The 179,857-nt window shown below is 57.4% G+C and carries 161 protein-coding genes, 6 tRNA genes, 6 rRNA genes, 1 pseudogene and 1 riboswitch; of the genes and pseudogenes, 129 read left to right on the top strand and 45 right to left on the bottom strand.

Features of this window, described 5'->3' with window-relative positions:
• From B9Z41_RS11720 to B9Z41_RS11650, 15 genes and pseudogenes are all read left to right on the top strand, one after another.
• Positions 1-143: pseudogene (locus tag B9Z41_RS11720) on the top strand (elongation factor Tu); the annotation flags it as partial.
• Positions 144-154: 11 nt separating this feature from the next.
• Positions 155-228: transfer RNA gene (locus B9Z41_RS11715), tRNA-Trp, on the top strand.
• A gap of 98 nt (positions 229-326) precedes the next feature.
• Positions 327-710, top strand: a complete 384-nt coding sequence (gene secE, locus B9Z41_RS11710; protein ID WP_100147241.1) for a preprotein translocase subunit SecE — start codon at positions 327-329, stop codon at positions 708-710.
• Positions 710-1,297 carry a transcription termination/antitermination protein NusG gene (nusG, locus tag B9Z41_RS11705; protein ID WP_100147240.1) on the top strand — a complete coding sequence of 196 codons (588 nt, stop codon included), beginning with the start codon at positions 710-712 and terminating at the stop codon, positions 1,295-1,297. The genes secE and nusG overlap by 1 nt, the downstream gene beginning before the upstream one ends.
• Before the next feature lie 125 nt (positions 1,298-1,422).
• Positions 1,423-1,854, top strand: coding sequence for a 50S ribosomal protein L11 (gene rplK / locus B9Z41_RS11700; RefSeq protein ID WP_100147239.1), 432 nt, complete (start codon positions 1,423-1,425; stop codon positions 1,852-1,854).
• Positions 1,855-2,550: a 50S ribosomal protein L1 gene (gene rplA / locus B9Z41_RS11695; RefSeq protein ID WP_100147238.1), complete on the top strand. Its 696-nt coding sequence runs from the start codon at positions 1,855-1,857 to the stop codon at positions 2,548-2,550.
• 236 nt (positions 2,551-2,786) lie between these two features.
• A complete protein-coding gene (gene rplJ, locus B9Z41_RS11690) occupies positions 2,787-3,293 on the top strand; it encodes a 50S ribosomal protein L10 (protein ID WP_100147237.1) in 507 nt (168 codons plus the stop codon).
• Positions 3,294-3,333: 40 nt separating this feature from the next.
• Positions 3,334-3,708 carry a 50S ribosomal protein L7/L12 gene (gene rplL, locus B9Z41_RS11685; protein ID WP_100147236.1) on the top strand — a complete coding sequence of 125 codons (375 nt, stop codon included), beginning with the start codon at positions 3,334-3,336 and terminating at the stop codon, positions 3,706-3,708.
• 263 nt (positions 3,709-3,971) lie between these two features.
• Positions 3,972-8,084: a DNA-directed RNA polymerase subunit beta gene (gene rpoB, locus B9Z41_RS11680; RefSeq protein WP_100147235.1), complete on the top strand. Its 4,113-nt coding sequence runs from the start codon at positions 3,972-3,974 to the stop codon at positions 8,082-8,084.
• Between the two features lie 27 nt (positions 8,085-8,111).
• Positions 8,112-12,332 (top strand): DNA-directed RNA polymerase subunit beta', encoded by a 4,221-nt coding sequence (rpoC, locus tag B9Z41_RS11675; RefSeq protein WP_100147234.1) that lies wholly within the window; start codon positions 8,112-8,114, stop codon positions 12,330-12,332.
• 80 nt (positions 12,333-12,412) lie between these two features.
• A complete protein-coding gene (locus tag B9Z41_RS11670) occupies positions 12,413-12,970 on the top strand; it encodes a LemA family protein (protein ID WP_158236171.1) in 558 nt (185 codons plus the stop codon).
• On the top strand, positions 12,967-14,310 hold the full coding sequence (rsmB, locus tag B9Z41_RS11665) for a 16S rRNA (cytosine(967)-C(5))-methyltransferase RsmB (RefSeq protein WP_100147232.1): 1,344 nt from the start codon (positions 12,967-12,969) through the stop codon (positions 14,308-14,310). Before B9Z41_RS11670 ends, rsmB begins: the two co-directional genes overlap by 4 nt.
• Before the next feature lie 28 nt (positions 14,311-14,338).
• Positions 14,339-14,923, top strand: coding sequence for a DUF4390 domain-containing protein (locus B9Z41_RS11660; RefSeq protein WP_233202651.1), 585 nt, complete (start codon positions 14,339-14,341; stop codon positions 14,921-14,923).
• Positions 14,920-17,196: an ATP-binding protein gene (locus tag B9Z41_RS11655; RefSeq protein ID WP_100147231.1), complete on the top strand. Its 2,277-nt coding sequence runs from the start codon at positions 14,920-14,922 to the stop codon at positions 17,194-17,196. Before B9Z41_RS11660 ends, B9Z41_RS11655 begins: the two co-directional genes overlap by 4 nt.
• 21 nt (positions 17,197-17,217) lie before the next feature.
• Positions 17,218-17,880, top strand: coding sequence for a response regulator (locus tag B9Z41_RS11650; RefSeq protein ID WP_100147230.1), 663 nt, complete (start codon positions 17,218-17,220; stop codon positions 17,878-17,880).
• A gap of 18 nt (positions 17,881-17,898) precedes the next feature.
• Here the strand turns inward: B9Z41_RS11650 and B9Z41_RS11645 are convergent, their stop codons facing one another.
• Positions 17,899-18,504, bottom strand: a complete 606-nt coding sequence (locus tag B9Z41_RS11645) for a hypothetical protein (RefSeq protein ID WP_100147229.1) — start codon at positions 18,502-18,504, stop codon at positions 17,899-17,901.
• A gap of 66 nt (positions 18,505-18,570) precedes the next feature.
• Between B9Z41_RS11645 and B9Z41_RS11640 the strand changes: the two genes are divergently transcribed.
• From B9Z41_RS11640 to B9Z41_RS11610, 7 genes are all read left to right on the top strand, one after another.
• Positions 18,571-19,245, top strand: a complete 675-nt coding sequence (locus B9Z41_RS11640; protein ID WP_369823325.1) for a TetR/AcrR family transcriptional regulator — start codon at positions 18,571-18,573, stop codon at positions 19,243-19,245.
• Positions 19,246-19,332: 87 nt separating this feature from the next.
• Complete coding sequence (locus tag B9Z41_RS11635; protein ID WP_100147228.1) at positions 19,333-19,872, top strand: TRAP transporter small permease; 540 nt, start codon at positions 19,333-19,335, stop codon at positions 19,870-19,872.
• Between the two features lie 17 nt (positions 19,873-19,889).
• Positions 19,890-21,167 carry a TRAP transporter large permease subunit gene (locus tag B9Z41_RS11630; RefSeq protein ID WP_100147227.1) on the top strand — a complete coding sequence of 426 codons (1,278 nt, stop codon included), beginning with the start codon at positions 19,890-19,892 and terminating at the stop codon, positions 21,165-21,167.
• 89 nt (positions 21,168-21,256) lie between these two features.
• Positions 21,257-22,261 carry a DctP family TRAP transporter solute-binding subunit gene (locus B9Z41_RS11625; protein ID WP_100147226.1) on the top strand — a complete coding sequence of 335 codons (1,005 nt, stop codon included), beginning with the start codon at positions 21,257-21,259 and terminating at the stop codon, positions 22,259-22,261.
• A 69-nt stretch (positions 22,262-22,330) separates the two neighbouring features.
• Positions 22,331-22,780 carry a type II 3-dehydroquinate dehydratase gene (gene aroQ / locus B9Z41_RS11620; protein ID WP_100147225.1) on the top strand — a complete coding sequence of 150 codons (450 nt, stop codon included), beginning with the start codon at positions 22,331-22,333 and terminating at the stop codon, positions 22,778-22,780.
• 5 nt (positions 22,781-22,785) lie between these two features.
• Complete coding sequence (locus B9Z41_RS11615; protein ID WP_100147224.1) at positions 22,786-23,613, top strand: shikimate dehydrogenase; 828 nt, start codon at positions 22,786-22,788, stop codon at positions 23,611-23,613.
• Between the two features lie 43 nt (positions 23,614-23,656).
• Positions 23,657-23,732: transfer RNA gene (locus tag B9Z41_RS11610), tRNA-Phe, on the top strand.
• Between the two features lie 49 nt (positions 23,733-23,781).
• Here the strand turns inward: B9Z41_RS11610 and B9Z41_RS11605 are convergent.
• The 6 genes from B9Z41_RS11605 to B9Z41_RS11580 all read right to left on the bottom strand — a co-directional run bounded on the left by B9Z41_RS11605 (position 23,782) and on the right by B9Z41_RS11580 (position 29,587).
• Complete coding sequence (locus B9Z41_RS11605) at positions 23,782-24,798, bottom strand: TRAP transporter substrate-binding protein (protein WP_158236170.1); 1,017 nt, start codon at positions 24,796-24,798, stop codon at positions 23,782-23,784.
• 32 nt (positions 24,799-24,830) lie between these two features.
• Entirely contained in the window at positions 24,831-26,105 is a 1,275-nt protein-coding gene (locus tag B9Z41_RS11600; RefSeq protein WP_100147222.1) for a TRAP transporter large permease, read from the bottom strand.
• Positions 26,102-26,656: a TRAP transporter small permease gene (locus tag B9Z41_RS11595; protein WP_100147221.1), complete on the bottom strand. Its 555-nt coding sequence runs from the start codon at positions 26,654-26,656 to the stop codon at positions 26,102-26,104. Before B9Z41_RS11595 ends, B9Z41_RS11600 begins: the two co-directional genes overlap by 4 nt.
• A gap of 93 nt (positions 26,657-26,749) precedes the next feature.
• Positions 26,750-27,718 carry a LysR family transcriptional regulator gene (locus B9Z41_RS11590; RefSeq protein WP_100147259.1) on the bottom strand — a complete coding sequence of 323 codons (969 nt, stop codon included), beginning with the start codon at positions 27,716-27,718 and terminating at the stop codon, positions 26,750-26,752.
• Between the two features lie 28 nt (positions 27,719-27,746).
• A complete protein-coding gene (locus B9Z41_RS11585) occupies positions 27,747-28,295 on the bottom strand; it encodes a flavin reductase family protein (protein ID WP_100147220.1) in 549 nt (182 codons plus the stop codon).
• 20 nt (positions 28,296-28,315) lie between these two features.
• Complete coding sequence (locus B9Z41_RS11580; RefSeq protein ID WP_100147219.1) at positions 28,316-29,587, bottom strand: acyl-CoA dehydrogenase family protein; 1,272 nt, start codon at positions 29,585-29,587, stop codon at positions 28,316-28,318.
• 161 nt (positions 29,588-29,748) lie between these two features.
• Between B9Z41_RS11580 and B9Z41_RS11575 the strand changes: the two genes are divergently transcribed.
• Positions 29,749-30,192 carry a MarR family winged helix-turn-helix transcriptional regulator gene (locus tag B9Z41_RS11575; RefSeq protein ID WP_100147218.1) on the top strand — a complete coding sequence of 148 codons (444 nt, stop codon included), beginning with the start codon at positions 29,749-29,751 and terminating at the stop codon, positions 30,190-30,192.
• 75 nt (positions 30,193-30,267) lie between these two features.
• On the opposite strand, the gene B9Z41_RS11570 is transcribed toward B9Z41_RS11575, so the two are convergent.
• Complete coding sequence (locus tag B9Z41_RS11570; protein WP_100147217.1) at positions 30,268-31,248, bottom strand: amidohydrolase family protein; 981 nt, start codon at positions 31,246-31,248, stop codon at positions 30,268-30,270.
• Between the two features lie 116 nt (positions 31,249-31,364).
• Positions 31,365-33,464: an ATP-dependent helicase gene (locus B9Z41_RS11565; RefSeq protein WP_100147216.1), complete on the bottom strand. Its 2,100-nt coding sequence runs from the start codon at positions 33,462-33,464 to the stop codon at positions 31,365-31,367.
• A gap of 63 nt (positions 33,465-33,527) precedes the next feature.
• Between B9Z41_RS11565 and B9Z41_RS11560 the strand changes: the two genes are divergently transcribed.
• A complete protein-coding gene (locus B9Z41_RS11560) occupies positions 33,528-34,496 on the top strand; it encodes an AEC family transporter (protein ID WP_100147215.1) in 969 nt (322 codons plus the stop codon).
• 43 nt (positions 34,497-34,539) lie between these two features.
• Here B9Z41_RS11560 and priA read toward each other — a convergent pair whose 3' ends face one another.
• The 4 genes from priA to B9Z41_RS11540 all read right to left on the bottom strand — a co-directional run bounded on the left by priA (position 34,540) and on the right by B9Z41_RS11540 (position 40,830).
• Positions 34,540-36,633 carry a primosomal protein N' gene (gene priA, locus B9Z41_RS11555; protein WP_100147214.1) on the bottom strand — a complete coding sequence of 698 codons (2,094 nt, stop codon included), beginning with the start codon at positions 36,631-36,633 and terminating at the stop codon, positions 34,540-34,542.
• Between the two features lie 349 nt (positions 36,634-36,982).
• Positions 36,983-38,089, bottom strand: coding sequence for a uroporphyrinogen decarboxylase (hemE, locus tag B9Z41_RS11550; protein WP_100147213.1), 1,107 nt, complete (start codon positions 38,087-38,089; stop codon positions 36,983-36,985).
• Between the two features lie 75 nt (positions 38,090-38,164).
• Positions 38,165-38,587 carry a CoA-binding protein gene (locus B9Z41_RS11545; protein ID WP_100147212.1) on the bottom strand — a complete coding sequence of 141 codons (423 nt, stop codon included), beginning with the start codon at positions 38,585-38,587 and terminating at the stop codon, positions 38,165-38,167.
• Positions 38,584-40,830, bottom strand: a complete 2,247-nt coding sequence (locus B9Z41_RS11540) for a protein-disulfide reductase DsbD (RefSeq protein ID WP_100147211.1) — start codon at positions 40,828-40,830, stop codon at positions 38,584-38,586. The genes B9Z41_RS11545 and B9Z41_RS11540 overlap by 4 nt, the downstream gene beginning before the upstream one ends.
• A 37-nt stretch (positions 40,831-40,867) precedes the next feature.
• Between B9Z41_RS11540 and B9Z41_RS11535 the strand changes: the two genes are divergently transcribed.
• Positions 40,868-41,704, top strand: a complete 837-nt coding sequence (locus tag B9Z41_RS11535) for a creatininase family protein (protein ID WP_233202650.1) — start codon at positions 40,868-40,870, stop codon at positions 41,702-41,704.
• A 2-nt stretch (positions 41,705-41,706) separates the two neighbouring features.
• On the opposite strand, the gene B9Z41_RS11530 is transcribed toward B9Z41_RS11535, so the two are convergent.
• Both B9Z41_RS11530 and B9Z41_RS11525 read right to left on the bottom strand, forming a co-directional pair.
• Positions 41,707-42,375 (bottom strand): histidine phosphatase family protein, encoded by a 669-nt coding sequence (locus B9Z41_RS11530; protein WP_100147209.1) that lies wholly within the window; start codon positions 42,373-42,375, stop codon positions 41,707-41,709.
• Positions 42,376-42,387: 12 nt separating this feature from the next.
• Entirely contained in the window at positions 42,388-44,283 is a 1,896-nt protein-coding gene (locus B9Z41_RS11525) for an ATP-binding cassette domain-containing protein (RefSeq protein WP_100147208.1), read from the bottom strand.
• A gap of 459 nt (positions 44,284-44,742) precedes the next feature.
• On the opposite strand from B9Z41_RS11525, the gene B9Z41_RS11520 reads away from it, so the two are divergent.
• The 10 genes from B9Z41_RS11520 (at position 44,743) to rrf (B9Z41_RS11475) (ending at position 55,664) form a co-directional block, all read left to right on the top strand.
• A 16S ribosomal RNA gene (locus tag B9Z41_RS11520) occupies positions 44,743-46,277 on the top strand.
• Between the two features lie 99 nt (positions 46,278-46,376).
• Positions 46,377-46,453: transfer RNA gene (locus tag B9Z41_RS11515), tRNA-Ile, on the top strand.
• A gap of 20 nt (positions 46,454-46,473) precedes the next feature.
• Positions 46,474-46,549 (top strand) — tRNA-Ala (locus B9Z41_RS11510).
• A gap of 351 nt (positions 46,550-46,900) precedes the next feature.
• Positions 46,901-49,779, top strand: a 23S ribosomal RNA gene (locus B9Z41_RS11505).
• A gap of 132 nt (positions 49,780-49,911) precedes the next feature.
• Positions 49,912-50,024 (top strand): 5S ribosomal RNA (gene rrf / locus B9Z41_RS11500).
• Between the two features lie 358 nt (positions 50,025-50,382).
• Positions 50,383-51,917 (top strand): 16S ribosomal RNA (locus tag B9Z41_RS11495).
• Positions 51,918-52,016: 99 nt separating this feature from the next.
• Positions 52,017-52,093, top strand: a tRNA-Ile gene (locus tag B9Z41_RS11490).
• Positions 52,094-52,113: 20 nt separating this feature from the next.
• A tRNA-Ala gene (locus B9Z41_RS11485) sits at positions 52,114-52,189 on the top strand.
• A 351-nt stretch (positions 52,190-52,540) separates the two neighbouring features.
• Positions 52,541-55,419, top strand: a 23S ribosomal RNA gene (locus B9Z41_RS11480).
• Positions 55,420-55,551: 132 nt separating this feature from the next.
• A 5S ribosomal RNA gene (gene rrf, locus B9Z41_RS11475) occupies positions 55,552-55,664 on the top strand.
• Together the 16S, 23S and 5S rRNA genes with 4 tRNA genes alongside form the textbook arrangement of a ribosomal RNA operon.
• Positions 55,665-55,713: 49 nt before the next feature.
• Here the strand turns inward: rrf (B9Z41_RS11475) and B9Z41_RS11470 are convergent.
• On the bottom strand, positions 55,714-56,655 hold the full coding sequence (locus tag B9Z41_RS11470) for an MBL fold metallo-hydrolase (RefSeq protein WP_233202649.1): 942 nt from the start codon (positions 56,653-56,655) through the stop codon (positions 55,714-55,716).
• Complete coding sequence (locus B9Z41_RS11465) at positions 56,633-58,330, bottom strand: AMP-binding protein (protein ID WP_100147206.1); 1,698 nt, start codon at positions 58,328-58,330, stop codon at positions 56,633-56,635. Before B9Z41_RS11465 ends, B9Z41_RS11470 begins: the two co-directional genes overlap by 23 nt.
• A 121-nt stretch (positions 58,331-58,451) precedes the next feature.
• Between B9Z41_RS11465 and B9Z41_RS11460 the strand changes: the two genes are divergently transcribed.
• The 22 genes from B9Z41_RS11460 to B9Z41_RS11355 all read left to right on the top strand — a co-directional run bounded on the left by B9Z41_RS11460 (position 58,452) and on the right by B9Z41_RS11355 (position 76,664).
• Positions 58,452-59,177 (top strand): GNAT family N-acetyltransferase, encoded by a 726-nt coding sequence (locus B9Z41_RS11460; protein ID WP_199172981.1) that lies wholly within the window; start codon positions 58,452-58,454, stop codon positions 59,175-59,177.
• Between the two features lie 63 nt (positions 59,178-59,240).
• Complete coding sequence (locus B9Z41_RS11455) at positions 59,241-60,125, top strand: HlyC/CorC family transporter (RefSeq protein WP_100147205.1); 885 nt, start codon at positions 59,241-59,243, stop codon at positions 60,123-60,125.
• Positions 60,126-60,130: 5 nt separating this feature from the next.
• The gene (gene lnt, locus B9Z41_RS11450; RefSeq protein WP_100147204.1) at positions 60,131-61,741 is read left to right on the top strand and encodes an apolipoprotein N-acyltransferase; all 1,611 of its coding nucleotides are present in this window, start codon (positions 60,131-60,133) and stop codon (positions 61,739-61,741) included.
• A 117-nt stretch (positions 61,742-61,858) separates the two neighbouring features.
• A complete protein-coding gene (gene glyQ, locus B9Z41_RS11445; protein ID WP_100147203.1) occupies positions 61,859-62,764 on the top strand; it encodes a glycine--tRNA ligase subunit alpha in 906 nt (301 codons plus the stop codon).
• Between the two features lie 2 nt (positions 62,765-62,766).
• Positions 62,767-64,908, top strand: a complete 2,142-nt coding sequence (glyS, locus tag B9Z41_RS11440) for a glycine--tRNA ligase subunit beta (RefSeq protein WP_100147202.1) — start codon at positions 62,767-62,769, stop codon at positions 64,906-64,908.
• Positions 64,909-64,941: 33 nt separating this feature from the next.
• On the top strand, positions 64,942-65,550 hold the full coding sequence (gene gmhB, locus B9Z41_RS11435; protein ID WP_100147201.1) for a D-glycero-beta-D-manno-heptose 1,7-bisphosphate 7-phosphatase: 609 nt from the start codon (positions 64,942-64,944) through the stop codon (positions 65,548-65,550).
• Entirely contained in the window at positions 65,550-66,296 is a 747-nt protein-coding gene (locus B9Z41_RS11430; RefSeq protein ID WP_100147257.1) for a 1-acyl-sn-glycerol-3-phosphate acyltransferase, read from the top strand. The genes gmhB and B9Z41_RS11430 overlap by 1 nt, the downstream gene beginning before the upstream one ends.
• Positions 66,297-66,306: 10 nt before the next feature.
• The gene (locus B9Z41_RS11425) at positions 66,307-67,230 is read left to right on the top strand and encodes a M48 family metallopeptidase (protein ID WP_100147200.1); all 924 of its coding nucleotides are present in this window, start codon (positions 66,307-66,309) and stop codon (positions 67,228-67,230) included.
• A 67-nt stretch (positions 67,231-67,297) separates the two neighbouring features.
• Entirely contained in the window at positions 67,298-67,747 is a 450-nt protein-coding gene (locus B9Z41_RS11420) for a MerR family DNA-binding transcriptional regulator (RefSeq protein ID WP_100147199.1), read from the top strand.
• Positions 67,744-68,193, top strand: coding sequence for a PaaI family thioesterase (locus tag B9Z41_RS11415; RefSeq protein WP_233202647.1), 450 nt, complete (start codon positions 67,744-67,746; stop codon positions 68,191-68,193). The genes B9Z41_RS11420 and B9Z41_RS11415 overlap by 4 nt, the downstream gene beginning before the upstream one ends.
• 21 nt (positions 68,194-68,214) lie before the next feature.
• Positions 68,215-69,396, top strand: coding sequence for an isovaleryl-CoA dehydrogenase (locus B9Z41_RS11410; RefSeq protein ID WP_100147198.1), 1,182 nt, complete (start codon positions 68,215-68,217; stop codon positions 69,394-69,396).
• A 108-nt stretch (positions 69,397-69,504) separates the two neighbouring features.
• The gene (locus tag B9Z41_RS11405; protein WP_100147197.1) at positions 69,505-69,702 is read left to right on the top strand and encodes a type II toxin-antitoxin system VapB family antitoxin; all 198 of its coding nucleotides are present in this window, start codon (positions 69,505-69,507) and stop codon (positions 69,700-69,702) included.
• Positions 69,702-70,073, top strand: a complete 372-nt coding sequence (locus tag B9Z41_RS11400; protein ID WP_100147255.1) for a type II toxin-antitoxin system VapC family toxin — start codon at positions 69,702-69,704, stop codon at positions 70,071-70,073. Before B9Z41_RS11405 ends, B9Z41_RS11400 begins: the two co-directional genes overlap by 1 nt.
• Positions 70,074-70,102: 29 nt before the next feature.
• On the top strand, positions 70,103-70,765 hold the full coding sequence (can, locus tag B9Z41_RS11395) for a carbonate dehydratase (protein WP_100147196.1): 663 nt from the start codon (positions 70,103-70,105) through the stop codon (positions 70,763-70,765).
• 68 nt (positions 70,766-70,833) lie between these two features.
• Positions 70,834-72,015, top strand: coding sequence for an acetyl-CoA C-acyltransferase (locus B9Z41_RS11390; protein ID WP_100147195.1), 1,182 nt, complete (start codon positions 70,834-70,836; stop codon positions 72,013-72,015).
• Positions 72,016-72,027: 12 nt separating this feature from the next.
• Positions 72,028-72,696, top strand: coding sequence for an SDR family oxidoreductase (locus tag B9Z41_RS11385; protein ID WP_100147194.1), 669 nt, complete (start codon positions 72,028-72,030; stop codon positions 72,694-72,696).
• A 102-nt stretch (positions 72,697-72,798) separates the two neighbouring features.
• Positions 72,799-73,617, top strand: a complete 819-nt coding sequence (locus B9Z41_RS11380; RefSeq protein WP_100147193.1) for an FkbM family methyltransferase — start codon at positions 72,799-72,801, stop codon at positions 73,615-73,617.
• A gap of 28 nt (positions 73,618-73,645) precedes the next feature.
• Positions 73,646-74,776 carry an acyl-CoA dehydrogenase family protein gene (locus tag B9Z41_RS11375; RefSeq protein WP_100147192.1) on the top strand — a complete coding sequence of 377 codons (1,131 nt, stop codon included), beginning with the start codon at positions 73,646-73,648 and terminating at the stop codon, positions 74,774-74,776.
• A complete protein-coding gene (locus B9Z41_RS11370) occupies positions 74,776-75,195 on the top strand; it encodes a YchJ family protein (RefSeq protein WP_158236169.1) in 420 nt (139 codons plus the stop codon). Before B9Z41_RS11375 ends, B9Z41_RS11370 begins: the two co-directional genes overlap by 1 nt.
• Positions 75,196-75,222: 27 nt before the next feature.
• Positions 75,223-75,870: an HAD family phosphatase gene (locus B9Z41_RS11365; RefSeq protein WP_100147191.1), complete on the top strand. Its 648-nt coding sequence runs from the start codon at positions 75,223-75,225 to the stop codon at positions 75,868-75,870.
• A gap of 9 nt (positions 75,871-75,879) precedes the next feature.
• On the top strand, positions 75,880-76,179 hold the full coding sequence (locus B9Z41_RS11360; protein WP_100147190.1) for a nucleotidyltransferase domain-containing protein: 300 nt from the start codon (positions 75,880-75,882) through the stop codon (positions 76,177-76,179).
• A complete protein-coding gene (locus B9Z41_RS11355; protein WP_100147189.1) occupies positions 76,176-76,664 on the top strand; it encodes a hypothetical protein in 489 nt (162 codons plus the stop codon). The genes B9Z41_RS11360 and B9Z41_RS11355 overlap by 4 nt, the downstream gene beginning before the upstream one ends.
• Here the strand turns inward: B9Z41_RS11355 and B9Z41_RS11350 are convergent.
• Positions 76,634-77,677, bottom strand: a complete 1,044-nt coding sequence (locus tag B9Z41_RS11350) for an AraC family transcriptional regulator (RefSeq protein ID WP_100147253.1) — start codon at positions 77,675-77,677, stop codon at positions 76,634-76,636. The genes B9Z41_RS11355 and B9Z41_RS11350 overlap by 31 nt on opposite strands.
• A gap of 99 nt (positions 77,678-77,776) precedes the next feature.
• Between B9Z41_RS11350 and B9Z41_RS11345 the strand changes: the two genes are divergently transcribed.
• From B9Z41_RS11345 to B9Z41_RS11310, 8 genes are read left to right on the top strand one after another with little or no spacing between them, the layout of a single operon-like run.
• Positions 77,777-79,384, top strand: coding sequence for a carboxyl transferase domain-containing protein (locus B9Z41_RS11345; protein ID WP_100147188.1), 1,608 nt, complete (start codon positions 77,777-77,779; stop codon positions 79,382-79,384).
• Positions 79,385-79,400: 16 nt separating this feature from the next.
• Positions 79,401-80,180 (top strand): enoyl-CoA hydratase/isomerase family protein, encoded by a 780-nt coding sequence (locus B9Z41_RS11340; RefSeq protein ID WP_100147187.1) that lies wholly within the window; start codon positions 79,401-79,403, stop codon positions 80,178-80,180.
• A gap of 30 nt (positions 80,181-80,210) precedes the next feature.
• Positions 80,211-82,286 carry an acetyl/propionyl/methylcrotonyl-CoA carboxylase subunit alpha gene (locus tag B9Z41_RS11335; RefSeq protein WP_100147186.1) on the top strand — a complete coding sequence of 692 codons (2,076 nt, stop codon included), beginning with the start codon at positions 80,211-80,213 and terminating at the stop codon, positions 82,284-82,286.
• Positions 82,287-82,311: 25 nt separating this feature from the next.
• A complete protein-coding gene (locus tag B9Z41_RS11330) occupies positions 82,312-83,220 on the top strand; it encodes a hydroxymethylglutaryl-CoA lyase (RefSeq protein ID WP_100147185.1) in 909 nt (302 codons plus the stop codon).
• Between the two features lie 28 nt (positions 83,221-83,248).
• Positions 83,249-83,533 (top strand): DUF1289 domain-containing protein, encoded by a 285-nt coding sequence (locus tag B9Z41_RS11325; protein WP_100147252.1) that lies wholly within the window; start codon positions 83,249-83,251, stop codon positions 83,531-83,533.
• Between the two features lie 11 nt (positions 83,534-83,544).
• A complete protein-coding gene (locus tag B9Z41_RS11320) occupies positions 83,545-84,180 on the top strand; it encodes a 2-hydroxychromene-2-carboxylate isomerase (protein WP_100147184.1) in 636 nt (211 codons plus the stop codon).
• A 27-nt stretch (positions 84,181-84,207) separates the two neighbouring features.
• Entirely contained in the window at positions 84,208-86,028 is a 1,821-nt protein-coding gene (locus B9Z41_RS11315; protein WP_100147183.1) for a DUF294 nucleotidyltransferase-like domain-containing protein, read from the top strand.
• Positions 86,028-86,690, top strand: coding sequence for a 3'-5' exonuclease (locus tag B9Z41_RS11310; protein ID WP_100147182.1), 663 nt, complete (start codon positions 86,028-86,030; stop codon positions 86,688-86,690). Before B9Z41_RS11315 ends, B9Z41_RS11310 begins: the two co-directional genes overlap by 1 nt.
• A gap of 70 nt (positions 86,691-86,760) precedes the next feature.
• On the opposite strand, the gene B9Z41_RS11305 is transcribed toward B9Z41_RS11310, so the two are convergent.
• A complete protein-coding gene (locus tag B9Z41_RS11305) occupies positions 86,761-88,575 on the bottom strand; it encodes a cation acetate symporter (protein ID WP_100147181.1) in 1,815 nt (604 codons plus the stop codon).
• Positions 88,572-88,880 carry a DUF485 domain-containing protein gene (locus tag B9Z41_RS11300; protein ID WP_100147180.1) on the bottom strand — a complete coding sequence of 103 codons (309 nt, stop codon included), beginning with the start codon at positions 88,878-88,880 and terminating at the stop codon, positions 88,572-88,574. Before B9Z41_RS11300 ends, B9Z41_RS11305 begins: the two co-directional genes overlap by 4 nt.
• 395 nt (positions 88,881-89,275) lie before the next feature.
• Here B9Z41_RS11300 and B9Z41_RS11295 point away from each other — a divergent pair, with 395 nt between their 5' ends.
• From B9Z41_RS11295 to B9Z41_RS11285, 3 genes are all read left to right on the top strand, one after another.
• A complete protein-coding gene (locus tag B9Z41_RS11295; RefSeq protein ID WP_100147179.1) occupies positions 89,276-90,934 on the top strand; it encodes an MFS transporter in 1,659 nt (552 codons plus the stop codon).
• 90 nt (positions 90,935-91,024) lie between these two features.
• Entirely contained in the window at positions 91,025-91,207 is a 183-nt protein-coding gene (locus B9Z41_RS11290; protein WP_100147178.1) for a hypothetical protein, read from the top strand.
• A 136-nt stretch (positions 91,208-91,343) separates the two neighbouring features.
• Positions 91,344-97,217, top strand: a complete 5,874-nt coding sequence (locus B9Z41_RS11285; protein WP_100147251.1) for an excinuclease ABC subunit UvrA — start codon at positions 91,344-91,346, stop codon at positions 97,215-97,217.
• Positions 97,218-97,220: 3 nt separating this feature from the next.
• Here B9Z41_RS11285 and B9Z41_RS11280 read toward each other — a convergent pair whose 3' ends face one another.
• The 4 genes from B9Z41_RS11280 to B9Z41_RS11265 all read right to left on the bottom strand — a co-directional run bounded on the left by B9Z41_RS11280 (position 97,221) and on the right by B9Z41_RS11265 (position 103,708).
• Positions 97,221-98,450, bottom strand: a complete 1,230-nt coding sequence (locus B9Z41_RS11280; protein ID WP_100147177.1) for a Fic family protein — start codon at positions 98,448-98,450, stop codon at positions 97,221-97,223.
• Positions 98,451-98,560: 110 nt separating this feature from the next.
• Positions 98,561-100,192: a peptide chain release factor 3 gene (locus B9Z41_RS11275; RefSeq protein WP_100147176.1), complete on the bottom strand. Its 1,632-nt coding sequence runs from the start codon at positions 100,190-100,192 to the stop codon at positions 98,561-98,563.
• Positions 100,193-100,268: 76 nt separating this feature from the next.
• Entirely contained in the window at positions 100,269-102,062 is a 1,794-nt protein-coding gene (locus B9Z41_RS11270; RefSeq protein ID WP_100147175.1) for an ATP-binding protein, read from the bottom strand.
• On the bottom strand, positions 102,059-103,708 hold the full coding sequence (locus B9Z41_RS11265; protein WP_158236168.1) for an ATP-binding protein: 1,650 nt from the start codon (positions 103,706-103,708) through the stop codon (positions 102,059-102,061). The genes B9Z41_RS11270 and B9Z41_RS11265 overlap by 4 nt, the downstream gene beginning before the upstream one ends.
• Positions 103,709-103,933: 225 nt before the next feature.
• Positions 103,934-104,010, top strand: a riboswitch (S-adenosyl-L-homocysteine riboswitch).
• Positions 104,011-104,094: 84 nt separating this feature from the next.
• On the opposite strand from B9Z41_RS11265, the gene ahcY reads away from it, so the two are divergent.
• The 5 genes from ahcY (at position 104,095) to B9Z41_RS11240 (ending at position 108,607) form a co-directional block, all read left to right on the top strand.
• Positions 104,095-105,528, top strand: coding sequence for an adenosylhomocysteinase (gene ahcY, locus B9Z41_RS11260; RefSeq protein ID WP_100147173.1), 1,434 nt, complete (start codon positions 104,095-104,097; stop codon positions 105,526-105,528).
• Between the two features lie 6 nt (positions 105,529-105,534).
• Positions 105,535-106,308 (top strand): TlyA family RNA methyltransferase, encoded by a 774-nt coding sequence (locus B9Z41_RS11255; protein ID WP_100147172.1) that lies wholly within the window; start codon positions 105,535-105,537, stop codon positions 106,306-106,308.
• Positions 106,283-107,119 carry a methylenetetrahydrofolate reductase [NAD(P)H] gene (gene metF, locus B9Z41_RS11250; RefSeq protein WP_100147171.1) on the top strand — a complete coding sequence of 279 codons (837 nt, stop codon included), beginning with the start codon at positions 106,283-106,285 and terminating at the stop codon, positions 107,117-107,119. Before B9Z41_RS11255 ends, metF begins: the two co-directional genes overlap by 26 nt.
• A 115-nt stretch (positions 107,120-107,234) precedes the next feature.
• Positions 107,235-107,825, top strand: a complete 591-nt coding sequence (locus B9Z41_RS11245; RefSeq protein ID WP_100147170.1) for an OmpW family protein — start codon at positions 107,235-107,237, stop codon at positions 107,823-107,825.
• 182 nt (positions 107,826-108,007) lie between these two features.
• Positions 108,008-108,607: an OmpW family protein gene (locus B9Z41_RS11240; RefSeq protein WP_100147169.1), complete on the top strand. Its 600-nt coding sequence runs from the start codon at positions 108,008-108,010 to the stop codon at positions 108,605-108,607.
• Positions 108,608-108,673: 66 nt separating this feature from the next.
• Here the strand turns inward: B9Z41_RS11240 and paaE are convergent, their stop codons facing one another.
• From paaE to B9Z41_RS11210, 6 genes are all read right to left on the bottom strand, one after another.
• Positions 108,674-109,762, bottom strand: coding sequence for a 1,2-phenylacetyl-CoA epoxidase subunit PaaE (paaE, locus tag B9Z41_RS11235; RefSeq protein WP_100147168.1), 1,089 nt, complete (start codon positions 109,760-109,762; stop codon positions 108,674-108,676).
• Between the two features lie 17 nt (positions 109,763-109,779).
• Positions 109,780-110,301 carry a 1,2-phenylacetyl-CoA epoxidase subunit PaaD gene (paaD, locus tag B9Z41_RS11230; RefSeq protein ID WP_100147167.1) on the bottom strand — a complete coding sequence of 174 codons (522 nt, stop codon included), beginning with the start codon at positions 110,299-110,301 and terminating at the stop codon, positions 109,780-109,782.
• Positions 110,298-111,086: a 1,2-phenylacetyl-CoA epoxidase subunit PaaC gene (gene paaC / locus B9Z41_RS11225; RefSeq protein WP_100147166.1), complete on the bottom strand. Its 789-nt coding sequence runs from the start codon at positions 111,084-111,086 to the stop codon at positions 110,298-110,300. Before paaC ends, paaD begins: the two co-directional genes overlap by 4 nt.
• Positions 111,086-111,394: a 1,2-phenylacetyl-CoA epoxidase subunit PaaB gene (gene paaB, locus B9Z41_RS11220; protein WP_100147165.1), complete on the bottom strand. Its 309-nt coding sequence runs from the start codon at positions 111,392-111,394 to the stop codon at positions 111,086-111,088. Before paaB ends, paaC begins: the two co-directional genes overlap by 1 nt.
• Entirely contained in the window at positions 111,391-112,422 is a 1,032-nt protein-coding gene (gene paaA / locus B9Z41_RS11215) for a 1,2-phenylacetyl-CoA epoxidase subunit PaaA (RefSeq protein ID WP_100147164.1), read from the bottom strand. The genes paaB and paaA overlap by 4 nt, the downstream gene beginning before the upstream one ends.
• Before the next feature lie 108 nt (positions 112,423-112,530).
• The gene (locus B9Z41_RS11210; RefSeq protein ID WP_100147163.1) at positions 112,531-113,418 is read right to left on the bottom strand and encodes a 23S rRNA (adenine(2030)-N(6))-methyltransferase RlmJ; all 888 of its coding nucleotides are present in this window, start codon (positions 113,416-113,418) and stop codon (positions 112,531-112,533) included.
• A 212-nt stretch (positions 113,419-113,630) separates the two neighbouring features.
• Here B9Z41_RS11210 and rplM point away from each other — a divergent pair, with 212 nt between their 5' ends.
• The 3 genes from rplM to erpA all read left to right on the top strand — a co-directional run bounded on the left by rplM (position 113,631) and on the right by erpA (position 114,994).
• Entirely contained in the window at positions 113,631-114,059 is a 429-nt protein-coding gene (gene rplM, locus B9Z41_RS11205; RefSeq protein ID WP_100147162.1) for a 50S ribosomal protein L13, read from the top strand.
• Between the two features lie 9 nt (positions 114,060-114,068).
• Complete coding sequence (gene rpsI / locus B9Z41_RS11200; RefSeq protein WP_100147161.1) at positions 114,069-114,461, top strand: 30S ribosomal protein S9; 393 nt, start codon at positions 114,069-114,071, stop codon at positions 114,459-114,461.
• Between the two features lie 167 nt (positions 114,462-114,628).
• Entirely contained in the window at positions 114,629-114,994 is a 366-nt protein-coding gene (erpA, locus tag B9Z41_RS11195) for an iron-sulfur cluster insertion protein ErpA (RefSeq protein WP_100147160.1), read from the top strand.
• Between the two features lie 36 nt (positions 114,995-115,030).
• On the opposite strand, the gene B9Z41_RS11190 is transcribed toward erpA, so the two are convergent.
• A complete protein-coding gene (locus B9Z41_RS11190) occupies positions 115,031-116,140 on the bottom strand; it encodes an anhydro-N-acetylmuramic acid kinase (protein WP_100147159.1) in 1,110 nt (369 codons plus the stop codon).
• Positions 116,141-117,475 carry a M23 family metallopeptidase gene (locus B9Z41_RS11185; protein ID WP_233202645.1) on the bottom strand — a complete coding sequence of 445 codons (1,335 nt, stop codon included), beginning with the start codon at positions 117,473-117,475 and terminating at the stop codon, positions 116,141-116,143. It lies immediately after the preceding gene.
• Positions 117,476-117,598: 123 nt separating this feature from the next.
• On the opposite strand from B9Z41_RS11185, the gene tyrS reads away from it, so the two are divergent.
• The 4 genes from tyrS to dbpA are packed head-to-tail and all read left to right on the top strand — an operon-like array spanning position 117,599 to position 121,630.
• Positions 117,599-118,831 (top strand): tyrosine--tRNA ligase, encoded by a 1,233-nt coding sequence (gene tyrS / locus B9Z41_RS11180; protein WP_100147158.1) that lies wholly within the window; start codon positions 117,599-117,601, stop codon positions 118,829-118,831.
• A 23-nt stretch (positions 118,832-118,854) separates the two neighbouring features.
• Positions 118,855-119,787: a cation diffusion facilitator family transporter gene (locus B9Z41_RS11175; protein WP_100147249.1), complete on the top strand. Its 933-nt coding sequence runs from the start codon at positions 118,855-118,857 to the stop codon at positions 119,785-119,787.
• Positions 119,784-120,230, top strand: coding sequence for a D-aminoacyl-tRNA deacylase (dtd, locus tag B9Z41_RS11170; RefSeq protein WP_100147157.1), 447 nt, complete (start codon positions 119,784-119,786; stop codon positions 120,228-120,230). Before B9Z41_RS11175 ends, dtd begins: the two co-directional genes overlap by 4 nt.
• Positions 120,227-121,630, top strand: a complete 1,404-nt coding sequence (dbpA, locus tag B9Z41_RS11165; protein WP_100147156.1) for an ATP-dependent RNA helicase DbpA — start codon at positions 120,227-120,229, stop codon at positions 121,628-121,630. Before dtd ends, dbpA begins: the two co-directional genes overlap by 4 nt.
• Positions 121,631-121,667: 37 nt before the next feature.
• Here dbpA and ybeY read toward each other — a convergent pair whose 3' ends face one another.
• Entirely contained in the window at positions 121,668-122,120 is a 453-nt protein-coding gene (gene ybeY / locus B9Z41_RS11160) for an rRNA maturation RNase YbeY (RefSeq protein ID WP_100147155.1), read from the bottom strand.
• Positions 122,121-122,138: 18 nt separating this feature from the next.
• Positions 122,139-123,104: a PhoH family protein gene (locus tag B9Z41_RS11155; RefSeq protein WP_100147154.1), complete on the bottom strand. Its 966-nt coding sequence runs from the start codon at positions 123,102-123,104 to the stop codon at positions 122,139-122,141.
• Positions 123,105-123,145: 41 nt separating this feature from the next.
• Here B9Z41_RS11155 and ruvA point away from each other — a divergent pair, with 41 nt between their 5' ends.
• Together ruvA and ruvB are read left to right on the top strand one after the other, a co-directional pair.
• Positions 123,146-123,718 (top strand): Holliday junction branch migration protein RuvA, encoded by a 573-nt coding sequence (ruvA, locus tag B9Z41_RS11150; protein WP_100147153.1) that lies wholly within the window; start codon positions 123,146-123,148, stop codon positions 123,716-123,718.
• Between the two features lie 12 nt (positions 123,719-123,730).
• Positions 123,731-124,798 (top strand): Holliday junction branch migration DNA helicase RuvB, encoded by a 1,068-nt coding sequence (gene ruvB / locus B9Z41_RS11145; RefSeq protein WP_100147152.1) that lies wholly within the window; start codon positions 123,731-123,733, stop codon positions 124,796-124,798.
• Here ruvB and B9Z41_RS11140 read toward each other — a convergent pair.
• On the bottom strand, positions 124,787-125,437 hold the full coding sequence (locus tag B9Z41_RS11140; RefSeq protein WP_100147151.1) for a histidine phosphatase family protein: 651 nt from the start codon (positions 125,435-125,437) through the stop codon (positions 124,787-124,789). The genes ruvB and B9Z41_RS11140 overlap by 12 nt on opposite strands.
• A 77-nt stretch (positions 125,438-125,514) precedes the next feature.
• Here B9Z41_RS11140 and B9Z41_RS11135 point away from each other — a divergent pair, with 77 nt between their 5' ends.
• Genes B9Z41_RS11135 through B9Z41_RS11115 form a run of 5 tightly spaced genes read left to right on the top strand, consistent with a single transcriptional unit; the run spans position 125,515 to position 129,770 of the window.
• Complete coding sequence (locus tag B9Z41_RS11135) at positions 125,515-126,198, top strand: TetR/AcrR family transcriptional regulator (RefSeq protein ID WP_100147150.1); 684 nt, start codon at positions 125,515-125,517, stop codon at positions 126,196-126,198.
• Between the two features lie 10 nt (positions 126,199-126,208).
• A complete protein-coding gene (locus tag B9Z41_RS11130) occupies positions 126,209-128,005 on the top strand; it encodes an acyl-CoA dehydrogenase C-terminal domain-containing protein (RefSeq protein ID WP_100147149.1) in 1,797 nt (598 codons plus the stop codon).
• Positions 128,006-128,047: 42 nt separating this feature from the next.
• Positions 128,048-128,494 (top strand): DUF2147 domain-containing protein, encoded by a 447-nt coding sequence (locus B9Z41_RS11125; protein WP_100147148.1) that lies wholly within the window; start codon positions 128,048-128,050, stop codon positions 128,492-128,494.
• Between the two features lie 18 nt (positions 128,495-128,512).
• On the top strand, positions 128,513-129,277 hold the full coding sequence (locus B9Z41_RS11120; RefSeq protein WP_100147147.1) for an enoyl-CoA hydratase: 765 nt from the start codon (positions 128,513-128,515) through the stop codon (positions 129,275-129,277).
• Positions 129,278-129,290: 13 nt separating this feature from the next.
• A complete protein-coding gene (locus B9Z41_RS11115) occupies positions 129,291-129,770 on the top strand; it encodes a thioesterase family protein (RefSeq protein WP_100147146.1) in 480 nt (159 codons plus the stop codon).
• Positions 129,771-129,772: 2 nt separating this feature from the next.
• Here B9Z41_RS11115 and B9Z41_RS11110 read toward each other — a convergent pair whose 3' ends face one another.
• Entirely contained in the window at positions 129,773-130,183 is a 411-nt protein-coding gene (locus tag B9Z41_RS11110; RefSeq protein ID WP_100147145.1) for an acyl-CoA thioesterase, read from the bottom strand.
• Positions 130,184-130,221: 38 nt separating this feature from the next.
• Here B9Z41_RS11110 and B9Z41_RS11105 point away from each other — a divergent pair, with 38 nt between their 5' ends.
• Complete coding sequence (locus tag B9Z41_RS11105) at positions 130,222-132,033, top strand: ABC transporter ATP-binding protein/permease (protein WP_100147144.1); 1,812 nt, start codon at positions 130,222-130,224, stop codon at positions 132,031-132,033.
• A 505-nt stretch (positions 132,034-132,538) separates the two neighbouring features.
• Here the strand turns inward: B9Z41_RS11105 and metK are convergent.
• Positions 132,539-133,723 (bottom strand): methionine adenosyltransferase, encoded by a 1,185-nt coding sequence (gene metK / locus B9Z41_RS11100; protein WP_100147143.1) that lies wholly within the window; start codon positions 133,721-133,723, stop codon positions 132,539-132,541.
• Positions 133,724-133,912: 189 nt separating this feature from the next.
• Between metK and B9Z41_RS11095 the strand changes: the two genes are divergently transcribed.
• Positions 133,913-134,779: a lysophospholipid acyltransferase family protein gene (locus tag B9Z41_RS11095; protein ID WP_100147142.1), complete on the top strand. Its 867-nt coding sequence runs from the start codon at positions 133,913-133,915 to the stop codon at positions 134,777-134,779.
• A gap of 3 nt (positions 134,780-134,782) precedes the next feature.
• A complete protein-coding gene (locus tag B9Z41_RS11090; RefSeq protein WP_100147141.1) occupies positions 134,783-135,649 on the top strand; it encodes a lysophospholipid acyltransferase family protein in 867 nt (288 codons plus the stop codon).
• Here the strand turns inward: B9Z41_RS11090 and B9Z41_RS11085 are convergent.
• Both B9Z41_RS11085 and yihA read right to left on the bottom strand, forming a co-directional pair.
• Positions 135,643-136,620, bottom strand: coding sequence for an alpha/beta fold hydrolase (locus B9Z41_RS11085; RefSeq protein ID WP_100147140.1), 978 nt, complete (start codon positions 136,618-136,620; stop codon positions 135,643-135,645). The two genes, B9Z41_RS11090 and B9Z41_RS11085, sit on opposite strands and share 7 nt — an antisense overlap.
• Positions 136,617-137,219 (bottom strand): ribosome biogenesis GTP-binding protein YihA/YsxC, encoded by a 603-nt coding sequence (gene yihA, locus B9Z41_RS11080; RefSeq protein ID WP_100147248.1) that lies wholly within the window; start codon positions 137,217-137,219, stop codon positions 136,617-136,619. The genes B9Z41_RS11085 and yihA overlap by 4 nt, the downstream gene beginning before the upstream one ends.
• A 192-nt stretch (positions 137,220-137,411) precedes the next feature.
• On the opposite strand from yihA, the gene B9Z41_RS11075 reads away from it, so the two are divergent.
• From B9Z41_RS11075 to B9Z41_RS11055, 5 genes are all read left to right on the top strand, one after another.
• Complete coding sequence (locus B9Z41_RS11075) at positions 137,412-138,038, top strand: c-type cytochrome (RefSeq protein WP_100147139.1); 627 nt, start codon at positions 137,412-137,414, stop codon at positions 138,036-138,038.
• 158 nt (positions 138,039-138,196) lie between these two features.
• A complete protein-coding gene (msrP, locus tag B9Z41_RS11070) occupies positions 138,197-139,210 on the top strand; it encodes a protein-methionine-sulfoxide reductase catalytic subunit MsrP (protein WP_233202643.1) in 1,014 nt (337 codons plus the stop codon).
• A gap of 20 nt (positions 139,211-139,230) precedes the next feature.
• Positions 139,231-139,833, top strand: a complete 603-nt coding sequence (locus B9Z41_RS11065) for a sulfite oxidase heme-binding subunit YedZ (RefSeq protein ID WP_100147247.1) — start codon at positions 139,231-139,233, stop codon at positions 139,831-139,833.
• A gap of 114 nt (positions 139,834-139,947) precedes the next feature.
• Positions 139,948-140,169: an addiction module protein gene (locus B9Z41_RS11060; RefSeq protein ID WP_100147137.1), complete on the top strand. Its 222-nt coding sequence runs from the start codon at positions 139,948-139,950 to the stop codon at positions 140,167-140,169.
• Positions 140,166-140,462 (top strand): type II toxin-antitoxin system RelE/ParE family toxin, encoded by a 297-nt coding sequence (locus B9Z41_RS11055; RefSeq protein ID WP_100147136.1) that lies wholly within the window; start codon positions 140,166-140,168, stop codon positions 140,460-140,462. Before B9Z41_RS11060 ends, B9Z41_RS11055 begins: the two co-directional genes overlap by 4 nt.
• Before the next feature lie 44 nt (positions 140,463-140,506).
• Here the strand turns inward: B9Z41_RS11055 and lysA are convergent, their stop codons facing one another.
• Positions 140,507-141,805 carry a diaminopimelate decarboxylase gene (gene lysA, locus B9Z41_RS11050; protein WP_100147135.1) on the bottom strand — a complete coding sequence of 433 codons (1,299 nt, stop codon included), beginning with the start codon at positions 141,803-141,805 and terminating at the stop codon, positions 140,507-140,509.
• Between the two features lie 29 nt (positions 141,806-141,834).
• Entirely contained in the window at positions 141,835-142,095 is a 261-nt protein-coding gene (locus B9Z41_RS11045) for a lipoprotein (RefSeq protein WP_100147134.1), read from the bottom strand.
• A 13-nt stretch (positions 142,096-142,108) separates the two neighbouring features.
• Between B9Z41_RS11045 and cyaY the strand changes: the two genes are divergently transcribed.
• Complete coding sequence (gene cyaY / locus B9Z41_RS11040; protein ID WP_100147246.1) at positions 142,109-142,438, top strand: iron donor protein CyaY; 330 nt, start codon at positions 142,109-142,111, stop codon at positions 142,436-142,438.
• A 51-nt stretch (positions 142,439-142,489) separates the two neighbouring features.
• Here the strand turns inward: cyaY and B9Z41_RS11035 are convergent, their stop codons facing one another.
• Positions 142,490-144,859 carry a penicillin-binding protein 1A gene (locus B9Z41_RS11035; RefSeq protein ID WP_100147133.1) on the bottom strand — a complete coding sequence of 790 codons (2,370 nt, stop codon included), beginning with the start codon at positions 144,857-144,859 and terminating at the stop codon, positions 142,490-142,492.
• Positions 144,860-144,976: 117 nt separating this feature from the next.
• Between B9Z41_RS11035 and B9Z41_RS11030 the strand changes: the two genes are divergently transcribed.
• From B9Z41_RS11030 to B9Z41_RS10995, 8 genes are all read left to right on the top strand, one after another.
• Entirely contained in the window at positions 144,977-146,179 is a 1,203-nt protein-coding gene (locus B9Z41_RS11030; protein WP_100147132.1) for a hypothetical protein, read from the top strand.
• Positions 146,179-147,093: a pilus assembly protein PilP gene (locus B9Z41_RS11025; protein WP_100147131.1), complete on the top strand. Its 915-nt coding sequence runs from the start codon at positions 146,179-146,181 to the stop codon at positions 147,091-147,093. The genes B9Z41_RS11030 and B9Z41_RS11025 overlap by 1 nt, the downstream gene beginning before the upstream one ends.
• Positions 147,094-147,161: 68 nt before the next feature.
• Positions 147,162-148,607 (top strand): type IV pilus secretin PilQ, encoded by a 1,446-nt coding sequence (locus B9Z41_RS11020; RefSeq protein WP_369823324.1) that lies wholly within the window; start codon positions 147,162-147,164, stop codon positions 148,605-148,607.
• A gap of 11 nt (positions 148,608-148,618) precedes the next feature.
• Entirely contained in the window at positions 148,619-149,170 is a 552-nt protein-coding gene (locus B9Z41_RS11015) for a shikimate kinase (protein ID WP_100147130.1), read from the top strand.
• Between the two features lie 19 nt (positions 149,171-149,189).
• The gene (gene aroB, locus B9Z41_RS11010; RefSeq protein ID WP_100147129.1) at positions 149,190-150,293 is read left to right on the top strand and encodes a 3-dehydroquinate synthase; all 1,104 of its coding nucleotides are present in this window, start codon (positions 149,190-149,192) and stop codon (positions 150,291-150,293) included.
• Positions 150,290-151,429, top strand: coding sequence for a deoxyguanosinetriphosphate triphosphohydrolase (locus tag B9Z41_RS11005; protein ID WP_100147128.1), 1,140 nt, complete (start codon positions 150,290-150,292; stop codon positions 151,427-151,429). The genes aroB and B9Z41_RS11005 overlap by 4 nt, the downstream gene beginning before the upstream one ends.
• On the top strand, positions 151,426-152,646 hold the full coding sequence (locus B9Z41_RS11000) for a CynX/NimT family MFS transporter (RefSeq protein ID WP_100147127.1): 1,221 nt from the start codon (positions 151,426-151,428) through the stop codon (positions 152,644-152,646). The genes B9Z41_RS11005 and B9Z41_RS11000 overlap by 4 nt, the downstream gene beginning before the upstream one ends.
• Before the next feature lie 12 nt (positions 152,647-152,658).
• Positions 152,659-153,219 (top strand): DUF1415 domain-containing protein, encoded by a 561-nt coding sequence (locus tag B9Z41_RS10995; RefSeq protein WP_100147126.1) that lies wholly within the window; start codon positions 152,659-152,661, stop codon positions 153,217-153,219.
• A gap of 304 nt (positions 153,220-153,523) precedes the next feature.
• On the opposite strand, the gene B9Z41_RS10990 is transcribed toward B9Z41_RS10995, so the two are convergent.
• Both B9Z41_RS10990 and B9Z41_RS10985 read right to left on the bottom strand, forming a co-directional pair.
• Positions 153,524-153,919 (bottom strand): type II toxin-antitoxin system VapC family toxin, encoded by a 396-nt coding sequence (locus B9Z41_RS10990; RefSeq protein WP_100147125.1) that lies wholly within the window; start codon positions 153,917-153,919, stop codon positions 153,524-153,526.
• A complete protein-coding gene (locus B9Z41_RS10985; protein ID WP_100147244.1) occupies positions 153,916-154,161 on the bottom strand; it encodes an Arc family DNA-binding protein in 246 nt (81 codons plus the stop codon). Before B9Z41_RS10985 ends, B9Z41_RS10990 begins: the two co-directional genes overlap by 4 nt.
• A gap of 170 nt (positions 154,162-154,331) precedes the next feature.
• Between B9Z41_RS10985 and B9Z41_RS10980 the strand changes: the two genes are divergently transcribed.
• The 24 genes from B9Z41_RS10980 (at position 154,332) to hisF (ending at position 178,485) form a co-directional block, all read left to right on the top strand.
• Positions 154,332-155,486 (top strand): ATP-binding protein, encoded by a 1,155-nt coding sequence (locus B9Z41_RS10980; RefSeq protein ID WP_233202641.1) that lies wholly within the window; start codon positions 154,332-154,334, stop codon positions 155,484-155,486.
• 7 nt (positions 155,487-155,493) lie between these two features.
• Positions 155,494-156,348 (top strand): SAM-dependent methyltransferase, encoded by an 855-nt coding sequence (locus B9Z41_RS10975; RefSeq protein WP_100147123.1) that lies wholly within the window; start codon positions 155,494-155,496, stop codon positions 156,346-156,348.
• 30 nt (positions 156,349-156,378) lie between these two features.
• Positions 156,379-157,086: a transposase gene (locus B9Z41_RS10970; protein ID WP_100147122.1), complete on the top strand. Its 708-nt coding sequence runs from the start codon at positions 156,379-156,381 to the stop codon at positions 157,084-157,086.
• A gap of 116 nt (positions 157,087-157,202) precedes the next feature.
• On the top strand, positions 157,203-161,966 hold the full coding sequence (locus B9Z41_RS10965; protein ID WP_100147121.1) for a glutamate synthase-related protein: 4,764 nt from the start codon (positions 157,203-157,205) through the stop codon (positions 161,964-161,966).
• Positions 161,967-161,974: 8 nt separating this feature from the next.
• Positions 161,975-162,835 carry a hypothetical protein gene (locus B9Z41_RS10960; RefSeq protein WP_100147120.1) on the top strand — a complete coding sequence of 287 codons (861 nt, stop codon included), beginning with the start codon at positions 161,975-161,977 and terminating at the stop codon, positions 162,833-162,835.
• A 14-nt stretch (positions 162,836-162,849) separates the two neighbouring features.
• Positions 162,850-164,331, top strand: a complete 1,482-nt coding sequence (locus B9Z41_RS10955) for a glutamate synthase subunit beta (RefSeq protein WP_100147119.1) — start codon at positions 162,850-162,852, stop codon at positions 164,329-164,331.
• Positions 164,332-164,409: 78 nt separating this feature from the next.
• Positions 164,410-165,243 (top strand): ABC transporter ATP-binding protein, encoded by an 834-nt coding sequence (locus B9Z41_RS10950; protein ID WP_100147118.1) that lies wholly within the window; start codon positions 164,410-164,412, stop codon positions 165,241-165,243.
• Positions 165,240-166,016, top strand: coding sequence for a lipid asymmetry maintenance ABC transporter permease subunit MlaE (gene mlaE / locus B9Z41_RS10945; protein ID WP_100147117.1), 777 nt, complete (start codon positions 165,240-165,242; stop codon positions 166,014-166,016). Before B9Z41_RS10950 ends, mlaE begins: the two co-directional genes overlap by 4 nt.
• A 15-nt stretch (positions 166,017-166,031) precedes the next feature.
• A complete protein-coding gene (gene mlaD / locus B9Z41_RS10940; protein ID WP_100147116.1) occupies positions 166,032-166,514 on the top strand; it encodes an outer membrane lipid asymmetry maintenance protein MlaD in 483 nt (160 codons plus the stop codon).
• Entirely contained in the window at positions 166,511-167,263 is a 753-nt protein-coding gene (locus B9Z41_RS10935) for a VacJ family lipoprotein (protein WP_100147115.1), read from the top strand. Before mlaD ends, B9Z41_RS10935 begins: the two co-directional genes overlap by 4 nt.
• Positions 167,264-167,308: 45 nt before the next feature.
• A complete protein-coding gene (locus B9Z41_RS10930) occupies positions 167,309-167,974 on the top strand; it encodes a phospholipid-binding protein MlaC (protein WP_100147114.1) in 666 nt (221 codons plus the stop codon).
• A gap of 3 nt (positions 167,975-167,977) precedes the next feature.
• Positions 167,978-168,268 (top strand): lipid asymmetry maintenance protein MlaB, encoded by a 291-nt coding sequence (locus B9Z41_RS10925; RefSeq protein ID WP_100147113.1) that lies wholly within the window; start codon positions 167,978-167,980, stop codon positions 168,266-168,268.
• A gap of 50 nt (positions 168,269-168,318) precedes the next feature.
• Positions 168,319-169,239, top strand: coding sequence for an ABC transporter ATP-binding protein (locus B9Z41_RS10920; RefSeq protein ID WP_100147112.1), 921 nt, complete (start codon positions 168,319-168,321; stop codon positions 169,237-169,239).
• Positions 169,236-170,015, top strand: a complete 780-nt coding sequence (locus tag B9Z41_RS10915) for an ABC transporter permease (protein ID WP_100147111.1) — start codon at positions 169,236-169,238, stop codon at positions 170,013-170,015. The genes B9Z41_RS10920 and B9Z41_RS10915 overlap by 4 nt, the downstream gene beginning before the upstream one ends.
• A 7-nt stretch (positions 170,016-170,022) precedes the next feature.
• Entirely contained in the window at positions 170,023-170,277 is a 255-nt protein-coding gene (locus B9Z41_RS10910; protein ID WP_100147110.1) for a BolA family protein, read from the top strand.
• 12 nt (positions 170,278-170,289) lie between these two features.
• Positions 170,290-171,567: a UDP-N-acetylglucosamine 1-carboxyvinyltransferase gene (gene murA, locus B9Z41_RS10905; protein ID WP_100147109.1), complete on the top strand. Its 1,278-nt coding sequence runs from the start codon at positions 170,290-170,292 to the stop codon at positions 171,565-171,567.
• A gap of 28 nt (positions 171,568-171,595) precedes the next feature.
• Positions 171,596-172,264, top strand: coding sequence for an ATP phosphoribosyltransferase (gene hisG / locus B9Z41_RS10900; RefSeq protein WP_100147243.1), 669 nt, complete (start codon positions 171,596-171,598; stop codon positions 172,262-172,264).
• A 26-nt stretch (positions 172,265-172,290) separates the two neighbouring features.
• Positions 172,291-173,634 (top strand): histidinol dehydrogenase, encoded by a 1,344-nt coding sequence (hisD, locus tag B9Z41_RS10895; RefSeq protein ID WP_100147108.1) that lies wholly within the window; start codon positions 172,291-172,293, stop codon positions 173,632-173,634.
• 2 nt (positions 173,635-173,636) lie between these two features.
• Positions 173,637-174,749, top strand: a complete 1,113-nt coding sequence (hisC, locus tag B9Z41_RS17160) for a histidinol-phosphate transaminase (RefSeq protein ID WP_199172980.1) — start codon at positions 173,637-173,639, stop codon at positions 174,747-174,749.
• A 9-nt stretch (positions 174,750-174,758) separates the two neighbouring features.
• Positions 174,759-175,352, top strand: a complete 594-nt coding sequence (gene hisB, locus B9Z41_RS17155) for an imidazoleglycerol-phosphate dehydratase HisB (protein WP_199172979.1) — start codon at positions 174,759-174,761, stop codon at positions 175,350-175,352.
• Complete coding sequence (gene hisH, locus B9Z41_RS10885; protein ID WP_369823327.1) at positions 175,343-175,999, top strand: imidazole glycerol phosphate synthase subunit HisH; 657 nt, start codon at positions 175,343-175,345, stop codon at positions 175,997-175,999. The genes hisB and hisH overlap by 10 nt, the downstream gene beginning before the upstream one ends.
• Before the next feature lie 40 nt (positions 176,000-176,039).
• A complete protein-coding gene (hisA, locus tag B9Z41_RS10880) occupies positions 176,040-176,780 on the top strand; it encodes a 1-(5-phosphoribosyl)-5-[(5-phosphoribosylamino)methylideneamino]imidazole-4-carboxamide isomerase (protein WP_100147242.1) in 741 nt (246 codons plus the stop codon).
• A 43-nt stretch (positions 176,781-176,823) separates the two neighbouring features.
• Positions 176,824-177,663, top strand: coding sequence for a D-hexose-6-phosphate mutarotase (locus tag B9Z41_RS10875; protein ID WP_100147106.1), 840 nt, complete (start codon positions 176,824-176,826; stop codon positions 177,661-177,663).
• Positions 177,664-177,684: 21 nt separating this feature from the next.
• Positions 177,685-178,485 carry an imidazole glycerol phosphate synthase subunit HisF gene (hisF, locus tag B9Z41_RS10870; RefSeq protein WP_100147105.1) on the top strand — a complete coding sequence of 267 codons (801 nt, stop codon included), beginning with the start codon at positions 177,685-177,687 and terminating at the stop codon, positions 178,483-178,485.
• A 15-nt stretch (positions 178,486-178,500) separates the two neighbouring features.
• Here the strand turns inward: hisF and B9Z41_RS17340 are convergent, their stop codons facing one another.
• Positions 178,501-178,674 (bottom strand): hypothetical protein, encoded by a 174-nt coding sequence (locus B9Z41_RS17340; RefSeq protein WP_369823326.1) that lies wholly within the window; start codon positions 178,672-178,674, stop codon positions 178,501-178,503.
• 230 nt (positions 178,675-178,904) lie between these two features.
• Between B9Z41_RS17340 and B9Z41_RS10860 the strand changes: the two genes are divergently transcribed.
• A complete protein-coding gene (locus B9Z41_RS10860) occupies positions 178,905-179,303 on the top strand; it encodes a GIY-YIG nuclease family protein (RefSeq protein ID WP_100147103.1) in 399 nt (132 codons plus the stop codon).
• Positions 179,304-179,857: the final 554 nt, after the last annotated feature.

Raw genomic sequence — 179,857 nt, 5'->3', positions numbered from 1 at the left:
AAGAGATGGTGATGCCAGGTGACAACGTGTCGATCACGGTGAAGTTGATCCACCCGATTGCGATGGAAGAGGGCTTGCGCTTTGCTATCCGTGAAGGTGGCAAGACGGTTGGTGCCGGTGTGGTTGCCAAGATCATTGCTTAATTCGTCAATATAGGGGCGTAGCTTAGTGGTAAAGTAGCGGTTTCCAAAACCGTCGATGGGGGTTCGATTCCCTCCGCCCCTGCCACGCAGCGTTGAAAAGCAGGTGGCTGCCAAGCCCGCCACTCCGGCGGGCTTCTCTGTCTTCTGAGTAATGCGTGTCAATCGCTAAGAAATCCTTGATCCATGTCTGCTGCAAATATTGAAACTGTATCGACCACTGCTGACAAGGCCAAATTGGCCTTGGTGGCGGTGTTGGTCGTGGCTGCGGTTGCTGGGTTTTATGCCTTGGCACCTCAGGGTGTGATCATTCAGTGGTTGGCGTTGCTGGCTGGTTTGATTGCGGCTGTGGTGATGTTTGTGTTGTCTTTGCCTGGGCGCCAGTTGGTGGCTTTTGGCGGAGATGCTTGGCGTGAAGTCAAGAAGGTGGTGTGGCCGACGCGCAAAGAGTCGACGCAGATGACTTTGTATGTGTTTGCCTTCGTGGTGATCATGGCTTTGTTTCTGTGGCTCACCGACAAGACCCTCGAATGGGTGTTTTACGACCTGATTCTGGGCTGGAAAAAATAATGACCGACCTTATCGATACCTCAGCAGTGCCAGCGCCTGCTGCACCTGCCAATCCTGATTTGCGTTGGTATGTGGTGCATGCCTATTCGGGCATGGAAAAGGCTGTGGAACGCAACATCCGCGAAAGCATTGCGCGTGCGGGCATGGACAACAAGTTTGGCCGCATCTTGGTCCCCACGGAAGAGGTGGTGGAGATGAAGAACGGTCAGCGTCGTACCGCTGAGCGTAAATTCTTCCCTGGCTATGTGTTCGTTGAGATGGTGATGGATGACGAGTCGTGGCATTTGGTCAAGCACACCAACAAGGTGACGGGTTTTGTGGGTGGTGCAAAAAACCGCCCTGCACCTATTTCTGAGGCGGAAGTCCAGAAAATCGTGAGCCAAATGCAAGATGGTGTGGACAAGCCGCGTCACAAAGTTGAATTCATGGTGGGTGAGTTGGTGCGCGTCAAGGACGGCCCTTTCACCGACTTCAATGGCTCGGTTGAAGAAGTCAATTACGAGAAAAACAAAGTGCGTGTGTCGGTGACCATTTTTGGTCGCGCCACACCTGTGGAATTGGAATTCGGCCAGGTTGAGAAAACCTGATTGGATTTTTGAGGTTTGGCTTGGTGCTTCCCGACTCGGCGCCAAGTTTTTGAAGTGAGTCGTTAACCCCCGGGGAGCTGAGCGTCCGTAAGGCCTCAAGCGCATGTACCCGCAAGGAGAAAAGCATGGCGAAAAAAATCGTCGGCTTCATCAAGCTGCAAGTGCCAGCTGGTAAAGCCAATCCATCGCCGCCTATTGGTCCCGCATTGGGCCAACGCGGTTTGAACATCATGGAATTCTGCAAGGCGTTCAACGCCCAGACCCAGGGCGTTGAGCCAGGCCTGCCATTGCCAGTGGTGATCACTGCGTTTGCAGACAAGTCCTTCACCTTCATCATCAAGACGCCTCCAGCGACCACCTTGATCAAGAAGGCCATCAAGCTCGACAAGGGTTCTGCGAAGCCACACGTCGACAAAGTGGGCAAGATCACCCGTGCACAGCTTGAAGAAATTGCCAAAGCCAAGATGAGCGACTTGACCGCCGCCGACTTGGACGCCGCCGTGCGCATCATCGCCGGTTCTGCCCGCTCGATGGGCGTGACTGTGGAGGGCGTGTAAATGTCTAAATTGACCAAAAAACAAAAAGCCTTCGAAGGCAAGGTTGACAGCAACAAGCTGTACCCCCTGAGCGCAGCTATTGGCATCGTCAAAGAGTGCGCAACTGCAAAGTTCGATGAATCCATTGACGTGGCCGTCCAGCTTGGCATTGATGCCAAGAAGTCTGACCAGGTGGTGCGTGGCGCTGTCGTGTTGCCCAATGGCACTGGCAAAACTGCTCGCGTCGCTGTGTTTGCACAAGGTGCCAAGGCTGAAGAAGCCAAAGCTGCTGGTGCTGACATTGTGGGTATGGATGACTTGGCTGCCATGGTCAAGGCTGGCGATATGCCGTTTGACGTGGTGATCGCTGCGCCTGACGCCATGCGCGTGGTGGGTACCTTGGGTCAAATTCTGGGCCCACGTGGCTTGATGCCTAACCCCAAGGTCGGCACCGTGACGCCTGACGTTGCAACGGCTGTGAAAAACGCCAAAGCAGGTCAAGTGCAGTTCCGCGTGGACAAGGCCGGTATCGTGCATGCCACCATCGGTCGTCGTTCATTCGACACCGACAAGCTCCAAGGCAACTTGACTGCTTTGGTGGAGGCCTTGAACAAGTCCAAGCCCGCTTCGAGCAAGGGTATTTATCTGCGCAAGCTCGCTGTGTCGTCCACCATGGGCGTTGGTGTTCGCGTAGATACGCAATCTTTGAACGCCTAAGCAGCGTTCAAAAATCTGAGCCATGTGCAAGCAGGGCTCAGGGTGGTGGGCTGATGCGGTACTTCGGTGTTGCGTCAGGTCATCCAAGACCGTTGGTGTGCAACGTGATTGCACTTAATTGAACCGCCAACGCAGATGGCGATCCCGCTGAAATGGATTTTTCCTGACAGTTAGGTCGCTGCAAAAGTGGCGTGTCAAAGAGCAAAAGCTCAATGACACATTTAAAGGAGTAGACCTTGAGTCTGAATCGCAGTGAGAAAGAAGCGGTCGTTTCTGAAGTGACCACGCTCGCCGCTCAAGCTCAAACGCTGGTGATGGCGGAATACCGCGGCATCTCGGTGGCAGACATGACCCAACTGCGCAGCAAAGCGCGCAGCACAGGTGTGACCTTGAGCGTGTTGAAAAACACGCTGGCACGCCGTGCTGTGGCTGGTAGCCAGTTTGAAATTGTCGCCGACCAGATGACCGGTCCGCTGATCTATGGCTTCTCTGTGGATGCTGTGGCTGCCGCTAAGGTGGTGGCTGACTTCGCGAAGACCAACGACAAGTTGGTGATTCGCGCTGGTGCATTTGCAGGTAAGGCCCTGGACGTCGATGGCGTGAAGCAACTCGCAAGCATTCCTTCGAAAGAAGTGTTGCTGGCCCAGTTGTGTGGCTTGTTGATGTCGCCTATGTCTCGCACCGCAGTGGTGTTGGGCGCTTTGGCGGCCAAAAAAGGCGAAGGCGAAGCTGTTGCCGCATAAGGCCAGCTTTTCTGTATTAACCAATTGTTAGGAATTAAAAATGGCATTCGATAAAGACGCATTTTTGACCGCGCTCGACAGCATGACGGTCATGGAACTCAACGACTTGGTGAAAGCCATCGAAGAGAAATTTGGTGTGAGCGCTGCCGCTATGGCCGCTCCTGCTGCTGCTGGCGGTGGCGGTGCTGCTGCGGCTGAAGAGAAGACTGACTTCAACGTCATCTTGCTCGAAGCCGGCGCGAACAAAGTGTCCGTGATTAAAGCGGTGCGTGAACTGACCGGTCTGGGCTTGAAAGAAGCCAAAGACCTGGTTGACGGCGCTCCCAAGGCGGTGAAAGAAGGCGCGCCTAAGGCTGACGCTGAAGCTGCTAAGAAGAAGCTGGAAGAAGCCGGCGCTAAGGTTGAACTGAAGTAATTCGGTTCCCTTTCAAGGCTGGAGTGCTCCGCAAGGGCCTCCAGCCTTTGGTGCTTACAGAGCACACCCAAAAGTCAGTGGAAATTACCCGCAAACTTTTGAGTGTCTTCTGACCCCAACTGCAGAAGATGCCTTGGTTCGGGTTGCGTGCAATGCGCAACCGTCCGCCAACGCTGGTAGAGGCCAGCCGCCAAGCCTGTTGCACGAAGCCCTGATGTGTTTCGTGCAGCAAACAGTTCTGAAAGATCAAGCCCGGAGATCTCATGGCCTACTCATACACCGAACGCAAGCGCATCCGCAAGAGTTTCGGCAGCCGCGACAGCGTGCTGGAAGTTCCTTATTTGTTGCAAATGCAAAAAGACGCGTACACCGCGTTTTTGCAAGCCGACGTTGCGCCTAAGAAGCGCACCCAAGAGGGTTTGCAAGCTGCTTTTGAAGCGGCTTTCCCCATCGTCTCGCACAACGGTTTTGTCGAGATGAAGTACCTCGAGTACAACTTGGCCAAGCCCGCATTTGATGTGCGCGAATGCCAGACGCGTGGTCTGACGTTTTCGTCGGCCGTGCGCGCTCGCGTGCAACTGATCATTTACGACCGTGAGTCGTCGACCCCTCAATCCAAAGTGGTCAAAGAAGTCAAAGAGCAAGAGGTCTACATGGGCGAAGTGCCTTTGATGACCGACAAAGGCTCCTTCATCATCAACGGCACCGAGCGCGTGATCGTGTCTCAGTTGCACCGTTCGCCTGGCGTATTCTTTGAACACGACAAGGGCAAGACCCACAGCTCGGGCAAGCTCTTGTTCAGCGCGCGGATCATCCCTTACCGCGGTTCGTGGCTCGACTTCGAATTCGATCCCAAAGACTTGCTGTACTTCCGTGTCGACCGTCGCCGCAAGATGCCGGTCACGATTTTGTTGAAGGCCATTGGCCTGACGCCTGAAACCATTCTGGCCAACTTCTTCGTGAACGATAACTTCCGCCTGATGGATACCGGCGCACAAATGGAATTTGTGGCCGAGCGTCTGCGCGGCGAAGTGGCGCGCTTTGACATCACCGACAAATCGGGCCAAGTGATTGTGGCCAAAGACAAGCGCGTGACGGCACGTCACACCCGCGAGTTGGAGCAAAGCAACACCACGCACATCAGCGTGCCAGAAGACTTCTTGATTGGCCGTGTGGTGGCCAAGAACATCATCGACAGTGACACGGGTGAATTGATTGCCCGCGCCAATGACGAATTGACCGAAGCGTTGCTCAAAAAATTGCGTGAAGCTGGCGTGCAAGATTTGCAGTGCATCTACACCAACGAATTAGACCAAGGCACGTACATGTCGCAGACGCTGCGCATTGACGAGACCGTGGACGAGTTCGCTGCACGTGTGGCCATCTACCGCATGATGCGCCCTGGCGAGCCACCGACCGAAGATGCCGTGCAAGCCCTGTTCCAGCGCTTGTTCTACAACCCCGACACCTACGATTTGTCGCGCGTCGGTCGCATGAAGTTCAACGCCAAAGTGGGCACTCCCGAATCGACGGGTCCGATGGTCTTGACCAACGACGACATCTTGTCGGTGGTGAAGATTCTGGTGGACTTGCGCAACGGCCGCGGTGAAGTCGATGACATCGACCACTTGGGCAACCGCCGCGTGCGTTGCGTGGGCGAATTGGCTGAAAACCAATACCGCACAGGTTTGGCACGTATCGAAAAAGCCGTGAAAGAGCGTTTGGGCCAAGCTGAGCAAGAGCCGCTCATGCCCCACGACTTGATCAACTCCAAGCCCATCTCTGCCGCACTCAAAGAATTCTTTGGCGCATCGCAGTTGTCACAGTTCATGGACCAGACCAACCCGCTGGCCGAGATCACCCACAAGCGCCGCGTGTCGGCCTTGGGCCCAGGTGGTTTGACCCGCGAACGTGCAGGCTTTGAAGTGCGTGACGTGCACGTGACCCACTATGGTCGCGTGTGCCCGATTGAAACGCCTGAAGGTCCAAACATTGGTTTGATCAACTCACTGGCGCTATACGCTCGCTTGAACGAGTACGGTTTCATTGAAACCCCCTACCGTCGCGTGGTCGACGGCAAGGTGACGATGGACATCGACTACTTGTCGGCCATCGAAGAAGGTAAATACGTCATCGCCCAGGCCAACGCTACGCTGGACAAAGACGGTCAACTCATCGGTGAACTGGTGTCTGCCCGTGCCAACGGTGAATCTATTTTGTGCGGCGCAGAGCGTATCCAGTACATGGACGTGTCGCCAGCGCAGATCGTGTCTGTGGCGGCTTCTTTGGTGCCGTTCCTGGAGCACGATGACGCCAACCGTGCGTTGATGGGTGCCAACATGTCACGTCAAGCCGTGCCTGTGTTGCGTCCTGAAAAACCCATGGTCGGTACCGGTATCGAGCGCGTCGCCGCCATCGACTCTGGCACCGTGGTCACAGCAAGCCGTGGCGGTGTCGTCGACTACGTCGATGCCACCCGTGTGGTGGTGCGTGTGAACGACGCCGAAGCCTTGGCAGGTGAAGTGGGTGTGGACATCTACAACCTCATCAAGTACCAGCGTTCGAACCAAAACACCAACATCCATCAGCGTCCCATCGTCAAACGCGGCGACAAGATTGCCAAGGGTGACGTGATTGCTGACGGCGCATCGACAGACCTGGGCGAGATCGCCATCGGTCAAAACATGTTGATCGCCTTCATGCCTTGGAACGGTTACAACTTCGAAGACTCGATTTTGATCAGCGAGCGCGTGGTGGCTGAAGACCGCTACACCTCGATCCACATCGAAGAACTCGTGGTGATGGCTCGTGACACCAAGCTGGGTGCCGAAGAAATCACGCGTGACATTCCCAACCTGGCAGAGCAACAACTCAACCGTTTGGACGACTCCGGCATCATTTACGTGGGTGCAGAAGTGCAACCTGGCGATACGCTGGTGGGCAAGGTCACGCCAAAAGGCGAAACCACTTTGACGCCAGAAGAGAAACTGTTGCGCGCTATCTTCGGTGAAAAAGCCAGCGACGTGAAAGACACGTCCCTGCGCGTGAGCCAAGGCTCGCAAGGTACTGTGATCGACGTGCAGGTCTTCACCCGTGAAGGCATCGTGCGTGACAAGCGCGCTCAGCAGATCATTGATGACGAACTCAAGCGTTTCCGCTTGGACTTGAACGACCAGCTGCGCATTGTGGAAGCTGATGCGTTTGACCGTATCGAGAAATTGTTGAACGGTAAAACCGCCAACGGGGGCCCGAACAAACTGGCCAAAGGCAGCAAGATCGACAAAGCCTACATGTCTTCTGTTGAGAAGTTCCACTGGTTTGATATCCGTCCTGCGGACGACGAAGTGGCGAGCCAGCTCGAGAGCATCAAAAATGCGATGGAACAAACCCGTCACAGCTTTGACTTGGCCTTTGAAGAAAAGCGCAAAAAGCTCACGCAAGGCGATGAGTTGCCCGCAGGCGTGCTCAAAATGGTCAAGGTGTACTTGGCGGTCAAGCGTCGCTTGCAGCCAGGTGACAAGATGGCCGGTCGCCACGGTAACAAAGGTGTGGTCTCCAAGATCGTGCCGGTCGAAGACATGCCGTTCATGGCCGATGGCACCCCGTGCGACATCGTGCTCAACCCGCTGGGCGTGCCTTCGCGCATGAACGTGGGTCAGGTGCTGGAAGTGCACTTGGGCTGGGCCGGTAAAGGCATTGGTCAGCGCATTGGCAACATGTTGCAAGCAGAAGCCAAAGCCGCAGAACTGCGCACTTTCTTGGAAGAGCTCTACAACGGCACGGGTCGCAAAGAAGACCTGAGCAAGTTGTCGGACGAACAAGTGGTCGAGATGGCAGGCAATCTGACCAACGGTGTGCCTTTCGCTACTCCCGTGTTTGACGGCGCAGGTGAAGAAGAGATTCGCACCATGTTGAAGTTGGCCTACCCAGACGACATCGCCAAAGTCAAAGGACTGACCGCGACGCGTACCCAAGCCAACTTGTTTGATGGCCGTACTGGCGACGCCTTTGAGCGTCCGACCACCATCGGTTACATGCACTTCTTGAAGTTGCACCACTTGGTGGACGACAAGATGCACGCCCGTTCGACCGGTCCTTACAGCTTGGTCACCCAGCAACCGCTGGGCGGCAAGGCACAGTTTGGTGGTCAGCGTTTCGGCGAGATGGAGGTGTGGGCTTTGGAAGCTTACGGCGCCTCTTACACGCTGCAAGAAATGCTCACGGTCAAGTCCGACGACGTGCAAGGCCGTACCAAGGTGTACGAGAGCATCGTCAAAGGCGAACACGCCATCGAAGCGGGCATGCCCGAGTCGTTCAACGTGTTGGTCAAGGAAATTCGTTCGCTCGGTATCGACATCGAACTCGAACGTTCTTAATTCAAGGCTCGAAAGGATTTATAAATCATGAAATCATTACTCGACCTGTTCAAACAGTTCACGCCCGACGAGCATTTCGATGCCATCAAAATCGGCATGGCTTCGCCCGAGAAGATCCGTTCGTGGTCTTTCGGTGAAGTCAAGAAGCCTGAGACCATCAACTACCGCACTTTCAAGCCTGAACGTGACGGTTTGTTCTGCGCCAAGATTTTTGGCCCCATCAAAGACTACGAGTGTTTGTGCGGCAAGTACAAACGCCTCAAGCACCGTGGTGTGATCTGCGAGAAGTGCGGCGTTGAAGTCACACAGACCAAAGTGCGTCGCGAGCGCATGGGCCACATCGATTTGGCTGCACCTTGCGCCCACATCTGGTTCTTGAAGTCGCTGCCTTCCCGTTTGGGCTTGGTGCTCGACATGACACTGCGTGACATCGAACGCGTGCTGTACTTTGAAGCATATGTGGTGACCGATCCCGGCATGACCCCGTTGAAGAAATTCGCGATCATGACCGAAGACGACTACGACGCCAAAGTTGCTGAATACGGCGATGAATTCACTGCCAAGATGGGCGCTGAAGGCATCAAAGACTTGCTCGAAGTGTTGGATCTCGACGTTGAAATCGAGAAGCTGCGCAACGACCTGACGGGTTCTGAACTGAAGATCAAGAAAAACGCCAAGCGTTTGAAACTGATGGAAGCGTTCAAGAAGTCGGGCATCAAGCCTGAGTGGATGGTCCTGACCGTGCTGCCTGTGTTGCCACCTGACCTGCGTCCGTTGGTGCCACTGGACGGTGGCCGTTTCGCCACCTCAGACTTGAACGACTTGTACCGTCGCGTCATCAACCGCAACAGCCGTCTGCGTCGTTTGCTCGAACTCAAAGCGCCTGAAATCATCGCGCGCAATGAGAAGCGCATGCTGCAAGAAGCGGTGGATTCACTGCTGGACAACGGCCGTCGCGGCAAGGCCATGACAGGCGCCAACAAGCGCGCTTTGAAGTCACTGGCAGACATGATCAAAGGCAAGAGCGGTCGTTTCCGCCAAAACTTGCTGGGCAAGCGCGTCGACTACTCGGGTCGTTCGGTGATCACCGTAGGCCCAACCCTCAAGCTGCACCAGTGCGGTTTGCCCAAGTTGATGGCGCTCGAACTGTTCAAGCCTTTCATCTTCTCGCGTCTCGAAGCCATGGGCATTGCGACCACCATCAAGGCTGCCAAGAAAGAAGTTGAATCCGGCTCCGCCGTGGTGTGGGACATCTTGGAAGAGGTGATCAAAGAGCACCCCGTGATGTTGAACCGTGCGCCAACTTTGCACCGTTTGGGCATTCAAGCGTTCGAGCCGATCTTGATCGAAGGCAAAGCCATTCAGTTGCACCCCCTCGTTTGCTCGGCCTTCAACGCCGACTTCGATGGTGACCAAATGGCCGTTCACGTGCCTTTGTCTGTGGAAGCGCAGATGGAAGCCCGTACCTTGATGCTGGCTTCTAACAACATCTTGTTCCCTGCCAACGGCGAACCCTCCATCGTGCCGTCGCAAGACGTGGTGTTGGGCTTGTACTACGCCACCCGCGATCGCATCAACGGCAAAGGTGAAGGCTTGATCTTCTCCAACGTCGGCGAAGTGCAGCGCGCTTTGGATGCTGGTGCTGTCGAGTTGACCGCCAAGGTCAGCGTGCGCATGACCGAGTGGACCAAAGACAAAGAGTCGGGTGAATTCATTCCCTCAACCAGCTTGGTCGACACCACCGTCGGTCGTGCCCTGTTGTCGGAAATCCTGCCCAAAGGCTTGCCTTTCTCCAACCTCAACAAAGCGTTGAAGAAGAAAGAAATTTCCAAGCTCATCAACACGGCATTCCGCAAGTGCGGTTTGAAAGAGACCGTGGTGTTTGCCGACAAGCTGTTGCAAAACGGTTTCCGTCTGGCCACCCGCGCGGGTATTTCGATTGCCATTGACGACATGTTGGTGCCGACTGAAAAGCACGCCATCATTGCCGCGTCGGAAAAAGAAGTCAAAGACATCGAACAGCAATATGTGTCGGGTCTGGTGACGTCTGGCGAGCGCTACAACAAAGTGGTGGACATCTGGGGCAAGGCGGGTGACGCTGTGTCCAAGGTGATGATGGACCAACTCCGCAAAGAGAAGACCATTGACCGCCATGGCAACGAAGTCGAGCAAGAGTCGTTCAACTCCATCTACATGATGGCTGACTCAGGTGCGCGCGGTTCTGCCGCTCAGATTCGCCAGTTGGCGGGTATGCGTGGTTTGATGGCCAAGCCTGACGGCTCGATCATCGAGACCCCCATCACGGCGAACTTCCGTGAAGGTCTGAACGTGTTGCAGTACTTCATCTCGACACACGGTGCACGTAAAGGCTTGGCCGATACGGCGTTGAAGACCGCCAACTCGGGTTATCTGACCCGTCGTTTGGTTGACGTGACGCAAGACTTGGTCGTGACCGAGTTGGATTGCGGCACCTCCAACGGTCAGTTGATGCGCGCCATCGTCGAAGGCGGTGAGGTCATCGAATCACTGCGTGACCGTATCTTGGGTCGCACCGCGGCTGAAGACGTGGTACATCCCGAAACCCGTGCGGTGCTGGCCAAGGCTGGTGAGATGTTGGACGAAGACTTGATCGACGTCTTCGAAGCCGAAGGTGTGGACGAAGTGAAAGTGCGCACCGCACTCAACTGCGAAACCCGCTTTGGTTTGTGCGCCAAGTGCTATGGCCGTGACCTGGGTCGCGGTGGTTTGGTCAACAACGGTGAAGCGGTGGGCGTGATTGCTGCGCAGTCCATCGGTGAACCAGGTACCCAGCTGACCATGCGTACCTTCCACATCGGTGGTGCCGCATCGCGTGCAGCCATCGCTTCGAGCGTGGAAGCCAAGTCCAATGGCGTGATCGGCTTCAATGCCACGATGCGCTATGTGACCAACAGCAAAGGTGAGTTGGTGGTGATTTCTCGCTCAGGCGAAATCATCATCAGCGACGAACATGGCCGTGAGCGTGAGCGTCACAAAGTGCCCTACGGTGCGATCTTGTCGGTCAAGGCCGACCAGTCGCTCAAGGCGGGTGTGATCTTGGCCAACTGGGACCCATTGACCCGACCCATCATCACCGAATTCGCCGGCAAGGTGTTGTTCGAGAACGTGGAAGAAGGTCTGACGGTTGCCAAGCAATTGGATGAAGTGACGGGTCTGTCCACCTTGGTGGTGATCGATCCCAAGCGTCGCGGTTCGACCAAGGTGGTGCGTCCACAGGTCAAGCTGATCGATGCCGCTGGCAAAGAAGTCAAGATTCCTGGCACCGACCACGCCGTGACGATTGGCTTCCAAATTGGCGCGCTGATTCAGGTGCGTGATGGTCAAGATGTGGGCCCAGGCGAAGTGCTGGCCCGTATCCCTGTCGAGGGTCAAAAGACCCGCGACATCACCGGTGGTTTGCCGCGTGTGGCCGAGTTGTTCGAAGCCCGCAGCCCGAAAGACAAGGGCATGTTGGCCGAGATGACCGGTACCGTGTCGTTCGGTAAAGAGACCAAAGGCAAGGTTCGTTTGCAGATCACTGACCCAGAAGGCAAAGTGTGGGACGAGCTCATTCCGAAAGAGAAGAACATCTTGGTCCACGAAGGCCAAGTGGTCAACAAGGGCGAGAGCGTGGTGGACGGCCCAGCCGATCCACAAGACATCTTGCGTTTGCTCGGTATGGAAGAGCTGGCTCGTTACATCGTCGACGAAGTGCAAGACGTGTACCGCTTGCAGGGCGTGAAGATCAACGACAAGCACATTGAAGTGATCGTGCGTCAGATGCTGCGTCGTGTGGTCGTTGAAAACGTGGGCGACTCCAACTACATCGCCGGTGAGCAAGTGGAGCGTTCCGAAATTCTCAACACGAACGAAGCACTGCAAAAAGACGGCAAGATCCCAGCGACATTCAGCAACTTGTTGCTGGGTATCACCAAGGCATCGTTGTCGACCGATTCGTTCATCTCGGCTGCTTCCTTCCAGGAAACCACCCGCGTGTTGACCGAAGCGGCCATCATGGGCAAGCGCGACGAGTTGCGTGGCTTGAAGGAAAACGTCATTGTGGGTCGCCTGATTCCAGCAGGTACCGGCATGGCGTATCACAAAGCCCGCAAGGTCAAAGACGCCATGGACGACGCCGAGCGCCGTGCCATTGCCGAAGCCGAAGCTGCTGAGTTGGCGGAGGCCTCGGGAGAGGCCCACGCCGACGAAGGCGCTGGCGAGGAAGCGTAAAGTGACCCCACAACAAAGGCCCGCAAGGGCCTTTGTTGTTGATGGGGTGCGCGTGGCAATGCAAGACGAAAGGGAGCGGCATGTTGGATGCTTGGTGGTTTTGGATCTTGGTCGCGGTGTGCGTGTTTTGGGCCGTCGGTGCCTACCAGCGCCTGGTCAAGCTGCGTACGTTGGTGAACAAACAGTTTGCGGTGCTTGAAGAGCTGATGCTGCGCTACCAGGGGCTGGTGCAAGACGCCACCACCGCAGCGGTGACCTCGCCTTCTGGGTGGCACACAGCCGTGGCGCCTGAGTTGGGCGCGAGTCATTGGACACGCTTACAAGTGGCCGCCAATTTGTCCGCCATGGCATTGGCGCGCATGCAAGAGCATCCGCTGGAGCCTTCGTCTGCCATTGCGTTGGTGGCTACCAGCCGTGATTTACAAGATGCCTGGGGGGCGTTAACGCATCCAGACGTGTATTACGTCAGCGTGCCTGATGAATTGACACAGCGTTGGGCGGAGTTGAGCATTTCCATTCAGCCCGATGTGCAGCGCTTCAACCAGGCGGTACAGAACTACAACGAGGCCATTGCCATGTTCCCTGCCAACCTATTGGCGCGAGTTTTCAAATACAAACCAGGACGCCGACTCGAATGAATGCAAGCTCTGGTGCGCCTGTGGCGCTTTGGCAGCAGTTGCAAGCCGTGGCGCAAGCATTGGCCCAAGTGCGACGTGGAGTTTCTGGCACAGCCGCTTTAGACGCTGTGCCGTCAGCGCTGCGGCCGGGCGTACAGGCTTTGCTGTTTCAAGTGTTGCGGCAGCTTGGGCGTGCTCAGGCTTTGCGTGCGCAGCTGGCACCCCGTGCCCCAGCCCTGTTGCCAGATGCTTTGTTGTGTAGCGCGTTGGCGTTGGCCTGGGACGCTGACCATGCGCCCTATGAACCACATACTTTGGTCAATCAAGCCGTTGAGGCTGCGAAGAAGACCCGGGCTTTGCAAGGGCAAGCCAACTTCCTCAATGCGTGTCTGCGACGCTTTTTGCGTGAGCGTGATGCCTTGGTGCAGGCGACAGATCAAGACACCCAAGCCCAATGGAATCACCCGGCCTGGTGGATTCAGCGCTTGCAAAAAGACCATCCCTTGCATTGGCAAAGCATTTTGCAAGCCAACAACCAAGCGGCACCGATGACGTGGCGTGTGAACACCCAGCGCATCTCACGAGAGGCGCTGCAGCTGCGCTGGCATGAGGCAGGTATTGCTTCGGATCCGGTGGGCGAACAAGGCTTGGTACTGGGGCAAGCCCGTGCCGTGCGAGAGACTCCTGGCTTTGATGAAGGACTCTGCTCGGTGCAAGATTCTGCGGCGCAGTGCGCGGCACCGTTATTGCTGTCCGGACTCAGCCGCCCTCAGGGTAAAAACTTGCGCGTGTTGGATGCTTGTGCCGCGCCAGGAGGCAAGACGGCACATCTGCTGGAGCTGCTGGACCCAGAAGACCACGTCATTGCGTTAGACATTGACCCATTGCGTTGCGAGCGCATCGGTCAAAACCTACAGCGCATGGGCCTGAATGCGCAGGTGTTGGCTGCGGATGCCGCCCGTCCCCAGACATGGTGGGACGGTCAGTTATTTGATGCCGTGTTGTTGGACGCGCCTTGTACAGCTTCGGGCATCGTGCGTCGGCATCCGGACGTTCGCTGGTTGCGGCGCGAAACAGACGTGGCTCAACTGGCCGCGATCCAAAAAAACCTGCTCAACACCCTGTGGCCCTTGGTGCGCCCAGGTGGTCGTTTGTTGTACTGCACCTGCTCGGTTTTCAAGGCCGAGGGGGATGAGCAGGTCAAAACGTTTGTTGGACACAACACTGATGCCCAATTGCTGCCTTCTCTGGGGCATTTAAGACCCCAAACCATCGCGATGAGCACAGCCCTCGCCGACAATCTATTCGGTGACCACGATGGCTTTTATTACGCACTGTTGGAAAAAAAATTGGCGCCTTGAGTCGTTTTGGCGTCACTGCGTCTTCGCCATGCGTCGTCTGGGTGTGTCGATGCTGTGTCTTTGGGGCATGACTGCGGCATGGGCCATCACGCCAGTCGATTTACAAGGTTTGAAGATTCAGCGCCTAGAGCAAGGCGTGTATGTTTCGGCCAACTTGCAGTTTGATATGCCAGCCGTGTTGGAAGAGGCCATGTACAAGGGCGTGTCCTTGTACTTCGTCACGGAAATCGATATTTCGCGCGAGCGTTGGTATTTTTATGAACAACGTGTGGCCCATGCGGAGCGGCATGTGCGCTTGAGTTACATGCCATTGACGCGACGCTGGCGTGTCAGCGTTTCACCCCAGCCCTTCGGTGTCAGTGGATTGGGGGTAAGCCTAGGGCAAAGTTACGACACGCTGGATGAGGCGTTGGTGTCTGTGCGACGCATTGTCCAGTGGCGCATTGCCAATGCGGGTGATGTGGAGACGGATGTGCGCCAGAGCATTGAATTCAGTTTCCGACTCGACTTGAACCAACTGCCTCGTCCTTTGCAAATGGGGGCTGCAGGTCAGAGTGACTGGAACATCCGGTTGAGTAAATCCCAGCGACTTGTTTTGGAGCCGGGCCCATGAAAATCCACGCGCCAGAAAGCGTGAAGTTGACTGGTTTTCAGATGCGTTGGTTGATGGTGGTCAGCGCTGCCGTGGTGCTGGGGCTGGGGCTCGTGCTGTTGTTTCTATTGACGCAAGCCACTGACAACCGCGAGCTCTACGAGCGCAACTACCGACAACTGTTTGCTTTGAATGTGGTGGTGGCCACGCTGTTGATGCTGGTCATTGTGTGGCTTTCGCTGCGTTTGATGCTGCGTTTGAAACAAGGCAAATTTGGCAGCCGTTTGTTGCTCAAGATTGCAGCCACTTTCGCGTTGGTGGGGCTGTTGCCAGGCTTGTTGATTTACAGCGTGTCGTACCAGTTTGTGTCGCGTTCGATCGAGAGTTGGTTTGATGTCAAAGTCGAGGGCGCCTTGGATGCTGGCCTGAGTCTGGGACGTGCCACATTAGATAGCTTGGCCAGTGACTTGGGGCAGAAAACACGCTCAGCGACCAGCCAAATTGTGGATTTGCCGGACGCTTCTGTCGGACTGACCTTGGAGCGCTTGCGCGATCAATTAGCGGCGGACGATGTGATTTTGTGGAACACCAGTGGGCAGGCCGTCGCCAGTGCGGGGACCTCACGTTTCAAAATCAATCCAGACCGACCTTCTGTCGCCGAGCTGCGGCAAACCAAAACACAGGGCTGGGTCACCTCGATTGATGGTTTGGACGATGCCCAGCTCAAAGGTAATGCACAAGCCAAGATACGGGCCTTGGTCCTGGTGCCCGCGTCTGGTTTGGGCTTGTTGGCCGAGCCGCGTGTGTTGCAAGTCACCAAGAGCATTGCGCCTACCTTGGTCAGCAACGCACTGGCTGTTGAAGAAGCCTACCGGGAATACCAAGAGCGCGCCTTAGGTCGTGATGGGCTGCGCAGCATGTACATCGGAACCTTGACCCTGAGTTTGTTTTTGGCCGTGTTTGGTGCGGTTTTATTGGCGGTTTTACTTGGCAATCAACTGGCGCGCCCGCTCTTGATGTTGGCGCAGGGTGTGCGTGATGTGGCTGCCGGTGACTTGAGCCCCAAGCCTGCGTTGCAAGGGCGCGATGAATTGGGCGGCTTGACGCGTTCGTTTGCGCAGATGACCCAGCAATTGTCTGAAGCACGTGCTGCGGTGGACCGCAGCATGGGGCAGGTCAGCCATGCGCGCGCCAATTTGCAAACCATTTTGGATAACCTGACGGCGGGTGTGATCGTGCTGGATGAGCGGGGGGTGATTCAGTCATCGAATCCCGGTGCCACGCGCATTTTGCGTGTCCCCCTAGCGGCCTGGGAAGGGCGAGTGCTGGGAGATATTGAAGGCATGTCCGAGTTTGCACGACACGTGCAGCAAGAGTTTGAGGGCTTTCTCGGGGAACGCAGCCAGCACGGTCTTGATCATTGGCAACAGTCGTTCGAGTTGCATGCGACCTTGATGAGTCCTGCGGTTGAAATGGTGGACGACACCCGACAGCACATCACCTTGCTTGCACGTGGCGCGGTGCTGCCCAACAATGCACGTTTATTGGTGTTTGACGATATCTCTGAAATTGTGTCGGCCCAGCGTGCTCAAGCTTGGGGTGAGGTCGCGCGTCGGTTGGCGCATGAGATCAAAAACCCACTCACCCCCATCCAACTCTCGGCTGAGCGATTGGCCATGAAATTAGATGGCAAGCTGGCAGATCCAGAAAGACTGGTGCTGAACAAGTCAGTTAAAACCATCGTTGACCAAGTGGATGCGATGAAACGACTGGTCAATGAGTTTCGTGATTACGCCCGTTTACCCTTGGCGGAATTACATTCGTTGGATCTCAATGCGTTGGTTCAAGATGTGTTGCAGCTGTACGGCAACGAGAACGCGTTGGTTCCAGTTCGCGTGGAGTTGGATGTGGCGTGTCCAGCAATTCAAGGGGATGCACAGCAGTTGCGTCAAGTGGTGCACAACCTGTTACAAAACGCACAGGATGCCACCGAGGGTTCTTCTCAGCCAGAAGTCTCTATTGCCACCCAGTGGGTGTCCTCATCTGGGCGTGTCCGCCTTGTCGTGCGTGACAACGGCCCTGGATTTCCCGCGAAAATCCTCAAACGCGCCTTTGAGCCTTATGTGTCAACGAAAGCCCGTGGCACTGGATTGGGCTTGGCCGTTGTGAAGAAAATTGCTGATGAGCATGGGGCCCGTATTGACTTGAAAAATCGCGAACTATCTGGTGTCGTGGTGGGGGCTCAAGTGTCGTTATCATTCCCAGTTGTCGAGCAGCAACACTCCTTGCTCTAATTCAGCGAAACACGTTCATTCATGGCAAATATTTTGGTGGTTGATGACGAGTTGGGCATTCGTGACCTCTTGTCTGAAATTCTCAACGACGAAGGGCATGTTGTTGAGGTGGCCGAAAACGCGGCTGCAGCGCGAGCCGCCCGTCAGGCCGCACGGCCTGACTTGGTGCTGCTTGATATTTGGATGCCCGATATGGATGGCGTCACATTACTCAAAGAGTGGGCCAGTGCAGGTTTGTTGAACATGCCCGTGATCATGATGAGTGGTCATGCCACCATCGACACCGCGGTCGAAGCCACGCGTATTGGGGCTCAGGCATTTTTAGAGAAACCCATCACCCTGCAAAAGTTGCTCAAAGCGGTTGAGCATGGCTTGGCACGCAAGCCTGTCGCTGGCGTGGCATCTAAACAGAGCGCGATCACTGTGGGGCATGATGCTGCGGCAGTTTCGGTAGCGGTGACGCAAGCCGTCGTGCTGCCACCCACCCACCAGAGTTTTGAGTTGGATCTGCCACTGCGCGATGCGCGTGATGCATTTGAGCGTGCTTACTTTGAATTCCATCTGGGCCAAGAAAACGGCTCTATGACGCGTGTGGCTGAAAAAACAGGCCTTGAGCGCACTCACTTGTATCGCAAGCTCAAGCAGTTGGGCGTTGACCTGTCCAAGGCCAAGCGTCTCGCTTGAAAGGTCGTTATGCAGCGCTTAGTTTGCGCTGTCGATGAGCTCGTCATCCGTCATCGCTTTGCGTCGTGCGAAATTTATCAACGGCGTGTGTTGCGCCATCCAGCGCAATGCCAAGGCACCTAACACGGCCCCATTGATATCGCCAATCACCATGTAGAGCACTTGGTTTGGATCTACCAACTTTGACGGGTCAAGAAAGCTCCACACCAAATGGTGAGCCAAGGCATTCAACAAAGCGTAAAACAAGGCAAGTTTGAGTAAGTCAGACAGTTTGCTGATGGACAAACGGCGTTGCAACAAAATTTGCATCGCAAAAATCGACAAGCCAGCAACGCCAGCTGAGATGACGGTGTGGCACAAATCCAGCAGCCAGCTGTCCGTTGACCACCACATGAGCATCACCCCACCTATGGCAGTTGCTGCGGTTCCCCAAAACATGCCCAAGACCAGCACATTTGCCAAACGCAAAAAACTAGGCATGTAGATGAAACTGATATGGCTCGTCACCTCAAAATTTGACAGTAACCATCCGTTGAGCAAGTGGACACCGCAAAAAACAGCGCCGCCCAAAATAGCCAAGACAAACAGCGTGTAGGGGAATTCTGTCGATGTGTTGTGACTCATGTCGTCGTTAGTTGAAACCAAAAAATTACGGGCCCTTTGCGGCGCTTCAGGCCCCTCCAACGTCCAATGTACGAGATTTATACTGGCCGAATGAACGAGATCGTACAAAAGCGCCCAAAGCCTACACGCACGAATGACCCAGCCAGAACCATGGCTGAAATTTTAGAAGTCGCAACCTCAGAGTTTGCTGACAAAGGCTTGAGTGGGGCGCGTATTGATGAGATTGCTGCGGCCACACGCACCAGCAAGCGCATGATTTATTACTACTTCGGAAGCAAAGAAGGTCTGTACGTGGCGGTCTTGGAAGAGGCATACCGTCGTATGCGCCAGATCGAGAGCTCTTTGCATCTGGATGACTTGTCTCCACAAGAGGCGCTGGAGCGATTGGTTGGATTCACGTTTGATCATCATTCCAGCAACGAGTATTACGTGCGCTTGGTGATGAATGAGAATATCCAGCGCGGCCAATATCTGGGGCAAAGCAAAATCATCCAGCAACTGAATGTGCCCGCCATTGAGGCTATCCGGCGTCTGTATGACCGTGGTGTGGCGGCAGGGGTCTTTCGGCCCGGTCTAGATCCGGTGGATATCCATGCATCCATTTCGGCGTTGACCTTTTTCAATGTCTCTAATAAGCATACTTTTGGGTTGATCTTCAAGCGCGGGAAAGCTTCTGCTGCCGCCATTGCCCTGAGGCGAAAAAACATCGTCGATATGGTTTCGCGCTTTGTGCGCCAGTAACTCCCTGGGTTTAAGGGTTTTCACCAATAACCATAAAACTATCCAGTTCGTACATTACTGGATCGCTTTTTTTCGGAGGCATGTCACATGCTGACAAAATTTATTTCTATTTATTGCCGACTGCTTGAAGTCGTGATTGCGATTGCTTTGGCCGTGATGGTTGTTCTGGTGTTTGGCAACGTGATCTTGCGTTACGCCTTCAACTCAGGTCTCACGTTGTCGGAAGAGTTGTCGCGGTGGTTATTTGTATGGATGACGTTCTTGGGTGCCATCGTCGCCATGAAGGACGGTGCACATTTAGGTTCAGACACCTTGGTTTCAAAGTTGTCGGTGACAGGACAAAAAGTCTTCTTGGTGATTGGCCATGTCTTGATGCTGTTCATCTGCTGGCTGCTATTTGTCGGATCATTAAACCAAGCCATCATCAACTGGGACTCGACCAGTCCAGTGATGGAAGTCTCGATGGGGTACTTCTATGCCTGTGGCATGGTGCTCGCCGTGTCCGGCGCTTTGATCTTGGTAGACCGACTGTTGCGCTTGATGCTGGGCAAGTTGGAAAACAGCGAATTGATTGGTGTGCGGGAATCTGAAGAAGAGCCTGTCGACGCACCAGCACCTTTGAAATAAACAGCAAGGAAATCATCATGACGATTGCCGTATTTTTGGGCTCCTTGTTGGCTGCGATGGCTTTGGGTGTGCCAATTGCTTTTTCGTTGCTCTTGTGTGGTGCTGCACTCATGTTTCACATGGACATGTTTGACGCACAAATATTGGCGCAAAACGTGATCGAGGGCTCCAACAGCTTTCCTTTGCTGGCGGTGCCATTTTTCATGCTGGCTGGTGAGGTGATGAATACAGGGGGCTTGTCACGACGCATCGTTGACTTTGCGATGGCCTTAGTGGGGCACATCCGTGGCGGCTTGGGCTATGTGACGATTGTTGCTGCCTGTTTGCTGTCTGCACTGTCAGGCTCTGCGGTGGCTGATGCTGCGGCACTCACGGCCTTGTTGTTGCCCATGATGGTCAAGGCGGGCCACGACAAAGCCCGCAGCGGCGGTTTGATCGCTGCTTGTGGCGTGATCGGTCCGATCATTCCGCCTTCCATTGGTTTTGTGATTTTTGGCGTTGCTGCCAACGTGTCCATCAGCAAATTGTTTTTGGCAGGGATTTTCCCCGGCATCGTGTTGGCTGCAGGCTTGTGGGCGACTTGGTGGTGGTTGACCCGTCGCGAAGTATTGACACCTCCACCGCGCAAATCAGCCGCCGAAATCTTTGCTGCAATGCGCAGTGCAGGCTGGGCGTTGATGTTGCCGCTGATCATTTTGGTGGGCTTGCGCATGGGGGTATTCACGCCCACAGAAGCTGCGGTGGTGGCTGCTGTGTACGCGTTGTTTGTGGCGGGTGTGATTTACCGAGAGTTGACCTGGGGTCAGTTATTCCACGTGTTTCAAACAGCGGCTAAAACAACCGCAGTGATCATGTTCTTGGTGGCTGCTGCCATGGTGTCGGCGTGGTTGATCACAGTGGCCAACTTGCCATCACAAGTGGTGTCGTTGCTGGAGCCATTGCTGAGTAGCCCGACCCTGTTGATGGCCGCCATCATGGTTCTGTGCATGGTGGTGGGAACGGCCATGGACATGACGCCCACCATCTTGATCTTGACCCCTGTGTTGATGCCGATTGTCAAAGCCGCCGGCATTGACCCGGTTTACTTTGGTGTTTTGTTCATCATCAACAACTCCATTGGCTTGGTCACACCACCTGTTGGCACGGTCTTGAACGTCGTAGCTGGGGTAGGCCGCATGCGCATGGACGAGGTGACGCGTGGTGTGTTGCCTTTCATGGCGGTTCAGTTCATCGTTATGTTCTTGATGGTGTTGTTCCCTTCCATCGTGATGGTGCCGGCTCGCTGGTTCTATTGAAACTCTTGAATACCGCCTGCACGGGTACGCCAGGCGGCGTCAGAAATTTTTGATGCGTACGACCTCAACTTAATTTTGGAGACTTTGTCATGAAACGCTTTTTCATCAAATCTGTGCTGGCTACTGTGGCCATGGCTGCTGTTGGCTTCGCAAGCGCGCAAGACATCAAAGAGCGCACCCTCAAGTTTGGTTTGAATGGCCCAGAGGGACACCCTGCCGTGGCCGGTATGAAGGCATTTGCTGAATCGGTGGCTGCTAAGTCTGGCGGCAAGATCAAGGTGCAGCTGTTTTTGAACGGTGCACTCGGTAGCGACCAAGCGGTCGTCTCCTCTCTCAAAGGCGGCACCATTGAGATGGCGGTCATGAACTCAGGCATCTTGGCCAGCGAAGTCAAGGCCTTGGAGATCTTTGACTTCCCCTTCTTGTTCGCCAACGAGAAAGAAGCTGACGCTATTGCTGACGGACCGATTGGCCAAAAGATGCATGCGCAGCTGCAAGACAAGGGTATTGTCGGCTTGTCTTATTGGGAACTGGGTTTTCGCAGCATCACCAACAGCAAACGTGCGTTGAACAAAGTTGAAGACATCGAAGGCCTGAAGCTGCGCGTGATTCCTAACGCCATCAACGTGGACTGGGTCAAAGCCCTGGGCGCCAACCCCACCCCGCTGCCTTTCCCTGAGGTGTATGCGGCCATGGAGCAAAAAGCCATTGACGGTCAAGAAAACCCCGTCTCCGTGATTGCCGCCAACAAGTTTTGGGAAGTGCAAAAGTATGTGACATTGACCAATCACCAGTACAACCCGCAATCGGTGATTTTTAGCAAAAAAGTGTGGGACTCTTTGAGCCTTACAGAGAAAAAAATCATCGACGACTCAGCCGATGCTGCTGCGAAAAACCAACGTACGCAGTCGCGCGCTGCTTTGGCTGCCAACTTAGAGTTGCTCAAGAAAAACGGCATGATGGTTTCGCAATTCACGCCTGCTGAAGTGGCCAAGCTGCGTGAAAAAATGAAACCTGTCATCGACAAACACAGTGCTGCTGTGGGCCCGATCGTTGCGGAAGTTCAGGCCGAATTGGCCAAGATGCGCAAGTAATCTGTCGCTTGATATTGCAGCGGGGCAGCCATTGCCCGCTGCCTTTTTTAATCTGAAAAAAAGATAGCCATGAAAATTTTGATGCTCAATGGGATCAACCTCAATATGTTCGGTAAACGTGACCCAGCCCAATACGGCACCATCACGTTGGATGAGATCAACGCCAGCATGAAAAAGCTTGCTGCTGAGTTGGGCGTTGAGGTTGAGTGCTTTCAGACGAACAACGAAGGTGAGATGTGTGAGCGCATTCATCAAGGCTTTGTCGACAACGTCGATGCGGTGTTGATCAATGCAGGTGCCTGGACGCACTACAGCTATGGCATACGTGACGCGCTGGCCATTCTGACTTGTCCTATTGTTGAGCTGCACATGTCTAACATCCATGCGCGCGAAGAGTTTCGTCATCACTCGGTGTTTGGTGCAATCGTCAAAGGCCAAATCTGCGGGTTTGGTGAAGACAGTTATTTGTTGGCTTTGCGCGCAGGCGTGACGGCTGCGAAAAACGCAAAGAAAAAATAAGCACCATGATCAACGGCAACACTGAAATCATTGCCCACATCGGTTATCCGACGCATAGCTTCAAGTCCCCGATGATTTACAACCCGTACTTCGAACAGGCCGGGATCAATGCTGTGGTTGTCCCCATGGGATGTCAGACGCCGGACTACCCCGCGTTTTTGAAATCTGTTTTTGCATTGACCAACATCCGTGGTGCCTTGATCACGATGCCGCACAAGGTGACCACTGTGGGTTTGTTGGATGAAGTCACCGCCACTGTCAAAGTGGCGGGCGCATGCAATGCCGTCAAGCGCACTCCGGATGGCCGTCTAGTGGGTGATATGTTCGACGGCGCGGGTTTTGTCCGTGGGGTGCAACGCAAGGGCTTGAACTTACAGGGCGCGCGCGTGTTGGTGGTGGGCAGTGGGGGCGTGGGTTGTGCAATAGCGGCATCCTTGGCCGGTGCTGGTATTGCTGCCATCAGCTTGTTTGATGTGAACACGACCTCTGCTGAGGCATTAGGGCAGCGTTTGAAGAAAAACTATCCTGGCATCGATGTCAGCACAGGGTCAAACGATCCAGCAGGTTTTGATTTGGTGGTCAATGCCACGCCGATGGGGATGAGCGAAGGCGACCCCCTGCCCATGGATGTTTCGCGTTTGTCGCCAGATACTTTTGTGGGTGAGGTGGTGATGCGGTCAGAAATCACCGCATTTCTAGCGGCTGCTCAAGCACGTGGTTGTCGTGTTCAAGTAGGGGCGGACATGCTGTTTGAACAAATTCCTGCCTATCTGGAATATTTTGGTTTTCCAACCACCACGGCTGAAAACTTGCGTTCAGTGGCTCAACTTTGAGCTTGCAAAATTGGCCATTTGACAGTGCTACAATTGCCGTCTTGGCCCGGTAGCTCAGTTGGTAGAGCAGCGGATTGAAAATCCGCGTGTCGGCAGTTCGATTCTGCCCCAGGCCACCAGATTCACCCCGTAGTAACGCAAGTTGCTACGGGGTTTTTCTTTGTCCCGTCACTTGTACTTGCGTGCGATGTTGGCGTATGTCTCAAAAACCCCCTTCGCAGCTGTGTTTTTGTTGATGATCTCGGTGGCTGTTTGGTTGACCACCTTGGAGAACGTGGCCGCTTCATCTGTGGACAAGCTGACCAATTGGCCACCGTTTTGTGTCCAGACATCACGTGCACGTGTGATGTCTTGCACGCCAAATTCATTGGCTGCAGCTTCGGATTTTGCTGCTTCTTCCTGCACGATAGCGCGCAGATCGGCTGGGAGCTTGGTCAACCAGGCTTTGTTGCAAGCAATAACCACAATGAGTGGCCACTGGGGCAACTGGGTTTGGTACTTGGCCGCGTCGTAGAACTTGAGTGCGGAGAACACGGTACTGGCCGCGATGAACCCGTCAATGGCGCCGTTTTGCAATGCGGGCATGACTTCAGACAGTGGCATGGGCACAGGTGCACCACCGAGTTTTTTGATGGGCTCCATCTGCAAGGGCGTACTCAGCACCCGAATTTTTTGACCATTCAAATCAGCCAATGTTCGGATGGGTTTGCGCGACACCAAGTTCTGCGGGCTGTGCATGAAAACAGAAATGCTTTCCAAACCGCGGTTGCCACCAAAGCTAAAAATCAGCTTGCGCATTTCAGGGTCTTGGAAGGCCTTGACCGCGTGTGGGGTGTCATGGATGACGCCTGGCACATCAAATACCTCGAAGCGAGGGTCTAAGCTGGTGAGAAAACTGGATGCCGTAGCAAAGCACTCGATGGTGCCCATGGCTGTGCCCTCGACCATGCGTGGAATGGCGCCCAACTGGCTGGCAGGATAAAGCTCAACCTTGATACGCCCCCCTGTTCGGTTTTCGATCGCGGCCTGAAAAGATTTCATCCAGAAATGCTGCACATCGTTGATGGTGGCTGCAGCGATTTTCATCACGATTTGGTTTTGCGCATTGACTTGCAGCAACGGGCCTGCGGCGACCGTGCTCGCTGCCAGTGACATCAAATTGCGGCGTGAGATGTATGTGTTCATGGTTGTCTCCTGTTGTGATGAGGGAAAGTGGGTCAATAAATCCAACGCACCATGGCCAGTGACAGCCATGGGATGTAAGTGATCAGCGCCAATGCGATCAGATAGAGGTAGATGAACGGCACGATGCCCCGGTAAATCACGGGAAGCGGAAAGCGGAATAACGATTGGGTCACAAAGATGTTCAACCCAAAGGGCGGATGAAACATGCCAATGGCCAAGTTGGTGGTGATGACGATGCCGAAATGCACCGGGTCGATGCCTGCTGCTTTGACCAAAGGCATCAATAAGGGGGTAAGCACGAGGATGGCAGACAAAGGATCAATGAAACAGCCCACGATGAGAAACAGCACATTGAGCGCCAACAAAATCATCCAGGGTGTGAGCTGCCAACCGCTCACCACTTCCACCAATGTGGCGGGTATTTGGTTGACGGTGAGCAACCAGCCAAACACATTCGCGCAAGCCACGATCACCAAAATTTGTGCGGTCAGTGTGACCGTGCGTGAGGCACAGCCCACGATTTGTGACCAACTCATATCTTGGTAGATGTAGCGTGCGACGAACGCTGCATACACGCAAGCCAACGCGGCAGACTCCGTGGGCGAGACAAACCCGCCGTAGATTCCCCCCAAGATGATGAACGGGGCCCCCAGCGCCCACGTACCGCTGGCCAGTGCATGCAAGAACACTGGCATGGAGAAGGGTTGACCGTCAGAGATGTTGAGCTTGCGCGCAATCCAGACGACGTACACCGCCAAGATGGCAGCAATCACCAAGCCAGGAATCACGCCAGCGGCATACAACTTAGGGACAGATTCTGAAGCTGCAGCCGCATATATGATCAGTGGGACTGAGGGTGGAATGATGATGTCGATGGCGCCCACAGCCGTGATCAGGCCCGCGCGGAATGTATCGGGATAACCGCGTTCTTTCAGCGGTGGCAACATGAGCTGGCCAACGGTGGCGACCGTGGCTGCACTGGCGCCTGACATCGCTCCAAAGATCGCGGAGGTTCCCACCGTGGTCAACGGCAGACTGCCACGCATTGAGCCGATGCCAGACTGAAGAATATCCACAATCCGTTTGGCTACGCTGCCATGCCCCATCAACTCACCCGCGAAAATGAAGAAGGGCACCGACAGCAGTGCAAAGCTGTCGACCGCACCAAAGAGGGTTTGGTGCAAGGCGGCAGGGGGAACGCTCATCACAAATAAGACGGTGACGGCCGAAGCGCTCAACAAAACCAAAAAAATCGGCATGCCCATGAGCAGCAAGACCACAGGAAGCAACGCTAAAGAGTAAGTCATGACGTGAAGTGATTACGCACACGCTGTTGCAGCAGTGCTTTGAGTTCGATAAGACTGCACAGCAACATACCGGTGAAGCCGACCACGACGCTGATGTGCGGTATCCACATCGGAATTTCTGCAGCATCGCTTTTTTGCTCCATACCGTAGATTTGGTAAGTGAAGTCGGATGACACCCACACCATCACTGCGCATACGCTCATCGTGAGCAGTGCTTCTGCGAGATGACGCCACCAAGCCCAGCGTGGGCTCAGGTTCATGGTGAGCACATCCATACGCAGGTGCATACGCCGCAAAGCCGCCATGGCTGCGCCCAGAAAGATCAGCCAGATCATGGTGAAGACTTGAACTTCGTCCGCACCCGTGATGGGGGTGCCCGCCACATAGCGCCCTGTCGCACTGGCAAAGTTCAGTAATACAACCAGAATAAAAATAACCCCCGAGAAGCGCTCAAGGCGGTCAAGCAGCCGATGAAATTCAGGCGAAGGATGGTGGTGTTCTGATGCGTGTGCATCATCTTCTGTCGAACTTTTGAGGGCGTGATCAGTCATGTCTCATTCTAGGAATTGGGTATGTCGGTGGGTGATTTGGATCATCGATAGCGTGTATTTGCGGGATGAATTTGCATGCGGGAATACACCTAATCAGTTGGTATCTGAAGGCAACTCCGCATGGGCAGAGGACAGGCCCGTGACAGTGGAGAAGTCATTGAAGAGTGCAAAAGCCAACTCACGCAACCAGCGGTGTCCCGGGTCTTGATGCACACGCTCATGCCACTGCTGACGTATCTGAAACGGTTGCACCGGAAACGGCACGTCAACTACGGTCAGTGCCGAGTGATGACTTGCAATTGCCTGAGCCAGACGGCTTGGCAGTGTGACCAACAAGTTGGAGTCTTTGATAATTTCCACAAACCCTTGCGCGTGTGCCGCGGCATAAACGATGTTGCGTTGGTCGGGTACGCCTGCGCGTTGCAGCATGGATTCAAGCTCTAGGTCGGTCGAGCCGTGTGGTCTGAAGGAGAGGTGTTCGGCCTGAAGGTAGTCGCTCAGGGTGAGCCCTGTTTGCGCCAGTGGATTGTTGTGGCTCATGACCACGACGAAGGATTCATAGAACAAACGTTGCTGGTAGAACGCTGGCCCCATGCCACTCCAACTGCCAATCGCCAGTTCAATGTGCCCATTGAGTAAGCCGTTGCGGGTTTCGGCAGGCGACAACGCCACAGTTTCAATTTTGATGTGGGGTGCCAACTCACGCATGCTGTTGAACAAGCGCGGCATCATCACCAAATGCCCGACCTCGTTGATGGCAATGCGAAACAGTCGCTTAGATTTCTCGACGTCAAAGTGACGCCCCATGTCGATGGCTTGGTTCAACTGACCTAGGCCCGCGCTAGCGGGGCCGATCAAACGTTCTGCCAAAGGTGTGGGCACCATGCCTTCCATGGTGCGCACAAACAGCGCATCGTTGAATCGTTCGCGCAAGCGTTTGAGCGAATTGCTCACAGCCGATTGAGTGATATTGAGTTGCTCGCCTGCGAGCGTCACGCTGCGTGTGGCGTAAATGGCATGGAATACCAAAAATAAATTCAGGTCGATGGCGTGCAAATTCATGGCAGCCATTCGGAGTTTGGAGAATGCATCAGGCGATCACGGCGGTGAGTTGCGATGCCAGATCCTCCATCGACCCCATGCGGCCGTTGTGGAACATCAGCGGTGGCTTTTCCTCATGGCTGAAGTGCTCAACCCGGCCCACCAAGATGGTGTGGTCACCTTCTTGATGCGTCGAGTAAAGGCGACATTCGTAGGTAGCGACGCTGCGCTTGAGTCGTGGGCAGTCCCCTAAACCCGTGTCGAAGGCGTCATGCCACTGCTCAAACTTGTCGGCAGACGGGCGCGCAAAGTGTGCGGCCAAATCGTGTTGATCCTCTGCCAAAACGCTCAGAACAAAGTGTGGCGCGCAAAGAAACACTTCCGCGCTGCGTGCCGCCTCACGCACGCTCCACAAGATCAGGGGTGGTGATAAAGAGACCGAAGAAAACGAGTTGATCGTCATCCCTTCAGGCTTGCCATCGCCGCTGATGGTGGTGACCAAGCACACACCGGTTGGAAAGGCGCCCAGCGATTGTCTGAACAATCGCTCATTGATGGGCGTGTGGGCGGACGTTGGGGTGTTGGGCCAGGAAAACATGGTGTGCGCTCCTGAAGGCGTCAGTACTGACCTTTGGGTTCGAGACCCAGGTGGTATTGACCCACCATGGACGACACCGCATCCCAGTTCAGGCTGATGTGGCGCGCCATCATGTTGGCATCCCGCCACATGCGTTGCAGCGGTTGGTCCAGTGACAGGCCGGCCCCGCCTACGCTGGAGAACAGACCTTCGACCGCTTGATGACACAGCCTCGTTGAAAACGCATGGTCACGCCGGTTACGGATGCGTGTTGGCACATCAATGATGGTGTGGGCTGCCGCCATTTGTTCGACCTCTGTGGTGTCGCGGTACAGCAAAAGCCGCGCTGCATCAACGGATGCATAGGCTGCGGCTAGATGCGACTGAACCGGAAAAAATTGGCTCAGTCGGCTACCGCCCCCTGCCACTGCACCGCGTGTGACGCGGCTGCCGCAGAGCTCCTCAAACACTTCAATCGCCCCTTGCGCATTGCCCAACATAGGCGAAGCCAAACACACGGGGACGGCTGACAAAAAGGGGATGCGGTAGATGGGGTTGCTGTTGACGCTGGCTCCGGGTGGGTTGTTCGACGAGGCTTCAGCAAACGTCAGGCGACGGTGTGCAGGCACAAAGACAGGTTCGTCAATGGCCACCGTTTTGGAGCCTGTGCCCGCTTGGCCCACCACATGCCAGTTGTCCTCAATGCGCCAGTCCTTGCGTGGTACCAATAAGAATCCTGCACCGGGTGAGGTACCTCCTTTTTCGTCGGGCGGAAACACCACGCCCAACAGCGCCCACTCTGAGTTGTCGACGTTAGAGGCCCAGTGCCATTCGCCTTGGATGGTGTAGCCACCGTCTACTTTTTCAGCTTTTCCTGCAGGGGCATACGACCCACACATGATGGCGTAGGGGTTCTCTCCCCATACATCTTGCTGGGCTTGTTCAGGGAATGTGCTCAGTGCCCACTGATGGATAGCCCCCAACGAACAGCCCCAAGCAGAGGATGCACAACCTCGTGCCAGCTCGCTGATGATTTCAATGAAGGCGGTGAAACCGTATTCGTACCCGCCAAACCTAGCGGGTTGCATCAACTTGAAAAAGCCGGCCTCACGGAACATGTCGGTGGTCTGAGCGGACACACGGCGTGCCAACTCGGTGTTGCGTGCTTGCTCGCGCAAGTGAGGCACCATGGCGCGTGCTGCATCGCCCAGCTCGGTGATGGAGGGGGCACCTGCCACAGGAGATGTCCGACCTGGCGCATCAAACGGAACGGGTGGAAAGGTGGCAACTTGTGGCAATGGATCTCGGTTCATGAGAGGGCTCCTGGGATGACTTGGAGAGGGTGTGCTCACACCCTGCATGAACGAATTAAATATGCAAATGCATATAAATTAATCGGGGACTTACCCTTAAGGATGATTCGCTAGACTAGCGATGTGATGCGCTAATTTATGTATTTAATACAATCAAAACCATGAGTCATGACCTGCAGGAATCCATCCCTTATTTACTTGCAAGAGCAGGTATTAGAACGGGACAGGCGTTCACGGTTGAGTTGAAACCCTTTGACATGTCGCTCAACGAATGGCGGGTGTGTGCGACCTTGCGGCATCAACCGTCTCAGCGCATTGGTGAGGTGGCGCAGCACACATCAATCGACGCGTCCACCCTGTCGCGTTTGATCGATGCCATGATCAAGCGCAGGCTGGTGGTGCGTGAGCGCGACAGCGTTGATGCACGCGCTCGGTCGCTGCACCTCACCCCCAAGGGCGAAGAGCTGGTGGATCGGGTGATTCCGCTGGCGCAGATGTATGAACGGGTGGCATTGGCCGGACTCAGCGCCGAAGAGGCCAATACCTTGCGTGGATTTTTGGCGCGTATTTACGACAACATGGACATGCTCAACCATCGCGCGTGAGGGCTGGCGCTTGGCGAAAAAATGCCCGCCAAAGTCACCTGGACTTCAAGCGGGCATGGCGTTGTTGAAGACGGGTTAGATCTTCAACTTGAACAGGTCGACAGCGTTGGTGCGACCAATTTTGAGGCGGTCTGCTTCGCTGATGCTGGTGGCGTCAAACCATGTGCAGGCATGGTCCACATTTTCAAATGGCCAGTCGGTGGAGAACAGGATACGGTCCGCACCAATTTCCATCATGGCATCAATCAAGGTCTGTGTGCGGAAGTTGCCAGAGGTGGTGAGCCAGAAGTTTTGCTGGAAGTAGTCGGTCAGTGGCTTTTTAGCCGGGTAGCTCTTGGGGGCCTTGACCCAGCCATTTCGGTTGTCCACACGCCACATGTTGAACGGCAGGCCTTCGCCAAGGTGACCGAGAACAATCTTCAAGCCTGGATGACGGTCAAACAAACCACTGGCCATCAAACGCAAGGCGTGGACCGCAGTTTCTTGCGCAAAGGCCCAGGTGGGGCCCATGAGCCAGGGGTGCCCGTTGTAGATCTGAGCCCAGGACTGAATGGGGTTGCGTGGGTGCAGATAGAACGGGGCGTCGAGTTGTTCAGCCTTGGCCCAGAAGTCTTCGTACTGGGGTGCGTCGTAATAGACCACGTTCTCAGGTGTGTCGATTTGTGAAAAACCATTCACCAATGCACCACGAAAGCCATAGTCTTTCATGCAACGCTCAAGCTCTTGGGTGGCTGCGTCTGGGTCTTGCATCGGTAAAGCGGCAAAGCCTTGGAAGCGGTTGGGACGCAAGGCCACTTGTTCCGCCAAAAAGTCGTTGGCTCGCTTGGCCATCTCGATGGCTTTGGCACGGTTGGGGATGGCCTGAATGGCGGGCGCGTTGAGCGACAGGATCATCATCTCCATGCCGTTGTCATCCATTTCACGCAGTCTGCGTTCTTGTATGTCGATCAGTCGGGCGCTGAGTTCGGTCCAGCTTTCATCGGCGAGAAAGCCCGCCGAGTCTTGCAGGGTTTCAGGAATCGCAAAGTGTTCTTCTAGGCCAATTTTTCCTTGCACGTGATGTCTCCTAATGTGATTGAGTGATGCCTGAATTTATAGAGCCCCCTTAGGCGTGGCAAACAAATTTCAGTGATAACCCACATCATTTTGGCGCATGGGCTTGGCGCCAAGTTTCAACTGCGTGTGTTGGCAGCAGCAGTTTCTGCGGAGGCATCGGAGGCACGTTTGGCAAACTCGGCGCGCAAGGCTTTGAGCTTTTCGCGTGGGTCTTCTTTGACGGTGGTTTTATCCAGTCCCATTTCTGCGATGAAGCGGCTGGGTTGTGCCGCAATCATGTCGCGGCCTTTTTTGCGGCGTCGCGTCCAGCTCACTGCCAGGGTGCGCTGGGCCCGTGTGATGCCCACATACATGAGGCGGCGCTCTTCTTGTAGGCGCAGCGCGATGTTTTCGTTGGTGTGTTCGGTGCCTGGCTCGTCGTCCAGCCGAAACGGCAACATCCCCTCTGTCACGCCCACCAGCATCACGTGTGGCCACTCCAAGCCTTTGGCTGCATGCAGGGTAGAAAGGGTGACAACGTTTTGGTCTTTTTCCCGTTCGGTCAGTGTGGACAACAGGGCAATGGTTTGGGCCACTTCCAACAGGTTTTTGGTTTCACCGCTGGTGGTGACGCCCGCGGTGTCGTCGATCTCGCCGCCACAGCGTTGCGCCATCCAGTCACAAAACTCCATCACGTTGGTCCAACGTGATGCGGCAACTTGCTCGCTGTCTTCGGCATCGTAGAGGTGTTTTTCGTAGTCGATGTCTTTGAGCCAGTCGGTCAAAAAAGTGCGTGCGGCTTCTGCGCCGTTGGTGTGGCGCGCACGAAATTCGAGGTCGTTCACATAGCGGCCAAACTCGTGCAGGCTGCCCAATGCACGTGCATTGAGCACCGACGACAAGCTGCTGCTGAACAAGGCTTCAAACAAGCTGAGCTTGTATTGGCTTGCGAACACGCCCAGGCTTTGCAGGGTTTGGTGGCCAATGCCACGTTTGGGGGTGGTGACCGAGCGCAAGAACGCCGGGTCGTCATCGTTGTTGACCCACAGACGCAACCAAGAGCACAGGTCTCGAATTTCAGCACGGTCAAAAAAACTTTGTCCGCCTGACACCTTGTACGGAATTTGCGCTTTGCGCAGGGCTTTTTCAAAAATGCGCGCTTGGTGGTTGGCACGGTAGAGCACGGCGAAGTCTTTGAGTTCTCGGTGCTGCGCGCCCTCGCCTGCCACTTCATGGCCAGCGCGCAGCGACTGGATGCGCGCCACCACGCGCTCGGCTTCGTGCTCTTCGTTGTCGGCATCGACCACACGCACGGGCTCGCCCTCGCCAAGTTCAGAGAACAAGGTTTTGGGAAAGAGCTTTGGGTTGGGTTCGATGACGTTGTTGGCAGCACGCAAGATGGCGCTGGTGGATCGGTAGTTTTGCTCCAGCTTGATGACTTTGAGTGCGGGGAAGTCTTGTGGCAAGCGCTTGAGGTTGTCGAGCGTGGCACCGCGCCAGCCGTAAATGGACTGGTCATCATCACCCACCGCCGTGAAGCGTGCGTTGTTGCCCACCAGGCACTTGAGTACTTCGTATTGGGTGGCGTTGGTGTCTTGGTATTCGTCCACCAGCACATGGCCGAGTTGGGCTTGCCATTTGAGGCGAACTTCTTCGTGGTCTTGCAGCAGTTTCAGGGGCAAGCCAATCAGATCGTCAAAGTCGACGCTTTGGTAAGCAGTGAGGCGCTCTTCATAACGCGCCATGATTTTGGCGATGGTGCGTTCGTTGTCATCTTTGGCGATCGCCTCGGCTTGGGTGGCATTGAGCCCCATGTTTTTCCACAGGCTGATGGTCCATTGCCATTGGCGTGCGGTAGCCGCATCGGTGGTTCCTCCGGCGTCTTTCAAGATACCAGTGACGTCGGCGCTGTCCATGATGCTGAACTGTGGTTTGAGCCCCATGACGCCACCGTCTTGGCGCAGCATGCGCACGCCCAGCGCATGGAATGTGCAGATCACCACATCTTTGGCCGCTTTGCCAATCAAGCCCTTGGCGCGTTCACGCATTTCGGTGGCGGCTTTGTTGGTGAAGGTGATGGCGGCGATGCGCTGTGGTTCAAGTCCGGCTTGAATGAGGCGGCCGATTTTGTGGGTGATCACACGCGTTTTGCCTGAACCTGCGCCTGCCAGCACCAGACAAGGACCGTGCAAGAAATTCACGGCTTCTTGTTGCGCGAGATTGAGACCAGCAGACATGCGTGTGTGTGAGAAGGCAAAGCGGGCAATGATACCGGGGCACTTCGCAGGCAAAATACCTGGGTGCTGAACATTCTTTTTGTGACCTTCCCTTTCTTTGCATTGGTTCTGGCTGGTTTTGTTGCCATCCAGCGTGGCCTGTTGCCCCGCGACGCCATCGGCGGACTGAACGGCTTTGTGTTGTATTTCGCATTGCCTTGCATGCTCTACCGTTTTGGGGCTGGCTCCCCGATTTCACAACTGTTGGACCCCACCTTGTTTTTGGCTTACCTCTTGTGTGCCTTGTTGATGGTGGGTTTCTCTGTGGCAATGAGCTTGAATGCCCGGATTCGTTGGAATGATGCGGCTTTTGGTGCCTTGGTGGCCGCATTTCCAAACACGGGCTTTATGGGTGTCCCTTTGCTGGTGGCCCTCTTGGGTGAGGGCGCTGCTGGTCCTGCCATTGTGACCATCGTGGCGGACTTGGTGATCACCACCTCGTTGTGTGTGGCCCTGTCGCGTCTGGATGGCGCCGATGAGCATGGCGCTGCACGCGCTGCAAAGAATGCGTTGAAGGCCGTGTTGGCCAACCCCATGCCGTGGGCGATCATTCTTGGTGTGCTGTCTTCTGCCATGTCGTATGAGTTGGTGGGGCCTCTTGCTAAGACGGTGGGGTTGCTGGCCGACTCGGCTTCTCCGGTCGCACTATTCACCATTGGGGCTGTGCTGGCGCGTTCTCAGCAACTCACGCAAGAAAGTGGCCACGCCCCCATCATGCTGCGTGACTATTTGCCAATTGCCTGCTTCAAGCTCTTTTTGCACCCTGTGCTGGTGCTTTTGGTGTTGTCGACCGTCATTCAGATGGGTTTTGCGATGGACCGCTTCACCATGGTGGTGGTGGTCTTGGTGGCAGCGTTGCCCAGTGCCAGCAACGTGGCGTTGTTGACGGAGCGATTTGATGCAGACACGGGACGCGTGGCTCGAATTATTTTGGTGACCACGGCGGCGGCATTTTTCACCTTCTCTGGTGCGGTGGCCTTGCTCCACGCATGAGCGCGCACCGTCGATCCGTGAGTCGTGACGTCAGGCGGGCGATCTAGATCGCCAGTGGGTCGACGTCAATGGCCCAACGAATCACTTGTTTGTGATGGCCGCGCAATGTGTGCAACTGCGCTTGCCAATGGCTCAAAAATCCTTGTAGCGCTTTGCGTGAGGTGCATTCAAGCAACATTTGCGCACGCTCGATATTGGCCACCCGCTGAATTGACATGGGGACTGCAGGATAGATGTCTACCAGGGCGTCGTCTGCCCACGCAGTGCCAGCATCGCGCGCTGCGGACAAAAAGTCTTGTGCCGCTTGCTGGCTGCGAGCTTCAGCGCGCACCAGAGCCTGAAAGCTGAAGGGGGGCAAATTGGCTTCTAGTCGTTCTTTGAGTTGTTGGTCCGCAAAGGCCGGGTAGTCGTGTTGTTTGAGGGCTTCAAAAAGTGGGTGCTGTGGGTGAAATGACTGCACCCACATCTCGCAAGCGTGGGCCAAGCTCATGCTGGCGTCACGTCCGGCCCGTCCGGCGGCTTGCATCAGCAAACTGAATAAGCGTTCCGGTGCACGAAAGTCGCTGGAGAACAAGGCACCATCCGGGTTGAGTGCAGCGACCAGGGTGACGCGCCGGAAATCATGACCTTTGGCAATCATCTGTGTACCCACCAGAATGTCGATGGCCCCCGAATGCACCTCTGCGAGTTGACGCTCAAGCTCGCCTTTGAGGCGCGTACTGTCGGCGTCAATACGGGCAATGCGCAGCGCAGTGCCATCGGGGCGACGCACATCGGCCAGCAATTCACCCAGGTGTTCTTCCAGTTGCTCGGTGCCACGACCCAACGGACTGATGTCTTGATTGCCACAGCTAGGGCAGGCACGTGGCACAGCCTGGGTGTAACCGCAGTGGTGACACCGCAAGGTGCGGTCGAGTTTGTGAAATACGCGATAAGCGCTGCAATGTGGGCATTCGCTTTTCCAGCTGCAATCGGTGCAGTGCAGCACAGGCGCATAGCCTCTGCGATTGAGCAGAACCAGGATTTGCTCGTTACGTGCGATGCGCTCACGCATGGCGTCGAGCAGGTGGCTGGAAAACACAGTTTTGTAAGGCTGGCGATTCATGTCCACCCTGCGCACCAGCGGCAGCGCACCCTGCCCCACCCGTGATGGCATGTGCAACCGCAAGTAACGTCCTGCGGGATCTGTGTCAGTCGCAGGGCGGCTGTGGTGCCAGCTTTCCAGCGAGGGTGTGGCCGAGCCCAAAATTACTTTGGCGTGCTCCAGCTGCCCTCGGTAAACCGCCAAGTCACGTGCTGAATAGCGCGCGCCCTCTTGTTGTTTGTAGCTAGGGTCGTGTTCTTCGTCTACCACGATCAATTGCAATTGAGGCATGGACGCAAAAACAGCCATGCGCGTGCCCAACACGATACGTGCTTGGCCGTTGTGTGCGGCCAGCCAGTGGTTCAAGCGTTGCGCTGGGGTAAGGCCACTGTGCATGGTGACCAGGCATTGCTCTCCCCATTGCGGCGCAAAGCGCTCGCGAAAGCGTGCTTCGAGCTGGGGTGTCAGGTTGATCTCGGGCACCATGACCAAAATTTGCGCGCGTGGATCGCCTGTCAACACATCTTGCGCTGCCCGTAAATAGACCTCGGTTTTGCCGCTGCCGGTGTTGCCAAACAGCAGGAATGGGCCTTTGTGTGCTGCGATCTGGCCCAAAACCTGAGCTTGTTCTTGCGTAGCCACTGGAATGTCGGGCGTATGACGTTCGCTAGGGGAGGGCACCTTCGCTTTTCGCTTGAGACGTCTGTTCCATTGCTCAGCGCTGAGTTCGCGCAGCTGGTTCGGCAAGGCGGCTAGCGCCACTTCACCGATGCTGCGTTGGTAGTAGTGGGCTGCAAACTGCACCAGCTGGCGCCAGTGAGGGCTCAATGGCGCAAGACCTTCCAGCACACAGGCGATAGGACGCAGCACGATGCCTGGTACGTGCTCTTCCTGCGTGGTGTCATCCCACACCACCCCCAACAATTCACGTGAGCCCAGTGGGACGCGCACCAAGGCGCCGGGATCCACTGGGATGTCGCTGCTGTAAGTCAGCGCACCACCCAAACCGCTGTGTGCAGGTGTGTGAACCATGACGGAGATTGGATGCGACATGTCAAGCGCTCAGTTGGGAGGTTTTATTCAGGTGATTTTTGAAAAAGGCGCTTAAGTTGTTGATTTAAATGGTTTTCATGGTTAACTCAACTTTTGTGTGGATAACTTTGTTGATATCTCTGCTTGAGTCTTGCCAAAGGCCCGAAAAACAAGGCTTTGATCAAACTGCACGAAAAAAAAGCAGTCTGTTAAGCCTATACAAATCAATAACTTACAGAAAATGCAGAACTTTTGATCGACCATATAAGAAAACCTCTTCTTGGTGCAGTGCATTCACTTTTTTGTGCATAAGTCGCAGGCCGAAGGTGGTTTTTTTGCATTTGTTGACATGAATCGCTCGCTTTTTGGGTTATGAGTTTCTGAGTTTGCGCGAGTGTTGATGTACAGCATCCACTAAGACGGCGACGCTTTCTGGGGGGGTGTATTGGCTGATGCCATGGCCCAAATTAAAGATGTGGGTTGGACCGTTGGTGCTGGTGTCGGTGTGCGGTTGGCCAAACGCATCTAACACCCGACGCGCTTCGGCTGCCAGTTGTTCGGCGGGTGCAAACAGGGCATTGGGGTCCATGTTGCCTTGCAGCGCTTTGCCTGGACCGCCCACGCTACCACCCACTTGTGCGCGGGCATGGCCCAAATTGACAGTCCAGTCCACACCAAGAACTTCGCAGTCGAGTTCTGCCATCTCGGGCAACCACAAGCCGCCGCCTTTGGTGAACACCAAGCGGGGAATGATGGCGCCGTCGTGTGAACGTTTGAGTTGCGAGAGCACGCGTTTGGTATAGGCCAGGCTGAACTGTTGGAACATGCCATCGGCCAGTACACCGCCCCAGCTGTCGAAAATCATCACGGCTTGGGCGCCGGCTTCGATTTGGGTGTTGAGGTACAAGGCCACGGCGTCGGCGTTGACCGCCAAGATGCGGTGCATCAAGTCAGGACGGCTGTACATCAGGCTTTTGACTTGGCGGTAGTCGTCTGAGCCACCGCCTTCGACCATGTAGCAGGCCAAGGTCCAAGGACTGCCTGAAAAACCAATCAGGGGCACACGCCCATTCAATGCTTTGCGGATGGAGGTGACGGCGTCAAACACATAGCGCAGCTTGTTCATGTCTGGAATCGCCAGCTGAGACACCGCGGCTTCGTCACGGACGTTTTTGGCGAACTTGGGGCCTTCGCCCTGGGCAAAGCTCAAGCCTAAGCCCATGGCGTCTGGCACGGTCAAGATGTCACTGAACAAAATGGCGGCGTCCAGTGGGTAGCGCTCCAGCGGCTGTAAGGTGACTTCGGTGGCGAAGTTGGTGTTGGTGGCCAAGCCCATGAAGCTGCCCGCTTTGGCACGGGTGGCGCAGTACTCAGGTAAGTAACGACCGGCTTGGCGCATCAGCCAGATGGGCGTGTGGTCGGTGGCTTGGCGCAGGCAAGCGCGTAAAAAGGAGTCGTTTTGGAGTGGTGCAAACATGCCCGCATTGTCGCCGAGCCAGTGGAGTCAGCGTCGTGTGCACCGGGCGCTTGCCTGCGGTAGGCGGCTTGACGTTCAGCGGTGTTGCCGTGCCCAGCGTGCGTGCTCCACCATGAGGCAGCGGTCTTGTACCACCCACAGACCTGCCTGCGTTGCCAATGCTGCGGCACCGTCATGGGCAATGCCAATTTGCAGCCACAGGGCTTTGGCGCCCAGGGCGATGGCCTCGTCGGCGATGGGGGGTATGTCTTGTGCGTTGCGAAAGCAGTTCACCATGTCAATGGCGACATGTTGTGCGGCTTCGCTCAAGGAGGCGTAAGCGCGTTCACCCAGCACTTCTTTGGCCAATGGATTGACTGGAATGATGCGGTAGCCCTGCGCTTGCATGTACTGTGATACACGGTAGCTGTCGCGGTGTGGTTTGGGCGAGAGGCCCACTACGGCAATGGTATGGCACTGGGAGAGGCTGCGCTCGATGGCGGTATCTTCGGATGTCATCGGTTGGGCAAGGGTTTAGCTGTGATGGGTGTTTCCTGGGTTGATTGCAGTGCTGCCAGTGCCTCATGAATTTGGCTGGTGCTGAGCAACTCAGACAGTACCAAAGGTGCTCGACCTGGGGCATAGAGCACATAGACGGGTACACCGCTTCGACCCAAGGCGTTGAGTGCTGCGGTGATGGCTGGGTCGCGTCGCGTCCAGTCGGCGCGCAATAGACGGACTTGGTGCGCTTGAAAGTCGCTCAAGACAGCGGGGTTGCCCAGTGTGGTTTTCTTGTTGATTTGGCAAGTCACACACCAGGCGGCGGTGAAGTCCACAAACACCGGTTGGTTCCGTGCCAAAGATTGCGCCACCTCAGCCTCTGACCAGTCTTGCCAAGTGCTGCTGGCGGATGTTGAGCTGTCTGCAAGGGTGTTGGGTGCGGAGTCGGGCGCATCGTTGAGCCACGGCAGCCAAGATGCCCCGGCTAAACCCAAGGCCAAGACAAAGATGAGTTGCAATAAGCGGCCACTGTGGGTGCGAAAGCGCGTGCTCCACACCAGCGCGGACAAACCCAGTAGCCAAGCCAGCAGCAAGGTGGAGGCATCGAGGCTGGTTTGTTGCCCAAGTACCCACAGCAGCCACACCACGGTGGCGAGCATGGGGAAAGCCAACAGTTGGCGCAGCATCACCATCCACGGCCCGGGATGAGGCAAGCGGCGTGCCACAGCAGGCCACCAGCTGGCGGCCAAATAGGGCAAGGCCAAGCCCAAGCCCATGCTGGCGAAGATGGCCAGAGCCTGGGGTATGGGCAGGGTCATGGCCAGACCCAAGGATGCGCCCATGAAGGGCGCCGTGCAGGGGGAGGCGACGGCGACGGCAAGTACGCCTGAGAGCAAGGCGTCGCTCACTGGGTGACGCGCTTGAAAGGAAAGCCAGGCGGAGGGCAGCACGTGTCCCAACTCAAACAGCCCCCACAGGTTGAGTGCAATCAGAGTGAACAACACAGCCAAGGCGCTGACCACCATTGGGGACTGCAACTGAAAGCCCCAACCAAGTTGTTCCCCAGCCGCGCGCAGCGCCAGCACGCCTGCACCGAGCAGCAAGAAGCTCAGCACCACACCGGCTGTGTAGGCCAATCCGGCGATACGGTGGGCGCGGTGCTGGCGGCTGTGCTGGGCAAAGCTCAGTACTTTGATGGCCAAAATCGGTAGTACACAGGGCATGAGGTTGAGGATCAGGCCACCGATGAAGGCGCCCGCCAACGCCAACGCAAAACCCCAGAGGCCAACCTCGACGGTCTGGGGGGGCCGGGGTGTATTCGTGGGGGGCGCGATAGGCCCGTCGGGCAGGGCGGGCCAAGCGTGTGTGAGAGGCAGGTCAATGGAGAAGCCTTGCCGTTGCGCGCCTTGACCGTCTACCAGCAACAAGGGAAGTGTGGACGGGCTGGTTTGTCGCAGGCTGCTCAAGGGCAGTTTGGCTGTCCACACAGCGCCTTGCCATGACTGGTTGGCCATGGGGTGTTGTTCTGTGGCGGACTCCAAAATTTCGGGTGTTTCAGGAAATACCGCCAAGCGATGGCCTTGCAGTGCGGCAGGCAAGCTGCTGATGCGTAGTGTGATGAACTGCGTTTGGTCTTTAACGTCAAACTGCGTTTCCGTCTGGGTTGGCGTGACCGTGCGGGGTTGTTGGGCTATGACGGCTTCAAACGTAGGGGTCAGTGGCGCATGGCTGCTGTGGGTGGGAATGCGCAGCTGGAAGTCACCCTCTTGCGGAATGCATTCGAGCCGACAAACCAGCCAGTTGGCGTGTAACCGAATGTCTAAGGTGGGGCTGGCTTTGAACTCACGTGACAGTGTCAAAGGCACCACGAGCAAAACCTGTTGGTCGTAGCCGTAGTTGGTCAGACTGCCCGCGCGTAACTTACTTGGCAGCGGCCACGCGATGGGGCCGGCCTGAACGCCTGCGGGGAGGTTCCATTCCAGTTGTGTGGGCAGGCCCGAGTCGCCGGGGTTGCGCCAGTAGGTGTGCCACTCGGGTTGGTGTTGCAGTTGCAAGCCGACCCAGAGGGCTTGGCCCGCTTGCACGCCGTTGGGCGCGTGTGCCACCAATTCGGCGCGCACTTGCGCTGTGGTGACCACCGCGCTTTGTGACCAGGCTATTGCGCTGGCGCCCAGCCCGCACAGCAGAAGGAGGGTGAGGCGTATCAAACGCCAGACTTGGCCGAGGGTGCAGAGGTAAAGACCGCGAGAGATGTCGAGCATCTGGGAATGGTAACGAGGCAGCCGATAAGATGCGGGCATGGACGCTACTTTCCCTACTTTTGACTCTGCCGCGATGGCCTCGCACCGCTGGGCTGATCTGACCTCCTCGACATTTGCCAGATTCGATCCTGCGCGTGCGGTGGCGGTGCTCCCGCTGGGTGCGACCGAGCAACATGGTCCTCATTTGCCGTTGTCGGTAGATACGGTGCTGGTGAACGGCGTGGTCAATGCTGCTTTGACCCATTTGTCCGAACAAGATCCGGTCTGGGTGTTGCCCACACAAAGCCTGGGCCTGAGCACCGAACACACGGCTTTTGCGGGCACATTGACCTTGTCACCTCAGACGGTGATTCAGTTGTGGTGTGACATCGGCGCGTCGGTGGCCCGCGCAGGCGTGAAGAAATTGTTGTTGTTCAACGCGCATGGTGGCAATGTGGGGTTGATGGATGTGGTGGCGCGCGAGTTGCGTGGCCAGCATGGTTTGCTGGTGTACAGCAGCAGTTGGTACAACTTGCCTTTGGATGCGGTGGCAATGCAGTCGTTTTCAGCCGATGAGCAGCGTTTTGGGGTGCATGCGGGCGATATGGAGACGTCGATGATGTTGGCGCTGGCACCCGAAACCGTGAACATGGCCTTGGCACAAAACTTTGACTCCACATCTCGTACACGCGCTGCGCAGTGCCCTGTTTTGGGCAATGGCAAAAGTGCCAAGCTGGGTTGGCACATGCAAGACTACAACCCGCAGGGGGCGGCGGGGAACGCGGCGGCCGCGACAGCGGCCAAAGGACAGGCCTTGGTTACGAGCGCCGGTGAGCAACTGGCGCAGTTGCTGCAAGAGTTCATGGCCTTGCCTTTGTCAACTGTGGATGCCTAGCTTCAGGCGTAGGTGATCCAATCTTTGTGGCTGGGTGTTTCCAAATGCGGGATGGTGTTGAATGACACCAGACTGTGGCGCTTGGGGTTGAAGCTGAATTCGCACACCGCGCTGTTACGCAGGCGCAAATTGAGCTCAATGACGCCGTCTACTTCCAGATTCAACACATGACCCACAGCCATGGAGATGGGCCCTCCGCTGGAGACCAGGAGCACGTTGCCATCATGCTGTTGACGGATGTGGTCTAGGGCACTTGTGATGCCTTGTAAAAACTCAGCATGGTCTGGCATGCCTTCGGGACGTGCCTGCCCCGTCATCCACGCTTTCAAGCCTCGGCGCAGCAGGCGAAAGTGCTCGCGATAGCCTTCGGGGCTGCTAGGCTTGTTCAACGGCCCGGCATGCACGCCGCGAATGACGGCTTCACTGTCGTATTCGTTCAAGCCAGGCCACAGGGTCGTGTCCTGTGACAAACCCAGGCCAAGTTGTATGCCTTCCAAGGTTTGTCTGTGGCGTTTGAGGGTGCCAGTGAAGACGGCATCGAATTTCAATCCTTGGGTCTGCCAATGTTCGCCTAAGCGCTGGGCTTGGCGCGCCCCCAATGGACTGAGTTGGTCATAGTCGTCGGCGCCCAAAGAGGCTTGGCCGTGTCGCACGAGGTAGAGCTGTCCCATGGGGGTGTTGAATCAAGTGGGTGAGGAGAGCACTTCCCAGCGTTCCAACGCGTGCATGAGTGCGGTTTCGATTTCTGTATCCCGGGCATGTAACTTGGCCACGTGAGCCGGGTCGTCGGCATACACCTTGGGGTCTGCCAGGGCTGCCCGTGTTTCTTTTTGCTCGGTTTCGAGGGAACTGATCAAATCTGGCAACGCGTCGAGTTCACGTTGTTCTTTGTAACTGAGTTTGCGCGGCTTTGTCGTGGGCGTGGCAGCTGTTTTGGATGCAGTTGCGGTTTGTGCACTTGCGGCTTGCTTCGTTCCGTTGGTGTTGGTTATGTTCAAGCTGCGTGTGCGGGCCGATTGAATCAACCAGTCTTGCACGCTGCCTTCGTATTCGCGCCAAAAGCCGGGATTCTCTGGCGTGCCTTCAAACACTAGTGTGCTGGTGGCGACGTTGTCGAGGAACGAGCGATCGTGGCTGACGATGAACACAGTGCCTTTGTAGGTTTGCAGCAGTTCTTCAAGTAACTCCAGCGTGTCGATGTCCAAGTCGTTGGTGGGTTCGTCCAAGACGAGCACGTTGGCGGGCCTGGCAAAAAGACGTGCCAACAGCAGCCGGTTGCGCTCACCTCCTGACAAGGAGCGCACAGGCGAGGTGGCGCGTGCCGGTGAGAACAAAAAGTCGTCGAGGTAGCTTTTGACGTGTTTTCTCTGGTCTCCGATTTCGATCCATTCGCTACCAGGGCTGATGAAGTCCTCCAGCGTTGCATTCATGTCGAGTGCGTTACGCATTTGGTCGAAATAGGCCACTTGTAAGTTGGCTCCTTGGCGAACTTTCCCGCTGTCCGGTTGGAGTTCGCCCAAGATCATTTTCAGCAACGTGCTTTTGCCAACACCATTGGGTCCAATCAAGCCAATTTTGTCTCCACGCAAGAAGGTGGCAGAAAAGTTCTTGGCAATCACTTTGTCGCCGAACGCTTTGTTGACCTCGGTCAGCTCTGCAACGATCTTGCCGCTTTGTGCGCCACTGGCTAGGTCAAGCTTGACTCTACCTACGGCGTCACGCCTGGCTTCTCGGCTTGCGCGCAATGCCTCTAGACGAGCAATGCGACTTTGGCTGCGGGTGCGGCGTGCCTCCACGCCTTTGCGAATCCAAACCTCTTCGCCTGCCAAGAGCTTGTCTGCCTTGGCGTTGATAACAGCCTCTTGGTTGAGCTGTTCTTCTTTTTGAACTTGGTATTGGGCGAAGTTGCCTGGATAAGACAGCAAGTGGCCACGGTCTAACTCAACAATGCGTGTTGCCACACGATCTAGGAAAGTTCGATCGTGCGTGATGGTGATCACGCTGCCTTTGAAGTCGATCAGCATACCTTCTAGCCACTCAATGCTATCGAGGTCTAGGTGGTTCGTCGGCTCGTCTAGTAGCAATACATCGGGTGCTGTCACGAGTGCCTGAGCCAGTGCCACGCGTTTCGCTGTCCCGCCAGAGAGTGCGCTGATTCGTGCGTGAGGGTCTAGGTGCAAGCGATGTAGGGTCTCATACACACGTTGCTCCCAATTCCAGCCGTCGAAGACTTCAATTTCGTTTTGTATCGCGTTCAGGTCCCCCTCGCCAATGGAGTACTGCTCAATGAGTGCAATCACACGAGCAAGGCCAGAGCTGACGGCGTCAAAGACAGAGTGTTCACCGTCAAGTAACGGCTCTTGGGCCACATAAGTGACGCGTAGCCCTTGCTGAACACGCATGTCGCCATCATCAGGCTTCTCCATGCCTGCGAGTATGCGCAGCAGCGATGACTTTCCTGCGCCGTTACGGCCAATGAGACCAACGCGTTCTAGCGGCTCCAGTGAAAACTCTGCGTGATCAAGCAGTGCGACGTGCCCAAAGGATAGTTGGGCTTGTTGTAAAGTAATTAGAGACATGATTGATTATCGGTGTCGCTTCAAGTGTGGTTTCATTCCCTAGAGTAAGTAACGCGTCCTCAAAATTACTTGGGTGTTCTACGCAAGTTAGAAAATAAATGGATTCCCTTGTGTTGTTTGTAAAAGTGGTGCTATACTGACGGGCTCCGCTGATAACAATGGCAAAGGGTTAACCCGGTAGCCAAGAGTCAGATGGATGTAAAAATTTTCAAAAATTTTTACGCAACGACAAAAAATCGTTGTATACTGCAAGGCTTCGCTGATCGCAGCTAAGTTACTCAAGAAGTTGAGTTAGATCCTTAAAAAAATACAGCCGATAAGCGTGGGCGTTTGATGGCGATTGCCAAGTTCTTCGGAACTAAGTCTTAATTGGCTTACAAACGCTCATGAGAATAGAAGTGAAGTTCACTTCAATTCCGTTTTTATGAGTTGCTCGAAAGAGCGAAAAAAATCAAGATCGAACTATAGAGTTTGATCCTGGCTCAGATTGAACGCTGGCGGAATGCTTTACACATGCAAGTCGAACGGCAGCACGAGGGCAACCTTGGTGGCGAGTGGCGAACGGGTGAGTAATATATCGGAACGTGCCCAGTCGTGGGGGATAACGTAGTGAAAATTACGCTAATACCGCATACGATCTATGGATGAAAGCGGGGGATCGCAAGACCTCGCGCGATTGGAGCGGCCGATATCAGATTAGGTAGTTGGTGGGGTAAAGGCTCACCAAGCCAACGATCTGTAGCTGGTCTGAGAGGACGACCAGCCACACTGGAACTGAGACACGGTCCAGACTCCTACGGGAGGCAGCAGTGGGGAATTTTGGACAATGGACGCAAGTCTGATCCAGCCATTCCGCGTGCAGGACGAAGGCCTTCGGGTTGTAAACTGCTTTTGTACGGAACGAAAAGGTTTCTCTTAATACGAGGGGCTCATGACGGTACCGTAAGAATAAGCACCGGCTAACTACGTGCCAGCAGCCGCGGTAATACGTAGGGTGCAAGCGTTAATCGGAATTACTGGGCGTAAAGCGTGCGCAGGCGGTTATATAAGACAGATGTGAAATCCCCGGGCTCAACCTGGGAACTGCATTTGTGACTGTATAGCTGGAGTACGGCAGAGGGGGATGGAATTCCGCGTGTAGCAGTGAAATGCGTAGATATGCGGAGGAACACCGATGGCGAAGGCAATCCCCTGGGCCTGTACTGACGCTCATGCACGAAAGCGTGGGGAGCAAACAGGATTAGATACCCTGGTAGTCCACGCCCTAAACGATGTCAACTGGTTGTTGGGTCTTCACTGACTCAGTAACGAAGCTAACGCGTGAAGTTGACCGCCTGGGGAGTACGGCCGCAAGGTTGAAACTCAAAGGAATTGACGGGGACCCGCACAAGCGGTGGATGATGTGGTTTAATTCGATGCAACGCGAAAAACCTTACCCACCTTTGACATGTACGGAATCCTTTAGAGATAGAGGAGTGCTCGAAAGAGAGCCGTAACACAGGTGCTGCATGGCTGTCGTCAGCTCGTGTCGTGAGATGTTGGGTTAAGTCCCGCAACGAGCGCAACCCTTGTCATTAGTTGCTACATTTAGTTGGGCACTCTAATGAGACTGCCGGTGACAAACCGGAGGAAGGTGGGGATGACGTCAAGTCCTCATGGCCCTTATAGGTGGGGCTACACACGTCATACAATGGCTGGTACAAAGGGTTGCCAACCCGCGAGGGGGAGCTAATCCCGTAAAACCAGTCGTAGTCCGGATCGCAGTCTGCAACTCGACTGCGTGAAGTCGGAATCGCTAGTAATCGTGGATCAGAATGTCACGGTGAATACGTTCCCGGGTCTTGTACACACCGCCCGTCACACCATGGGAGCGGGTTCTGCCAGAAGTAGTTAGCCTAACCGTAAGGAGGGCGATTACCACGGCAGGGTTCGTGACTGGGGTGAAGTCGTAACAAGGTAGCCGTATCGGAAGGTGCGGCTGGATCACCTCCTTTCTGGAAACTGCAATCTAAATTGAACGTCCACACTTATCGGTTGTTAGAGGGTTGTCGTCGATTGATCTCGGAAATTGCCGGGTAAATCGCGACCGGCTTGGGTCTGTAGCTCAGTTGGTTAGAGCACCGTCTTGATAAGGCGGGGGTCGTTGGTTCGATTCCAACCAGACCCACCATCACTTCTTAGTGAATCAATGGGGGATTAGCTCAGCTGGGAGAGCACCTGCTTTGCAAGCAGGGGGTCGTCGGTTCGATCCCGTCATCCTCCACCATTACATTCAACAACAAAGTGGCTTCGTTGAGGCTATTTTGTTGTTGATCGGTATTGATCGATTAACTAGGCTGTTCTTTAAAAATTCATAGAGTCGAATTAGCGTTGCTGGCGGAAACTGTACATTCGTAAAGGTTTAGTACAGACCGTGCCGCCAGCGACATTTTTTGATTGCGTCAAAACGAATATTCAATTGTGTTGAAAAACATTTTGAAATTCAGTAATGACGAATTGTTCTATCGATAGAAATATCGAAGGATTATTCACATTACGGCATAACGCGACAGGTGAGAGACCTGTCAAATCAGTCCTTGAAACAATTTTGATCTCGAAAGAGATGTCAAAGTTATAGGGTCAAGTGACTAAGAGCATATGGTGGATGCCTTGGCGATGATAGGCGACGAAAGACGTGATAGCCTGCGATAAGCTTCGGGGAGCTGGCAAATTAGCTTTGATCCGGAGATTTCTGAATGGGGAAACCTACCCTGCAGAGGGTATCGCATAGTGAATACATAGCTGTGCGAGGCGAACCGGGTGAACTGAAACATCTCAGTAGCTCGAGGAAAAGACATCAACCGAGATTCCGAAAGTAGTGGCGAGCGAAATCGGAGAAGCCTGTTAGTGATAGCACAAGACTTAACGGAATGACCTGGAAAGGTCAGCTATAGAGGGTGATAGCCCCGTACGTGAAAAGACCTGTGTGGTACTAAGCTAACGACAAGTAGGGCGGGACACGTGTAATCCTGTCTGAATATGGGGGGACCATCCTCCAAGGCTAAATACTCATCATCGACCGATAGTGAACTAGTACCGTGAGGGAAAGGCGAAAAGAACCCCGGGAGGGGAGTGAAATAGATCCTGAAACCGTATGCTTACAAAAAGTAGGAGCCCGCAAGGGTGACTGCGTACCTTTTGTATAATGGGTCAGCGACTTACATTCAGTGGCAAGGTTAACCGAATAGGGAAGCCGTAGAGAAATCGAGTCCGAATAGGGCGAATTAGTCGCTGGGTGTAGACCCGAAACCAAGTGATCTATCCATGGGCAGGATGAAGGTGCCGTAACAGGTACTGGAGGTCCGAACCGACTAATGTTGCAAAATTAGCGGATGACCTGTGGATAGGGGTGAAAGGCTAAACAAACTTGGAAATAGCTGGTTCTCTCCGAAAACTATTTAGGTAGTGCCTCAAGTATTACCTGCGGGGGTAGAGCACTGTTTTGGCTAGGGGGTCATGGCGACTTACCAAACCAAGGCAAACTCCGAATACCGCAGAGTACAGCTTGGGAGACAGAGCACCGGGTGCTAACGTCCGGACTCAAGAGGGAAACAACCCAGACCGCCAGCTAAGGTCCCTAAAATTGGCTAAGTGGGAAACGAAGTGGGAAGGCTAAAACAGTCAGGATGTTGGCTTAGAAGCAGCCATCATTTAAAGAAAGCGTAATAGCTCACTGATCGAGTCGTCCTGCGCGGAAGATGTAACGGGGCTAAGCCAGTTACCGAAGCTGCGGATTTGCAATTTATTGCAAGTGGTAGGAGAGCGTTCTGTAAGCCTGTGAAGGTGCGTTGTAAAGCGTGCTGGAGGTATCAGAAGTGCGAATGCTGACATGAGTAGCGTTAAAGGGGGTGAAAAGCCCCCTCGCCGTAAGCGCAAGGTTTTCTACGCAACGTTCATCGGCGTAGAGTGAGTCGGCCCCTAAGGCGAGGCAGAGATGCGTAGTTGATGGGAAACAGGTCAATATTCCTGTACCGATGTGTAGTGCGATGTGGGGACGGAGAAGGTTAGCTCGGCAGACTGTTGGATATGTCTGTTCAAGCCTGTAGTCGTGCCTGGTAGGTAAATCCGCCGGGCTTAGATGAGGGGTGATAACGAGGAAGCTTGCTTCCGAAGTGAGTGATACCCTGCTTCCAGGAAAAGCCACTAAGCTTCAGCTACACACGACCGTACCGCAAACCGACACTGGTGCGCGAGATGAGTATTCTAAGGCGCTTGAGAGAACTCAGGAGAAGGAACTCGGCAAATTGACACCGTAACTTCGGAAGAAGGTGTGCCTTTAGTATGTGAACCTGTACAAGGGGAGCAGAATGAGGCCTCAGAGAATCGGTGGCTGCGACTGTTTAATAAAAACACAGCACTCTGCAAACACGAAAGTGGACGTATAGGGTGTGACGCCTGCCCGGTGCTGGAAGATTAAATGATGGGGTGCAAGCTCTTGATTGAAGTCCCAGTAAACGGCGGCCGTAACTATAACGGTCCTAAGGTAGCGAAATTCCTTGTCGGGTAAGTTCCGACCTGCACGAATGGCGTAACGATGGCCACACTGTCTCCTCCTGAGACTCAGCGAAGTTGAAATGTTTGTGATGATGCAATCTCCCCGCGGAAAGACGGAAAGACCCCATGAACCTTTACTGTAGCTTTGTATTGGACTTTGAACAGATCTGTGTAGGATAGGTGGGAGGCTTTGAAGCGTGGTCGCTAGACTGCGTGGAGCCAACGTTGAAATACCACCCTGGTGTGTTTGAGGTTCTAACCTAGGTCCCTTATCGGGATCGGGGACAGTGCATGGTAGGCAGTTTGACTGGGGCGGTCTCCTCCCAAAGCGTAACGGAGGAGTTCGAAGGTACGCTAGGTACGGTCGGACATCGTGCTAATAGTGCAATGGCATAAGCGTGCTTAACTGCGAGACTGACAAGTCGAGCAGATACGAAAGTAGGACATAGTGATCCGGTGGTTCTGTATGGAAGGGCCATCGCTCAACGGATAAAAGGTACTCTGGGGATAACAGGCTGATACCGCCCAAGAGTTCATATCGACGGCGGTGTTTGGCACCTCGATGTCGGCTCATCTCATCCTGGGGCTGTAGCCGGTCCCAAGGGTATGGCTGTTCGCCATTTAAAGAGGTACGTGAGCTGGGTTTAAAACGTCGTGAGACAGTTTGGTCCCTATCTTCCGTGGGCGCTGCAGATTTGAGGAAGCCTGCTCCTAGTACGAGAGGACCGGAGTGGACACACCTCTGGTGTATCGGTTGTCACGCCAGTGGCATTGCCGAGTAGCTATGTGTGGAAGAGATAACCGCTGAAAGCATCTAAGCGGGAAACTCGTTTCAAGATGAGATCTGCCGGGGCCTTGAGCCCCCTAAAGAGTCGTTCAAGACCAGGACGTTGATAGGTCAGGTGTGGAAGCGCAGTAATGCGTTAAGCTAACTGATACTAATTGCTCGTGCGACTTGACCCTATAACTTTGATTCAGAAATGATCAAGGAAGTTATGCCAAGTGACGCATTCAAAAATGGTCGAAAGACCACAAGCTAATTCCAAACTCTATGAATTCGTTGCCTTGACCTAGTCAAGGTGACAACAAGTTATGCCTGATGACCATAGCAAGTTGGTACCACTCCTTCCCATCCCGAACAGGACAGTGAAACGACTTAGCGCCGATGATAGTGCGGGTTCCCGTGTGAAAGTAGGACATCGTCAGGCTATTACAGCCCTCAGAACCCCCCACTCAGTGAGTGGGGGGTTTTGTCACCAGTACCCACAATTTGATTGCGGGCGTGTTTGGAAAGTAATTTTTATTTAAGTTAATTTCCCAAACAGTTGTGCAACGACAAAAAATCGTTGTATACTGCAAGGCTTCGCTGATCGCAGCTAAGTTACTCAAGAAGTTGAGTTAGATCCTTAAAAAAATACAGCCGATAAGCGTGGGCGTTTGATGGCGATTGCCAAGTTCTTCGGAACTAAGTCTTAATTGGCTTACAAACGCTCATGAGAATAGAAGTGAAGTTCACTTCAATTCCGTTTTTATGAGTTGCTCGAAAGAGCGAAAAAAATCAAGATCGAACTATAGAGTTTGATCCTGGCTCAGATTGAACGCTGGCGGAATGCTTTACACATGCAAGTCGAACGGCAGCACGAGGGCAACCTTGGTGGCGAGTGGCGAACGGGTGAGTAATATATCGGAACGTGCCCAGTCGTGGGGGATAACGTAGTGAAAATTACGCTAATACCGCATACGATCTATGGATGAAAGCGGGGGATCGCAAGACCTCGCGCGATTGGAGCGGCCGATATCAGATTAGGTAGTTGGTGGGGTAAAGGCTCACCAAGCCAACGATCTGTAGCTGGTCTGAGAGGACGACCAGCCACACTGGAACTGAGACACGGTCCAGACTCCTACGGGAGGCAGCAGTGGGGAATTTTGGACAATGGACGCAAGTCTGATCCAGCCATTCCGCGTGCAGGACGAAGGCCTTCGGGTTGTAAACTGCTTTTGTACGGAACGAAAAGGTTTCTCTTAATACGAGGGGCTCATGACGGTACCGTAAGAATAAGCACCGGCTAACTACGTGCCAGCAGCCGCGGTAATACGTAGGGTGCAAGCGTTAATCGGAATTACTGGGCGTAAAGCGTGCGCAGGCGGTTATATAAGACAGATGTGAAATCCCCGGGCTCAACCTGGGAACTGCATTTGTGACTGTATAGCTGGAGTACGGCAGAGGGGGATGGAATTCCGCGTGTAGCAGTGAAATGCGTAGATATGCGGAGGAACACCGATGGCGAAGGCAATCCCCTGGGCCTGTACTGACGCTCATGCACGAAAGCGTGGGGAGCAAACAGGATTAGATACCCTGGTAGTCCACGCCCTAAACGATGTCAACTGGTTGTTGGGTCTTCACTGACTCAGTAACGAAGCTAACGCGTGAAGTTGACCGCCTGGGGAGTACGGCCGCAAGGTTGAAACTCAAAGGAATTGACGGGGACCCGCACAAGCGGTGGATGATGTGGTTTAATTCGATGCAACGCGAAAAACCTTACCCACCTTTGACATGTACGGAATCCTTTAGAGATAGAGGAGTGCTCGAAAGAGAGCCGTAACACAGGTGCTGCATGGCTGTCGTCAGCTCGTGTCGTGAGATGTTGGGTTAAGTCCCGCAACGAGCGCAACCCTTGTCATTAGTTGCTACATTTAGTTGGGCACTCTAATGAGACTGCCGGTGACAAACCGGAGGAAGGTGGGGATGACGTCAAGTCCTCATGGCCCTTATAGGTGGGGCTACACACGTCATACAATGGCTGGTACAAAGGGTTGCCAACCCGCGAGGGGGAGCTAATCCCGTAAAACCAGTCGTAGTCCGGATCGCAGTCTGCAACTCGACTGCGTGAAGTCGGAATCGCTAGTAATCGTGGATCAGAATGTCACGGTGAATACGTTCCCGGGTCTTGTACACACCGCCCGTCACACCATGGGAGCGGGTTCTGCCAGAAGTAGTTAGCCTAACCGTAAGGAGGGCGATTACCACGGCAGGGTTCGTGACTGGGGTGAAGTCGTAACAAGGTAGCCGTATCGGAAGGTGCGGCTGGATCACCTCCTTTCTGGAAACTGCAATCTAAATTGAACGTCCACACTTATCGGTTGTTAGAGGGTTGTCGTCGATTGATCTCGGAAATTGCCGGGTAAATCGCGACCGGCTTGGGTCTGTAGCTCAGTTGGTTAGAGCACCGTCTTGATAAGGCGGGGGTCGTTGGTTCGATTCCAACCAGACCCACCATCACTTCTTAGTGAATCAATGGGGGATTAGCTCAGCTGGGAGAGCACCTGCTTTGCAAGCAGGGGGTCGTCGGTTCGATCCCGTCATCCTCCACCATTACATTCAACAACAAAGTGGCTTCGTTGAGGCTATTTTGTTGTTGATCGGTATTGATCGATTAACTAGGCTGTTCTTTAAAAATTCATAGAGTCGAATTAGCGTTGCTGGCGGAAACTGTACATTCGTAAAGGTTTAGTACAGACCGTGCCGCCAGCGACATTTTTTGATTGCGTCAAAACGAATATTCAATTGTGTTGAAAAACATTTTGAAATTCAGTAATGACGAATTGTTCTATCGATAGAAATATCGAAGGATTATTCACATTACGGCATAACGCGACAGGTGAGAGACCTGTCAAATCAGTCCTTGAAACAATTTTGATCTCGAAAGAGATGTCAAAGTTATAGGGTCAAGTGACTAAGAGCATATGGTGGATGCCTTGGCGATGATAGGCGACGAAAGACGTGATAGCCTGCGATAAGCTTCGGGGAGCTGGCAAATTAGCTTTGATCCGGAGATTTCTGAATGGGGAAACCTACCCTGCAGAGGGTATCGCATAGTGAATACATAGCTGTGCGAGGCGAACCGGGTGAACTGAAACATCTCAGTAGCTCGAGGAAAAGACATCAACCGAGATTCCGAAAGTAGTGGCGAGCGAAATCGGAGAAGCCTGTTAGTGATAGCACAAGACTTAACGGAATGACCTGGAAAGGTCAGCTATAGAGGGTGATAGCCCCGTACGTGAAAAGACCTGTGTGGTACTAAGCTAACGACAAGTAGGGCGGGACACGTGTAATCCTGTCTGAATATGGGGGGACCATCCTCCAAGGCTAAATACTCATCATCGACCGATAGTGAACTAGTACCGTGAGGGAAAGGCGAAAAGAACCCCGGGAGGGGAGTGAAATAGATCCTGAAACCGTATGCTTACAAAAAGTAGGAGCCCGCAAGGGTGACTGCGTACCTTTTGTATAATGGGTCAGCGACTTACATTCAGTGGCAAGGTTAACCGAATAGGGAAGCCGTAGAGAAATCGAGTCCGAATAGGGCGAATTAGTCGCTGGGTGTAGACCCGAAACCAAGTGATCTATCCATGGGCAGGATGAAGGTGCCGTAACAGGTACTGGAGGTCCGAACCGACTAATGTTGCAAAATTAGCGGATGACCTGTGGATAGGGGTGAAAGGCTAAACAAACTTGGAAATAGCTGGTTCTCTCCGAAAACTATTTAGGTAGTGCCTCAAGTATTACCTGCGGGGGTAGAGCACTGTTTTGGCTAGGGGGTCATGGCGACTTACCAAACCAAGGCAAACTCCGAATACCGCAGAGTACAGCTTGGGAGACAGAGCACCGGGTGCTAACGTCCGGACTCAAGAGGGAAACAACCCAGACCGCCAGCTAAGGTCCCTAAAATTGGCTAAGTGGGAAACGAAGTGGGAAGGCTAAAACAGTCAGGATGTTGGCTTAGAAGCAGCCATCATTTAAAGAAAGCGTAATAGCTCACTGATCGAGTCGTCCTGCGCGGAAGATGTAACGGGGCTAAGCCAGTTACCGAAGCTGCGGATTTGCAATTTATTGCAAGTGGTAGGAGAGCGTTCTGTAAGCCTGTGAAGGTGCGTTGTAAAGCGTGCTGGAGGTATCAGAAGTGCGAATGCTGACATGAGTAGCGTTAAAGGGGGTGAAAAGCCCCCTCGCCGTAAGCGCAAGGTTTTCTACGCAACGTTCATCGGCGTAGAGTGAGTCGGCCCCTAAGGCGAGGCAGAGATGCGTAGTTGATGGGAAACAGGTCAATATTCCTGTACCGATGTGTAGTGCGATGTGGGGACGGAGAAGGTTAGCTCGGCAGACTGTTGGATATGTCTGTTCAAGCCTGTAGTCGTGCCTGGTAGGTAAATCCGCCGGGCTTAGATGAGGGGTGATAACGAGGAAGCTTGCTTCCGAAGTGAGTGATACCCTGCTTCCAGGAAAAGCCACTAAGCTTCAGCTACACACGACCGTACCGCAAACCGACACTGGTGCGCGAGATGAGTATTCTAAGGCGCTTGAGAGAACTCAGGAGAAGGAACTCGGCAAATTGACACCGTAACTTCGGAAGAAGGTGTGCCTTTAGTATGTGAACCTGTACAAGGGGAGCAGAATGAGGCCTCAGAGAATCGGTGGCTGCGACTGTTTAATAAAAACACAGCACTCTGCAAACACGAAAGTGGACGTATAGGGTGTGACGCCTGCCCGGTGCTGGAAGATTAAATGATGGGGTGCAAGCTCTTGATTGAAGTCCCAGTAAACGGCGGCCGTAACTATAACGGTCCTAAGGTAGCGAAATTCCTTGTCGGGTAAGTTCCGACCTGCACGAATGGCGTAACGATGGCCACACTGTCTCCTCCTGAGACTCAGCGAAGTTGAAATGTTTGTGATGATGCAATCTCCCCGCGGAAAGACGGAAAGACCCCATGAACCTTTACTGTAGCTTTGTATTGGACTTTGAACAGATCTGTGTAGGATAGGTGGGAGGCTTTGAAGCGTGGTCGCTAGACTGCGTGGAGCCAACGTTGAAATACCACCCTGGTGTGTTTGAGGTTCTAACCTAGGTCCCTTATCGGGATCGGGGACAGTGCATGGTAGGCAGTTTGACTGGGGCGGTCTCCTCCCAAAGCGTAACGGAGGAGTTCGAAGGTACGCTAGGTACGGTCGGACATCGTGCTAATAGTGCAATGGCATAAGCGTGCTTAACTGCGAGACTGACAAGTCGAGCAGATACGAAAGTAGGACATAGTGATCCGGTGGTTCTGTATGGAAGGGCCATCGCTCAACGGATAAAAGGTACTCTGGGGATAACAGGCTGATACCGCCCAAGAGTTCATATCGACGGCGGTGTTTGGCACCTCGATGTCGGCTCATCTCATCCTGGGGCTGTAGCCGGTCCCAAGGGTATGGCTGTTCGCCATTTAAAGAGGTACGTGAGCTGGGTTTAAAACGTCGTGAGACAGTTTGGTCCCTATCTTCCGTGGGCGCTGCAGATTTGAGGAAGCCTGCTCCTAGTACGAGAGGACCGGAGTGGACACACCTCTGGTGTATCGGTTGTCACGCCAGTGGCATTGCCGAGTAGCTATGTGTGGAAGAGATAACCGCTGAAAGCATCTAAGCGGGAAACTCGTTTCAAGATGAGATCTGCCGGGGCCTTGAGCCCCCTAAAGAGTCGTTCAAGACCAGGACGTTGATAGGTCAGGTGTGGAAGCGCAGTAATGCGTTAAGCTAACTGATACTAATTGCTCGTGCGACTTGACCCTATAACTTTGATTCAGAAATGATCAAGGAAGTTATGCCAAGTGACGCATTCAAAAATGGTCGAAAGACCACAAGCTAATTCCAAACTCTATGAATTCGTTGCCTTGACCTAGTCAAGGTGACAACAAGTTATGCCTGATGACCATAGCAAGTTGGTACCACTCCTTCCCATCCCGAACAGGACAGTGAAACGACTTAGCGCCGATGATAGTGCGGGTTCCCGTGTGAAAGTAGGACATCGTCAGGCTATTACAGCCCTCAGAACCCCCCACTCAGTGAGTGGGGGGTTTTGTTTTTTAGCGGTTAATAAGCTTACCGCTTGCGCAAATCAAAGCGCCGTTTTTTTCGAGACTCAGCAGTAGGCCTCGAAACCAGTTACCAAACGAAAGATTATTTGCATAGCGTTGCTGTAACAGCTTCAAATAATCGCAGTCCATTGCCCACTGCTCAAAATTCGCTTGCTCAACGGTCTGAAGTTCAAGTAGTTTGAATTTAAGCAGTACCTTGGCTGCGTAGTTGGCATGTTTTTCTGGGTCATCGCGAAAGCTGGCCAATCGTTTTCTTGCATTGACCAATGCCAATTGCACGTTTGTAAATGGCTCACCGTGACCGGGCAGCACAACCGTCACTTGAAGTGACGCAATCAAATCCAAAGTCTTCGCGACATCTTCAAAAGCTTCGATGCCTTCTATTTCTGGAAATACCACTCCAAAACCATTTTCCCAGAGCGCGTCAGCCGAGATCAAAACACCAGTTTCTTCGCAAAAAAGAACAATGGAATGCGGATCATGGCCTGGCGCAGCCAATGCCAACCACTCTTGATCCGATACGCTGAAACGCTCACCAGGGCGAATCACGTCTCGGGCTAAAAATTTTGGGCAATGCTGACCAGTGGGCGTATAGGTCAGCGCCGCGGGATCCCAATCAAATACAAAATTGGCGTGACCTGGAGGCACGAATGTTTCTGCCGCAGGATAGGCCTCTTGCAGCGCTGCGTTCCCGCCGCAGTGGTCACTGTGTAAATGTGTGTTGATGATGCGAGTCAGAGGTTGTGTTGCCAGACAACGCTGAACCAAGTCCAGCGTCTGTGCGCTGTGTGTCCAATAGCCTGTGTCGACTAAGACAGCTTGTTCGCTGTCCCTAAGCAGCACATTGTTGGATGACAGCCAGCCTCGTTGAAAAAAATTCAGTCCTGGCGGTAAGGTGAGATTTGATTTATTTATTTGTTCTGAGTTCACGACGCAGTACTTTTCCGACATTTGATTTGGGCAACTCATCGCGAAATTCGATGTGTTTTGGAATTTTGTATCCGGTGAAATTTTGACGGCAAAAATTGGCCACGTCCTCTTCGGTCAACGTGACATCGCTGCGAACAACGAACACCTTGATGGCTTCACCTTGTTTCTCATCCGGAACGCCAATTGCCGCACACTCCACCACGCCTGGACACAGAGAAATCACGTTCTCTAATTCATTGGGAAACACATTGAAACCGCTGACCAAAATCATGTCCTTTTTGCGATCAACAATGCGTGTGAAGCCTTTCTCATCCATCACGCCGATATCACCGGTTCGCATGAAACCATCCGAGGTAAACGCTCTCGCCGTTTCTTCCTCCTGTCGGTAGTAGCCGGTCATCACATTAGGCCCCTTGATGCAAATCTCTCCCGTTGACCCAATGGGCAAACTGATGCCTTCATCACCTTTGATCGCAATCTCAATACTTGGCAAAGGCAATCCGATTGAACCGCTGAATTGCGTTGCCGTGACCGGATTGTTGGTGCCAATCGCGCAGGTTTCGCTCATGCCCCAGCCCTCCACCATGGCGCAGCCCGTCACCTCTTGCCAACGTTTTGCCGTACCTTCTGACGCTGCCATCCCTCCTGCCTGAGACACGCATAAACTGGAAAAATCAAGTGACTGGAAATGCGGATGCGATAGCAGGGCATTGAACAAGGTGTTCACTGCAGGCAGCAAGTGAAATGGGCGCTTTTTAAGCACATCCACGAACTTGTCAATGTCGCGCGGATTTGGAATCAATGTGATCTGCGCCCCCCAACGGATCGATAGCAAACACAGTGTGAGCGCGAAGATGTGATACAGCGGCAAGGCCGCAATGCAGTTGATGTTTCGCACATCGCCCACGCGTGCTGTGGCCGGTGAGAACCAAACATCCGCTTGCAAAATAGCAGCCATGATGTTGCGATCGGTCAGCACCGCGCCTTTAGACAAGCCCGTGGTACCGCCGGTGTATTGAAGAAAAGCGGTCGAATCCAAATTGCGTGTGTTCGCTTGCAGCGTGCGTTGCGTGCCCTCACTCAGCGCTTGCTTGAACGACACGATATGGCGCGGGAGTCCTTGCTTGTCTAGACGCGGCAGTTTGAAGGCGGGCACCATTCGAGCCAGGTGACGCACTGCAAACGTGATCCAGCGACCGAACCAGAAACCCAGCATGTCCCCCATTGAGGCAACCACCACGTTTTGAATGGGCGTGTCATCAATCACCTCTTCCAGCGTTCGGGCAAAGTTCTCCAAAATCACAATCGTGGTCGCACCCGAATCGTTCAGCTGATGTGCGAGCTCACGCGCTGTGTATAGCGGATTCACATTCACACACGTATATCCCGCACGCAGCACAGCCGCCATGACCACTGCGAATTGGGGAATATTGGGCAGCATGATGGCCACCCGTGCGCCGGGTTCGAGTGCAAGTCCTTGAAGCCATGCACCAAAGGCTGCTGACGCATGGTTGAGCTCTGCGTACGTCATCCACCGGTCCATGCAAACAGAAAAACGCGATGAGGCATTCTTTTGGAAAGACTCTTCCAACAAATGCGACACCGAGCGATACTCTTCGGGCCGTACCGTATGGGGAACCCCCGGTGGGTAGGCCTTGAACCACGGTTTATCCATTGCGCTCTCCTTGATGAAGTATTGTGTAGGTCGAAACACCCACGTCTCATCGGGAGTGACCCCACAGCGATTACCGTGTCAGATCCATGCAAAGATTAGGGAAAACCCGTACAATTCAGGCATGACTCTTGTACACACATTGGCCCGCACGACCGTAGAAGCGGGTCGCCAACTGATGCGCATAACGGGTGTCCCACAAGGACTCAAGTCGGATACGGAGGGTGTGTTGATACCAATTTGTCCTTTGAACCCAGAGCACTTGCCCAAAATCAAGGCCCATTTATTGGCCTTGTCCGCGCATGATCGTTATTTGCGTTTTGGCTATGCGGCCAACGACGAACACATCACGCGTTACATCGAGGGGCTGAACTTTGACCGAGACGAAATCTACGGCATCTTCAACCGCAACCTCGACATTGTGGCGATGGCTCACTTGGCCCTGATGCAAACGCCTGGTCGTCCCTCCAGTGCCGAATTTGGTGTTTCCGTTCTGGCCTATGCGCGTGGCAGAGGTTATGGTGCGCGTCTCTTTGAGCGTGCCGTCATGCACGCACGCAACGAGAAAGTGTCGCAAATCTACATCCATGCCTTGAGCGAAAACGCGCCCATGATTCGGATCGCGCGCAAAAGCGGGGCTACCCTTGAGCGAGACGGGTCTGAGACCGAAGCCTACCTGCGCTTGCCCAAACGCGATCTGGACAGCCGTGTCACCGAACTCGTGGTCGACCAATACGCCAAAGCCAACTACAGCATCAAAGAAGATGCCAAAAGGTTTTGGGACTTCTTGTCCAAAGTGCAAGAAATTCGCCAAGGCGTACGGGCTGGCCGTCACCAGTCGGCGGAATAACGCCACCCCTCCTTGGGCTATGCTTGAGCCCTACCGACTCTCGCGGCTGTCAGCCGCACCACAGTGACCGATCCGCATTACCGAGACAGTGAGCCAGCCGACAAACGCAGTTACTGGCAGCGACTGATTGAATTCATCCATCCAGGTCCCGATTCGCGCGAAGAGCTGCTCGACGCCCTGTCCGATGCCGAAGACAACCGCGTGATTGGCGCTGAAAGCCGCGCCATGCTCGAAGGCGTGTTGCGCATGGCCGACTTGACCGCTGGCGATGTCATGGTCGCAGCCCCACGCATGGACCTGATCGACATCGAGGCCTCGCTCGATGACACCTTGCACCAAGTCATCGATACCGGGCACTCTCGTTTTCCTGTGTTCGAAAACGAACGCGACAACATGGTGGGCATCTTGCTGGCCAAAGACCTGCTCAAACTCCAGCGCTCCCCGACCTTGAATCTGCGCACCCTGTTGCGCCCCCCCGTCTTTGTGCCAGAGAGCAAAGGCCTCAACGACCTGTTGCGCGAATTCCGCAACACCCGTAACCACATGGCCTTGGTGGTCGATGAATTTGGACGTATCGCAGGCCTCATCACCATCGAAGACGTGTTGGAGCAAATCGTGGGTGACATCGAAGACGAGTTCGACCAGGCCGAAGATGCTGGCGACATCTTTGCCTTGGCAGACCGCACCTACCGCGTCAGTGGCGACACCTCGATCGAACGCGTCACCGAAGCCTTTGATTTGGTCCCCACGCGTCAAGACGAAGACGCTGCCGAGGACAACAAGTTCGACACCATCGGCGGCTTCATCGCCCATGCCATGGGCCACGTGCCCCGCCGCGGCGAACACTTTGACTGGATGCAACTGCGTTTTGAGGTCTTGCACACCAAAGCCGGCGCCGTGAAGTGGTTCAAGGTCTACCCCGTCGCTCTCAAAGAATCCAAGCCCTGAACCGCATGCACGCCAGCTCGCGCCACACCCCGCAGCGGCTTGGTCGCGTTGTGTTCTTGCTTGTTTTGGGTGTTGCCCAAGCTTTCGCCATGGCCTGGCCATTTGCCGGCGCTTGGCAAGGGCACTCCTCAGGCTTGTTGCAACTCCTCAGCCTGAGTGGTTTTGCCATGCTGCTGCAACGTAGCCGCACCGCCAAGCAAGCGTTTGTGTGCGGTTGGTGGTTTGCCTGTGCTTGGCTGGGTGGCAGCATTTGGTGGCTTTACATCTCCATGCACGTGTACGGCGGCATGCCTGGCGGCCTGGCGGCGCTGGCCGTTTTCTTGTTGGCGGCTGGCTTGGCGCTCTTTTACGCCGCCGCCAGTTGGGCATACCACCGCCTGTGCGCCGCAGAGGCCGGCGTTATGTCGCGCGCGTTGACATTCTCTGCCTTATGGCTATTGGCCGAACTCACGCGCGGCACCTTGTGGACTGGTTTCCCCTGGGCTGCAGCGGGCTATGCCCACGTGGACAGCGTCTTGCGCGAATGGGCCCCCTGGGTGGGTGTGTATGGCTTGAGTGCCATCAGCGCTTGGTTGGCCATGCTGCTGGCCGCTTCATGGCATGGCCCCCGTGGGGCCCGTCCAACAGGGCGCAGCGTCATCTTGTGGCTGACGATGGGAGGGGCGATGGTGGGGACCTGGGTGGCCTCGCCCTTGCGACATTCCGGCATTGAATCAAACCAACGCAAACCGGCACTCACCATCACCTTGTTGCAGGGCAATGTGCCGCAAGACCTCAAGTTTGGCGAAGGCGTAGGGCTAGCCTTGCACGACTACCGCGAAGCCTTGCTGCACAACACGTCAGACCTCATCGTCACGCCCGAAACAGCCGTGCCCTTGTTGCGCGACTACTTGCCCGATGGGTACTGGCCACTCTTGCAACAGCGCTACGCCCAGGGCCAGCAAGCGGCCTTGATCGGCCTGCCGCTCAGTGCGCCAGACGACACAGGCGTGCACCGCTACACCAACTCAGCGCTGGCCTTGTTACCCGGCGCCGCGGCAGACGCCTACCGCTACGACAAACACCACCTCGTCCCCTTTGGTGAATTCGTACCTCCCATGTTCCGTTGGTTCGTCCAACTCATGCACATTCCGCTGGGCGACTTCTCCCGTGGCCAAGTGGTGCAACTGCCTTTGCTGTGGCATGGCGAGCGCATCGCACCCAACATTTGCTTTGAAGACTTGTTTGGCGAAGAACTGGCACAAAGCTTTGCCAACCCCACCACTGCGCCCACCCTCCTGCTCAACCTCAGCAACATCGCCTGGTTTGGCGACACCGTGGCCATCGACCAGCATTTGCACATCTCGCGCATGCGCACCCTCGAACTCGGCCGTCCCATGCTGCGTGCCACCAACACCGGAGCCACGGCCATCATCAACGCTCAGGGCGTGGTCACGCACCGATTGCCCAGCGGCGTCAAAGGTGCGCTCACGGCCGAGGTGCACGGTGTCGATGGTCCCCCCACCCCCTATGCCCGTTGGGTGTCTGCCTGGGGTCTGTGGCCCTTGGTTGTGTGGGCCGCGCTGGTCTTGGGCGGCGTGGCTTGGCGAGCGCACCGCAAGTCACCACGCAAGTAGCAAGCAATAGCCACTGACACAGCCGCAAAAAGCGCCGCTTCGCCCCGTAAAATCAAGGGTTGGCAGGCGTTTTGACCTGCACCCCTAACTTGCTGACCCACGGTCGGCTTTTGTTGCATGCTGACTTTTCAACAGATCATCCTCAAGCTCCAGGCCTACTGGGCCGACCAAGGCTGCGCCTTGCTGCAACCCTACGACATGGAAGTCGGTGCCGGCACCTCGCACACCGCCACCTTCTTGCGCGCCCTCGGCCCAGAGCCTTGGAAAGCGGCTTATGTGCAGCCCAGCCGCCGCCCCAAAGATGGTCGCTATGGTGAGAACCCCAACCGCTTGCAGCACTACTACCAATACCAGGTGGTCTTAAAGCCTGCGCCCAGCAACATCTTGGAGCTGTACCTGGGGTCACTCGAAGCCCTCGGCTTTGACTTGAAGAAAAACGACATCCGCTTCGTTGAAGACGATTGGGAAAACCCAACCCTTGGGGCTTGGGGCTTGGGCTGGGAGGTCTGGCTCAATGGCATGGAAGTCACCCAGTTCACCTACTTCCAGCAAGTCGGTGGCATTGACTGCCAACCCATCACCGGCGAAATCACCTACGGCCTGGAACGCCTGGCCATGTACCTGCAAGGCGTAGACAACGTCTATAACCTCACCTGGACCGATGGCTTGAGCTATGGCGACGTTTACAAACAAAACGAAGTTGAGCAGTCCACCTACAACTTCGAACACAGCGACGCCGAGTTCTTGTTCACCGCCTTCGGTGCCCACGAAAAGCAAGCCCAACACCTGATGACTGAACAACTCGCCTTGCCTGCTTACGAGCAAGTCCTCAAAGCCGCCCACACCTTCAACCTGCTTGATGCCCGGGGCGCCATCAGCGTCACCGAGCGTGCGGCCTACATCGGTCGCATCCGCAACCTGGCCCGCGCCGTGGCGCAAAGCTATTACGACAGCCGCGAGCGCCTTGGCTTTCCCATGGCCCCGCGCGAATGGGTGGCCCACATGCCTAAGAAAGCCGCCTGACCATGAGCACCCACAACCTCCTGATCGAACTCTTCGTCGAAGAGCTGCCGCCCAAAGCCTTGCAAAAACTTGGCGATGCGTTTTCAACCGTCTTGCTGGAGCAGCTCAAAGCACAAGGCCTAGCCTCGGCCGAGTCCATCGTTACCCCCTTTGCCTCGCCGCGTCGCTTGGCCGCGCACATCACCCACGTGGTGGCGCAAGCCGCAGACCGTGCCGTGCAACAAAAGCTCATGCCCGTCAGTGTGGGCTCGGACGCGAATGGCAACCCCACCCCCGCTTTGCTTAAAAAATTGCAGGCCATCGGTGCAGGCCCCGAAGCTGTGGCGCAACTCAAGCGTGCGCCTGACGGCAAAGCCGAGGCGCTGTTCTACGACAGCGTGGCCCACGGTGCCAGCCTGGCCCAAGGCTTGCAGAAAGCCCTGGACGAAGCCATCGCCAAACTGCCCATCCCCAAAGTCATGAGCTACCAACTGGAGTCTGACTGTGAACTGCCGGGCTGGAGCAGCGTCAAATTTGTGCGCCCTGCCCACAGCCTGGTGGCCTTGCATGGCAGCACCGTGGTTCCTGTCAAAGCCTTGGGCTTGACGGCTGGCAACACCACCCAGGGTCACCGCTTTGAAGCCCGGGTGTCTCCCGTGGTGTTCCAAGATGCCGACCATTACGCAGCCACCTTGGCGCAAGATGGGGCCGTCATCGCCAGCTTTGTCGAGCGTCGTGCCGACATTGCACGCCAACTCCAAGCCGCAGCGGCCCAAGTGGGCGGTGGCGTGCACGCCATTGAAGACGCAGCCTTGCTGGACGAAGTCACGGCCTTGGTCGAGCGCCCCAACGTGCTCATCTGCGAATTCGAGAAGCAGTTCCTCGACGTGCCGCAAGAGTGCCTCATCTTGACCATGAAGGCCAACCAAAAATACTTTCCGCTGCTCGACGCTTCGGGCAAGTTGACCCATCAGTTTTTGGTGGTCAGCAACATCAGTCCAGATGACGCCAGCGCGGTGATCGGTGGCAACGAACGCGTGGTGCGTCCCCGCTTGGCCGATGCCAAATTCTTCTTTGACCAAGACCGCAAAAAAACACTGGTCTCCCGCGTCGAAGGTTTGGGCAAAGTGGTCTATCACAACAAACTCGGCACGCAAGGCGAGCGCACCGAGCGCGTGCGCGCCATTGCGCGCCGCATTGCCGAATTGTTCACCCAAACCAACGCAGCCTTGGGCGGCGCGGCCTTCATCCAGGCTGTCGACACCGCTGCCTTGTTGGCCAAGACCGACTTGCTGACCGACATGGTGGGCGAGTTCCCCGAGCTGCAAGGCATCATGGGCGGCTACTACGCCCGCCACGATGGCTTGGGCGACGACGTGGCACAAGCCATTGAAGACCACTACAAGCCCCGCTTTGCGGGTGACGAGTTGCCACGCAACCGCGTCGGCCTGGTGGTGGCCTTGGCCGACAAACTCGAAACCCTGGTGGGCATGTTTGGCATTGGCAACTTGCCCACGGGCGACAAAGACCCGTTTGCGCTGCGTCGCCATGCCTTAGGGCTGGTGCGCATGCTCAGCGAGGCCGATGTGGCGCTGGGTCTGCACGATGTCATCGCTCAGGCTGTACCGGCCTTTGGCGCGCACATCACCGATCCCACCGTGGCCTTGACCGCCTTCATTTACGACCGCCTCTCTGGCAGCCTGCGCGAGCAAGGCTACAGCGCGCAAGAAGTCGAAGCCGTGTTGGCCCTGCACCCCCAGCGCTTGAGTGACGTCAGCCACCGCCTCACCGCCGTGCGCGCTTTCGCCGCCTTGCCCGAGAGCCAGGCCCTGGCGGCCGCCAACAAACGCATTGGCAACATCTTGAAAAAAGCGCAAGAAGTCGACGGTCATGTCAGCGAAATTTTGTTGCAAGAGCCCGCCGAGAAAGCCCTCTACGCAGTGATGCAACGCATCGCGCCGCTGGCGCAGACCCAGTTCGAAGCCGGGGACTACACCGCCTCGCTCAAAACTCTGGCCGCCTTGCGCGAGCCCGTAGACGCCTTCTTCGATGGCGTCATGGTCAACGCCGAGCAAATGGACTTGCGCCTCAACCGCCAAGGCTTGCTCAAGAGCTTGCACCTGGCCATGAACCGCGTGGCCGATTTGTCGTGCTTGGCCAGCTAACGCACGCAACGTTCCCGCAACCATCGAGCCACCATGCAGACCAAACTCGTCATCTTCGACCGCGACGGCACCATCAACCAAGACCGTGACGACTACGTCAAATCGGCCGACGAGTGGATCCCCATGCCCGGCGTGCTCGACGCCATTGCCCGCCTCAACCACGCCGGCTGGCATGTGGTGGTGGCCACCAACCAATCAGGGTTGGGGCGTGGTCTGTACGACATGGCTGCCCTCAATGCCATGCACGCCAAGATGCACAAGTTGCTGGCGGCTGCCGGTGGCCGCATCGACGCGGTGTTTTACTGCCCGCACAGCCCTGACGACCATTGCAACTGCCGCAAGCCTGCGCCGGGTTTGTTTGAACAAATTGCCGAACGCTATGGCATGGAACTCACCCGCGTGCCCTGCGTGGGCGACACCTTGCGTGACTTGCAAGCCGGTGCTGCGGTGGGCTGCACGCCGCATCTGGTGCTCACGGGCAAAGGCGAAAAGCTCCGCGGCAAACCACTGCCCGACGACTACCCCGCAGGCACGCTGGTACACAACGATGTGTCCGCTTTTGCCGACTGGTTGTTGCAACAACCCGAGCCCGCCAGCAAAACCGTGGGCAAAGCAGCGTCAAAGTCGGGGAGCCGCGCATGATGGCCTTCCTGCGCTCGGTCTTGCACATGGCCTTCATGTTTTGCACGGTCATCCCTTACGCCTTGCTCATCGTGGTCGCGTCGGCATGTGGCACACGCGGTGACACCTTGTATGTCTGGGCCGCGCGTTGGTTGCGCCTGAGCATTGAGGCCGCCCGCGTCATCATGGGCATTCGCTACCAAATTCAAGGCCAAGAGAACTTGCCTGACGGCGAGACCAGCCCGGCCATCTTGCTGGTCAAACACCAGTCCACCTACGAGACCTTTTTGATGCCGGCCATCATGCCGCATCCCTTGGCCTATGTGTTCAAAAAAGAGCTGCTCTACGTGCCGTTCTTTGGCTGGGCCATTGGCAAGCTCGACATGATTCACATCGACCGCAGCCAGCGCGCCAAAGCCTTCGCCAAAGTGGTGGAGCAGGGCCAAGCCTTGCTGGCCAAAGGCGTGTGGGTCATCATGTTTCCCGAGGGCACGCGCATCCCGCGTGGCCAACGCGGCCAATACAAAAGCGGTGGCACACGCTTGGCCGTGGCCACCGGAGCGCCCGTCATTCCCATTGCCATCACCTCGGCCAAATGCTGGCCGCGTCGCGCCTTCATCAAGCACCCAGGGGTGGTCGATGTCTCGATTGGCAAGCCCATCCCGAGTGTGGGCCGCGAAGCCGATGAGCTGATGCGTGAAGTCGAGCAGTGGATCGAGGCTGAAATGCACCGCCTCGACCCCGAGGCCTACGCCACCAAGCCTTGAGCGCCCACGCATGAGCCGCTTCTTGCAACTCGTGCTCGACTTGTTTGACAGCGCGCCACCTGCCCCCAAGTTACCAACGAACCCGCCGCACGGTCCCGCCCAAGGCAAAGACGCGTCGTCTGACACCACGTTCCAACAGATCACTGTCCTGGGCGAACCTTTGGCGCAAGTTCTGCCACATGCGCAATTCACCCATCCGCGTGCCACACGGCGCATCCAACTGGGGCATACCGATGTGGCTTATGCGTTTCGCCGCAGCAAGCGCCGCACCATTGGCATGGCGGTGGGACCCGATGGCCTCGAAGTCAGTGCCCCACGCTGGGTCACCTTGGGTGAGGTCGAATCGGCGCTGCGTGAAAAAGCCGACTGGATTGGCCGCAAGCTGGTCGAGATGGGCGAGCGGCAACAACAGCTCGGTGCGGCACGCATCGACTGGCGTGACGGCGTGGTGTTGCCCTACCTAGGCGATCAACTCCAGGTATTGCTCGACTCCAGCGCCACCCTGAAAAAAAACAGCGCCCAGTTTGAAGAGGGCCCTCCCTTGCACACCCTGCGTCTGGGATTGCCACACCATGCCACGCCAGAACAAATTCGCGACGCGGTGCAGGCCTGGCTCATGCGCCAGGCCAAGGCGCTGTTCACCGAGCGGCTCAACCACTTTGCGCCGCAGCTGGGGGTTCAGTGGCAGCGCTTGTCGCTCAGCAGCGCGGCCACCCGCTGGGGCAGTGCCAGTGCCAACGGGGCCATTCGGCTCAACTGGCGCTTGGTGCACCACAAGCTGGCGGTGATCGACTACGTGGTGGCCCACGAGCTCAGCCACCTGCGCGTGATGGACCACAGCCCGCGCTTTTGGGACACCGTGCACAGCGTCATGCCCGACTACGCGCAACGTCGGCGTGTGCTCAAGGACGAATTGCTGCCCCCCTGGCAATGAATTTTTAGGCCACTGAATTTCCCGTCATAATTGACGTTTACGTAAACGTCAACGGAGCAGTCCAGCCATGGCCACCACCTATTCCATCAGCGACTTGGCGCGTGAGTTCGACCTCACCACGCGCGCCATCCGCTTTTACGAAGACATGGGCCTGCTCCAGCCCGAACGCTCGGGCCCCGGCGGGCGCAACCGCGTGTACAGCCACCGTGACCGCACGCGCTTGAAGCTCACCTTGCGTGCCAAGCGTTTGGGCCTGTCGTTGACGGAAGCCAAAGACCTGATCGACATGTACGACAGCCCGCGCGACACCGGGCCCCAGTTGCAAAAGTTTTTGGTCGTGCTCGCAGAGCATCGGCAACAACTCGAAGCGCAGATGGCTGAGCTGGAGGCCAATCTTGACGAAGTCAAGGTGCATGAAAAAGAAGCTCGTAACCTGTTGGCCAAGCAGGCCGTGGCCCATGTCGCCAAGCCAGTCAAAGCCATCAAGACGCCCAAAGTGAGCAAGGCACGATCATGACGCAACCTCACCCCAGCACCCAGGCCGCGTTGCACCACCGCATCGAGTCAAGCTTTGTGCGCCAGGGCCTGATGCAGCACTTGGGCGCACGCATTGTGTCGGTGGCTCCCGGCGAAGTGGAAGTCGCCTTGCCTTACTCCGAGCGCGTGACCCAGCAACAAGGCGGCTACCACGGGGGCGCCATGGGCGCTTTGGCCGATATTGCGGCAGGCTATGCCGGGCTTACCTGCGCGTCCGAGGGCATGGAAGTCGCCACGGTGGAGTACAAAATCAATTTCTTGGCCGCCTTCAAAGACGGTGAATTGCGCGCCCGTGGCCATGTGGTGCGTGCGGGCAAGCGGCTCATCATCACCACCGCCGAAGTGGTGCACCTCGATGCCGATGGCTCCGAGTCGCCTTGCGCCTTGATGCAACAAACCCTCGCGGTCGTTAAGCAGACCTATTGATTTCATTGCAGGAGACACCCCATGCACAACTTACCCGGCCTGAACTTTCAACTCGGTGACGACATCGACGCTCTGCGCGATGCCGTGCGCGACTTTGCCCAAGCCGAGATCGCGCCACGCGCCGCCGAGATTGACCGCAACGACCAATTCCCCATGGACCTGTGGCGCAAGATGGGTGACTTGGGGGTGTTGGGCATCACCGTGGGCGAGGAATATGGCGGGGCCAACATGGGCTACCTGGCACACATGATTGCGATGGAAGAAATCTCGCGTGCTTCCGCCAGCGTGGGCCTGAGCTACGGCGCGCACAGCAACTTGTGTGTCAACCAGATCAAGCGCAACGGCACCGAAGCGCAGCGCCAAAAGTACTTGCCCCAACTCATCAGCGGTGAGCACGTGGGCGCACTGGCCATGTCCGAGCCGGGCGCGGGCAGTGATGTGATCAGCATGAAGCTCAAAGCAGAGGACAAAGGCGGCTACTACCTGTTGAACGGCAACAAGATGTGGATCACCAACGGTCCCGACGCCGACACCCTGGTGGTCTACGCCAAGAGTGAACCCGAGTTGGGCGCGCGTGGCGTCACCGCCTTTTTGATCGAGAAAGGCATGAAAGGTTTTTCCATCGCGCAAAAGCTCGACAAACTGGGCATGCGCGGCAGCCACACCGGTGAGCTGGTGTTTCACAACGTTGAAGTGCCTGCCGAGAACATTCTGGGTGGCTTGAACAACGGCGCCAAGGTGTTGATGAGCGGACTCGACTACGAGCGCGCTGTGCTCACAGGCGGACCCTTGGGCATCATGCAATCGGTGATGGACAACGTGATCCCCTACATCCACGACCGCAAGCAGTTTGGCCAAAGCATTGGCGAGTTCCAGCTCATCCAAGGCAAAGTGGCCGACATGTACACCGTGCTGCAAGCGGGGCGCTCGTTTGCCTACACGGTCGCCAAAAACCTCGACCTGCTGGGCACGGACCACGTGCGCCAAGTGCGCAAAGACTGCGCCTCGGTCATTTTGTGGTGCGCCGAAAAAGCCACCTGGATGGCCGGTGAGGGCGTGCAGATTTTTGGCGGCAACGGCTACATCAACGACTACCCTTTGGGTCGCTTGTGGCGCGATGCCAAGCTGTACGAAATTGGCGCAGGCACCAGCGAAATTCGTCGCATGCTGATTGGCCGCGAATTGTTTGCCGAGACCTGCTGAGCCTGCTTTCGGGGGGCAAAACAAGACAAGTTAGGCATTTTTATGATCATCAAGTGATGCTAATATGAATGCCTTGAGTTTGAATGCTTGAAGACAGAAAGGACGCAGATGCGCACAACCCTTGCCTTGGACGATGAGCTGCTACAACAAGCGCAAAGCTATCTGTCTGAACTCGACAGAACCGCCTTGTTGAAAGAGGCCTTGCGCGCCCTGGTCGCGCGTGAAAGTGCCAAGCGCTTGGCGCTGCTGGGCGGCAGCGAGCCGAATCTGGATGCGGCACCCAGGCGCAGAGAAAAGACCGCATGATGTGGTTGGTGGACACCTCGGTCTGGATCGATCATTTGCGCGATGACGACGCTTTGCTGCGACAAGCTTTGCAGGCCACCCAAGTGTTGGCCCACCCTTGGGTCGTTGGCGAAATTGCTTTGGGCAGTTTGAAGAATAGAGCGCAAGTTTTGCAGGCCTTGCAAGGTTTGCCGCAGGCTGTGGTGGCGTCGCCGCATGAGGTGATGACCTTGGTAGAGGCTGAAAAATTGTTTGCCAAAGGCTTGGGTTATGTCGATGTGGCCTTGCTGGCCTCCACCCGCTTGACGCCGCATGCACGGCTTTGGACGCGAGACAAGCGTTTGCACCATGTGGCGCAGACCATGGGCTTGACCGCCAACAAGGCGCATTGAGTCGCTTTTAAATAGACCAACTCTCCAAGATGACATCCTCACTCCAACACCTTTTTGACAACAACCGCGCCTGGGCGCACAGCATGGTCCAGCAGGACCCGGCGTATTTCAGTCGCCTGGCCAACCAGCAAAACCCCAAGTACCTGTGGATTGGCTGCTCCGACAGCCGTGTGCCCGCCAACCAGATCACGGGCTTAGATCCTGGTGAGGTGTTTGTCCACCGCAACGTGGCCAATGTGGTGGTGCACTCCGACTTGAATGCCTTGTCGGTGATTCAGTACGCGGTGGACGCGCTCAAGGTCGAGCACATCATGGTGGTGGGCCACTACGGCTGCGGCGGCGTGTTGGCTGCAACCCGAGGCACCCGTGTGGGCTTGGCCGACAACTGGTTGCGCCATGTGCAAGACGTGCGCTTGCGCCATCGCCAGCGCCTCAACCACTTGCCGCAAGACGAGCTAGAGCGCGTCATGTGCGAGATGAATGTGATCGAACAAGTGGGCAATGTGGCGCTCTCCAACGTCATGCAAGACGCCTGGAGCCGTGGCCAACACATCACCGTGCACGGCTGGATTTACGGTTTGGACAACGGCTTGGTCAAAGACCTGGGAGTCAGCATGACCGGCGCGCACGAAGTGGTGAACGTGTTTCGCAACGCCTTCAAACGCTACCCACGGGGCGGTGTGGTGGGCTGACCCAGGCGTTGGCATCCAACTTTTTTGAACTTTGAACTTTGAACTTTGAACTTCTAGGAGATTTTTGTATGTCAGACCCCATCGTCATCGTCGGTGCAGCGCGCACCCCCATGGGCAGTTTTCAAAGCGACTTCGCGTCGCTGGCCGCACACGACTTGGGCGGTGTCGCCATTGCCGCTGCCGTCGCCCGTGCAGGCATCTCTCCCGAGTTGGTGACCGAGGTGTTGTTTGGCAACTGCTTGATGGCCGGTCAAGGCCAGGCCCCGGCACGTCAAGCGGCATTCAAAGGTGGCTTGCCCAAAAGTGCAGGTGCGGTCACGCTGTCCAAGATGTGCGGCTCTGGCATGCGCGCGGCCATGTTTGCGCACGACATGCTGGTGGCAGGTTCGCACGACGTGCTGGTGGCCGGGGGCATGGAGAGCATGACCAATGCGCCTTACCTGCTACCCAAGGCGCGCGGTGGTTATCGCATTGGCCACGACCGTATCTTTGACCACATGATGCTCGACGGCTTGGAAGACGCGTATGAGCCTGGCCGCAGCATGGGCACCTTTGGCGAAGACTGCGCCGCCAAATACAGCTTCACCCGCGCCCAGCAAGACGCCTTTGCCACCGCCAGCGTGGAGCGTGCCAAAGCCGCCACCGCCTCGGGCGCGTTTGCTGCCGAAATTGCACCCGTCACCGTCAAGGGCCGCACGGGCGAAACCGTCATCTCAATCGACGAAGGCCCCGGCAAAGTCAAGCTCGACAAAATTGCCAGCCTCAAACCCGCTTTCAAAAAAGACGGCACCATCACGGCCGCTTCGAGCTCATCCATCAACGACGGCGCGGCTGCGCTGGTGATGATGCGCGAGAGCACCGCGAAGAAATTGCGCTGCACGCCATTGGCACGCATTGTCAGCCATGCCACCCACGCGCAAGAGCCCGAGTGGTTTGCCACAGCACCCGTGGGCGCCACCCAAAAGGCCTTGGCCAAAGCCGGTTGGTCGGTGGGCGATGTGGACCTGTGGGAAGTCAACGAGGCCTTTGCCGTGGTGCCCATGGCCTTGATGGCGGATCTGCACGTGCCGCACGACAAGGTCAACGTCAACGGCGGCGCCTGTGCCTTGGGGCACCCCATTGGCGCGTCGGGCGCGCGCATCATGGTCACGCTGATTCACGCGCTCAAAGCGCGTGGCTTGCGCAAAGGCTTGGCCACCTTGTGCATCGGGGGTGGCGAAGCCACCGCCGTGGCGCTGGAAGTGCTGTAAGCGCTGCCACCTATGCAAAAAACAGCTTTGATTCTTGGCGCGTCACGCGGCATTGGCCTCACGTTGGCCCAGCAGTATGTGGCTGACGGCTGGCGTGTCATTGGCACCGCGCGTGACGACGCGGGGCGCGACCGCCTGTTGGCTGCCGGGGCCACCTGCTGGCGCGTCGACGTGGCCAACCCGGCCAGTGTGTCGTCCTTGGCTTGGCAGCTCGATGGCGAGTCCATCGATGTGGCCCTCTATGTGGCCGGCGTGATGGACCGCACCCGTGCCAGCACCCCGCCCACCCAAGACGCGTTTGACCGCGTGATGCACGCCAACGTCATGGGCGCCATGATGAGCGTGCCGCAAGTCGCCCCTGCGGTAGAAGCCGCGGGAGGCGTGCTGGCTTTCATCAGCAGCCAAATGGGCAGCTTGCAAAACACCCAATCGGGGGATGCGGCGCTCTACCGCATCAGCAAGGCGGCGCTCAACATGGTCATGCGCACCGCCCAGCCCGAGTACCCGCGCGCCCACATGGTGGCGCTGCATCCGGGTTGGGTGCAAACCGAAATGGGCGGCAGCCAAGCCCCTCTGAGCGCGAGCGACAGCGCACGCCACCTGCGCCACACCCTGGCGCACCTCAGCCCCGCACAACGCGGGCAATTTTTGTCTTACGACGGTCACCTGCTTCCCTGGTGAGTGCGAAGGTTGGACAATTAATTTAATTTTTAATTAAATATTATAATATTTATGTTTAGCATCATTCGCCGTAACAGATAAATTTTCATAAGTAATTGCTATATGTTCACCCCTAAACCGATCGCGTTTGTATTGGCGGCCACCCACTATGGAAGCATGATTGTGAATCGACATGACTATCGAATAGTCGATGAAAACCAAGCTTATGGCGTTGGGCATCAATTGCTCAACACATCCCAGTTCGATTCACAAGAAATTGCTTTTTCATCGAATCTATTGACCCTGTGTCGACGTTACGGCGGCGATGGTGTTGTTGTTCTAGATGGCGGCGCTAACATCGGCGCGCATACCTTGGCTTGGGCGCGCCACATGCAAGGTTGGGGTTGTGTGAGGGCCTATGAAGCCCAAGAGCGTGTTTATTACGCTTTGGCGGGCAATATTGCATTGAATAACTGTATGAATGCGCGAGTTCATTTGGCTGCCTTGGGCCGTCAAGTTGGGACACTAGAAATACCCCAGCCAGATTATCACCAGCCGGCAAGCTTTGGCAGTTTAGAGTTGCGACAAGCGTCAAGCAATGAATATGTTGGGCAGGCTATCTCTTACAAAAAAGAAGATATGGTTGAAGTGCCTATGACCACGGTGGATGCGCTCTCACTGACTCGCCTGGATTTTTTCAAGCTTGACATTGAAGGCATGGAGATTGAGGCTCTGGAGGGGGCTCGTCAAACAATTGAACGATGCCTCCCAATCTTGCACATCGAGCAAATTAAGTGCGACCAAGTTGCATTGCTGGCTTTGCTAAGCGACTTGGGGTACCAAACTTTTAATTTGGGCATGAATATGTTGGCGGTGCATAAAACCTCTCCGCTCTTGGCCCATTTCACGCAAACAGATACGAGGCTTGAGTTCCGCCTTTAATGGTTTCATTTTTATTTTTGTATCCATCATGATCCTCAACTCCGATCAACTCATGATCCGTGACGCTGTGCGTGACTTTGCCCAACAAGAGCTGTGGCCCAACGCTGCGCGCTGGGACAAAGAGCACCACTTTCCCGTGGGTGTGCACCAGGGCTTGGCGGCGCTTGGCGCCTATGGCATTTGCGTGCCCGAAGACTTGGGTGGTGCGGGACTGGACTACTTGAGTCTGGCCGTGGTGCTGGAAGAAATTGCAGCCGGTGACGGCGGCACCAGCACCGCCATCAGCGTCACCAACTGCCCGGTCAATGCCATCCTCATGCGCTATGGCAACGCTGCGCAAAAGAAACAATGGCTGACGCCGCTGGCACAAGGCCAAATGCTGGGTGCGTTTTGTTTGACCGAGCCGCATGTGGGCTCGGATGCCTCGGCTCTGCGAACCACCGCGACCAAACAGGGCGATGCGTATGTGATCAACGGCGTCAAGCAGTTCATCACCAGCGGCAAAAACGGCCATGTGGCCATCGTCATTGCCGTCACCGACAAGGGTGCGGGCAAAAAAGGCATGAGCGCGTTCATCGTGCCCACCCACACGTCGGGCTACCACGTGGCGCGCTTGGAAGACAAACTGGGCCAGCACAGCAGCGACACCGCGCAGATCAACTTTGACAACTGCCGGATTCCGGCCGAGAACTTGATTGGTGCCGAAGGCGAGGGCTACAAGATTGCCCTCTCGGCCCTGGAGGGCGGTCGTATTGGCATTGCGGCGCAAAGCATTGGCATGGCGCGCAGCGCCTTCGAGGTGGCCTTGCAGTACAGCAAAGACCGCGAGAGTTTTGGCACCGCCATCTTCAACCACCAAGCGGTGGGTTTTCGCCTGGCCGATTGCGCCACGCAACTCGAAGCGGCGCGTCAACTCATGTACCACGCTGCCAGTTTGCGCGACGCGGGCTTGCCGTGTTTGAAAGAGGCCGCCATGGCCAAGTTGTTTGCCAGCGAAACCGCCGAACGCGTGTGCAGTGCCGCCATTCAAACCTTGGGTGGCTATGGCGTGGTGGGCGACTTCCCCGTCGAGCGCATTTACCGCGACGTGCGCGTGTGCCAAATCTACGAAGGCACCAGCGACGTGCAAAAAATCATCATCCAACGCGCACTCGCGTGATGCGGACACACGCTTTGCCCACCGGCGCAGCCTGCCCGTGTGGCCAGCGCGACGCCAAGCAACGCGTGCTGGGCTATCCCCTGTGTTGCGGGCGTTTCATCACCGCTTTTGACACCACGCCCGCGCCCACCGCCGAGGCCTTGATGCGCTCGCGCTACAGCGCGTTTGTGTTGCAAGACGCGGCCTACTTGCTCGCCACCTGGCACGCCAGCACGCGTCCTGCGTCACTCGACTTTGAACCGTCTGCCAAATGGTTGGGCCTCGACGTGCGCGCGCACCAAGCCAAGGGTGCCGACACGGCAGAGGTCGAGTTTGTGGCGCGTTACCGCGTGGAGGGCCGCGCGGTGCGTTTGCACGAGCGCAGCCGCTTTGTGCGCGAAGACGGGCGCTGGTATTACGTGGACGGTGATCAGCGTTAGCGACCGACGGGCATCGATAATCGCACCATGAAATTCGATGCTGTGTTGTTTGATTGCGATGGCGTGCTGGTAGACAGCGAAGCCATCACCTGCGGTGTGTTGCGCGATATGTTTGAAGAGTTGGGCTGGCAGCTCACGCTGCAAGAGTGCATGGCCCACTTTGTGGGGCACACCGTGCGCACCCGCAAAGACCTGATCGAGGCCCACACCGGCCAGCCCTTCACCGAAGACTGGTTGCAAACCTTTTACCAGCGCCGCAATGTGCGGCTGGAAAACGAAATCACCGCCATCCCCCATGTGCACCAAGCGGTGCAGCACCTGCATGCCGTGCACCACGGGCAGATTGCCTGTGCCTCGGGCGCAGACCGCTTCAAGATCAACCTCATGCTGGCGCAAGTGGGCTTGTTCGATTTTTTTGACGGGCGCATTTTCAGCGGTCATGAAGTGCCACGCAGCAAGCCTTTCCCCGATGTGTACTTGGCTGCGGCTGCGCACTTGGGCCAAGACCCCGCGCGTTGCCTGGCGATCGAAGACACGCCTATTGGCGTAGCAGCAGGCGTTGCCGCCGGTGCCACCGTGTGGGGCTATGCCGTGCATGGACAAGCGGACGCATTGCGTCAAGCGGGCGCGGCGCATGTGTTTGACGACATGCGTGAGCTGCTGCTCACGGCGTAATATTCGCGTATGCGTATCACCTCACAACAAATCTCAGCCATTCGTGCGAGCGCATCTCTGCTGGCGGGTGACGCTGCGCGTGTCTGGCTTTTCGGCTCACGCCTGCGTGACGATGCGCGAGGTGGGGATGTGGACTTGCTACTGGAGTTGGATGACGCTGTGGCTGAACCCGCGCAGCTATCAGCGCGACTCGCGGCACAAGTGTCACGTGTCATGGATGGCCGAAAGGTCGATGTGTTGATCAAAGCGCCCAATTTGAAACTTTTACCGATTCACACCATCGCCCTGTCAGAAGGAGTTCGCTTATGAAAACTCCTTCGTCGCAAGCCGTACGTCTCGAATTTCTGGTGCGCGTCACCGAAAAAGAGTGTCGGCATTTGTTGGAGACAGATGGTCGTTTGTTTGGCAATTTGTTCACCATTGAAGATGCACAACGAATCGAAGCTGACCCGGTTTTGGCCGAGCGCTTAGACGCGTTTGTGTCGCGCTTTGCAAGGCTCCAAGACACGGTAGGCGATAAGTTGCTGCCAGCGTTGCTGACTTTGTTGGCAGAAAAGACGGGGGCTGCTATTGACAACTTAGACAAGGCCGAGAAATTAGGCCTGATTGTGTCTGCCGATGTTTGGGTGGAAATGCGCCAACTGAGAAATCAGATGGTGCATGAATACATTGAGGACTTGGCTGTGCTGACAAGCGCCTTGCGAGCCGGGCATGCGTTTGTGCCAGTGCTCGTTGCTGCCGCGAGGCGGTGTGTGGCAGAAACTCAGCAGCGCCTGAACGCATCCGGTGTCTGACCCGTCCAGCCCTTGAAGGCTCGGATGAAACTCTTTTCGTTCTGAAACCCCGCTGCTTGGGCAATTTGCTTGAGCGGACGTTGGCTGCGGTGGAGCAGGTCGATGGCCAAGTCGCGCCGCACCGCGTCTTTGAGCTGTTGCAAGGACGCACCTTCTTCTTTGAGCTGGCGGTGCAGCGTGCGGGTGGAAAGGTTGAGCCAGGTGGCCAAGTCGTCGGCGTTGCGGCTGTGTTCGGGGTGTTGGGCCAAGGTGTGGCGCACCTTTTCAACCAGCAAACGGTCGCGCCGGTAGGGCCGCACGGTGAGCAACAAAGCGCGTTGCAGCATGCGCTGCAAGGCCGCTTCGTCGCGGCGCACAGGCAGGCTCAAATACCCGGCGTCAAACTGCAAGCTATGGATGGGCGCGTCAAACGCGGTGGGACCGTCAAACAGCACGCGGTAGCTGGCACGGTGCGCAGGCGCTGCAAATTGCAAGGTGGTGCACAACAGCGGAATGCGTGAGTCGGTCAACCAGCACGCCACCCCCAGGGCATTGCGCAGCACCGACACCACGCAAAACTCGCGGTAGATGCCCAGGTCGTGCGCTTCATGCAATTGCAGCTGCGCCACGCCGTCTTGCACGTGCACCTGCACGTCAATGTCTTGCGTCAACAAGCCGTGGTGGCGGCACCAGCGTTTCAGTGCCACCCCCAGGTTGGGCGCGGTGAGCGAGGCCCGCACCAGCATGCCGTAGCTGCCCCAAGGCAGGCGTCGGCCAAACCAGCCCAGGCCCTCGTCATCAAGTTCTTGCATGGACGCGCCGGACACCACCTCCATTTGTGTGGCTGTGATGCGGGCGTTGGGTTTGCGTAAAAGTTTTGGCTCGATTTGTGCAGACCGCAGGGCCGTTGTGGGGTCCATGCCGCGCGCCGCGTAAGCCGCTGCAATCGCTTGCACAAAAGCAATAGGCGTCTCGGCACGGCCCAGTGCGGGGGTCTGGGCGGCCGTGGTTTTAGCGGGCGATCGAGTGGGCATGGTCTGCATTTATTGTGGCAGGATTTGCAACCATCCTGGCGCATCTCGCCCAAGCCTTGCGCCTACCCTGTGGGCTGATTTGAAGGAAGGTCCTCGCCCATGTCGCAGTTACACACCCAACTCAACCCGCGCTCTGCGGACTTTGCAGCCAACGCGCTGGCCATGCGTACCTTGGTGGATGACCTGAACCTTCAGGTGCAGCAGGCGCAGCAAGGGGGCGGTGAGGCGGCGCGCGCCAAACACGTGGCGCGGGGCAAGCTGTTGCCGCGGGACCGGGTGCAGATGCTGCTCGACCCTGGCACGCCGTTTTTAGAGCTGGCACCGCTGGCCGCACTCCACATGTACAACAACGATGCCCCGAGCGCTGGTTTGATTGCGGGCATTGGCCGCGTCAGCGGGGTCGACTGCATGATCGTGTGCAACGACGCCACCGTCAAAGGCGGCACCTATTACCCGCTCACCGTGAAAAAACATTTGCGGGCCCAAGAGGTGGCGCAGCAAAACCGCTTGCCCTGCATTTACTTGGTCGATTCAGGCGGTGCCAACTTGCCCAACCAGGACGAGGTGTTCCCGGACCGTGACCACTTTGGCCGCATCTTCTTCAACCAAGCCAATATGAGCGCGCAAGGCATCGCGCAAATCGCGGTGGTCATGGGCAGCTGCACCGCAGGCGGCGCCTATGTGCCTGCCATGAGTGACGAGACCATCATCGTCAACAACCAGGGCACCATCTTCTTGGGCGGCCCGCCTTTGGTCAAAGCCGCCACGGGTGAAGTGGTCAGCGCCGAAGACTTAGGGGGGGGCGATGTGCACACCCGGCTCTCGGGCGTGGCGGACCACTTGGCACACAACGATGTGCATGCACTGGCGCTGGCACGCCAAGCCGTGAAAAACCTCAACGCGCGCAAACAATCCAACATTGCCACCCACACGTCGGTGGCACCCAAGTACGACGCGCAAGAGCTGTACGGCGTCATTCCCACCGACACCCGCAAGCCCTTTGATGTGCGCGAGATCATTGCCCGCATCGTCGATGCCTCAGAGTTCGACGAGTTCAAGGCCCGCTTTGGCACCACCTTGGTCTGCGGCTTTGCGCGCATCGAAGGCATGCCGGTCGGCGTCATCGCCAACAACGGCATTTTGTTTTCCGAGTCCGCTCTCAAAGGGGCGCACTTCATCGAGCTGTGTTGCCAGCGCAAAACCCCCTTGGTGTTTTTGCAGAACATCACCGGCTTCATGGTGGGCCGCAAGTACGAGAACGAAGGCATTGCCCGCAACGGCGCCAAGATGGTCACAGCGGTGGCCACTGCCGCGGTTCCGAAGTTCACCATCATCATTGGCGGCAGTTTTGGCGCGGGCAACTACGGCATGTGTGGCCGTGCTTTTGCGCCACGGTTTTTGTGGATGTGGCCCAATGCGCGCATCTCGGTGATGGGCGGTGAACAAGCGGCCAGCGTGCTGGCCACGGTCAAGCGCGATGGCATCGAGGGCAAAGGCGGGCAGTGGAGCATGGAGGAAGAAGAAGCTTTCAAAGCCCCCATCAAAAGCCAATACGAAACCCAAGGCCACCCCTACTTTGCCACCGCGCGTTTGTGGGACGACGGCGTGATCGACCCGGCCGATACGCGGCGCGTGTTGGCGCTGGGTTTGAGCGCTTCGCTCAATGCGCCGATTGCCGACACCACCTTTGGCCTGTTTCGCATGTGATGCACGAAAGAACGACATGACTGCTTTGACTGTGACCACCCATGCTGCGGTACGCACCATCACCCTGTCGCGCCCTGAGGTACGCAACGCTTTCAACGACGAGGTGATTGCCGAACTCAAAGCCGCCTTTGAAGCCGCAGGCCAAGCGCCCGACGTGCGCTGTGTGGTGTTGGCGGCAGAAGGCCCGGCGTTTTGCGCAGGTGCTGACCTGAATTGGATGCGCCGCATGGCCGACTACACCCGCGACCAAAACCTGGCTGATGCGGCGCAGTTGGCCGCCATGCTGCGCGCCGTCTACACCTGTGCCAAGCCTACGCTGGCGCGGGTGCAGGGCGATGTGTACGCCGGTGGCTTGGGGCTGGTGGCCGCGTGCGACATGGCGGTCAGCGTGGACACCGCGCATTACTGTTTGAGCGAAGTCAAGATCGGCCTCATCCCGGCCACCATCAGCCCGTATGTCATCCGTGCCATGGGTGCACGGGCAGCGCACCGTTACTTTTTGACGGCCGAGCGTTTCAGCGCCACCGAGGCGCACCGCTTGGGGCTGGTGCACGAGGTGGTCAGCGCCGACGCCTTGGATGCGCAGGTGGACGCGCTCACCCAAGCCTTGGTCGCGGCCAGCCCCGATGCCCTCACCGCGTGCAAGCAGCTGTTGCACGAGGTGGCGGGGCGCGACATCGACCACGCCTTGGTGGACCGCACCGTGCAAGGCATTGCCGACATCCGCGCCAGTGCCCAAGGCAAAGAAGGCGTGCAGTCGTTCTTGCAAAAACGCAAACCCAATTGGCTGGTGTGAACACGGCATCGCTTGAACTGAAAGATCCTCATGTTTCAAAAAATTCTCATTGCCAACCGTGGCGAAATTGCCTGCCGCGTGGCGGCCACTGCACGTCGTCTGGGCGTCAAAACCGTGGCGGTGTATTCCGACGCCGATGTCACCGCCAAGCATGTGCTGGCCTGTGACGAGGCGGTGCACATCGGTGGCAGCGCACCCCAAGACAGCTACCTGCGCTGGGAGCGCATCTTGCAAGCCGCGCAAGACACGGGCGCACAAGCGGTGCACCCGGGCTATGGTTTTTTGAGTGAGAACGAAGACTTTGCCAAAGCCTGTGCCGCGGCGGGGCTGGTCTTCATTGGGCCATCGCCTTCGGCGATCCAAGCCATGGGCTTGAAGGCCGAATCGAAGCAGCTGATGGAAAAAGCTGGCGTGCCCTTGGTGCCTGGCTACCACGGGGCCGACCAAGACCCGGCCTTGCTGCAACGCGAGGCCGATCGCATTGGCTACCCCGTGTTGATCAAGGCCAGCGCGGGCGGCGGCGGCAAGGGCATGCGTGCGGTGGAGAAGGCGGCAGATTTCGCCGAGGCCTTGGCCAGTTGCAAGCGTGAAGCCACGCACAGCTTTGGCAGCGACGCGGTACTGATTGAAAAATACGTGCAGCGCCCGCGCCACATTGAGATCCAGGTGTTTGGCGACACACACGGCCACTGCGTGTATTTGTTCGAGCGCGATTGCTCGGTGCAGCGGCGTCACCAAAAAGTACTGGAAGAAGCGCCGGCCCCCGGCATGACCGAGGCCTTGCGCGCGCAAATGGGCGCAGCGGCAGTGGCGGCGGCCCAGGCGGTGAACTACGTGGGCGCGGGCACGGTGGAGTTCATCGTCGAGCAAGCAAGCTACGACCAGCCCGAGGCCATGAAGTTTTTTTTCATGGAGATGAACACCCGCTTGCAGGTAGAGCACCCGGTGACCGAAGCCATCACCGGGCTCGACTTGGTGGAGTGGCAGCTGCGTGTGGCCAGTGGCGAGCCTTTGCCTCTGCGTCAAGACCAGTTGCGCATTCAGGGGCATGCCATTGAAGCGCGCATTTGTGCCGAGAACCCCGACAACAACTTTCTGCCCGCCACCGGCACCTTGCAGGTGTACCGCAAGCCCGTGTGCACCAGCTTTGCGGTGGCTGCCGGTGCGGTGCGCGTGGACGACGGCGTGCGCGAGGGCGACACCATCAGCCCGTATTACGACTCCATGGTGGCCAAGCTCATCGTGCACGGCGACACCCGCGCTCAAGCCTTGGCGCGTTTGGATGCCGCTTTGGCACAGACCCACATCGTGGGGCTGGCCACCAACGTGCAGTTCTTGCGCCAGGTGGTGCGCAGCCCATCGTTTGCCAAGGCGCAACTCGACACGGCCCTCATCCCGCGTGAAGCGGCGGTGTTGTTCCACCAAGAGCCAGTGGGTGCGGTGCGCGCCGTGGCGGCGGTGGTGGCGCACACCTTGCATGCCGAGCGTCGCTTGGCAGGCACAGACCCGTTCAGCCAGCGTGATGGGTGGCAGGCCTATGGCGTGCGCACCCGTGCGTTCACCTGTGTGTTGGGGGACGACACGCTGCATGCGCAGCTGAGTTACTTACACGATGGCGGATTGCATTTGCGTGTGTCCGCCGCGAGTGCGTTGCCAACGACGCAGGCACCCAGCGACGGCGATGCGTCTGGCTTGCTGCAGTTCAGTGCGGCGGGCGTAGCGGGTGAAGTGGGCGAGGTGGCTCAGTCGGGCCTGTGGGTCAGCTTTGACGGCCAGCGCACCCACAGCACGCTGCATTGGCAAGGCGACGTGGCCCATGTGTTCACGCCCGACGGCGCCACCCGCATCACCTGGAACGACCCGCTGGCCCATGCGGGCGAGGTGGAAATGAAAGGCGGCCGCTTGACCGCACCTATGCCTGGCAAGGTGGTGTCGTTTGCCGTCCAGGTGGGTGACGTGGTGACGGCGGGCCAAACTCTGGCCGTGATGGAGGCCATGAAGATGGAGCACACCATTGCCGCGCCCAAAGACGGCACCGTCCAAGAGCTGCTCTATGCCGCTGGTGACCAGGTGGCCGAAGGGGCAGAATTGCTCAAACTCGACTGAACACCGCGCACACAGAAAGCCGCAGATGAACCTTCCCTCACGTGTCCACCTCATCGACGTGGGCCCCCGCGATGGCCTGCAAAACGAAAAGCAACCGGTGCCTGCTGCCATCAAGATTGAACTGGTGCAGCGCCTGCAAGCGGCTGGCTTGACGGAGATTGAAGTCACCAGTTTTGTCTCGCCCAAGTGGGTGCCGCAAATGGCTGACAACGCCGAGGTGATGGCCGGCATCACCCGTTTGCCCGGCGTGCGCTACTCGGTGCTCACACCCAATCTGCAAGGTTTTGAAGCGGCGCTGAACAGCCGACCTGACGAGATCGTGGTGTTTGGCGCGGCCAGCGAGGCCTTCAGCCAAAAGAACATCAACTGTTCCATCGCCCAGAGCATCGATCGCTTTGCGCCTGTGGTGCAAGCCGCACGCGACGCGGGCGTGGCCGTGCGGGGTGCCATGAGCTGCACCGTGGGCTGCCCGTACGAGGGCGACATTGCACCTGAGCGCGTGGCTTACTTGGCCGGGTTGATGAAAGGCATTGGCGTGCAACGCGTGGACGTGGCCGACACCATTGGCGTGGGCACGCCGCGCAAGGTGCAAGCGGCCTTAGAGGCCACGCTCCAACATTTCGCGCTGAGCGAGGTGTCGGGCCATTTCCACGACACCTACGGCCAAGCCTTGGCCAACACCTTGGCCGCTTTGCAGATGGGGGTGTGGAACTTCCAGTCGTCGGTGGCGGGTTTGGGCGGCTGCCCGTATGCCAAAGGGGCCACGGGCAATGTGGCCACCGAAGACGTGGTGTACATGCTGCACGGTCTGGGCATCGAGACCGGCATTGACTTGGATCGGCTGGTGGATGCGGGGGCGTTCATCAGCCAAGCCTTGGGCCGTCCACCCAATTCACGTGTCGCCACGGCGGTTTTGAACAAACGCACTGCCTGAAGACGCGCTCTAGCCGACAATGCCAGCCATGTGTGGAAGCGAACTCAAACCCAAACCAACCGGCCTGTCTGCGTCGGCCTTGTTGCTGCTCAAGCAGGCGCAGCGCGTGGCCTTGGGTGCGCAGCAAGCGTCGCCCAGTGCCACGGTGCCATCGCCTTGTATCTCTGTGTGCCACATGTCCACTGACACGGGTTGGTGCGAAGGCTGCTGGCGCAGCCTGGACGAGATTGGCGGCTGGGGCCAAACCAGCAATGAGAGCAAGCGCTTGGTGTGGTCGCGCATTGCACAACGCATCACCGCCCACACCAGCTGAGGACGTGCCTGATGAAAACCATCACCTGTTACCTGGACTTCATTTCGCCTTACGCGTATTTGGCCTTTGAGGCCTTGCCGCAAGCGCTGATGGGCACCAGTTACCAGGTGGTGTACCGGCCCATTTTGTTTGCCGCCTTGCTCAAGCACCACGGTCAGTTGGGCCCGGCAGAAATTGCGGGCAAGCGCGAGTGGACGTATCGCCAGGTGTTGTGGCAAGCGCGTCAACTGGGCGTGCCCTTGCAGATGCCCGCCAGCCACCCATTCAACCCCTTGCCTTTGTTGCGTTTGGCTGTGGCGTGTGACCGCCACGGTGAGCCCAATCGTTATGTGTGTGACACCGTGTTTCGCCATGTCTGGTGCTGCGATGGCGCTGCCGCTGACGATGCGGCGCGTTTGAGCGCGCTCACCACCCAGTTGTCACCAGCCCGCGCGCCCGATGCCGCCGAGGTGAAGGACCAACTCAAAGCCCACACCGAAGCGGCTATTCGACATGGCGTGTTTGGCGTGCCGACCTTTGAGGTGGATGGCTATGTGTTTTGGGGGCTCGATGCCTTGCCCATGCTGCGCGCTTACCTCGATGGCGACGCTTGGTTTGAGGGGCCGTGGGTCAGCGCCGCAAGCGTGGCGCAAGGCGTGAAGCGTTGAATCAGGGTCCACACTTGGCCCTGACCCATGCCCAACGCATTTAATTTTTCAGCCTCTCCCTTTGACTGCCTGACGCTCCAAGAGCAACGCCTGGTGCGCGACAGCGTGGACGTGGCGTATTACCCCGAAGGCCAGACCATTCTGGAGGTGGGCGCGGCGCCCACCCACTTGTTTGTCATCATCAAGGGCTATGTCACCCAGTACGAGGGTGACGAAGTCATCACCACTTACGGCCCTGATGACACCTTCGATGGCCGAGGCTTGGTGGCGGGCAAAACCAGCAGCCGTTTTGTGGCGGTGGAAGAGGTGGTGGCTTACCAGCTGGCGCGCCAGACCGTGACCGACTTGATTGCCGACAACGCCACTTTTGGGGCCTTGCTGTTCTCTGACCTGAGCAACAAACTCAGCGCGTTGTCACAGCGTCAAAGCCAGAACGAGTTGCAGTCGCTCACCTTGTCTCGGGTGGACGAGGCTTTTGTGCGACCTGCCCACACGGTAGATGCCGACACCGACTTGCTGACCGTGGTGCGCATGTTTCAAGAACACCGTACCTCCAATGTGTTGGTGCGCGACACGCACAGCGTGCCGCCGCGCTTGGGCATCTTCACGGCCACGGGTTTACAGCGAGCCATCTTGTCGGGTACACCTTTGACGCAACAAGCCGTGGGCACCTTGGCCCGCTATTCACTCATCACGGTGCGCCCCTCCGACCAGGTGGGCGATGCCTTAGCCATGATGCTCAAACACCGGGTGCACCGTGTCGTGGTGGCCGAAGGTGACCACATCATTGGCGTGCTCGAAGCGCTGGACGTGTTCAGCTTTTTGTCCAACCACTCACACCTGATCACGGTGCAGGTGGAGGCCGCGACCGACATCGAGTCGCTGGCGCAGGCTGCCGCACAAATCACCCGCATGGTCACCACGCTGTACCGCAGCGGCACGCGCGTGAGTTTGATTGCACGCTTGGTGCAAGACCTCAATGCGCGTTTGTTTGAGCGCGCTTGGCAACTCATTGCGCCCCCCGACTTGTGGGCCAACAGTTGTCTGTTTGTGATGGGCAGTGAAGGCCGTGGCGAGCAACTGCTCAAGACCGACCAGGACAACGGCTTGATCTTGCGCGATGGCTACACCCCGCCTGACGACCTGGATGCCATTTGTCACACCTTCTCGCAAGCGTTGGGGACATTTGGTTACCCCGAGTGTCCCGGGCACATCATGGTGAGCAACCCGATGTGGCGCAAAAGCGCAACCGAGTTTGCGCAGATGGTGCAGCAGTGGCTGCTGATGCCAGACCCCGACAGCTTGATGAACCTGGCCATCTTTTTAGACGCCCATGCGGTGTGCGGCGATGTGGGGCTGCTCGACCACGCCCGCCAAGCCCTGATGCGTTTGGCCACCGACAACGACGCCATGCTGGCGCGCTTTGCGGCTGCCATCGATGCGTTTGGCAACAGCCAGGGTTGGTGGAACCGTTTGTTGGGCTTGGAAGAAAACACGGGCTTGCATGTCAAAAAAGAAGGCTTGTTCCCCTTGGTGCATGGCGTGCGCAGCTTGGCTTTGGCCGAGCACCTGAGCGAAACCAGCACGGTGGCACGTGTGGAGGCCTTGGTGGTGCGTGGCGTGTTGTCGCCTGCCTTGGCTGCCGACCTCACGCAGAGCTTGCAGTTTTTGATGGGCCTCAAATTGAAAGCCGGCTTGATGGACCTTGAAACGCAACGCCCCGTCTCTGGGGTGGTGGACGTGGCCAAGCTCTCTAGCCTTGAGCGTGATTTGCTGAAAGACGCACTCGGTGCGGTCAAGCAATTCAAGGCCTTGATGCGTTACCGCTTCAAACTCGACACCTTGTGATGACCTCTGTCTTCAATCCCCGCCGTTGGTGGCAAGCGCTCAAGCGCGAATGGTTGATTTACCACTTGGGGCTGCCCGAGTTTCGCTTCATGTTTGAGTCGCCGCCGCCCCACGAATGGGTGGCGCTCGATTGCGAGACCACCGGCTTGAACGTGGGCAGCGACGAAATCATCTCCATCGGTGCGGTGCGCATTGTGGGCAACCGCATCATGACCAGCGAGCGGTTGGAGCTGCTGGTACGTCCTGAGCGAGGGGTGTCGCCTGAGAGTGTGCGCATCCACCGTTTGCGAGAGCAGGATGTGGCGCAGGGGCTACCCATTGACGAGGCCATGAAGCAATTGATGCGTTTCATCGGTGCGCGTCCGCTGGTGGGCTATTACCTGGAGTTCGATGTGGCCATGCTCAACCGTGCCATCTGGCCGCTGCTGGGCCAGGGCTTGCCGCAAGAAAAAATCGAAGTGTCGGCCCTGTACTACGAGCATAAGTTTCGACACATGTTGCCTTACGAGCAGCAGACCAACCCGAACATTGATTTGCGTTTTGTCACCTTGATGGCCGATTTGGATTTGCCGGTGCGTGAGGCACACGACGCGCTCAATGACGCCGTGATGGCCGCGTTGGCGTTCATCAAGCTGCGGCAATTGCGAGGCGACGCGCCATAAAAAAACCGGACAAGCCGTGAAGCTTGCCCGGTGTGTGCAGAGCGCGCGAAGCGCTCTGGCAAGAGGTCGATCAGTGACCCGAAGCGCCCGAGGCACCGAAGCCAGTTTCTGAGCGCACTTGCTGCGCAGCAAACGCAGCGCGTTCGTTCTTCGCATCGTCGCTGTTGTCCAGGATAGAGAACAACCAGATGCCCACGAAGCCAATGGTCATCGAGAACAAGGCAGGGGAGGCATAGGGGAACAAGGCCGAACCTTTGGCATTGCCCAGCGTGGCTTCCCACACCGAGGGCGACACCACGGTCAAGGCGACCGACGAGACCAAACCCAAGAAGCCACCAATCACAGCGCCCTTGGTGGTGCAGTCTTTCCACAACACCGACATGAACAGCACGGGGAAGTTGGCCGATGCAGCAATCGCAAAGGCCAGTGCCACCATGAAGGCGATGTTTTGCTTTTCAAACGCGATGCCCAAGACCACGGCAATCACGCCCAGTGCCACCGTGGTGATGCGTGACACGCGCAACTCAGCGGCGCTGTCGGCATTGCCTTTCTTGAACACCGTGGCGTACAAGTCGTGCGACACCGCAGAGGCACCAGACAGCGTCAAGCCAGCCACCACCGCCAAGATGGTGGCGAAGGCCACGGCAGAGATGAAGCCGTAAAACACGTCGCCACCCACCGTTTTAGCCACCAGCACAGCGGCCATGTTGGCCGTGCCTGCACCGCCTTTGATGATGCCTTTGGCAACGTCTGACATCTCAGGGTTGGTGAGCACTAAAGTGATGGCGCCGAAACCGATGATGAAAATCAGCACATAGAAGTAGCCAATCCAGGTGGTGGCCCACAGCACCGATTTGCGGGCTTCTTTGGCGTCAGGCACGGTGAAGAAGCGCATCAGGATGTGTGGCAAACCAGCGGTTCCGAACATCAAGGCTATGCCGAAGCTGATGGCAGAAATGGGGTCTTTGATGAAGCCGCCTGGGCCCATGATGGACAAGCCAGCTTTGTCTGGGTCAAGCGCGGTGGCTGTTGCCAACGCTGCGGAAGCTGCGGCTTGGGCTTCAGGCGTGGTCGCCATGGCAGCCGACGCCGTGGCCGCGGCCATGGCTGCTTCCTTGGCGTTGGCGGCGATCATGGATTTCACCAGCACACCTTTGGCAAACAAGGCCTCAGGGCTGAAGCCAAACTGTGCCAGCACCATCACGGCCATGAAGGTCACGCCAGCGAGCAGCATGCACGCCTTGATGATTTGCACCCAGGTGGTGGCGGTCATGCCGCCGAACAACACATAGACCATCATCAGCGCGCCGACGATGACCACGGCCATCCAGTACTCCAAGCCAAACAGCAGCTTGATCAGTTGACCCGCGCCCACCATCTGCGCAATCAGATAGAACGCCACCACCACCAAAGTGCCCGAAGCTGCAAAAGCGCGAATCGGTGTCTGCTTGAAGCGGTAGCCTGCCACGTCGGCAAAGGTGAACTTGCCCAGGTTGCGCAGACGCTCAGCCATCAAGAATGTGATGACGGGCCAGCCGACCAGAAAGCCGATGGAGTAAATCAGGCCGTCATAGCCACTGGCCATCACCGCAGCAGAAATGCCGAGGAACGATGCGGCAGACATGTAGTCGCCCGCAATCGCCAAGCCGTTTTGAAAGCCCGTGATGCCGCCACCGGCGGTGTAGAAGTCAGCCGCTGAGCGCGTTTTAGAGGCGGCCCATTTGGTGATCCACAAAGTACCAGCCACGAAGGCGGCGAACATGCCAATGGCGGTCCAGTTGGTGCTTTGTTTGGCGGTTTCGCCCACATCGCCACCGGCGGCTATGGCAGCACCGCAGGCCAGCAGGCCCAGCAGCGCGGTTAGAAGAGTCGAAAACTTTTTCATTTGGTGGCGTCCTTCAAGATTTCTTTGGTCAGCGTGTCGTACTCGCTGTTGGCGCGACGCACATAAATGCCCGTGATCACGATGGTGAACACGATCACACCCATGCCAATGGGAATGCCCAAGGTCGTGACGCCTGCACCAATGGGCTGGGCCAAGAAGGGCTTGTTGAATGCAATCAAGGCGATGTAGCCGTAGTACACGACCAACATCAGCAGGGTTAGAAACCAGCCGAACCCATTGCGCTTGGCGCGCAACTCTTGGTATTTCGGGTGGCTCTGGATCTTGTCGACCACTGGATCACTCATTTGAATTTCCTTTTTAGAGAGGTGAGCAGACAGGCCGACGACGTGGCCTTTCTCTGGCTGCGCGATTCTCAAGAGAGGGACTGACCAAGTCCTTACGCTTTTTGGGGTCTCTGTAGAGCGAGGGCGTGGCACACATATAGATGCATCTTTTTTACCCTAGTGAAAACCCTGGTGCTATTCCTTGCTCACTTTTTATTTTGATGGGCTAATGGGTTGAATATTTCGTATGTAAAAAAATACACGCAGGGTTAGTACGCGGTTTGTTGTTTGAAGGGGTTATGCCCCGAATGAGGCGAGTGAGCGGCGTCAGAATCCGGTCAGTGAAGGCTCAGATAGTTGCGCGGCACAGCGCCCGGATCGGGGGCTGGACCTATAAGTCTGAGGAGACACAACACATGGCAACACTAGACGTCGATCGTCCCATGACAGCCGAAGAGAAGAAGGTGATCTTCGCCTCTTCGTTGGGCACTGTTTTCGAGTGGTACGACTTTTATCTGTACGGTTCGTTGGCGGCCATCATCGCCAAACAATTCTTCAGCGGCCTAGACGCTGGTTCTGCATTCATCTTTGCGCTGCTGGCGTTTGCTGCTGGCTTCATCGTGCGTCCGTTTGGTGCCATCTTCTTTGGCCGCTTGGGCGACATGATCGGTCGCAAGTACACCTTCTTGGTGACCATTCTGATCATGGGCTTGTCCACCTTCATCGTGGGCATCTTGCCGAACTACGCCAGCATTGGTGTGGCGGCTCCCGTCATCCTGATTTGCTTGCGTTTGCTGCAAGGCTTGGCCTTGGGCGGCGAGTACGGTGGCGCGGCCACGTATGTGGCTGAGCATGCACCACACGACAAGCGTGGCGCCTACACCTCATGGATCCAAACCACCGCCACCTTGGGCTTGTTCTTGTCCCTGATGGTGATTTTGGGCACCCGCACGATTGTGGGTGAGGCTGCGTTTGCCGAATGGGGTTGGCGTGTGCCGTTCATCGTGTCAATCGCTTTGTTGGCCGTGTCGGTCTACATCCGTTTGTCGATGAACGAATCGCCTGCATTCCAAAAAATGAAGGCAGAAGGCAAGACCTCCAAGGCACCGTTGACCGAGTCGTTTGGGCAATGGAAAAACCTCAAGATCGTGATTCTGGCCTTGATCGGTTTGACTGCAGGTCAAGCCGTGGTTTGGTATTCGGGTCAGTTCTACGCCTTGTTCTTCTTGACCCAGGCGCTCAAGGTGGACGGTGCAACGGCCAACATCTTTGTGGCTGTGTCGCTGTTGATCGGTACCCCGTTCTTCATCATCTTCGGCTCTTTGTCGGACAAGATCGGTCGCAAGCCCATCATCATGTTGGGTTGCTTGTTGGCCGTGTTGACTTACTTCCCCGTGTTTGAAGCCCTCACCAAGGCTGCCAACCCAGCGTTGTACGAGGCCCAGCAGAAGAACCGCGTGTTGGTCACGGCAGACCCTGCCGAGTGCTCGTTCCAGTTCAACCCCACAGGCACGGTGAAGTTCACCAGCTCGTGCGACATCGCCAAACAAGTGTTGGCCGCTGCTTCGGTGAGCTATGAAAACGCCGTGGGTGCACCAGGCTCTGTGGCCTCCATCAAAATTGGTGAAACCGAGATCCCGAGCTACAGCTCCAAGGGCTTGCCTGCGGATGAAGCCAAGGCCAAAGATGCTGAGTTCAAGAAGGCAGTGGCCGATGACCTCAAAGCCGCTGGCTACCCCACCAAGGCAGACCCCGCTCGCGTGGACAGCGTGAAAGTGACCATCATCCTCACCTACTTGGTGATCTTGGTGACCATGGTGTACGGTCCGATTGCCGCCATGTTGGTCGAGATGTTCCCCACCCGCATTCGCTACACCTCGATGTCTTTGCCCTACCACATCGGCAACGGTTGGTTTGGCGGCTTGTTGCCCACCACGGCGTTTGCCATCGTGGCGCAGACCGGCAACATGTACAACGGCCTGTGGTATCCGATCATCGTGGCCGGTATGACCTTTGTCATCGGCATGCTGTTTGTGAAAGAAACCAAAGACGTGGACATTTACGAGCACGATTGATCGGACTTTTGTCAGCACACCGGGGTGACCCGGCTGCTACATTCGAGCCCTCCCTGGTGGAGGGCTTTTTACTGATTTCGGAGATTGACTATGTTGAAAATTCTCATTGGCTTCATCATCTTTGCGGCGCTGGCCATTTTTGTCATCATGAAAGGTGGCAACAGTTTGGACATGGGCGGCGAAAAGCATGGTGAAGATGCTGTGCATGCGCCTGCTGAGGCCGCGTCTGGTGCGGCGTCTGCCCCGGTGGCCGAGGCCTCTGCTGCCAAGTAACGCAGGGCCTGATGCTTTGTGCAAACGCCGTAGCTTTGCTGCGGCGTTTTTTATGGGGCAAAGCAATGCCCTGGGTGCGCGCTGGGTGAGGTGGGGCTACCTAGAATGCTTGGGCACATTAGAAAGACCCCGCCCCATGTCAGGCTCCATTCGCATCCGTGGCGCACGCCAGCACAACCTTAAAAATCTTGACCTCGATATCCGCACCGGCGAGCTGACGGTGGTTACCGGCCCCAGCGGGTCGGGCAAATCGAGTCTGGTCTTTGACACCCTGTATGCCGAAGGCCAGCGCCGCTATGTGGAGACGTTCAGCGCCTACGCACGACAGTTTTTAGACCGCATGGACCGCCCAGCTGTCGACAAGGTCGACGGTGTGCCGCCCGCGATCGCGATTGACCAAACCAACCCCGTGCGCAGCTCTCGCTCTACGGTGGGCACCATGACCGAGCTGAACGACCACCTGAAGTTGTTCATCGCCCGCGCCGGTCAGTTGTTTGACCGCCAAACCGCGCAGCCCGTTCAGCACGACACGCCACAAACCATTTACGCCGAACTGCAACGGCGCTGCGCGGCGCTCCCGCAAGACCCGCGCTTGATCTTGACCTTTCCGGTCGAGTTGCCGGCCAACACCACCGCCGACGAGGTGACGCAGTGGCTCAGCGCCAGTGGCTTCACGCGCGTGCATGCCGAGCGCGAAGTGGCCACGCCCACCGGCCCACGCAAGCTGCTGGATGTGGTGGCTGACCGCTTCCGGCTCGGCAACACCGAGCAGGCCCGGGTGGTGGAGGCCATTGAGCTGGCCATCAAACGCGGCAGTGGGCGACTGAATGTGTATTGGGGGGAGGGCACCGATGTGTCTTTGTGGCGCTTCTCCACCGGCTTGCATTGCCCAGACAGCGATGTGCGGTACAGCGATCCGATCCCGTCGATGTTTTCGTTCAACTCGGCGGTCGGTGCCTGTGAAACCTGCCGTGGCTTTGGTCGTGTGATTGGGGTCGACTACGGCTTGGTCATTCCCAACGACAAGCTCACCTTGCGCTCTGGTGCCATCAAAACCATTCAGACGCCCGCCTGGAAAGAATGCCAGGACGACCTGATGCGTCACGCCGAGGCCGAAGGCATTCCGCGTGACACGCCCTGGTCCAAGCTGAGTGAGGCCCAAAAGAACTGGGTGATTCAAGGCTCGCCCTTGTGGAAGGGCAAGTGGAACCACCAGTGGTACGGCATCAAGCGCTTCTTTGAATACCTGGAGAGCAAGTCGTACAAGATGCACATCCGTGTGTTGCTCTCCAAATACCGCAGCTACACCCCATGCGGCGTGTGCGGTGGCGCGCGCCTGAAAACCGACAGCCTGTTGTGGCGCATTGGCAGCAAAGACAACGCCGATGCGGTGATGAAACCCGACAAACGCTTCATGCCCCAGGGCGTGACCTGGACGCGCGAGCAACTCGAAGCCATGCCGGGACTGTGTTTGCACGACCTGATGTTGATGCCCATCGACAAACTGCACCAGTTCTTCCATGCCGTGCAGGTGGATGCCGCAGGCACCGATGCGCAAGCCCTGCATTTGCTGGTGGAAGAAATTCGCACCCGCTTGAAGTACCTCAGCGAGGTAGGCATTGGCTACCTCACGCTGGACCGACAAAGCCGCACCCTGAGTGGCGGTGAGGTACAGCGCATCAACCTGACCACGGCCTTGGGCACCTCCTTGGTCAACACCTTGTTTGTGCTTGATGAGCCCAGCATTGGCTTGCACCCGCGCGACATGCACCGCATCAACCTGGCCATGTTGCGCTTGCGCGATGCAGGCAACACCTTGGTGGTGGTGGAGCACGACCCGGCGGTGATGCTGTGCGCCGACCGCATCTTGGACATGGGCCCCGGCCCCGGTGTGCGCGGCGGCAGCATTGTGTTCGATGGCACGCCCGAAGCTTTGAAGTCGGCCGACACCTTGACTGGCGCCTACCTGGGTGCGCGCAAAACCATTGGCCTAGGGCTCAAGCGCTTGGTCACCGACAGCACCCCGCGTTTGATTTTGGAGGGCGCGCGCGAGCACAACCTGCAAAACCTGTTCATTGAGTTCCCGCTGCAACGCCTGGTCTGTGTGACGGGCGTTAGCGGCTCGGGCAAATCGACCCTGATTCAAGACGTGCTGACGCCGGCCTTGATGCGCCACTTTGGCCGCGCCACCGAAACCCCAGGCGCACACGACCGCTTGCTGGGCGCTGACCACCTCAGCGATGTGGTGTTTGTGGACCAGTCGCCCATTGGCAAAACCGCACGCTCCAACCCGGCGAGTTACGTCGGTGCGTGGGACGCCGTGCGTGAGTTGTTTGCGGTGTTGCCCATGTCCAAACAGCGCGGCTACACCGCGTCGAAGTTCAGTTTCAACAGCGGCGACGGCCGTTGCCCCACCTGCGGTGGCTCGGGCTTTGAGCATGTGGAAATGCAGTTCTTGAGCGACGTGTATTTGCGCTGCCAAGATTGCAACGGCAAACGCTACCGACCCGAAATTTTAGAAATTACCCTCGAGCGCGAACTTCGTGGCGGGGCTGTGGGCGTGCCGACGCAGCGACATTCTGAGCGAAGCGAAGAGGAGCAAGACGGTGCGCCCGCAGTCACGACGCGAAGATCACTGAACGTGGCCGATGTGTTGGACCTCACCGTTGGCGAAGCCCTAGAGCTGTTTGCCAACGACCGCGACGTCGTGCGTGCCCTGCAACCCATCGTCGACGTGGGCTTGGACTACGTCAAACTGGGCCAACCCGTGCCCACCCTCAGCGGCGGCGAAGCCCAGCGACTGAAGCTGGCGGGCTTCTTGGCCGAAGCCGCCAAAAGCAAAACAGCAAGTCGCCAAGCCACCGCCAAAAAAGGCGTGCTGTTCTTGTTTGACGAACCCACCACCGGCCTGCACTTTGACGACATTGCCAAACTGATGCGCGCCATGCGCCGCCTGTTGGAAGACGGCAACTCGTTGATCGTGATTGAGCACAACCTCGACGTGATTCGCGCCAGTGACTGGCTGATTGACCTGGGGCCTGAAGGTGGCGAGGCCGGTGGCTTGTTGGTAGCCGAGGGCACGCCAGAGGAAGTGCGTTTGCACCCCACCTCACACACCGGCAAGGCCTTGCGTGACTATGCCGAATCGATGGGCGTGGTGTACGAGGTGGCCAAGCCTTCGGTCGGGTTGAAGGCCGCAGAAGGCGCGCTTCGGTTCGCTGCTGCCGCAGCAGCCGGTATGCCGGGCGCCTCCTACGCACGCGCAAGATCGTTGGCCGGCACACCGACGACTTCGGCAGCGGGTGTGGGCGGATCCTCTTCTGATGAGGGCAGCATTCAAATCATCAACGCCAAAGAACACAACCTCAAGAGCTTGAGCGTCAACATCCCGCGCGGCAAGTTCAACGTCATCACGGGTGTGTCGGGTTCGGGCAAGTCCACGCTGGCGTTTGACATCTTGTTCAACGAAGGCCAGCGGCGTTATCTGGAAAGCCTCAACGCCTATGCGCGCAGCATTGTGCAGCCCGCAGGGCGCCCCGAGGTGGACGCGGTGTATGGCATTCCGCCCACGGTGGCGATTGAGCAGCGGCTGTCTCGCGGCGGGCGCAAATCCACCGTGGGCACCACCACCGAGGTGTGGCACTTTTTGCGTTTGCTGTTTGTCAAACTCGGCACCCAGCATTGCACGCATGATGGCGCGGCGGTGCAGCCGCAAACGCCTGACCGCATTGCGGCGCAGCTGATGCGTGAGTTCAAAGGCCAGCACATCGGCTTGCTCAGTCCCTTGGTGATGAACCGCAAAGGCGTCTACACCGAACTGGCCGACTGGGCCCGCCCGCGTGGCTACACCCACCTGCGGGTGGACGGGCACTTTTTGCCGACCACGGGCTTTCCGCGCATTGACCGCTTCAAAGAGCACACCATTGAACTGCCCGTGGCAAGCCTGGTGGTGTCGGCCCAAAACGAAGCGCAGTTACGCCAGGCCTTGGCCACTGCCTTGGAGCACGGCAAAGGCGTGGTGCACGTGCTGAGCCAGTTGGACGGTTTGCGCGAAGCCATGCTGGCGGGTGCCGAGACCAACAGCATTGGCCGCTTGGATGCGTACTCCACCAAACGCGCTTGCCCGGTGTGTGACACCTCGTATGCCGAGTTGGATCCGCGCTTGTTCTCTTACAACAGCAAGCACGGCTGGTGTACCGACTGCGTGGGCACGGGGGTCAAGCTCAACAAAGACCAGCGCAAGGTGCTGGACGACTCGGTGCGCGACGACAAAGACAAAGGCCGTGAGCAAACCTTTGCCGAGCCCGATGTGGACGACTTGGTCGACACCGCCTGCCCCACCTGTGAAGGCACGCGCCTGAACGCCACCGCACGTGCGGTGAAGTTTGCAGGGGTGGGCATCACCGAGATCGCCCGCTTGAGCGTGACCGACGTGCGCCGCTGGGCCGAGACGGTGGGCTTGCACGGACGCGACGCTGACATTGCGCGCGACCTGTTGCCCGAGATCAAAAGCCGCCTGGAGTTCTTGGAGCAAGTGGGCTTGGGCTACCTCACGCTGGACCGTGGTGCACCCACACTCAGCGGTGGCGAAGCGCAGCGCATTCGCTTGGCGGCGCAGCTGGGCAGCAACTTGCAAGGTGTGTGCTATGTGCTGGACGAACCCACCATTGGCCTGCATGCCCGAGACAACCAGATTTTGTTGAACGCGCTGCATGTGCTCAGCGACAAGGGCAACACCTTGGTGGTGGTGGAGCACGACGAAGACACGATTCGCCGCGCCGACCACATCATCGACATTGGCCCAAGCGCCGGCAAACGTGGCGGGCGTTTGATGGCCGAAGGCTCGGTGAAGAACATCACCGACCAAGCCGATTCACAAACTGGGCGCTACTTGCTGCACGCCATGCGCCACCCCCTGCAAGCACGACGCGCCATGGATGCCGAGGCATTGACATTTTTGAGCCTGGAAGGCGCATCTCTGCACAACCTGAGCGAGGTGAGTGTGGACATTCCCCTCAAACGCTTGGTGGCCGTCACAGGCGTGTCGGGCTCGGGCAAGTCCACCTTGGCCCGCGATGTGTTGTTGCACAACGTGGCCGCTGCGGTGGCGCAGCGCACCACCCAAGCGGGTCGCAAAGCCGACGACGAGGGCAAGCACCCCACCTGGGTGGGCTGCACCGACGTGTCGGGCTACGCGGGCATTGACCGCGTGCTGGAAGTTGATCAAACGCCGATTGGCAAAACACCACGCAGCTGCCCCGCCACCTACATTGGGTTTTGGGACACCATCCGCAAGTTGTTTGCCGAAACGCTGGAAGCCAAAGCCCGTGGCTATGGCCCCGGGCGCTTCAGCTTCAACACGGGCGAGGGGCGTTGCCACACCTGTGAGGGACAAGGCTTGCGCACTATTGAGATGAGCTTTTTGCCCGACGTGAAAGTGCCGTGTGAGACCTGCCACGGCGCACGCTTCAACCCCGAGACCTTGGCGGTGAGCTGGCGCGGCAAAAGCATTGGCGAGGTGCTGCAAATGGAGGTGGACGAGGCGGTGGACTTCTTTGCCACCATGCCCAACATCAGCCACCCGCTGCAACTGCTCAAAGACGTGGGCCTGGGCTACCTGACCTTGGGCCAGCCCTCACCCACCTTGAGTGGCGGCGAGGCGCAACGCATCAAGCTGGTGACCGAGTTGAGCAAGGTGCGTGACGACGTGACCCGACGTGGCAACAAGGCCCCGCACACGCTGTACGTGTTGGACGAGCCCACCGTGGGCCTGCACATGGCCGATGTGGACAAGCTGATTCGCGTGTTGCACCGTTTGGTGGATGGCGGTCACAGCGTGGTGGTGATTGAGCACGACCTGGATGTGATTGCCGAGGCCGACTGGATCATCGACTTGGGCCCCGAGGGGGGCGACGGCGGTGGCTTGATCGTGGCAGCTGACACACCGGAAGCGGTGGTGAAGCTGGGCACGCACACGGGCGTGGCGTTGAAGCCGGTGTTGGCGCGCTAGGCCTTACAGCGAATCGTGGCTCTGGCTCTCTGCTTCCGGCCACAGTTTGGGAAAGTAAAACCGCAGTGCATGCTGCGGCACGCCAAAACGGACTTTGCCGTAGGGTGTGTCGCTTTGTAACAAGCCTCGTTTGATCAGCGCTGAAATTTGTGCGGTGGCCAAACGTTCGCCTAAACCCAGCATGGCTTTGAAGTCGACGCGATCCAGTTCGGCCTGCGTGGCAAACAAGTAATGCAAAGCGCGCAAGGCTTCAGTGCGCACGCCTTGGCGCACCACGTGTTCTTCGTACGTCAAGCAGGCAGTGATGCGGTTTTTCATGTCGTGTAGCGACAGCAGACGGCTCATGAAGTCCACCTGATCGATACAAATGTCGATGACGTAGTCGATCCAACTGAGCAATGCGTTTTCGCTCAGGCTGCCGCGCCCGTCGAGATCGCCTGCGCGGGGCTCATCGGCAGCAGCCAGGTGGGCGTAATAGGCGTCTTGTGTGCGAGCAAAACCACGCAACGGCGACCACAGGCCATTGGTCAAGCCCATGTGACCCAGCACCAGATGGCTGTGTAGCCGAGCCACACGTCCGTTGCCGTCTAGAAAGGGGTGAATCCAGGCCAGACGGTGATGGGCAGCAGCCATGGCCATCAACTGCATTTCGCCACGGCGGGTGTGGCTGTACACCTGAGACCAACGCGCCAAGAATGCAGGCAGTTGGGTTGCGTCGGGTGCAGCATGTTTGCCGACACTGACCTGTTGTGTGCGCAGCCCACCAGGAACAAGCACCTGCCCTTGCGCGTTTTGCTTGCGGTCGTCATCTGGCAAGCGTGCAAAAAAATCTTGGTGAATGTCTTGCACGGTTTGTGGGGACCATACCTTCGCGCCTGACCACTGCGGCCACAGAGTTTCGAGTTGGGCTTCGGTGGCCATATGTGCCAAGGCCAAGCGCTGGCGGCGTGCCTTGTCGAGGTCTTGCGCGTAATCGTTGCGCAGTGCCTGTTCGATCTCCATCGGTAGCGTGTGCTGACCTTCGATGCGGTTGGAGTAATACGAGTTCATCGACCTCAGTAGCTGGCGCAAGCCTGGCAAGGCACCCGATGGGCACCAACCTGCCAGACGTTCAGATTTTCGAATCAGGTCATGCGCACGCTCTAGTAACGGGCCAAGGCGGTGCTCGCCGGGCAGCATAGGCTCCATCTGCGATAGATCGTCATAGAGCTGAAATGTTTGCGACTTTTTCATTTCCTTTAAGTATATGTATTTAAAGGAAAAATTTAAATTTATGCAGATATTTTTGCGACTTTTATTGCTGCTTGTATACGTGAGGTATTAACCAATCAAAGAAGCAAAAATCAACCCGCCGAAGACAACGCCAACCCCGCATGCTCACGTAGCGGGTGGAAGTGAATCTTTGGAAAACGTTCTTGTGCCAAGCGCACGTCGTACGGGGACGTGCACAAATAGGCCAAGGTGTTGGCTGCGTCCAAGGCCATGCGCTGTGGGTAAGCGTGGGTGAATTCGCGCAACTCGGCGGGGGTGTCGGCGGTGATCCACCGAGCACCGGTGTAGCTGCTGTTTTCTAAGCGCACATCGCAGTCGTACTCGGCCTTGAGTCGGTGTTGTACCACTTCGAATTGCAGTTGACCAATGGCTCCCAGCAGCATGGCCCCCCCCACTTCGGGCTTGAACACCTGAATGGCACCTTCTTCGCCCAACTGTTCCAAGCCGGTTTGCAGTTGTTTGGTGCGCAGCGGGTTTTTCAGAATCACAGTCATGAACAACTCGGGCGCAAAGAAGGGCAGGCCGGTGAACTGCAAGGCTGCGCCATCGGTGATGGTGTCGCCCAACTGCACGCCGCCGTGGGTGGTGAAGCCGATGATGTCGCCCGCAAAGGCTTCGTCCACCGCTTCGCGGCGTTGGCTCAGAAAGGTCACCACCGAAGTGGGGCGCAGTTCTTTGGCGGTGCGTTGCACCTTGAGTTTCATGCCTGGCTTGTAATGGCCCGAGGCCACGCGAACAAAGGCAATGCGGTCGCGGTGGTTGGCATCCATGTTGGCTTGCACTTTGAACACCACGCCAGAAAAACCTGCGTCTTCAGGCTGGATGGTTTTGTCCACCGTTTGTTTGTTGACCACCAGGTGGCTCATGCGGGGGCGCGGCGAGGGGGCCAGGTCGACCAAGGCGTCGAGCACTTCCATCACACCAAAGTTGTTCACGCCGGAGCCAAAGAAGACCGGGGTTTGTTTGCCGGCCAAGAAAGCTTCTTTGTCAAAACTCGGTGAAGCCCCTGTGGCCAGTTCCATGCTTTCCATGGCCGCAGCCCAGTCGCTGCCAAAGCGTTGGGCCAGTTGGTCTTGTTGCGACAGCGGGTGTGTTTCAAAGTCTTGCGGCAAGCGTTCGCTGCCGGAGTCAAACACGGTCATGGCTTGCGTGCGCAAGTTGATGATGCCGCCAAATGATTTGCCTTGGCCGACGGGCCAGGTCATGGGTACGCAGGGCATGCCGAGTTCGCGTTCCACTTCGTCCAGGATGTCGAGCGGGTCGCGCACCTCACGGTCCATCTTGTTGACGAAGGTGATGATGGGGGTATCGCGTTGACGGCACACCTCGATCAAACGACGGGTTTGGGCTTCCACACCGTTGGCCGCGTCGATGACCATCAACGCCGAGTCCACGGCGGTGAGCACGCGGTAGGTGTCTTCGCTGAAGTCTTTGTGGCCGGGGGTGTCGAGCAGGTTGATGACGTGGTCACGGTAGAGCATTTGCATGACCGATGACGCCACCGAGATGCCGCGTTGCTTTTCAATTTCCATCCAGTCGCTGGTGGCGTGGCGGCTGGCTTTGCGGGCCTTGACCGAGCCTGCGATTTGAATCGCGCCCGAGAACAGCAACAGTTTCTCTGTCAGCGTGGTTTTGCCCGCGTCGGGGTGGGAAATGATGGCAAAGGTGCGCCGGCGGCGCACTTCATTCAAGTAAGTGGTCATGGGGTGGGAGCAGCAATCAACCCAGGATCATAGACGCCCGAGTTGTTGTGTGCCTCTGCTCAGAGGCGCGACACGCTCATGCCGTGACCTCTGAGCCGCTTGGCGTGCAGTAGTGCAATACGCGGTTGACCAAGGTGTGTCGGTCAAAGGGTTTGGGCATGACTTCGTCCATACCCACGTCTTTGCAGGCCTTGAGCGCGTCGTCTGCCACGTTGGCCGTCAACGCAATGACGTGCACATCTTTGAAGGGCGATGGGAGGGTGTTGCGCACACGGCGCATGACCTCGATGCCGTCCAAATCTGGCATCACCAAGTCCAGTAGCACCAAGTCATACCGATTGGCGCTCATCATGGACAGACCGATGGTGCCGTTTTCAGCCTCTTCGATTTGTGCGTTGGGCAAGGCGCGTTGTATGGTGGCTTTGGCGACCAAGCGGTTGACCGCGTGGTCGTCCACGATCAATAGCTTGAGGGGCGTGGTGTCGATGCGCTCTAAGACAGGGGCTGCTTTTTGAGGCGCGGGCGCCAAGAGCACGGGAATGTGAAAAGCAAATGTCGATCCTTGGCCCACCTCACTGCGCAGTGTGAGTTCGCCACCGTGACTTTTGATCAGGGTATCGCTGATGCTCAAACCTAGTCCGTTGCCGCGCAGTGCGTCGCGCCGAGACGCAGAAATATGTGTTCGTGTCAGTTGAACAAATGGTTCGAAGATGCGTGCTTGTGCTTCGGGCGCGATGCCGGGCCCCGTGTCTTCCACCTCGACCGACAGTTCGCCGCTTTGCGATGTGCTGTTTGACGGTGTGAATGACACTCGCATATGGACATGGCCGGTGTCGGTAAATTTCAGCGCATTGCCGAGCAGGTTGATCAGCACTTGGGTCAGACGGTGTTGGTCTGCACTGATCCACTCAGGGACGTTCGGCGCGATGTGTAAGCGGTAGTCCAGCCCAAGATCAATGGCCCTTGGGCTCAGTGTGCTGTGGGTGGTGCGCAACATGGTGTGCAGGTTGAACACCTGCGGGTTCATGGTGATCTTGCCGTTTTGAATTTGAGAGTAATCGAGCAAGTCGTTGATCACAGTCAGCAGGTGTGCCGCAGAGTTTTGAGCGCCGGTGACGAACTCTTTGGATTCGCGGTTCATGCGTTCGTCGGTACTCATCAAGCTCAAGTAGCCCATCACAGCGTTCAAGGGCGTGCGCATTTCGTGGCTGACGATGGCCAGAAACTGGTCTTTGTGCGCGTTGGCTTGTCGCAAATCTTGCGACAGCCGTTTCAGGCTTTCGTTGGCGCGTGTGGTGTGTCGCAAGGAGGTGGCATTCATGGAGTCGACCGCATCAATCAAGCTCCACTGCGCGTAAAGCAAAAGGGAGTACATCAAGGCATCTTTGATCATCAGCCCCCAGCTCTGTGGACCGATTAATTGGATCGTGCCTGTGAGTTGCAAAACCAAAATGGTGACCACGCAGCCGAAAGATACAGACAACCAAAAGCTCACCACTTTGCGTGAGTTGGATGAAAACAAGGGCAAGATGGGCACGATCACCAGCCACACCATGGCAGCAGAGCGCATACCGCCGTCTGTGCAAGCAACGTAAAAAATCATCCCCATCATGGTGGCTTGATCGATCGATTGCGCCCAAAAGCGGGGCAATCCTTTGAGCCACAAAGCAAAGCTCGCGGCGATACAACCCAACCCAATCATGCTGACGATGGCGATGCCGGTCTCGCCGAGGCTGTAAAACAAGGGACCAAATATCAGCAACGCAATTTGTGCGGACAGAGAGAAGAAAACGTAATAAATGTCTAGCGTGCTGCGTCGTTTATGAGGCAGCACGCGCTTGATGGCGACGAGTAGAGGGCGTGTGATCATTGGTTTTTGAGGCAGTAGTGCAAGACACGATTGACCAATGTGTGTCGGTCAAATGGTTTTGACATGACTTCATCCATTCCGACTTCTTTGCAGGCAATGAGCGCTTCGTTGGCCACGTTGGCTGTGAGTGCAATCACATGGACTGTGTTGAGTGGCGATGGCAAAGTGTTGTGCACACGACGCATCACTTCAATGCCGTCGATGTCTGGCATGACTAGGTCGAGCAGCACAACGTCGTAAAGGGTCTCGGACATCTTGGCAAAACCTGTGAGGCCGTTTTCGGCTTCTTCAATGTGTGCGTTTGGCATGGCGCGTTGCAGTGTGGCTTTGGCGACCAAGCGATTGACGGCATGGTCATCCACGATGAGCAGTTTGAAGGCGCTGGTGTCCACACGGTCAAGGGTTGGCAATGGCTTGTGCGGGGCAGGCGCGATGTGAACGGGGATACGAAATGAGAACGTCGAGCCCTGGCCGACGGCGCTGCGCACAGTGAGTTGTCCGCCGTGGCTTTTGACCAGCGTGTCGGTGATGCTCAAACCCAACCCGTTGCCGCGCAGGGCGTCTCGTGCGTTGGCGCGTGTGTCGATGCGTGTGAGTTGAACGAAGGGTTCGAAGATGCGGGCTTGTTCCGTCAGTGCAATGCCAGGCCCGCTATCTGTGACATCAACGCACAGGGTCCCGCTTTGCGGTGTTTTTGCGGAAGGCTCGAAATAAACTTGGGTGTTGACATGGCCCTTGTCGGTGAACTTCAGGGCATTGCCAAGAAGATTGATCAGGACTTGCGTCAAGCGATGCTGGTCTGCTTTGATCCACTCAGGGACCTGAGGATCAATGTAGAGCCCGTAGGAAAGCCCGAAGTCAATTGCCCGTGGCATCAACGACCCATGCGTGTTGTGCAGCATGGTGTGCAGGTTGAAGGTCTGTGGGTTGAGTGTGATTTTGCCGTTTTGAATTTGCGAGTAATCCAACAAGTCATTGATCACCGTGAGTAGGTGTGCCGCAGCGTTTTGTGCGCCTATGACGAATTCTTTGGCTTGATGGTTGATGCGTTCGTCGGTGTCCATGAGGTTCAAAAAGCCCATGACGGCGTTCAAAGGTGTGCGCATTTCGTGGCTCACAATGGCTAAGAACTGGTCTTTGTGTGAGTTGGCGCGCTGCAAGTCGTGTGACAAGCGCTGTAGGCGTTGGTTTGATCGATTGATTTTTCGCAGTGTGAAGGTGTTGGTGGACTCCACGGCATCTATCAAACTCCATTGCGTATAGGCCAAAAAGGCATACATCGTGGCGCTGAACACCAGGTCTTGCCAAGTTTGATCCGCGCGCATGGGGATGAGGTGGTTGAGTTGTAGGGTGAGAGTCAGCAGCATGCCCACGAGCGACACGAACAGCCAAAAGAAGACAAAACGGCGCGAGCTAGAGAAAAACAAGGGAAGAACGGGGACTGTGCCTAAAAAAATCATGCTCGGCGATGTGACGCCGCCCGTGTGCCATGAGTTGTAAATCACCAACCACATGAGCGTGCTCTCAAAAATGGTCTGAGCCCAAAAATCGGACAGGCCCTGGGTCCACCAAACCAGGGTTCCAATCAGCACCAGTGTTCCGATCCAGGCCGAAGTGGCAATACGCGATTGTTCAAGCCAGAGCATCACGAGCGCCATCAACGTGGTCCCCACGGCGGCGGTGAACGAAAAAAACACGTAATAGACGTCAAAGCTGTTGCGCCGTTCACGAGGGAGTTGACGTTTTATAAACAAAAGTAACGGCCGATTGATCATTTGATAATTTTAATATTACTTTTGAATTTTTTGTTAAAACAAAAATGCAACCAGTATTTACGGTTTTGGTGTTGTCAGACTGCACTAAAATCTCTTCACCGAGGAGCGCTGCAGCTGAGTCGATTTAGATTCAGTGAGGCTCGGACCCTAATTCCCAACCGCGCTCACCCACTGACAACGTGAGGTGAGCACCTCGGATACGTCCCCCGTGCTTGGCTTGTACGCGTCAGTGGCCCTGAACCTTTTGGAGCCTGACCATGAACGCTGTTCTCAAACCCACCCAAGCCACCGACTTCGTCGTGGCCGATATGTCCCTGGCCGCCTGGGGCCGCAAAGAAATCAAGATTGCCGAAACCGAAATGCCCGGTTTGATGGCCATTCGTCAAGAGTTCGCCAAAGCGCAACCGCTCAAGGGCGCGCGCATCACGGGCAGCTTGCACATGACCATTCAAACGGCCGTGTTGGTGGAAACCTTGCAAGCCTTGGGTGCCCAAGTGCGCTGGGCTTCGTGCAATATTTTTTCGACCCAAGACCATGCGGCTGCCGCTTTGGTGGCCGAAGGCACCCCTGTGTTTGCCACCAAGGGCGAGACATTGACCGAGTACTGGGACTACACCCACCGTATCTTTGACTTTGGCGCCGCCAACACGGCTGGCGAAGGCCCCAACATGATCTTGGACGACGGTGGCGATGCCACCTTGCTCATGCACCTGGGCAAGCGCGCTGAACGTGACGCCTCGTTGTTGAACAACCCCGGTAGCGAGGAAGAAACCTGTTTGTTTGCCGCGATCAAGGCTAAGTTGGCCCAAGACCCCACTTGGTACAGCCGCAAGAGCGCCGAGATTCTGGGTGTGACGGAAGAGACCACCACAGGCGTGCACCGTCTGAAAGAAATGTCGGCCAAGGGCACGCTGATGTTCCGCGCCATCAACGTCAACGACTCGGTGACCAAGAGCAAGTTCGACAACCTCTATGGCTGCCGCGAATCCTTGGTGGACTCCATCAAGCGCGCAACCGATGTGATGATTGCGGGCAAAGTGGCCGTGGTCGCTGGTTATGGCGACGTTGGCAAGGGCAGTGCTCAGGCTTTGCGTGCTTTGAGCGCCCAAGTGTGGGTGACAGAGATTGACCCGATCAACGCATTGCAAGCCGCGATGGAAGGCTACAAAGTGGTCACCATGGAATACGCGGCAGACAAGGCCGACATTTTTGTGTCGGCCACCGGCAATAAAAACGTGATCCGTTACGAGCACATGGCCGCCATGAAAGACGAAGCCATCGTCTGCAACATCGGTCACTTTGACAACGAGATCGATGTGGCGTCTCTGGAGAAGTTGACCTGGGACGAGATCAAGCCCCAAGTCGATCACGTGGTGTTCCCCGACGGCAAAAAGATCATCTTGCTGGCCAAAGGCCGCTTGGTGAACCTGGGTTGTGCCACCGGCCACCCCAGCTTTGTGATGAGCAGCTCGTTTGCCAACCAAACCATTGCGCAGATTGAGCTGTTCTGCCATCCCGAAGGTTACGACGTGGGCAAGGTCTATGTGTTGCCCAAGCACTTGGACGAGAAGGTCGCTCGCTTGCACCTGAAGAAAGTCGGCGCCATGCTGACCGAACTCAGCGATGAGCAGGCCGAATACATCGGCGTGCCCAAGCAAGGCCCTTACAAGCCTGACGCCTACCGCTATTGATCTGCGGTGCGCGCTGACCAGTTATTGGTAGACCGGGGCTTGGCCGCGTCGCGCTCTCAGGCGCAGCGGTTGATTACCTCGGGCGTTCAATGGCGCGTGGGCGCGACAGCCTGGCAACGCGTGGCCAAAAATGGCGATGTGTTGCCGCCAGGGTGCGAGGTGCAGTTGCTGGATAACGCGGAGTCGCGTTATGTCTCGCGCGGTGGCTTGAAGCTCGAAGGCGCTTTGCGTGACAGCGGCTTGTCTGTCAGCGGCATGCGTTGCCTGGATGTGGGACAAAGCACCGGAGGTTTCACGGATTGCTTGCTGCAACATGAAGCGGCGCAAGTTGTCGGGCTAGACGTTGGTCACGGCCAATTGCACCCGAGTTTGCGCAGCGACCCCCGTGTGGTGTGTGTTGAGCGCATCAATGCGCGCGAGTTAGCGTTTCCTGACGAGCGAATCCCCGAGGCAGTGCAAGGCTTTGATCTGATTGTGGGCGACTTGTCGTTCATCTCGCTGACCTTGGTGCTGCCAGCCCTGTTGCCTATGCTCCAGCCTGCGGGGTATGTGCTGATGTTGGTCAAGCCGCAGTTTGAATTGCAGCCTGGTGATATCGGCAAAGGCGGTTTGGTCAAAGACCCTGCCAGTTACCCCAAGGTGGAAGCGCGCTTGCGCAAGGCGTGCGCAGACCTTGGATTGAACGTGTTGGGCTACTGGCCCAGCGCCATTGCCGGAGGCGATGGCAACAAAGAATTTTGGATAGGAGCGCGTCGTGACGAACAACAGTCTGAGCATTGAGTTTTTTCCACCCAAGACGGCTGAGGGTGCCGAGAAGTTGCGTGCTGTGCGCCAAGCCTTGTATGTCTTGAAGCCCCAGTTTTGCTCGGTCACCTATGGCGCCGGTGGTTCGACCCAGGCGGGTACGTTGTCGACCTTGAATGAAATCTTGGCTGAGGGCGTGCCTGCTGCGTCGCACTTTTCATGCATCGGCGCCACGCGTGACAGCGTGCGTCAACAACTGGCCGATTTCAAGGCCATGGGCATTCGCCGCTTGGTGGCCTTGCGTGGTGATTTACCCAGTGGCTATGGCGGCAGCGGCGAGTTTCAGTACGCCAGCGATTTGGTGGCATTCATTCGTGCGGAAACCGGGCAGGACTTTGCCATTGAAGTGGCGGCGTACCCTGAGATTCACCCGCAAGCTAAGTCGGCTGAGGCCGACTTGCAAGCTTTTGCCACCAAGGTCAAAGCAGGCGCGGACTCGGCCATCACCCAATATTTTTACAACAGTGATGCGTATTTCCGTTTTGTCGAAGACGTGCAAAAACTCGGCGTGGATGTGCCCATCGTGCCCGGCATCATGCCCATCACCAGTTCTTCGCAATTGCTGCGTTTCTCGGATGCCTGTGGGGCCGAAATTCCGCGCTGGATTCGTTTGCGCTTGCAGGGCTTTGGGGATGATTTGGCCTCGATCAAGGCATTTGGCTTGGATGTTGTGACTGATTTGTGCGATCAATTACGCAGCGCGGGGGCGCCTGGACTGCACTTTTACAGCATGAACCAGAGCGCTGCGACCTTGGCCATTTGTCGCAATTTAGGTCTGGTAGTTTGAGCGCATATCCGATGTTCATAAGACGCCATTAATCAACAAATAATGATAAAAATACAACTAAAGAAATATTAATATAGAATTTAACAATTCTTTCAATTAATATAACTGGAGTTATATGCTTAAAGTTTTTGTTGCTTTAGTGATCTTTTCGGCATCTTTTGTTACCGCTTGGGCCCAAAACAGCCCTTGGGTGCTGCGTGTGCGCGCAGTGCAACCTAAGTTGAGCTATGTGCCCAATGACATCCAAATGTCGGTGGATCAAAAAGCTATGCCTGAGGTGGATGTCAGCTATTTCTTTACGCCGCGCGTGGCGCTGGAGGTTGGCTACACGGCGCTGAAAAATCAGTCGGTGTATGCGAATGGGACATCTGTTGGAACCTTTCAAAAGTTACCTCCGACATTGATGCTCCAGTACCACGCTGACAGTTGGTCGATTTTCAAGCCCTATGTCGGCGCAGGGATCACCTACACCAAGAGCTCCACCTTGACGTTCACGGCACCGGGCTATCAAGATATTTTGATGAACAACCACACTTGGGGACCTGCTGTGCAAGTTGGGTTGGATGTGCCGCTCGATGACCGCTTTTCTTTGAACTTGGATGTGAAGCGTTCCAACTTTCGGTCCGATATTTCTGCGTTTGGGCAAACGGTGGACACCAAAATCAATTCACGTGTTGTGAGTCTGGGTTTGGGCTATCGCTTCTGACGCGCTTGAGCGATTTCCGTGTGGGCTTGCAGTACGTCCCGCTTTGATTCGCAAAACTTGTTTTCTTGATCTAAGTCATCTTTTCGCCGCGTCGGGTTTGATGCGCATCAAGTTGCGCACACAACCATTGCGGTGCAATAGACACCACGGGAATAGCCCCGAGTAGAGCTCAAGGAAACATCATGAAAAAAATTCTCATCGCAGCAGCAGTTGGTATGTTGGTTGTCGGTCATGTGGCCGCGCAAGAAAGCCCTTGGTTGGTTCGTGCCCGTGCGGTCAATCTTCAGATGGCCAATGACAATTCCGCAAGTCTGACCAATGCTGGTTTCGGTTTGGCTGTTGACAACAAAACAATTCCAGAAGTGGACATTTCTTATTTCTTCAACAAGAACGTTGCTGCTGAATTGATTTTGACTGTTCCCCAGTCACAGACCGTCACAAACAATGGCGCTTATTTGGGGACGTTTAAGCATCTACCCCCCACATTGACACTGCAATACCACTTCACTGATTTGGGCGGATACAAGCCTTATATCGGTGCCGGTATCAACTACACCAAAATTTCAAGCGTTAGCTTGCAGGGTTATCAACTGGACAACCACAGCTTCGGCACTGCTTTTCAGGTGGGTGTGGATGTGCCACTCGACAAAAAATGGTCTGTGAACTTGGATGTCAAGAAGGTGAACTTAAAGACGGATGTTTACAGTTCTGCCGGTGCAAACGCAGGCACTTTGAAGCTTGATCCTTTATTGGTTGGCGTTGGCGTCGGCTACCGCTTCTGATCGCCTCGTGCACCATGAAAAAGCCGCGCCAAGTGCGCGGCTTTTTTGTATTTGACTCGGTGAGTTTTAACGCTCGTCAAAACTCACCACCAACGTGTCACTGGTCGGGCAGGCCTGGCAACTGAGGACAAAGCCTTGTTGCATTTCCCACGGTTCCAGGGTGAAGTTTTTGCTCATGGCCACACTGCCTTCCATCACTTTGGCGCGGCAGGTGCAGCACACGCCACCTTTGCAGGAGTAGGGCAGGTCGAGCCCCGCATTCAAGGCCACATCCAGCACATGCTCATGAGGCTGCATGGCCAGGTCGTGGGTTTTGCCGTCGAGCACGATACGCAGTTCAATGGCGTGCTTGGGTGTGGCGTCGGTTGGTGTGGTGCTGGCACGCGGGGCTGCGGGTGTGCTGGATGTGAATCGTTCGGTGTGCACGTGTTTGGCGGGTACGCCCGCTTGTAGTAACGCAGCTTCGGTGGCGTCAATCATGGCCTCGGGGCCGCACACAAACACCTCGTCCATGCTTTTGACGGGCAAGAAGGCTTGGATGATGGCATGCACTTTGTCACCATCGATACGACCTTCTAGCAGCGGTACTTCTTGCGCCTGACGTGACAGGATGTGGATCAAGGTCAGTCGGCTAGGGTAGCGGTCTTTGAGGTCTTGCAGCGCTTCGTTGAACATGACACTGTCCATGCGTCGGTTACCGTAGACCAAGGTGAACTTGGTTTCGGGCTGGGCTTGCATGCTGCTGGCCATGATCGACAAAATGGGTGTGATGCCAGAGCCCGCTGCAAAGCCCACGCGGTGCAAGGCCCGTGGACGGTGAATGGTGAAGCGTCCTTCGGGCGGCATGACGCTCAGGGTTGTACCCACACCGAGTTGTGTGGTGGCCCACGTGGAGAACACGCCGCCATCCACAGCGCGAATACCCACCTGCAATTGCCCGTGTTGTGCCAACACGCTCGGCGTGGAGCAAATGGAGTAGCTGCGCCGTACATCTGTGCCGTTGATCGTGGCACGCAAGGTCAGGAACTGACCGGGTTGGAAGGCAAAGCGCTCGCGCAATGCCGGGGGGACGTCGAGCGTGATGGCCACCGCTCGGGCTGCTTCGGGGTCGATGCGTGACACCGTGAGTTCATGAAAGCGAGAGGTTGCCGACATGGTGTGTTGCCTGTGAATCAATAGGGTTTGAAATAGTCAAACGGTTCCATGCAGTGCAGGCATTTGTAGAGTGCTTTGCAGGCGGTGGAGCCAAAGTGTGAGGTTTCGGTGGTGTCGTGCGAACCGCAACGTGGGCAGGGCACCACATCAGGTGGAGCGCGATGGCTGGCGAACTGAATCACTTGCGTGGTGCCCCCACAGGCGGCCGGTGGTGCGATGCCGTAGTCGTGCAGTTTTTGACGCGCCACGTCGCTCATCCAATCGGTGGTCCATGCAGGGGCCAGTTGTGTGATGACGCGTGCTGGAATACCCAGTGCCGTGACGCTGGCGCGCACATCATCTTCAATTTGTTCCATCGCCGGGCAGCCGCTGTAGGTGGGGGTGATCACCACCTCTACCGTGTGTCCATCTGCCGCGTGGCGCACGTCCCGCAAGATGCCCATCTCGCGCAAGGTCACCACTGGAATTTCCGGGTCGGTGAGGGCGTCAAGTGCCGCCCACACCTGGTCCAGCGTGGGGGCTGTCGTCGCTGTGTTCACCAGACGCCCTGTGGGTGCGCGCGTGCCAAGCTTTGCATCTCGGCCAGCAAGAAGCTCAGATGTTCAGAGTGCACGCCTTGTTTCCCGGTGGTCACAAAGCCTGCGTCACTGGGTAGATCGAGGCAGGCCTCTGTGGTGGCCTCTTGAAGCAAGGTCATCCAGTTTTGTTGCAGGGCTGTCATGTCGACGCCGCAGCTGTTTTGGACGGCTTGTGTTTCAAAGTCAGAGGCCCGCCAAAACTCCTGGGTGTAAGGCATCAAGTGGTCTAGGGCGTCTTGAGCTTTGTGGTGTGACACCTCTGTGCCGTCGCCCATGCGGATCAGCCAATCGCGCGAATGCCTCAGGTGGTAGCGCACTTCTTTGAGTGACTTGCTGGCAATAGCCGCCAATTGCGTATCGTGGGCGTGTTGCAACTGCTCCCACACCAAAGCCATCAAGGCGCTGTACAAAAAGTTACGCACGATGGTGGTGGCGTAGTCTCGGTTGTCTACCGCGTAGCCCACCAATGGGCCATGGTGCGGTAACTCCAGCAGGGTGTAGTTGCGAAATTCAGCCGCATCGCGGAAGTAAGCCAAACGGTCTTCGGTGCTGCCATCGTTTTTGAGCGTCGCCACGTGCTGGTAAAGCAGTCGCGCCTGACCAATCAGGTCCAGGCTGATGTTGGACATGGCAATGTCTTCTTCAAGGATGGGGCCATGCCCACACCATTCGGCATTGCGCTGGCCCAGCACCAAGGCGTTGTCTGCCAAATGCAAGAGGTAGTCGGTGGGGGCCGTAACCTGCATCACATGTGCCCCACTTCGTCTGGAATTTCATAGAAGGTGGGATGACGGTAAATCTTGTCACCGGCGGGGTCGAACAGTTCTGCCTTGTCGTCAGGCGCGCTGGCGGTGATGGTGTTGGAGGGCACCACCCAAATGCTCACCCCTTCTTGACGGCGGGTGTACACGTCGCGTGCCATTTGCAGGGCGTGCTCTGCATCACTGGCATGCAGGCTGCCGCAGTGTTTGTGCTCCAGGCCTTGTTTGCTGCGAATGAAAACTTCCCACAGCGGCCACTCGCTCAGGGCCTTGGTGTTTGGGGTGGTGGTCATGCCGCCTCCTTCATCTGTTTGGCTTGTTGTTTGCGTGCGTGAGCCAGGGCTGTATCGCGTACCCATTGGCCTTCGTGCCATGCTTTCACGCGGGTGCCCAAGCGTTCTTTGTTGCAAGGACCGTCGCCGTTGACGGTGGCCCAAAACTCGTCCCAATCGATGGCACCGTAGTCGTGGTGCTGGCGTTCTTCGTTCCACTTCAAATCAGGGTCAGGCAATGTGACGCCCAAGACCTTGGCCTGGGGCACGGTGGCGTCGACGAACTTTTGACGCAAGTCGTCGTTGCTGATGCGCTTGATGCCCCAGCGCATGCCTTGTGCGCTGTTGGGGCTGTCGGCATCGGGCGGGCCAAACATGGCCAAGCATTTCCACCACCAGCGGTTCACCGCGTCTTGCACCATGGCCTTTTGTTCGGGTGTGCCCGTCATCATCACCAGCAAAGCCTCGTAGCCTTGACGCTGGTGGAACGACTCCTCTTTGCACACGCGCACCATGGCACGGGCATAAGGCCCGTAGGAGCAACGGCAGAGTGGGATTTGGTTCATGATCGCCGCACCGTCAACCAGCCAACCGATCACGCCCACATCGGCCCAAGTGAGCGTGGGGTAGTTGAAGATGGAGCTGTACTTGGCGCGTCCACTGTGCAGGGCATCGAGCATTTGGTCGCGGCTGGTGCCCAAGGTTTCGGCTGCGCTGTAGAGATAGAGGCCATGTCCGCCCTCGTCTTGCACCTTGGCAATCAGAATTGCTTTGCGCTTCAAGCTGGGCGCGCGGCTGATCCAATTGCCCTCGGGCAGCATGCCCACAATTTCGCTGTGCGCGTGCTGGCTGATTTGCCGCACCAAGGTTTTGCGATAGGCCTCGGGCATCCAGTCTTGTGGCTCGATGCGACCATCAGCATCTATGCGTGCATCGAATGCCGCTTGCAATGCGGCGTCGTTGGTGTGCAAAGGTGTGGCCACCGCTTTGAGTGCGGCGCCAGGGGTTTCGTCCGTCTTGTCCGGAACGTTGAATGATTGGGTGTACATGAACCACTCCTGCGCCGGTCAAATGGGGCGCCGGAGGGCAGTATAAGAAATTAACCGACCGATTGGTCGGTTAATTGGGCGCAATGCCTAGTGGTTTTCCTGAGGGGGTTAACCGCCGGACTCCACGCTCCAGCCCTGTCCCGGGCCGCGACCTAGGGCTTTCTCCACAACGGGCAAGGCCTCGTTGAGCTGGGGTTTGAGGGTGTAGGGCGGGTTGATCAAAAACATACCGCTGGCGCTCAAGCCTGTGTCGTCTCCGCCGGTGGCGCGTCCAATGGCCAGGGTGGCATGCAGCCAGGGCTTTTTCAATTGGCTGCACATGGTTTTGAGTTTGCGCGGTAAATCGTGCGCTTCAGGGCGAGGAATGATGGGATACCACACCAAATACGTGCCGGTGGCAAAGCGCTTCAGGCAATCTTGGATGCATTCCAGCACGCGGTAGTAGTCGGTTTTGAGTTCGTAGCTGGGGTCGATCAGCACCATGGAGCGGCGTGAACCGCTGGATGACACTGGGGGTGGTAGCAAGGCTTTCAGGGCCTCAAACCCATCTTGTCGGGCCACGCTGATGGTGCGGCCAGCTTCAAGTTGCTGGATATTGCCCGTGAGCGATTTGTGGTCGGTGGGGTGGAGTTCAAACAGCTTGAGCCGATCGCGTGCTTCATGGCGCATCAAGCGCTGGATGATGAAGGGCGATCCAGGGTAGACCCGCGAGCTGCCCTTGTCGTTGAAACTGGCCACGATGCTGAGGTAGTCTTTCAAGGCCTCGACCTGTTCATCTGCGGGCAAGCCCTTGAGCTTGAGTACCCCATCGGCGGCCTCGCCACTTTTTTCCGCGTAGTCGCCATCCAGGCGATACAGACCTGCGCCCGCGTGGGTGTCGACCAATTGAATGCCTGCGTCCTTGTGCATCAAGTGGCGCAAGGTGGCAATCAGGGTCAGGTGTTTGAGAACGTCGGCGTGGTTTCCGGCGTGAAAAGCGTGGCGGTAACTGAACATAGGCAGGGATGGTAACCCGCCGTTTCTGCTCTTGGAGTGATTGACTTGCGCCAAGTCCTTGATTTTGCGTATAATTTCTGGCTCTGCAGCGAACGAGTGGTCCCGCGGCAGAGGCTTTGAAAAAAGCACATCCCACCTAAGAGGTTCTCATCAGAAGAACGCCGACCGTGGAAAAGGGCCCTGCAAACCAACTCTCCTTTTAGGATTTAACTATGTCTACATTCAGCGCAAAACCCGCTGACGTGGTGCATGAGTGGTTTGTGATTGACGCCACCGATAAGGTGCTCGGACGGGTAGCCAGCGAAGTTGCCCTCCGTTTGCGCGGCAAACACAAAGCCATTTATACGCCTCACGTCGATACCGGTGACTTCATCGTCATCATCAACGCATCCAAGATCAAGGTCACGGGCACCAAATCTTTGGACAAGGTGTACTACCGTCACTCCGGTTACCCCGGTGGTATCACAGCCACCAACTTCCGCGACATGCAAGCCAAGCACCCTGGCCGCGCCATCGAGAAGGCCGTCAAGGGCATGTTGCCTAAAGGCCCACTCGGTTACGCCATGATCAAAAAGCTCAAGGTGTACGGCGGTGCTGAGCATCCCCACACCGCGCAACAGCCTAAAGTGCTGGACATCTAAGGAGCTGACATGATTGGTGAATGGAACAACGGCACTGGCCGTCGCAAATCGAGCGTCGCTCGTGTGTTTCTGAAAAAAGGCTCTGGCAAGATCACGATCAATGGCAAAGACATCGCCGCATATTTCGGCCGTCAAACCTCGATCATGATTTCCAAGCAACCCCTGATGTTGACCAACAACGGCGAAGCATTTGACATTCAAGTCAACGTGCACGGCGGTGGTGAGTCGGGTCAAGCAGGTGCAGTGCGTCACGGTATCACCCGCGCCCTGATCGACTATGACGCAGCCTTGAAGCCTGTGTTGTCAGCCGCAGGCTATGTGACCCGCGATGCCCGCGAAGTGGAACGTAAAAAGGTCGGCTTGCACTCTGCTCGTCGTCGCAAGCAGTTCAGCAAGCGTTAATCCGCTTTCTGTTGTGCCCAAAAGCCGCACCGGTTCGCCGCTGCGGCTTTTTTGTTGGCAACGCATGACGCACCGAAAGCCCCCATCAAGTACCGAGTTACTTCAGAATGTGATCGGTATTCCCGACTAAAGCGCTATACTTTAAACCTTGAATTTGGAGAGTCCCCATGAGCGCAGTTGCTGAAAACATTCAAACCGAAATGCCCACACCCATCGTCTTCACGGACAGCGCTGCTGCCAAAGTGGCAGATTTGATTGCGGAAGAGGGCAATCCAGACCTGAAGCTGCGCGTATTTGTGCAGGGTGGTGGATGCTCAGGTTTTCAGTACGGTTTCACCTTCGATGAAGTGGTCAACGAAGACGACACCACCATGACCAAAAACAATGTGTCTTTGTTGATCGATGCCATGAGTTACCAGTACCTGTTGGGTGCTGAGATTGACTACAAAGAAGACTTGCAGGGCGCTCAGTTCGTCATCAAGAACCCCAACGCCACAACCACCTGTGGTTGCGGTTCTTCGTTCTCGGTTTAACACGCCGTCCCTCACGGACGAATCGTTTCCAGACCTCTAGGCCGGAAACACACCACCCAAGATACGGGCGCCTTGTGCGCCCGTTACTTTTGGGGAGTTGCCCGGCAGGCGCAACATGGTTTGGCGGGCGAGCCATGCAAAGGCCGTGGCTTCAACTTGCAAAGGCGGCAACCCGCGCTCAGCGGTGGACACGACTTTGAGTTGCGGCAACCCGCTTTGCAAACGTGTCATCAGCCAACCATTTAAAGCACCGCCACCGCACACCATCAACTCGGTGGCTTGGGGTGCATAACGCAGGACATCGTTCACACAGGCCCGTGCAGTGAATTCTGTCAGCGTGGCTTGCACATCGGCGGGCGTTGCCAACGCCAAGCCTTCAAGCTGTTGCGCTAGCCAGATTGGGTTGAACAAGTCACGGCCCGTGCTCTTGGGCGGTGCTTGATGCAAAAACGGTTCATTCAACAAAGCTTGCAACAAGGGCGCAATCACCTGACCTGTGCGCGCCCAAGCACCGTCGTCGTCAAAGGGCTGACCGGTGTGTTGTTGGCACCAATGATCGAGCAAGGCGTTGCCAGGGCCGCAATCAAAGCCTTGCACATCACCTGAGGGGGACAGCACGCTGAGGTTGGCAATCCCGCCTAAGTTGAGGACGCCCACGGTGTGCCTATCGTGCGCAAACATGTGGTGGTGAAACAGTGGCACCAAGGGGGCACCTTGCCCTCCCGCAGCAACATCCCGGCTGCGAAAGTCTGCCACGACATCTATCCCGGTGAGTTCTGCCAGCAGAGATGGGTTGTTGAGTTGCAGGGTGTAGCCCGTGCCATCAAATGCACCCGGCTGGTGGCGTACGGTTTGACCGTGGGCGCCAATGGCTTGTATGTCATGGGCCGAGTGTCCGCTGGCTTGCAGCAAGGCGTGTACGGTTTGGGCATACACGCGTACCAACTGATTGGCGGCCAACGCCGCGTGGTGCAGTTCGTTGTCGGCGGGTGTGTTGAGGGCCAACAAGCTGTGTTTGAGCGACGCATCAAATGGCAGGGTTTGGTGACTCAGAACCTCGGGGCGCTGCGTCTCAAAGTTCACCAGAACGCCGTCGACGCCATCTAGCGAAGTGCCCGACATCAAGCCGATGTAGAGCGATGGCATTTATTCAGCGCGGCTTTGTTGCACGCTGGCGGCGGCGGTCAATTCGAGCTTGGCGTTGGTCACTTGGCGTTTGAAGGCGTCACGTGCAGCGGCAGAAATTTCTGTGGCCACACTTTGGCGTGCCATCGTGATGGGGTCTTGGTGCTGACCGTTGACGCGAAATTCAAAGTGCAAGTGAGGACCTGTGGCCCATCCGGTGGCACCCACTTCGCCCAGTGTTTGCCCTTGGGCGACGCTTTGGCCGCGTTTGACCATGATGCGGCTCAAGTGGGCATACACCGTGGTGTGGCCATTGGCATGTTTGACAAACACCACGTTACCAAAGCCGCCTTGTGTGCCTGCAAAGTCAACAATGCCCTGGCCGACGCTGTGTACGTCGGTTCCGGTGGCTGCTGCATAGTCCACGCCCAAATGGGCGCGCCAGGTTTGCAAGATGGGGTGAAAGCGCATCTTGAAGCCACTGGTCACGCGTGAAAACGTCAACGGCGAAGCCAAGTAGGCGCGGCGCAGGCTCACACCTTCGGGGGAGAAGTAGCCGCCCTCCGCAGTCTGGGGTTCTTTGAACCAAATGGCTTGGTGTGTTTTGCCATTGTTGACAAACTCGGCTGACAACACACGGCCTGCGCGCATGGTTTCACCATCGGCTTCGAGCGACTCATAGACGACCGAAAAGCGATCTCCTTTGCGCAGTGAGCGATGAAAGTCGATGTCACCCGAGAAAATATTGGCCAATTGGTTGGCCACGCTGTCGGGAATATTGGCGTCGTCGGTGGCGGCAAACAGCGAGCTTTGGATCACGCCACTGGCCATGCGCGTGCTCACGCTCAAGGGGGCATTTTCCAGCCGCTGCGTCAGGCCGTCGGCCTTGCGCTCCACCACCCAACGGGTGAATTGGTCTGATTTGTCCGTGCTCCAGCGCGCGGTCAAGCGTGTTAAGCGGCGTGCTTCATCGCCTTCGACACTGACCCAGCGCCCGGCACGTCCCAGCAGTTGCTGGCGCGCCAATGGGGCGTTGCGTAAAAAGCTGGCGGCTTCTTCGTCGCTCACACCCAAACGACTCAGCAGGCTGTCGGCGGTGTCGTTGGAGCGGGTGACATCGGAGCGAAACAACACCATGGGGGCGCTGTTGGTGCTGGAGATGGGAAGGGCTGCGCTCACGTTCTCCACCACTTCACGCAATGGCAATTGGCTGGCGTCTGGGCCCAAATTGGCCACGGCGAACGCGCCGCCACCCATCACCGACAAGCCCACGGCTACGCCAGCCATGATGCGGCGGGGGTGGGTGGTCCACAGGGTTTGTAGGCGCAAGGCCAACGCGTCGAGGTGTTGCTGCAAGGGGGCTCTCCGGCAGAAGGTGTGGGCAGGGCTTGGCTCCCTCACATCCCAGCGTGCTGGGGCCAACTAAAATTGGCCCATCACACAAAAGGTGGAGTATAGCCGAGCCACCGAAAAATCCTTATGAATCAAGCATCTTTACCTATTCACCCCATCACCGATCGCGTGCGCGAAGCGTTGGCTGTTTCTAAGCGCGGCTGCGAAGAGCTGATTCCAGAGGATGAGTGGGTCAAAAAACTGGCCCGATCTGAGGCGACGGGGCAACCTTTGCGCATCAAGCTGGGCCTGGATCCGACCGCACCAGACATCCACATTGGGCACACCGTGGTGCTCAACAAAATGCGTCAGTTGCAAAACCTGGGGCACCAAGTCATCTTTCTGATTGGTGACTTCACCAGCCTGATCGGTGACCCATCCGGGCGCAACAACACCCGCCCCCCTTTGACGCCAGAACAAATCAAGTCCAACGCCGAGACCTATTACAAGCAAGCTTCCTTGGTGCTCGATCCCGAAAAAACCGAGATCCGCTACAACAGCGAGTGGTGTCTGCCGCTGGGCTCGATGGGCATGATTCAACTGGCCGCCAAGTACACCGTGGCGCGCATGATGGAGCGTAACGATTTTCACGACCGGTTCAAGGCCGGCACGCCCATCAGCGTGCACGAGTTCTTGTACCCACTCATGCAGGGCTACGACTCGGTGGCCTTGAAGTCGGACTTGGAGTTGGGGGGTACCGACCAAAAATTCAACTTGCTCATGGGGCGTCATCTCCAAGTCGAATACGGTCAAGAAGCGCAGTGCATCTTGACCATGCCATTGCTCGAAGGTTTGGACGGTGTGGAAAAGATGTCCAAGTCCAAGAACAACTACATCGGCATCAGTGAAGAACCCAACACCATGTTTGCCAAGGTACTGTCGATCTCAGACACCTTGATGTGGCGTTGGTACACCTTGCTGTCTTTCCAGTCAGAAGCTCAGATTGAGTTGCTCAAGCAAGAAGTTGCCAACGGTCGTAACCCGAAAGACGCCAAAGTCGCCTTGGCCAAAGAAATCACGGCTCGTTTTCACGGTGCGCCGGCTGCAGATGCTGCTGAGCAAGACTTCATCAACCGCAGCAAAGGTGGCGTGCCGGATGACATTCCGGATGTTGCGCTGCTCGGTGCGCCTATGGGCATCGGGGCGTTGCTCAAATCGGCGGGCTTGGCACCCTCCTCCAGTGAGGCCAACCGTTTGATTGATGGTGGTGGCGTGCGCGTGGATTCGGTGGTAATTAGTGACAAAGGCCTCAAGCTGGATGCTGGCAGCTACGTGGTGCAAGTGGGCAAGCGCAAGTTCGCGCGCGTCACCTTGGCTTGATGTTGAAAGAAACGACGTCGCGCATGAACAAAGCCACCGTGGCCAAATGGCTCTCTCCCCAAGGCTTGCTGTTGACTTCTGTGGCCGTGGCCGTGGTCACCATCGCCTTGAAAACCCTCGCTTGGTGGCTCACCGATTCGGTGGGCTTGCTGTCTGACGCCATGGAGTCGCTGGTCAACTTGGCCAGCGCCATCTTCGGGCTCATGATGGTCACCATCGCTGCTCGCCCGGCTGATGAAGACCATCCGTATGGTCACCACAAGGCCGAGTATTTCTCAAGCGGCTTCGAGGGCATCTTGATCGTGGTGGCGGCTTTGGGCATTGTGTGGGCGGCCAGCCATCGCATTTTCGATCCGCAACCGATTGAGCAAGTTGGCATTGGCCTGGCTTTGTCCGTGGTCAGTTCTGCACTCAATGGCTTGTTGGCCTGGGTGATGTTTCGTGCCGCCAAAACACACCGATCCATTGCCCTGGAGGCCGATGCCCGTCACTTGGTGACCGATGTCTGGACGTCGGTGGGCGTGGTCTTTGGCATTGGCTTGGTCGGTGTCACAGGCTGGTTGTGGCTGGATGCTGTGGTGGCGATTGGCGTGGCCCTGAACATTTTGAAAGAAGGCTTTCATTTGGTGTGGCGCGCTTCGCAAGGCTTGATGGACGAAGCCGTCGAGCCCGAGGTGATGGCCCAAATTCAAGCCACCCTGGCAGGTTTCGAGCATCAACGTGGCGAGCACCACATCATTCGGTTTGACCATGTCACCAGCCGCAAGGCGGGTCAGCGGCGCTTTGTCGATTTGCACATGCACATGCCGGCTGAATGGTCGCTCGGGCGTGCAGCAGCCCTGCGTACCACGGTGGAGCAAGCCCTGATGAGTGATGTGCCCGGCTTGCGCGCCACCATCCAACTCCTGCCCAGCGATGTGGAAGCGCACATCGACGACGGTCGAGACATCTTGTGAAAGCCGTTTTGCAGCGGGTCAGTGAAGCCCGTGTGATGGTCGACGGTGAGACCGTGGGTGAAATTGCCCAAGGCTTGTTGGTGCTCTTGTGCGCCGAGCGTGGCGACACCGAGGCCGTGGGGCAAAAAATGCTCGACAAAATTTTGAAGCTGCGCGTGTTCTACGACGAAGTCGGCAAGATGAACCACAGCGTGCAAGACGTGGCGGGTGGGCTGTTGGTGGTGAGCCAATTCACACTGGCAGCGGATACCCGCAGTGGCACCCGACCCAGCTTTACCAGCGCGGCCCCTGCCGATGAAGGGCGCCGCTTGTACGAGCACTTTGTGGTGCAAGCACGCGAGCGCCATGCGCTGGTGCAAACGGGTGTGTTTGGTGCGGACATGAAAGTTCATTTGGTCAACGACGGCCCCGTCACCATCCCGCTCACGATAATCGGTGCATGACTGCACCTACCTCCACTTTTGACACCCTGCCTTTGTCGGCAGCCACGCTGAGCAACTTGACCCAGTTGGGTTACACGGCCATGACGCCGATTCAGGCGGCCAGCCTGCCGCTCACCCTGGCGGGACGCGACCTGCTGGCGCAGGCCAGCACGGGCAGCGGCAAGACCGCAGCCTTTGGCCTGCCCTTGGTGGAGAAACTCGATCCCGCGCAATTCGACGCCCAAGCCTTGGTGCTGTGCCCTACGCGTGAATTGGCTGACCAAGTGACGCAAGAAATTCGTCGCCTCGCGCGTGCGGTGGGCAACATCAAAGTCGTCACCCTGTGCGGTGGCGTGGCGCTGCGTGGTCAGACGGTGAGCCTGGAGCATGGCGCCCACGTGGTGGTCGGAACCCCCGGCCGCATCTTGGATCATCTGGAGCGTGGTTCCTTGCGTTTGCAAGGCGTGCGCATGCTGGTGTTGGACGAAGCCGACCGCATGCTCGACATGGGCTTTTTTGATGACATTGCCAAGGTGGCGCGTCAGTGCCCGGCGCAGCGCCAAACCCTGCTGTTCTCGGCCACCTATCCCGAGGGCATCGACAAACTGGCCGCTCAGTTCATGCGCGAGCCGCAAAGCGTCAAAGTGCAAGCCCAGCATGACGCGCAAAAAATCAAGCAAATTTGCTACGAAGTGAATGATCATGAGCGCTTGCACGCCGTGTCTTTGCTGCTCAACCACTTCCGCCCCGAGTCCAGCTTGGCGTTTTGCAACACCAAGCAGCAATGCCGCGACTTGGTAGCCGTTTTACAGGCTCAGGGGTTCAGTGCACTGGCGCTGTATGGCGAGCTGGAACAACGCGAGCGTGACCAAGTGCTGGTGCAGTTTGCCAACCGCAGCTGCTCGGTGTTGGTGGCCACCGATGTGGCGGCACGTGGTTTGGATGTGGCCCAGTTGGAAGCCGTCATCAATGTGGATGTCACGCCTGACCCGGAAGTGCACATCCACCGCATTGGACGCACGGGGCGAGGCGATGCCGAAGGCCTGGCCCTCACTTTGGCGAGCATGGACGAGATGGGTTCTGTGGGCAAGATCGAACAACTGCAAGGCCGTGAATCGGTGTGGCAGCCCTTGAGCAGCTTGACCCCCGCCGCAGGCGGCCTATTGCAACCCCCCATGGCCACCTTGCAAATTGTGGGCGGGCGCAAAGAAAAAATCCGCGCTGGTGACGTGTTGGGCGCGCTCACCGGTGACGCAGGTTTCACCAAAGAGCAGGTGGGCAAGATCAACGTCAACGAGTTCTCCACCTATGTGGCGGTCTCACGTGACATCGCGCGTGAGGCGGTCCAACGCTTGAGCGCAGGGCGCGTCAAAGGCAAAACCGTGAAAGTGCGTTTGCTCGAAGACACCGCAGGTCGTTGATGGGCTGCACCTGCCAGGCCCGGCAGGTGAGTGGTTTTCAGTAAGGGTTGGGCAGTCCCAGCTCCGCCAAGATGTCGATCTCGTAGGCCTCCATCTCTTGGGCATCTTGGGTGCTGGTTTCATGGTCCCAGCCTTGGGCATGCAAGGTGCCATGTACCAGCAAGTGGGCATAGTGCGCTTGCAAAGTTTTGCCTTGTTCTTTGGCTTCACGTGCCACCACCGGCGCGCACAGCACCAAGTCGGCCACCACCACGGGCTCTTGTGTGTACTCAAAGGTCAGCACGTTGGTGGCGTAGTCTTTTTTGCGGTAGCTCAGGTTGAGCGCGCGTCCTTCGTCTTCACCCACGATGCGCACGGTGATTTCGGCATCCAGTGCCAGCGCATGGCGAATCCAGCGGGCCACTTTGTGGCGCGGCAGCGCAGCGCGGTGACGCGCGGCGTGCGGCACGTCACCAAATTGCAAAGAGAGTTGGAGCTTTTGAAGGGGCATGGCGTGACAGGGTTCGGTTTACGTGCGTTTGCGTGACACGGCCGGTGTGTCGCTGCTGCGCTTGGCGTCGTACGCATCCACGATGCGCGCCACCAAGGGATGGCGCACCACATCGGCGCTGGTGAAATGGCAAATCGCAATCCCCTTGACACGGCGCAGTACACGTTCGGCATCGATCAAGCCGCTCAACTGGCCTTTGGGCAAATCGATTTGGCTCACGTCGCCTGTGACCACCGCTTTGGCGCCAAAGCCAATGCGGGTCAAAAACATTTTCATTTGCTCGGGCGTGGTGTTTTGTGCTTCATCCAAGATGACGAAGGCGTTGTTCAAGGTACGCCCGCGCATGAACGCCAGTGGTGCAATTTCAATCGCATTGCGCTCAAACGCTTTTTGCACCCGGTCAAAGCCCATCAGGTCATACAGCGCGTCGTACAGCGGGCGCAAATACGGGTCGACCTTTTGGCCCAAATCGCCGGGCAAGAAGCCTAGTTTTTCGCCCGCTTTTACTGCTGGGCGGGTCAACACAATGCGTTGTACCGCGCTGCGCTCGAGCGCGTCCACGGCACAGGCCACGGCCAAATAGGTTTTGCCCGTGCCTGCTGGGCCAATGCCAAACGTGATGTCGTGGTTGGCAATGTTCTCTAGGTACACACTTTGGTTGGGCGTGCGCGCGCGCAGGTCGGTGCGGCGCGTGTGCAAGCTCATGCTGCCGTCTTCGGCTTCGCTCACGCCTGTATCGCCGGCCAACATCAGTTGCACCTGTTCGGCAGGAATCGTGCGTGCGGCGCGTTCGTACAGCGCTTGCAGAACCTCCAGTGCACGCGTGGCTTTGGCTTTGTGGCCGTCGACCTTGAACTGTTCATGGCGGTGCGCGATCTTGACGTTCAGCGCCATCTCAATGGTGCGCAAATGCTCGTCGAGTGGCCCACACAGATGTGACAGGCGCGTGTTGTTCAGTGGGGAGAAGGTGTGTCGCAGAATCAAGTCGATAATCTCGCAAAAGGTTACCCAATGATAGGCAAGATGTGATTGGCAGATTAAGCGGCATCCTCAGCGAGAAAAATCCTCCCCAAGTGTTGGTGGACTGCAATGGCGTGGGCTATGAAGTGGACGTGCCCATGAGCACCTTCTACAACCTGCCCGCCACGGGTGAGCGCGTGACCTTGCTGACACATTTTGTAGTGCGTGAAGACGCACAAATCTTGTATGGCTTTGGTACCGCCAGCGAGCGCGCCACCTTTCGCTTGCTGATCAAAATTTCTGGCGTGGGCCCGCGCACCGCACTGGGCGTGCTCAGTGGCATGAGTGCTGATGAATTGGCCCGTGCCGTGGCTGAGCAAGAAGCGGGTCGTCTGACCAAGGTGCCTGGCATTGGCAAGAAAACCGCAGAACGTTTGTTGCTTGAACTCAAAGGCAAACTCGGCGCCGATCTCGGCCCCAGCACTGCCGGTCACGCCGACCACCACAGCGACATCTTGCAGGCCTTGCTGGCCCTGGGGTACAGCGACAAAGAAGCAGCCCTGTCACTCAAGGCCCTGCCTGCGGATGTGGGTGTGAGCGAGGGCATCAAGCTGGCCTTGAAGGCTTTGGCCAAGTAAGGCAGCGCATCCATGAGCATTCAAACGGACAGTTTTGGCGAGGGCTTTGTGCCCACCCCACGCGTGGTGTCTGCTGCCCCCGTGTCGCCTCACGAAGAAGCCATTGAACGTGCGTTGCGCCCCAAGCTCTTGCAAGAGTACGTGGGCCAGGTCAAGGTACGTGAGCAACTTGAAATCTTCATCGGTGCGGCCAAAAAGCGCGGCGAGGCACTTGACCACGTGCTGCTGTTTGGGCCGCCGGGCCTGGGCAAAACCACCCTGAGCCACATCATTGCCCAAGAGCTGGGCGTGAACCTGCGTCAAACCAGTGGCCCGGTGCTGGAAAAGCCCAAAGACCTGGCCGCATTGCTGACGGGTTTGGAAAAAAACGATGTGCTCTTCATCGACGAAATCCATCGCCTCTCGCCGGTGGTTGAAGAAATTTTGTACCCCGCGCTGGAGGACTACCAAATCGACATCATGATTGGCGAAGGCCCTGCTGCGCGCAGCATCAAGCTCGACTTGCAGCCTTTCACCCTGGTGGGCGCCACCACCCGCGCGGGCATGTTGACCAACCCGCTGCGCGATCGCTTTGGCATTGTGTCGCGCCTAGAGTTCTACACCGCCGATGAGTTGCAACGCATCGTCATGCGCAGTGCCGGCTTGCTCAACACGCCCACCGATGTGGAAGGTGGCTTTGAAATTGCGCGTCGTTCACGCGGCACACCACGCATTGCCAACCGCTTGTTACGCCGGGTGCGTGACTACGCTGAAGTCAAAGGCTCGGGGCGCATCACACAAGAGATGGCGCACAAGGCCTTGGCCATGCTGGACGTGGACCCGCAAGGCTTTGACTTGATGGACCGCAAACTGCTAGAGGCGGTGATCCACCGCTTTGATGGCGGCCCTGTGGGCTTGGACAACATCGCCGCCAGCATTGGCGAAGAGCGCGACACCATCGAAGACGTGATCGAGCCCTATCTGATCCAGCAAGGCTATTTGCAGCGCACGCCCCGTGGGCGCATTGCCACCTTGGCGGCCTACCGCCACTTGGGGGTGACGCCACCCAGCGCCAACGGCGACTTGTTGTCAGACGCTTGATTCGTCGCGTGATGTGCGCTCGAAGTGCGACACATCACCCCAGCCCACCAAACTCAAGCCTTGAGGCGTCCACAACAAGCGGTTGATGGCGGCGTTGCCCAGATGCCAAGTGCGCGGGGCCTGGATGTCTTGCTGCGTGGCTAGGCGATACAGCACATCCATCACCCCCCCGTGGGCCACCAACACAATGTGTTCGCCCAGGTGTTGGCTGGCCAACGCGTCCACGCAGCGTGCAATGCGTTCGCGCAACACCAGCAACGACTCACCCCCCAGCGGGGACCAATGTGGGTCGCGTGTGCGCCACAGTTTGGCGTCGGCAGGCCAGTCGGCTTCAATCGCGGCCCAGGTCTGGCCTTGCAAATGGCCAAAGTGGCGTTCGCGTAACGCAGGGGTCGGTATCAGGGGCACAGGCTGCGTGCGTGTGGCGGCTTGCGCAATGGCATGCGCGGTTTGAAAGGCACGCCCCAAGTCGCTGCTGTAAATGGCGTGAATGTCTTCGTCACGTAAGGCCTGACCTAGGCGTTGAGCTTGCCACAAGCCCGTGTCATTGAGCCCGATGTCGAGTTGTCCTTGGATGCGGGTGTCCACATTCCATGCGGTTTCGCCATGACGGATGGCCAAAATTCGTGTTGCTTGCATGGGGACTGAGTTTAGAAGTGGAATGCGCCCACAGCGTTTTCATGCAAAATAGCACGATCGTTCTTTTTAGGTGGTTCATGACCGATTTTCAAAAATCGCCCGCATCCGAAAGCCGTGCCATCCACAAAGGTCAGCAAACCAAAGCGGCCATCGTGGATGCTGCCCTGGGCTTGGCCACGCAAATTGGCTTGGAGGGTTTGAGTATTGGCGCATTGGCCGAGGTGGCGCGCATGAGCAAGTCGGGCGTGTTTGCCCACTTTGGCTCGCGCGAGGAGTTGCAGCTGTCGGTGGTGCGTGAGTACCACGAGCGCTTTGAGGCTGAGGTGTTCTACCCCGCCTTGCAGGCCGAGCGAGGCTTGCCCAGATTACGTCAGCTGTTTGCCAACTGGACCAAACGCACCTCGGCAGAAATTGACTCAGGTTGTCTGTACATCAGCGGTGCGGCTGAGTTCGATGACCGCCCCGGCCCCGTGCGTGACGCCTTGGCCAGCTCGGTCAAAACCTGGTTGGCTGCCGTTCATCGCTCGGTGGTGCAGGCCCGCGATGAAGGGCATTTGTCTGCCGACATGGATGCTGAACAAATGGTGTTCGAGATTCACGGTCTGATCTTGGCGCTGCAATACGAAGCCCGTTTTCTGCGCTCGGCCAAATCGTTGCAGCACACTGCTGTGGGGTTTGAAAACATTCTGGCGCGCTATGGCGCGGCCGTGCCGTCGGTGCCAACCCCGCGTTCGACGATAAAAAAATCTGTCAAAAAGTAAGGAGCTTCTGATGCCCAGCTATACCCCCCCGTTGCGCGACATGCAGTTTTTATTGCATGAAGTTTTGCATGTCACCGAGGCATTGCACGCCATGCCGCCCCATGCAGAGATGGATGCAGACACCTTGACCGCTGTGCTGGAGGAGGGGGGCAAATTTGCCTCTGAGGTGATCTTTCCCCTCAACCAAGTCGGCGATGAACAAGGTTGCCAGCTGGATACACGCACGCACGAAGTCAAAACCCCCGATGGTTTCAAAGCCGCCTATGCGCAGTACGTGCAAGGGGGGTGGCCATCGCTGAGTTGTGACCCAGCCTATGGCGGACAAGGCTTGCCCATTGTGGTGAATCAGTGCTTGTACGAAATGCTCAACAGCGCCAACCAGGCGTGGACCATGTACCCCGGTCTCACGCACGGCGCTTACGAAGCGTTACATGCCCATGGCACCGAAGCACAAAAGCAGTGCTATCTGCCCAAACTCACCAGCGGTGAATGGACCGGCACCATGTGTCTGACCGAGCCCCATTGCGGCACCGACCTTGGGTTGCTGCGCACCAAGGCCGAGCCGCAAGCGGACGGGACTTACCGCATCACAGGCAACAAAATTTTCATCAGTGCGGGTGAGCACGACATGGTCAGCAACATCGTGCATTTGGTGTTGGCCCGTTTGCCCGACGCGCCTGCGGGCAGCAAAGGCATCAGCCTGTTTGCCGTGCCGAAGTTTTTGGTGCTTGATGATGGCAGCTTGGGCGAACGTAACGGGATCTACTGTGGTGGCCTGGAACACAAGATGGGCATCCACGGCAACGCCACCTGCCAGATGGTGCTCGATGGTGCCTTGGGTACCTTGGTCGGTCAGCCCCACAAAGGCTTGGCGGCCATGTTTGTCATGATGAACGTGGCGCGCATCGGTGTGGGCATGCAATCTTTGGGTTTGACCGAAGTGGCCTACCAAAATGCATTGGCTTACGCCAAAGAGCGCATCCAGTCGCGCAGTTTGACCGGTGTGAAGTCACCCAATCAGCCCGCCGACAGCATCTTGGTGCATCCCGATGTGCGCAAGATGCTGCTCACCGCCAAAGCCTATGCCGAGGGTGGTCGCGCCCTGAGCTTGCACTGCGCCTTGTTGGTGGACCAAGAATTGAGCCATCCTGACCCTGCCGTGCGTGCCGAGGCCGCCGAACAAGTGGCCTTGCTCACCCCCATCGTCAAAGCCTTCATCACAGACAACGCTTGGATCGCCACTTCGGCCTGTATGCAGGTGCTGGGCGGACACGGCTTCATCCGTGAATGGGGCATGGAGCAGTACGTACGCGATGCCCGCATCAACATGATTTATGAAGGTACCAACACCATCCAAAGCTTGGACTTGCTGGGGCGCAAGGTCTTGGGCAATCAAGGTGCTTCGCTCAAAAAGTTTGGCGCACAGATTACCGCCTTGGTGATGGCTGAGCAGGGTAACGAGGACATGGCCGAGTTCATCCAACCTTTGGCCAAGTTGGGCCAGCAAATGACCCAGTTCACGGGAGAGATTGGCTACAAAGCTTTGCAAAACGCCGACGAGGTGGGCGCCGCGGCGGTGGACTATCTGCGCGTGGCCGGGCACTTGGTATTCGGCTATTTTTGGGCTCGTATGGCGCAAGTCGCCTTGCAACGCATCGCTGCGGGTGACCGTGATCCGTTCTACCAAGCCAAGCTACAAACCGCCCGCTTTTACTTTGCCAAGTTGTTCCCTGAAACGGCTTCTCTGATGCAAACCGCACGTGCGGGATCAGCCGTGTTGATGGACACCGAGGCGGTGTTTGCCTGAGTTCAAGGCGGCGACAATGCGAAGCAATTTCAAGGAGTGGCTATGTTGAGTTGGCGTGCTTTCTTTGTGGCAAGCGTGATGTCTGGCGCAGTGCTCGCCGCACACGCGCAGATGACGCCTGTGGGCCTGTGGCGCACCATCGATGACGACACCGGCGAGGCCCGTGCCGAGATTGACATCGTTGAGCGCCAAGGGGTGTTGTTTGGCCGTGTGGCCAAGTCGCTGGACCCAGACCCCAAGGCCGTCAAAACCTGTGATGACTGCAAAGACGACCGCAAGGGCCAAGCCATTGTGGGCATGGAGATCATCCGTGGCGTGCGCTACGAGCCCGATGACAAACGCTGGGGCGGTGGCGGCAAAATCCTCGACCCGGAAAACGGCAAGGAATACACCGTGCGCATGGTGCCGCTCGACGGCGGCAAACGCTTGCAACTGCGTGGCTACATCGGCCCTTTTTACCGCACCCAAATTTGGCAGCGTATTCAATAAACCCAACCGAGATTTGTCATGACCGACATCCTGCAACACATCGACCAAGGCGTGATGACGCTGACCTTCAACCGCTTGGACAAAAAGAACTCCATCACGGCGGCCATGTACGCCAGCTTGGCCGATGCTGTGGAGCACGCCCAAACCAACGCCGAGGTGCGCGTGGTGCTCATTCAAGGGCATGAAACCATCTTCAGCGCCGGCAACGACATTGCCGACTTTTTGAACCACCCACCGTCAGGTCACGACGCCCCGGTGTTTCGCTTTTTACGGGCCATTGCCGGGTTCAGCAAACCTTTGCTGGCCGCTGTGGCTGGGCCTGCGGTGGGCATTGGCACCACGCTCTTGTTCCACTGCGACTTGGTGTACGCCGGTGACAACGCCGCCTTCTCGATGCCTTTTGTCAATTTGGGTCTGTGTCCAGAAGCAGGCTCAAGCATCTTGGTGCCGCAGATGATGGGCCACCACCGTGCCGCAGAGGCCTTGCTCATGGGCGAGCCTTTCATGGCAGAGGCAGCGCAAGAGGTGGGCTTGATCAACCGTGTGGTGCCCCCCACCGAGGTCAACAGTTATGCCCAGGCGCAAGCGCGCAAACTGGCGGCCAAACCCCTGAGTTCTTTGGTGGAGACCAAGCGGCTCATGAAGAGCGGCCAGTCTGCACAGATCATGGCGCAGATAGAGGCCGAGGCCGCCAGCTTTGGTCGCATGCTGCAAGAGCCTGCTGCGCGAGAAGCGTTTGGTGCCTTCATGGAAAAGCGTCGCCCTGATTTTTCCAAACTCTGAAAGCCTTGTTTTGATGAAGCGCCTGTCACCCGATGGTCACTTTGAGCCCGAGTTCGTCGAAGGCGTGCGTGCCATCTTTGAAGAAAAAATTGTCTTCAACCAAGTCTTGGGTCTCAAGCTGAGCGAGATCACACCCACGGTCGTCAAAGCGCGTTTGGAGATGAAGCCCGAGCTGGTCGGGCACTTTGCCTACAACCGTGTGCATGGCGGCGTCATCAGTGCGTCATTGGATGCTTTGGGCGGACTGGCTTGTCTGGTGGCCAAAGCAGCGCGTCACATGGATCAGACGCCGACACAACGCTTGGACTTTTTCCTCAAAATTGGCACCATCGATTTACGCATTGACTACCTGCGCCAAGGCATTGGCACGCACTTTGACATGCGTGCCGAGGTGTTGCGTTTGGGCTCTCGGGTGGGGTCAACGCGGATGGAGTTTTTCGGTCCCGATGGCCAATTGATGGCCACCGGCAGCGGGGCCTACATCGTCTCTTGAGTTCAGTCTTTGGGAATGGGGCGTGGCTTGCCTTGGTCATCAATCGCCACATAGGTCAAGGTGGCATGCGTGACCTTGATGTATTCACCCTGACGGCTGAAACGCTCGGCGTACACCTCTACCGCCACACTGATGGAGGTGTGGCCGATGCGTTGCACCTTGGCAAAAAAGCTCAAGATGTCGCCCACTTTCACTGCTTGTTTGAAGATGAACTCGTTCACCGCCACGGTGGCCATGCGGCCACGCACATAGCGCGCAGGTAGCACGGCACCCGCCAAGTCGACCTGAGCCATGACCCAGCCGCCAAAAATATCGCCGTTGGCGTTGCAGTCCGCGGGCATGGGGATGACCTTGAGCACCAGCTCTTGGTCGGTTGGGAGTGTCACCACAGAGGCGGAGGAATTGGAAGTCATAGGCACAATCAACGGTTAACTATTTGGCATTGTGCAATATGCGTCATCACGCACCTTCAACTCCACCATCCCCTGCCAACACCGGCACCCCGCGCTCCGACAGCGCCACGCTCAAGCGCCTTTTCCCATACCTGTGGCAATACAAGTGGCGCGTCATGGCAGCTTTGCTGTTCATGGTGGGGGCCAAGTTGGCCAACGTCGGTGTGCCCTTGTTGCTCAAAGAGTTGATCGACACCATGTCCTTCAAGCCGAACGACCCCACGGCGGTGCTGGTGGTGCCGGTGTCCTTGTTGCTGGTCTATGGCGTGTTGCGTTTGTCAGCGTCGGCCTTCACCGAATTGCGTGAGTTAGTGTTTGCCAAAGCCACCCAAGGCGCGGCACGGCAAATTGCGCTGGAAACTTTTCAGCATCTGCACGGTTTGAGTTTGCGCTTTCATCTGGAGCGTCAAACCGGTGGCATGACGCGCGACATTGAGCGCGGCGTGCGTGGCATCGAGTCCTTGATTTCGTATTCGCTCTACAGCATCGTGCCTACCTTGATTGAGGTGGCTTTGGTGCTGTCGATCTTGGCGGTGAAGTTCGATGTGTGGTTTGCGGGCATCACTTTGTTGGCCTTGGCCATTTACATCGTGTTCACGGTCAGCGTCACCGAGTGGCGCACCCATTTTCGCCGTCAGGCCAACGAGTTTGACTCAGCCGCCCACACCAAGGCGGTGGATTCGTTGTTGAACTACGAAACCGTCAAATACTTCAGCAACGAAGGCTTTGAAGCCCAGCGCTACGACACCAGTCTGGACCAGCTGCGTCGTGCACGGCTGAAATCACAAACCTCGTTGTCGCTGCTCAACACCGGTCAGCAACTCATCATCGCCATCGCCTTGGTCACCATGCTGTGGCGCGCCACCGTGGGCGTGGTCGAGGGGCGCATGACCTTGGGCGACTTGGTGATGATCAACGCCTTCATGATTCAGCTCTACATCCCGCTCAATTTCTTGGGTGTGCTGTACCGCGAAATCAAACAAAGCCTGACCGACTTGGACCGCATGTTCAGCTTGCTGGAGAAAGAGCGCGAAGTGGCCGACGATCCGGGCGCACCCGATTTGCAAGTGAGCGGTCCACCCACGGTGCGCTTTGAGTCGGTGGTGTTTGCCTATGAGCCTGCGCGTGAAATTTTGCATGGCATCAGCTTTGAAATTCCTGCTGGCAAAACCGTGGCCGTGGTGGGGCCTTCGGGCTCGGGTAAGTCAACCCTGGCGCGTTTGTTGTTCAGGTTTTATGACGTGGGCAGTGGCCACATCACCATCGACGGGCAAGACATTCGCCGCGTCACGCAGCACAGCGTGCGCCGTGCCCTAGGCATCGTGCCGCAAGACACGGTGTTGTTCAACGACACCGTGCGCTACAACATCGCCTATGGCCGCACCGATGCCACCGCGCAAGAGGTGGAGCAAGCAGCACGCGCCGCACACATCCACGACTTCATCGCCGCCACGCCCAAGGGTTACGACACCATGGTGGGTGAGCGCGGTCTGAAGTTGTCGGGTGGCGAGAAGCAGCGCGTGGCGATTGCGCGCACCTTGCTCAAAAACCCGCCGATTGTGATTTTTGACGAAGCCACCTCGGCCTTGGACAGCGCCAACGAGCGCGCCATTCAAGGGGAATTGCAAAGCGCCGCCCACAACAAAACCACCTTGGTGATTGCCCACCGTTTGTCCACGGTGGTCGATGCCCACGAGATTTTGGTGCTGGATGCCGGGCACATTGTGGAGCGCGGATCGCACGCGGCTTTGTTGGCGCTCAATGGGCGGTATGCGCAGATGTGGGCGTTACAGCAGTCGTCTGAAGCCTGATATCGTTTTGTTGACGTTGCGCGAAGCACGGGTGGTGCACCCCAAACGGCTTACATCGCTGCGCGATGAATGGCGCCTTATTGGGGTACACCACCCATGCTTCTTGGGGCGAGCGGACAACTTCAAGGCCTCGATGGTGGTGAAGGCTACCGAGACCTCTGCTACCTGAAACTTTGCGCCTTGGCGCTATGGCCTAAGCCTGCCGCTTTTCGCTTTTAGCTTTCCGCCTTTCGTCTTTCGTCTTTCGTCTTTCGTCTTTCGTCTTTCGTCTTTCGCTTCTCGCCTGAAATTCTTCGCACAACAACATGCGGGTTGGGGGAGGCCGATGCGGCGCCATTCGTCGCGCAGCGATGTAAGCCGCAGCGGCCTCCTCCAATCCGCATCCCCGAGGGCGAGGAAGACGAAGCGCAAGAGGATCGACGGCGTAAGGATGCGGATCAACGACACCAACAAAAAAGGCCCCTCGTCAGCAACGAGAGGCCTTCAAAGCAAACCCAAAAAGCGATTACTTCAAACCAGCCGCTGCCTTCAGTGCCGCCGCTTTGTCGGTGCGCTCCCACGTGAACTCGGGCTCTTCGCGACCGAAGTGGCCATAGGCCGCGGTCTTGCTGTAAATCGGACGCAGCAAGTCGAGCATTTGAATGATGCCCTTGGGGCGCAGGTCAAAGTGCTCGGCCACCAAGGCGGCGATTTTCTCGTCGCTGATCACGCCGGTGCCTTCGGTGTTGACCGTGATGTTCATTGGACGGGCCACGCCAATCGCGTACGCCACTTGAATTTGGCACTTGCTGGCCAAACCGGCGGCCACGATGTTCTTGGCTACATAGCGTGCAGCGTAGGCGGCAGAGCGGTCGACCTTGGACGGGTCTTTGCCCGAGAAAGCGCCACCACCGTGGGGGCAAGCGCCGCCGTAGGTGTCCACAATGATCTTGCGGCCAGTCAAGCCGCAGTCGCCTTGTGGGCCGCCGATGACGAAACGACCGGTGGGGTTGATCAGGTACTTGGTGTCTTTGAGCCACTCTTTGGGCAGCACGGGCTTGATGATTTCTTCGATGATGGCTTCGGTGAAGCTGGCCTTCATCTTGGTGGCCGATTCGCTTTGGTCCGGGCTGTGTTGGGTCGACAGCACCACGGTGTCAATGCTGTGGGGCTTGCCATCGACATAACGCATGGTCACTTGGCTCTTGGCGTCAGGGCGCAGGAAAGGCAGGCGACCGTCTTTGCGCAACTGGGCTTGGCGCTCCACCAAGCGGTGGGCGTAGTGGATGGGGGCTGGCATCAGCTCAGGGGTTTCGCTGCAGGCATAGCCAAACATCAAGCCTTGGTCGCCAGCGCCGATGTTGAGGTGGTCGTCCGACGCATGGTCCACGCCCTGGGCGATGTCGTTGGATTGCTTGTCGTACGCGACCAACACGGCGCAGCCTTTGTAGTCAATGCCGTACTCGGTGTTGTCGTAGCCGATGCGTTTGATGGTGTCGCGCGCCACTTGGATGTAGTCCACGTTGGCTTGGGTGGTGATCTCACCGGCCAACACCACCAGACCGGTGTTGGTCAGGGTCTCAGCGGCCACGCGCGAACGCGGGTCTTGGGTGAAGATGGCATCCAGAATCGCGTCCGAGATTTGGTCTGCCACTTTGTCGGGGTGGCCTTCCGAAACGGATTCGGAGGTGAAGAGATAGTCGAGAGACATGAAAAAAGCTCCATTCGGTTGATAAGTTGGCGTTGCCAACCCCGAAGGAGCCCGGCGAACGCTTTAGCAGATGGTTCGGTGTTGACCAAACCGGGACCCACCAAGGTGGGGTTGTCGCTCTGCAAGTTGCTCTGTTAACTCAGCGACAATCGATATTCTATTTCAACTTTTATCGTTTCAATCAGCCTCATGGCCCCTGTCACCCGTCTGTTCCTTTGGTTATCGCGTGTCCCGCTGTCATGGATGCAGCGTGTGGGTGCGTTGCTGGGTTGGGTGGTGTGGTGGTCTTCACCGAGTTACCGCCGGCATTTCAAAGCCAACGTGCAAGCGGCGGGTGTGCCGTGGAGCGCAGCACGCCCCGCCATTGCCGCCATCGGCACCATGTTGGCCGAATTGCCGTGGGTGTGGATGCGTTCGACCTCACAGCCCTTGGGCAATGTGGTGCGTTGGGACGGTGCCGAACACTTTGAAGCGGCCTTGCAAGCAGGCAAGGGTGCCATTGTGATGTCGCCTCACCTAGGGTGTTGGGAAATCGGTGCGCAAGCCATTGCTGAGAGGTTTGGCCCTCGCTTTGGACCTTTGGTCGCGTTGTATCGGCCAGCGCGCAAGGCGTGGCTGGAGCCTTTGGTGGCACAAGCGCGCACACGCCCCTATCTGGCGTCTGCGCCCACATCGTTGGCCGGTGTGCGCACCTTGATTCGCACCTTGCGTGCCGGGGGCTACACCGCCATCTTGCCCGACCAAGTGCCTCCCTCAGGGCAAGGTGTGTGGGCACCGTTTTTTGGCCGTGAGGTGTACACCATGACTTTGTTGTCCAAGTTGGCTCAACAAACCGGTGCGACGGTGGTCTTGACTTGGTGCGAGCGTTTGGCACCGGGACAGGGCTTTTGCATGCACATGCGGCCTTTGAATGCGCCCGAATTGAAAGACCCCACCTGCCCTCCTGAGCTGGCTGCCGCTGCGGTGAACCGAGGTGTGGAGATGTTGGTACGTGCGGCCCCTGGTCAGTACTTGTGGGGCTATGCCCGTGACAAGCAACCGCGGGCGGAGGGCTAAGTCGTGTTCTCTGCACTGGGACTCTGGCTGCTGCGTGGTGTGGGCTATTTGCCTTTGCCCGTCCTTCGCGCTTTGGGGGCTGCTTTGGGCTTGTTGCTGTATGCCGTGGTGGCTGATCGACGGCATGTGGTGCTCACCAACTTGCGCATTTGCTTTCCTGCGCTGAGTCTGCAGGCGCGTGCGGCTTTGGCGCGGCAGAGCTTTGTGCACTTTGCGCAGGCTTGGTTGGACCGCAGTTGGTTGTGGCATCGCTCGCCAGCTTGCATTCAGTCGCGTGTGCAGCTCATGGGCGATGTGGCCAGTTTGTCGCAGGCACAACCCACCGTGTTGTTCGCACCGCACTTTGTGGGGCTGGATGTGGGGTGGACCGCGTTGACCTTGAGTTTGCCCCTGCACTTCACCACCATCTTCACGCCGCAGTCCAACGCCACGGTGGACGCCTGGGTGGCGCAAGGGCGTCAGCGCTTTGGTCATGTGCGCTTGTTCCGTCGCGAAGACGGCGTCAAGCCCATCGTCAGCGCGCTGCGGCAACACCAATTGCTTTACCTGTTGCCCGACATGAACTTTGGCCCGAGCGAGTCCATCTTTGTGCCGTTCTATGGTGAGCCGGCGGCCACGGTGCCCTCGTTGTCACGTTTTGCCAAACTGGGTCGTGCCCGTGTGGTGCCGGTGACCACGCGCATGACCCCGATGGGGTATGAGGTGACGGTACACCCGGCATGGCCTGACTTTCCCACCGACGATGTGTCTGTTGACACCGCCACCATGAACCTGCGTTTGCAAGGCTTCATCGACACCATGCCCGCCCAATACTTCTGGGTGCACAAACGTTTCAAAACACGCCCGCCCGGCGCGCCTGAGCGCTATTGATGCTTGTCGTGCGTGCGCGCGCTGATGCGCTGCGTGCGTTCACCCACGGTGCGACCGGCTTTGTCTTCAGCCAAAAAGTCAGCCACCAGTTGCGTCACCCGTTCGGGTTGTTCGTGCAGCAGCCAATGCGTGGCGTTTTTGATGCGGTGCAAGGTCAGCTTGGGCACGTAGTCGCCTAAACCGTCGATCAAGCCGGGCAGCAAGGCACTGTCTTGCATGCCCCAGATCACGCAAGTGGGCACCTTCACCATCAGCATATCGTGTGGCAGGTGCAAGGCCGATACCGCCGGGTCGCCCAAGCGTGGTGGCCGCATGGGCGATGCGCGGTAGTAGTTCAGCGCACCGTTCAAACCCCGGTCCCAAATGGCGCGGTATTGGGCTTTCATCGCCTCGGTCAACCACGCGTGCTTGCCATCAGCTGCGCCCATGCTGGTGAAAAACTCCCACAGGCGACGGTAGTCGTCTTCGGCCAGCAGTGCCTGGGCGTCGGGGCGAATCAAAAAATTCATGTACGCACTGGCGGCTTGTTGGGCCGGGTTGTTTTGCAACTCGCGCAACAAGGTGCCGGGGTGTGGTGCGTTGAGGATGACCAAACGCCGCAGCTGGGTTGGATGCTGGTTGGCGAAGTTCCATGCGATTGCACCGCCCCAGTCATGCGCCACCAAGCCGGCCAAAGGTGCTTCGGGGCTTTCGATGGCGGCCAAGGCCTGCACGTCTTGCACCAAGTGTTTGGCGCGGTAGTCGCTCACTTCAGCCGGGGCGCTGGAGTGTTCGTAGCCGCGCAGGTTGGGCGCCACACAACGGTAGCCACCGTGCTCGGGTTGCGCAAAGTGGGTCAACAGAGCGTCCCATACAAAGGCCGCTTCAGGAAATCCGTGCAAAAACATCAGCACCGGTCGCCCTGGCTCACCGCTGACCCGGCAACTCAAGGTCATGCCGTGCGGCAGGGTGTGGGTGAGTGTTTGAATCACGGATGCATCCAGTCGTAGAGCAGGGTGGCCACCTCGTCGACCCCCTGTTTTTTGAGGGCGGAAAACAGTTTGACCTGACCGCCACCGGCTTGCAGCTTGGCAATGGACAGCGCTTTGGCACCCTCGGTGCGGTTGAGCTTGTCGGCCTTGGTCAGCAGCACCAAGAACTTCAGGCCCTCTTCGACACGGGGACGAATCACGTCCAGCAAGATGTCATCCAACTCGGTCAAGCCATGGCGTGGGTCGCACAGCAGCACCACGGCACGCAGGTTCTCGCGGGTCAACAAATAGTTGGCCATCACTTGTTGCCAGCGAATCTTGTCCTGCTTGGGCACGGCGGCGTAGCCATAACCCGGCAAGTCGGCCAGCACCGCATCGGTCTGGCCTTGACGACCCAACGCAAACAAGTTGATGTGCTGGGTGCGGCCAGGCGTTTTGGAGGCATAGGCCAAGCGTTTTTGCTGCGTCAGCACGTTGATACAGGTCGACTTGCCGGCGTTGGAGCGCCCCACAAAGGCGATTTCAGGCAATTCGTAGGCGGGCAAGTGGTGCAGCTGAGCGGCGGTGGTCAAGAACCGGGCGGTGTGCAACCAGCCCATGGCGTGCTTGGCTTGTTCGGCTGGACTCAGGGGGGACGATGCGGGCGAAGGCGCAACCGAGACCGTGAGCGCGGGTTCCTCCGGGGTGTCGGCAGGGGAGGGTGTGGCTTGTGTGTCTGGCTGATTCATACAGCATTGTAGAATCTGCCGAGTTTTTCAGCGTCTTTGCGCGTCATTAACCAAAGCACCTCTATGAAATTGTTTGCCTCTTTGCTGATCGCTGCCGCCTTGGTGGCTCCTGTTGTGTCTGCACACGCCAACGAACCCGCTAAAGCTGCCAAGCCTGACTTGGCCAAAGGCGAAGCCAGCTTCACCGCTGTGTGCGCGGCTTGCCACGGTGCCGATGGCAATTCGGGCACCCCGGTCAACCCCAAGTTGGCCCAGCAGCACCCTGACTACATCGTCAAGCAATTGCAAGAGTTCAAATCGGGCAAGCGTGCCAATGCGGTGATGAGCGGCATGGCCGCCACGCTGAGCGACGATGACATGAAAAACATCGCGGCTTGGGTAGGCTCCAAGAAAGCCAAAACTGGCTTCGCCAAAGACAAAGAGTTGGTCACCTTGGGTGAGCGCATTTACCGCGGCGGCATTGCCGACCGTCAAATTGCCGCTTGCGCCGGTTGTCACACGCCCAATGGCGCAGGCATTCCTTCGCAGTACCCCCGCCTGTCGGGCCAGCACGCCGAATACACCGCCGCGCAGTTGACGGCTTTCCGTGACGGCGTGCGCAAAAACAGCGTGCAAATGGCCCAAGTGGCCGCCAAGCTCAACGACCGTGAAATCAAGGCTGTGGCCGACTACATGGCTGGTCTGCGTTGATCTGACGCCTCGCGTTCGAAAAGCTGGCTCAGTGCCAGCTTTTTTTTGGCCTCGAATTTGCACTAACCTCCTTGGCACAGGCTTGGCCTTTGAGGTCTGGTTTTGCACGTCGGCATCAACCACCGCACAATGTCACCCATTACTCACCAGGAGATACCGTGTCGCGCCACCTCTTTTCAGCCCACAGTGATTCAGGATTTATTCACCCCCACAGCAGCGAGATCACGTCACACACGGCGTACATGCAGCGGCGTGACTGGTTGAAGCAACTCGCTGCGGGTGCGGGTGGTGTTGCACTGGCTGCGTGGGCGGGTCGTGAGGCCTGGGCCCAATCCGCTGTCGCCAAGCCCGGCAAGCTCAGCCCTCTGGTGGGCGCTGTGAGTCGCCAAGCCGGTGCCAATACGATGGAGAAGGTCACGCCTTACGCCGACGCCAGCAGTTACAACAATTACTACGAGTTCGGCACCGACAAAGCCGATCCCGCTAAATACGCCCACACCCTCAAGACGCAGCCCTGGCGTGTCGAAATCGAAGGTTTGGTCAAAAAGCCCGGCCCCATCGATCTGGACGACTTGCTCAAACTCAGCCCCATGGAAGAGCGCATTTATCGCCTGCGTTGTGTGGAAGGCTGGTCGATGGTCATCCCTTGGGTGGGGTACTCCTTGTCCGAGTTGATCAAACGCGTGGAACCCTTGGGCAGCGCCAAGTATGTCGAGTTCATCACACTGGCCGATCCCAAAACCATGCCGGGTGTGGGTTCGCGCGTGCTCGATTGGCCGTATGTTGAAGGCTTGCGTCTGGACGAAGCCATGCACCCGTTGACCCTGCTGAGTTTTGGCATGTACGGCGAAGTGCTGCCCAACCAAAGTGGCGCGCCCGTGCGCTTGGTGGTGCCTTGGAAATATGGTTTCAAGAGCGCCAAGAGCTTGGTCAAGATTCGTTTTGTGGACAAGCAACCCACCAACTCGTGGGGTCGCTCAGCGCCTCAGGAGTACGGGTTTTATTCCAACGTCAATCCGAATGTGGACCACCCACGCTGGAGCCAAGCCACCGAGCGACGCATTGGCGAAGACGGCTTGTTCGCCAAGAAGCGCAAAACCTTGATGTTCAATGGTTACGAAGCGCAAGTGGGCCAGCTCTACAAGGGCATGGACCTGAGCAAGTTTTTCTAAACACGACGCTCGCTGTGACATTGCGCGCTGTCTTGCGCCATCCGGCCGCCAAGCCTGTGCTGTGTGCCTTGGTGTTGCTGCCCTTTGCGTGGCTGCTGTGGGGTGCGTTCAACGATGCACTGGGGGCCAACCCCGCTGAATACCTCATCCGCGCCACGGGCGACTGGACCTTGCGTGCTTTGTGCCTGGCACTCGCCGTGACCCCCTTGCGTGTGAGCTTGGGGTGGCCCGAGCTGGCGCGTTTTCGCCGCATGCTGGGGCTCACGGTGTATGGCTACGGGGTGCTGCACTTGCTGTGTTACAGCTGGCTCGACATGGGCTTTGAGTGGGGCGACATCGCCCACGACATTGCCAAGCGCCCATTCATCTGGGTGGGCTTTTCAGCCTTTGTGTTGCTCACGCCGTTGGCTGCCACGTCGTTCAATGCGGCCATTCGCCGTTTAGGCGCGAAGCGTTGGCAAAGCTTGCACAAGGCGGTGTACCTGGTGGCTGGCTTGGCGGTGTTGCACTTTTACTGGATGCGCGCGGGCAAGCACAACTTTGCCGAGGTGTGGGTGTATGGCGGCGTGCTAGCTGGATTGTTGGGCTGGCGCTTGGTGCGCAGATTCAAGCGCACCACTTAAAGATTTGAAGTCAACCAAGCTCGGGCGCAGTCACGAGATGCGTCACACCTCAGGCTGTGAGCGGCTATTTTTGCTAGTATCCATAAGCCTACTGTTTGCAAGAGCGAGGAATTTATGACGACCATTGATATTGCAGCGATGCCTGCATCAGAAAAGCTCAAGCTGATGGAGGCGCTTTGGGACTCCCTCTGCGTGAGTTCGGAAGGTGATTTTGAATCCCCCGCATGGCATGAGCAGGCCTTGAAGGACGCCGAACAGGAACTGGCTGCGGGTGTGGCGACTATGGTTGACTGGGACCAAGCCAAAGATCATCTGCGTGCTCGTAAACAAGCGTGAAAATTCGCCTACTTTCCCTCGCAATTGACGATCTTCGCGCAGGTTCCCGCTTTTATGAAAGCCAGCAAACGGGGCTTGGTGACTATTTTCTTGACGCGCTGTTCTCAGACATTGATTCGTTGCTGTTGTACGCAAGCGTTCACCAGAAGGTGTTTGGCTACCACCGCACGCTCTCTAAACGGTTTCCCTACGCGATCTACTACCGTGTCGGTGTAGCGGAGGTTCAAGTTTGGCGCGTACTCGACTGTCGCCAGAACCCCACTTCCATCAAGCAAAGGCTCCAACGAGATTGAGCGACGCGGTTCGCTTGGCGACGCCAAACAATCCACAAACGCATTCAGTCAGTGAGGTTTTTGACCTGACCGACCAAGCACTCCAGAGCCATTTGCTCAGCGGCTGACTCGCGGCGGCGAATCACATGGGCCTGGGTGCCGTCGACCAACACTTCAGCGGCACGTCCACGGGTGTTGTAGTTGCTGGCCATGGCCATGCAATAGGCACCGGTGGAGAGCACGGCCAACACATCGCCTGCTTGCACCACCAACTGGCGGTCGCGACCGAGCCAGTCGCCGCTCTCGCAAATCGGGCCGACCACGTCGTAGCACACGCTGTCACCGGTGCGGGGCGCGAGTGGCACGATTTGGTGGAAGGCCTCGTACATGGCGGGGCGGGGCAAGTCGTTCATGGCGGCGTCGACGATGCAAAAGTTTTTTTGCTCGCCCGGCTTGAGGTAGAGCACCTCGGTCAGGCACACGCCGGCATTGCCCACCAAGGAGCGACCGGGTTCGATCATCAGCTGGCGCTGACCGTAGCCACGTGCATCCAGCTTGGCCAGCAGTTGTGCCCACAGCGCATCGGCGGCGGGTGGGGTGTCGCCGTTGTAGTTGATGCCCAAGCCACCGCCAAAGTCGATGTGGGCAATGGCAATGCCTGCGGCTTCGATCGCGTCCACCAGGTCCAGCACACGGTCCATCGCATCAAGGTAAGGCGTGGCCTCTGTGATTTGCGAGCCGATGTGGCAGTCAATGCCCACCACTTGCAAACCTGGCAGCGACGCGGCGCGCTGGTAGGTGCGCAAGGCTTGCTCGTGGGCCACGCCAAATTTGTTGCCCTTGAGTCCGGTGGAAATGTAGGGGTGAGTTTTGGCGTCCACATTGGGGTTGACGCGAATGCTCACCGGAGCACGCAGGCCCATGACTTGTGCTACCTCGCTCAGCACTTCCAGCTCGGCATCGCTTTCCACGTTGAAGCAGGCGATGCCTGCTTGCAAGGCTTGGCGCATTTCGGCGCGGGTTTTACCAACGCCTGAAAAAATCACTTTGGCCGGATCGCCACCCGCGGCTATGACGCGTTCCAACTCGCCGCCCGAGACGATGTCAAAGCCGCATCCCGCTTGCGCAAACACTTGCAGCACGCCCAAGGATGAATTGGCTTTCATGGCGTAGCAGATGCGGGCCTTGCGTCCAGCAAAGCCGCGTTGGTAAGCGGCCAGTGCGCTCAGCATGGCGGCTTTGGAGTACACAAACAAAGGCGTGCCGTGCTGCGCAGCTAGGTCGGCCAGTTTCACGCCTTCGAGGTAGAGGGCGTTGTGTTGGGTGGCCACGAAGGGCGCACCAGCAAGCGTGGGGTGTGACATCGAACAGCTCGTGAAGGAGGACAGAAAAATCAGCGACCCGACGACGCGGGGCTGACCGGTGCCGAGGCGGCAGGTATGGGGGATGGGGCGTTGGGTGTTGCATTGCCGCCAGGCAATTGGCGGCGCACGATGTCGGGCAAGGTGGCGCGTTGTTGAAACTCGGGGTCATTGGGCAGTTGCAGCGGCCCTTTTTGACCGCACGCCGCCATCAACACCACAGCGCTTGCATAGACGGCCACACGGCCACCAAGGGCACTGGCCCTGACTAGAATCTTTTGCTCAATACCCATGGCGCAAATTGTAATGACCGATCTTGAATTCTTGGACCACGCTGAACAACTCCTGCGCGCGGTGGAGCTGGCGTGTGACCGCATCAACGATGAGAGCGATGCCGACATCGACAACCAGCGTACCGGCGGCATGATCACACTGACCTTTGCCAACCGCAGCCAAATCATCATCAACCTGCAAAAGCCTCTGCACGAAGTGTGGTTGGCCGCGCGCTCAGGGGGTTATCACTTTCGCTTTGACGGCCAGCAATGGGCCGACACCAAAGGACAAGGTGAGTTTTTTCAGCGTTTGACGCAAGACGCCACCACCCAATCGGGCATGACGCTCGTTTTCACGGCTTAAGACGACGGGGCTTGTGGCGTGAGGTCTCGCGCCAGGGCGGCGCGAAGCCCCTTAGTTTTTGAACAAATCGAGGATGCGTTTTTTCTCGTCATTGGCAGGCAACTCGCTGGGCGCTGACCGGCCCTCCAGCCCCAAGCTGCTCACACCGCCGCCACGGCTGTATTCGCTGTAGAACCATTCGCCGCCTTCATGGGTGAGGCCAGCAGGTGGCGTGGGCTCTGTGATGGGCACGTTTTGCAGGGCGTGCTGCATGTAGCTGATCCACACCGGCAAGCTCAAGCCACCACCTGTTTCGCGGTCACCCAGTTTGCGCGGGGTGTCGTAGCCAATCCACGTCACCGCCGTGAGGGTCGGTTGATAGCCTGCGAACCAGGCGTCCATCGAGTCGTTGGTGGTGCCTGTCTTGCCGTAAATGTCAGGGCGCTTCAAAGTGGCTTGGGCGCGCGCGGCGGTGCCTGAGCGGGTGACCTCTTGCAACAAGCTGGTCATGACAAACGCGTTGCGCGCATCGATGCCACGCACGGACTCGTCCAACTCGGGGGGCGTGAATTCAGACAACACCTTGCCTGTTTGGTCGGTGACTTTGGTGATCAGATAAGGGTTGATGCGGTAGCCGCCATTGGCAAACACCGAATAGCCCGTGGCCATTTGCATGGGGGTGACCGAGCCCGCGCCCAAGGCCATGGTCAGGTAGGGTGGGTGCTTGTCGGCTTCAAAGCCAAAGTGGGTAATCCACTGCTGCGCGTTTTGTGCGCCCACGGCTTGCAGCACGCGAATCGAGATCATGTTCTTCGACTTGGCCAAGCCTTTGCGCAAGGTCATGGGGCCATCGAATGTGCCGTCGTAGTTTTTGGGCTCCCACGGTTGGCCACCGGTCACGCTGGCGTCAAAAAACAGCGGCGCATCGTTGACCACAGTGGCGGGTGTGAAGCCTTTTTCCAAGGCCGCAGAGTAAATGAAGGGCTTGAAGCTGGAGCCCGGTTGGCGCCAGGCTTGGGTCACGTGGTTGAACTTGTTTTTGTCAAAGTCAAAGCCGCCCACCAGCGCGTGGATGGCCCCATCGCGAGGGTCCACCGACACGAATGCGCCCTCCACCTCGGGCAGTTGGGTGATCTCCCACGCCCCTTTGGCGGTCTTGGTGACGCGAATCAGCGCACCTGGGCGCAAACGGATGTTGGGCGGTGCTTTGTCAGACAAGCCCGACTGCACAGGTTGCAAGCCTTCGCCAGTGATCTCTAGCACCTCGCTGTTTTGGCGCACAGCACGCACTTTTTTCGGTCCGGCTTCCAGTACCACGGCGGCCAGCAAGTCGCCCTTGTCGCCTTGCTCAATCAAGGCGTCGTCGATCGCATCTTCTTGTTCTGCGGGGGTGCTGGGCAAGGTGATGAATTTCTCGGGACCACGGTAGTGCTGGCGGCGCTCGTAATCCATGATGCCGCGGCGCAGTGCGTAGTAAGCCGCTTGCTGGTCGCTGGCGCGGATGGTGGTGTACACGTTCAGACCACGGGTGTAAATCTCGGGGCCGTACTGCGCAAACATCAGTTGGCGCGCCATCTCGGCCACGTACTCGGCGTGGGTGTTGAGGCTGCTGGTGGCCGTGCGAATTTTCAACTCTTCTTGCTTGGCGGCAACGGCTTCTGCTTTGCTGATGAAGCCATGCTCTTCCATGCGCTCAATGATGTAGAGCTGGCGTGAACGTGCCCGCTTGGGGTTGGCGATCGGGTTGTAGGCCGACGGCGCTTTGGGCAAACCCGCCAACATGGCGGCTTCCGCGATGGTGATGTTTTTCAGGGGCTTGCCAAAGTACGCCTCAGAGGCCGCCGCAAAACCATAGGCGCGGTTGCCCAAATAAATTTGGTTCAGGTAGATCTCAAAAATCTGGTCCTTGCTGAGCATGTGCTCCAGCTTGGTGGTCAGCAAGATTTCGTAAATTTTGCGGGTGAAGGTTTTTTCCGACGACAGGTACACATTGCGTGCCACCTGCATGGTGATGGTGGAAGCGCCTTGGCTTTTGGCACGTCCCAAGTTGGCCAAGCTCGCGCGCAGCAAGCCGATGTAGTCCACGCCACCGTGTTGGTAAAAGCGGGCGTCTTCAATGGCCAATACCGCGTCTTTCATGACCTTGGGAATGTCTTTGAACGGCGTGAGGTTGCGGCGCTCTTCGCCAAACTCACCGATCTGTGTGCCCTCGACCGAGTACACGCGCATGGACAGTTTGGGGCGGTAGTCCGACAGATCAGACACATCCGGCAGTTGCGGGTAGGCCATGGCCAGGGCTAGCCCCACCAACAAGGCCACCATCAGCAAACCTGCAGCGGCAATGCCGAAGGCCCACAGCAACAATTGGCCAGCCAGTGAGCGGGGCGCTGCGGGGGCAGCGGCTTGTTCTTTCGAACTTTCAGGGGGGTGCTTGTGGGCCATAAGTAGAGGGGATTATAAAAACCGTGCTGTGATCACAAAATCCCTGAGTGGGGCACGCGCGTAGCCTACACCTTTGGTGCTCAAAATCCTGCGACTTTGACCCGCCCAGGAGATTTCATGCACCTGCCTCTGTGGTTTTTGCCACGCCGCCCACAGCGCCAATGCGTGGCCGGTTTGGCCTTCGGTGTGGATGGGGCTTGGGTGGTGGTCCTGGAAGGAAGCTTGGAGGCCGCGCAGCATTGCTGTTGTGTTGAACCGCTGGTGTTGCCCGACGGGCTGGTGCAGGGTGCGTATGTGATGGATCCATTGGCCCTGGGTCAGTGGCTCCAGGTTTGGTTCAGCGATCATGGCTGGCAGCCCCAAGGTGTGTGTTTGGCGCTGGATGACACCTGGCTCACGCGGCAAACAGTGACCTTGTCTGCGCAGTTGTCTGACCGCGATGTGGCGTTCCAGTTGGCTGCCGAGTTGGCACACACCCAAAACGTCGATCCTGCGCAAGTCTGCTGGACTTACCAAGTGGTGACACCCGCAGGGCCTGACGCGAGCGCTGCCCAGGTGTCTTACGCGCTGGGCTTTTTGGCGCCGGACCCGGTGGCACGTTTGCAAGCCATGGCCAAGGCGGCAAGGGTGCGGGCTTGGGTCGTCGAGCCCCGATCCGAGGCCACCCAACGTGCGCAGGTGCATCCCATGGCACAGGGTTGGATGGGTGAGGCCGCATCGCCCTCGGCCCACGTGGCGTTAGGTTTGGCGCTGGCGGCTTGGGCAGAAACAGGATTGAATTTTTTACCCCACCGCCGCTGGGCACGGCAACGCCGCCAGCGTGCGTGGGCTCAGCAATGGGTGGGGGTGATGGGGGTCAGTGCTGTGTTGAGCTTGGTGCTGACGGCAGCGCTTCGTGCCGCCACGCAGGCGCAACAACACCTGCTGCGTGACCCAGCCACACTGACGCAGGCTCTGGCCGATGCCCGCAGCACCCAGCAAAATGTTGCGCTGGCGCAGCGGCAATTGGACGCACAGCGCCAGTGGCTCCAAACCCAGCAACGCCAGCAGCAGCAAACCCTCGAGTGGCATGCGGCCTTGGGTCATGCAGGCACCTCGTTGCGGGTGACGCATGTGCAACAACAAGATGCCCATTGGGTGGTTCAAGGCGAAGCCCCAGAGGTTGCGCACGTTCAGCAGTGGTTGGAACAACTGACGGCCTTGTCTGTGTGGCAACGTGCGCCCGAGCTGCACCAATTGCAGTTCATGCGCTCAACCTCAGGCGCAGGTGCATGGGTCTGGCACTTTCGCATCGAAGCTGATTTGAAAGGTGCCCACTGATGTTGGAGGCCCTTCAGCTTTGGTCTGGTGCGTGGCGTCAGTTGTGGGCTTGGCATTGCGCCCACCCCAAAGCGTCGTGGCTGGCCGCCGTGTGCTTGGGCGCTGCGTGGGTGTCGCCTTGGACGGTGCTGACACTGCAAACATGGGGGGACGTTCAAGAAGCGCGCGATCAACAGGCGGCGCAACAACATGACTTGGAGCAGTTGGCGAAAAACAATGCGCAGCAGCAGGACGGCATGGCCGTCACGCCTGGGTTCAACGTGGTGCCAGACGGTGTGACCCGCTTGAGCGAGGGCGCGCGTGAACAGCACTTGCAACTGTCTGCGCTGAGCGTTGGCAAGCCGGTGCGTGTGCTACGCACAAACAACGTGGCGTGGCAACAACTCCCAGTGACTTTTGCCCTGCATGGGGCGTGGACAGACTGGCTTGCTTGGGTGTCGCGCTGGCCGGATGTGTTGCCAGGCGCAAGCCTGTCTGTGCTCGACCTCAAGGTGCGCCCAGACGGTGCTGTCAGCGCGCAACTGTCGATGGCCTTGCCCCAACGGTTGAGCGCCACGTTGTCCGCCAGCCCGCTCCCACAGGCACAGCAGCATCCAAGTTTTGCGCCTTGGATGGCCACGGAGCTGAACCGGCCGCGTCAACCTCTGGAGGGGTTTGCGCGCGAGCACTTGCGCTACATCGGCCACATTGCCCAGGCGGGACGCATGCTGGCGGTGGTACGCGTGGTCGAGCCTGGGCAGACCACGCAAACCCAAGTCCACACGGTGGCTGTGGGCGCCTACCTCGGACAAGACTTTGGCCGGGTGGAGGCGATGGATGCCCAGCAACTGCGCGTGCGAGAACTGGTGCGTGACGCCAGCGGCACTTGGCAAACCCGCTCGGTGAGTTTGCCTTTCATGGAGACCTTGCCTTGACCTACACACTGTGTTCACGTTGCCGTGTCCTCTTGCACTGTGCGTGCTTGAGTGTGTGCGCTTGGTTCTTGCTTTTGCCTTCAGCCAAGGCGCAAGACCCCGCACCTGCGTACAGCGGCCAGCCCATGTCGATGAATTTTCAAACCATCGAGGTGCGCACCGCTTTGCAAATCGTGGCCGACTTCACCGGGCTCAACATCGTCACCTCTGACAGTGTCACGGGCTCCTTGACCTTGCGCTTGCAGCAAGTGCCCTGGGACCAAGTGCTTGACATCATCACCCAAGCCAAAGGCCTGAGCCAGCGCCGTCAGGGCAATGTGATTTGGGTGGCACCCCGCGCCGAGGTGGCTGCGCGTGACAAGCTGGAGTTTGAAAGCCGCCTTGCTCTGCAAAACCTAGAGCCCTTGCAGACCCGCAGCTTTGTGCTCAATTACGCCAAGGCGGTCGATGTGGTGGCTCAAATTCAAGGCACAGGCCCTGCTCCTATGCCGTCTTCATTTGCAGGCTGGGGCAGCAACACGGGCAGCAACAGTTTTGCCAATCCCGCGTTCAGTGCGGCGGCGCTGGGTGGTGCGACCAGCAACGCCGCGCGCATCTTGAGCGTGCGTGGCAGCGCCATGGCCGAGCCACGCACCAACCAATTGTTTGTCACTGACATTCCCACACGCTTGGACCAGGTGGCCGAGATGATCGCCAAGATGGATGTGCCGCTACGCCAGGTGATGATTGAGGCGCGCATTGTGCAAGCCTCTGACACCTTTGGCCAAACCTTGGGCGTGCGTTTGGGTAGCTTGGGGCAAGTCGGCTCTCAAACCGTGGTGGGCCCGACCAGCACCAATGCCTTGGCCAACGCCAACCCCACCGCCTTGCAAGGCACCAGCTTCAACATCGCCGACAAAGCCCTCAACACCACGGGGCAGTTCGTCAACTTGCCAGCCGCTGCGATCAATGGCTTTGATTCGGCCAGCTTTGCGGTGTCGATCTTCAATGCGTCCAAAAACAAGTTTTTGAATTTAGAGCTGTCTGCTTTAGAGGCCGATGGCAAAGGCAAGGTGGTGTCGAGCCCGCGCGTGGTCACCGCAGACCAAACCAAAGCCATCATCGAGCAAGGCACCGAATTGCCCTACCAAGTGGCTGCGGCCAGTGGTGCCACCTCGATTGCTTTTCGCAAGGCCAACCTCAAGCTGGAGGTCACGCCGCAAATCACCCCTGAAGGCGGCATTGTGCTGGACCTCGACATTCACAAAGACAGTGTGGGGCAGTCCACCTCCGCAGGCTTTGCGATTGACACCAAGCACGTGACCACCCAGGTCCGCGTGGACAACGGTGGCACGGTGATGATTGGTGGCATTTACGAGAGCAGCGAACAAGATGACGAGTACAAGGTGCCGTTCTTTGGTGATTTGCCGGTGCTGGGCTATCTGTTCAAAAACCGCCGCCGCAGCACCTCCAAGCAAGAGTTGCTGGTGTTCATAACCCCTAAAATGCTCGACCAAAGTGCATCCGCACGTTAAGAAAGCACACCTTGTTGGTTTTGGTTGGTCTGCCAGGGTCTGGCAAATCTACCGTGGGGCGACAACTTGCCCGACGGCTCAATATCCCTTTCGTTGATTCGGATCATGCGATTGAGCAGCGCCTGGGCTGCTCGATTCGCGATTTTTTCGAGCGCGAAGGGGAAGACCGATTTCGTGACGTTGAGGCTGAGGTGCTCGACGAGTTGAGCCAGCGTCCACGTGGCGTGCTCTCCACCGGTGGTGGGTCTGTGTTGCGCCCTGAAAACCGCGAGCGTTTGCGTCAACGCGGTCAGGTGTTTTATTTGCGCTCTAGCCCCGAAGAAGTGTTTCGCCGCTTGCGCCATGATCAAAACCGCCCGCTGCTGCAAGTGGCCGACCCACTTGGGCGCTTGCGCGAGTTGTTCGCCATGCGCGATCCGCTGTACCGCGAAGCCTCGCATTACGTGATTGAAACCGGGCGACCCACCGTGGCCTCGTTGGTCAACATGATCGTGTCGCAGCTGGAGCTGGCAGGCCAGCTCGACGCGGTCACGGCACCCCCGCCGTCTTCTTCTGTTGCTTGAAATTTCAAAGGCGTCTGCCATGTCTGCTTCTCCCCTCTCTCCTGTGTCTGTGTCGATTGATTTGGGCGAGCGCAGCTACCCCATCCTGATTGGCCCGCAACTGCTTGATGAGCCTAGCACCTGGGCTGATTTGCCACGGGCCAGCAGCGCCGTGATCGTCACCAACGACATCGTGGGGCCGCTCTATGTGGCGCGCTTGCAAGCGGCTTTGGCAGGTCAGTACCCGCACATCCACACCGTGGTGCTGCCCGATGGGGAAAGCCACAAAGACTGGCCAACGCTGAACCAAATTTTTGACCTGTTGCTGGCCCAAGGTTGCGACCGCAAAACCGTTCTGTTTGCCTTGGGCGGCGGTGTGGTGGGCGACATGACGGGGTTTGCTGCCGCCTGTTACATGCGCGGTGTGCCTTTTGTGCAAGTGCCCACCACCTTGCTGGCCCAGGTGGACTCGTCGGTTGGAGGCAAAACTGCCATCAACCATCCGCTGGGCAAGAACATGGTGGGTGCCTTCTACCAACCCCAGCGCGTGGTGTGCGATTTGGACACCCTGCAAACTTTGCCCGCACGCGAGATGAGCGCAGGCTTGGCCGAGATCATCAAGTACGGCCCGATTGCCGACATGGCATTCCTCGACTGGATCGACGCCCACCTCGATGCCCTGATGGCACGTGACCCGAAAGCACTGGCCCACGCCGTGCAACGCAGCTGTGAAATCAAGGCCTGGGTGGTGGGGCAGGACGAACGCGAGTCGGGCCTGCGCGCCATCCTCAACTTTGGCCACACCTTTGGCCACGCCATCGAAGCGGGTTTGGGCTTTGGGGTCTGGTTGCATGGCGAGGCTGTGGGCTGTGGCATGGTGATGGCGGCGCATTTGTCGCAACGCTTGGGGCTGGTCGATGCGGCGTTTGTCAGCCGTTTTACCGCCTTGTTGGCACGTGCCGGTTTGCCCACGGTGGGCCCACAACTGGGCGTCGAGACTTACCTGCACCACATGCGGGTGGACAAAAAAGCCGAGGCCGGCGACATCCGCTTTGTGCTGCTCAACCAGCCTGGCAGCGCGGTGGTACGCGGTGCACCTGACGACGTGGTGGCCGAGGTTATCACCGCATGCTGCCAGGGATGAACACCTCGTCTCTCGCCGTGTTTGCCTGCGATCCGGCGCAATCGCGCGGACGCCGACACACCGAAGTCGAAGCGCACCTGCTCGCGCCCAACGTGCGCAACCCGCACCAACGCGACCGCGACCGCATCGTCCACTCCACCGCATTTCGGCGCTTGGTCTACAAGACCCAGGTGTTCTTGAACCACGAAGGCGATTTGTTTCGCACCCGCATGACGCACTCGCTGGAGGTGGCGCAACTGGGGCGCTCCATGGCACGCGCCTTGCGTTTGAACGAAGACTTGGTCGAGGCCGTGGCCTTGGCCCATGACCTGGGCCACACACCGTTTGGCCATGCCGGCCAAGACGCGCTCAACGAATGCATGGCGCCCTATGGCGGCTTTGAGCACAACCTGCAAAGCCTGCGTGTGGTGGATGAACTCGAAGAGCGCTATCCGGCCTTCAACGGCTTGAACCTGAGCTTTGAAACCCGCGAAGGCATCTTGAAGCACTGCGCGCGGCGCAACGCCGAGTTGATCGAGGCGCAAGAGCCTGACGGTGTGGCCACCCGTTTTTTGAACGGCACGCAACCCAGCCTGGAAGCCCAACTGTGCAATCTGGCCGACGAGATTGCCTACAACGCGCACGACATCGACGACGGCGTGCGCTCAGGGCTGCTGACTTTGGAGCAAATGCACGAGGTGCCGCTGTTCGCACGCTACTGCGAACAGACCTTGGCCGAATACCCGCAACTGCAAGGTCGCCGTGTGCTGTACGAAACCATCCGCCGCATGCTCAGCGATCAGGTGTATGACGTTGTGGCCGCCACCCAGGCTGCGCTGGCGCAGCACGCCCCGGCCAGTGCCGATGTGGCGCGTGCCTGCCCACCGCTGATGCAGTTCAGCGACGAGATGCGGGCACAGTCCAAGGCGCTGAAGTCGTTTTTGTTTCGTAATCTCTACCGTCACCCGCAGGTGATGCAGACCACCGACTGGGCTCGTGGCGTGGTGCGCGAGTTGTTTGCCGCCTACTTGGCCAAGCCCCACGAAATGCCTGCTGCTTACGCCCAGCGCCCGGACGTGCCGCGTGCTGTGGCCGACTACCTGTCGGGCATGACTGACCGTTTTGCCACCCGCGAACACACACGCTTGACCACATGACCTCCACTCGTTCTTGGATTCACCCGTCCTGGCTGGTGGTGCTCGCTGGGGTGTGCGCGGCCTTGCATGTGGGCAAAATTCCGCCCGCGTTGCCGGTGCTGCAAGCGGCTTTGTCGTTGAGCCTGGTGCAAGCAGGCTTTTTGCTCTCGATGGTGCAACTGGCTGGCATGACGCTCGGCTTGGTGGTGGGCTTGAGTGTGGACAGCGTCGGCTTGCGCCGCAGCATGTTGGCAGGTTTGGGGCTGCTCACGCTGGCCAGTGCCTTGGGTGGTTTTGCCACGGGCATCGACGCCTTGCTGGTCTTGCGTGCGATGGAGGGTTTTGGCTTTTTGTGGGTGGTCATGCCTGCGCCTGCTTTGATTCGCCGCTGTGTGTCGGCGGCTCAGCTCAACGCTCGCATGGGTCAGTGGAGTGCTTACATGCCCTTGGGCACCGCCACCGCTTTGTTGGTGGGCTCGTGGGTGCTGTCGGTGTGGCGCTGGCCCGTCTGGTGGTGGTGCCTGAGCGGTGTGTCGGCCCTGGCGTGGTGGATGGTGTGGACCGGCATTGCGCCCGATGTACCCCGTGCACCCTCTGCCCGAGTGGCCGCGAGCGAGGGTTGGCGACAACGTCTGCGCCAGACCTTGCGCGCACGCGGCCCTTGGTTGTTGTCGCTCACCTTTGGCGTCTATGCCGCGCAGTGGTTGGCGGTGATTGGCTTCTTGCCCACGGTCTATGCGGGCTTGGGTGTGGCCGAGGGTTTGTCGGGTTTGCTCACGGCGGGTGTGGCCCTGGCCAATATGGGTGGCAACTTGGCGTCGGGGCGCTTGTTGCAACGTGGTTGGCGTGGGCGTCAGTTGTTGTTCATTGGTTTTGGCAGCATGGCCTTGGGGGCTGTCGGCGCGTTTGGCGAATGGCAGGGTTGGGGCTTGCCCATGGCCGGGCGCTATGTGTCGGTCATCTTGCTGTCGGCGGTCGGCGGCTTGATCCCCGGCACCTTGTTTGCGCTGGCCATGCGCTTGGCACCGAGCCCTGACACGCTGTCGACCACCGTGGGGTGGATGCAGCAGTGGTCGGCCACCGGGCAGTTCTTTGGCCCGCCTTTGGTGGCCTGGGTGGCGGCCAGTGTGGGCGGTTGGGAATGGACCTGGGCGGTCACGGGCAGTTGTTGCCTGGTGGGCATGGGCTTGGCCGTGGCCATTGACCGAGCCTTGCGCGCCGTACCGTCCCGTGCCTGATGGAGCACTGCCATGACCGACACCGAACGCACCGCCATTGAAGACACCCAAACTTGGTTGATGCAAGCCGTGGTGGGTTTGAACCTGTGCCCATTTGCCAAAGCCGTCGTGGTGAAAGACAGGGTGCGTTACCGCGTGTGCACCTCGGCCGAGCCTGCCGACTTGTTGGCCATGCTGCGCGACGAGTTACAACACCTGGCTGAGGCAGACCCGCAACAACTCGACACCACCTTGCTGATTGCGCCCCATGCCTTGCCTGACTTTTTGGACTTCAACGACTTCTTGGGCGACTGCGACGCTGTGTTGCAAGACCTGGCGTTAGACGGCGTGCTGCAAGTGGCCGACTTTCACCCGCGCTACCAATTTGGCGGTGTGCCAGAGGACGACATCAGCAACTTCACCAACCGCACGCCGTACCCCACGCTGCACTTGTTGCGCGAGTCGAGCATCGACAAGGCAGTGGCGGCCTACCCGGATGCGTCGCTCATCTTTGAGCGCAACATCGAGGTGTTGAACACGCTGGGGCATGAGGGGTGGCAGGCGTTGGGGGTGAGGGCGCGGGTGGCTAGGTAGCTGCTGTGGTGTGTCAAGGGCTAGCCCGGATATTTCACGCTATTCCAATATGGGGGCGGCTGATGCATTTTCGAGCCCGTGCAGGAGTAGACGTGGTCCAGCGATGGGCTTTGCGGATCAAGTGTGGTGACGCCGCTGCATTTGGACGCGAAGGCCTCCACCCCGGCTTGGGTTGCGGGTCAGTTTTGTGTCGATGCGTGGGCCAGGCGCTGATTTCTATCTCAGGGAGAGCGCAACATCGCGATCGGAACTGCCTCGCGTCAGGGATCTGTCGGTTCAACGTGGACGCCGGATAACTTGGGCGTTAGCCCGTAGAAAGAGCAATGGCGCGCTTCGGAAACGCTCGTAGGAGCTTCTTGTCCATGGTGACCAATTTCGTGTCGAGCTTCATCGCAAGGGCAATGAATTCGCAGTCGTATGCGGAGCAGTCACTGTCGCGCACGAGTTCAAGAACAGCAACAGATTCAAGCTCGAACTCCGCGCCCTCAAGCAGGCTCTCCGCTTCTCGTTGGAGACTGTTCGCCTGTTCAAAGGTGATGGCTTTGCGTCGCATGTATCCCGCCAGAATGTTGCGGAACTCGCTGCGCCAGAGAATGGGCGCAGCCCAGTCCGAATCATGCTCAAGTAGCGCTTCGGCGGCGGCTGTGTACTCACCAGGCAAATACAAATACGCCAACACGTTGGAATCGACCACGATCATGGGCGGTCCTCGCGCTTTGCGGCATCAATGTCACGCGCGCGGAATTTGCCGGCGGCTAAGGTTGCCCGTAATTCCCGTGCACGGGCAATGCGTTCGCTGGGCATCATCTTTGTCGGCATCAGTACCGACTCTAGGCACACGATAGCCTCACTGTTCAGGCTCCGGCGGTGCATTTCTGCTGCAAGCTTGAGGCGGTCATACACGGCTTCAGGAATATTCTTCAGTGTCAAAGTGGTGGGCACAGCACTCTCCATCCATAATGAAACCATTATGGTTCCACTTGACGGCCTCGATCAAGGTGTTGCGGGCGCACTGTCGGGAGTAAATGGAAAATAACCATGTATTTTCTCTGTCGAATAGATAAAATACATGGGTGTATCAACGCCAATCCCAGCAAAAACTCATTCAACTCTTGCAGCAGTTTCCTGCCGTAGGCTTGCTTGGGCCGCGTCAGGTGGGCAAAACCACGTTGGCTTTTGCCCAGAAGGCGCTGTATCCAGATGCGCTCTATTTGGATCTTGAGCTGCCTTCCGCACAGAGGCAGTTGGATGACACCGAAGCCTTCTTAATGGCACATGCGCAGCAGTTGGTCATTTTGGATGAGGTGCAACGCATGCCCGAGTTGTTTGGTGTTTTGCGTGGTGTGATTGATCAGCGTCGCCGCATGGGTCAAGCCAGCGGGCAGTTCTTGTTGTTGGGTTCGGCCACTGGGGTGTTGTTGCAACAGTCCAGTGAAAGCTTGGCTGGTCGCGTGGCCTATGTGGAACTGCCGCCGCTTCAAGCGACCGAAATTTTCACGGGCACTCACAGCGTGGCAGACCTCAATGCATTGTGGGTGCGTGGCGGTTTTCCTTTGTCATGGTTGGCGAAAACCGATGCAGACAGCATGACCTGGCGCGAGGTGTTCATTGCCACCTATTTGGAAAAAGACATTCCTGCCCTCGGCCCCCGCATACCCGCCACCACCTTGCGGCGTTTGTGGACCATGCTGGCGCACCACCAAGGCGAGTTGTTGGATCAGTCCAAGTTGGCCGCTGCGTTGGCAATCAGTGGTCAGACCGTAAGCCGGTACATCGACTTGCTGTGCGACTTGATGCTGGTGCGCCGCCTGCCCGCATGGCATGGCAATGTGGGCAAGCGTTTGATTCGCGCGCCTAAGGTCTATGTGCGCGACAGTGGCTTGGTGCATGCCTTGTTGGGTTTATCGAGTCTCGATGCTGTGCTGGGACACCCCGTGGCGGGCTCAAGCTGGGAGGGGTTTGTGGTGGAGCAGTTGATCAACGCAGCGTCGCAAGCCGAGGCCAGCTTTTACCGCACCAGCAACGGCGCCGAGGTGGACTTGGTGCTGACATTTCGAAATCAAGAAACATGGACGATTGAAATCAAACGCTCCAGTGCGCCCAGCGTGTCTAGAGGCTTTTATCAAGCTGCCACAGACTTAGGGGCAGCACGCAAATTGTTGGTGGCGCCTGTTGCGCAAACTTACCCCATGAAAGAGGGCATTGAAGTGGTGGATGTGATGACCGCCATCCGCTGGGTGACCGAACAAAATCAAAGCAATCGTTAAAAGTAATATGTCCAAACACAAACCAGCCGCAGCCCCCAAACCGCTCGACCTCGACCTGCGTCCCGGCCAATCCATTGAGTTGCTCAAAGAGCTGCACATCCTCACGCGGGACGGCAAGCTCAACCAAGATTCGCGCCGCAAACTGAAACAGGTCTACCACCTGTTTCAATTCATCGACAAGCTGTTGAAAGAACTGCCAGCGAGCGAGGCGGGACCCACCTTGGCGGACCACGGGGCAGGCAAGTCGTATTTAGGTTTCATCATTTACGACCTGTTTTTCAAGGCGCTGGGGCGGGGCCACATTTACGGCATTGAAACTCGGGCTGAATTGGTGGCCTCCTCTCAGGCGCTGGCGCAGCGTTTGGGGTTTGAGCGCATGCAGTTTCTCAACCTCAGTGTGGCCGAGTCGGCGCACAGTGATGCGCTGCCCGCGCACATCGATGTGGTCACTGCGCTGCACGCCTGCGACACCGCCACTGACGACGCCATTGCGTTTGGCCTGCAAAAGACAGCCCAGTACATGGTGCTGGTGCCTTGCTGCCAGGCCGAGCTGGCGCGCGTGCTCAACCAGCACAAAGCCCTGAACTTGCAGCGCACACCCTTGGCGGAGCTGTGGCGTCATCCGTTGCACACCCGCGAGATGGGCAGCCAACTCACCAACGTGTTGCGCTGCTTGTACTTGGAGGCGCAGGGCTACCAAGTCACCGTCACCGAGCTGGTGGGTTGGGAGCACAGCATGAAAAACGAACTCATCCTGGCCAAGTACACTGGCCAGAAAAAACGCAGTTCTGCGGAGCGTTTGCAGTCCCTGTTGGAAGAATTTGGCTTGCAAGAACTGGCTCAGACACGCTTCAAAATTTAATGGGGGTCAGATCCCAATTAACATGGCGTCATGGCTCGCCTTCCCCGTCTCACTGTTACCGGCTATCCGCATCACGTCATCTTGCGTGGCAACAACCGGCAAGATATTTTCAAAGCCACCGCCGATTACCAGCGCATGCTTGATTTGTTGGCTGAGCACAGCAAAGTGCAGGGTGTGGACATTCATGCTTATGTGCTGATGAGCAACCACCTGCACCTGCTGGTCACGCCCCAACTAGACCAAGCTTTGCCCAAGATGATGCAAGCGGTGGGCCGCAGCTATGTGCAGGTGTTCAACAAAGTCCATGGCCGCACGGGCACGCTGTGGGAAGGGCGTTACCGCTCCACGCTGATTCAAACCGACCGTTATTTGCTGGCTTGCATGGTCTACATCGACCTCAACCCTGTGCGAGCCCACATGGTTGCGCAGCCCGAAGACTATGTGTGGTCCAGCCATCGGCATTACATCGGCCAGCGTAGCGATCGTTTGGTCACGCCCCATGCCCTTTACTGGGCGTTGGGCAACACCCCATTTGCCCGCGAGGCGGCGTACGCCGAATTGGTGCAAGCCGGTATCAGCACGGACCAACAGGGTGCATTGACCGATGCCACGCTCAGTGGTTGGGCGCTGGGTGACGACCGCTTCAAGGCCAGTTTGCAGGTACAAACAGAACGCCGTTTGAGCAAAACCAAGGCGGGACGGCCTTTTTCCAAGGGCGATAAACCTGTCCCCAATTAATTTCTTGTCGTTTCGGTGCGTCAATTAATTGGGTTCTGACCCCAATTAATTTGCTTGGCATAAATGGTGCAGTGCAGTATCCTCTCACCCCCGCTGAATATTTAGAGGAACGCGCCATGACCACGGCTGCCCAAAAAGCACAACTGCAACATCAGGGTTTGTACGACCCTTCGAACGAACATGACGCCTGCGGCGTGGGTTTTGTGGCCCACATCAAAGGGGTCAAGAGTCACGCCATCGTGGGCCAGGCTTTGAAGATTCTGGAAAACCTGGACCACCGGGGTGCGGTGGGCGCAGATGCCTTGATGGGCGACGGCGCAGGCATCTTGATTCAGCTGCCCGATGCGCTGTACCGGGAAGAGATGGCCAAACAAGGCGTGACCTTGCCGACCATGGGCGAATACGGTGTGGGCATGGTGTTCTTGCCCAAAGAGCATGCATCCCGTCTGGCCTGTGAGCAAGAGTTGGAGCGTGCGGTGTTGGCCGAAGGCCAGGTGCTGCTGGGCTGGCGCGATGTGCCCGTCAACCTTGAAATGCCCATGTCGCCCACGGTGCGTGCCAAAGAGCCGATCATGCGTCAAATCTTCATTGGTCGCGGCAACAACGTGATCGTGCAAGACGCTCTGGAACGCAAGCTGTATGTGATTCGCAAAACCGCCAGCGCTGCCATTCAGAACCTGAACCTCAAGCACAGCAAAGAATATTACGTGCCCAGCATGTCCAGCCGCACGGTCATCTACAAGGGCTTGCTGTTGGCCGATCAGGTGGGCACGTATTTCAAAGACTTGTCTGACGAACGCTGCGTCTCGGCCTTGGGCCTGGTGCACCAACGTTTCTCAACCAACACCTTCCCTGAGTGGCCGCTGGCTCACCCGTATCGCTATGTGGCGCACAACGGCGAGATCAACACGGTCAAAGGCAACTACAACTGGATGAAGGCACGCGAAGGCGTGATGTCGTCACCCGTGTTGGGCGACGACTTGAAAAAGCTCTACCCCATCAGCTTTGCCGACCAATCGGACACCGCCACGTTTGACAACTGTTTGGAGTTGTTGACGATGTCGGGCTACCCCATCAGCCAGGCCGTGATGATGATGATTCCCGAACCTTGGGAACAGCACACCACCATGGACGAGCGTCGCAAAGCGTTTTACGAATACCACGCCGCGATGTTGGAGCCCTGGGATGGTCCGGCTTCTATCGTGTTCACCGATGGTCGCCAGATTGGCGCTACGCTGGACCGCAACGGCTTGCGTCCATCGCGTTACTGCATCACCGATGACGACATGGTGATCATGGGCTCAGAATCCGGCGTGTTGCCCGTGGCCGAAAGCAAGATCGTGCGCAAGTGGCGTTTGCAACCCGGCAAGATGTTCCTGATCGATTTGGAACAAGGCCGCATGATCGACGACGAAGAGCTCAAAGCGGGCTTGACCAACACCAAACCTTACAAGCAGTGGATCGAGAACGTCCGCATCCGCTTGGACGATGTGGAGCATCCGGTGGCCGGTGAGGGCAGTCAAGAGTTGCCTGTGGACGCTTCCGAGCCCCATGGTGTGGGCCTGGAAGATGCCAGCCCCGAACTGTTGGATTTGCAGCAAGCGTTTGGCTACACGCAAGAAGACATCAAGTTCTTGATGGCCCCCATGGCCATCAATGGCGAAGAGGGCATTGGCTCGATGGGCAACGACAGCCCCTTGGCTGTTTTGTCTAGCAAAAACAAACCGCTCTACAACTACTTCAAACAGTTGTTTGCTCAGGTGACCAACCCGCCAATCGATCCGATCCGCGAAGCCATCGTCATGTCCTTGGTGTCTTTCATTGGACCCAAGCCCAACCTGCTTGACATCAACCAAGTCAACCCGCCCATGCGTTTGGAAGTGAGCCAGCCGGTGCTCGACTTCACCGACATGGCCAAGTTGCGCGACATTGAGCGACACACCCAAGGCAAGTTCAAGAGCGCAACCCTCAACATCGCCTACCCCTTGGCTTGGGGTCATGACGGTGTGGAAGCCAAATTGGCGTCCTTGTGTGCCGAAGCGGTGGATGCGATCAAAGGTGGCAAAAACATTTTGATCATCAGCGACCGTGGCGTGAGCGCCACCCAGGTGGCCATCCCCGCCGTGTTGGCACTGTCTGCCATTCACCAGCACTTGGTGCGTGAAGGTTTGCGCACCACCGCTGGCTTGGTAGTGGAGACGGGCAGCGCCCGTGAGGTGCATCACTTTGCTGTGTTGGCCGGTTATGGTGCCGAAGCCGTGCATCCCTACCTCGCCATGCAAACCTTGGCTGCCATGCACAAAGACTTGCCAGCCGATTTGTCGACCGACAAAGCGATTTACAACTACGTCAAAGCCATTGGCAAAGGTCTGTCCAAGATCATGTCCAAAATGGGTGTGTCGACTTACATGTCCTATTGCGGCGCACAGCTGTTTGAAGCCATTGGCATCAACACCGAAACCGTCAACAAGTACTTCACCGGCACGCCCAGCCGCGTGGAGGGCATTGGCATTTTTGAAATGGCAGAAGAAGCCATCCGCATGCACAAAGCCGCGTTTGGTGACAGCCCCATCTTGGCCAACATGCTCGACACCGGTGGCGAATACGCTTGGCGTGCCCGCGGCGAAGAACACATGTGGACGCCTGATGCGATTGCCAAGTTGCAGCACAGCACGCGCTCGAACAACTTCAACACGTACAAAGAGTACGCCCAGATCGTCAACGACCAGAACAAACGCCACCTGACCTTGCGTGGTTTGTTTGAGTTCAAGATCGACCCAGCCAAAGCCATTTCGGTGGACGAGGTTGAACCTGCCACCGAGATCGTCAAACGCTTTGCCACGGGTGCCATGTCTTTGGGCTCGATCAGCACTGAAGCCCATGCCACCCTGGCTGTGGCGATGAACCGCATCGGGGGAAAAAGCAACACTGGCGAAGGCGGTGAAGACCCTGCGCGTTACCGCAACGAACTCAAAGGCATCCCCATCAAACTGGGCGAGACCTTGAAGAGCGTGATCGGTGACGATGTGGTGGAAGTCGACATGCCGCTGCAAGCGGGCGACAGCCTGCGCTCGCGCATCAAGCAAGTGGCCTCGGGACGCTTTGGTGTCACCGCCGAATACCTGTCGTCGTCAGATCAAATTCAGATCAAGATGGCCCAAGGCGCCAAGCCGGGTGAAGGCGGTCAGCTGCCAGGTGCCAAAGTGTCTGAGTACATCGGCAAGCTGCGCTACAGCGTGCCAGGCGTAGGCTTGATTTCGCCCCCGCCGCACCACGACATTTACTCCATCGAAGACTTGGCTCAGCTGATCCACGACTTGAAAAACGTGGCACCGCATGCCGACATCAGCGTCAAGTTGGTGTCTGAAATTGGTGTGGGCACCATCGCCGCAGGCGTAGCCAAGTGCAAGGCCGATCACGTGGTGATCGCCGGGCACGACGGTGGCACGGGCGCATCGCCTTGGTCGTCCATCAAACACGCAGGCAGCCCATGGGAAATCGGTTTGGCCGAAACCCAACAAACCTTGGTGCTCAACGGTTTGCGCGGTCGTATCCGTGTGCAAGCCGACGGTCAAATGAAGACCGGTCGTGATGTGGCCGTGGGTGCTTTGTTGGGTGCTGACGAGTTTGGCTTTGCCACCGCACCGCTGGTGGTGGAAGGCTGCATCATGATGCGCAAGTGCCACCTGAACACCTGCCCGGTGGGCGTGGCCACACAAGACCCCGAGTTGCGCAAGAAGTTCACGGGCAAGCCCGAGCATGTGGTGAATTACTTCTTCTTCATCGCCGAAGAAGTGCGCCAGATCATGGCCCAACTGGGTATCCGCAAGTTCGACGACATGATTGGCCGTGCCGATTTGCTCGACATGCGCCAAGGCATCGAGCACTGGAAAGCCAGTGGCCTGGACTTCAGCCGTTTGCTGGCCGTGCCGCAAGTGGGTGCCGATGTGCCGCGTTTGCATGTGTCCACCCAAGACCACGGTTTGGAAAAAGCACTCGACCAAAAACTGATCGAGAAATCCAAGCCTGCCATCGAGCGTGGCGAAAAAGTGCAGTTCATGGACGTGACTCGCAACGTCAACCGTTCGGTCGGTGCCATGCTGTCTGGCGCGGTGACCAAGGTGCACCCAGAAGGTTTGCCGGACGACTCGATCCGCATCCAACTCGAAGGCACGGGCGGTCAATCGTTCGGCGCGTTCTTGTGCAACGGCATCACCTTGTACCTGATTGGTGACGCCAACGACTACACCGGCAAAGGTTTGTCGGGTGGTCGTGTGGTGGTTCGCCCGAGCCTCGATTTCCGAGGCGAAGCGGTCAACAACATCATCGTGGGCAACACCGTGATGATTGGAGCCACACGCGGCGAAGCCTTCTTCGCTGGCGTTGCCGGCGAGCGCTTTGCAGTCCGTCTGTCGGGCGCCACCGCGGTGGTGGAAGGCACGGGCGACCACGGGTGCGAATACATGACCGGTGGCACCGTGGCTGTGCTGGGCAAAACGGGACGCAACTTTGCGGCTGGTATGAGCGGTGGCGTGGCCTATGTGTACGACGAAGACGGTCAGTTCAGCAAACGCTGCAACACGGCCATGGTGTCTTTGGAAAAGGTGCTGACCGCTGCTGAGCAAGAAGCCGCTTTGCCACGTGCCATTTGGCACCGTGACCAAACCGACGAAGCCCAGCTCAAAAAGCTGCTTGAAGACCACCACCGCTGGACCGGCTCCAAGCGTGCCCGCGACTTGCTGGACACCTGGGCTGAGTCACGTGGCAAGTTCGTCAAAGTCTTCCCCAACGAATACAAGCGTGCCTTGGGCGAGCTTCATGCTGCCAAGGAAGTGAAGGCATCCGTAGCCAAGGCTAAAAAAGCCGTTGCCGCCAAATAGGACTAGTTATGAAGGTGGTGAAGTTAAAAACATTTAGCCTTAAACAACATTCGATATTGAATGAGGCGTGGCTCCAGAAGGCCATTACTGACGATCCTGCCTTGCTTGGACTTGGGGATCTGGTTGTTCGTGATAAAGAACGAGTTCAGCCTAGTGGTGGTCGAATAGATTTGGTATTGCAAGACTCTGAATCTGGTACTCGTTATGAAGTTGAAATTCAACTAGGCACTACAGACGAAACACATATTGTTAGAACAATTGAGTATTGGGATATCGAGCGTACTCGTTATCCTCAATACGATCACAAGGCAGTTCTTATTGCTGAAAATGTTACATCGCGATTTTTAAACGTACTTCGTTTATTCAACGGAGTGGTTCCGTTGATCGTGCTGCAACTTAGTGCGATAGAGACTGTGGATGGAATCGGCTTGCATTTCACACGGGTGCTAGATGAAATGCCGCGTGGACTAGTTGATGAGGATGAGGCTGTTTACGAACCAGCAACACTTCAAGATTGGGAAAGAATTGGAACACCGCAAACAGTACAGCTAGCTCGTGATCTTTTGGCGCTGTGCAAACCGCTTGACGCCTCGTTGGAGTTGAAACCAAACAAGCATTACATCGGTCTTCAGAGGCAAGGTGTTGCATTTAACTTTGTTACGTTCCGCCCACAAAAAGTAGGCATCAAAATTTCTCTCAAAATGCCCCGAACTGAAGAGGTTGATCGACAACTGGAGGAATCGGGCCTTGAGCTTTTGGAGTATGCACGCTCAGGCGCTTACCGAATCAAGATCGGACGCGAAGGAATTGCTTCGCATGGAGATCTGTTAAGCGAGCTTCTCAAACAGGCTTTCAACAGCCGTAGTTAAACGAAAGACATATCATGGGAAAAGTCACCGGCTTCATGGAAATTGAGCGCATCGAAGAGGGCTACAAGCCCGTGCCTGAGCGCCTGAAGCATTACAAAGAGTTCGTCATCGGCTTGGATGACAAACAAGCCAAAGACCAAAGCGCGCGTTGCATGGACTGCGGCACGCCGTTTTGCAACAACGGTTGCCCGGTCAACAACATCATTCCGGATTTCAACGACTTGGTGTACCAGGGCGATTGGAAAAACGCGATTGAGGTGCTGCACAGCACCAACAACTTCCCCGAGTTCACTGGCCGCATTTGCCCCGCACCTTGCGAGGCAGCGTGCACCTTGAACGTCAATGGCGACGCAGTGGGCATCAAGTCCATCGAGCACGCCATCATTGACAAAGCTTGGGCCGAAGGCTGGGTCACGCCCCAAGCGCCTAAGCACAAGACTGGCAAAAAAGTGGCCGTGGTGGGCTCTGGCCCCGCAGGCATGGCCGCTGCACAGCAGTTGGCACGCGTGGGCCACGACGTGACCTTGTTCGAAAAGAACGACCGCATCGGTGGTTTGCTGCGCTATGGCATTCCAGACTTCAAGATGGAAAAGTCACACATCGACCGCCGTGCCAAACAGCTCGAAGCCGAAGGCGTGACCATCCGCACCGGCGTGATGGTGGGTGAGTTGCCCAAAGGTTCCAAAGTCACCAATTGGGCGGTCGAGACCATCAGCCCCGAGCAGCTCAAGAAAGACTTCGACGCGGTGCTCTTGACGGGTGGTTCCGAGCAGTCACGCGATTTGCCCGCCCCGGGCCGTGACTTGGCAGGCATTCATTTCGCGATGGAGTTCTTGCCCCAGCAAAACAAGGTCAATGCAGGCGACAAGTTGAAAGACCAGTTGCGCGCCGATGGCAAACACGTGGTGGTGATCGGTGGTGGCGATACGGGCAGCGATTGCGTGGGCACCAGCACACGCCACGGCGCCGCAGGTGTGGTGCAGTTCGAAGTCATGCCCATGCCACCCGAGCAAGAGAACAAGCCTCTGGTTTGGCCTTATTGGCCCCTGAAGCTGCGCACCAGCTCCAGCCACGACGAGAGCGCTGAAAAAGGCTTGCTCAAACGCGAGTTTGCGATTTCGACCAAAGAGTTTGTGGGCGAAAACGGCCAAGTCACGGGTGTCAAAACCGTTCGCGTCGAATGGAAAGACGGCAAGATGGTCGAAGTGGCAGGCAGCGAAGAAATCATCAAGGCAGACCTCGTGCTGCTGGCCATGGGTTTTGTCAATCCTGTTGCCACCGTGCTCGACGCCTTTGGCGTGGACAAAGATGCACGTGGCAATGCCAAGGCCAGCACCGAAGTGACGGGGGGTTATGCCACCAGCGTTCCCAAGGTGTTTGCAGCGGGCGACATTCGCCGTGGTCAATCTTTGGTGGTGTGGGCTATTCGCGAAGGCCGTCAGGCCGCACGCTCGGTGGATGAGTTCTTGATGGGCGCAAGCGACTTGCCCCGTTGACCAATACCCATCTTTACAAGTCTTTAACGACTTGGTTTTAAAATTGCAAAAGCCGGCACTCACCGGCTTTTGTTTTCTATGACCTCCACCCCAACTACCCCCACCGACTCATCCGCTTTGGTCGAACTGCGCGACATCCGCTTTGGCTATGGCGAGCGCGTCATCTTGGATGGCATCAGCCTGACCGTGCCACGTGGCAAGGTCACGGCCTTGATGGGCGCTTCAGGTGGCGGCAAAACCACGGTCTTGCGCCTCATCGGCGGGCAGTACCGCGCCCAGTCGGGCAGCTTGACATTTGACGGCCAAGAAATCTCCACCCTCGACCAAGCGGGCTTGTATGCCGTGCGCCGTCGCATGGGCATGCTGTTTCAGTTTGGCGCTTTGTTCACCGACTTGAGCGTGTTTGACAACGTGGCGTTTCCCTTGCGTGAGCACACCGACTTGAGCGAATCCATGGTGCGCGACATTGTGCTGATGAAGCTCGAAGCCGTGGGCTTGCGCGGTGCGCGCGATCTGATGCCGTCTGAGGTGTCGGGTGGCATGGCACGTCGTGTCGCCTTAGCCCGTGCCATGGCCTTGGACCCGCAGCTGGTGATGTATGACGAGCCTTTTGCGGGCTTGGACCCGATTTCCTTAGGCACCGCTGCGCGTTTGATTCGCCAGCTCAACGACACCTTGGGGTTGACCAGTGTCATCGTGTCGCACGACTTGGACGAGACCTTCCACATTGCCGATCAGGTGATCGTGCTGGCCAACGGCAAGATCGCGGCACAGGGCACGCCCGACGAAGTGCGTCACAGCACCGACCCCTTGGTGCATCAGTTTGTCAGCGCAGCGCCTGAAGGGCCGGTGCGCTTTCATTACCCCGGCCCCTCCGTGGCGCAAGATTTTGGCGTGGGAGGTTCGCTATGAAGTTCATCGCCAATGTCGGCTTCGCCATTCGCAGCTACTTGGCCGACTTGGGGCAGGGCACACGTTTGTTCGTGCGCTTGGTCAGCTTGTTTGGCGACAACATGCGCCGCTTTGGCTTGGTGCGTGACCAAATCCATTTCTTGGGCAACTACTCGCTGGCCATCATTGCCGTGTCGGGTTTGTTTGTGGGCTTTGTGCTCAGCTTGCAGGGCTACTACACCTTGCAGCGCTATGGCTCGTCCGAGGCACTGGGCTTGCTGGTGGCCCTGAGCCTAGTGCGCGAGTTGGGCCCGGTGGTCAGTGCCTTGTTGTTCGCGGGCCGTGCCGGTACTTCGTTGACGGCCGAGATCGGCCTGATGAAAGCGGGCGAACAACTCAGCGCCATGGACTTGATGGCCGTGGATCCGGTGCGTCGCATTTTGGGTCCGCGCTTTTGGGGCGGCATCATCACCATGCCTTTGCTGGCGGCTGTGTTCAGCGCCGTGGGCGTGCTGGGTGGCTGGATGGTCGGCGTGCTCATGATCGGTGTCGACGCAGGGTCGTTTTGGAGTCAGATGCAAGGCGGTGTTGACGTTTGGAAAGACGTGGGCAACGGCGTGGTGAAAAGTTTTGTCTTTGGTGTCACCGTGACCTTTGTGGCGTTGCTGCAAGGCTACGAAGCGCAGCCCACGCCCGAGGGCGTGTCGCGTGCAACCACCCGCACGGTGGTGGTGGCTTCTTTGGCGGTGTTGGCGTTGGACTTTGTTCTGACCGCCATGATGTTCAGTATTTAAATTCGAGGCGACGCAATGCAACGCTCTAAAAATGATCTGTGGGTGGGTTTGTTTGTCCTGTTGGGGGCGGCAGCTATTTTGTTTTTGGCTCTCAAGTCGGCCAATTTGTTGAGCCTGAATTTTCAGTCCACCTACGCGGTGACAGCGCGTTTTGACAACATCGGTGGGCTGAAGCGCCAAGCCGCTGTCAAAAGCTCAGGCGTGGTGGTGGGGCGGGTGGAGTCGGTCACGTTTGACGACAAAACCTTTCAAGCCACAGTGACCATGGCCATGGAGAGTCGCTACAAATTTCCCAAAGACAGTTCTTTGAAAATTTTGACCAGCGGTTTGCTGGGCGAGCAATACATTGGCATTGAAGCCGGCTCTGAGGCCGAGAACTTGGCCAATGGCGACCGCATCCAGTCCACCCAATCTGCGGTGGTGCTGGAGAACCTGATCAGCCAATTCCTCTACAACAAAGCGGCCGACCCGGCCCCGGCCCAAGGTACCGCCAAATGAGCGTGCGTTCTGTCAAGCATTGGGCACGCGCACTGGTGTGTGCCAGTGCGCTGGTGTTTCTGGGCGGCTGTGCCACAGGCCCTAACGCCAATCCGAAAGACCCGCTGGAGCCGATGAACCGCAGCATCACGCGTTTCAACGACAGCCTGGATGACAACGTGCTCAAGCCCGTCGCCACCGGCTACCGTGATGTCACGCCAGAGCTGGTACAAAAAGGCGTGCGCAATGTGTTCAACAACTTGTCGGACATGTGGTCAACCGTCAACAGTGGCTTGCAGCTCAAGGGGCGTGACACCGCCGAGTCGTTCATGCGCGTGGTGGTGAACACTGTGTTTGGTGTTTACGGCATCTTTGACGTGGCGACCGAGATCAAGTTGCAACGGCATCTGGAAGACTTTGGTCAAACCTTGGGTTACTGGGGTGTTCCGAATGGTCCGTACTTGGTGTTGCCATTGCTGGGCCCATCCACCGTGCGTGACACGGCGGGCTTGCCGTTTGACACATCGGCGGATGCGGTTCGTCAGGTAGAACATATTCCTACCCGCAACAGCGCGATGGCTCTACGCATTGTTGAAAAACGCGCCAGTTTGTTGAATGCAGGCAATTTGCTGGAAGAAGCTTCGTTGGACAAATACAGCTTCACGCGTGATGCGTATTTGCAATACCGTCGTTCGCAAATTTACGATGGCAACCCGCCCGACGAGGATGAGCCCGACTACAGCGCGGAACCCCCGGCGTCAGCCAAATAACGCGCTCAGCCGTTAACCACTCACCCCTTTCATGGATTCATACCAATGACCTGCTCCTCCATCACCCGCCGCAGTTGGACACGCGCATTCGCTGCGCTGGTCCTGGGCCTGGTTTGTGGCGTCAGCCCCGCGGCTTTCGCTGCAGACGACACCGCCGACGCCTTTATCAAACGTTTATCTACTGATTTGCTGGATACCGTCAAAGCCGACAAGACGATCCTGTCTGGCGACATCAACAAAATTTCAGTCCTGGTTGATCAGCGTGTCATGCCGCATTTGAATTTCCAGCGCATGACAGCGTCTGCGGTTGGGCCTGGCTGGCGTCAAGCAAGCCCTGAGCAACAAAAGCGCTTGCAAGAAGAGTTCAAGGCTTTGCTGGTACGGACCTATGCGGGCGCGGTCAACCAAGTGAGTGACCAGTCCATCGTGGTCAAACCTTTGCGCTCAGCACCCGACGACAAAGAGGTGATTGTGCGCACCGAAGTGCGTGGCAAAGGTGACCCGATTCAACTGGACTACCGGGTCGAGAAAGCACCCGAAGCACCCTCGGGCTGGCGCATTTACAACCTGAATGTGATGGGTGTGTGGTTGGTCGACAACTACCGCACCCAGTTCGCTCAGGAAATCAATGCCAAAGGTGTGGATGGTTTGATCGCTAGCCTGGTCGAGCGCAACAAATCCAACAGCCTGCGCAAAGCAGACGCCAAATAAGCCATGTCTGCCTCTGCTGTCTTGCCCGTGGCACTGCCTGCCGTCTTGACCCAGGCGCAAGCCCAGTCGGTGTCTGACGCCTTGGTGAAGACCTTGCTGGCCAACTTGGCGCAAGGAGGCCAAGCGGTGGTCGATGCGTCGGCGCTGACGCAGTTCGATTCGTCGGCCCTGGCCGTGGTGTTGGCTTGCCGTCGTGCCGTGTTGGCGCAGGGCGGACAGCTTCAAGTTCAGGGCTTGCCCGAGCGTGCGCAGGCCTTGGCGCGCGTCTATGGCGTGACCGATTTGCTCAACTGAGCGTTGCCGCCCGAAGGGTACTGGCAAAGCCTTAAAATCTAAGGCTTCCCATGCCAGCTATCTCTTTCCAATCCGTTTCCAAAACCTATGTCACCGCCCGAGGACCGTTCCAGGCCCTCGATGGTGTGCGCTTTGACATCGAGCCCGGCGAATTTTTCGGCTTGCTCGGCCCCAATGGCGCAGGCAAAACCACCTTGATCAGCATCCTTGCCGGTTTGGGCAAAGCCACGGCAGGTGCCGTGACCGTGCATGGTTTTGATGTCAACACCCAAGCCGCTCAGGCGCGACGCCAGTTGGGCGTGGTGCCGCAAGAGTTAGTTTTTGACCCTTTCTTCAATGTGCGCGAGACCTTGCGCTTTCAGTCGGGCTACTTTGGCGTCAAGCACAACGACGACTGGATTGACGAGTTATTGCATAGCCTTGGCCTGGCCGACAAAGCCCACCACAACATGCGCCAACTCTCGGGCGGTATGAAGCGTCGCGTCTTGGTGGCGCAGGCGCTGGTGCACAAACCGCCGGTCATCGTGCTCGACGAGCCGACCGCTGGTGTGGACGTGGAGTTGCGCCAAACCTTGTGGCAATTCATTGCCAAGCTCAACAAGCAAGGTCACACCGTGTTGCTGACCACGCACTACCTGGAAGAGGCCGAAGCCTTGTGCAGCCGCATTGCCATGCTCAAGCAGGGCAAGGTGGTGGCGCTGGAGAGCACCAGCGAGTTGCTCAAGGCCGCGTCCAGCAATGTGTTGCGCTTCAAGCTCGATGCCGAGTTGCCCGCTGCATTGGCGACCAAGGCGCGTGTCACCGGCCGCATCGTGCAACTGCCCGCCAATGATGCCTTGGAGATTGAGCGCTACTTGGCTGCGGTGCGTGAAGCGGGCTTGGTGGCCGAAGACATCGAAATCCGCAAAGCCGATTTGGAAGACGTGTTCTTGGACGTGATGGCTGCACATTCCGACGAGGTGCGCGTATGACCGGCTGGACCGCTCTGTTTTACAAAGAAGTGCTGCGCTTTTGGAAGGTGGGTTTCCAAACCGTGGCGGCACCTGTGCTGACGGCGGTGCTGTACCTGCTGATCTTTGGCCATGTGCTGGAAGACCGTGTACAGGTCTACAGCGGCGTGAGCTACACCGCGTTCTTGATTCCTGGCTTGGTCATGATGAGTGTGTTGCAAAACGCGTTTGCCAACAGCTCATCGTCCTTGGTGCAAAGCAAGATCATGGGCAACTTGGTGTTCTTGTTGCTCACGCCACTGTCGCACTGGAGCTGGTTCTTTGCCTACACCTTGTCGGCCATGGTGCGTGGCTTGGTGGTGGGCTTGGGCGTGTTGCTGGTGACTAGCGTGTTTGTCTGGCAGTCCACCGTTGTTAGCGCTTCGTTGCTGCCTGCTTATCCGCTGTGGGCTTTGGTGTTTGCCGCTTGCGGCGCTGCCATGCTCGGTTGCCTGGGCTTGATTGCGGGCTTGTGGGCCGACAAGTTCGACCAAATGGCCGCGTTTCAAAACTTCGTCATCATGCCGATGACGTTTTTGAGCGGTGTGTTTTATTCCATCCATTCCTTGCCCAGCTTTTGGCAAAGCGTGAGCCACCTCAACCCCTTCTTCTACATGATTGACGGTTTCCGTTACGGCTTTTTTGGCCAAAGCGATGTCTCGCCATGGTTGAGCCTAGGGCTGGTGCTGACATGCCTGATTCTGGTCTCGGGCGTGGCGCTGCATTTGCTGCGCACGGGCTACAAAATTCGAGGCTAACAAGCACATGAACGCACAAGAACTCCAGGCATTGATTGCTGCCAACCTGCCCTGCGAACATCTGCGTGTTGATGGCGATGGTCGCCATTGGTACGCCACCTTGGTGTCGGCAGAGTTTGAGGGCAAGCGCCTGATTCAACGCCACCAGCGGGTGTATGCCACGCTGGGCCAAAAAATGCACACCGACGAGGTCCATGCCTTGTCGATGAAAACCTACACCCCCGCCGAGTGGCAAGCCCTGCCTGCTGCCGACCGCGCCTGAGCCCCACACTGTATGGACAAATTACTGATTCGCGGTGGTCGCACCTTGAACGGCGAGGTGCTGATTTCGGGTGCCAAGAATGCCGCTTTGCCCGAGCTGTGCGCGGCCTTGCTGACCGACCAGGTCGTGGTGCTGGGCAATGTGCCGCAACTGCAAGACGTGGCCACCATGCTCAAGCTGATCCGCAACATGGGCGTCACGGCTGAGCGCGATGACGCAGGCGCGGTGCATTTGAATGCAGGAAGTTTGAACAACCCCGAAGCCCCGTATGAGTTGGTCAAAACCATGCGTGCCTCGGTGTTGGCTCTGGGGCCTTTGCTGGCACGTTTTGGCCACGCCAAGGTGTCGCTGCCTGGTGGTTGTGCCATTGGGTCGCGTCCTGTGGATCAGCACATCAAGGGCTTGCAAGCCATGGGGGCCGACATTGAGGTGGCACATGGCTACATGTTGGCCAAGCTCAAGCCGGGTTTGACACGCCTGAAAGGCGCACGCATTGCCACCGACATGGTGACGGTCACGGGCACCGAAAACTTCCTGATGGCCGCTGCTTTGGCCGATGGTGAGACGGTGTTGGAAAACGCGGCCCAAGAGCCCGAAATTCCGGACTTGGCCGAAATGCTGATCGCCATGGGCGCCAAGATTGAAGGCCATGGCACCAGCCGTATCCACATTCAAGGTGTCGAACGTTTGAACGGCTGCCACCACCAGGTGGTGGCTGACCGCATTGAAGCGGGCACCTTTTTGTGTGCCGTGGCGGCCACGGGGGGCGATGTGTTCTTGCGCCATGCCCGTGCCGACCATTTGGATGCGGTGATCGATAAACTGCGCGATGCAGGTGCCACCGTCACTGCCACCCCTGAGGGCATTCGCATTCAAGGCGCAGCCCCAGCGTTTGCGCACCTCAAGGCGCAAAACTTTCGCACCACCGAATACCCCGGTTTCCCCACCGACATGCAAGCGCAGTTCATGGTGCTCAACGCCATTGCGCAGGGCGCATCGAAGGTGACCGAAACCATTTTTGAAAACCGCTTCATGCACGTCAACGAGTTGGTGCGCTTGGGCGCGCACATCCAGATCGACGGCAAGGTGGCGGTGCTCGAAGGCGTGCCCCAGTTGTCGGGTGCTACGGTCATGGCCACCGACTTGCGGGCCTCGGCCTCGTTGGTGATTGCCGGCTTGGTGGCCGAGGGGGAAACCTTGGTCGATCGCATCTACCACCTCGACCGTGGCTACGACAAGATGGAAGCCAAGCTGCGCGCCATTGGCGCTGACATTGAACGAGTCAAATAATGGCCCTCACGCCATGAAAGCAAATGACATGATCACACTCGCGCTCTCCAAAGGCCGCATCTTTGACGAAACCATGCCGCTGCTCCAAGCCGCTGGCATTGAGGTGTTGGAAGACCCTGAAAAATCGCGCAAGCTGATCTTGCCCACCAACCACGCCAATGTGCGTGTGGTGCTGGTGCGTGCTTCCGACGTGCCAACCTACGTGCAGTACGGCGGGGCCGACTTGGGCGTGACCGGCTTGGATACCTTGATCGAGCACGGGGGGGGCTACGCCAACGGCGTGGCGGCCACGGGCCTGTACCAGCCGTTGGACTTGCAAATTGCCAAGTGCCGCATGAGCGTGGCCGTACGGGCCGACTTTGACTACGCGGCCCAAGTCAAGCAAGGCGCACGGTTGAAAGTGGCCACCAAATACACCGCGATTGCGCGTGACTTTTTTGCCTCCAAGGGTGTGCATGTGGACATGGTCAAGCTGTATGGCTCGATGGAGTTGGCGCCGCTCACTGGTTTGGCCGATGCCATCGTTGACTTGGTGTCGACCGGCAACACGCTCAAGGCCAACCACTTGGTGGAGGTCGAACGCATCATGGACATCAGTTCACGCTTGGTGGTCAACCAAGCCGCCCTCAAATTGAAGCAAGCAGCCATTCGCCGCATCATCGATGCGTTCGAAGCCGCCTTGCCTACCGCCCGTTAACCCTCAACTTCTGACACCCACCTGCCATGGCACAACCGCTCCGTCTCTCGACCGCAAGCCCCACCTTTGAAGCCGATTTCAAAGCGCGCCTGCATTGGTCGGCTGACACCGATGCTGCCATTGAGCAACGTGTAGCCGACATCTTGGCCGATGTGCGCGCTCGAGGCGATGCCGCGGTGCTGGAATACACCGAGCGCTTCGACGGCTTGAAAGCCCACAGCATGGCCGCGCTGGAGTTGACGCAGGCCGAACTCAAAGCCGCTTTCGACGGTTTGCCCAACGAGCAGCGTGACGCCTTGCAGGCAGCGGCGGCCCGTGTGCGCAGCTACCACGAGGCACAGCGCAAAGCCAGTGGCGAGAGCTGGAGCTACCGCGATGCCGATGGCACCTTGCTGGGCCAAAAAGTCACGCCACTCGACCGTGTGGGCATTTACGTGCCGGGTGGCAAAGCCGCCTACCCATCGAGCGTGTTGATGAACGCCATTCCCGCCCATGTGGCGGGGGTGGGCGAAATCATCATGGTGGTGCCCACGCCCGCTCGCGACAAACACGCGGCCAACGCCGCACAGGGTGAACGCAACCCCTTGGTGCTGGCTGCCGCTTATGTGGCGGGGGTCAGCCGCGCCTTCACCATTGGTGGCGCGCAAGCGGTGGCGGCGTTGGCCTATGGCACGGCCACGGTGCCAGCGGTGGACAAAATCACCGGCCCTGGCAACGCTTATGTGGCGGCTGCCAAACGCCGTGTGTTTGGCACCGTGGGCATCGACATGATTGCGGGTCCGAGCGAAATTTTGGTGCTGGCCGATGGCTCCACCCCGCCTGATTGGGTGGCGATGGATTTGTTCAGCCAGGCCGAGCACGATGAACTGGCGCAAAGCGTGCTGCTGTGCCCCGACGCTGCCTACATTGACCGCGTGCAAGCCGAGATCGAACGACTGCTGCCACAGATGCCGCGGCGCGACATCATCGAGAAATCGCTCAATGGCCGTGGGGTGTTGATCCACACCCGCAGCATGGAAGAGGCCTGCGCCATCAGCAACCGTATTGCGCCCGAGCACTTGGAGGTGTCGAGCCATGAGCCGCACCGCTGGGAGCCGTTGCTCAAGCACGCGGGGGCCATCTTCTTGGGGGCCTACACCAGCGAGAGCCTGGGCGACTACTGTGCGGGCCCCAACCATGTGTTGCCCACCAGCGGCACCGCGCGTTTCAGCTCGCCGTTGGGGGTGTACGACTTTCAAAAGCGCAGCAGCCTGATTGAGGTGAGCGAGCAGGGTGCGCAGACGCTGGGCAAGATTGCCGCCGTGTTGGCGTATGGCGAAGGCTTGCAAGCCCACGCCATGGCCGCCGAGTTCCGTTTGAAGAAAGATTGAGCATGAGCACGCCATTGCGTTTCATCCGCCAAGATGTGCAGTCCATGCACGCCTATGCCATCCAGCACTCGGTGGGCATGGTCAAACTCGATGCGATGGAAAACCCGTTTTCCTTGTCGCCCGCCTTGCAGGCCGAGTTGGGCCAGCGCTTGGGGCAGGTGGCGATCAACCGTTACCCCGGGGCCCGCATCGACGACCTGAAGACGGCCCTGACCAGCTATGTGGGATTACCCCATGGTCACAGCCTGATGCTGGGCAATGGCTCGGACGAATTGATCTCGCTCTTGGCCATGGCCTGCGATGTGCCAGGCGCCAAAATTTTGGCCCCAGAACCGGGCTTTGTGATGTACGCCATGAGCGCGCAGCTGCAAGGCTTGTCCTACATCGGCGTGCCTTTGACGGCTGACTTTGAACTGGACGAGTCCGCCATGTCGCAGGCCATTGCGCAGCACGAACCGGCCATCGTGTACTTGGCTTACCCCAACAACCCCACCGCCAATTTGTGGGACGAGTCGGTGATTCGTCGCCTCATTGCCCAAGTCAGCGCCTACGGTGGCCTGGTGGTCATGGACGAGGCTTACCAGCCGTTTTCGAGCCGCAGCTGGTTGGATGAAATCCGCCAGCACCCAGCGGCCAATGCGCATGTGTTGTTAATGCGCACCTTGTCCAAGTTCGGTTTGGCCGGCATCCGCTTGGGCTACATGGTGGGCCCGACGGCGCTGGTGCATGAAGTCGACAAACTGCGTCCGCCCTACAACGTGAGCGTGCTCAACGCCGAGTGCGCTTTGTTTGCGTTGGAGCATGCCGATGTGTTTGCGGTGCAGGCTGCCACCATCCGCGCGGAGCGCGAGGTGTTGTTCAAGGCCTTGCAGCAGTTGCCGGGTGTGACGCCCTATGCCAGCGATGCCAACATGATGCTGGTGCGCTTTGCAGCGCCGCAGGGGGACGCCGACAGTGCTGCCAGCCACGTGTTTGCCGCGCTCAAAGCACGCCACGTGTTGGTGAAGAACGTTTCTAAAATGCATCCATTGCTGGCCAACTGCCTGCGCTTGACGGTGGGAACGCCGGATGAAAACGCACAACTCTTGGCCGCCTTGACCTCTGCCCTTTCTTGAAAGCCCCGCATGACCGCCCGCACCGCTGAAGTCAGCCGCAACACCGCCGAGACCCGCATCACCGTCAAGGTCAACCTGGATGGCACGGGTCAGTCCAAGCTGTCCACCGGCATTGGTTTTTTTGACCACATGCTGGACCAAATTGCGCGCCACGGCTTGATCGATTTGGACATCCATGCCGAAGGTGATTTGCACATCGATGGCCACCACACGGTGGAAGACGTGGGCATCACCTTGGGCCAGGCGTTTGCCAAAGCGGTGGGCGACAAAAAAGGCATTCGCCGCTATGGCCATGCCTACGTGCCGCTCGATGAAGCCCTGAGCCGCGTGGTGGTCGATTTTTCAGGCCGTCCTGGCTTGGTGATGCACGTGCCGTTCAAGAGCGGCATGATTGGCGAGTTCGACAGCCAGCTGGCGTTTGAGTTCTTCCAGGGTTTTGTGAACCACGCGTTCGTTACCTTGCACATTGACAACTTGCGTGGTGAGAACGCGCACCACCAGGCCGAGACAGTCTTCAAAGCGTTTGCCCGCGCCCTGCGTGCAGCCTTGGAGCTGGACCCCCGTTCGGTGGGCATCATCCCTTCTACCAAGGGATCGCTTTGAACAACAAAGTCGCAGTCGTGGATTACGGCATGGGCAACCTGCGCTCGGTGGCGCAGGCAGTGATGCACGCCGCTTCAGTGGTGGACCATGCCGACGTGGTGGTCACATCTGACCCACAGGTGGTGCGTGATGCACACCGCGTGGTTTTGCCTGGCCAAGGTGCCATGCCCGATTGCATGCGCGAGTTGCGCGAGTCGGGCTTGATGGACGCTGTGCTGGATGCTGCGCACAAGAAACCTTTGTTTGGCGTGTGCGTGGGCATGCAAATGCTGCTCGACCACAGCGCGGAAGGCGACACCCCAGGCCTGGGGTTGATTCCGGGTGAGGTGGTGAAGTTTGATTTGGCCGGGCGCACCCAGGCCGATGGCAGCCGCTTTAAGGTGCCGCAGATGGGCTGGAACCAGGTGTTGCAAACCCGAGCCCACCCCATGTGGCAAGACGTGCCCGACAACAGTTACTTCTATTTCGTGCACAGCTTTTATGCACGCCCCAAAGACTTGGCCCATAGCGCCGCGCAAACGGACTACGGTGATTTGTTCACCTGCGCCGTGTCACGCGATAATATTTTTGCGACACAATTTCACCCAGAAAAAAGTGCGACACATGGTTTGACCCTGTACCGCAATTTTCTGCACTGGACACCCTGATCTTTCACCTCACCGGGCCTGCTTGAAGCCCTTTGTCACCATGCTACTTATTCCTGCGATTGACCTCAAAGACGGACATTGCGTGCGCCTCAAACAAGGCGACATGGACCAGGCCACCACGTTTGGCGAAGACCCCGCGCAAATGGCGTTGAACTGGGTGGCCAAAGGTGCGCGACGTTTGCACCTGGTGGACTTGAACGGCGCGTTCGCGGGCAAACCGCAAAACAACCTGGCCATCAAAGCCATTTTGAAAGCCGTGGGCCAGGACATTCCGGTGCAGCTCGGTGGTGGCATCCGTGACTTGGACACGATTGAAAAATACATCGACGCGGGTTTGCGCTACGTCATCATTGGCACGGCTGCGGTGAAAAACCCAGGTTTCTTGCGCGATGCATGCAGTGCGTTTGGCGGCCACATCATCGTGGGTCTCGATGCCAAAGACGGCAAAGTGGCCACCGATGGCTGGAGCAAACTGACCGGCCACGAAGTGGCAGATTTGGGCAAGAAGTTTGAAGACTATGGCGTGGAGTCCATCATCTACACCGATATTGGGCGTGACGGCATGCTCAGCGGCATCAACATCGAAGCCACCGTCAAACTGGCACAGGCCCTGACCATTCCCGTCATCGCCTCCGGCGGTTTGTCCAACATGGCCGACATTGACCAGTTGTGCGCCGTGGAAGACGAAGGCGTGGAAGGCGTGATTTGTGGTCGTGCCATTTACAGCGGCGATTTGGATTTTGAAAAAGCCCAAGCCCGCGCTGACGAGCTCAATGGCTAAGCACACGTGCGCGGGTTGCGCTGCCTGCGCCTGAAGCCCCCGCATGTTGACCGCTACTCCTGAAGTTTTTCAAGGCCTGGATTGCCATCGCCTGACGCTGCCCTGCGGCGACAGCGTGTTGGTGGCCTTGCACGGTGCACACGTGCTGTCGTGGGTCAGCCAGGGGCGTGAGCGTTTGTTTCTGAGCCCCCGTAATTTGTGGGATGGCCAGTCGGCCATCCGTGGTGGCGTACCGGTGTGCTTTCCGCAATTCAACCAGCGCGGCCCCTTGCCCAAGCATGGCTTTGCTCGCACCATGGCGTGGGCGTTGGCGGGTTCACGTGTGGGCGGCGCGCAGGCTCACATCGATGTCACGCTGACGGCAGATGCGCACACATGCGCCATGTGGCCGCAGCAATTTGTGGCGCAACTGCGCGTGCAGTTGCAACCTGGGCAACTGATGCTGAGCTTGTCAGTGCACAACACCGACACCCAAGCTCTGAGCTTCACCGGTGCTTTGCATACCTACCTGGCGGTGGATGACATTGATTTGACCGATGTGACCGGTTTGCAGGGCCAAGCCGAATGGGATGCCGTGGCCGATGTGCATGGCGTGGCCGATGAGGCCCTGTACTTTGATGGCGAGTTCGACCGTGTGTACGCCGCCGCGCCTGGCCCGCTGCGCGTGCAAGATGGCAGCGGCGTGCTGTGCATCGAACAAAGCCCGTCCTGGGGCCAATCGGTGGTTTGGAACCCTGGCCCCGAGAAATGCGCCACACTGGCGGACATGCCCCCTGACGGCTTTGCGCGCATGGTGTGCGTGGAGGCGGCTCAGGTGTACGAGCCCATCGCTGTGCCTGCCGCTGGCCAATGGCTGGGTTGGCAACGTTTGACTGTTTCTTGAGAACTTACCTGCTGGACCCCTATGCTCGCTAAACGCATCATTCCTTGCCTTGACGTGACCGGTGGTCGCGTGGTCAAAGGCGTCAACTTTGTGGAGCTGCGTGATGCGGGAGATCCGGTGGAAATTGCCGCACGCTACAACGAGCAAGGCGCCGATGAGTTGACGTTTTTGGACATCACGGCCACCAGCGACGCGCGTGACGTCATCTTGCACATCATCGAAGCCGTGGCCAGCCAGGTGTTCATTCCGCTCACAGTGGGCGGTGGCGTGCGCACGGTGGACGATGTGCGCCGCTTGCTCAACGCCGGCGCCGACAAGGTGAGCTTCAACTCAGCCGCCATTGCCAATCCGCAAGTGATCTGTGACGCCTCGGCCAAATACGGTGCCCAGTGCATTGTGGTGGCCATCGACGCCAAGCGCCGCAACCCTGAAGAAGAACAACGCATGGGCGCCAACGGTTTGCCGATGGGCCCCGGCTGGGATGTTTTCAGCCATGGCGGGCGCAAAAACGTGGGCCTGGATGCGGTGGCCTGGGCCACCCAAATGGCCGAGCACGGCGCTGGTGAAATTTTGCTCACCAGCATGGACCGTGACGGCACCAAGTCGGGCTTTGATTTGGCTTTGACCCGCGCTGTGGCCGATGCCGTGTCGGTGCCTGTCATTGCCTCGGGTGGGGTGGGCAACCTGGACCACTTGGCCGATGGTGTGCAGCAAGGCGGTGCCGATGCGGTGCTGGCGGCCAGCATTTTTCACTATGGCGAATACACCGTGCAACAAGCCAAGCAACGCATGCGTGAGCGTGGGATACCTGTGCGCTTGTGACGTTTGATGCCTTGCTCAAACGCTGAGCAAGGCATTCAAAGGGCTGGCCGTGCCGCTTGCCGACCCCATTTTCTTGGGGTGCCGCATGCTGCCTTGTTTTGAATTCCAAAGTACAAAAAAACGCACCCAATATAGGTGGGCCTTCTCTGTTTTGAGACTATAGTGAAGGTAACGAATGCGTTCGCGCACCTGATCGAGCAGGCGCTTCGAAGCCAAAGGGGGCGCGGCGACTTTCTCGGATTTGTTATGCCTTTACGTAAACACAGTACCAAAGAGTAAGCCAATGATGCCAAACGTTTTTTTGCAAACAGTTCGGCCGTGTTGTCCGACAAACGCTAGCCATATTGGCTGATTTGTTTTTTACATCAAAGTTAGGCCGCGCAAGCTGCCCGTACCGCATTTATCCTGGAGTCAACATAGTGCGCCAAGCAACTTCTCTCCTCTTCAAATCGTTTCACGAGTTTGTTTCAGCAGATGAGATCTCCTCCCTACCAAAGAAGATAAGAGGCTTGTACGCGCTCTATCGCAAGGACAAAAATGACTACATGAATTTGATGTACGTCGGAATGACCGATACCGGAGCAAAAGGGAGGTTGTTTAGCCATAGCAAGGGATCCAAAGTGGATCAATGGACGCATTGCTCTGTCTATGAAGTTTGGGACAACATCACTCAAGAACAGATTGCCGAGTTGGAAGCACTTTTTCGGCACACACTTCGAAAGGATGCGACTGCCAGCTCGCTAAACGTTCAACGAGGATCTGCCATTTTCAGGAATCTGAGGCAGGAGACAGCCAAGCGCCTAAATGGCGCGGCCTAACCCTGCGCTCGCGGCGCAGCTCAAGCGTTAGGCCACATGGAACCAACTTCTCCGCTCCTTGGGCAGTATCGAACAGCCATCAATCGTATTCAGCTCGCGTACGCCAGCCTCGTACTATGGAGCTATCCAGACACGCCCGTGATCTTCGACGCAATACACGACGCGATTGACCCGAAGCTCCATCTCTTCTCGAACGTGAAGCAACTGATTCACGACGAGAAGACAATGAAGATCGCGATCGACGACTTCTACATGCTTGCATACAGGTCCGCCCTTACAGACCTATTCCCTCTGACGAAGTTGTACTGTCACGAAACCGGACAAATTGACAAACTCAAGGCGCAGCCTTGGTTTACCTTTTGGCGAATTCTCCGCAACTGCTTTGCTCATGATCTGGTCTTCAACTTCAACCCACATGAGAGGTCATTGAATCGCCCCGTGTTTTGAGGAGGCTCCAACCTTTGAGAAGATGGAGCTATGAGCAAATCAAATCGTTTTTCCCCCGAAGTGCGCGAACGCGCTGTTCGCATGTTGCAAGAGCATCGTGGCGAATA

The sequence above is a fragment of the Limnohabitans sp. JirII-31 genome, assembly GCF_002778315.1.
Taxonomy (GTDB): Bacteria; Pseudomonadota; Gammaproteobacteria; order Burkholderiales; family Burkholderiaceae_C; genus Limnohabitans.
This window is presented reverse-complemented; position numbering and strand designations above follow the sequence as displayed.

Excerpts from the sequence above, each read along its gene's own strand:
- secE (WP_100147241.1), top strand. The coding sequence starts at position 327 with ATGTCTGCTGCAAATATTGAAACTGTATCGACCACTGCTGACAAGGCC.
- nusG (WP_100147240.1), top strand. The coding sequence starts at position 710 with ATGACCGACCTTATCGATACCTCAGCAGTGCCAGCGCCTGCTGCACCT.
- rplK (WP_100147239.1), top strand. The coding sequence starts at position 1,423 with ATGGCGAAAAAAATCGTCGGCTTCATCAAGCTGCAAGTGCCAGCTGGT.
- rplA (WP_100147238.1), top strand. The coding sequence starts at position 1,855 with ATGTCTAAATTGACCAAAAAACAAAAAGCCTTCGAAGGCAAGGTTGAC.
- rplL (WP_100147236.1), top strand. The coding sequence starts at position 3,334 with ATGGCATTCGATAAAGACGCATTTTTGACCGCGCTCGACAGCATGACG.
- rpoB (WP_100147235.1), top strand. The coding sequence starts at position 3,972 with ATGGCCTACTCATACACCGAACGCAAGCGCATCCGCAAGAGTTTCGGC.
- rpoC (WP_100147234.1), top strand. The coding sequence starts at position 8,112 with ATGAAATCATTACTCGACCTGTTCAAACAGTTCACGCCCGACGAGCAT.
- B9Z41_RS11670 (WP_158236171.1), top strand. The coding sequence starts at position 12,413 with ATGTTGGATGCTTGGTGGTTTTGGATCTTGGTCGCGGTGTGCGTGTTT.
- rsmB (WP_100147232.1), top strand. The coding sequence starts at position 12,967 with ATGAATGCAAGCTCTGGTGCGCCTGTGGCGCTTTGGCAGCAGTTGCAA.
- B9Z41_RS11660 (WP_233202651.1), top strand. The coding sequence starts at position 14,339 with ATGCGTCGTCTGGGTGTGTCGATGCTGTGTCTTTGGGGCATGACTGCG.
- B9Z41_RS11655 (WP_100147231.1), top strand. The coding sequence starts at position 14,920 with ATGAAAATCCACGCGCCAGAAAGCGTGAAGTTGACTGGTTTTCAGATG.
- B9Z41_RS11650 (WP_100147230.1), top strand. The coding sequence starts at position 17,218 with ATGGCAAATATTTTGGTGGTTGATGACGAGTTGGGCATTCGTGACCTC.
- B9Z41_RS11645 (WP_100147229.1), bottom strand. The coding sequence starts at position 18,504 with ATGAGTCACAACACATCGACAGAATTCCCCTACACGCTGTTTGTCTTG.
- B9Z41_RS11640 (WP_369823325.1), top strand. The coding sequence starts at position 18,571 with ATGTACGAGATTTATACTGGCCGAATGAACGAGATCGTACAAAAGCGC.
- B9Z41_RS11635 (WP_100147228.1), top strand. The coding sequence starts at position 19,333 with ATGCTGACAAAATTTATTTCTATTTATTGCCGACTGCTTGAAGTCGTG.
- B9Z41_RS11630 (WP_100147227.1), top strand. The coding sequence starts at position 19,890 with ATGACGATTGCCGTATTTTTGGGCTCCTTGTTGGCTGCGATGGCTTTG.
- B9Z41_RS11625 (WP_100147226.1), top strand. The coding sequence starts at position 21,257 with ATGAAACGCTTTTTCATCAAATCTGTGCTGGCTACTGTGGCCATGGCT.
- aroQ (WP_100147225.1), top strand. The coding sequence starts at position 22,331 with ATGAAAATTTTGATGCTCAATGGGATCAACCTCAATATGTTCGGTAAA.
- B9Z41_RS11615 (WP_100147224.1), top strand. The coding sequence starts at position 22,786 with ATGATCAACGGCAACACTGAAATCATTGCCCACATCGGTTATCCGACG.
- B9Z41_RS11605 (WP_158236170.1), bottom strand. The coding sequence starts at position 24,798 with ATGAACACATACATCTCACGCCGCAATTTGATGTCACTGGCAGCGAGC.
- B9Z41_RS11600 (WP_100147222.1), bottom strand. The coding sequence starts at position 26,105 with ATGACTTACTCTTTAGCGTTGCTTCCTGTGGTCTTGCTGCTCATGGGC.
- B9Z41_RS11595 (WP_100147221.1), bottom strand. The coding sequence starts at position 26,656 with ATGACTGATCACGCCCTCAAAAGTTCGACAGAAGATGATGCACACGCA.
- B9Z41_RS11590 (WP_100147259.1), bottom strand. The coding sequence starts at position 27,718 with ATGAATTTGCACGCCATCGACCTGAATTTATTTTTGGTATTCCATGCC.
- B9Z41_RS11585 (WP_100147220.1), bottom strand. The coding sequence starts at position 28,295 with ATGTTTTCCTGGCCCAACACCCCAACGTCCGCCCACACGCCCATCAAT.
- B9Z41_RS11580 (WP_100147219.1), bottom strand. The coding sequence starts at position 29,587 with ATGAACCGAGATCCATTGCCACAAGTTGCCACCTTTCCACCCGTTCCG.
- B9Z41_RS11575 (WP_100147218.1), top strand. The coding sequence starts at position 29,749 with ATGAGTCATGACCTGCAGGAATCCATCCCTTATTTACTTGCAAGAGCA.
- B9Z41_RS11565 (WP_100147216.1), bottom strand. The coding sequence starts at position 33,464 with ATGTCTGCTGGTCTCAATCTCGCGCAACAAGAAGCCGTGAATTTCTTG.
- priA (WP_100147214.1), bottom strand. The coding sequence starts at position 36,633 with ATGTCGCATCCAATCTCCGTCATGGTTCACACACCTGCACACAGCGGT.
- hemE (WP_100147213.1), bottom strand. The coding sequence starts at position 38,089 with ATGTTTGCACCACTCCAAAACGACTCCTTTTTACGCGCTTGCCTGCGC.
- B9Z41_RS11545 (WP_100147212.1), bottom strand. The coding sequence starts at position 38,587 with ATGACATCCGAAGATACCGCCATCGAGCGCAGCCTCTCCCAGTGCCAT.
- B9Z41_RS11540 (WP_100147211.1), bottom strand. The coding sequence starts at position 40,830 with ATGCTCGACATCTCTCGCGGTCTTTACCTCTGCACCCTCGGCCAAGTC.
- B9Z41_RS11535 (WP_233202650.1), top strand. The coding sequence starts at position 40,868 with ATGGACGCTACTTTCCCTACTTTTGACTCTGCCGCGATGGCCTCGCAC.
- B9Z41_RS11530 (WP_100147209.1), bottom strand. The coding sequence starts at position 42,375 with ATGGGACAGCTCTACCTCGTGCGACACGGCCAAGCCTCTTTGGGCGCC.
- B9Z41_RS11525 (WP_100147208.1), bottom strand. The coding sequence starts at position 44,283 with ATGTCTCTAATTACTTTACAACAAGCCCAACTATCCTTTGGGCACGTC.
- B9Z41_RS11465 (WP_100147206.1), bottom strand. The coding sequence starts at position 58,330 with ATGGATAAACCGTGGTTCAAGGCCTACCCACCGGGGGTTCCCCATACG.
- B9Z41_RS11460 (WP_199172981.1), top strand. The coding sequence starts at position 58,452 with ATGACTCTTGTACACACATTGGCCCGCACGACCGTAGAAGCGGGTCGC.
- lnt (WP_100147204.1), top strand. The coding sequence starts at position 60,131 with ATGCACGCCAGCTCGCGCCACACCCCGCAGCGGCTTGGTCGCGTTGTG.
- glyQ (WP_100147203.1), top strand. The coding sequence starts at position 61,859 with ATGCTGACTTTTCAACAGATCATCCTCAAGCTCCAGGCCTACTGGGCC.
- glyS (WP_100147202.1), top strand. The coding sequence starts at position 62,767 with ATGAGCACCCACAACCTCCTGATCGAACTCTTCGTCGAAGAGCTGCCG.
- gmhB (WP_100147201.1), top strand. The coding sequence starts at position 64,942 with ATGCAGACCAAACTCGTCATCTTCGACCGCGACGGCACCATCAACCAA.
- B9Z41_RS11430 (WP_100147257.1), top strand. The coding sequence starts at position 65,550 with ATGGCCTTCCTGCGCTCGGTCTTGCACATGGCCTTCATGTTTTGCACG.
- B9Z41_RS11425 (WP_100147200.1), top strand. The coding sequence starts at position 66,307 with ATGAGCCGCTTCTTGCAACTCGTGCTCGACTTGTTTGACAGCGCGCCA.
- B9Z41_RS11420 (WP_100147199.1), top strand. The coding sequence starts at position 67,298 with ATGGCCACCACCTATTCCATCAGCGACTTGGCGCGTGAGTTCGACCTC.
- B9Z41_RS11415 (WP_233202647.1), top strand. The coding sequence starts at position 67,744 with ATGACGCAACCTCACCCCAGCACCCAGGCCGCGTTGCACCACCGCATC.
- B9Z41_RS11410 (WP_100147198.1), top strand. The coding sequence starts at position 68,215 with ATGCACAACTTACCCGGCCTGAACTTTCAACTCGGTGACGACATCGAC.
- B9Z41_RS11405 (WP_100147197.1), top strand. The coding sequence starts at position 69,505 with ATGCGCACAACCCTTGCCTTGGACGATGAGCTGCTACAACAAGCGCAA.
- B9Z41_RS11400 (WP_100147255.1), top strand. The coding sequence starts at position 69,702 with ATGTGGTTGGTGGACACCTCGGTCTGGATCGATCATTTGCGCGATGAC.
- can (WP_100147196.1), top strand. The coding sequence starts at position 70,103 with ATGACATCCTCACTCCAACACCTTTTTGACAACAACCGCGCCTGGGCG.
- B9Z41_RS11390 (WP_100147195.1), top strand. The coding sequence starts at position 70,834 with ATGTCAGACCCCATCGTCATCGTCGGTGCAGCGCGCACCCCCATGGGC.
- B9Z41_RS11385 (WP_100147194.1), top strand. The coding sequence starts at position 72,028 with ATGCAAAAAACAGCTTTGATTCTTGGCGCGTCACGCGGCATTGGCCTC.
- B9Z41_RS11380 (WP_100147193.1), top strand. The coding sequence starts at position 72,799 with ATGTTCACCCCTAAACCGATCGCGTTTGTATTGGCGGCCACCCACTAT.
- B9Z41_RS11375 (WP_100147192.1), top strand. The coding sequence starts at position 73,646 with ATGATCCTCAACTCCGATCAACTCATGATCCGTGACGCTGTGCGTGAC.
- B9Z41_RS11370 (WP_158236169.1), top strand. The coding sequence starts at position 74,776 with ATGCGGACACACGCTTTGCCCACCGGCGCAGCCTGCCCGTGTGGCCAG.
- B9Z41_RS11365 (WP_100147191.1), top strand. The coding sequence starts at position 75,223 with ATGAAATTCGATGCTGTGTTGTTTGATTGCGATGGCGTGCTGGTAGAC.
- B9Z41_RS11360 (WP_100147190.1), top strand. The coding sequence starts at position 75,880 with ATGCGTATCACCTCACAACAAATCTCAGCCATTCGTGCGAGCGCATCT.
- B9Z41_RS11355 (WP_100147189.1), top strand. The coding sequence starts at position 76,176 with ATGAAAACTCCTTCGTCGCAAGCCGTACGTCTCGAATTTCTGGTGCGC.
- B9Z41_RS11350 (WP_100147253.1), bottom strand. The coding sequence starts at position 77,677 with ATGCCCACTCGATCGCCCGCTAAAACCACGGCCGCCCAGACCCCCGCA.
- B9Z41_RS11345 (WP_100147188.1), top strand. The coding sequence starts at position 77,777 with ATGTCGCAGTTACACACCCAACTCAACCCGCGCTCTGCGGACTTTGCA.
- B9Z41_RS11340 (WP_100147187.1), top strand. The coding sequence starts at position 79,401 with ATGACTGCTTTGACTGTGACCACCCATGCTGCGGTACGCACCATCACC.
- B9Z41_RS11335 (WP_100147186.1), top strand. The coding sequence starts at position 80,211 with ATGTTTCAAAAAATTCTCATTGCCAACCGTGGCGAAATTGCCTGCCGC.
- B9Z41_RS11330 (WP_100147185.1), top strand. The coding sequence starts at position 82,312 with ATGAACCTTCCCTCACGTGTCCACCTCATCGACGTGGGCCCCCGCGAT.
- B9Z41_RS11325 (WP_100147252.1), top strand. The coding sequence starts at position 83,249 with ATGTGTGGAAGCGAACTCAAACCCAAACCAACCGGCCTGTCTGCGTCG.
- B9Z41_RS11320 (WP_100147184.1), top strand. The coding sequence starts at position 83,545 with ATGAAAACCATCACCTGTTACCTGGACTTCATTTCGCCTTACGCGTAT.
- B9Z41_RS11315 (WP_100147183.1), top strand. The coding sequence starts at position 84,208 with ATGCCCAACGCATTTAATTTTTCAGCCTCTCCCTTTGACTGCCTGACG.
- B9Z41_RS11310 (WP_100147182.1), top strand. The coding sequence starts at position 86,028 with ATGACCTCTGTCTTCAATCCCCGCCGTTGGTGGCAAGCGCTCAAGCGC.
- B9Z41_RS11305 (WP_100147181.1), bottom strand. The coding sequence starts at position 88,575 with ATGAAAAAGTTTTCGACTCTTCTAACCGCGCTGCTGGGCCTGCTGGCC.
- B9Z41_RS11300 (WP_100147180.1), bottom strand. The coding sequence starts at position 88,880 with ATGAGTGATCCAGTGGTCGACAAGATCCAGAGCCACCCGAAATACCAA.
- B9Z41_RS11295 (WP_100147179.1), top strand. The coding sequence starts at position 89,276 with ATGGCAACACTAGACGTCGATCGTCCCATGACAGCCGAAGAGAAGAAG.
- B9Z41_RS11290 (WP_100147178.1), top strand. The coding sequence starts at position 91,025 with ATGTTGAAAATTCTCATTGGCTTCATCATCTTTGCGGCGCTGGCCATT.
- B9Z41_RS11285 (WP_100147251.1), top strand. The coding sequence starts at position 91,344 with ATGTCAGGCTCCATTCGCATCCGTGGCGCACGCCAGCACAACCTTAAA.
- B9Z41_RS11280 (WP_100147177.1), bottom strand. The coding sequence starts at position 98,450 with ATGAAAAAGTCGCAAACATTTCAGCTCTATGACGATCTATCGCAGATG.
- B9Z41_RS11275 (WP_100147176.1), bottom strand. The coding sequence starts at position 100,192 with ATGACCACTTACTTGAATGAAGTGCGCCGCCGGCGCACCTTTGCCATC.
- B9Z41_RS11270 (WP_100147175.1), bottom strand. The coding sequence starts at position 102,062 with ATGATCACACGCCCTCTACTCGTCGCCATCAAGCGCGTGCTGCCTCAT.
- B9Z41_RS11265 (WP_158236168.1), bottom strand. The coding sequence starts at position 103,708 with ATGCTCTGGCTTGAACAATCGCGTATTGCCACTTCGGCCTGGATCGGA.
- ahcY (WP_100147173.1), top strand. The coding sequence starts at position 104,095 with ATGAACGCTGTTCTCAAACCCACCCAAGCCACCGACTTCGTCGTGGCC.
- B9Z41_RS11245 (WP_100147170.1), top strand. The coding sequence starts at position 107,235 with ATGCTTAAAGTTTTTGTTGCTTTAGTGATCTTTTCGGCATCTTTTGTT.
- B9Z41_RS11240 (WP_100147169.1), top strand. The coding sequence starts at position 108,008 with ATGAAAAAAATTCTCATCGCAGCAGCAGTTGGTATGTTGGTTGTCGGT.
- paaE (WP_100147168.1), bottom strand. The coding sequence starts at position 109,762 with ATGTCGGCAACCTCTCGCTTTCATGAACTCACGGTGTCACGCATCGAC.
- paaC (WP_100147166.1), bottom strand. The coding sequence starts at position 111,086 with ATGCAGGTTACGGCCCCCACCGACTACCTCTTGCATTTGGCAGACAAC.
- paaB (WP_100147165.1), bottom strand. The coding sequence starts at position 111,394 with ATGACCACCACCCCAAACACCAAGGCCCTGAGCGAGTGGCCGCTGTGG.
- paaA (WP_100147164.1), bottom strand. The coding sequence starts at position 112,422 with ATGTACACCCAATCATTCAACGTTCCGGACAAGACGGACGAAACCCCT.
- B9Z41_RS11210 (WP_100147163.1), bottom strand. The coding sequence starts at position 113,418 with ATGTTCAGTTACCGCCACGCTTTTCACGCCGGAAACCACGCCGACGTT.
- rplM (WP_100147162.1), top strand. The coding sequence starts at position 113,631 with ATGTCTACATTCAGCGCAAAACCCGCTGACGTGGTGCATGAGTGGTTT.
- rpsI (WP_100147161.1), top strand. The coding sequence starts at position 114,069 with ATGATTGGTGAATGGAACAACGGCACTGGCCGTCGCAAATCGAGCGTC.
- erpA (WP_100147160.1), top strand. The coding sequence starts at position 114,629 with ATGAGCGCAGTTGCTGAAAACATTCAAACCGAAATGCCCACACCCATC.
- B9Z41_RS11190 (WP_100147159.1), bottom strand. The coding sequence starts at position 116,140 with ATGCCATCGCTCTACATCGGCTTGATGTCGGGCACTTCGCTAGATGGC.
- tyrS (WP_100147158.1), top strand. The coding sequence starts at position 117,599 with ATGAATCAAGCATCTTTACCTATTCACCCCATCACCGATCGCGTGCGC.
- B9Z41_RS11175 (WP_100147249.1), top strand. The coding sequence starts at position 118,855 with ATGAACAAAGCCACCGTGGCCAAATGGCTCTCTCCCCAAGGCTTGCTG.
- dbpA (WP_100147156.1), top strand. The coding sequence starts at position 120,227 with ATGACTGCACCTACCTCCACTTTTGACACCCTGCCTTTGTCGGCAGCC.
- ybeY (WP_100147155.1), bottom strand. The coding sequence starts at position 122,120 with ATGCCCCTTCAAAAGCTCCAACTCTCTTTGCAATTTGGTGACGTGCCG.
- ruvB (WP_100147152.1), top strand. The coding sequence starts at position 123,731 with ATGAGCATTCAAACGGACAGTTTTGGCGAGGGCTTTGTGCCCACCCCA.
- B9Z41_RS11140 (WP_100147151.1), bottom strand. The coding sequence starts at position 125,437 with ATGCAAGCAACACGAATTTTGGCCATCCGTCATGGCGAAACCGCATGG.
- B9Z41_RS11135 (WP_100147150.1), top strand. The coding sequence starts at position 125,515 with ATGACCGATTTTCAAAAATCGCCCGCATCCGAAAGCCGTGCCATCCAC.
- B9Z41_RS11130 (WP_100147149.1), top strand. The coding sequence starts at position 126,209 with ATGCCCAGCTATACCCCCCCGTTGCGCGACATGCAGTTTTTATTGCAT.
- B9Z41_RS11125 (WP_100147148.1), top strand. The coding sequence starts at position 128,048 with ATGTTGAGTTGGCGTGCTTTCTTTGTGGCAAGCGTGATGTCTGGCGCA.
- B9Z41_RS11120 (WP_100147147.1), top strand. The coding sequence starts at position 128,513 with ATGACCGACATCCTGCAACACATCGACCAAGGCGTGATGACGCTGACC.
- B9Z41_RS11115 (WP_100147146.1), top strand. The coding sequence starts at position 129,291 with ATGAAGCGCCTGTCACCCGATGGTCACTTTGAGCCCGAGTTCGTCGAA.
- B9Z41_RS11110 (WP_100147145.1), bottom strand. The coding sequence starts at position 130,183 with ATGACTTCCAATTCCTCCGCCTCTGTGGTGACACTCCCAACCGACCAA.
- B9Z41_RS11105 (WP_100147144.1), top strand. The coding sequence starts at position 130,222 with ATGCGTCATCACGCACCTTCAACTCCACCATCCCCTGCCAACACCGGC.
- metK (WP_100147143.1), bottom strand. The coding sequence starts at position 133,723 with ATGTCTCTCGACTATCTCTTCACCTCCGAATCCGTTTCGGAAGGCCAC.
- B9Z41_RS11095 (WP_100147142.1), top strand. The coding sequence starts at position 133,913 with ATGGCCCCTGTCACCCGTCTGTTCCTTTGGTTATCGCGTGTCCCGCTG.
- yihA (WP_100147248.1), bottom strand. The coding sequence starts at position 137,219 with ATGGGCTGGTTGCACACCGCCCGGTTCTTGACCACCGCCGCTCAGCTG.
- B9Z41_RS11075 (WP_100147139.1), top strand. The coding sequence starts at position 137,412 with ATGAAATTGTTTGCCTCTTTGCTGATCGCTGCCGCCTTGGTGGCTCCT.
- B9Z41_RS11060 (WP_100147137.1), top strand. The coding sequence starts at position 139,948 with ATGACGACCATTGATATTGCAGCGATGCCTGCATCAGAAAAGCTCAAG.
- lysA (WP_100147135.1), bottom strand. The coding sequence starts at position 141,805 with ATGTCACACCCCACGCTTGCTGGTGCGCCCTTCGTGGCCACCCAACAC.
- B9Z41_RS11045 (WP_100147134.1), bottom strand. The coding sequence starts at position 142,095 with ATGGGTATTGAGCAAAAGATTCTAGTCAGGGCCAGTGCCCTTGGTGGC.
- cyaY (WP_100147246.1), top strand. The coding sequence starts at position 142,109 with ATGACCGATCTTGAATTCTTGGACCACGCTGAACAACTCCTGCGCGCG.
- B9Z41_RS11035 (WP_100147133.1), bottom strand. The coding sequence starts at position 144,859 with ATGGCCCACAAGCACCCCCCTGAAAGTTCGAAAGAACAAGCCGCTGCC.
- B9Z41_RS11030 (WP_100147132.1), top strand. The coding sequence starts at position 144,977 with ATGCACCTGCCTCTGTGGTTTTTGCCACGCCGCCCACAGCGCCAATGC.
- B9Z41_RS11025 (WP_100147131.1), top strand. The coding sequence starts at position 146,179 with ATGTTGGAGGCCCTTCAGCTTTGGTCTGGTGCGTGGCGTCAGTTGTGG.
- aroB (WP_100147129.1), top strand. The coding sequence starts at position 149,190 with ATGTCTGCTTCTCCCCTCTCTCCTGTGTCTGTGTCGATTGATTTGGGC.
- B9Z41_RS11005 (WP_100147128.1), top strand. The coding sequence starts at position 150,290 with ATGAACACCTCGTCTCTCGCCGTGTTTGCCTGCGATCCGGCGCAATCG.
- B9Z41_RS11000 (WP_100147127.1), top strand. The coding sequence starts at position 151,426 with ATGACCTCCACTCGTTCTTGGATTCACCCGTCCTGGCTGGTGGTGCTC.
- B9Z41_RS10995 (WP_100147126.1), top strand. The coding sequence starts at position 152,659 with ATGACCGACACCGAACGCACCGCCATTGAAGACACCCAAACTTGGTTG.
- B9Z41_RS10990 (WP_100147125.1), bottom strand. The coding sequence starts at position 153,919 with ATGATCGTGGTCGATTCCAACGTGTTGGCGTATTTGTATTTGCCTGGT.
- B9Z41_RS10975 (WP_100147123.1), top strand. The coding sequence starts at position 155,494 with ATGTCCAAACACAAACCAGCCGCAGCCCCCAAACCGCTCGACCTCGAC.
- B9Z41_RS10970 (WP_100147122.1), top strand. The coding sequence starts at position 156,379 with ATGGCTCGCCTTCCCCGTCTCACTGTTACCGGCTATCCGCATCACGTC.
- B9Z41_RS10965 (WP_100147121.1), top strand. The coding sequence starts at position 157,203 with ATGACCACGGCTGCCCAAAAAGCACAACTGCAACATCAGGGTTTGTAC.
- B9Z41_RS10960 (WP_100147120.1), top strand. The coding sequence starts at position 161,975 with ATGAAGGTGGTGAAGTTAAAAACATTTAGCCTTAAACAACATTCGATA.
- B9Z41_RS10955 (WP_100147119.1), top strand. The coding sequence starts at position 162,850 with ATGGGAAAAGTCACCGGCTTCATGGAAATTGAGCGCATCGAAGAGGGC.
- B9Z41_RS10950 (WP_100147118.1), top strand. The coding sequence starts at position 164,410 with ATGACCTCCACCCCAACTACCCCCACCGACTCATCCGCTTTGGTCGAA.
- mlaE (WP_100147117.1), top strand. The coding sequence starts at position 165,240 with ATGAAGTTCATCGCCAATGTCGGCTTCGCCATTCGCAGCTACTTGGCC.
- mlaD (WP_100147116.1), top strand. The coding sequence starts at position 166,032 with ATGCAACGCTCTAAAAATGATCTGTGGGTGGGTTTGTTTGTCCTGTTG.
- B9Z41_RS10935 (WP_100147115.1), top strand. The coding sequence starts at position 166,511 with ATGAGCGTGCGTTCTGTCAAGCATTGGGCACGCGCACTGGTGTGTGCC.
- B9Z41_RS10930 (WP_100147114.1), top strand. The coding sequence starts at position 167,309 with ATGACCTGCTCCTCCATCACCCGCCGCAGTTGGACACGCGCATTCGCT.
- B9Z41_RS10925 (WP_100147113.1), top strand. The coding sequence starts at position 167,978 with ATGTCTGCCTCTGCTGTCTTGCCCGTGGCACTGCCTGCCGTCTTGACC.
- B9Z41_RS10920 (WP_100147112.1), top strand. The coding sequence starts at position 168,319 with ATGCCAGCTATCTCTTTCCAATCCGTTTCCAAAACCTATGTCACCGCC.
- B9Z41_RS10915 (WP_100147111.1), top strand. The coding sequence starts at position 169,236 with ATGACCGGCTGGACCGCTCTGTTTTACAAAGAAGTGCTGCGCTTTTGG.
- B9Z41_RS10910 (WP_100147110.1), top strand. The coding sequence starts at position 170,023 with ATGAACGCACAAGAACTCCAGGCATTGATTGCTGCCAACCTGCCCTGC.
- murA (WP_100147109.1), top strand. The coding sequence starts at position 170,290 with ATGGACAAATTACTGATTCGCGGTGGTCGCACCTTGAACGGCGAGGTG.
- hisG (WP_100147243.1), top strand. The coding sequence starts at position 171,596 with ATGATCACACTCGCGCTCTCCAAAGGCCGCATCTTTGACGAAACCATG.
- hisD (WP_100147108.1), top strand. The coding sequence starts at position 172,291 with ATGGCACAACCGCTCCGTCTCTCGACCGCAAGCCCCACCTTTGAAGCC.
- hisC (WP_199172980.1), top strand. The coding sequence starts at position 173,637 with ATGAGCACGCCATTGCGTTTCATCCGCCAAGATGTGCAGTCCATGCAC.
- hisB (WP_199172979.1), top strand. The coding sequence starts at position 174,759 with ATGACCGCCCGCACCGCTGAAGTCAGCCGCAACACCGCCGAGACCCGC.
- hisA (WP_100147242.1), top strand. The coding sequence starts at position 176,040 with ATGCTACTTATTCCTGCGATTGACCTCAAAGACGGACATTGCGTGCGC.
- B9Z41_RS10875 (WP_100147106.1), top strand. The coding sequence starts at position 176,824 with ATGTTGACCGCTACTCCTGAAGTTTTTCAAGGCCTGGATTGCCATCGC.
- hisF (WP_100147105.1), top strand. The coding sequence starts at position 177,685 with ATGCTCGCTAAACGCATCATTCCTTGCCTTGACGTGACCGGTGGTCGC.